Annotated in this window: 211 protein-coding genes, 1 tRNA gene and 3 pseudogenes (2 of these 215 running past the window's edge); 90 read left to right on the top strand and 125 right to left on the bottom strand. The window is 65.5% G+C overall.

Annotated elements, in window-relative coordinates:
• The 5 genes in view from ACIQF4_RS04170 to tkt are tightly spaced (at most 27 nt apart) and all read right to left on the bottom strand, a layout consistent with a single transcriptional unit that may run on beyond the window.
• On the bottom strand, positions 1–254 hold the beginning of the coding sequence (locus ACIQF4_RS04170) for a glucose-6-phosphate dehydrogenase assembly protein OpcA (protein ID WP_066275634.1). Its footprint begins 688 nt before the window's first position; only the first 254 of its 942 coding nucleotides appear in the window; it begins with the start codon at positions 252–254; its stop codon lies off the left edge, out of view.
• Complete coding sequence (gene zwf, locus ACIQF4_RS04175) at positions 251–1,810, bottom strand: glucose-6-phosphate dehydrogenase (RefSeq protein WP_400515586.1); 1,560 nt, start codon at positions 1,808–1,810, stop codon at positions 251–253. Before zwf ends, ACIQF4_RS04170 begins: the two co-directional genes overlap by 4 nt.
• A 15-nt stretch (positions 1,811–1,825) precedes the next feature.
• Positions 1,826–3,460 (bottom strand): glucose-6-phosphate isomerase, encoded by a 1,635-nt coding sequence (locus ACIQF4_RS04180; protein WP_400515585.1) that lies wholly within the window; start codon positions 3,458–3,460, stop codon positions 1,826–1,828.
• A gap of 6 nt (positions 3,461–3,466) precedes the next feature.
• Positions 3,467–4,582 (bottom strand): transaldolase, encoded by a 1,116-nt coding sequence (gene tal / locus ACIQF4_RS04185; protein WP_400515583.1) that lies wholly within the window; start codon positions 4,580–4,582, stop codon positions 3,467–3,469.
• A gap of 27 nt (positions 4,583–4,609) precedes the next feature.
• Entirely contained in the window at positions 4,610–6,727 is a 2,118-nt protein-coding gene (gene tkt, locus ACIQF4_RS04190; RefSeq protein WP_400515775.1) for a transketolase, read from the bottom strand.
• 543 nt (positions 6,728–7,270) lie between these two features.
• On the opposite strand from tkt, the gene ACIQF4_RS04195 reads away from it, so the two are divergent.
• Together ACIQF4_RS04195 and ACIQF4_RS04200 are read left to right on the top strand one after the other, a co-directional pair.
• Entirely contained in the window at positions 7,271–8,230 is a 960-nt protein-coding gene (locus ACIQF4_RS04195) for a heme o synthase (RefSeq protein WP_400515582.1), read from the top strand.
• Between the two features lie 202 nt (positions 8,231–8,432).
• Positions 8,433–10,764, top strand: a pseudogene (locus ACIQF4_RS04200) (SulP family inorganic anion transporter).
• Positions 10,765–10,841: 77 nt separating this feature from the next.
• Here ACIQF4_RS04200 and ACIQF4_RS04205 read toward each other — a convergent pair.
• Genes ACIQF4_RS04205 through ACIQF4_RS04215 form a run of 3 tightly spaced genes read right to left on the bottom strand, consistent with a single transcriptional unit; the run spans position 10,842 to position 13,556 of the window.
• Positions 10,842–11,786 (bottom strand): heme A synthase, encoded by a 945-nt coding sequence (locus ACIQF4_RS04205; protein WP_400515580.1) that lies wholly within the window; start codon positions 11,784–11,786, stop codon positions 10,842–10,844.
• Positions 11,787–11,793: 7 nt separating this feature from the next.
• The gene (locus tag ACIQF4_RS04210) at positions 11,794–12,591 is read right to left on the bottom strand and encodes an ABC transporter permease (RefSeq protein WP_400515578.1); all 798 of its coding nucleotides are present in this window, start codon (positions 12,589–12,591) and stop codon (positions 11,794–11,796) included.
• A complete protein-coding gene (locus ACIQF4_RS04215) occupies positions 12,588–13,556 on the bottom strand; it encodes an ABC transporter ATP-binding protein (protein WP_400515576.1) in 969 nt (322 codons plus the stop codon). The genes ACIQF4_RS04210 and ACIQF4_RS04215 overlap by 4 nt, the downstream gene beginning before the upstream one ends.
• 191 nt (positions 13,557–13,747) lie before the next feature.
• Between ACIQF4_RS04215 and ACIQF4_RS04220 the strand changes: the two genes are divergently transcribed.
• The 6 genes from ACIQF4_RS04220 (at position 13,748) to ACIQF4_RS04245 (ending at position 18,940) form a co-directional block, all read left to right on the top strand.
• Positions 13,748–14,590, top strand: coding sequence for a helix-turn-helix transcriptional regulator (locus ACIQF4_RS04220; RefSeq protein WP_400515574.1), 843 nt, complete (start codon positions 13,748–13,750; stop codon positions 14,588–14,590).
• Positions 14,590–16,053, top strand: coding sequence for a Fe-S cluster assembly protein SufB (gene sufB, locus ACIQF4_RS04225; protein WP_104187272.1), 1,464 nt, complete (start codon positions 14,590–14,592; stop codon positions 16,051–16,053). Before ACIQF4_RS04220 ends, sufB begins: the two co-directional genes overlap by 1 nt.
• A gap of 2 nt (positions 16,054–16,055) precedes the next feature.
• The gene (sufD, locus tag ACIQF4_RS04230; RefSeq protein ID WP_350003398.1) at positions 16,056–17,342 is read left to right on the top strand and encodes a Fe-S cluster assembly protein SufD; all 1,287 of its coding nucleotides are present in this window, start codon (positions 16,056–16,058) and stop codon (positions 17,340–17,342) included.
• A 22-nt stretch (positions 17,343–17,364) separates the two neighbouring features.
• The gene (locus ACIQF4_RS04235) at positions 17,365–17,724 is read left to right on the top strand and encodes a non-heme iron oxygenase ferredoxin subunit (protein WP_066275674.1); all 360 of its coding nucleotides are present in this window, start codon (positions 17,365–17,367) and stop codon (positions 17,722–17,724) included.
• 80 nt (positions 17,725–17,804) lie between these two features.
• Complete coding sequence (gene sufC / locus ACIQF4_RS04240) at positions 17,805–18,593, top strand: Fe-S cluster assembly ATPase SufC (RefSeq protein ID WP_066275675.1); 789 nt, start codon at positions 17,805–17,807, stop codon at positions 18,591–18,593.
• A 14-nt stretch (positions 18,594–18,607) separates the two neighbouring features.
• A complete protein-coding gene (locus ACIQF4_RS04245) occupies positions 18,608–18,940 on the top strand; it encodes a metal-sulfur cluster assembly factor (protein WP_066275677.1) in 333 nt (110 codons plus the stop codon).
• Positions 18,941–19,027: 87 nt separating this feature from the next.
• Here the strand turns inward: ACIQF4_RS04245 and ACIQF4_RS04250 are convergent, their stop codons facing one another.
• Positions 19,028–19,906 carry a neutral zinc metallopeptidase gene (locus ACIQF4_RS04250; protein ID WP_350003395.1) on the bottom strand — a complete coding sequence of 293 codons (879 nt, stop codon included), beginning with the start codon at positions 19,904–19,906 and terminating at the stop codon, positions 19,028–19,030.
• Between the two features lie 59 nt (positions 19,907–19,965).
• On the opposite strand from ACIQF4_RS04250, the gene ACIQF4_RS04255 reads away from it, so the two are divergent.
• Together ACIQF4_RS04255 and ACIQF4_RS04260 are read left to right on the top strand one after the other, a co-directional pair.
• A complete protein-coding gene (locus tag ACIQF4_RS04255) occupies positions 19,966–21,372 on the top strand; it encodes a class I adenylate-forming enzyme family protein (protein ID WP_400515571.1) in 1,407 nt (468 codons plus the stop codon).
• 1 nt (position 21,373) lies between these two features.
• Positions 21,374–22,540 carry a thiolase family protein gene (locus ACIQF4_RS04260; RefSeq protein WP_400515569.1) on the top strand — a complete coding sequence of 389 codons (1,167 nt, stop codon included), beginning with the start codon at positions 21,374–21,376 and terminating at the stop codon, positions 22,538–22,540.
• Between the two features lie 15 nt (positions 22,541–22,555).
• Here ACIQF4_RS04260 and ACIQF4_RS04265 read toward each other — a convergent pair whose 3' ends face one another.
• The 4 genes from ACIQF4_RS04265 to ACIQF4_RS04280 form a co-directional block, all read right to left on the bottom strand.
• A complete protein-coding gene (locus ACIQF4_RS04265; protein WP_400515567.1) occupies positions 22,556–23,176 on the bottom strand; it encodes an energy-coupling factor transporter transmembrane component T family protein in 621 nt (206 codons plus the stop codon).
• Positions 23,173–23,898 (bottom strand): energy-coupling factor ABC transporter ATP-binding protein, encoded by a 726-nt coding sequence (locus ACIQF4_RS04270; RefSeq protein WP_400515565.1) that lies wholly within the window; start codon positions 23,896–23,898, stop codon positions 23,173–23,175. The genes ACIQF4_RS04265 and ACIQF4_RS04270 overlap by 4 nt, the downstream gene beginning before the upstream one ends.
• A gap of 10 nt (positions 23,899–23,908) precedes the next feature.
• The gene (locus ACIQF4_RS04275) at positions 23,909–24,553 is read right to left on the bottom strand and encodes a biotin transporter BioY (protein ID WP_400515563.1); all 645 of its coding nucleotides are present in this window, start codon (positions 24,551–24,553) and stop codon (positions 23,909–23,911) included.
• A 171-nt stretch (positions 24,554–24,724) separates the two neighbouring features.
• Positions 24,725–26,512: a multicopper oxidase family protein gene (locus ACIQF4_RS04280; RefSeq protein ID WP_400515562.1), complete on the bottom strand. Its 1,788-nt coding sequence runs from the start codon at positions 26,510–26,512 to the stop codon at positions 24,725–24,727.
• Between the two features lie 377 nt (positions 26,513–26,889).
• On the opposite strand from ACIQF4_RS04280, the gene ACIQF4_RS04285 reads away from it, so the two are divergent.
• The 4 genes from ACIQF4_RS04285 to ACIQF4_RS04300 all read left to right on the top strand — a co-directional run bounded on the left by ACIQF4_RS04285 (position 26,890) and on the right by ACIQF4_RS04300 (position 30,917).
• Positions 26,890–28,425, top strand: a complete 1,536-nt coding sequence (locus tag ACIQF4_RS04285; protein WP_350003383.1) for an alkaline phosphatase — start codon at positions 26,890–26,892, stop codon at positions 28,423–28,425.
• An 84-nt stretch (positions 28,426–28,509) separates the two neighbouring features.
• Positions 28,510–29,046: a hypothetical protein gene (locus ACIQF4_RS04290; protein WP_400515559.1), complete on the top strand. Its 537-nt coding sequence runs from the start codon at positions 28,510–28,512 to the stop codon at positions 29,044–29,046.
• Between the two features lie 130 nt (positions 29,047–29,176).
• Positions 29,177–30,550 carry a right-handed parallel beta-helix repeat-containing protein gene (locus tag ACIQF4_RS04295; RefSeq protein ID WP_400515556.1) on the top strand — a complete coding sequence of 458 codons (1,374 nt, stop codon included), beginning with the start codon at positions 29,177–29,179 and terminating at the stop codon, positions 30,548–30,550.
• Positions 30,551–30,686: 136 nt separating this feature from the next.
• Positions 30,687–30,917 carry a hypothetical protein gene (locus tag ACIQF4_RS04300; protein WP_350003377.1) on the top strand — a complete coding sequence of 77 codons (231 nt, stop codon included), beginning with the start codon at positions 30,687–30,689 and terminating at the stop codon, positions 30,915–30,917.
• Positions 30,918–30,980: 63 nt separating this feature from the next.
• Here the strand turns inward: ACIQF4_RS04300 and ACIQF4_RS04305 are convergent, their stop codons facing one another.
• A complete protein-coding gene (locus ACIQF4_RS04305) occupies positions 30,981–31,670 on the bottom strand; it encodes an LmeA family phospholipid-binding protein (RefSeq protein WP_400515554.1) in 690 nt (229 codons plus the stop codon).
• Positions 31,671–31,980: 310 nt separating this feature from the next.
• Here ACIQF4_RS04305 and ACIQF4_RS04310 point away from each other — a divergent pair, with 310 nt between their 5' ends.
• On the top strand, positions 31,981–33,579 hold the full coding sequence (locus ACIQF4_RS04310) for an ABC-F family ATP-binding cassette domain-containing protein (protein ID WP_400515552.1): 1,599 nt from the start codon (positions 31,981–31,983) through the stop codon (positions 33,577–33,579).
• Between the two features lie 151 nt (positions 33,580–33,730).
• Here ACIQF4_RS04310 and ACIQF4_RS04315 read toward each other — a convergent pair.
• The 4 genes and pseudogenes from ACIQF4_RS04315 to ACIQF4_RS04330 all read right to left on the bottom strand — a co-directional run.
• A pseudogene (locus ACIQF4_RS04315) lies at positions 33,731–33,957 on the bottom strand (YbaK/EbsC family protein); the annotation flags it as partial.
• 277 nt (positions 33,958–34,234) lie between these two features.
• Positions 34,235–35,110 carry an SURF1 family protein gene (locus tag ACIQF4_RS04320; RefSeq protein ID WP_350003372.1) on the bottom strand — a complete coding sequence of 292 codons (876 nt, stop codon included), beginning with the start codon at positions 35,108–35,110 and terminating at the stop codon, positions 34,235–34,237.
• Complete coding sequence (locus tag ACIQF4_RS04325) at positions 35,111–35,380, bottom strand: hypothetical protein (RefSeq protein WP_400515549.1); 270 nt, start codon at positions 35,378–35,380, stop codon at positions 35,111–35,113.
• Positions 35,377–35,814: a DUF3099 domain-containing protein gene (locus ACIQF4_RS04330; protein ID WP_400515548.1), complete on the bottom strand. Its 438-nt coding sequence runs from the start codon at positions 35,812–35,814 to the stop codon at positions 35,377–35,379. The genes ACIQF4_RS04325 and ACIQF4_RS04330 overlap by 4 nt, the downstream gene beginning before the upstream one ends.
• 152 nt (positions 35,815–35,966) lie before the next feature.
• Here ACIQF4_RS04330 and ACIQF4_RS04335 point away from each other — a divergent pair, with 152 nt between their 5' ends.
• Together ACIQF4_RS04335 and ACIQF4_RS04340 are read left to right on the top strand one after the other, a co-directional pair.
• Positions 35,967–36,692, top strand: coding sequence for a beta-ketoacyl-ACP reductase (locus tag ACIQF4_RS04335; protein ID WP_400515547.1), 726 nt, complete (start codon positions 35,967–35,969; stop codon positions 36,690–36,692).
• Positions 36,693–36,818: 126 nt separating this feature from the next.
• A complete protein-coding gene (locus ACIQF4_RS04340; RefSeq protein WP_400515545.1) occupies positions 36,819–37,571 on the top strand; it encodes an SDR family oxidoreductase in 753 nt (250 codons plus the stop codon).
• A gap of 102 nt (positions 37,572–37,673) precedes the next feature.
• Here ACIQF4_RS04340 and serB read toward each other — a convergent pair whose 3' ends face one another.
• The gene (gene serB / locus ACIQF4_RS04345; RefSeq protein ID WP_400515543.1) at positions 37,674–38,567 is read right to left on the bottom strand and encodes a phosphoserine phosphatase SerB; all 894 of its coding nucleotides are present in this window, start codon (positions 38,565–38,567) and stop codon (positions 37,674–37,676) included.
• A gap of 102 nt (positions 38,568–38,669) precedes the next feature.
• On the opposite strand from serB, the gene map reads away from it, so the two are divergent.
• The 6 genes from map to ACIQF4_RS04375 all read left to right on the top strand — a co-directional run bounded on the left by map (position 38,670) and on the right by ACIQF4_RS04375 (position 43,551).
• A complete protein-coding gene (gene map / locus ACIQF4_RS04350; RefSeq protein WP_400515541.1) occupies positions 38,670–39,440 on the top strand; it encodes a type I methionyl aminopeptidase in 771 nt (256 codons plus the stop codon).
• Between the two features lie 91 nt (positions 39,441–39,531).
• Positions 39,532–40,317, top strand: coding sequence for an ABC transporter ATP-binding protein (locus ACIQF4_RS04355; RefSeq protein WP_066275729.1), 786 nt, complete (start codon positions 39,532–39,534; stop codon positions 40,315–40,317).
• 17 nt (positions 40,318–40,334) lie between these two features.
• Complete coding sequence (locus tag ACIQF4_RS04360) at positions 40,335–41,120, top strand: sulfite exporter TauE/SafE family protein (RefSeq protein WP_400515540.1); 786 nt, start codon at positions 40,335–40,337, stop codon at positions 41,118–41,120.
• A 7-nt stretch (positions 41,121–41,127) separates the two neighbouring features.
• Complete coding sequence (locus ACIQF4_RS04365; RefSeq protein ID WP_350003358.1) at positions 41,128–41,937, top strand: RNA methyltransferase; 810 nt, start codon at positions 41,128–41,130, stop codon at positions 41,935–41,937.
• 152 nt (positions 41,938–42,089) lie between these two features.
• Positions 42,090–42,347: a type B 50S ribosomal protein L31 gene (locus ACIQF4_RS04370; RefSeq protein ID WP_066275740.1), complete on the top strand. Its 258-nt coding sequence runs from the start codon at positions 42,090–42,092 to the stop codon at positions 42,345–42,347.
• Between the two features lie 112 nt (positions 42,348–42,459).
• Positions 42,460–43,551: a biotin/lipoate A/B protein ligase family protein gene (locus tag ACIQF4_RS04375; protein WP_400515538.1), complete on the top strand. Its 1,092-nt coding sequence runs from the start codon at positions 42,460–42,462 to the stop codon at positions 43,549–43,551.
• A gap of 1 nt (position 43,552) precedes the next feature.
• On the opposite strand, the gene pepN is transcribed toward ACIQF4_RS04375, so the two are convergent.
• Both pepN and ACIQF4_RS04385 read right to left on the bottom strand, forming a co-directional pair.
• On the bottom strand, positions 43,553–46,192 hold the full coding sequence (gene pepN, locus ACIQF4_RS04380; protein WP_400515537.1) for an aminopeptidase N: 2,640 nt from the start codon (positions 46,190–46,192) through the stop codon (positions 43,553–43,555).
• Positions 46,193–46,212: 20 nt separating this feature from the next.
• Positions 46,213–47,268 (bottom strand): YeiH family protein, encoded by a 1,056-nt coding sequence (locus ACIQF4_RS04385; protein ID WP_400515535.1) that lies wholly within the window; start codon positions 47,266–47,268, stop codon positions 46,213–46,215.
• Between the two features lie 113 nt (positions 47,269–47,381).
• Here ACIQF4_RS04385 and ACIQF4_RS04390 point away from each other — a divergent pair, with 113 nt between their 5' ends.
• From ACIQF4_RS04390 to ACIQF4_RS04400, 3 genes are read left to right on the top strand one after another with little or no spacing between them, the layout of a single operon-like run.
• Positions 47,382–48,938 carry a circularly permuted type 2 ATP-grasp protein gene (locus ACIQF4_RS04390; protein WP_231456534.1) on the top strand — a complete coding sequence of 519 codons (1,557 nt, stop codon included), beginning with the start codon at positions 47,382–47,384 and terminating at the stop codon, positions 48,936–48,938.
• A 60-nt stretch (positions 48,939–48,998) separates the two neighbouring features.
• Positions 48,999–49,925 carry an alpha-E domain-containing protein gene (locus ACIQF4_RS04395; RefSeq protein ID WP_066275749.1) on the top strand — a complete coding sequence of 309 codons (927 nt, stop codon included), beginning with the start codon at positions 48,999–49,001 and terminating at the stop codon, positions 49,923–49,925.
• Entirely contained in the window at positions 49,922–50,773 is an 852-nt protein-coding gene (locus ACIQF4_RS04400) for a transglutaminase family protein (protein WP_350003350.1), read from the top strand. The genes ACIQF4_RS04395 and ACIQF4_RS04400 overlap by 4 nt, the downstream gene beginning before the upstream one ends.
• Before the next feature lie 157 nt (positions 50,774–50,930).
• On the opposite strand, the gene ACIQF4_RS04405 is transcribed toward ACIQF4_RS04400, so the two are convergent.
• Complete coding sequence (locus ACIQF4_RS04405; RefSeq protein WP_400515533.1) at positions 50,931–51,323, bottom strand: hypothetical protein; 393 nt, start codon at positions 51,321–51,323, stop codon at positions 50,931–50,933.
• Positions 51,324–51,609: 286 nt separating this feature from the next.
• On the opposite strand from ACIQF4_RS04405, the gene ACIQF4_RS04410 reads away from it, so the two are divergent.
• Positions 51,610–52,587, top strand: a complete 978-nt coding sequence (locus ACIQF4_RS04410) for a magnesium transporter (protein WP_400515531.1) — start codon at positions 51,610–51,612, stop codon at positions 52,585–52,587.
• Between the two features lie 85 nt (positions 52,588–52,672).
• Here ACIQF4_RS04410 and ACIQF4_RS04415 read toward each other — a convergent pair whose 3' ends face one another.
• The 3 genes from ACIQF4_RS04415 to glgC all read right to left on the bottom strand — a co-directional run bounded on the left by ACIQF4_RS04415 (position 52,673) and on the right by glgC (position 56,086).
• Positions 52,673–53,140, bottom strand: coding sequence for a pyridoxamine 5'-phosphate oxidase family protein (locus ACIQF4_RS04415; protein WP_400515529.1), 468 nt, complete (start codon positions 53,138–53,140; stop codon positions 52,673–52,675).
• 15 nt (positions 53,141–53,155) lie between these two features.
• Positions 53,156–54,607: an SDR family NAD(P)-dependent oxidoreductase gene (locus tag ACIQF4_RS04420; protein WP_400515527.1), complete on the bottom strand. Its 1,452-nt coding sequence runs from the start codon at positions 54,605–54,607 to the stop codon at positions 53,156–53,158.
• A 72-nt stretch (positions 54,608–54,679) separates the two neighbouring features.
• On the bottom strand, positions 54,680–56,086 hold the full coding sequence (gene glgC, locus ACIQF4_RS04425; protein WP_400515526.1) for a glucose-1-phosphate adenylyltransferase: 1,407 nt from the start codon (positions 56,084–56,086) through the stop codon (positions 54,680–54,682).
• Between the two features lie 102 nt (positions 56,087–56,188).
• On the opposite strand from glgC, the gene glgA reads away from it, so the two are divergent.
• Positions 56,189–57,394 (top strand): glycogen synthase, encoded by a 1,206-nt coding sequence (gene glgA / locus ACIQF4_RS04430; RefSeq protein ID WP_350003343.1) that lies wholly within the window; start codon positions 56,189–56,191, stop codon positions 57,392–57,394.
• Between the two features lie 84 nt (positions 57,395–57,478).
• Here glgA and ACIQF4_RS04435 read toward each other — a convergent pair whose 3' ends face one another.
• The gene (locus ACIQF4_RS04435; RefSeq protein ID WP_400515523.1) at positions 57,479–59,593 is read right to left on the bottom strand and encodes an acyl-CoA dehydrogenase; all 2,115 of its coding nucleotides are present in this window, start codon (positions 59,591–59,593) and stop codon (positions 57,479–57,481) included.
• A 116-nt stretch (positions 59,594–59,709) separates the two neighbouring features.
• Positions 59,710–60,459, bottom strand: coding sequence for a TetR/AcrR family transcriptional regulator (locus ACIQF4_RS04440; RefSeq protein ID WP_400515773.1), 750 nt, complete (start codon positions 60,457–60,459; stop codon positions 59,710–59,712).
• On the opposite strand from ACIQF4_RS04440, the gene ACIQF4_RS04445 reads away from it, so the two are divergent.
• Genes ACIQF4_RS04445 through ACIQF4_RS04455 form a run of 3 tightly spaced genes read left to right on the top strand, consistent with a single transcriptional unit; the run spans position 60,458 to position 64,077 of the window.
• A complete protein-coding gene (locus ACIQF4_RS04445) occupies positions 60,458–61,819 on the top strand; it encodes an acetyl-CoA C-acetyltransferase (RefSeq protein ID WP_400515522.1) in 1,362 nt (453 codons plus the stop codon). The two genes, ACIQF4_RS04440 and ACIQF4_RS04445, sit on opposite strands and share 2 nt — an antisense overlap.
• 9 nt (positions 61,820–61,828) lie before the next feature.
• Positions 61,829–63,169 carry a 3-oxoacyl-ACP reductase gene (locus ACIQF4_RS04450; RefSeq protein WP_400515520.1) on the top strand — a complete coding sequence of 447 codons (1,341 nt, stop codon included), beginning with the start codon at positions 61,829–61,831 and terminating at the stop codon, positions 63,167–63,169.
• On the top strand, positions 63,166–64,077 hold the full coding sequence (locus ACIQF4_RS04455; protein WP_400515519.1) for a MaoC/PaaZ C-terminal domain-containing protein: 912 nt from the start codon (positions 63,166–63,168) through the stop codon (positions 64,075–64,077). The genes ACIQF4_RS04450 and ACIQF4_RS04455 overlap by 4 nt, the downstream gene beginning before the upstream one ends.
• Before the next feature lie 6 nt (positions 64,078–64,083).
• Here ACIQF4_RS04455 and ACIQF4_RS04460 read toward each other — a convergent pair whose 3' ends face one another.
• From ACIQF4_RS04460 to ACIQF4_RS04480, 5 genes are all read right to left on the bottom strand, one after another.
• Positions 64,084–65,202, bottom strand: a complete 1,119-nt coding sequence (locus ACIQF4_RS04460; protein WP_350003332.1) for an aromatic acid exporter family protein — start codon at positions 65,200–65,202, stop codon at positions 64,084–64,086.
• A gap of 81 nt (positions 65,203–65,283) precedes the next feature.
• Positions 65,284–66,393, bottom strand: coding sequence for a serine hydrolase domain-containing protein (locus tag ACIQF4_RS04465; RefSeq protein WP_400515517.1), 1,110 nt, complete (start codon positions 66,391–66,393; stop codon positions 65,284–65,286).
• A gap of 24 nt (positions 66,394–66,417) precedes the next feature.
• Complete coding sequence (locus ACIQF4_RS04470) at positions 66,418–67,533, bottom strand: glutathione S-transferase family protein (protein ID WP_350003327.1); 1,116 nt, start codon at positions 67,531–67,533, stop codon at positions 66,418–66,420.
• Between the two features lie 9 nt (positions 67,534–67,542).
• Positions 67,543–68,283, bottom strand: a complete 741-nt coding sequence (locus tag ACIQF4_RS04475; RefSeq protein ID WP_350003325.1) for a M50 family metallopeptidase — start codon at positions 68,281–68,283, stop codon at positions 67,543–67,545.
• Between the two features lie 160 nt (positions 68,284–68,443).
• Entirely contained in the window at positions 68,444–68,746 is a 303-nt protein-coding gene (locus ACIQF4_RS04480) for a DUF4193 domain-containing protein (protein ID WP_066275770.1), read from the bottom strand.
• A gap of 211 nt (positions 68,747–68,957) precedes the next feature.
• Between ACIQF4_RS04480 and ACIQF4_RS04485 the strand changes: the two genes are divergently transcribed.
• From ACIQF4_RS04485 to ACIQF4_RS04495, 3 genes are all read left to right on the top strand, one after another.
• Positions 68,958–70,103 (top strand): glycosyltransferase family 9 protein, encoded by a 1,146-nt coding sequence (locus ACIQF4_RS04485; RefSeq protein WP_400515515.1) that lies wholly within the window; start codon positions 68,958–68,960, stop codon positions 70,101–70,103.
• Positions 70,100–71,071: a glycosyltransferase family 9 protein gene (locus tag ACIQF4_RS04490; protein WP_350003322.1), complete on the top strand. Its 972-nt coding sequence runs from the start codon at positions 70,100–70,102 to the stop codon at positions 71,069–71,071. The genes ACIQF4_RS04485 and ACIQF4_RS04490 overlap by 4 nt, the downstream gene beginning before the upstream one ends.
• A gap of 110 nt (positions 71,072–71,181) precedes the next feature.
• Positions 71,182–72,168, top strand: coding sequence for a metallophosphoesterase (locus ACIQF4_RS04495; protein WP_400579844.1), 987 nt, complete (start codon positions 71,182–71,184; stop codon positions 72,166–72,168).
• Positions 72,169–72,439: 271 nt separating this feature from the next.
• Here ACIQF4_RS04495 and ACIQF4_RS04500 read toward each other — a convergent pair.
• Positions 72,440–72,522: transfer RNA gene (locus ACIQF4_RS04500), tRNA-Leu, on the bottom strand.
• Positions 72,523–72,692: 170 nt separating this feature from the next.
• On the opposite strand from ACIQF4_RS04500, the gene ACIQF4_RS04505 reads away from it, so the two are divergent.
• Entirely contained in the window at positions 72,693–73,997 is a 1,305-nt protein-coding gene (locus ACIQF4_RS04505) for a M20/M25/M40 family metallo-hydrolase (RefSeq protein WP_400516196.1), read from the top strand.
• 10 nt (positions 73,998–74,007) lie between these two features.
• Positions 74,008–75,168, top strand: a complete 1,161-nt coding sequence (locus tag ACIQF4_RS04510; protein WP_400516195.1) for an acyl-CoA dehydrogenase family protein — start codon at positions 74,008–74,010, stop codon at positions 75,166–75,168.
• Here the strand turns inward: ACIQF4_RS04510 and ACIQF4_RS04515 are convergent.
• Positions 75,165–75,398: a DUF5703 family protein gene (locus tag ACIQF4_RS04515; RefSeq protein ID WP_231454336.1), complete on the bottom strand. Its 234-nt coding sequence runs from the start codon at positions 75,396–75,398 to the stop codon at positions 75,165–75,167. The two genes, ACIQF4_RS04510 and ACIQF4_RS04515, sit on opposite strands and share 4 nt — an antisense overlap.
• A gap of 39 nt (positions 75,399–75,437) precedes the next feature.
• Between ACIQF4_RS04515 and ACIQF4_RS04520 the strand changes: the two genes are divergently transcribed.
• Positions 75,438–75,704 carry a hypothetical protein gene (locus tag ACIQF4_RS04520; protein WP_350003315.1) on the top strand — a complete coding sequence of 89 codons (267 nt, stop codon included), beginning with the start codon at positions 75,438–75,440 and terminating at the stop codon, positions 75,702–75,704.
• A gap of 10 nt (positions 75,705–75,714) precedes the next feature.
• Here the strand turns inward: ACIQF4_RS04520 and ACIQF4_RS04525 are convergent, their stop codons facing one another.
• The gene (locus ACIQF4_RS04525) at positions 75,715–76,650 is read right to left on the bottom strand and encodes an aldo/keto reductase (protein ID WP_400516194.1); all 936 of its coding nucleotides are present in this window, start codon (positions 76,648–76,650) and stop codon (positions 75,715–75,717) included.
• Positions 76,651–76,702: 52 nt separating this feature from the next.
• Here ACIQF4_RS04525 and ACIQF4_RS04530 point away from each other — a divergent pair, with 52 nt between their 5' ends.
• The gene (locus ACIQF4_RS04530; RefSeq protein ID WP_400516193.1) at positions 76,703–77,536 is read left to right on the top strand and encodes an undecaprenyl-diphosphate phosphatase; all 834 of its coding nucleotides are present in this window, start codon (positions 76,703–76,705) and stop codon (positions 77,534–77,536) included.
• Between the two features lie 15 nt (positions 77,537–77,551).
• On the top strand, positions 77,552–78,829 hold the full coding sequence (gene mshC / locus ACIQF4_RS04535) for a cysteine--1-D-myo-inosityl 2-amino-2-deoxy-alpha-D-glucopyranoside ligase (protein WP_400516192.1): 1,278 nt from the start codon (positions 77,552–77,554) through the stop codon (positions 78,827–78,829).
• A gap of 50 nt (positions 78,830–78,879) precedes the next feature.
• Here the strand turns inward: mshC and ACIQF4_RS04540 are convergent, their stop codons facing one another.
• Entirely contained in the window at positions 78,880–79,785 is a 906-nt protein-coding gene (locus ACIQF4_RS04540; protein ID WP_400516191.1) for a PAC2 family protein, read from the bottom strand.
• A 151-nt stretch (positions 79,786–79,936) separates the two neighbouring features.
• On the opposite strand from ACIQF4_RS04540, the gene ACIQF4_RS04545 reads away from it, so the two are divergent.
• The 18 genes from ACIQF4_RS04545 to ACIQF4_RS04630 all read left to right on the top strand — a co-directional run bounded on the left by ACIQF4_RS04545 (position 79,937) and on the right by ACIQF4_RS04630 (position 100,471).
• Positions 79,937–80,674, top strand: a complete 738-nt coding sequence (locus tag ACIQF4_RS04545) for an HAD family hydrolase (protein ID WP_400516190.1) — start codon at positions 79,937–79,939, stop codon at positions 80,672–80,674.
• Entirely contained in the window at positions 80,671–81,837 is a 1,167-nt protein-coding gene (locus ACIQF4_RS04550) for a site-2 protease family protein (RefSeq protein ID WP_400516189.1), read from the top strand. Before ACIQF4_RS04545 ends, ACIQF4_RS04550 begins: the two co-directional genes overlap by 4 nt.
• A gap of 93 nt (positions 81,838–81,930) precedes the next feature.
• Entirely contained in the window at positions 81,931–82,998 is a 1,068-nt protein-coding gene (locus ACIQF4_RS04555) for a tRNA (adenine-N1)-methyltransferase (protein ID WP_231454329.1), read from the top strand.
• Positions 82,999–83,080: 82 nt separating this feature from the next.
• Complete coding sequence (gene arc, locus ACIQF4_RS04560) at positions 83,081–84,832, top strand: proteasome ATPase (protein WP_350003304.1); 1,752 nt, start codon at positions 83,081–83,083, stop codon at positions 84,830–84,832.
• Entirely contained in the window at positions 84,829–86,499 is a 1,671-nt protein-coding gene (gene dop, locus ACIQF4_RS04565) for a depupylase/deamidase Dop (RefSeq protein ID WP_350003302.1), read from the top strand. The genes arc and dop overlap by 4 nt, the downstream gene beginning before the upstream one ends.
• Positions 86,500–86,584: 85 nt before the next feature.
• On the top strand, positions 86,585–86,788 hold the full coding sequence (locus tag ACIQF4_RS04570; RefSeq protein WP_015937113.1) for a ubiquitin-like protein Pup: 204 nt from the start codon (positions 86,585–86,587) through the stop codon (positions 86,786–86,788).
• An 81-nt stretch (positions 86,789–86,869) separates the two neighbouring features.
• Positions 86,870–87,691, top strand: a complete 822-nt coding sequence (gene prcB, locus ACIQF4_RS04575; protein ID WP_350003300.1) for a proteasome subunit beta — start codon at positions 86,870–86,872, stop codon at positions 87,689–87,691.
• Position 87,692: 1 nt separating this feature from the next.
• Positions 87,693–88,403, top strand: coding sequence for a proteasome subunit alpha (gene prcA, locus ACIQF4_RS04580; protein ID WP_350003298.1), 711 nt, complete (start codon positions 87,693–87,695; stop codon positions 88,401–88,403).
• A gap of 13 nt (positions 88,404–88,416) precedes the next feature.
• A complete protein-coding gene (pafA, locus tag ACIQF4_RS04585; RefSeq protein ID WP_350003296.1) occupies positions 88,417–89,781 on the top strand; it encodes a Pup--protein ligase in 1,365 nt (454 codons plus the stop codon).
• A 111-nt stretch (positions 89,782–89,892) separates the two neighbouring features.
• Positions 89,893–90,855, top strand: coding sequence for an FKBP-type peptidyl-prolyl cis-trans isomerase (locus ACIQF4_RS04590; protein WP_400516188.1), 963 nt, complete (start codon positions 89,893–89,895; stop codon positions 90,853–90,855).
• A gap of 108 nt (positions 90,856–90,963) precedes the next feature.
• On the top strand, positions 90,964–91,359 hold the full coding sequence (locus ACIQF4_RS04595; RefSeq protein ID WP_066275847.1) for an FKBP-type peptidyl-prolyl cis-trans isomerase: 396 nt from the start codon (positions 90,964–90,966) through the stop codon (positions 91,357–91,359).
• 110 nt (positions 91,360–91,469) lie between these two features.
• Positions 91,470–93,464: a WYL domain-containing protein gene (locus ACIQF4_RS04600; RefSeq protein ID WP_350003292.1), complete on the top strand. Its 1,995-nt coding sequence runs from the start codon at positions 91,470–91,472 to the stop codon at positions 93,462–93,464.
• A gap of 10 nt (positions 93,465–93,474) precedes the next feature.
• On the top strand, positions 93,475–93,819 hold the full coding sequence (locus tag ACIQF4_RS04605; RefSeq protein WP_350003290.1) for a hypothetical protein: 345 nt from the start codon (positions 93,475–93,477) through the stop codon (positions 93,817–93,819).
• 32 nt (positions 93,820–93,851) lie between these two features.
• On the top strand, positions 93,852–94,127 hold the full coding sequence (gene tatA / locus ACIQF4_RS04610) for a Sec-independent protein translocase subunit TatA (RefSeq protein WP_350003289.1): 276 nt from the start codon (positions 93,852–93,854) through the stop codon (positions 94,125–94,127).
• A gap of 48 nt (positions 94,128–94,175) precedes the next feature.
• Positions 94,176–94,970: a twin-arginine translocase subunit TatC gene (tatC, locus tag ACIQF4_RS04615; RefSeq protein ID WP_350003287.1), complete on the top strand. Its 795-nt coding sequence runs from the start codon at positions 94,176–94,178 to the stop codon at positions 94,968–94,970.
• 20 nt (positions 94,971–94,990) lie between these two features.
• Positions 94,991–97,924, top strand: coding sequence for a DEAD/DEAH box helicase (locus tag ACIQF4_RS04620; RefSeq protein ID WP_400516187.1), 2,934 nt, complete (start codon positions 94,991–94,993; stop codon positions 97,922–97,924).
• A gap of 53 nt (positions 97,925–97,977) precedes the next feature.
• A complete protein-coding gene (locus tag ACIQF4_RS04625) occupies positions 97,978–99,633 on the top strand; it encodes an amidohydrolase (protein ID WP_400516186.1) in 1,656 nt (551 codons plus the stop codon).
• A 94-nt stretch (positions 99,634–99,727) separates the two neighbouring features.
• Positions 99,728–100,471 (top strand): polyprenol monophosphomannose synthase, encoded by a 744-nt coding sequence (locus tag ACIQF4_RS04630; RefSeq protein WP_350003281.1) that lies wholly within the window; start codon positions 99,728–99,730, stop codon positions 100,469–100,471.
• Between the two features lie 113 nt (positions 100,472–100,584).
• Here the strand turns inward: ACIQF4_RS04630 and ACIQF4_RS04635 are convergent, their stop codons facing one another.
• The 5 genes from ACIQF4_RS04635 to ACIQF4_RS04655 all read right to left on the bottom strand — a co-directional run bounded on the left by ACIQF4_RS04635 (position 100,585) and on the right by ACIQF4_RS04655 (position 104,410).
• Entirely contained in the window at positions 100,585–100,932 is a 348-nt protein-coding gene (locus tag ACIQF4_RS04635; protein WP_013600997.1) for an RNA polymerase-binding protein RbpA, read from the bottom strand.
• 264 nt (positions 100,933–101,196) lie between these two features.
• Positions 101,197–102,138, bottom strand: coding sequence for an SPFH domain-containing protein (locus ACIQF4_RS04640; RefSeq protein WP_400516185.1), 942 nt, complete (start codon positions 102,136–102,138; stop codon positions 101,197–101,199).
• A gap of 33 nt (positions 102,139–102,171) precedes the next feature.
• Complete coding sequence (locus ACIQF4_RS04645) at positions 102,172–102,636, bottom strand: NfeD family protein (RefSeq protein ID WP_350003277.1); 465 nt, start codon at positions 102,634–102,636, stop codon at positions 102,172–102,174.
• Between the two features lie 139 nt (positions 102,637–102,775).
• Entirely contained in the window at positions 102,776–103,645 is an 870-nt protein-coding gene (locus tag ACIQF4_RS04650; protein WP_400516184.1) for a putative RNA methyltransferase, read from the bottom strand.
• Between the two features lie 90 nt (positions 103,646–103,735).
• On the bottom strand, positions 103,736–104,410 hold the full coding sequence (locus ACIQF4_RS04655; protein ID WP_400516183.1) for a peptide deformylase: 675 nt from the start codon (positions 104,408–104,410) through the stop codon (positions 103,736–103,738).
• A gap of 60 nt (positions 104,411–104,470) precedes the next feature.
• On the opposite strand from ACIQF4_RS04655, the gene ACIQF4_RS04660 reads away from it, so the two are divergent.
• The gene (locus ACIQF4_RS04660; protein ID WP_350003272.1) at positions 104,471–104,893 is read left to right on the top strand and encodes a nuclear transport factor 2 family protein; all 423 of its coding nucleotides are present in this window, start codon (positions 104,471–104,473) and stop codon (positions 104,891–104,893) included.
• A 27-nt stretch (positions 104,894–104,920) separates the two neighbouring features.
• Here the strand turns inward: ACIQF4_RS04660 and ACIQF4_RS04665 are convergent, their stop codons facing one another.
• The 4 genes from ACIQF4_RS04665 to ACIQF4_RS04680 all read right to left on the bottom strand — a co-directional run bounded on the left by ACIQF4_RS04665 (position 104,921) and on the right by ACIQF4_RS04680 (position 110,061).
• Entirely contained in the window at positions 104,921–106,066 is a 1,146-nt protein-coding gene (locus tag ACIQF4_RS04665) for an FAD-dependent oxidoreductase (protein WP_400516182.1), read from the bottom strand.
• Between the two features lies 1 nt (position 106,067).
• Positions 106,068–106,763, bottom strand: a complete 696-nt coding sequence (locus tag ACIQF4_RS04670; protein WP_400516181.1) for a class I SAM-dependent methyltransferase — start codon at positions 106,761–106,763, stop codon at positions 106,068–106,070.
• Between the two features lie 5 nt (positions 106,764–106,768).
• Complete coding sequence (locus ACIQF4_RS04675; protein ID WP_400516180.1) at positions 106,769–107,965, bottom strand: type III polyketide synthase; 1,197 nt, start codon at positions 107,963–107,965, stop codon at positions 106,769–106,771.
• 491 nt (positions 107,966–108,456) lie between these two features.
• Positions 108,457–110,061, bottom strand: a complete 1,605-nt coding sequence (locus tag ACIQF4_RS04680; protein WP_400516179.1) for a hypothetical protein — start codon at positions 110,059–110,061, stop codon at positions 108,457–108,459.
• Positions 110,062–110,246: 185 nt separating this feature from the next.
• Here ACIQF4_RS04680 and ACIQF4_RS04685 point away from each other — a divergent pair, with 185 nt between their 5' ends.
• Positions 110,247–111,293 carry a M12 family metallopeptidase gene (locus ACIQF4_RS04685; RefSeq protein ID WP_400516178.1) on the top strand — a complete coding sequence of 349 codons (1,047 nt, stop codon included), beginning with the start codon at positions 110,247–110,249 and terminating at the stop codon, positions 111,291–111,293.
• A 379-nt stretch (positions 111,294–111,672) separates the two neighbouring features.
• Here the strand turns inward: ACIQF4_RS04685 and ACIQF4_RS04690 are convergent, their stop codons facing one another.
• From ACIQF4_RS04690 to ACIQF4_RS04700, 3 genes are all read right to left on the bottom strand, one after another.
• The gene (locus ACIQF4_RS04690; protein ID WP_400516177.1) at positions 111,673–112,464 is read right to left on the bottom strand and encodes a BTAD domain-containing putative transcriptional regulator; all 792 of its coding nucleotides are present in this window, start codon (positions 112,462–112,464) and stop codon (positions 111,673–111,675) included.
• Positions 112,465–112,642: 178 nt separating this feature from the next.
• The gene (locus ACIQF4_RS04695; RefSeq protein ID WP_172801433.1) at positions 112,643–112,792 is read right to left on the bottom strand and encodes a hypothetical protein; all 150 of its coding nucleotides are present in this window, start codon (positions 112,790–112,792) and stop codon (positions 112,643–112,645) included.
• A gap of 33 nt (positions 112,793–112,825) precedes the next feature.
• The gene (locus tag ACIQF4_RS04700; protein WP_350003260.1) at positions 112,826–113,299 is read right to left on the bottom strand and encodes a VOC family protein; all 474 of its coding nucleotides are present in this window, start codon (positions 113,297–113,299) and stop codon (positions 112,826–112,828) included.
• A gap of 73 nt (positions 113,300–113,372) precedes the next feature.
• Between ACIQF4_RS04700 and ACIQF4_RS04705 the strand changes: the two genes are divergently transcribed.
• Positions 113,373–113,798 carry a DUF3054 domain-containing protein gene (locus ACIQF4_RS04705; protein ID WP_400516176.1) on the top strand — a complete coding sequence of 142 codons (426 nt, stop codon included), beginning with the start codon at positions 113,373–113,375 and terminating at the stop codon, positions 113,796–113,798.
• A 94-nt stretch (positions 113,799–113,892) separates the two neighbouring features.
• On the top strand, positions 113,893–114,174 hold the full coding sequence (locus tag ACIQF4_RS04710) for an Lrp/AsnC ligand binding domain-containing protein (protein WP_350003257.1): 282 nt from the start codon (positions 113,893–113,895) through the stop codon (positions 114,172–114,174).
• An 18-nt stretch (positions 114,175–114,192) separates the two neighbouring features.
• Here the strand turns inward: ACIQF4_RS04710 and trpD are convergent, their stop codons facing one another.
• The gene (gene trpD / locus ACIQF4_RS04715) at positions 114,193–115,248 is read right to left on the bottom strand and encodes an anthranilate phosphoribosyltransferase (protein ID WP_400516175.1); all 1,056 of its coding nucleotides are present in this window, start codon (positions 115,246–115,248) and stop codon (positions 114,193–114,195) included.
• A 112-nt stretch (positions 115,249–115,360) separates the two neighbouring features.
• Between trpD and ACIQF4_RS04720 the strand changes: the two genes are divergently transcribed.
• The 4 genes from ACIQF4_RS04720 to ACIQF4_RS04735 all read left to right on the top strand — a co-directional run bounded on the left by ACIQF4_RS04720 (position 115,361) and on the right by ACIQF4_RS04735 (position 119,728).
• Positions 115,361–116,035 (top strand): heme-copper oxidase subunit III, encoded by a 675-nt coding sequence (locus ACIQF4_RS04720; RefSeq protein ID WP_217432071.1) that lies wholly within the window; start codon positions 115,361–115,363, stop codon positions 116,033–116,035.
• Positions 116,036–116,121: 86 nt separating this feature from the next.
• Entirely contained in the window at positions 116,122–116,910 is a 789-nt protein-coding gene (locus tag ACIQF4_RS04725; RefSeq protein WP_350003253.1) for a c-type cytochrome, read from the top strand.
• Positions 116,911–117,006: 96 nt separating this feature from the next.
• On the top strand, positions 117,007–118,080 hold the full coding sequence (locus ACIQF4_RS04730; RefSeq protein WP_231454298.1) for a ubiquinol-cytochrome c reductase iron-sulfur subunit: 1,074 nt from the start codon (positions 117,007–117,009) through the stop codon (positions 118,078–118,080).
• Positions 118,058–119,728 (top strand): cytochrome bc complex cytochrome b subunit, encoded by a 1,671-nt coding sequence (locus ACIQF4_RS04735; RefSeq protein ID WP_400516174.1) that lies wholly within the window; start codon positions 118,058–118,060, stop codon positions 119,726–119,728. Before ACIQF4_RS04730 ends, ACIQF4_RS04735 begins: the two co-directional genes overlap by 23 nt.
• A 110-nt stretch (positions 119,729–119,838) precedes the next feature.
• On the opposite strand, the gene ACIQF4_RS04740 is transcribed toward ACIQF4_RS04735, so the two are convergent.
• Positions 119,839–120,609, bottom strand: a complete 771-nt coding sequence (locus tag ACIQF4_RS04740) for a GntR family transcriptional regulator (protein WP_350003250.1) — start codon at positions 120,607–120,609, stop codon at positions 119,839–119,841.
• A gap of 162 nt (positions 120,610–120,771) precedes the next feature.
• On the opposite strand from ACIQF4_RS04740, the gene ACIQF4_RS04745 reads away from it, so the two are divergent.
• Positions 120,772–121,065 carry an HPr family phosphocarrier protein gene (locus ACIQF4_RS04745; RefSeq protein ID WP_400516173.1) on the top strand — a complete coding sequence of 98 codons (294 nt, stop codon included), beginning with the start codon at positions 120,772–120,774 and terminating at the stop codon, positions 121,063–121,065.
• Between the two features lie 84 nt (positions 121,066–121,149).
• On the opposite strand, the gene ACIQF4_RS04750 is transcribed toward ACIQF4_RS04745, so the two are convergent.
• The 5 genes from ACIQF4_RS04750 to ACIQF4_RS04770 form a co-directional block, all read right to left on the bottom strand.
• On the bottom strand, positions 121,150–121,551 hold the full coding sequence (locus ACIQF4_RS04750) for a cytochrome c oxidase subunit 4 (RefSeq protein ID WP_231454294.1): 402 nt from the start codon (positions 121,549–121,551) through the stop codon (positions 121,150–121,152).
• A gap of 2 nt (positions 121,552–121,553) precedes the next feature.
• Positions 121,554–123,275 (bottom strand): cytochrome c oxidase subunit I, encoded by a 1,722-nt coding sequence (ctaD, locus tag ACIQF4_RS04755; RefSeq protein ID WP_350003246.1) that lies wholly within the window; start codon positions 123,273–123,275, stop codon positions 121,554–121,556.
• Positions 123,276–123,285: 10 nt separating this feature from the next.
• A complete protein-coding gene (gene coxB, locus ACIQF4_RS04760; RefSeq protein WP_231454292.1) occupies positions 123,286–124,158 on the bottom strand; it encodes a cytochrome c oxidase subunit II in 873 nt (290 codons plus the stop codon).
• A gap of 186 nt (positions 124,159–124,344) precedes the next feature.
• Positions 124,345–124,734 (bottom strand): iron-sulfur cluster assembly accessory protein, encoded by a 390-nt coding sequence (locus ACIQF4_RS04765; RefSeq protein WP_188808880.1) that lies wholly within the window; start codon positions 124,732–124,734, stop codon positions 124,345–124,347.
• Between the two features lie 194 nt (positions 124,735–124,928).
• Positions 124,929–126,371, bottom strand: a complete 1,443-nt coding sequence (locus ACIQF4_RS04770; RefSeq protein WP_400516172.1) for a dipeptidase — start codon at positions 126,369–126,371, stop codon at positions 124,929–124,931.
• Between the two features lie 93 nt (positions 126,372–126,464).
• Here ACIQF4_RS04770 and ACIQF4_RS04775 point away from each other — a divergent pair, with 93 nt between their 5' ends.
• Positions 126,465–127,067 carry a DUF3043 domain-containing protein gene (locus ACIQF4_RS04775; protein ID WP_400516171.1) on the top strand — a complete coding sequence of 201 codons (603 nt, stop codon included), beginning with the start codon at positions 126,465–126,467 and terminating at the stop codon, positions 127,065–127,067.
• A gap of 96 nt (positions 127,068–127,163) precedes the next feature.
• Here ACIQF4_RS04775 and ACIQF4_RS04780 read toward each other — a convergent pair whose 3' ends face one another.
• Positions 127,164–128,234, bottom strand: a complete 1,071-nt coding sequence (locus tag ACIQF4_RS04780) for a quinone-dependent dihydroorotate dehydrogenase (RefSeq protein ID WP_400516170.1) — start codon at positions 128,232–128,234, stop codon at positions 127,164–127,166.
• A 74-nt stretch (positions 128,235–128,308) separates the two neighbouring features.
• Here ACIQF4_RS04780 and ACIQF4_RS04785 point away from each other — a divergent pair, with 74 nt between their 5' ends.
• Positions 128,309–129,310, top strand: coding sequence for an alpha/beta hydrolase (locus ACIQF4_RS04785; protein WP_400516169.1), 1,002 nt, complete (start codon positions 128,309–128,311; stop codon positions 129,308–129,310).
• Positions 129,307–130,338, top strand: a complete 1,032-nt coding sequence (locus ACIQF4_RS04790) for an alpha/beta hydrolase (RefSeq protein WP_400516168.1) — start codon at positions 129,307–129,309, stop codon at positions 130,336–130,338. The genes ACIQF4_RS04785 and ACIQF4_RS04790 overlap by 4 nt, the downstream gene beginning before the upstream one ends.
• Positions 130,339–130,396: 58 nt before the next feature.
• Here the strand turns inward: ACIQF4_RS04790 and ACIQF4_RS04795 are convergent, their stop codons facing one another.
• The 3 genes from ACIQF4_RS04795 to leuA all read right to left on the bottom strand — a co-directional run bounded on the left by ACIQF4_RS04795 (position 130,397) and on the right by leuA (position 133,807).
• The gene (locus ACIQF4_RS04795; protein WP_400516167.1) at positions 130,397–131,224 is read right to left on the bottom strand and encodes an isoprenyl transferase; all 828 of its coding nucleotides are present in this window, start codon (positions 131,222–131,224) and stop codon (positions 130,397–130,399) included.
• A gap of 2 nt (positions 131,225–131,226) precedes the next feature.
• Positions 131,227–131,979, bottom strand: coding sequence for a DNA repair protein RecO (gene recO / locus ACIQF4_RS04800; RefSeq protein ID WP_231454285.1), 753 nt, complete (start codon positions 131,977–131,979; stop codon positions 131,227–131,229).
• An 88-nt stretch (positions 131,980–132,067) separates the two neighbouring features.
• Positions 132,068–133,807, bottom strand: coding sequence for a 2-isopropylmalate synthase (gene leuA, locus ACIQF4_RS04805; RefSeq protein WP_400516166.1), 1,740 nt, complete (start codon positions 133,805–133,807; stop codon positions 132,068–132,070).
• 253 nt (positions 133,808–134,060) lie between these two features.
• On the opposite strand from leuA, the gene ACIQF4_RS04810 reads away from it, so the two are divergent.
• On the top strand, positions 134,061–136,013 hold the full coding sequence (locus ACIQF4_RS04810; protein ID WP_400516165.1) for a M13 family metallopeptidase: 1,953 nt from the start codon (positions 134,061–134,063) through the stop codon (positions 136,011–136,013).
• Positions 136,014–136,114: 101 nt separating this feature from the next.
• Here ACIQF4_RS04810 and ACIQF4_RS04815 read toward each other — a convergent pair whose 3' ends face one another.
• The 5 genes from ACIQF4_RS04815 to ACIQF4_RS04835 form a co-directional block, all read right to left on the bottom strand.
• Positions 136,115–137,566 carry an LCP family protein gene (locus tag ACIQF4_RS04815; protein ID WP_400516202.1) on the bottom strand — a complete coding sequence of 484 codons (1,452 nt, stop codon included), beginning with the start codon at positions 137,564–137,566 and terminating at the stop codon, positions 136,115–136,117.
• A 216-nt stretch (positions 137,567–137,782) separates the two neighbouring features.
• Positions 137,783–138,742, bottom strand: coding sequence for a GTPase Era (gene era / locus ACIQF4_RS04820; protein WP_400516164.1), 960 nt, complete (start codon positions 138,740–138,742; stop codon positions 137,783–137,785).
• Positions 138,726–140,057 carry a hemolysin family protein gene (locus tag ACIQF4_RS04825; protein WP_400516163.1) on the bottom strand — a complete coding sequence of 444 codons (1,332 nt, stop codon included), beginning with the start codon at positions 140,055–140,057 and terminating at the stop codon, positions 138,726–138,728. The genes era and ACIQF4_RS04825 overlap by 17 nt, the downstream gene beginning before the upstream one ends.
• Positions 140,054–140,527, bottom strand: a complete 474-nt coding sequence (ybeY, locus tag ACIQF4_RS04830) for an rRNA maturation RNase YbeY (RefSeq protein ID WP_231454280.1) — start codon at positions 140,525–140,527, stop codon at positions 140,054–140,056. The genes ACIQF4_RS04825 and ybeY overlap by 4 nt, the downstream gene beginning before the upstream one ends.
• On the bottom strand, positions 140,524–141,612 hold the full coding sequence (locus tag ACIQF4_RS04835; protein ID WP_231454279.1) for a PhoH family protein: 1,089 nt from the start codon (positions 141,610–141,612) through the stop codon (positions 140,524–140,526). Before ACIQF4_RS04835 ends, ybeY begins: the two co-directional genes overlap by 4 nt.
• A gap of 370 nt (positions 141,613–141,982) precedes the next feature.
• Between ACIQF4_RS04835 and ACIQF4_RS04840 the strand changes: the two genes are divergently transcribed.
• The gene (locus ACIQF4_RS04840) at positions 141,983–142,930 is read left to right on the top strand and encodes a GerMN domain-containing protein (RefSeq protein ID WP_400579847.1); all 948 of its coding nucleotides are present in this window, start codon (positions 141,983–141,985) and stop codon (positions 142,928–142,930) included.
• Between the two features lie 27 nt (positions 142,931–142,957).
• Here the strand turns inward: ACIQF4_RS04840 and ACIQF4_RS04845 are convergent, their stop codons facing one another.
• The 3 genes from ACIQF4_RS04845 to hrcA form a co-directional block, all read right to left on the bottom strand.
• Positions 142,958–143,731 (bottom strand): 16S rRNA (uracil(1498)-N(3))-methyltransferase, encoded by a 774-nt coding sequence (locus tag ACIQF4_RS04845; RefSeq protein ID WP_400516161.1) that lies wholly within the window; start codon positions 143,729–143,731, stop codon positions 142,958–142,960.
• A gap of 2 nt (positions 143,732–143,733) precedes the next feature.
• The gene (gene dnaJ / locus ACIQF4_RS04850) at positions 143,734–144,861 is read right to left on the bottom strand and encodes a molecular chaperone DnaJ (RefSeq protein ID WP_400516160.1); all 1,128 of its coding nucleotides are present in this window, start codon (positions 144,859–144,861) and stop codon (positions 143,734–143,736) included.
• 81 nt (positions 144,862–144,942) lie between these two features.
• Entirely contained in the window at positions 144,943–145,956 is a 1,014-nt protein-coding gene (gene hrcA, locus ACIQF4_RS04855; RefSeq protein WP_400516159.1) for a heat-inducible transcriptional repressor HrcA, read from the bottom strand.
• Positions 145,957–146,132: 176 nt separating this feature from the next.
• On the opposite strand from hrcA, the gene ACIQF4_RS04860 reads away from it, so the two are divergent.
• Entirely contained in the window at positions 146,133–146,978 is an 846-nt protein-coding gene (locus ACIQF4_RS04860; protein WP_400516158.1) for a DUF3097 domain-containing protein, read from the top strand.
• A 152-nt stretch (positions 146,979–147,130) separates the two neighbouring features.
• Positions 147,131–147,550: a DUF4870 domain-containing protein gene (locus ACIQF4_RS04865; protein WP_400516157.1), complete on the top strand. Its 420-nt coding sequence runs from the start codon at positions 147,131–147,133 to the stop codon at positions 147,548–147,550.
• 125 nt (positions 147,551–147,675) lie between these two features.
• Here the strand turns inward: ACIQF4_RS04865 and hemW are convergent, their stop codons facing one another.
• Both hemW and lepA read right to left on the bottom strand, forming a co-directional pair.
• Complete coding sequence (gene hemW / locus ACIQF4_RS04870; protein ID WP_400516156.1) at positions 147,676–148,905, bottom strand: radical SAM family heme chaperone HemW; 1,230 nt, start codon at positions 148,903–148,905, stop codon at positions 147,676–147,678.
• A gap of 36 nt (positions 148,906–148,941) precedes the next feature.
• On the bottom strand, positions 148,942–150,795 hold the full coding sequence (gene lepA / locus ACIQF4_RS04875; protein WP_400516155.1) for a translation elongation factor 4: 1,854 nt from the start codon (positions 150,793–150,795) through the stop codon (positions 148,942–148,944).
• Between the two features lie 177 nt (positions 150,796–150,972).
• Here lepA and ACIQF4_RS04880 point away from each other — a divergent pair, with 177 nt between their 5' ends.
• The gene (locus tag ACIQF4_RS04880) at positions 150,973–151,533 is read left to right on the top strand and encodes a type II toxin-antitoxin system PemK/MazF family toxin (protein WP_400516154.1); all 561 of its coding nucleotides are present in this window, start codon (positions 150,973–150,975) and stop codon (positions 151,531–151,533) included.
• Positions 151,534–151,703: 170 nt separating this feature from the next.
• Positions 151,704–151,964 (top strand): 30S ribosomal protein S20, encoded by a 261-nt coding sequence (gene rpsT / locus ACIQF4_RS04885; protein ID WP_056739236.1) that lies wholly within the window; start codon positions 151,704–151,706, stop codon positions 151,962–151,964.
• Positions 151,965–152,160: 196 nt separating this feature from the next.
• On the opposite strand, the gene holA is transcribed toward rpsT, so the two are convergent.
• The 7 genes and pseudogenes from holA to ACIQF4_RS04920 form a co-directional block, all read right to left on the bottom strand.
• Positions 152,161–153,177 (bottom strand): DNA polymerase III subunit delta, encoded by a 1,017-nt coding sequence (gene holA / locus ACIQF4_RS04890; protein ID WP_231454269.1) that lies wholly within the window; start codon positions 153,175–153,177, stop codon positions 152,161–152,163.
• Entirely contained in the window at positions 153,111–154,748 is a 1,638-nt protein-coding gene (locus ACIQF4_RS04895) for a ComEC/Rec2 family competence protein (protein WP_400516153.1), read from the bottom strand. Before ACIQF4_RS04895 ends, holA begins: the two co-directional genes overlap by 67 nt.
• Positions 154,749–155,226: 478 nt before the next feature.
• Positions 155,227–156,156, bottom strand: coding sequence for a ComEA family DNA-binding protein (locus ACIQF4_RS04900; protein WP_400516152.1), 930 nt, complete (start codon positions 156,154–156,156; stop codon positions 155,227–155,229).
• A gap of 189 nt (positions 156,157–156,345) precedes the next feature.
• Positions 156,346–156,435 (bottom strand): annotated as a pseudogene (locus ACIQF4_RS04905) (DUF4193 family protein); the annotation flags it as partial.
• A gap of 16 nt (positions 156,436–156,451) precedes the next feature.
• On the bottom strand, positions 156,452–156,784 hold the full coding sequence (locus ACIQF4_RS04910; protein WP_400579849.1) for a hypothetical protein: 333 nt from the start codon (positions 156,782–156,784) through the stop codon (positions 156,452–156,454).
• Between the two features lie 64 nt (positions 156,785–156,848).
• Positions 156,849–157,127 carry an antibiotic biosynthesis monooxygenase gene (locus tag ACIQF4_RS04915; RefSeq protein ID WP_350003201.1) on the bottom strand — a complete coding sequence of 93 codons (279 nt, stop codon included), beginning with the start codon at positions 157,125–157,127 and terminating at the stop codon, positions 156,849–156,851.
• Positions 157,128–157,170: 43 nt separating this feature from the next.
• The gene (locus ACIQF4_RS04920; RefSeq protein ID WP_350003199.1) at positions 157,171–157,542 is read right to left on the bottom strand and encodes a hypothetical protein; all 372 of its coding nucleotides are present in this window, start codon (positions 157,540–157,542) and stop codon (positions 157,171–157,173) included.
• Positions 157,543–157,619: 77 nt separating this feature from the next.
• Here ACIQF4_RS04920 and ACIQF4_RS04925 point away from each other — a divergent pair, with 77 nt between their 5' ends.
• Positions 157,620–158,138 (top strand): nucleotidyltransferase domain-containing protein, encoded by a 519-nt coding sequence (locus ACIQF4_RS04925; protein ID WP_400516150.1) that lies wholly within the window; start codon positions 157,620–157,622, stop codon positions 158,136–158,138.
• 53 nt (positions 158,139–158,191) lie between these two features.
• Complete coding sequence (locus tag ACIQF4_RS04930) at positions 158,192–158,383, top strand: hypothetical protein (protein ID WP_400516149.1); 192 nt, start codon at positions 158,192–158,194, stop codon at positions 158,381–158,383.
• Between the two features lie 46 nt (positions 158,384–158,429).
• Here ACIQF4_RS04930 and ACIQF4_RS04935 read toward each other — a convergent pair whose 3' ends face one another.
• From ACIQF4_RS04935 to ACIQF4_RS04955, 5 genes are all read right to left on the bottom strand, one after another.
• Entirely contained in the window at positions 158,430–159,425 is a 996-nt protein-coding gene (locus tag ACIQF4_RS04935) for a DegV family protein (RefSeq protein ID WP_400516148.1), read from the bottom strand.
• Positions 159,426–159,481: 56 nt separating this feature from the next.
• Positions 159,482–162,010: a leucine--tRNA ligase gene (leuS, locus tag ACIQF4_RS04940; protein ID WP_400516147.1), complete on the bottom strand. Its 2,529-nt coding sequence runs from the start codon at positions 162,008–162,010 to the stop codon at positions 159,482–159,484.
• A 403-nt stretch (positions 162,011–162,413) separates the two neighbouring features.
• Positions 162,414–163,928, bottom strand: coding sequence for a glycerol kinase GlpK (gene glpK, locus ACIQF4_RS04945; protein ID WP_350003192.1), 1,515 nt, complete (start codon positions 163,926–163,928; stop codon positions 162,414–162,416).
• Between the two features lie 55 nt (positions 163,929–163,983).
• A complete protein-coding gene (locus tag ACIQF4_RS04950; protein WP_400516146.1) occupies positions 163,984–164,733 on the bottom strand; it encodes an MIP/aquaporin family protein in 750 nt (249 codons plus the stop codon).
• Positions 164,734–164,823: 90 nt separating this feature from the next.
• Positions 164,824–166,653 carry a glycerol-3-phosphate dehydrogenase/oxidase gene (locus ACIQF4_RS04955; RefSeq protein WP_400516145.1) on the bottom strand — a complete coding sequence of 610 codons (1,830 nt, stop codon included), beginning with the start codon at positions 166,651–166,653 and terminating at the stop codon, positions 164,824–164,826.
• Between the two features lie 127 nt (positions 166,654–166,780).
• Here ACIQF4_RS04955 and ACIQF4_RS04960 point away from each other — a divergent pair, with 127 nt between their 5' ends.
• The 4 genes from ACIQF4_RS04960 to ACIQF4_RS04975 are packed head-to-tail and all read left to right on the top strand — an operon-like array spanning position 166,781 to position 170,657.
• Positions 166,781–167,755 carry a sugar-binding transcriptional regulator gene (locus ACIQF4_RS04960; protein ID WP_400516144.1) on the top strand — a complete coding sequence of 325 codons (975 nt, stop codon included), beginning with the start codon at positions 166,781–166,783 and terminating at the stop codon, positions 167,753–167,755.
• Positions 167,756–167,765: 10 nt separating this feature from the next.
• Complete coding sequence (locus ACIQF4_RS04965) at positions 167,766–168,635, top strand: aldo/keto reductase (protein WP_400516143.1); 870 nt, start codon at positions 167,766–167,768, stop codon at positions 168,633–168,635.
• Between the two features lie 10 nt (positions 168,636–168,645).
• Complete coding sequence (locus ACIQF4_RS04970) at positions 168,646–169,572, top strand: alpha/beta fold hydrolase (RefSeq protein WP_400516142.1); 927 nt, start codon at positions 168,646–168,648, stop codon at positions 169,570–169,572.
• Complete coding sequence (locus tag ACIQF4_RS04975) at positions 169,569–170,657, top strand: glycosyltransferase family 4 protein (RefSeq protein ID WP_400516141.1); 1,089 nt, start codon at positions 169,569–169,571, stop codon at positions 170,655–170,657. Before ACIQF4_RS04970 ends, ACIQF4_RS04975 begins: the two co-directional genes overlap by 4 nt.
• A gap of 9 nt (positions 170,658–170,666) precedes the next feature.
• On the opposite strand, the gene ACIQF4_RS04980 is transcribed toward ACIQF4_RS04975, so the two are convergent.
• The 13 genes from ACIQF4_RS04980 to pyrR all read right to left on the bottom strand — a co-directional run bounded on the left by ACIQF4_RS04980 (position 170,667) and on the right by pyrR (position 185,863).
• Positions 170,667–172,775: a primosomal protein N' gene (locus ACIQF4_RS04980; protein ID WP_400516140.1), complete on the bottom strand. Its 2,109-nt coding sequence runs from the start codon at positions 172,773–172,775 to the stop codon at positions 170,667–170,669.
• Between the two features lie 179 nt (positions 172,776–172,954).
• Complete coding sequence (gene metK / locus ACIQF4_RS04985) at positions 172,955–174,190, bottom strand: methionine adenosyltransferase (RefSeq protein ID WP_350003179.1); 1,236 nt, start codon at positions 174,188–174,190, stop codon at positions 172,955–172,957.
• A gap of 87 nt (positions 174,191–174,277) precedes the next feature.
• Positions 174,278–175,519, bottom strand: a complete 1,242-nt coding sequence (gene coaBC / locus ACIQF4_RS04990; RefSeq protein ID WP_400516139.1) for a bifunctional phosphopantothenoylcysteine decarboxylase/phosphopantothenate--cysteine ligase CoaBC — start codon at positions 175,517–175,519, stop codon at positions 174,278–174,280.
• A 38-nt stretch (positions 175,520–175,557) separates the two neighbouring features.
• Positions 175,558–175,818: a DNA-directed RNA polymerase subunit omega gene (rpoZ, locus tag ACIQF4_RS04995; RefSeq protein WP_003800778.1), complete on the bottom strand. Its 261-nt coding sequence runs from the start codon at positions 175,816–175,818 to the stop codon at positions 175,558–175,560.
• Positions 175,819–175,833: 15 nt separating this feature from the next.
• Positions 175,834–176,430 carry a guanylate kinase gene (gmk, locus tag ACIQF4_RS05000; protein WP_350003174.1) on the bottom strand — a complete coding sequence of 199 codons (597 nt, stop codon included), beginning with the start codon at positions 176,428–176,430 and terminating at the stop codon, positions 175,834–175,836.
• Positions 176,431–176,476: 46 nt separating this feature from the next.
• Positions 176,477–176,794 (bottom strand): integration host factor, actinobacterial type, encoded by a 318-nt coding sequence (mihF, locus tag ACIQF4_RS05005; RefSeq protein WP_174174766.1) that lies wholly within the window; start codon positions 176,792–176,794, stop codon positions 176,477–176,479.
• Between the two features lie 110 nt (positions 176,795–176,904).
• Complete coding sequence (pyrF, locus tag ACIQF4_RS05010; RefSeq protein ID WP_400516138.1) at positions 176,905–177,777, bottom strand: orotidine-5'-phosphate decarboxylase; 873 nt, start codon at positions 177,775–177,777, stop codon at positions 176,905–176,907.
• Entirely contained in the window at positions 177,770–181,099 is a 3,330-nt protein-coding gene (gene carB, locus ACIQF4_RS05015) for a carbamoyl-phosphate synthase large subunit (protein ID WP_400516137.1), read from the bottom strand. The genes pyrF and carB overlap by 8 nt, the downstream gene beginning before the upstream one ends.
• A complete protein-coding gene (gene carA, locus ACIQF4_RS05020; protein WP_400516136.1) occupies positions 181,099–182,394 on the bottom strand; it encodes a glutamine-hydrolyzing carbamoyl-phosphate synthase small subunit in 1,296 nt (431 codons plus the stop codon). Before carA ends, carB begins: the two co-directional genes overlap by 1 nt.
• A 4-nt stretch (positions 182,395–182,398) precedes the next feature.
• Positions 182,399–182,917, bottom strand: a complete 519-nt coding sequence (locus tag ACIQF4_RS05025; protein WP_400516135.1) for a hypothetical protein — start codon at positions 182,915–182,917, stop codon at positions 182,399–182,401.
• Positions 182,917–184,254: a dihydroorotase gene (locus ACIQF4_RS05030; RefSeq protein ID WP_400516134.1), complete on the bottom strand. Its 1,338-nt coding sequence runs from the start codon at positions 184,252–184,254 to the stop codon at positions 182,917–182,919. The genes ACIQF4_RS05025 and ACIQF4_RS05030 overlap by 1 nt, the downstream gene beginning before the upstream one ends.
• Positions 184,254–185,279 (bottom strand): aspartate carbamoyltransferase catalytic subunit, encoded by a 1,026-nt coding sequence (locus tag ACIQF4_RS05035; RefSeq protein ID WP_231454244.1) that lies wholly within the window; start codon positions 185,277–185,279, stop codon positions 184,254–184,256. The genes ACIQF4_RS05030 and ACIQF4_RS05035 overlap by 1 nt, the downstream gene beginning before the upstream one ends.
• Positions 185,276–185,863 (bottom strand): bifunctional pyr operon transcriptional regulator/uracil phosphoribosyltransferase PyrR, encoded by a 588-nt coding sequence (gene pyrR, locus ACIQF4_RS05040; protein WP_400516133.1) that lies wholly within the window; start codon positions 185,861–185,863, stop codon positions 185,276–185,278. The genes ACIQF4_RS05035 and pyrR overlap by 4 nt, the downstream gene beginning before the upstream one ends.
• Before the next feature lie 177 nt (positions 185,864–186,040).
• Between pyrR and ACIQF4_RS05045 the strand changes: the two genes are divergently transcribed.
• Positions 186,041–187,318, top strand: coding sequence for a PrsW family intramembrane metalloprotease (locus ACIQF4_RS05045; RefSeq protein ID WP_400516132.1), 1,278 nt, complete (start codon positions 186,041–186,043; stop codon positions 187,316–187,318).
• Between the two features lie 106 nt (positions 187,319–187,424).
• On the opposite strand, the gene nusB is transcribed toward ACIQF4_RS05045, so the two are convergent.
• The 14 genes from nusB to ACIQF4_RS05115 form a co-directional block, all read right to left on the bottom strand.
• On the bottom strand, positions 187,425–187,835 hold the full coding sequence (gene nusB / locus ACIQF4_RS05050; protein WP_231456291.1) for a transcription antitermination factor NusB: 411 nt from the start codon (positions 187,833–187,835) through the stop codon (positions 187,425–187,427).
• Positions 187,835–188,398 (bottom strand): elongation factor P, encoded by a 564-nt coding sequence (gene efp / locus ACIQF4_RS05055; protein WP_050054941.1) that lies wholly within the window; start codon positions 188,396–188,398, stop codon positions 187,835–187,837. The genes nusB and efp overlap by 1 nt, the downstream gene beginning before the upstream one ends.
• A 180-nt stretch (positions 188,399–188,578) precedes the next feature.
• Positions 188,579–189,097 (bottom strand): tetratricopeptide repeat protein, encoded by a 519-nt coding sequence (locus ACIQF4_RS05060; protein ID WP_350003155.1) that lies wholly within the window; start codon positions 189,095–189,097, stop codon positions 188,579–188,581.
• Positions 189,097–190,188 (bottom strand): 3-dehydroquinate synthase, encoded by a 1,092-nt coding sequence (gene aroB / locus ACIQF4_RS05065; protein ID WP_231456293.1) that lies wholly within the window; start codon positions 190,186–190,188, stop codon positions 189,097–189,099. Before aroB ends, ACIQF4_RS05060 begins: the two co-directional genes overlap by 1 nt.
• Entirely contained in the window at positions 190,185–190,751 is a 567-nt protein-coding gene (locus tag ACIQF4_RS05070; protein ID WP_400516131.1) for a shikimate kinase, read from the bottom strand. Before ACIQF4_RS05070 ends, aroB begins: the two co-directional genes overlap by 4 nt.
• Positions 190,752–191,951 carry a chorismate synthase gene (gene aroC, locus ACIQF4_RS05075; RefSeq protein ID WP_400516130.1) on the bottom strand — a complete coding sequence of 400 codons (1,200 nt, stop codon included), beginning with the start codon at positions 191,949–191,951 and terminating at the stop codon, positions 190,752–190,754.
• Between the two features lie 26 nt (positions 191,952–191,977).
• A complete protein-coding gene (locus ACIQF4_RS05080; protein ID WP_400516129.1) occupies positions 191,978–192,838 on the bottom strand; it encodes a shikimate dehydrogenase in 861 nt (286 codons plus the stop codon).
• Positions 192,835–194,481: an endolytic transglycosylase MltG gene (gene mltG, locus ACIQF4_RS05085; protein ID WP_400516128.1), complete on the bottom strand. Its 1,647-nt coding sequence runs from the start codon at positions 194,479–194,481 to the stop codon at positions 192,835–192,837. The genes ACIQF4_RS05080 and mltG overlap by 4 nt, the downstream gene beginning before the upstream one ends.
• Positions 194,478–195,074, bottom strand: coding sequence for a Holliday junction resolvase RuvX (gene ruvX / locus ACIQF4_RS05090; RefSeq protein WP_400516127.1), 597 nt, complete (start codon positions 195,072–195,074; stop codon positions 194,478–194,480). Before ruvX ends, mltG begins: the two co-directional genes overlap by 4 nt.
• A 7-nt stretch (positions 195,075–195,081) precedes the next feature.
• Positions 195,082–197,760 carry an alanine--tRNA ligase gene (alaS, locus tag ACIQF4_RS05095; RefSeq protein ID WP_400516126.1) on the bottom strand — a complete coding sequence of 893 codons (2,679 nt, stop codon included), beginning with the start codon at positions 197,758–197,760 and terminating at the stop codon, positions 195,082–195,084.
• Positions 197,761–197,895: 135 nt separating this feature from the next.
• On the bottom strand, positions 197,896–198,138 hold the full coding sequence (locus ACIQF4_RS05100; RefSeq protein WP_400516125.1) for a hypothetical protein: 243 nt from the start codon (positions 198,136–198,138) through the stop codon (positions 197,896–197,898).
• 16 nt (positions 198,139–198,154) lie between these two features.
• Positions 198,155–198,529, bottom strand: coding sequence for a DUF948 domain-containing protein (locus tag ACIQF4_RS05105; protein ID WP_251420068.1), 375 nt, complete (start codon positions 198,527–198,529; stop codon positions 198,155–198,157).
• Between the two features lie 146 nt (positions 198,530–198,675).
• Positions 198,676–199,302, bottom strand: a complete 627-nt coding sequence (gene rpsD / locus ACIQF4_RS05110; RefSeq protein ID WP_066276228.1) for a 30S ribosomal protein S4 — start codon at positions 199,300–199,302, stop codon at positions 198,676–198,678.
• Between the two features lie 170 nt (positions 199,303–199,472).
• The gene (locus tag ACIQF4_RS05115) at positions 199,473–200,894 is read right to left on the bottom strand and encodes a replication-associated recombination protein A (protein WP_400516124.1); all 1,422 of its coding nucleotides are present in this window, start codon (positions 200,892–200,894) and stop codon (positions 199,473–199,475) included.
• Positions 200,895–200,962: 68 nt separating this feature from the next.
• On the opposite strand from ACIQF4_RS05115, the gene ACIQF4_RS05120 reads away from it, so the two are divergent.
• Complete coding sequence (locus tag ACIQF4_RS05120) at positions 200,963–201,631, top strand: acVLRF1 family peptidyl-tRNA hydrolase (protein WP_400516123.1); 669 nt, start codon at positions 200,963–200,965, stop codon at positions 201,629–201,631.
• A gap of 1 nt (position 201,632) precedes the next feature.
• Here the strand turns inward: ACIQF4_RS05120 and ACIQF4_RS05125 are convergent, their stop codons facing one another.
• Both ACIQF4_RS05125 and aspS read right to left on the bottom strand, forming a co-directional pair.
• Positions 201,633–202,367: a GNAT family N-acetyltransferase gene (locus ACIQF4_RS05125; RefSeq protein WP_400516201.1), complete on the bottom strand. Its 735-nt coding sequence runs from the start codon at positions 202,365–202,367 to the stop codon at positions 201,633–201,635.
• Between the two features lie 118 nt (positions 202,368–202,485).
• Positions 202,486–204,267 (bottom strand): aspartate--tRNA ligase, encoded by a 1,782-nt coding sequence (gene aspS / locus ACIQF4_RS05130; RefSeq protein WP_350003134.1) that lies wholly within the window; start codon positions 204,265–204,267, stop codon positions 202,486–202,488.
• 109 nt (positions 204,268–204,376) lie between these two features.
• Between aspS and ACIQF4_RS05135 the strand changes: the two genes are divergently transcribed.
• Positions 204,377–205,621 carry an APC family permease gene (locus ACIQF4_RS05135; RefSeq protein ID WP_400516122.1) on the top strand — a complete coding sequence of 415 codons (1,245 nt, stop codon included), beginning with the start codon at positions 204,377–204,379 and terminating at the stop codon, positions 205,619–205,621.
• Between the two features lie 135 nt (positions 205,622–205,756).
• Here the strand turns inward: ACIQF4_RS05135 and hisS are convergent, their stop codons facing one another.
• Positions 205,757–207,121, bottom strand: a complete 1,365-nt coding sequence (hisS, locus tag ACIQF4_RS05140; protein ID WP_400516121.1) for a histidine--tRNA ligase — start codon at positions 207,119–207,121, stop codon at positions 205,757–205,759.
• 232 nt (positions 207,122–207,353) lie between these two features.
• Here hisS and ACIQF4_RS05145 point away from each other — a divergent pair, with 232 nt between their 5' ends.
• The 3 genes from ACIQF4_RS05145 to ACIQF4_RS05155 all read left to right on the top strand — a co-directional run bounded on the left by ACIQF4_RS05145 (position 207,354) and on the right by ACIQF4_RS05155 (position 210,705).
• Complete coding sequence (locus tag ACIQF4_RS05145) at positions 207,354–208,172, top strand: peptidylprolyl isomerase (RefSeq protein ID WP_400516120.1); 819 nt, start codon at positions 207,354–207,356, stop codon at positions 208,170–208,172.
• A gap of 67 nt (positions 208,173–208,239) precedes the next feature.
• Complete coding sequence (locus ACIQF4_RS05150; protein WP_350003127.1) at positions 208,240–209,853, top strand: DUF349 domain-containing protein; 1,614 nt, start codon at positions 208,240–208,242, stop codon at positions 209,851–209,853.
• Positions 209,854–209,976: 123 nt separating this feature from the next.
• Positions 209,977–210,705 (top strand): hypothetical protein, encoded by a 729-nt coding sequence (locus ACIQF4_RS05155; RefSeq protein ID WP_400516119.1) that lies wholly within the window; start codon positions 209,977–209,979, stop codon positions 210,703–210,705.
• Here ACIQF4_RS05155 and ACIQF4_RS05160 read toward each other — a convergent pair.
• From ACIQF4_RS05160 to pdxT, 9 genes are all read right to left on the bottom strand, one after another.
• On the bottom strand, positions 210,586–212,979 hold the full coding sequence (locus ACIQF4_RS05160) for a RelA/SpoT family protein (RefSeq protein ID WP_400516118.1): 2,394 nt from the start codon (positions 212,977–212,979) through the stop codon (positions 210,586–210,588). The genes ACIQF4_RS05155 and ACIQF4_RS05160 overlap by 120 nt on opposite strands.
• 133 nt (positions 212,980–213,112) lie before the next feature.
• Complete coding sequence (gene secF, locus ACIQF4_RS05165; RefSeq protein ID WP_400516117.1) at positions 213,113–214,135, bottom strand: protein translocase subunit SecF; 1,023 nt, start codon at positions 214,133–214,135, stop codon at positions 213,113–213,115.
• A complete protein-coding gene (gene secD / locus ACIQF4_RS05170) occupies positions 214,135–215,892 on the bottom strand; it encodes a protein translocase subunit SecD (RefSeq protein ID WP_400516116.1) in 1,758 nt (585 codons plus the stop codon). Before secD ends, secF begins: the two co-directional genes overlap by 1 nt.
• A gap of 100 nt (positions 215,893–215,992) precedes the next feature.
• Complete coding sequence (gene yajC, locus ACIQF4_RS05175; RefSeq protein ID WP_400516200.1) at positions 215,993–216,388, bottom strand: preprotein translocase subunit YajC; 396 nt, start codon at positions 216,386–216,388, stop codon at positions 215,993–215,995.
• A 288-nt stretch (positions 216,389–216,676) separates the two neighbouring features.
• Positions 216,677–217,732, bottom strand: a complete 1,056-nt coding sequence (gene ruvB / locus ACIQF4_RS05180) for a Holliday junction branch migration DNA helicase RuvB (RefSeq protein WP_400516115.1) — start codon at positions 217,730–217,732, stop codon at positions 216,677–216,679.
• Entirely contained in the window at positions 217,725–218,369 is a 645-nt protein-coding gene (gene ruvA, locus ACIQF4_RS05185) for a Holliday junction branch migration protein RuvA (RefSeq protein WP_400516114.1), read from the bottom strand. The genes ruvB and ruvA overlap by 8 nt, the downstream gene beginning before the upstream one ends.
• Positions 218,370–218,460: 91 nt before the next feature.
• Complete coding sequence (gene ruvC / locus ACIQF4_RS05190; protein ID WP_400516113.1) at positions 218,461–219,039, bottom strand: crossover junction endodeoxyribonuclease RuvC; 579 nt, start codon at positions 219,037–219,039, stop codon at positions 218,461–218,463.
• Between the two features lie 31 nt (positions 219,040–219,070).
• A complete protein-coding gene (locus tag ACIQF4_RS05195) occupies positions 219,071–219,826 on the bottom strand; it encodes a YebC/PmpR family DNA-binding transcriptional regulator (protein ID WP_231456866.1) in 756 nt (251 codons plus the stop codon).
• Between the two features lie 3 nt (positions 219,827–219,829).
• A complete protein-coding gene (gene pdxT, locus ACIQF4_RS05200) occupies positions 219,830–220,540 on the bottom strand; it encodes a pyridoxal 5'-phosphate synthase glutaminase subunit PdxT (protein WP_400516112.1) in 711 nt (236 codons plus the stop codon).
• An 88-nt stretch (positions 220,541–220,628) separates the two neighbouring features.
• Between pdxT and ACIQF4_RS05205 the strand changes: the two genes are divergently transcribed.
• Both ACIQF4_RS05205 and ACIQF4_RS05210 read left to right on the top strand, forming a co-directional pair.
• Positions 220,629–221,921 carry a MurT ligase domain-containing protein gene (locus tag ACIQF4_RS05205; protein ID WP_400516111.1) on the top strand — a complete coding sequence of 431 codons (1,293 nt, stop codon included), beginning with the start codon at positions 220,629–220,631 and terminating at the stop codon, positions 221,919–221,921.
• Positions 221,918–222,679, top strand: a complete 762-nt coding sequence (locus ACIQF4_RS05210) for a type 1 glutamine amidotransferase (RefSeq protein ID WP_400516110.1) — start codon at positions 221,918–221,920, stop codon at positions 222,677–222,679. The genes ACIQF4_RS05205 and ACIQF4_RS05210 overlap by 4 nt, the downstream gene beginning before the upstream one ends.
• Positions 222,680–222,742: 63 nt before the next feature.
• Here the strand turns inward: ACIQF4_RS05210 and ACIQF4_RS05215 are convergent, their stop codons facing one another.
• Positions 222,743–224,062 carry a CapA family protein gene (locus ACIQF4_RS05215; RefSeq protein WP_400516109.1) on the bottom strand — a complete coding sequence of 440 codons (1,320 nt, stop codon included), beginning with the start codon at positions 224,060–224,062 and terminating at the stop codon, positions 222,743–222,745.
• A gap of 67 nt (positions 224,063–224,129) precedes the next feature.
• On the opposite strand from ACIQF4_RS05215, the gene ACIQF4_RS05220 reads away from it, so the two are divergent.
• Positions 224,130–226,136, top strand: a complete 2,007-nt coding sequence (locus tag ACIQF4_RS05220) for a M3 family metallopeptidase (RefSeq protein ID WP_400516108.1) — start codon at positions 224,130–224,132, stop codon at positions 226,134–226,136.
• Positions 226,137–226,292: 156 nt separating this feature from the next.
• On the opposite strand, the gene pdxS is transcribed toward ACIQF4_RS05220, so the two are convergent.
• The 4 genes from pdxS to thrS all read right to left on the bottom strand — a co-directional run.
• Positions 226,293–227,219, bottom strand: coding sequence for a pyridoxal 5'-phosphate synthase lyase subunit PdxS (gene pdxS / locus ACIQF4_RS05225; RefSeq protein WP_350003107.1), 927 nt, complete (start codon positions 227,217–227,219; stop codon positions 226,293–226,295).
• 143 nt (positions 227,220–227,362) lie between these two features.
• A complete protein-coding gene (pgsA, locus tag ACIQF4_RS05230; protein ID WP_350003105.1) occupies positions 227,363–227,986 on the bottom strand; it encodes a phosphatidylinositol phosphate synthase in 624 nt (207 codons plus the stop codon).
• Positions 227,976–228,563, bottom strand: a complete 588-nt coding sequence (locus ACIQF4_RS05235; protein WP_350003104.1) for an HIT domain-containing protein — start codon at positions 228,561–228,563, stop codon at positions 227,976–227,978. The genes pgsA and ACIQF4_RS05235 overlap by 11 nt, the downstream gene beginning before the upstream one ends.
• An 18-nt stretch (positions 228,564–228,581) precedes the next feature.
• Positions 228,582–229,853, bottom strand: partial view of a threonine--tRNA ligase gene (gene thrS / locus ACIQF4_RS05240; protein ID WP_400516107.1) — the 3' portion only. 738 nt of this gene lie beyond the right edge of the window; 1,272 of the gene's 2,010 nt are visible here — the last part of the coding sequence; the start codon falls outside the window, past its right edge; its stop codon occupies positions 228,582–228,584.

The raw sequence follows: 229,853 nt of genomic DNA on the forward strand, positions 1-229,853 counted from the left end.
TCACCGCCCACGCGGATCTGGGCGTCCAGCCGGTCCGGGGCCGTAGCTCCGGCGTCGGCCAGGACGATGATCCGGCAGGGGTGTTCACGGCTGGCTTCGTTGGCGGCCTCGATGGCCTCCTCCTCCAGCCCGGACTTGGTGACCACCACGAGGGTGAGCACCCGGCCCAGCGCAATCACGCCGCCCTGCTCGCGCAGGGACATGATCTTTTTGGAAACCGTTGAAGTTGTGGTGTCCGGCAGGTCTACAATCATGGCCTTCTCCAGGTTCGTCCGTCGCGGGCCAGCAGCTCGTCAGCCGAGGCGGGGCCCCAGCTGCCCGGGGCATAGGGCTCGGGCTGCTCGTTCAGCTGCGCCCAGTACTCCTCGAACGGGTCCAGGATCTTCCAGGACAGCTCCACTTCCTCGTGCCGCGGGAACAGCGGCGGCTCGCCCAGGAGCACGTCCAGGATCAGCCGCTCGTACGCCTCCGGGCTGGACTCGGTGAACGAGTGCCCGTAGCCGAAGTCCATGGTCACGTCCCGGACTTCCATCTGCGTGCCCGGGACCTTGGAACCGAACCGGATGGTGACGCCCTCGTCCGGCTGGACCCGGATCACCACGGCGTTCTGGCCAAAGTCGTCCTCGGCATGGTCGCGGAACAACAGGTTGGGTGCCCGCTTGAACACGACGGCGATTTCCGTCACCCGCCGTCCCAGGCGCTTGCCGGCGCGCAGGTAGAACGGCACCCCGGACCAGCGGCGGGTGTGGATGTCCACCCGGATGGCGGCGAAGGTTTCGGTGGTGGAATTGGCGGGGATGCCTTCCTCTTCCAGGTAGCCCTGGACCTGTTCGCCGCCCTGCCATCCGCCGGTGAACTGCCCGCGCGCCGAATGCGTGGAAAGGTCCTCGGGGAGCTTGACGGCGGCGAGTACCTTTTCCTTCTCCGCGCGCAGGTCGTCGGCGTTGAAGGAGATGGGCTCCTCCATCGCCGTCAGGGCCAGCAGCTGGAGCAGGTGGTTCTGGATCACGTCGCGGGCCGCGCCCACGCCGTCGTAGTACCCGGCACGGCCGCCCGTGCCGATGTCCTCGGCCATGGTGATCTGGACGTGGTCCACGTAGTTGGCGTTCCACAACGGCTCGAACAGCTGGTTCGCAAAACGCAGCGCCAGGATGTTCTGGACTGTTTCCTTGCCCAGGTAGTGGTCGATCCGGAACACCGCGTCCGGCGGGAAGACGGATTCGACGATGTCATTGAGCTGCCGGGCGGACTCCAGGTCGTGCCCGAACGGCTTCTCGATCACCACGCGGCGCCACTTGTCGCCCTCGGCCTGTGCCAGGCCGTGCTTGGACAGCTGCCGGCACACCTGCTCAAACGCCTTGGGCGGGATGGAGAGGTAGAACGCATGGTTCCCGCGGGTGCCGCGCAACTCATCGAGCTCGTCGATGACTTCACCCAACCGCTCAAAGGCGTCGTCGTCGTCGAACTCGCCCTGGACAAACCGGATGCCCTCGGACAGCTGGTTCCACACTGCCTCATCGAAGGGGGTGCGGGCGTAGGCCTGCACGGAGGCCTTCACCTCGGCGGCGAAGTCCTCCTTGTCCCATTGGCGCCGGGCGAAACCCACCAGGGCAAAGCTGGGGGGCAGCAGGCCACGGTTGGCGAGGTCGTACACGGCGGGCATGAGCTTTTTGCGGGCAAGGTCGCCGGTCACTCCGAAGAGGACCAGTGATGACGGACCGGCGATCCGGTTCAGGCGGCGGTCACGCGGGTCGCGGAGCGGATTCCGCCCACGGCCAGCAGACTTCCTGCCGTATTCAGTTTCTGGCATGGTGCTTTTTGTGCCTTAGCTTTCAGTAACGGAGGCTGACCTGGCGGACAGCGCAGCAATGATGTCCTGCAACTGTGCCACACCGGCGGCCCGGTCAGTGAGGTGCAGGCGAAGCACGGGACGGCCGTGGTCGGTAAGGACCTGGGCATCGCCGGCAGCCTGCGCGGCAATCAGTTCCCCGAACGTGAAGGGACGCTCCGGGATGGCAAGGTCCTCCGCCGATGCGGCCGTGACCTGGAGGAACACCCCGATGCCCGGGCCGCCCTTATGGAACTGGCCCGTCGAGTGGAGGAACCGCGGGCCCCAGCCAAACGTCACGGGGCGGCTGGACACGGCGGCCAGTTCGTCGCGGATGCCTTCGAGCTGTGCGAACGCCAGCCGGTCGAAGTAGGCCTGGACGCTGAGGTAGCTGTCGCTCTCCAGCGTGTCCAGCAGTGCCTTCACGGCGTCCTCGGCTGTACGGGCATCACCGAGCCAGTCACCGCCGCGGACCTCGATGGATCCGTCGACAAACGCTGCCGGAGTGGGCTCGGGCTGGGCGTCCAGCAGTCCGCGCGCGGCGACCTTGGCGGCCTCGACGTCGGGCTGGTCGAAGGGGTTGATGCCCAGCAGGCGTCCGGCCACGGCGGTGGCGAACTCCCAGACCATCATCTGGGTGGGCAGTCCGCCGGCGATGGCAACCTCGTTTTCACCGAGTTCGACGTCGGCATCGGCTGCCACCAGCCGCACCACCAGGACGTCCGGCGCGCCGATGGTGGCCTCGGGTGAGTTGGGGCCGGCAACCACCGGAAGCACACCGGTACCCAGCTTGCCCGTGGACTCGGCGATGAGCTGCTCAGCCCAGTCGGCGAAGCCCACAATCCCCGAGCCGTCCTCGGCGATGACGATCTTGTTCCGCAGGGGGCTGGTTCCGCCCAGGGCCGTTCCGAGTGCCAGGCCGATGTTTTCCGGCGCGTCATCGTTCAGGATCTCCGCTGCCTCCTCGGCCTCATCCAGGAAGGCCTGGATGTCCACCCCGGCCAGGCCGGAGGGAACAAGACCGAAGGCGGTCAGCGCGGAGAAGCGGCCGCCCACGTTGGGGTCGGCGTTGAAGACAGCGCGGTAGCCGGCCTCGCGGGATGCCTTGTCCAGCGGGGAACCGGGGTCGGTGACGATGATGATCCGGCTCCTGGCATCGATTCCGGCGTCGTTGAACGCCTTCTCGAAGACCCGCCGCTGGGAGTCCGTTTCAACGGTTGAGCCGGACTTGGACGAGACCACGATCGCGGTCCCGTCCAGCCGGTCTGCGAGGGCGGCGCGGACCTGGTCGGGGTCCGTGCTGTCCAGCACTGTCAGCTCGACGCCGGCGGTGCCGGCAATAACCTCTGGAGCCAGCGAGGAGCCGCCCATGCCGCACAGCACGATGCGGGTAACGCCTTCTGACTTCAGGGCGTCTCGGAGTTCCAGGATGTCCTTGACCAGCGGCTGGGAGACGGTGGCCGCCTCCACCCACCCGAGGCGGATTGCCGACTCGGCCTCCGCATCGGGACCCCACAGGGTGTGGTCCTTGGCGAAGATGCGGGTGGCAATACGGTCCTCCACGAGGACCGGGAGGTGCAGTTCCAATGCCTGCTGTGCGGCACCGGTGGCGTCGTAGCTGAGAGTGGTCATAGTGGGTTAGGAAGCCTTCCGTGCAGAGGCGAGGGCGCCCTCGACGTCGGCCAGCAGTTCCTTCCAGCTGGCCACGAACTTGTCCAGGCCTTCGGATTCGAGGATTGCGACGACGTCGTTGTAGGAGATGCCGAGCTTCTCCAGGGCGTCGAGGGTGGCGTTGGCTTCGGTGTAGGTGCCGGTGACGGTGTCCCCGGTGACCACGCCGTGGTCGAAGGTGGCGTCCAGGGTCTTCTCGGGCATGGTGTTCACGACGCCCGGGGCTACGAGTTCTGTGACGTAGAGGGTGTCCGGGTAAGCCGGGTCCTTCACGCCGGTGGAGGCCCACAGGGGGCGCTGGGGGAGTGCGCCGGCTTCGGCCAGCAGGTCCCAGCGCTCCGTGGCGAAAAGCTCCTCGTAAACCTGGTAGGCCAGGCGGGCGTTGGCCAGGCCGGCCTTGCCCTTGAGTGCCTTGGCTTCCTCGGTGCCGATGGCGTCGAGGCGCTTGTCGATTTCGGAGTCCACGCGGGAAACGAAGAACGAGGCAACGGAGTGGATCTTTGACAGGTCGTGGCCGTTTTCCTTGGCCTGCTCCAGGCCTGACTGGAAGGCGTTGATGACGGCTCGGTACCGCTCCAGGGAGAAGATCAGGGTCACGTTGACGCTGATGCCTTCAGCCAGGGTGGCGGTGATGGCTTCGAGGCCCTCAAGGGTGGCCGGGATCTTGATAAGGACGTTGTCCTTGTTGACCCGCTTGAACAGGTGCTTGGCTTCGGCAATGGTGCCTGCCGTGTCCCAGGCCAGGCGGGGGTCCACCTCGATGGAAACGCGTCCGTCCACGCCCTTGGTGGCCGCAGCCACCGGTGCGAAGAGGTCGCAGGCGTCGGCGACGTCGGTGGTGGTGATCTCGAAGATGGTGTCCTCGACGCTGGCACCGGCTGCTGCCTGCTTGGCGATGGTGGCGTCGTAATCGGTGCCTGCCGTGATGGCGGCATGGAAGATGGACGGGTTGGTGGTTACGCCAACCACGTTCTTCTCTTCGATGAGCTTGGCCAGGGTGCCGGTATCCAGACGTCCGCGGGAAAGGTCATCGAGCCAGATGGAAACTCCGGCGTCGGAGAGCTGCTTGGTGGGAGTAGTCATAGTTCTGTATCTCCTGGAAATCGTTGGTTAGGCCTGGAGGCCTGCGAGGGAGTCCTTGGCGGCAGCGGCGACGGCCTCTGCGGTGATGCCGAACTCCTGGAAGAGGCGCTTGTAGTCTGCGGAAGCGCCATAGTGCTCAAGGCTGATGGAACGGCCGGCGTCACCGACGAATTCCTTCCAGCCGAGGGCAAGTCCTGCTTCGACCGATACGCGGGCCTTGACGGCGGCGGGCAGCACGGATTCGCGGTAGGCGGCGTCCTGCTTGTTGAACCATTCAACGCAGGGCATGGAGACAACGCGGGCGGCGATGCCTTCGGCCTGCAGGGCCTCGCGGGCCTGCACGGCCAGCTGGACCTCGGATCCGGTGCCGATGAGGATTACGTCCGCCGGGACGGTGGCGCCGTCCTTGGACGCTTCGGCAAGGACGTAGCCGCCCTTGGCGACGCCGGCAACGGAACCGAAGGTGTCGCCGTCGGCCTCGCCGTCGCCGCGCTCCCATGTGGGGATGTTCTGGCGGGTCAGCACAATGCCGGCGGGGTTGCTGTGGTTCTCCAGCATGGTCTTCCAGGCGACAGCTACCTCATTGGCGTCACCGGGGCGGACAACGTCCAGGCCCACGATGGCGCGCAGGGATGCGAGCTGTTCCACCGGCTGGTGGGTGGGGCCGTCTTCGCCGAGGCCAATGGAGTCGTGCGTCCAGACGTACAGCGACGGAACACCCATCAGGGCGCCGAGGCGGATGGCGGGGCGCTGGTAGTCGCTGAAGATCAGGAACGTGCCGGAGAACGCGCGGGTGCGACCGTGCAGGCTGATGCCGTTCACGATCGACGCCGCGGCGTGCTCGCGGATGCCGAAGTGCAGCACGCGGCCGTACGGGTTGCCGGACCAGGCGTCGGTCTGCTTGGAGGCAGGAACGAACGACGGCGAGCCTTCGATGGTGGTGTTGTTGGACTCCGCGAGGTCCGCCGAGCCGCCCCAGAGTTCGGGGAGGACCGGGCCCAGGGCGTTCAGGACCTTGCCGGAGGCTGCGCGGGTGGAGACGTCCTTGCCGGCCGGGAAGACCGGAAGGGCTGCGTCGAGGCCCTCGGGCAGTTCCTTGGCCTCGATGCGCTGCAGCAGCTCTGCGCCAGCGGGGTTGGCGGCCTGCCAGGCGTTGAAGGATTCCTCCCACTCCTTGCGGGCGGCAGCGCCGCGGTCCACCACGGCACGGGCGTGCGCCAGGACATCCTGGTCCACGTCGAAAGACTTGGCGGGGTCGAAGCCCAACACTTCCTTGAGTGCTGCCACTTCTTCGGCCCCCAGGGCTGAACCGTGGATCTTGCCGGTGTTCTGCTTCTTGGGCGCCGGGTAGCCGATGATGGTGCGCAGCGAAACGATGGAGGGCTTGGACGTCTCGGCCTTGGCAGCGAGGAGCGCCGAGTAAAGCTCCTGGACGTCCTCCTTGTATTCGCCGGTCTTGGTCCAGTCAACGCGCTGGACGTGCCAGCCGTAGGCCTCGTAGCGCTTCAGGACATCCTCGGTGAAAGCAATGTCGGTGTCGTCCTCGATGGAGATGTGGTTCTCGTCGTAGACCACCACGAGGTTGCCGAGCTCCTGGTGGCCGGCGAGCGAGGAAGCCTCTGCCGTGACGCCTTCCTGGAGGTCGCCATCGGACGCGATGACCCAGATAGTGTGGTCGAACGGGCTGGTGCCGGCGGCAGCATCGGCGTCGAACAGGCCGCGCATACGGCGCTGCGAGTAGGCGAACCCAACAGAGGACGCAAGGCCCTGGCCCAGCGGGCCGGTGGTGATCTCCACGCCGGCAGTGTGCTTGTACTCAGGGTGGCCGGGGGTCAGTGAATCCCACGTGCGCAGTGCCTCGAGGTCCTTCAGTTCCAGGCCGTAGCCGGAAAGGAACAGCTGGATGTACAGCGTGAGCGAGGTGTGGCCCGGGGACAGGACGAAGCGGTCACGGCCCAGCCAGTCCGGATTGCGGGGGTCGTGGCGCATCAGCTTCTGGAAAAGAAGGTACGCGGCCGGCGCCAGGCTCATGGCCGTTCCGGGGTGGCCGTTGCCAACCTTCTCCACTGCGTCCGCGGCCAGCACGCGGACAGTGTCCACCGCACGCTGGTCCAGGCTGGTCCAGGACAGTTCTTGCTCTTCCAAATGTGGCACGAAAACCGGGCCCCTCTCTGTGCTGATGGCAGGTGGCACACCGGGTCCGCATGAAGGCACGCTGTGTGGCGCCCGCTGCGGTGTGTACCAGCCGTTCACCATCGAAACGTTGATCTTTCACTCAGCCACTGGCAGCTGGGAATGCGTTTTCCACCGCTTCCTTGCTGCGTGCTGATCTGGTGACAGCTTAGCTCTATTCCATTCTGCGGGCGGCCCAAATCTCACGTTTTGGACGCAATTTCCGCTTATGTGAATGCGTCTGAAGTGAGGTTGAGTTAATCTGCTCGAATTGGCGCGCGAGCGATCATCAGCACCAACAGAACACTTGCCGGGCGCCGCCGGGCGCCGTCGGTGGACCGGCCGTGGCGGGGAAGCCGGCGCGGTATGATATTCGGAGGCCAGCGCCGGGCTGGGGGACACGTGCCAGCCGCCCGGACTCCCGCTGTTGCGTGGATCACTGCTCCGCGGGCGCCCGGTTCAGGGCGGGGCCGGATGACATAGCTGGACAGCCAGACAGAACTGCCAACAGAACGGGTGACTGCCACCGTGAGCACAACAGGTACGACGCTGAACGCATCACGGGCTTCCCGGCCCGGGATCGCCCGTAAGGCAAAGGCGTATCTCGCCCTCACCAAGCCCCGGGTCATCGAATTGCTCCTGGTCAGCACGCTGCCCACAATGATTTACGCAGAGCGCGGTTTTCCGTCCATCGGGCTCATCCTTGCCACCCTGGTTGGCGGCGCCTTCGCCGCAGGCAGCGCCGGGGCCTTCAACTGCTACATCGACCGGGACATCGACAAGCTGATGCACCGTACCGAGAACCGCCCGCTGGTTACCGGTGAAGTCACGCCGCGTGAAGCACTGATCTTCTCCTGGCTCCTGGGTGCTGCCGCCATTGCGATCCTCTGGTTCGGGGCCAACCCCCTGTCCGCCTGGCTCGGTTTGGGTGCAATCTTCTTCTATGTGGTGATCTACACGATCATCCTCAAGCGCCGGACTGCCCAGAACATCGTGTGGGGCGGTGCCGCCGGGTGCTTCCCGGTGCTGATTGCCTGGGCTGCGGTCACCAACTCTGTGGAATGGCCGGCCGTCATTCTCTTCATGGTCATTTTCCTGTGGACGCCCCCGCACTACTGGCCGCTCTCCATGCGCTACGGCGAGGACTACCGCAACGCCAAGGTCCCCATGCTCGGCGCCATCGCCGGCGCCAAGGTGGTCTCGGTGCAGGTGGTCCTCTACGCCTGGGCCATGGTGGCCTGCTCCCTGCTGATGGTTCCGGCCGGCGGAGCGGGTTGGGTCTACACCGTCACCGCAGTCCTAGCTGGCGCCTGGTTCCTCTACGAATCGCACGCGCTCTACAACAGGGCACAGCGCGAGGACATCTCGGACAAGCGGGCCATGAAGGTCTTCCACGGCTCCATCAGCTACCTCACCCTCCTGTTTATCGCCCTGGCCGTCGACCCGTTCATCGGGCCCGCCCTCATGGCGGGCTGACGCCCACACCATCGAATCCTGAACCTCCCCTGGCCGTGGCCGGGGGAGGTTTTTCGTTGAGCGCCACATGACGGAACGTCAGCCAACCATTCATGAAGGCGAGTGTGTGACAAGCCTGTCATGTTGGTCACTTTGATCTGTCATGCAACGTGAAGGTGTGGTTACGGTGGGTCTGGACCTGCTCCCGATCAGAGGAATGTCAATGCCGCAGCCGCCCCACGCACCCATCCATACGGTCCCGAGCCACAGCCCGCCCAGGGCGGGCGGCAACAACAGGTCCGGGTTCCGCCGGCCGGGCTTCCTGTCGCATCTCGGGGCCGACGTCCCTGCCTCACTGGTGGTGTTCCTCGTTGCCCTGCCCCTGTCCCTGGGCATCGCCGCAGCATCCGGGGCCCCCGTCATGGCCGGCCTCATCGCTGCGGCGGTTGGCGGCATCGTGGCGGGAAGCCTGGGCGGATCACCCCTGCAGGTGAGCGGACCGGCGGCCGGGCTGACCGTCGTCGTCGCCGGCATTGTCCAGGAGTTCGGCTGGCAGGTGACCTGCGCGATCACCGCGGCTGCCGGTCTGGTCCAGCTCCTGCTGGGCATCAGCCGCGTGGGACGCGCCGCCCTTGCCGTCTCGCCTGTGGTGGTCAAGGCCATGCTGGCCGGCATCGGCGTCACCATCATCCTTCAGCAGCTCCACGTCCTGCTCGGATCGCAGGCAGCCGGCCCGGCCCTCGAGAACCTTGGAGCCCTGCCGGCAGCCATCACGGGAGTCGAACTGCACGCCGCGCTGCTGGGCCTTACCGTCGTCGTCATCCTCCTCGGCTGGAAGTACCTGCCCGCCGCGGTGCGCCGTGTGCCGGGACCGCTGGCCGCCGTCGCTGCCGGAACGGCACTCTCGGCGGCGTTCGCCCCCAACGTTGAACGCATCTCCTTCACCGGCTCGATACTCGATGCCGTCACCCTGCCGCAGCTGCCTGAGGGCAGCTGGCGGGCAGCAGCATTTGCCGTGCTGACGATGGCTTTGATCGCCAGCATTGAATCCCTCTTGTCCGCCGTGGCCGTGGACAAGATGCAGAACGGGCCGCGAACCAACCTGAACCGTGAACTCGTGGGGCAGGGTGCTGCCAACATCGTTTCCGGGTCGCTGGGCGGGCTGCCCGTCACCGGAGTGATTGTGCGCAGTGCCACCAATGTGGAGGCCGGGGCTGTCCCGGGCCTCCGCCGTGCTGCACGGTATTTGGGTTGTGGCCTTCTCCGCCCTTTTCGCAGGGCTGATCCAGCTGATTCCCCTGTCCGTCCTTGCCGGACTCCTGGTGGTCATTGGCGCACGCCTGATCAAGGTGGCAGATATCCGGACCAGCCTCCGGACCGGTGAGCTGCCGATCTACGCAGTAACCCTGCTCTGTGTGGTCTTCCTGAACCTGCTCGAGGGCGTCATGATCGGCCTTGCCTTCGCAGCGGCCAGCGTACTGTGGCGTGTCCTGCGGGCAACAGTCCACGCCCAGGCACCCGTGCTGCCGTCCGGATCCTGGCGGGTCGGCATTGAAGGGTCGTGCAGCTTCTTCGCCCTGCCGCGGCTTAACCGAGTGCTGCACTCGGTACCGGCCGGCAAGCACGTGCTTGTGGAGCTCAACGCGGACTACGTGGACCACGCGTTCCGGGAGGCGCTGCTCGCCTGGCAGCGGCAGTACCAGGCCGCCGGCGGTACGGTGGTCCTTGAGCATCACGGGAACACGCTGTTCCGGGACGCGGCGGACCAGGCGCCAAAACGGCAGGAATCGCAGGAGCTTCCGCTGCCGCCGCGGACCTCGTGGCAGCCCGCCCGGGACGAACTGGCAGTGGCAATTGCAGGACAAGGCACGCGCCCGCCGTCGCCGGTCCTGCTGGGCATCAACAAGTACCACCGCCGCTTCGCGGACAAGGTCCGGCCCCTGGTCCAGGACCTGGCGGAGGGGCAGAACCCGGACACCCTGTTCGTGGCCTGCGTGGACTCGCGGGTGAACCCCAACCTGATTACCAGCAGTGGTCCAGGCGACCTGCTGACGTTGCGCAACATTGGCAACGTCGTCTGCCACGACGGCCAGGACGCCTCGATCGACTCTGCCCTCGCCTTTGCCCTGAAAGGCCTGGAGGTGGACTCCATCGTGATCTGCGGGCACTCCAACTGCGGGGCCATGAAGGCCCTGATGGAGGACGCGGAGGGCAAGGGGTCCGGCGCGCTGGGCGCCGGCTTCGACGCCTGGCTGGACCACGCCAGGCCAAGCTACGACGGACTCCTGGGCCATCATCCCGTGGCGGCCGCCGCTGCTGCCGCCGGCTATTCCGCGGTGGACCAGTTGGGCATGGTGAACGTGGCCGTCCAGCTCGCCAAGCTGGAAAGCCATCCGCTGGCAGGTCCCGCCCTCGCCTACGGACGGGTCCAGGCAACAGGCCTCTTCTATGACATCGCCACGGCCCGGGTGGTGCTTGTCCGTCAGGAGGGTATCGAGTTCCTGGACCCGGAACAGGCTGCGGACATGTCCAGGGCCCGGGCGCAGGCCGGCTAAGAACGGCATCGCAGGCAAGCGAAAGGCCGCCCCGGTTCAGGAACCGGGGCGGCCTTTTCGGTTGCAGGCAGATGTAGTTAGGCCACGGGGCTTGACCTGGCGATGTCCCACGCGTTTGTTGCAGCGCCCATAAGCATTGCGGCGCCGAGCATGTGGGCTGCCACCAGCAGCGCCGGGATGCCGTTGTAGTACTGGGTGAAACCGATGACTGCCTGCAGCACAGTCACGCCGAGGAGGCCCAGGACGGCTGTCCGGATGGGGCCGGTGATCCGCCGCAGCAGCACCAGCGCCAGCGCAACCAGGGTTCCGGCGGTCACCAGGTAGGCCGGGGCGGCGTGGATGTGCGAGAACAGGTCCCAGTCCAGCCCGTTGCGCGGTGCATCGGCGTCCCCTGCGTGCGGACCGGCTCCGGTGACCACCACACCCAGCATGACGGCGACGGCGGAAAAAAGCGCGACGGCGGCCGTCACAGGACGCATGACGCCCGGCAGGGCAGCGAGGGGAACAGTGTGGAACCGGCCGGTCCGGCCGAAGGCCCGGTTGACCAGCAGCGTGGCCAGCACCACCAGTGCCATGGAGACCAGGAAGTGGAGGCCTACCACCCAGGGGTTGAGGTTGGTGAGGACCGTGATGCCGCCGATTACGGCCTGCGCGGGAATGCTGGCCAGCAGGCCCAGTGCCAGCAGGAAAAGGTCGCGCCGCTCCTTGCGGAGGTTCCACAGGTAGACCAGCATCAGTGCGGCGACGGCGGCCAGCGCGAAGGTGAGGAGGCGGTTGCCGAACTCGATGAACCCGTGGATGCCCATCTCGGGCGTGTTCACCAGGGACGTGTCCGTGCAGCGGGGCCAGGTGGGGCAGCCTAGGCCGGAGGAGGTCAGCCGGACCGCTCCGCCGGTGAGCACCAGCAGGGTCTGCCCGATCAGGGATGCCACGGCCAGACGGCGGACGCTCTTGTCCACGGTGCGGGGCAGCCGTGACGCCAGGCGGCCGGCGAACTGGGGAAGGCGGAAGGCGGTGCTCACGAGTATCTCAATTCCACTTGAACCAACGGATTGCTGCGGCCCCGGCAGTAACTGTCCAGAGCACCAGTATGAGGGCGGCTGCGCCGTTCAGCGCACCGTGCAGGAAGGCGTCCCGGAGGGCTTCGCCGAGCGCGCCCGAGGGGAGGAGTCCCACGATCTGCTGGGCGGCGGCGGGCAGCCGTTCGGCAGGAATAACGATTCCGCCGAGGGCTCCGAGGAGGATCCAGAGCAGGTTGGTGATGGCCAGCGTGGCCTCGGGGCGGACCGTCCCGGCCACCAGCAGCCCCAGGGCGGTGAACGCCGCCGCGCCCAGCGCCAGGAGGAGCAGCGCGGGAACCCACCCCGCCGCCGTCGGCTGCCATCCGAGGGCATACCCGACCACTGCCACCACGGCAACCTGCAGGCACAGCACCGCCAGGACGGAAAGCACCTTGCCGGCAATCAGCCCGCCCCGGCCCAAGGGGGTGGTGGACAGGAAGCGCAGCACACCGTACCGGCGGTCGAATCCCGTAGCGATGCCCTGCCCGGTAAACGCCGTGGACATGGCGCAGAGTGCAAGGATCCCCGGGACTGCCACATCAATGCGGCTCGGACCCAGGCCGTCCAGGAACGGCGTAACGGTCAGGCCAACGAGCGCAAGCAGCGGCAATACCACCGCGAGGATCAGCTGCTCGCCGTTGCGCAGCATGGCAAGTGCCTCGTATTTGCCCTGCAACAGGATGCGCCGGAGCAGGGGGGCCGGCCGCTGCAGGGCAGGTGCTCCCGCCCCGGTGGCGGGTGCGGTGCCCGCGGGGGTCGGGTTCATCGGATGTCCTTTCCCGAGATGTCCAGGAAGACGTCTTCAAGGCTACGCGCCTGCAGGGCCATGGCGGCGGGCATGACGTCGTGCAGTGCCCACCATTCGGCCAGTGCGGCAAGGTGCTTGGGAGTCAGGGCGCCGGTAGCGGTATAGCTTCCCGCCCGTTCCTCCAGGACCACGACGTCGGCCGGCAGCACGCCGGACAGGTCCAGCCCCGGCGCCGCGTCGAAGGAGAGGGTGCGCACATGGTCTGCGCCGGCGTCCACGGCGGGTCCGCGCTGCAGCAGCTCCTGGACTGTTCCCTCCGCGACGTTCCGGCCGCCGTCAATGATGTACACGTAGTCCGCCAGCCGCTGGGCGTCGTCCATCAGGTGAGTGGTGAGGATGATTCCCATCCCCGCATCGCGCAGTTCCCCAATCAGCTCGAACACCAGCTGGCGGGACTGCGGATCCAGGCCGGCGCTCGGCTCGTCAAGGAACAGGACCTCCGGCCTCCCCACCAGGGCGGCGGCGAGGGCCAGGCGCTGCTTTTGTCCGCCCGAAAGCCGCCGCACGGTGGTCCGGCTGAAGGTGTCGATGCCGAGTCTTTGGACAAGGTCGTCCACGGGCCAGGGGTGTGCATAAAGGCCGGCAATGTGCCGCAGCAGGGGGAGGGGACGGGCCGACGGCGGGAGGCCGCCGTCCTGAAGCATCACACCGACGCGGGAGCGCAGGTCCGCGCCTGCGGTTGCGGGGTCCTCGCCGAGCAGGGAGATGGTACCGCCGCTGCGCCTCTGCAGGCCCTGGGCACATTCCAGGGTGGTTGTCTTTCCGGCACCGTTGGCACCCAGCAGCGCTGTGACCTGCCCGCGCCCCGCTGTCAGTGAGACGCCGCTCACCACCCGGAGCATTCTTCCGTCCATGCTGGAGAGCGGGCCTACATCTTTAACAAGCCCGTTGATGGACAGGACGGGGGACAGGGGCAATCGCACCCCAGTATTCTACGGGAAGTAGTATTAGCGGCAGTCCGCTGCGTCCCGGCAACGGGAGTTTTTGTCCAGGTATGCAGGGTTCCGGGCCGGTGAAGTCTGCATATCTGGACAAAAACTAGAAGGTGGGGGCGGGAGGTCAGGTCAGCCTCGCCTTACTGGAATGCGGGACTAAATTACGACACTATTGTGTTGTGTATTCCATGACCAACGCTACTGCTGTGCCTGTTGCCCGGCACGGGGCCTCTGCTGTTACAGCGGAACGCGGCGCCATGCCCGCGGGCCCGGTGGCCGACGCCGATGAGCGCACCCGCGACCGCGTCCTTGCGGCCGTGCTGGAACATGGACCCGTCAGCGCCGCCGAACTCGGGGACCTCCTCGGATTCACACCGGCCGCCGTCCGCAGGCACCTGGACCACCTCTCCCGTGCCGGCGTCATTGAAGTCAAGCGGGTTGCCAAATCCGGCAGCGGCGCAGGCCGTCCGGCACGCCGCTACGTCCTCAGCTCCCAGGGCCAGTCGAGCCTCGGCAACGACTACCTGGACATCGCCGCCCTCGCCCTCCAGCAGCTCCAGAAGGTTGCCGGGCCGGACGCAGTGCGGGCCTTCGCCGTCGAGCGTTTCGCCGACATGGAACGCAGGTATGCGCCGGAAATCGAAAAAGCCGGCCCCGACATCACCGACCGCGCCAAAGCGCTGGCAGAGGCCCTGAGCCGCGATAACTTCGTGGCCTCGGCAGCCTCCATCGAGGCCAAAGCTCCACTGCCGGCCGCCCTTTCCAGCGTCCAGCTTTGCCAGGGCCATTGCCCCATCCAGCAGCTCGCTGCCCGCTTCCCCGTGTTCTGCGACGTGGAAACCGACGTGTTCTCCAGGCTGGTGGGCGTTGACGTACGCCGGCTTTCCACCCTGGCCCGCGGCGGCCACGTGTGCACCACCCACATACCCACAGGCAGGCTGTCTTCAGGAGGGCCCACAAAGCCCCCGGAAGCCCCCGCCAGCCTGAATGAAGTAACCAACCATCAGCAAGAAAGGCCGTGATGACGGACCAACTATCAGAGAAAGCAGTAGCCGAAAACACTGTGATCTCGGAGATTCTCGAGAAGAATCCCGAGCTTCACGGCATCGGCAACTACGAGTACGGCTGGGCCGACAAGAACGATGCCGGCGCCAACGCACGCCGTGGGCTCAACGAAGAAGTGGTCCGGGACATTTCGGCCAAGAAGAGCGAGCCGGAGTGGATGCTCGATCTCCGCCTCAAAGGCCTGAAGTACTTCGACCGCAAGCCCATGCCCACCTGGGGCGCGGACCTTTCGGGCATCGACTTCGACAACATCAAGTACTTCGTCCGCTCCACCGAGAAGCAGGCTGCCACCTGGGAGGACCTGCCCGAGGACATCAAGAACACGTACGACAAGCTGGGCATCCCGGAGGCCGAGAAGCAGCGCCTGGTTTCCGGCGTCGCCGCCCAGTACGAGTCCGAGGTTGTCTACCACCAGCTGCGTGAGGACCTCGAGCGCCAGGGTGTCATCTTCCTGGACACCGACACCGCACTCAAGGAACACCCGGAAATCTTCCAGGAGTACTTCGGCACGGTCATCCCGGTGGGCGACAACAAGTTCGCGTCGCTGAACACCTCAGTCTGGTCCGGCGGCTCCTTCGTCTACGTCCCCAAGGGCGTCCACGTGGACATCCCGCTGCAGGCATACTTCCGCATTAACACCGAAAACATGGGCCAGTTCGAGCGGACCCTGATCATCGCGGACGAGGACTCCTACGTCCACTACATCGAGGGTTGCACCGCGCCGATCTACACCTCGGACTCGCTGCACTCCGCCGTTGTGGAGATCATCGTGAAGAAGGGCGCCCGCGTCCGCTACACCACCATCCAGAACTGGTCCAACAACGTGTACAACCTGGTGACCAAGCGCGCCATCTGCGAAGAGGGCGCCACCATGGAATGGGTCGATGGCAACATCGGCTCCAAGGTCACCATGAAGTACCCGGCCGTCTACCTCGTGGGCGAGCACGCCAAGGGCGAAACACTGTCCATCGCGTTCGCAGGCGAAGGCCAGCACCAGGACACCGGCTCGAAGATGGTGCACATTGCGCCCAACACCAAGAGCTCCATCATTTCCAAGTCCGTGGCCCGCGGCGGCGGACGCGCGGCCTACCGCGGCCTGGTCCAGGTCCGCGAAGGTGCCAAGCACTCTGCCAACACCGTCCGTTGCGACGCGCTGCTCGTTGACACGATCAGCCGCTCGGACACCTACCCGTACATCGACATCCGCGAGGACGACGTTGTCATGGGACACGAGGCAACTGTTTCCCGGGTCAGCGAAGAGCAGCTCTTCTACCTGATGTCCCGCGGCATGCGCGAAGACGAGGCCATGGCGATGATCGTCCGCGGCTTCATCGAGCCGATTGCCCGCGAGCTCCCCATGGAGTATGCACTTGAGCTGAACCGCCTGATTGAACTGCAGATGGAAGGGTCCGTCGGATAACGATGACTGAAATCACTACTGAAAAGGCACGCATCGGCGCGCCTTCAGCCCAGCCGTTCATCGACGGCTTCACCGAAGAAGGCGAGAGCCTCTCGCCCATTAACGCCGCAGCCTCCAAGGCCCCGCTGGCCGGCGAAGCGGTCAAGAGCCATTCCCACGGTGGCGGCGTTGGCATCCCGGACAGCTCGCGCGCCGGCCGCCTCACGTCCTACAAGCTTGCCGACTTCAAGCCGCTCACCGGCATGGAGGAAGACTGGCGCTTCACCCCGCTCAAGCGGCTCCGCGGGCTGCACTCGGAGGTCCTGTCCGGCGCGGCACCCACCGTCGTCGTCACCGGCCCGGAGGAAGTCACCGTGGAGAGCGTCGGCCGCGACGACCGCCGCATCGGCACCGCGGGTATTCCCGAGGACCGCGTCTCCGCCAACGCCTGGGAGAACTTCGCCGGCGCCACCGTGGTGACCATCCCTTCGGAGTTCGAAGCACTGACCGAAGTCAGCGTCGACATTGAAGGCACCTCGCTGGACCCGGCTGCCCAGCACCTGGTGATTGTTGCGGAGAAGTTCTCCAAGGCAGTTGTTGTCCTGAACCACCATGGATCCGCCATAGTGTCCGAGAACGTGGAGATCATCGTGGAAGACGGCGCCAGCCTGACCGTCATCACGCTCCAGGAATGGAACGACGACGCCGTCCACGCCTCGTCCCAGCAGGCGAAGATCGGCCGCGACGCCAAGCTCAAGCACGTCATGGTGAGCCTCGGCGGCGACCTGGTCCGCGTTACGCCGTCGGCCCGTTTCACCGCCACCGGCGGTGAGGCTGAAATGTTCGGCCTGTACTTCGCCGACGCCGGACAGCACCTTGAGCAGCGCCTGTTTGTTGACCACGCCGTGGCCAACTGCAAGTCCAACGTGCTTTACAAGGGCGCACTGCAGGGCCGCAACGCCCACGCGGTGTGGGTTGGCGACGTCCTGATCCGCAAGGAAGCCGAGGGCACCGACACCTACGAGGCCAACCGCAACCTGCTGCTGACGGACGGCGCGCGCGCCGACTCCGTGCCCAACCTCGAAATCGAGACCGGGCTGATCGAGGGTGCAGGCCACGCCAGCGCCACCGGCCGGATGGATGACGAGCACCTGTTCTACCTCATGGCACGCGGCATTCCCGAGGATGTTGCCCGCCGCCTGGTGGTCCGCGGCTTCCTGAACGAGATCATCCAGCAGATCAAGGTCCCCTCCATCGAGGAGCGGCTGACCGAGGCTGTTGAGCACGAACTCGCCCTCACGGACAACTAGAAGGCACGGAGCACGGTTACAGATGACTGACCAGCCAAAGGGCGAGCTTGTCTGCAAGGTGGATGAAATCCAGCTGAAGCAGGCGCTGCGGATCCTGATTGATGACTACCCGGTGGCGATCGTCAAGGACTCCATGGGGGAGATCCACGCGATCGGCGACACCTGCTCGCACGCGGACATTTCGTTGTCCGAGGGCGAGGTGGAGGGCTGCGCCATCGAGTGCTGGGGCCACGGCTCACAGTTCGACCTGCGCAGCGGCGAACCGCTGCAGCTGCCCGCCTACGATCCCGTTCCGGTGTTCGCCGTCGAGATCGTCGGGGACGAGGTCTATGTGGACGTCACCAATGTCCTCAACGGCGCCGAGGCTCCCAACTTCAGCTAGCACCACAGAATTACGAACCACCTTCCAGACAGAGACCGCACCGCCGCCGCCCAGGCCCGGTGCAGAGGAGAACAAGACACATGTCTACTCTTGAGATCAAGGACCTGCACGTCAGCATTGAGACGGAGCAGGGCACCAAGGAAATCCTGAAGGGCGTCAGCCTGACCATCCGGACGGGCGAAACCCACGCCATCATGGGCCCCAACGGCTCCGGCAAGTCCACGCTGGCTTCCACCATCGCAGGCCACCCGCGCTACAACGTCACCAGCGGCTCCATCACCCTGGACGGCGAGGACGTCCTGGAGATGAGCGTTGACGAGCGTGCCCGCGCCGGCGTGTTCCTGGCCATGCAGTACCCGGTGGAGGTCCCCGGCGTGAGCATGACCAACTTCCTGCGCACCGCCAAGACCGCCATCGACGGCGAAGCACCCAAGCTCCGCACCTGGACCAAGGACGTCAAGGCTGCCATGGAGCAGCTGCGCATCGACGCCGACTTCGCCCAGCGCAACGTGAACGAAGGCTTCTCCGGCGGTGAGAAGAAGCGGGTGGAAATCCTCCAGCTGGAACTCTTCAAGCCCAAGTTCGCCATCCTGGACGAGACCGACTCCGGCCTGGATGTTGACGCGCTCAAGGTGGTTTCCGAGGGCGTCAACCGTGCGCACGCCGAAGGCAAGATGGGCACGCTGCTCATCACCCACTACACCCGCATCCTGCGCTACATCAAGCCTGACTTTGTGCACGTGTTCGTGGATGGCCAGGTTGTTGAGGAAGGCGGTCCGGAGCTTGCCGACCGCCTCGAAGAAGAAGGCTACGACCGCTACGCCAAGGGTGCCGGCGCTGCCGCTGCACCCGCCGTGGCGCAGGCCTAGTAAGGACACCCGCCATGACCGAAATCAACGCTGCACGCACCAGCCTTGAGGATGTCGAGGAGGCGCTGAAGGATGTCATCGACCCTGAACTCGGCGTCAACATCGTTGACCTTGGCCTGCTGTACGGCCTGAAGTACTCGGACGACGACGGCGCGCTGCTGATCGACATGACCCTGACCACCGCGGCCTGCCCGCTCACCGACGTGCTCGAGGAGCAGGTGGGCAAAGCCCTGGACGGCGTTGTTGACGACTGGCGCCTGAACTGGGTCTGGATGCCGCCGTGGGGTCCGGAACGGATCACCGACGACGGCAAGGACCAGATGCGGGCCCTCGGCTTCAACATCTAATTTGAGTACGACGACGGCCGGTTACCTTCATCGCGAAGGTGACCGGCCGTCGTCGTTGGGGCTAGTAGGCGGGGAGACCTCGACGGATTACAACGTCGGTGCCGAGAACGTGTCGCACTGGTTGATGTCGCCGGTTTCGTAGCCCGTGTAGAACCAGCGCTGGCGCTGCTCGCTGGAGCCGTGGGTCCAGGCCTCGGGGGAGACCCGTCCGGTGGCCGCCTCCTGGATCCGGTCGTCACCAACGGCGGAGGCAGCGGACAGGGCGTCGTTCAGGTCCTGCTGGGTGAGGGGCTCCAGGAACGGCTGGCCGTCGGGTCCCGGCTGGGTTGACGCATGCTTCGCCCAGAGGCCGGCGTAACAGTCGGCCTGGAGCTCAACGCGCACGGCACCGGATTCAGGTCCCTGGGGATCCTGCTGGGCCTGGTCCAGGGTGCCCAGCACGTTCTGGATATGGTGCCCGAACTCGTGTGCCACCACATACTCCTGGGCCAGGGGTCCGCCCGAGGAGCCGAACCTGTCCACCAGCTCCTGGAAGAACCCGGGATCGAAGTAGGCAGTGGTGTCGGCGGGGCAGTAGAAGGGACCTACGGCGCTGGACGCCGTGCCGCAGCCTGTGCTGACGCCCTGCTCGAAGATCACCGTCTCCGGCTGCGGGTACTGCACGTTGTACTGCTGCAGGTAGGCAGGCCAGAAGGCGTTCAGGCTGTTCACGGTGCCGGTGATGCGGCAGTCCACCCGGGCGTCCGCGTCCGCTCCTGTCTGGCAGGCCGGCGCGGTGCCCTGGCTCTGCGGCTCCTGCCCCGCTCCTGCCAGGCCTTCCAGCAACTGTGGATTGACACCCAGGAGTGTCGCGATGAGCAGGATGAGCCCACCGCCGATGCCGCCGCCCACTTTTACCCCGCGGCCCATGCCGCGCCGGTCCTGGACCTGGGAGGGGTCCAGCTGCACGTTGTCGTTGAAACTCATAAAGTCACATTACCCGCGGACCAGAAGATCAACCGGTGCCGGCCGGTAAAGTTGATCCGATGCCTTTCCTGAACAGAATCCAGCGCTGGGCCGGGGAACGGCCCCACGACACCGCCGTCGTGATTGCCGGACGCCGCCTCTCCTGGGCGGAGCTCCGGGATTCCGCTGCGGCGCTGGTGCCCCACACCAAGTCCGTGACCTCCCTGTGCGAAGCCAATTCGGCCGACTTTGCGGCAAGATTTGCGGCGGCACTGGCCGGAGGACGGCAATGTGCCGTCCTGGACCCCTCGTGGCCTGGCCCGCTGCAGGAGGACATGAAGCGGCGCGTGGAGGCGTGCGCGCAGCCAGCAGCGGTATCCCCGGATGATGAGCTCGCAGACGGCGATCCGGGGTCCACCTTCCTGATCGGCCTCACCTCCGGCACCACCTCCATCCCGAAAGCCTTCACGCGGTCCCGGCGGTCCTGGCACGAATCCTTTGAGGCCTCCATCGAATTCTTCGGGCTCCGCGCGGACGATGTGACCCTGGCCCCGGGCCCCCTCGCCGCCAGCCTCAACCTGTACGCCCTGGCCGAATGCCTCTACGCCGGTTCGGAGTTCCAGACCCTCGAAAGCTTTGATGTGGGCGACGTCCATGCCGCCATCACCCACGACCGGGTCACCCGGCTGGTCCTGGTGCCCACCATGCTGCGGATGCTCAGCGAGCGCGGCCTGACCGGATGCGTCGACGCTTCCGGCGTGCGGACCATTATCTGTGCCGGCTCGAAGCTCGACGTGAGGACCCTTGAGGCAGCCCGCCGCTGGGCTCCGAACGCCACCATCTTCGAGTACTACGGTGCTTCCGAACTGAGTTTCGTCTCGGGGGCGGGGCTGGCCGCGAGCCAGCCGGCCGTGCTCGGCGGAACCGGGATCGGCCGGGCGTTCCCGGGTGTCGACGTGCGGATCCTCGATGACGAAGGGCTGCCGCTGCCAGACAGGGAACCCGGAAACATCTGCGTCCGCAGCGCCATGGTGAGCAACGGTTATCTCTGGGGTGACGACGGGGAGGCGCTGAGGTCCTATGGCGGCTGGTTCACTGTGGGGGACCAGGGGTACCTGGCCCGCGGGGAACTGCACATCCTGGGCCGCCGCGCGGACATGATCCTCACCTCAGGCAAGAACGTCTATCCGCATGAGGTGGAGCTGGCACTGTCAGCGGTACCCGGTGTGTCCGCCGCCGTCGCGGCCGGGATGCCCGACGACCTGCGCGGTGAACGGGTTGTGGCCGGAATTATTGCATCCCATGGTGGAGTTACTGCCACCCAGCTTCGTGCCGGCCTTGAGGACATCCTTGCCCGGGACAAACGCCCCCTCCAGTATTACCTGCTGAGCGACCTGCCCACCACGGACCGGGGCAAAGTCAGCCGCAGCCTGCTGCTGGACTGGATCAGGTCCCGGGACCGCAGGGTACGCAGCCTTGACAGCTGAGATGCTCCCTCCGGACCGGCAGCCGGTCATCATTGCCGCCCTCCGGACCCCGGTGTGCCGCACCAACGGTGCGCTCCGGAGCCTGCGGGCCCACGAGCTGCTCGCGCCCGTGCTCCGTGGACTCCTGGCTGGAACGGGGGTGGAACCTGGCAACGTGGCCGATGTCGTAATCGGCAACGCCGTGGGCGGCGGGGGAAACGTTGCCCGCCTGGCCCTGCTGGCGGCGGGACTGCCCGTCAACGTTCCGGGGATTACGGTGGACCGCCAATGCGGCTCCGGGCTCGACGCGGTGGTCCTGGCGTCGCGGCTGGTGGCAGCGGGCGGAAACCCGCTGTACCTCGCCGGAGGGGTGGAGAGCACCAGCACAGCGCCCCTGCGCGCGTACAGGAACGACGATGGCGGCCCGGAGTTTTACGCCCGGGCACAGTTTGTGCCGGACAGCTTCGGCGATCCGGACATGGGCGTGGCGGCGGAAAACGTGGCGCGGGAGTTTGGCGTGGGCAGGGAACGTCAGGACGCATTCGCGCTGCGCAGCCACCGCCTAGCATTGGCGGCGAGGGACGCAGGGGCGTTCGACGGGGAACTGGTTCCGTTGGACACGGACGCCGGGACTGCCGGCGCGGACGATGGTCCCAGGCGGGGACTGAACGCCGCGGTCCTGGCGCGGTTCCCGGCGGCCTTTGTGGACGGGGGAACTGTCACCGCAGGGAACTCCTGCTTCGACGCTGACGCCGCATCCGCCGTCGTCATCACGTCCTTGCAACGTGCGAGGCAATTAGGAGCGGGCGACGGGTTCCTGGTGCTGCGCAGCGGCACTGCGGGAGTGGCCCCGGAACTGCTGGGCGTCGGTGCGGCCGCCGCGGCGCGGGACGTGCTGTCAGCTGCGGGGGTCCCGGCGGACCAGGTGGACCTGGTGGAATTCAATGAGGCTTTCGCATCGCAGACGCTTGCCTGCCTTGACCAGGTGGGGATTGACGCTGAACGGGCCAATCTCGATGGCGGCGCGCTGGCCCTGGGCCATGCTTACGGCGCGTCCGGGGCAGTCCTGGTGACCCGGCTGCTGGCCCAGGCACGCCGGTCCGGAACCCCGGGTAGCCTTGCGCTGGCCATGATCAGCAGCGCCGGCGGCATGGGAACTGCAGCGCTGCTGGAATACCAGCGGCTTTGAACCCTTCCCGGGGCCTCAGTCTTCCGCTTCGCCGAGGCCGCGGGCGGCGAGCGCCTCGCCCGTCTGGCGGGCGAATGCCACCGACGTGATGAAGACAGGCAGGATCAGGGCGCGCGGATTGCGTTCCAGACCCCTTGCCCGGGCGGAGTCCCGGACGTCGGCGAAGGTGCCGGCGATGTAGGGGATACTGCGCAGCATAATGGCGATGGTCAGGGCAAACCGCTCGGGGTCGGCGCCAAACCGTTTGAAGGGGCCGGCTGCGCTGACCACTCCGTCAAGGAGCCGCTGTACGGGGGTGGTGGCCGTGAGCAGGGAGGCTGCCACCACGCAGACCAGGATGTTCAGGACAATGCGCGCGGCCGTGGGTGCTCCCAGCATCCACCACTGGAACACGCCGATAACCAGCAGCACGGCTGCGAGCGGGCGGACGGCGGCCCAGAGCTTCTTCAATCCGGCGCCCGTCAGGAACAGGCAGCAGAGCCCGCCCAACACGGCCAGCGACACCCGCCAGTCCACCACGATGAACGAGGCCAGGCCGCAGCCGAAGACCAGCAGGAACTTCAGCGCCAGCGGTGCCCGGTGGATGAGGGAGTGTCCCGGCACGTAGTTGGCCAGCAGGAAGCCGTGGCCCCTCACCGCGGTTCCCCAGCCGGGAGGCCGTCCGTGCAGAGTATCCGGTAGTGGTCGACGGCGGCTGCCGCGCCGCCGTCGAACACTACCTCTCCCTGTTCGATGACCAGCACCCTGTCCATCTCCAGTGCCAGCCCAAGGTCATGGGTGGACATGATGATCTGCTGGTCGAGTCCCGCCAGGGTCCTGCGGAGGAGTTCGCGGTTGCGGAGGTCCAAAAGGGTGGACGGCTCATCGAGGACCAGCACGGAGGGATTCACGGCGAGCACTGCGGCCAGGGCCATCAGCTGCCGTTCCCCGCCGGACAGTTCGTAGATGCTCTGGTCCGCCAGTTCCAGCAGGCCCAGCCGGTCCAGTGCCGCGTCGGCTGCCCTCCGCCGCTCCGTTCCGTTGCGGACGGAGCGGCGCAGGGACAGCTCCACATCCTCCCGGCCGGTGGGCATCACCAGCTGGGACAGGGGATCGGTGAAGACAAAACCCACGTTCCGGCGCACCGCCCGGACGTCGCGGACCGTGTCCTTGCCGTCCACCGTGACCTTGCCTGCCGTTGGCTGGACGAGCCCGTTGACCAGGCGGAGCAGGGTGGACTTGCCGGAGCCGTTGGCACCGATGACACCGATCCGCTGTTCGGTGAGCTGCAGGCTTATGGCGTCGAGCAGGACTTTGGGTTCCGGTGTGCTGTCCGTTTCCACGGCAACCGTTACGTGGTCAAAGGCTACGGCGGGCATGGCGCGTCCCTTAGGCCTTGGCGGGCTGGGCGGCACTGCGCCGGACACGGCGCACCAGGATGTCCGGGAAGGCGCGGTGGAGGGCCACGGCGATGACGGCTGCCAGGATGTTCTTCACCATGTCACCCGGGTAGAACACGAGGTCGCTCAGGAAAGCCTGCCCCAGGGTGGCCTTGGTGTTCAACGCGATCCCCAGTATGCCGAGGGAGTGCACCACCACGGCACTGGTGACGGCGGCGGAGACGAAGAACCAGAGCGCCCTGGCCTTGGCGGTCCGCCGGATCACGATGGTGGCCAGCCAGCCGACAATGAAGGCAGCGATGGGGAACGCAATAATGTAGCCGGCCGAGGGGCCTGCAAGAATGCCCAGGCCGCTGCGGCCCTGGCTGAAGATGGGCAGGCCGGCGAGTCCCAGGAGGGTGTAGAGCCCCACGGCTGCGAAGGCCCGTCCCGGGCCCAGCACCAGGCCGGTCAGCATCACGGCCAGGGTCTGGAAAGTGATGGGGACGCCGAATCCGTTCACGGCCAGGCCGGGGACAAGGGCGGCGCCGGCCACGAGGGCGGCGAAGACCGCGATCAGGCCAAGGTCGGTGGCGTTCCAGCGGCGGCGGCCGGCGCTGGGGGGATTCTTGACGGCGGTGTCGGTGTTGCTCATGGGAGTCCTGTCGGTGTTGTACAAGCGGAATCTAATGTACTGCCGACGTTACTGGGGTGGAACCGCAGGTATTTTGTAGGGGGTCTACTAAGCGGGTTGCCGGATGCTTCATGCAGGGCACAAAGCCGTGCGTTGTCGTGCCGGCGTGGGGTGGTGCAGTGGTGGAGCCGGCTATTCGATGACGAAGCGCTGCATCATGTCGTTGTCTTCGTGTTCCAGGATGTGGCAGTGCCAGACATATTCGCCCTTGAAGGATGAGCCGATGGCCAATGGTGCTCCACCTGCTGCGCCTGCCCCGAACGGGACACGGATCCGGGTCACTTCGCCGGGCATCGCCACCACGGTGTCCTTCCAGCCACGCTCGTTGGCGGGTGCCGCTGCAGGGCGGCCAATCAGGAACGGCGTGACGGGAACGGTGCCGCCCTGGCCAGGGGTCACCAGCCCGGTGGCAGGGTCGACGTATCCGGTGGCGGCAAGGTAGTCCCCAACGTCGAAGCGCTGGCGGTTGAGGGTTTGGAACTGGGTGAAATGAAGGTGGATCGGATGCGCGTCCACGGTTGTATTGATCAGCTCCCACTCCTCAAGCGTGTCGCCTTCCACCTCGGTGATGTCGGCGGTGTGGAACGGGCGGTTGTTCAGCAGCGCCATGATGGGAATGCCCGCCGTATTGAGAACCTCCACCATGGTCATCTGGCGGGTCGCCGCGGTGGACAGGCCCGCGAGCCTGGTCATGGGCTGCGCTCGCAACTGCGCCGGCAACGGCTTCGTGTAGCCCGCCTGGCTTTGCACCGTGAACTGCATGATGTCGCGGAGGGGGACCCCGCCCTGTTTCGCCGACACGGGACCGTCCGGATACGGGGTGGGGGCGTTGTTGCCCAAAACCACTTTGGAGCCGGCAGGCAGGGCGGCAAAGTCCACCACAAGGTCCGCCCGCTCGCCCGGGCCCAGGACCAGCTTGTTGAGTTTGGCCGGGGTGTCCAGGAGGCCCCCGTCCGTGCCGATCTGGGCGAACGGCAGCGCGTTTCCGTCCGCCAGGAACTTGAGGTTGTAGAACCTGGCGTTGGAGCCGTTGAAGACCCGGAACCGGTACTTTCCCCGGTCCACGTCCAGGTTGGGCCAGGATTTCCCGTTGACCGTCGCAACATCCCCGAAGAACTCCGGTGCCCAGGGCCGAGGGGTGCCGTCGCTGTCCGTCAGCTCCGGATTGGGCGGGTAGGCGAAGGATCCGCCGGGGTTGAACATCCGGTCCTGGATGACCAGCGGCACCTCGTAAGGGGGCGGGGGAAGGTGCGTTCCGTCTCCGGTGTCGATGCCGGTCCCGGACGGGCCCGGGGTGTCCCGGATGAGGTAGCCGCCGGCCAGCCCGGCGTAGACATTGAGACGGGTGATGCCCAGCGCATGGTCATGGTACCAGAGTCCGGCGGCATCCTGGTTGTTGTCGTAGTGGTAGGTATAGGAGCTGCCGGGGGAAAAGACCTGTTCAGGGCCGCCGTCGGACCCTGCCCTGGTGTTGCCGCCATGCAGGTGGGTAGAGGTGCGCGGGGCTGTGGCGTCGTCGCTGCCGGGCGGCACCAGTTCACGGTCGACGGCGAAAGCCAGCGGGTGCGCTCCCAGCTGATTGTGCACGGTGAGGGTGAAAGGGGTGCCCCGTTGGGCGATGATGACGGGCCCCAGGTAGGTCTGCGATGCGCCCGCGGCCCGGTAGGTGAACGTATTCGTCGGGCCAAGCTGGCTGTGGAAGCTGTGCTCGGCGTTGCGCATCCACAGTTCGGTCGCGCCGCCGGCCCGCATATCGAGGACTCCCAAATCGGCCAGCGTGGGCAGTTGCTCGGAGAACATGGTCAGGGGACCGGCCTTGCGGGCAACTGTGCGGGTGGCCAGGGCGGCGTCCGGACGGAACAGGACGCCGGCGCCGGCTACAGCACCGGCCTGCAACAGCTGGCGTCGGGTTAGCTGCATCGCAGGCTCTTTTCGCTCGAAGGTGGGTCCCCTAATCGACCGTACGAGCCCGGCCGGATCTGGAACAGGGCCGTTGGGCCCGCCATCCCCGGCACCTCAAGATTCGCTGAAGAAACCGGAAGGATGGAAACGTTCCCTTCCTTCCGCCATCACTGCTTCCTATGGTGATCTAACAAGCTCGTCTGATCTAACAAGCTCGTCTGGGGGAATTCTGTGGTAGCCGCCGTTGCGCCTGGTGGGATCAGGAAATGTAACGCCATTCACCAGCAGTCAGGTCCCGCACCCGTTCTGTTTGGCCCTGGCCCGGGACCAAACGCGTCTTGCCTCGCTGAAGGCCGTGCGGACTTCGACGTCCACCGAGTGAGTGGGGCCCGCTGATGGGGAATTCCCTGCCCGCACTCCTGGCCGACGGTCCCGCCGGGAAGACACGCCGAATTGCCTGGATTGTCCTTGGCGTGATGGTGGCAGTCTCGCTGGTCGCCTTCGCGGTGTTTACCGCCACCAGGCCGGCGCCTGCGGCCCTTCAATCACCGGCAAAGAATGTCATTTACCTGCTGGGTGACGGCATGGGCCGCTCCCACGTCACGGCTGCCAGGGAGCGCTTTTTCGGTGCCGGGGGCAGGCTGGTGATGGAAACCCTCCCCTCCCACGGTTCTGTCAGTACCTATTCCGTGGAGAAGAACTCCGGCCAGCCTGGTGAGGCCGACTTCAAGCCTGAAATGGTCACCGCGTCTCCTGCCGCAGCCACGGCCTTCGCCACCGGCGTGAAGACATACAACAATGCCATCGGGGTGGATGCCAAGGGCACTGTGGTGCCCACCATCATGGAGCTGGCCAAACAGGCCGGCTACCGGACAGGCAACGTTTCCACTGCAGAAATTACGGACGCGACCCCTGCCGGGCAGATGAGCCACGTCCTTGCGCGAGGGTGCCAGGGACCTGACTATTCCGCCGACGCGTGCCAGGATACCGATGTCACCGGCGACAAGTTGTCCACCAGCGATGTCCGGGTAACCCCCATCGCTGACCAGATCGCCCGCAACGGCACTGCCGACATTATCTTCGGCGGGGGCATGGCCCGCTTCGACGCCGAGGATGAAACGGCGCTGAAGGAGCAGGGTTACTCGATCCTGGGCTCGGTCTCGAGCCAGATCGCCGCCACACGGGCAGACCTGAACGGGGCCTCCGGTGAAAAGGTCTTCGGCCTGTTCAATACAGGAAACCTCACCCTCGAAAAGTCCAAGAAGGACAACCCTGAAGCACCGGAGGCGGACGAGCCCTCCTTGCAGGAGATGACAAAGAAGGCCATCGAACTGCTAAACCAGGAGCAGGCAAACGGCAAAGGTTTCTACCTGCAGGTGGAAGGCGCCTTGATCGACAAGCGCTCCCACGACAACGACGCTGCCCAAACGCTGGATGAAGTCAAGGCCTTTGACGACGCCGTCGCCGCGGCCCTTGATTTCGCGAAAAAGGACGGCAATACCCTGGTAATTGCCACCGCAGACCACGAAACGGGCGGGTTCAACATCATCGAAAAGGGCTCCTTCACCAACGCCGAAGCAGCAGTGCCCCCAGCCAATGTGGATTCCAGGAACAGCGCGAACAACTCCACTCCGGCGCGGAGCGGCGGAATCTTCAAAGACGAGGAGCGCTCCACAGGCATCATCAACGGCGAGGGCGCCACCGATCCAAAGAACTTCGGCCCTGCCACCTTCCGAACCCCCAACGATCCCGCCGACGTCGAGGACGGCTCCAAGGACGCGAGTCTGTGGCTGTCCTATGCCTCCGGAAACCACACCGGGGCCGACGTGCCCGTCTATGCCCACGGGCCGGGTGCGGAACAATTGCAGGGCAGCGTGGACAACACCGATTTCTTCGACATCGTGGGCCAGGCTTTGCGTGTTTTGCGCTGAGAACAGCCATAGACACAGCCGGCTGGCCGGCGCTGTCCGGGCGGTGGACCAGCCCGCTGCCGCGGCACACCCAAGGGGGACACGATGAACCGCAAGTCCCGGGTCCGCCTGCTCGGGATCCTCGTCGCCGCGTCGCTGCTACTGCTGACCGCCGTCGTGCTCATCGGACCCGTTTCCACTCCGGGCCCCGCGGCCGTTGCCCCACCTGCTGCCGCCGCCAAAACAACCTTTCCCGGCCTTGCCAGAGCCGAGGGGGAACCGGACCTGCCAGGACTGCGGACAACCCGCCCGTCCCCGGGCCAAATTCTCCAGATTCAGGGTGCTTTTGATGACAGGCTTGAGTTCGAAGGCCTGGCTTTCGATGGACAGGCCGCCACCGGATCCGTCAAGGTCACCAGTGATGTCAGCGACCTGCTCGAACTTCAGGTGCTGGCCGGGTTCTACGATGAACGCGGCAACCTCCTTGGCACTGCCCGTTTCGTTCACCATCTCGGCGGTGAAGGCCATGGCCACTCCGGACCGTCCGACAACGGTGAAGAGTTCAACATCCCCGTACCGGCAGAGTTCCAGCCCCAGGCTGTGTCCGCGGCAGTAGGGGTGCCAGTCCTCGTCAACGAATAACGCGGCATAGCGCACCCGCACCCGCCTGGGTGCAGGGGCCAGGCGTGCTGCAGGTTGCCGCCGGCGGTTTCCCTGCCCGCTGCCGCCGGATAAACTCGCTGGTGAAATCTCGGTGAGGACATCCCCGGCAATGCAACCACCTCTGGGACCACTAAGCCGCCGCACACTCCTCAAAGGCGCCGGCGCCGCCGTCGTGGGTTCTGCTTTGTTCACGGACGAACACGCCCCGGCCGGCGGGGGCAGCACTACCCGGTACCTAAGCGTCTTTGGTTCCGACTCGGGGGCGGGCACCGAGGCAGCCCCGTGGCATAGTCTCTCCCGCGTCAGTGCCGCGCTCCGCGAAGGGGAGCTGCGCCGCGGCGACACCGTCCTGCTCAAGCGCGGCGACACATTTTTCGGCACTCTCCACGAGCCTTCCCTCCAAGGCACGGCCGGTGTTCTCACGGTGGGCGCCTACGGCACCGGTCCGCGGCCGAAAGTCAGCGGCTACAAGGTCAGCAAAGCAGCCTGGATCCAGCACGCTGAAGGGATATGGAAGCTGGACATCACCGCCCGTTCCGGCCAGTACAGGGGCAACACCGCCGCGCCGTCCACCAACGTTGGCTTCCTGAAGGTGGCAGGCCTCATCCGCGGATGGAAGCGGAACAGCCTGGAGGCACTGCAGAACCAGTGGGACTTCTATAGCGACGGGACCTTTGTGTACGTTAGATCGTCCTTTGCCCCGGGCGACGGCGTCGCTATCGCAGTCCAGCAGGACGGCATCCGGCCGGCCTCCCACAGCATCCTGGACGGCATCCACATCGAGGGCCATGGAGCCCACGGTATTGCGACGGGCGGCTCCGAGAACATCCGCATCAGGAACTGCCGCTTGGAGGAGCTTGGCGGATCCCAGCTGGCCTCCGACGGAACCCGTTACGGCAACGGCGTCGAGGTCTGGATCGGCGCGTCCAACATCATTATCGAAAACAGCACCATCCGCGAATGCTATGACGTCGCCTTCACCATGCAGGGGACGGCAACCAAGGAGGTCAAGTCATGGACTGACATCCACTTCCGGAACAACCGTGTAGAGAACTGCAACCAGACCTTCGAGATGTGGTCTGCCGGCGAAGCGACCCCGGGTTCGGGACACATCCGCTGTAATTTCAGCCACAACATCTGCAGCAACGCGGGCTACTCGTGGGCTGCCACCCTCCGGCCGGACACGGAAGGCAAGGGCACCCACATCCTGATGTATGACACGGACCTGCCCATGGATGTGGAGGTCACCCGGAACCGGTTCATCGGCGCCCGGGACAGCTACATCAACATCAGCGGCGGCAAGAAGGCACCCAAAGGGCTGAACCTGCACCACAACACCATCAAGCTCGGCCCGGGCACAAAGACCGCCTACGGCAGTGCGGAGACAATCGAGCGGGCCGCATACTGGCAGGCACGCACCGGCAATGAACGCGGTTCCACTTTCGGTGTGCTCACCACCGGCCGCTGCGAAGCGCAGGCATGAACATCCGGGGCGGTACCCGGGTCCAAATGCTCAGGATTTGATCAAGAGCATTGATTCGCCGGCTGGCGAGGCCTACGGTCGGGGGCATGACTCCAAGATCGAGCAGGGAAGGCGCCCGTGCGGCGGGACCCGACAAGTGAAAGACCCGATGCGGCAGCGGACCTTCCCCAGCGCGGGCGGACTCTGTGTCGGAGGCCTGATCCTCGCCATATCGCTGATTGCCCAGGCCAGTGACCCTGCGTCTGCGACAGCCAGGGACCTCCTGATCACCATCAGCGCCGTCTTCACCGGAGCCAATGCTGTTGGGCTCCTGGAACTGCGACGGCGGCAGCAAGTTCCGGACCTGCTGAACAAAAAGCCCACCTAGGATTTTCTGCACACTGCGGTACTCCCTTAGGGAGCCGCCGGAGCATCCTCCGGCCACCCGCCGTCACGGACCTAGCTTGACGTTCTCGCCGCTGAGCCTGGCACGAAAACCGTCTTCCTGGACCGTGACCTCCTGGAGCACGAGCCCCTCGGGCAGGCCCTCGATGTCGTGTTCAATGGTCACGAGCCCGTTCACCACGGCCCCGACTGCGTCGGAGACAAAGCCCGGCCCGCCAAAGTCGATCGAACGCGGCTCGACAACCAGCCTGCCGGCGTCGGCCTCAACCGTGCCAGTAGCGGTGACGGCCAGTTGGCGGCCCAAGGCCTCGACGGTGCGGACCACCATGACTTGGCCACCACCGGCGGCGCGGACCTCGGTCCCGTCACCGAGTTCGCTGGCGACGACCACGAACGGGACGGTGGCGTCCACCGTGAGCCGCTCGGCGGCCATCCCGTCCGGTCCCGTAACCACGTCCTGCCCTATGGCCCTGACGTCATGGAGCACCGAGCCTGCTGCCGCCAGCGTCCCGGCGTCGAGGGCGACATCACCGAGCCACACCTCGTCCGCGCCCAGGCCTGCGGGAGGCTTAGGGTCTGGCTGGCGCTCACCCGGCGTCGGGGTTGGCGCAGGCGCAGCCTCAACCCCGCTGGCCGGATCGCTCACTATCCACCACGCGATTGCAGCCGCGACCCCAAGGGCGAGGACCATCCCAACAGCACCGATCAGCCAGTCCTTCGCACGAGTCCACTCCATTAGGACAGTCTGATGGCTCACCCCCTGAGCTGGGAAACGCCAAAGCGCCCGAGTGCCCAATTGGGCGATACGGATGCAATAACCATCAATTCGTTAGCACGTACGACGTCGGCACCGAAAGCTTCGCGGTAAAGGCCACCTGGCCGGGTGGTACTTCTGCCGTCGCCGCGGAGATCGACCGGCAGCGTTCTGCGTGGACGGCCCTGGACGGTAGACTTGGATGGGCCGTTCTCCGGCCACTCTGCCCCGGCTCCCTCCCAACATCGTGTGAGGGCTGCGGCGTTCCCTGTTGTGAAAGGCCTTACCTGCTGTGATTACTGTCCAGGATCTTGAACTGCGTGCCGGCGCCCGGCTCCTGATGGACCAGGTGAGCTTCCGCATCGACAAGGGAGACAAGATCGGCCTGGTGGGCCGTAACGGCGCCGGGAAGACCACCCTCACCAGGGTCCTTGCCGGTGAAGGACTCCCTGCCGCTGGGAAAGTGACCCGCACCGGCGAGATCGGCTACCTGCCGCAGGACCCCCGGACGCCGGACATGGAGCAGCTCGCACGGGACCGGATCCTGTCTGTCCGTGGCCTGGACATCGCCGTCGGCAAACTCCGCGTGGCGCACGAGGAAATGGCCAGCGAGGACGCCACGGTGCAGCGCAAGGCGATGAACCGCTACGACCGGCTTGAATCCGAGTTCCTGGCAGCCGGCGGCTATGCAGCCGAGGCTGAGGCGGCGGCGATCTGCTCCAACCTCGCCCTGCCGGACCGCCTGCTGAACCAGCCGCTCAAGACCCTTTCCGGTGGCCAGCGGCGCCGTGTGGAGCTGGCACGCATTCTCTACTCGGACGCCGAGACGATGCTCCTTGACGAGCCCACCAACCACCTCGACGCCGACTCCATCGCATGGCTGCGTGACTTCCTCAAGAACCACCAGGGCGGCCTGATCGTGATCAGCCACGACACCGAACTGCTCGAAGCCACCGTGAACAAGGTGTTCCTGCTGGACGCCAACCGCGCGCAGATCGACTTCTACAACATGGACTGGAAGCGCTACCTCACCCAGCGCGAAACGGATGAGCGCGCCCGTAAGCGGGAACGCGCCAACGCCGAGAAGAAGGCCCAGGTCCTCTTTGACCAAGCCAACAAGATGCGCGCCAAGGCCACCAAAGCGGTTGCAGCCCAGAACATGGCCAAGCGCGCCGAACGCCTGCTGAGCGGCCTGGAAGCCGTGCGCGAAAACGACCGCGTGGCAGCCCTGCGCTTCCCGGACCCCTCGCCGTGCGGCCGGACCCCGCTCACCGCGGAGGGCCTCAGCAAGTCCTACGGTTCGCTGGAGATCTTCACCGATGTGGACCTGGCCATCGACCGCGGCTCCAAGGTGGTCATCCTGGGCCTCAACGGTGCCGGCAAAACCACCCTCCTGCGGATGCTCGCTGGTGTGGACCAGCCTGACACCGGCGACGTCATTGCCGGGCACGGCCTGAAGGTGGGCTACTACGCCCAGGAGCATGAAACCCTGGACGTGGACCGGACGGTCCTGGAAAACATGCGCTCGGCCGCCCCGGACATGAAGGACGCCGAGGTCCGCGGCATCCTGGGTTCGTTCCTGTTCTCCGGCGACGACGTCGACAAGCCCGCGGGCGTCCTCTCCGGCGGCGAGAAAACCCGTTTGGCCCTTGCCACCATTGTGGCCTCCAGCGCCAACGTCCTCCTCCTCGACGAGCCCACCAACAACCTGGACCCTGCCAGCCGCGCAGAGATCCTGGGCGCCCTCCGGAACTACAGCGGCGCCGTCGTCCTGGTCAGCCACGATGAGGGGGCAGTCGAAGCCCTCAACCCCGAGCGCGTTGTCCTCCTGCCGGACGGTGTCGAGGACCACTGGAACGAAGACTACCTGGACCTCATCACGCTGGCTTAAGCCTTCCCTCCCTCCGTGCGCCTGGTCGCTTTCGCTCCGCAGCGCGCGTGATTTCCCGCGTGCTCGCTCGTTCCTCGCTTAGACGCACGCTACATAAATCACCCGCGCTACCTCGCGTGTGGGTTCGTTGCCGGTCAGGGTGGTTCAGGTGTTAGCGGACCGGCATCTCTTCGGCGCCGGTGATCCTGAGCACGTTTTGGTAGGTGACGCTGAACATTGAGTTGTGGTCGCCTGCTCCCGCACAGAGGAGATCGTGCTTCTGGAGGGACTCGTCCAGAAGCGTCCTGACTTTTCGGGATGGCCTACCGGGGCTACTCCGCCTACATGCTGACCCGTGTGCTTCAGGACGAAGTCGGGGGAGGCGGGGCAGATCCTCCCTGTTCTAACCCTCCGCGACCGAACGCCAGGTAACTGTGGGCGCCAGGCCCGCCGCAGTCCGTTGCACGTTGGCCCGGGCAGGCACCAGCGCAGCAGCGTGGGTGATTTATGTAGCGCGCCCTCGGCGTGGGCCCACGCTGTCAGGGTTCCCTGACCGAGCTTGCGAGGTTAGGGAGACGGTGGGGCGAACGAGCCAGCACGCGGGAAATCACGCACGGTGCGGAGCGAACGCCCCCATGTACGCAGACGCGAATCGACGGCGCCAAACGGGAGACGTTCAGTACCCCTGCGCATCCAGAAGGGCGTCTTCCTCTTCCTCGGACGTCGCCTTCTTCCGTTTCCTGGGGGGTGACGGACGACGGCGTGGCCCGCCGGCTGCGGGGCGCGGCGCACCCTCCGGTGTCCCGTCGTCGTCCTCCGCGTCAATGGCGGCATTGCGCGCCTGCTGGCGTGCAGCGTAACCGAAGCCGACGAACATCAGGACGCCGAACGCGAACCACTGCAGCGAGTAGGAGAGGTGTGTCCCCTCCTCGGTGGAAGGCTTCGGGAACGGGAACGGCATGTCCGCCGCCGGCGGAGTCTCCGACGCCAGCTGGCCGTACGCCCCGGTCAGGAGCGGGTACCCGAGCTGGCCGGCGTAGGCGGCAAGGTCGATGGACGCCAGCTGGCCTTCAGGGGCACCACGCTGGAGTTCGGGCTCGGGATGCTTCAAACGCACGACGGCGGTCACGTCACCCGCGGGCGGTTCCGGCACCGAGTCGGGCGCGCCCGGATTATCGTTGCCGATCGGCAGCCATCCCCTGTCGATGACCACGGTCTCACCTGAAGCGAGGCGGAACGGGACAACCACTTCATAGCCAGGCTGGCCATTGAGCGGACGGTTCCGGACCACGCGCTGGCCATCGGTGAGGTAGGTGCCCCGCAGCTCCACCTGGGTCCACTCCATAGCGGGGTCCAGTTGGTTGAACTGCTCCCGGGCATCCGAGAACGGTATGGGAGTTGCCGAGTAGTTGGTCACCACGCGGTTGATCTCAGCCAGGGTTTCAGCGCGCCGGTCCATCTGCCAGCGTCCCAGGAACACGCACGCAGAGGCGAAGATGGCAGCCAGCAGCAGATAACCCAGCCACTTGCTGGAGAAAAGGAAGCGGTACATTCAGCTGTCCCGCCCAGGGTCACCGGACGCCCGCGAGTCCTCGAGGGGAAGGGTTTCCTTCCAGAGGCCCCGGGTCTGCAGGTAGTCCTCCAGCCAACCCCGGTGCTCGGCGCAGGCAAGCCAAGTCTTGCGGCGTTCCGGGGAGTGGATCTTCGGGTTGTTCCACAGAAGCTGCCAGGAAGCCTGCGTCCGGCACGCCTTGCGGGAACAGATGGCACCGGCGTCCGCCGCTGCGGGATCGGTTCCGGCGGCGAAGTCAAAGATGCTCACGAGGCCTTCCTTTCCTGCCCGGACGGAGATTCGTCGTCGTCGTCAATAATCAGCTCGCCCTGCAGGAGTTCACTGCCGGGATCCTCCCCGGCTGTCGGTGCCGGCGGGCTTTCCAGCTCAGCCAGGGGGGCTGAGTCCAGCAGCAGGTCGCTGTGGCCCTCCGCTTTGTCATTCCCGTTCGCGATGATCACCGCAATCCAGGGCAGGAACACCGCGCCGGCCACTGGAATGATCTTGAACCAGCCGTCCACCACGAAAATCAGGACCAGGCACACCATGCGGATTCCCATGGCCAACGCGTACTTGATCATGCGCTGGCGCATGTCTTCCGAATGGGCTCCAGCGGCATCCGTGATGCTGTGGACTTCCGAATCGCCGGAGAACCGTCCGGGTTCTCCAGGCGCGGATTGTCCCGCATGGTTTTCAAGGGTCACGGTGGTTTATCACGCTCCAAAGGCTTGCATCAATTCTCTCACCATCAGCAGTGGCGCCCAAACCCGGACCGGGGCGGGCGCTAAGATCGAAGTCAGCCAAATCACCCCCAGCTACAGCGGCCCCCGCGCGCCGCAGATTCCGGAGCCCCTACATGACTGAAGCAGCCACCGCACCCCGCAGCGTCCTGATCACCGGCGGCAACCGCGGCATCGGCCTGGCCATCGCCGAGGCGTTCCTGGCCAACGGCGACAAGGTTGCCGTGACGTACCGCAGCGAGACGAAGCTGCCGGAGGGGATCCTTGGCGTCAAAGCCGACGTCACGGACGAGGCTTCCGTGGACGCGGCGTTCAAGGAAGTGGAAGCTGCCCACGGTCCGGTGGAAGTCCTTGTGGCCAACGCCGGAATCACCAAGGACATGCTGCTGCTGCGCATGAGCGAAGAGGACTTCACGTCCGTCATCGACACCAACCTCACCGGTGCCTTCCGCGTGATCAAGCGCGCTTCCAAGGGAATGGTCCGCCTCCGCAAAGGCCGTGTTGTCCTGATTTCCTCCGTGTCGGGCCTGTACGGGGCCCCGGGTCAGATCAACTACTCGGCGTCAAAAGCCGGCCTGGTGGGCATAGCCCGCTCCCTGACCCGTGAACTCGGTTCCCGCGGGATCACCGCCAATGTCGTGGCGCCCGGCTTCATCAACACGGACATGACCGCCGAGCTCCCCGAAGCCACCCAGAAGGACTACCTCTCCAGCATTCCGGCAGGCCGCTTTGCCGAAGCCAGCGAGGTCGCCAACGTTGTCCGCTGGATCTCCAGCGACGAGGCAGCCTACATCTCCGGCGCCGTTATCCCCGTTGACGGCGGCCTGGGCATGGGTCACTGACCGGCCCGCAAAACTAGCAGCAAGGCGCTTCTTTGTGTAGGTCACACAAGGGAATTGGCCTTTGCCGCTGGCATGATGGACTGCAGGCCATCAGCAATTTAGACGTTTCAAACAAAAGGAGCCCGCATGGGACTGCTGGATAACAAGACTGCCATCGTGACCGGATCCTCACGGGGAATCGGCGCGGAGGTCGCCAAGAACCTTGCCCGCGAGGGCGCCGCCGTCGTGGTGAACTACCGCCAGAAGGCGCCGCGCGCCAACAAGGTTGTCCAGGGCATCGAGGCCGACGGCGGCCGGGCCGTGGCCGTGGGCGCGGACCTCACCACCCAGGAAGGCGTGCAAGCCCTCGCGTCCGCAGCCATGGAAAACTTCGGTTCCCTGGACATCCTGGTGCTGAACGCATCAGGTGGAATGGAAACCGGCATGGGCGAGGACTACGCGCTGAAGCTGAACCGCGACGCCCAGGTCAACATGCTCAACGCGGCCGTGCCCCTGATGAAGGAAGGCTCGCGGGTGGTCTTCGTGACCAGCCACCAGGCCCACTTCATCAATACCGTGCCCACCATGGAGGCCTATGAGCCGGTGGCCCGCAGCAAGCGCGCCGGCGAGGACGCCTTGCGCGAACTCATCCCCAACCTTGAGGAGAAGGGCATCACCCTGGTTGTTGTCTCCGGCGACATGATCGAGGGAACCGTCACGGCCACGCTGCTTGACCGCTCCACGCCGGGCGCCATCGAGGCCCGCCGCGCTGAAGCCGGCAAGCTGTATTCAGTGGAGGAGTTTGCCGAGGTTGTGGCCGGTATGGTCACGGCCGAGGTCGAATCCGGCCACACTGAATACGCCGGCGGTGCGGACTACTTCGGTAAGGGCACGAACTAGGCCAAACCGGTAGCCCCAGGCTGCCCCACGCGAGATGGCAGTTGGCGGCAATGTTCCTTTCGGACACTGCCGCCAACTGCCATCTCGCGGTTAAAACGAGAATCAGACGCCGGCCACATGCCGGACGGCGTCGAGGTACGGCATGTTGACGGCGGCGTCCGCTACGGCCCGCACCGCAGGTTTGGCGTTGAACGCCACACCGATGCCGGCGGCACCGAGCATATCCAGGTCGTTGGCGCCGTCGCCCACCGCCACCGTGTGCTCCAGGGCGATGCCCTCGGCAGCTGACCATTCGCGCAGGAACTTCTCCTTCGCAGCGCGGTCCACCACCGCGCCCAGCACCTTGCCCGTCAGCTCGCCGTCCACAATCTCCAGCTCATTAGCCTGCCAGTAATCCAGGCCCAGTTCCGCGGCGATCGGCTCCAGGATCTGGTTGAAGCCGCCGGAGACCACGGCTACCACGTGCCCCGCGGCCTTGAAGGCGGCCACGAGTTCGGCGGCTCCAAGGCTCAGTTTCACTTCCTTGCGGACGGAATCGACGACGGCGGCGGGCAGCCCTGCGAGCACCGCCACACGGGCGTGGAGGCTTTGGGTGAAGTCCAGCTCGCCGCGCATGGCGGCCTCGGTAACGGCTGCCACTTCTTCCCGCTTGCCCGCGTAGGCGGCCAGGAGTTCAATGACCTCCTGCTGGATCAGGGTGGAGTCCACGTCCATAATCAGGAGCTTGCGTTCCGCCGACCGCAAGCCGGCCGGGACAAGCGCCGTGTCGAAGCCGGCGATGGGGGATTCAACCACGGCGTGGCGGAGTGCGGCAAGCCCGGCGGCCGTCGCGTCCGGAAGCTGGAGTTCGGCCATCTGGACCTGGTACCGCCCGTCGCCGGAGGAGGTTTCGGACAGCACTGCGGCGCCCTGTGCAGCGAGGATGGAACGGAGCTGCTCCAGCCCGGTCGGAGACACATTCAGGCCATAGCTGACCGCAGTCACGTTCGAAGTCATGCCTGCCATCTTAGCCAGCGGGGGAGAAGTCCCTTGAATTCATTTCACGGCTGCTGGAAGGTTGCAACCGGACAGTAGGTACGGTCACGACTGGAGGAACCATTGATTGAACTGCTCACCCCGCAAGAGATTGACCATGCGCGCCCCTCAGGCCAGTTCGTGGCTAATACGCTGCAAAACCTGAGGGAGAGGACCGGGCCAGGCACGAATCTCCTGGAGATCAATGACTGGGCCGCGGGCTTGATCCGTGCAGCGGGAGCCCGCTCCTGCTATGTCGACTACGCACCCTCGTTTGGGCGCGGCCCCTTCGGGAAGGTGATCTGCACGTCCGTCAACGATGCCGTGCTGCACGGGCTCCCTCATGACTACACCCTCAGGGACGGGGACCTGCTGACGCTGGATTTCGCAGCCAGCGTCGACGGTTGGGTCACCGACTCCGCCATCAGCTTCGTCGTAGGGGAATCCGCTGCCCCCGAAGACAAGAACATGATCGAAACCACCGAGCGGGCACTGATGGCGGGCATCGGTGCGGCGCAGTCCGGAGCACGGATTGGGGACATCTCCCACGCAATCGGCTCCGTGCTCGAGTCAGCACACTTCAAGGTCAACACCCAGTTTGGCGGGCACGGCGTTGGAAGCACCATGCATCAGGACCCCCACATTCCGAACACCGGCAAAGCAGGCCGCGGATACGTGCTGCGCCCAGGCCTGCTCCTGGCGATAGAGCCATGGGTCATGGACGGCACCAGCAAGCTTGTGACCGCACCTGACGGCTGGACCCTGTGCAGTTCCAACGGCCGCCGGACCGCCCACTCCGAGCACACCATCGCTGTCACCGAATCCGGACCCGTCATCCTTACGCAACCGGCCTGACGGGCACCTGGCGGAGCTGCGCAATCAGCGTTCCGCTGTTACCTTGCCCCGGTTATCAGTCGGCCTCTTTTTTGTCCTAGTGTCTACTCCTATGAGTGATGTTCTGGAATTGGCTTCCGTCAGCGTTGTCCGAGGTAAAAAAACCCTGCTGGACAAGATCGACTGGGAAGTCAATGAAGGCGAGCGCTGGGTAATCCTTGGGCCGAACGGTGCCGGCAAGACCACCCTCCTGCAGATCGCGGCCGCGCGCCTGCACCCCAGCAGCGGCAAAGCCGGCATCCTGGATGAGACCCTGGGCCGGACCGACGTCTTCGAGCTCCGCCCCCGCATCGGCCTGTCCTCCGCCGCGCTGGCCACCCAGATCCCGGAGCAGGAGAACGTCCTCAACGTGGTGGTGACCGCCGCCTACGGCGTCACCGGCCGCTGGCGGGAGGGATACGAGCGCGACGACGAGCGGCGGGCTTTCCGCCTGCTCAACGACTGGGGGATGGGGCCGCTCCTGAACAGGACCTTCGCCACCCTGTCCGAAGGGGAGCGGAAGCGTGTCCAGATTGCCCGCGCACTGATGACCGACCCCGAACTGCTGCTCCTCGACGAACCGGCGGCCGGCCTGGACCTTGGCGGCCGCGAGGAACTCGTCCACAAGCTGGGAGAACTGGCACAGGATGAGGACGCCCCGGCCATGGTCCTTGTCACCCACCACCTTGAGGAAGTTCCGCCGGGCTTCACGCACGCCATGCTGCTGCGCGACGGCGGAGTGGTCGCCGCCGGCCCCATCACGGATGTCCTGACGGCGGAGAACCTTAGCAAGACGTTCGGGCTTGACCTGGACATGAGCGTCAACGCTGGCCGGTACACCGCCGTCGCCCGCCGCTAAGGCGGCAGCGCATCACCTTGGATCTTCTCAGCAGCTTTTTTGTGGCCATCGCCGGCCTCTGGGCCGGAACCATCAATGCCGTGGTGGGCTCCGGCACCCTGGTGACGTTCCCCGTCCTGATCGCCCTGGGGGTGGCCCCGGTGGTGGCCTCCATGAGCAACGCCATGGGCCTGGTCTTCGGCACGGCAGCCGGAGCGTTCGGCTACCGGCGTGAACTGAAGGGGCGCGGCCGCCAGCTGATGCGGCTCCTGCCGGCATCCCTCCTGGGCGGCATCTCCGGCGCCTGGCTCCTCCTGCACCTGCCGGAGAAGGTCTTCCACTATGTCGCCCCCGTCCTGATTGTCCTTGCCCTCCTGATGGTGGTGTTCCAGCCCCGGCTGCAGGCCTGGGTCCGGTCCCGTGAGGAGAACCCGGAACACGCTGTGCGCGACAAGCGGCACGGCGTGCTGCTGGTGGTCCTGGTGTACCTGGCCGGGGTGTACGGCGGCTACTTCGTGGCCGCCCAGGGGATCCTGCTGGTGGGCATCCTGGGCGTCTTCCTCACCGGCACCATCCAGAACGCCAACGCCATGAAGAACATCCTGGTGCTGGGCGTGAACCTCGTGGCCGCCGTCTCCTACGTGCTCTTCGCCTTCGACAGGATCAACTGGCTTGTGGTCCTGCTGATCGCCGTCACCTCCAGCATCGGCGGACTTCTCGGGGCGAAGGTGGGCCGCCGGCTCTCACCCTCCGTGCTCCGCGCGGTGATCCTGGTCCTGGGCCTGGTGGCGCTGGGATTCATGATCGCCAATCTGCTGAAATAATCACCCGGTGACAATCCACTATCTTGAATCCGCCGCGGACGCCCGCGTCTCCGACTACACGCAGCTCACCGACGTCCATCTGCGCAAGCTGCGTGAACCGGCCGAGGGCATGTACATCGCCGAATCATCCCGGGTGCTGCGGCGTGCCCTGGCGGCAGGACACCGGCCGCGCTCCTTCTTCCTGGCCGAAAAGTGGCTCGGGGACCTGCAGGATGTCCTGGATGCCTACCCCCAGGTACCTGCTTTCATCGGCAGCGCAGCCCTGCTGGAGGAAATCACCGGCTTCCACCTCCACCGCGGGGCCATGGCGGCCATGCAGCGCCCGGCGCCCGTCCCGCTGCCGGAACTGCTGGCCGGGGCGCGCAGGGTGGCCGTCCTCGAGGACATTGTGGACCATACGAACGTGGGCGCCATCTTCCGTTCGGCCGCCGCGCTGGACATCGACGCCGTCCTCGTCTCGCCGCGTTGCGGGGACCCCCTCTACCGGCGCAGCGTCCGGGTGAGCATGGGCACGGTGTTCCAGGTGCCGTGGGCCCGGCTCACCAGCTGGCCGGAGGACCTGCACGTACTGAAGGAGAATGGCTTCACCGTTGCAGCGCTGGAGCTCACCGCGGACGCGGAAGATGTGGACGCGGTGGCTGCCCGCAACCCGGACAAGCTCGCCTTGGTGCTCGGCACCGAAGGTGCCGGAATGAGCGCCGGGACGCTCGCCGCCGTCGACCTCGCTGTGAAAATCCCCATGCGCAACGGCGTGGATTCCCTGAACGTTGCCGCGGCATCGGCTGTCGCCTTCTGGGAGCTGCGGCCCCGGAACTAGGGTGTATTCAGCCAGGAGGCCTGGTTCGCGGGCACCTGCGTTCTCCGCTATTATTGATAGCTGGCTGTAGTGCGCCCCCGGGCGGCGCTGCTGGCCATCCCATTCATACCTGGCAGCTGGCAAAATCCAGTTGTGCGAACAAAGGTCCAATTATGAAGTCTGATATCCACCCGAAGTACGAAGCTGTTGTTTTCAACGACCTGGCTTCCGGCACGAAGTTCCTGACCAAGTCCACCGTCTCTTCCTCGAAGACCATCGAGTGGGAAGACGGCAACACCTACCCGGTCATCGATGTCGAAATCTCCTCTGAGTCGCACCCGTTCTACACGGGCAAGCAGCGCATCATGGACTCCGCAGGCCGCGTCGAGCGCTTCAACGCTCGCTTCAAGGGCTTCGGCGGCAAGAAGTAACATACTTCCGCAAGGTTCTTTTGGGAAAGCCCGCACCGGTAAACGGTGCGGGCTTTCTGCGTCCCGGCAGCCTGTTACGGTGTGCCGGCAATTCTGGGGCAGGATGGAAGGCATGACCGCCACACCCTCGCCAGCAGACCGCTCCGCCTCCCGCCGCCACGGTGAATATAAGGTACCCGGCGGCAAACTCGTGGTGGTGGACCTGGATGTTGTGGACGGCCACCTCGCCAACGTTAGCCTCAGCGGCGACTTTTTCCTGGAACCGGACGAGGCCCTCCTGGACATCAACCGGGGGCTCACGGGCCTGCCTGACACCACGACGGCGGCCGAGCTTGCCGCCGTCGTGTCTTCTTCGCTGCCCACCGGCGCTGCCCTGTTCGGCTTCTCCGCGGACGCCGTCGCCGTCACCGTCCGCCGTGCCCTGGCCAAGGCAACCTCCTGGGCTGACCACCACTGGAACGTCATTGGACCCACCGTCCTGCCCACCGAGATCAACGTGGCCTTGGACGAGGTCCTCACCGAGGAAGTCGGCGCCGGCCGACGCCATCCCACCCTCCGCTTTTGGGACTGGCAGGAGCCGTCAACGGTGATCGGCAGCTTCCAGTCCTACCGCAACGAGGTGGACCCCGGCGGCGTGGCGAAGCACGGCATTACGGTTGTCCGGCGCATCAGCGGCGGGGGAGCCATGTTCATGGAGGCCGGAAACTGCATCACGTACTCGCTGTACCTGCCGCAGACCCTCGTTGACGGGCTCAGCTTCGCGGACTCCTACCCTTTCCTTGACGCATGGGTGATGGCGGCACTGGAGAAGCTTGGCATCAACGCCTTCTACGTGCCCTTGAACGACATCGCCACGGACCAGGGAAAGATCGGCGGGGCAGCGCAGAAACGCCTAGCCAATGGCGGCATGCTGCACCATGTCACCATGAGCTACGACATCGACGCCGACAAGATGGTCGAAGTCCTGCGGATCGGCAAGGAAAAGCTCTCGGACAAGGGGACCCGCAGCGCCAAGAAACGGGTGGACCCGCTCCGGCGCCAGACCGGACTGGCGCGCACGGCCATCATCACCGCCATGGCGGACGTTTTCACGGACCGGTACGGCGCCACGCCCTCACAGCTGACGGAGAACGAGCTCGCTACCGCCCGTGAGCGGGTCGCCGGCAAATTCGGCACGGCGGAGTGGCTGCACCGGGTTCCGTGATCTAGGGAGCGGCCGGTGAGGCTTGGACGACGACGGCGGCCTGCGCGGTGAGTGCCCGCAGCAGGTGGCTGCGCTGCTCCACCATGATCCGCCGCAGGGCGCGCGGAGCATCTCTATTGGCGGCCAGCCATGCGTCCGTGCGCCGGATGACGGGGTGCCCCGCCGGGTCCATGCCCTCGGCCAGGTCCTGGCCCAGCGGGTAGAGGCCCCGGACAATCCGGCTGGCGATCTCGATGCTGCGTTCCTCCCAGACGCTGCGCAGGCACGCGAAATATGGCTCCACGAACGGCACCAGCAGATCCGGCGGCGCCGTCATGAACCCGGTGATGGTGGCGGTCAGCAGCTGGTTGGAGAGCTCGTTCCCGTGCACCGCAGCCTTCCACACTGCTGCCTTGGCGTCCGGGGCCGGGCGGGCAGCGAGCGCCGTTGCGTGGCCGGCGCGCCCGGAGGCAGTGGTGTCGCGGGCAAGCTCGGCGTCCAGTTCTTCCACTGTCGCCTCACCGTTGGCCGCCAGGGCATGCCAGAGGTGCCAGCGCAGTTCCGCATCCACGGCCAGTCCGGCCACCGGTGCCGTGCCGTCCATGAGTCCGCGCAGCCGGGACAGCATGGCGGCATCGTGCCGGCTGGCGCTGGCCAGGGTCCGAGCCCAGGCCAGCTGCTGGTCCGAGCCGGGTGCGGCCCTGTCCAGTTCGGCTGCTGCGGCTGCCAGGAACGTGGAGCGCAGGGCATCACGTTCGCCGGCCGGGGTGTAGCGTTCGACGGCGGTGCCTGCGTTGTCGAGGATATTCAGCAGGACGCCGATTCCCGTTTCAGCCGGACCGAACGCAGCCACTGCTTCAACGTAGCGCGCAGCCGGGCTTTCCCCGTCCCGGGCCGAGTTCCAGAGCGCCGTCCAGCACAGCGCCCGGGCCATGGGGTCTTCGATGCGGTTGAGGGACGAACGCACGGTTTCCTCCGACGCCGGGTCCAGCCGCACCTTGGCGTAGGTAAGGTCGTCATCGTTGACCAGCAGGAGCGCTGGCCGGGGCTTGCCGGCGAGCTGGGGGAGTTCCGTCCGGGCACCCGCCACGTCCGTCTCAAAGCTGTCGGTGCGCACCAGTGCCCCGCCGCCGTCGAAATTGTACGAACCCACGCGCAGCCGGTGCGGCCGCAGCTCCTCGCGTCCGGTGACCGGATCAATGGCGTCCTGGACGATTGCCACCCGGCCCAGCAGGCCCTCGTCGTCCGTTCCCGGAGCAATGTCCAGGGACAGCGTGGAGATGCCCGAGGTCTGCAGCCACTGCTGTGCCCAGCCGGCCAGGTCGCGTCCGGAGGAAGCACCCAGTGCCTCCAGCAGGTCGCCAAGGGTTGTGTTGCCGTAGGCGTGCTTGCGGAAGTAGTCGCGGGAGCCGGTGATGAACGCCTCGAACCCGGCGTAGGCCACCAGCTGCTTCAGCACCGAGGCGCCCTTGGCATAGGTAATGCCGTCGAAGTTCTGCTTGGCGGCTTCAAGGTCCGGGATGTCCGCCACGATCGGGTGGGTGGTGGGCAGCTGGTCCTGGACGTAGGCCCAGGCCTTGCGCTTGTTGGCGAAGTTCACCCAGGCGGTGTCCCAGTCCGTGGCGCGGTCCACGCCGAGGGTGCCCATGTAGTCGGCGAAGGATTCCTTGAGCCACAGGTCATCCCACCACTGCATGGTGACAAGGTCGCCGAACCACATGTGCGCCATCTCGTGCATCAGGGTGTTGGCCCGTCCCTGGTACTGGGCGTCGGTGGCGCGCGAGGTGAAGACGTAGCTTTCGGTGAACGTCACCAGGCCGGGGTTTTCCATGGCACCGAGGTTGTATTCGGGCACGAAGGCCTGGTCGTATTTGCCCCAGGGGTAGGGGTAGTCGAAGAGCCGGTTGAAGAAGTCCAGCCCGTTTTTGCTGAGCTGGAACAGTTCGCCGGTGTCAAAGGATTCCGCCATGGACGCCCGGCAGTACAGGGCGAGCGGCACGTCCAGGGAGGTGCCGTCGTCGAGCGTGGCCTGCCAGCGGTCCTCGGCCTTGAAGTACGGCCCGGCCAGCACGGTGGTGATGTAGGTGGACATGCGCTCCGTGGTGGCGAAGTCCCAGCGGGCGGCAGAGGGGTCGCTGGTAAGGAGGGTGCGGGCAGCTTCCGCGCCGTTGGAGGCGACCTGCCAGCCGGCCGGTGCGGTCACATGGAAGGTGTACGGGGCCTTGAGGTCGGGCTGTTCGAAATTGGCGAACACGCGGCGGGCGTCGGCGGGCTCGTACTGCGTGTACAGGTAGCACTGGCCGTCCGCCGGATCAAAGAAGCGGTGCATGCCTTCGCCGGAGCGGCTGTACAGGGCGGTGCCGGTGACCGTCACCTGGTTTTCGGGCTGCAGGTTGTCCAGCCTGATCCTGGCGCCATCGGCCACGTCCTCCACGCGGAGTTGGCGGCCGTTGAGGAACACACCGTGGACCTCGCCAATGAAGTCCAGGAACGTCGATGCGCCCGGCTGGTCGGCTGTGAAGGTGATGATGCTGCAGGTGGGATAGCCGGCCACGTCCGGATCCGCCGCCTGCCGCACGTCCAGGGATACGTCGTAACCGGTGGTGCTGATCAGGGCTGAACGGTGGGCGGCTTCGTCGCGCTGCAGATTCTCATGTGACACCCAGCTATCTAATCACGTGGTTATCCGGCGATCAGCAGGGCGGCAGCCAGCCCCAGCACGGCGATCAGGAACCATGACGCCAGTGCCGCCAGCAGCGCCCGCCCGCCGGTGTGCAGGAGCGTCCGGATCCGGACAGCGGACCCCAGGCCGAAGAGCGCTGCGCCCAGCAGGATGTCCTGGAGCGCTGCACCGGCTTCCAGCCAGCCCGCGTCCAGCCAGCCGGTGGAGCGGAGCCCCACCATCGCCATGAAGCCCAGGACGAACAGCGGCACCACCGGCGGCAGTTTCGCGTTGTCGCGGCCCGCCGGGTTCTCCGGCCGGGGGGCGTACCGGTGGTGCGCACCGGCCACTGCCGCCGCCGGTGCCAGCAGCAGCACCCGGGTGAGCTTAACCACGACGGCGATGCCCAGCGCCGCCGTCCCAGCGGTTTGCGCCGTGGCCACCACCTGGCCGACATCGTGCACTGAGGCGCCTGTCCAGGCACCGAATACGGGCGCACTGAGCTGGAGGGGATGGACCAGCAGGGGCAGGACGCCGATGGCGAGGGTCCCGCAGAGTGTCACGAGCGCCACCGGCAGGACGGTGTCCACGTGCCGGATCCGGCGGACGGCGGCCATGGCGCCGATGGCGGAGGCGCCGCAGATCGAGAAGCCAGTGGCCACCAGCAGCGAGGTCACCGGCGGCAGCCGGAACAGCCGGAAGATCAGGTAGGTGCCGCCAAAGCTGGCCGCCACCACGCCGACGATCAGGACCAGTGCCAGCCAGCCCAGGCCCAGCACGTCCATGATGCTGACTTTCAGGCCCAGGAGCACGATGCCGCTGCGCATCAGGTGCTTCCCCGCAAAGTCCAGTCCGGGCCGTGCCCTGCCGGCTGTCCACACCCCGGCGACGGGAAGGTTGGCGGCCAGGACGCCCAGGACCACGGCCAGTGTCATCGCCGGAAGCGCCGGGACCAGGCCGTGGACCAGGAAGGCTGCCGCCAGGGCGGCGGCAGCTGTGGCCAGGCCGGGCAGCAGCCTTTCCGCCCGCCCTGGGCGGCCATTGCCGGGGTTTCTGAACGATCTGCGGACTGGCACTCACCTACTGTGCCGGAAAAGCGGCGCAATGCACGAACCAGGCATGCGGCGCCAACACGCCAGAATGGATGGCAGTAATGAATTCGAAACAAAAAGATGGTTGGCTATTGGACATGTCAGACCTATTCCAGGATTACTCCGTGGCCGCCGGCCGGTCCGGAGCCTACGACGAGATGTTCGCGCCCGGGCAACAGGCCAGGGACTCGTACGGGCAGGTGGCGGACGCCCTTCGCAAGCTCTCCCTCGCGGATGTGAGCGCCCGTGCCGATTCCATGGCGCGCACCTTCCTGGACCGCGGTGTGACGTTCGACTTTGCGGGGGAGGAGCGCCCCTTCCCGCTGGACATTGTTCCCAGGGTCATTCCGGCCGGGGAGTGGGACGTGCTGGAGCGGGGCGTTGCCCAGCGTGTCCGCGCGCTGGAAGCCTTCCTCAACGATGTCTACGACAAGATGACGGTAGTGGCCGACGGTGTGATCCCCCGGCAGCTGGTGACCACCAGCGCACACTTCCACCGCCAGGTCCATGGTTTTGAACCGGCCGGCGGTGTCCGGGTCCACATTTCCGGCATCGACGTTGTCCGCGACGCCGCCGGGACCTTCCGCGTGCTGGAGGACAACGTCCGCGTCCCCTCCGGCGTGAGCTACGTCCTGGAGAACCGCCGGGCCATGGCCAAGGGCCTACCGGAGGCTTTCGGCCAGCAGCTCATCCGCCCGGTCGAGGAGTACCCCCGCCGCCTGCTCTCTGCCCTGCGCAAGACGGCGCCCTCCGGCGTCGACGATCCCACCGTCGTCGTCCTCACTCCCGGCGTGTTCAACAGCGCCTACTTTGAGCACACCCTGCTCGCAGGCCTCATGGGCGTGGAACTGGTGGAGGGCCGCGACCTCATCTGCCGCGGAAACCGCGTCTACATGCGCACTACTGCCGGCGAGCAGCGCGTGGACGTCATCTACAAGCGCATCGACGACGACTTCCTGGACCCGCTGCAGTTCCGGTCGGACTCCATGCTGGGTTGCCCCGGCCTGGTCAACGCTGCCCGGGCAGGCGGCGTCACCATCGCCAACGCCGTGGGCAACGGCGTCGCGGACGACAAACTGGTCTACAGTTACGTCCCTGACCTCATCCGCTACTACCTCAGCGAGGAACCCATCATCGCCAACGTGGACACGTACCGCCTGGAGGAGAAGGAAGCCCGCGAATACACCCTGGACAACCTGGCCGAACTGGTGGTCAAGCCGGTTGACGGCTCCGGCGGCAAGGGCCTGGTCATTGGCCCGGACGCGTCAAAGGATGAACTCGATGCCCTCCGCCAGCGGGTTATCGCCGATCCCCGCGGCTGGATTGCCCAGCCGGTGCTGCAGCTTTCAACGGTTCCCACACTGAGCGGGGACAAGTTCGGCCCCCGCCACGTGGACCTGCGGCCCTTCGCCGTGAACGACGGCGACAACGTCTGGGTGCTCCCGGGCGGGCTGACGCGCGTGGCGCTCAAGGAAGGCTCGCTGATCGTGAATTCCAGCCAGGGCGGCGGGTCCAAGGACACCTGGGTTCTGGCCGACTCGCCCCAGGTGCCGGTGGAAACCGTGCCCCGGCCGTCCATTTCCGTCCGTGAACGCGTCTCGGTATGGCCCGTTGAGAGCAACTGGCGGGACCGCCAGTCGGAGCAGCAGCAGTGAGCCGGGCCGTGACCTGGCAGTTTCCTTTTCCAGTTTCGGGCCCGCAGGAGGTAGCCGCGAATGCTTAGCCGTATTGCCGAGTCCCTATTCTGGATCGGCCGTTATGTGGAGCGTGCGGACGGTACCGCCCGCATCCTCGACGTCCACCTTGAGCGGCTCAACCACCTGCCCATGGACGAGCGCAAGAGCGTGGCCCAGGAACTTTTGGCGGTCATGGGCGCACGCCCGCAGAGCGAGGATTTCGGGCTGCCCGAGCTGCTCCATGCGCTGGCCTATGACAAGACCAGCGCCACCTCCATTGCAGGGTCCCTGGGAGCCGCGCGGGAGAACGCCCGGCGGGCCCGCGAAACCGTCTCCTCAGGGCTGTGGGAGAGCCTCAACACCACCTACTACGGGCTGAGCCAGCACCGCAAGGACGTGGTGGGCACCTACCGGTTCTGCAACTGGACGCTGGAACGGACCGCCATGGTCAGCGGCCTGGCGGATACCACCGTCAGCCATGACGAAAGCTGGCTCTTCCTGGTGCTGGGCCGGTCCCTGGAACGGGCGGATATGACCGCCCGGATGCTCTCCACCCGCGACGTGCTGTCCGCCGGAATGTCCTGGGTCAACATGCTCCGGTGCGCCGGGGCGTACGAGTCTTTCCTGCGTACCCGCCGTGCAGCCTTCGGCGACCAGCACGCCGCCGAGTTCCTGCTGCTGGACCGGCTCTTCCCGCGCTCCATCGTGTACGCCCTGCGGGACGCCGACGAGTGCCTGGCCAAGCTGGATCCTTCCGCCCAGCGCGTGGGGTTCATCAACGACGCCCGGCGGATCGTGGGCCAGGCCCGCACGTTCCTTGAGTTCCACCGGACGGATGACCTGATGTCCGAGCTCCCGGAGCACATGGAGCGTGTGCAGAAAGCCGTTGCGCAGGCGTCGGACGCCATTTCCCGTAAGTACTTCAATCAGGCGGATGAACTGGCCTGGGTGGGAGAAGTTTCATGACCCGGCTGAGCATCGTGCACAAGACGGCCTACAAGTACAACAAGCGGGTCACCCTGTCCTACAACGAGGCGCGCATGACCCCGCTCACCGACTCGCAGCAGGTGGTGCTGGAATCGGTGGTCAAGGTCTCGCCGTCGCAGGCCGCCGTCAGCACCTACCGCGACTACTGGGGTACCAGGGTCACGGCGTTCGACATGCAGATGCCGCACGAACACCTCGAAGTGGTCTCCAACATCACGGTGGAAGTCCACCGCGCCGAAAAGATCCCCGCGGAAGCGGACATTGCCGGCTGGGATGTCCTTGCTTCACCGGAGACGCTCAATACGTTCAGCGACTGGCTGCCGCAGTCCAGGCTGAGCGGCCCGGGGGACGAGGTCCTCGGCATCATCCCTGACGTGGTGGCCGGGAAAAACCCGCATGAGGCCGCCATGGCTGTGTTTGAGTGGATGCGCGGCGAGATGACCTACATGTCCGGCTCGACGGCGGTGACCACCAACGCGGAAGAGGCGTGGGGCCAGCGCCAGGGCGTGTGCCAGGACCTGGCGCACCTGGCGATCGGCGCGCTGCGCAGCTGCGGGATCCCGGCACGCTATGTGTCCGGCTACCTGCACCCGCGGTCCAGTGCCGGCATCGGCGAGACAGTGGCAGGGCAGTCCCATGCCTGGCTGGAATTCTGGGACGGCGACTGGCGCAGCTGGGACCCCACCAACCACAAGCCCGCCGGCGACTTCCACGTCACGGTGGCCCGGGGCCGGGACTACCGGGACGTGCCGCCGCTGAAGGGCATCCTGTCTGGCGGTGGGGGCTCGGCCTTGAGCGTCAGCGTGGAGATCACGCAGCTCGCCTGACCAGCGGGCCTGCCCGGTGGGCTACCACTGGGCAGTGCTCCTGTGGTGCGGGTGCCCGGTTCTTGAGAACCGGGAAACCGGGCCGGGAGCAGACATCCGCGATGAGACTGCCTCCACCCGACTAGCGATTTCGCCAGGACGGTACACAGAGTTCGCGCTACGGCCCTGTGTGAAGGACGGACCCGCCCAGGCGTTTCTGGATGAGGTCCGGGTCCTCGCTGACGACGGTCCAGTTCTTTCCAATATTGACGGCACGCTGCCCGGCCGGCTTCCAAAGATCCAGCTGCGACTGCAAGTACACGTCGTCGGTGTAGATCGCAAGGTAGGTGAACTCACCGCAGCTTGCCGAGGAGGCAGCGAACTTGGAGGGGGGCGAATCGACAACCAGCTCCGGGCATGCCAGGCCTGCAGATTCCACAGCTTCCTTCAAGTTGCCTACCGACTCAAACGTTCCGCCATCCTCCGGCGGCGGACTGAGTTCGGAAGCAGAGCATGATGCCAAGGAGAAGGCGAGAATGACTACGGCAGTGCCCATAGCGGTTCGGTTCATATCTGGTCCCCATTTCAGAAATCGTCCGCGTCGTCCCAGCCTAACCGGCCCAGGCACCCGCCGCGGCCAAGAATGGCCTTCCCCGCCGGATCGATCAGCGGCGTACCTGACAGCGCAGGTGGACCACCCCGTTCCCCTGGATCATTAAGTCAGTGACTGTTGTCTGCGTAGGGGCGATAGCATGGGCTGGTAGCACTGTACGATGCCCGCGGCGGCGGCAAGGCGTAGCTCCAGGCTCCTCTGAGGTGGCGCAGGTCTCGCGCCTAAAGCTGTCGAAGGATGTCCGATGACGATTCTCGATCCTGCCAGGTCCGACCAGTTCCGCACAGCGGCGCAGCACGCTTCATTCCATGTGCCCACAGCGCGCCGCGACGAGTTGGCCACCCACGTTCTGGACGCCATGCGTGGCCAACGCTACGACAGCGCCGCAGCGGTCGCAGTCCTTGATGGTGACCAACTGCTCGGCCTGGTCACCATCGAGAAGTTGTTCGCCGCCCCGCCTGCCACTCCGATGAGCCTGCTGATGGACGCGAACCCTCCGGTTGTCGCTGCCTCAACCGTGCAGGAGCATGCGGCCTGGAAAGCCGTCCACCACAATGAGCCCACCCTCGCCGTCATTGACAATGGCCGGTACGCCGGTCTCATACCCGCCAACGCAATGCTCGAGGTGCTGCTGACTGAGCATGACGAGGACATGGTGCGTCTGGGCGGGTTCCTGCGCTCTGCATCGCCCGCTCAGCTGACGACGGTGGAGCCGCTGCTGCGTCGCCTATGGCATCGACTTCCATGGCTGGGTGTTGGGCTCATTGGTGCGTTGCTCGCGGCCGGGGTGGTGGGCAACTTTGAGGCCGATCTGGCTGAGCACGTCCTCATCGCATTCTTTGTCCCCGGCGTGGTCTATCTCGCCGACGCGATCGGAACGCAGACGGAAGCGCTCGTCATTCGAGGCCTTTCGCTTGGTGTAGGCGTGCAGCGAATCATAGGCCGCGAGATCGCCACTGGTGTGATTCTGGGCTTGCTCCTCGGAGGGGTGTCACTGCTCATTGTGGGATCAATCTGGCAGGACTGGGCCGTGGCCCTGGCCGTCGCTCTCTCACTGCTGGCTGCCGCTTCGATCGCTACCGTCATCGCCCTGGTTCTGCCTTGGGCAATCAGCAAGCTGGGCCAGGACCCGGCCTTCGGTTCCGGGCCCCTCGCCACGGTGGTACAGGACATCCTGACCGTGACGATCTACCTTACTGTTGCCTCCGCCCTCGTGGGCTGACTTCCCGCCGCCGCGTCCGGCACCAAAGTTCGCGACAGTACCCGGCAGAGCTCAGCCACCGGCAGGTTAGGCCGCGGCAGGGGAATTACTCCTGTGCGGTCCTGACGGCGCCGCTGAGCTGGGTCCACCAGGTCATCGGCTCGGTCACCCTGAAGCGGCGGCCCGTGACGGTGTCCGGGGTGATACGCACGAACACATCCTTCTTGCCGGCCTGCCACGGGAAGAGGAAGAGCTGCGTGGTGTCCAGGACCTGTTCCGTTCCGGTGACGACGGCGGCCGTCCCCTTAACCACCACACTCCAGGCGAGCCCGGTGTCAGGATCCACCCCGTCGGCTTCCACGGCCACCGCTGCGTCTTCCGAGGCGCCGGACAGCTTGGTCCCTTCACTCGTGCGGAACACCAGGGTGCCTCCGTCCACCGTGTAGTTGATGGGGAAAATATCCGGCCGTCCCGAGACCAGGACGGCCAGCCTGCCGACGGACACGTTCCGGAGCATGGCCCAGCACTCGTGGTGTTCAAGATTCTGCACTTCAGATATCGGTTCGCCGCTCATGCCGCGAGCTTACCCTTACCAGGGGCTGGGTTTGTAGTCCTTGAGGAACACCCCGTACTGGTCCTCACCGTTCTCGCCCATGACAATGGGATCGTACACACGGGCGGCGCCGTCCACGAGGTCCAGGGGCGCGTGGAAGCCTTCCTCCATAAGCCTGACCTTGGTAAAGTGCGGACGCTCATCCGTGATCCATCCCGTGTCCACGGCGGTCATCAGGATGCCGTCGCTGTCCAGCATCTCCTGCGCGCTGGTGCGCGTCATCATGTTCAGCGCTGCCTTGGCCATGTTGGTGTGCGGGTGGCCCGGGCCTTTGTAGGCGCGGGAGAACTGGCCTTCCATGGCGGAGACATTCACGATGTACTTCCGGCGGGCGGTGGACCGTTTCATGGCCCCGCGCAACCGGCTCACCAGCAGGAACGGCGCCGTCACGTTGCAGAGCTGCACCTCAAGCATCTCCAGCGGATCCACCTCATCCACCACCTGGGTCCAGCTGTTGATCGTGGCCAGGTCCGGAACCAGGCCGCCGGCGTCGATGGCCGTTCCAGATGCGATCCGCTCCAGTGAAGCAGAACCGGTGGACAGCGCCAGGGACGTGATCGCATCTCCGGCCAGGACCGGGTGTTCTGTGACGCTGCTGGCCAGCGCCAGGGGGTGCTTGTCATGCGCGTGGCCGAACGTCACCAGTTCGGGGCCGCCGTTTGCCTGCTCCAGCGCTGCCGGCAGGGGTTCGTCCTCGGCATCCACCAACGGCTTGTACGCATTGCCGGAACGGCGGACAGTCTGGGCCGCGTTGTTGATGATGATGTCCAGCGGGCCCGCCTCATTGAGGGAATCCGTCAGAGCCATCACCTGGGCGGGGTCGCGCAGGTCGATGCCCACGATCCGGAGCCGGTGCAGCCACTCTCCGCTGTCCTCCATCGCGGCGAACCGACGGGCGGCGTCCTTGGGGAACCGCGTGGTAATGGTGGTGTGGGCACCGTCACGCAGCAGCCGGAGCGCGATATACATCCCGATTTTGGCCCGCCCGCCGGTGAGCAGGGCGCGGCGGCCGGTGAGGTCGGTGCGGGCGTCCCGCTTGCTGTGGCTGAAGGCGGCACACTCCGGGCACAGCTGGTGGTAAAACGCATCCACCTGGGTGTAGTGCTGCTTGCAGATGTAGCACGGGCGCGACCGGATGAGGTGTCCTGCCACTTTGCCGGTGGCCGAGGTGGCCAGCTTGTTTCCCCGGGTCTCGTCGTCGATGCGGTCGGGAGCGGCAGTGGCGGTCTGGGCGAGGACTGCCCGGTCCGCCTCGGAAATCAGGTCACGCTTGGTGACCCGCCGGTGCCTCTTGACGGCCTTGAACATCTTCCCCGTGGCACGCCGCACCGAGATATAGTCCGGGTGCTCCTCGTCATAGGCGTGGATGGTGTTCAGGACCTTAAGGCAGGCCTGGATTTCCTCAGGGGTCAGATCGGGGGAGCTCACTGTACCGATTTTACAGCCTGGGACACGGCCGGCCGCACCTGTGCAGGCGGGCCGGCCCTCCGGGTTAGGGCGCTAGATCCTGGCGCCGGGTGCGGCGTCGGCAGCGGCCGCAGCGTGTGTCTCGGCCACCCTGTCCACGGATTCCTGCAGGTCGGGATGCTGGCCGGCAGCTGCCTTTACTGCGTTCGGGACGAGGTGGAGGTTCCGGGCAGCAAGCTGCCGTTCGTCGTCGGTCGGTTCGGGTACGGTCTGCCCCTTGGAGAGGACCGTGATGCCGGACTCGGTGACCTTGAAGCCGCGGGCACGGTCCAGGTCCGCGTCCAGTCCGATCGCCGCACCTGCCGGCACCTTGACGTTCTTGTCGATGATGGCCCGGTTCACCACGGCGCCCTCGCCGATCTGCACCTTGTCCATCAGGACGGAGTCGATAACCCGGCTGCTGGTGGCCACGTAGACGTCGTTGGACAGGACGGAGCCCTCCACGATGCCGCCGGAAATCACTACGCCGCTGGAGACGATCGAGTCCAGGGCGGTGCCCACCGTGTTGTTCTGGCCGCGCACGAACTTTGCGGGCGGTGAGATGCTCTGCCTCGTGTAAATGGGCCACTCGGAGTTGTAGAGATTGAAGACAGGAAGCGGGGAGATAAGGTCCATGTGGGCGTCGTAGAACGAATCGATGGTGCCCACGTCCCGCCAGTAGGTGCGGTCACGCTCGGTGGAGCCGGGGATGTCGTTGAGGGTGAAGTCGTACACGTCGGCTTCGCCCTGGTTGACGAAGTAGGGGATGATGTCCCCGCCCATGTCGTGCTTGGTGTCCAGCCGCTCGGCGTCGACGTGGAGGGCGGCCACCAAAGCGTCGGCGTCAAAGACATAGTTGCCCATGGAGGCCAGGAACTGCGAGGGATCGGCGGCGAGGCCCGGAGTGCTTGAGGGCTTTTCCACGAACGCCGAAATCTTCTGCGGGTTGTCCTGGTCCACCTCGATCACGCCAAACTGGTCCGCCATGTGCAGGGGCTGCCGGACGGCGGCAACCGTTGCCTTGGCGCCGCTGTTGACGTGCTGTTCCACCATCTGGGCGAAGTCCATGCGGTAGACGTGGTCTGCGCCGACAACCACCACGATGTCCGGGTTGGCGTCGTGGATCAGGTTCAGGGACTGGTAGATGGCGTTGGCGCTGCCCAGGAACCAGCTCTTGCCCACGCGCTGCTGTGCGGGGACGGAGGCGACATAGTTCCCGAGCTGGGTGGACATGCGCCAGGCTTCTGAAATATGCCGGTCGAGGCTATGGGATTTGTATTGGGTGAGGACCACGATTTGCAGGTAGCGCGAATTCACCAGGTTGGAAATCGCAAAATCGATCAGGCGGTAGCTCCCGGCGAAGGGTACAGCAGGTTTGGCCCGGTCTGCCGTCAATGGCATCAGTCTGTTTCCCTCGCCACCCGCGAGGACAATGGCCAGGACTTTTTTGTTCAACGGCATGATGGTCGCTCCTGTACGCCTTCGTAACTCCCCAAGACAGTCCGGTAGGCCCGGACCCCTTCACACTAGAACAGTTAAGCGGGAAGGACTACCTTGGGTCTTGTGCGTATAGACATTGTGACCAAAGAGTTCCCGCCGGAGATCTACGGTGGCGCCGGAGTCCACGTGGCCGAATTGAGCAGGGTGCTTAGCAAGCACGTTGACCTGCAGGTTCGTGCTTTTGGGGCTCCCCGCGACACCGACTATCATGGCGCCACCGTGACGTCCTACCAGGTGCCGGAGGACCTTGGCGGAGCGAACGCCGCAGTCCAGACCCTCGGCGTGGACCTTCGGATTGTGCCGGACGTGGAAGGCGCGGACCTGGTCCATTCGCATACGTGGTACGCCAACATGGCAGGGCACCTGGCCTCCCTGCTGCACGGCATCCCGCACGTCCTGAGCGCCCACAGCCTGGAGCCCCTGCGGCCCTGGAAGGCGGAGCAGCTCGGCGGCGGGTACGCGCTTTCGTCCTGGGTGGAGAAAACGGCGTATGAGGCAGCGGCAGCCATCATCGCCGTTTCTGAGGGTATGCGCCAGGACATCCTGCGCAGCTACCCGGACGTCGATCCGGAAAAGGTCCGGGTGGTCCACAACGGCATCGACGTTGAGCTGTGGCAGCGTGACGAGAATGACGACGCCGTCCGCTCCCTGGGCATCGACCCCGCAAAGCCCAGCGTGGTCTTTGTGGGCAGGAACACCCGCCAGAAGGGCGTGCCCTACCTTCTCCGTGCAGCAGCGAAGCTTCCTGCCGACGTCCAGCTGGTCCTCTGCCTGGGCGCTGCGGACACGCCCGAACTTGCTGCCGAAACGGCACGGCTCATTGAGGAACTGCAAAGCCAGCGGACCGGCGTAGTGCTCATTGAGCGCATGCTGCCCCGCCACGAGCTGATCCAGGTGCTCAGCCACGCCACCGCCTTCGCCTGCCCCTCCATCTACGAGCCGCTCGGCATCGTCAACCTGGAGGCCATGGCGTGTGGCGCGGCGGTGGTGGCCAGCGCCACCGGCGGTATCCCGGAGGTGGTGGAACACGGCCGGACCGGACTCCTTGTTGACCTTGAGCAGGTCACCGACGGCACGGGGACGCCCCTCGATCCGGAGAAATTCGTGACCGAATTCGCGGCAGCGCTCACCGAAGTGGTCTCGGACCCGGAGCGCGCCCGCGCCATGGGCCAGGCCGGCCGGCTGCGTGCCGAGAAGCACTTCTCCTGGGAGTCCATCACCGAGACCACCCTCGAGGTGTACCGCTCCGTTCTTCCCGCCCGGAGCTAGCTGTCCTTCCCAAAATGACGACGACGGCGCCGCTTCCCTCGCAAGGGGAGCGGCGCCGTCGTCATTTATGATGCGAGGGGACGGTCAGCTGCGTTTCGCCGCGGCGGTCCTGGCGAGCAGCACCTTCTCGTCCACAGGGGCCTGGCCGCTGGCCCGCTGGCTGCGGAAGTACGCACGCGCCTCATCCTGGCGCCCCTTTTCGGCGCCCGTGGCCACTGCGGCGCGCACGTGCTCATCTCCGTAGCCGAACGCTTCCACGAGGTCCAGCGCATGCGGCCGGATCTTCACCAGCAGCCTGTTGATGTACTCGCCCACCGTACGGCCCCGCTGCATGGAGAGACGCCCGTTCATGAGGTACCAGGACAGGTTTTTTTCGATCAGCGAGAGGCCGAAGAGGTCCCGCAGCCAGGTCAGGACCAACCTGGTGCCGGGATCCTCCACCTCGCGGAGCGCGTCCGTGAAGGCTTCCCACTGCAGCAGCTCGGCGTGCGCCTGCGCCGCGTCGATGAGCTCGTTCTGGTGCCGGTTGAACAGCGCGGCACCCTTCTCCTGCGAGAGCCTGTTGCTGCCCCGGAGCGAGCCCGCTGCCTCCGCGACCATGGTCTGCACCCGGTCAGTGAGCAGCGCGCGCTGGCCTTCCTCGTCGCGCAGGGCGATGGCCGCCCGCTGCACGGAACCGGTGTCGGCCATGAACTGGGCAACCTGGCGTAGGCCGGTCCGGTGGATTGCGGCGCCGGTGGCCTGGCCCACCACGTAGCGGGCCAGGACACCGAAGTCCACGTTCCGGAACTCCTTGGCGTAGTCAGCCAGCAGGCGCTTCGCCACCAGCTGCAGAAGCACGGTGTTGTCACCTTCGAATGTGGCATAGACGTCCAGGTCCGCGCGCAGCGAGGCGAAACGGTTTTCGATCAGGAAGCCGGCACCGCCGCAGGCTTCCCGGCATTCCTGCAGGGTGTCCAAAGCATGCCATGTGCTCAGCGCCTTGAGTGCGGCAGCGAGGGTTTCCAGGTCCTGGCGGTCCTCGTCCGTGTCGTGGGCGCCCGAAAAAACGTCGTCGAACTTCTGCAGCAGTTGCTCATGGGCGAACCCGGCGGCGTAGGTGGTGGCGAGGCGCGTGAACAGGCGCCGCTGGTGCCGCTGGTAGTCGAGCAGGACTTCCTCGTCGGTGTGCGAGGAGGCGTTGAACTGGCGGCGTTCAGTGGCATATCCGATGGCCGCTTTCAGCGCCACTTTGGAGGCCGCCACAGCAGCGCCGTCCAGCGATACCCGCCCCTGCACCAGTGTGCCGAGCATGGTGAAGAACCGGCGGCCAGGGCTGGCAATGGGGGATGAATAGGTCCCGTCAGGAGCAACGTCACCGTAGCGGTTGAGGAGGTTTGTCCGGGGGATCCGGACGTTGGTGAAGTGCAGCCGTCCGTTGTCGATGCCGTTGAGACCGCCCTTGATGCCGTCGTCCTCGCCCCCGATACCCGGCAGGAACTCCCTGGTCTCCGGGTCCCTGAGGTCCACGTAGAAGGCGTGGACGCCATGGTTTACCCCGCGGGTGACAAGCTGGGCGAACACAACGGCGCCGAATCCGTCGGTGGCGGCGTTGCCGATGTAATCCTTCCAGGCGGCGCGGAAGGGGGTGTGGACCACGAACTCCTCTGTTGAGGGGTCGTAAGTGGCGGTGGTCGCAATGCTGGCCACGTCCGAGCCGTGACCCGTTTCAGTCATGGCGAAGCAGCCGGGAATGTCCAGGTTCATGATGCCGGGAAGCCAGGCGGCATGGTGTTCGGCAGTGCCGAGGTGCATGACCGCGGAGCCGAAGAGGCCCCACTGCACCCCGGCCTTGATCTGCAGCGAGGGATCGGCCACCACAAGCTCCTCGAAGCCGGCGATGTTGCCGCCGTGGTCATCGGAGCCGCCCAGCGCTGCCGGGAACGCGCGGTGGACGGCTTCATTCTCCACCAGGTACCGCAGCTGTCCGAAGACCCTTTTCCTGTGCTCGGTGTGCGTCAGGCCCTCGATTTTGTGGAGCTCGGGCCGGGCGGCAAGCTCCCGGGCCTGGAGCCGGACATCGGCCCACTTGCCCAGCAGTTGCCGGCCGAGCGCTTCCACGTCGACGGCGGGCTGGACCCGGGAAGGGCCCGGCGCGGTCTTGTTTGGGGCAGCGGGGCGCTGCCCTTTGCCGGCGGGACGGTCCACTACTTCAGTCATGTCAATGTCCTTCGTTGGTGCTGACAGTGCTTTGTGGTTTCGGTGATTGGTTGGGTTGGGTGCCTGGCTGGTTCACGGATTAGGGTTGCCGGGCGCTCTGTTGGCGGCAGTGCCGGTCATCCGCGTGGTGCGGGCGAGAGCTCAGGGGCGATTCCTACGCAAAGCCAGGCCGTGATTTGCCGTGCCATCGCCTCCTGCCCGGGCTTGGCGGGGGAGTCCGGAGTGCTGAGCCATTGTTCCCCGGCGTTCCTTACCAGGCCGATCGCCGCCTTGGGCCAGTAGCCGATGACCGCCTGCTTATCATCGCCAAGGTGCGACCTCATGGGGGTGGCGATCATGTCAGCTACGGCGTCAAAGAAGTGCCCGAGCGCCCCGGACACTGCGCCGGAGGGCCCCTCCGGATCGCCACTGCCGTACCGGGTGACAAAGGTGTAGACGTTGTGGCTGGTGTCAGCCATCTGGAGGTAGGCCGAGACCATGGCCAGGAGGCCTTCGCGTGGCGTGTCCGCGTTCTGGGCGGCTTCCTGGATCCGGCGTTGCATCTGGCTCAGGACAACTTCGCCCACCGCCTGCTGGAGCCCGGCTTTGTCGCCGAAGTAGCGGTAGAACACGGACTTCGAAGTGCCGGCCGCGGCAGCGATTTCTTCCATGGAAGCGTCGCTGCCCAGCTTGTGCACTGCCCGCCGGGCGGACTTGATCAGCTCCCGGCGGCGTTCCTCCCGGTGGCTTTGCCAGCGCGAAGAGCGGCCGTCGGGACTGCCGGGTGCAGGCTGCAGTACAGGACCGGTTTCGTGGTTGTTCACGATACTCAGCGTATCAGGTACGCTGGGTATCGGTAACCGCACGTGACCCGAGGAGATATCCATGTCCATTGACGGACAGTCCACCGCTGGACCCGAAGAAGCAGGCAGCATGAATGCCGGGGCCCCCGGCCTCCGCAGGGCGGTGATTGTCGGAGGAAACCGGATTCCGTTTGCCCGTGCCGGCGGTGCCTATGCAAAGTCCTCCAACCTGGACATGCTGACGGCGGCCCTGGACGGTCTCATCGCCAGGTTCGGCCTGCAGGACGAGCGCATTGGGGAAGTGGCTGCTGGGGCGGTCCTCAAGCACTCCCGGGACTTCAATCTCACCCGCGAAGCAGTACTGGGTTCCGCGCTCTCGGCCGAGACTCCTGCCTACGACCTGCAGCAGGCGTGTGCCACAGGCCTGGAGACCGTCGTTGGCCTGGCGAACAAGATCAAGCTGGGACAGATCGACTCGGCAGTGGCCGGCGGAGTGGATTCGGCCTCTGACGCCCCCGTTGTGGTCAGTGAGGGCCTCCGCGAAGTGATCCTGGACCTCAACCGGACCAAGACGCTTCCACAGCGGTTGCAGGTCCTCAGCCGGCTGCGGCCCAAGGACCTGGCCCCGTTGGCTCCCGGTACAGCCGAGCCCAGGACCGGCCTGTCCATGGGGGAGCACCAGGCGCTGACCACATCCCAGTGGAAGATTTCGCGCGAGGCGCAGGATGAGCTGGCCTACAACAGCCACAGGAACCTCGCCGCCGCATACGACTCCGGTTTTTTTGATGACCTCCTCACGCCTTACCGTGGCCTTTCACGCGACGGCAACCTCCGCGCCGATACATCGCTCGAAAAGCTCGCCACGCTGAAACCGGTCTTCGGCAAGAACCTTGGTGCCGACGCCACCATGACTGCCGGCAACTCCACACCGCTGACGGACGGGGCCTCAACTGTCCTGTTGGCTTCCGAGGGTTGGGCGGATGCCCGCGACCTGCCCAAGCTCGCGGCCGTGGTGGACGCCGAGGCTGCCGCCGTCGACTTTGTCCATGGCAAGGATGGCCTGCTGATGGCCCCCGTGTTTGCCGTGCCCAGGCTCCTGGCCCGGCAAGGCCTCACGCTTGCGGACATCGACTTCTTCGAAATCCATGAAGCGTTTGCCGCCACTGTCCTCAGCACGCTGGCGGCCTGGGAGGACGAGGAATTCGGCCGGACCCGGCTTGGCCTGGACGGAGCCTTTGGCAGCGTCGACCGTTCGCGCCTGAACGTCAACGGCTCATCCCTGGCCGCCGGCCATCCCTTCGCCGCCACCGGTGGCCGGATTGTTGCCTCCCTGGCCAAGCAGCTCCACGCCAAAGGCAGCGTGGACGGCCAGCCGGCACGCGGCCTGGTCTCGGTCTGCGCCGCCGGCGGCCAGGGCGTCGTCGCAATTCTCGAATCACTGTAGGGGGCCCCGATGACAGACAAATATGCACAACTGGTGCACCACGGCATTGGCAGGGATGTGGCCAGGAAACTAGGACTGCCCCAGCCTGCCGTTCTGCGCCGATACCAGCCCGGGCAGCCCCTGATCACGGGCCCCGTGCTCGTTCAGGGGAATACCGCCGAGGCAGACAACCTGGCCGCCGAACTGCTCTCGTGGGAGCTCGATGTCCGGCGGCATGCGGTACCCCGCGAAAAACTGGGTGCCATCATCCTGGTCCTGGACGACGTGGCCAGCCCCGCTGATCTTGAAAAACCAATCCTCACGGCGGCAGCCTCACTGCGGGACCTGGCCCCCGGCGGCCGGGTGGTCACAGTCTCCCGGCCGGCATCAGAGGCAGATTCTCCGGCAGCCGCCGCTGCCCGGCAGGGAATTGACGGGTTCCTGCGCTCGCTGGCCAAGGAACTGCGCGCCGGCGCCACCGGCAATGGCGTCGTCCTCCGCGAAGGCGTCCAGGCAACGAGCGCAGGCTCCCTGGCCGCCCTCCGGTTCTTCCTCTCGGGCCGTTCGGCCTTCGTGGACGGGCAATTCATCACCGTGTCCAGCACCGCCGGAGAACTCCCCGGCGACGTTGACCAGCCGCTGGCAGGCAAGATTGCCGTTGTCACCGGGGCTGCCCGCGGCATCGGCGCAGCCATTGCCCGCACACTGCACCGTGACGGCGCAAGGCTCATCCTCGTGGACGTCCCCGCCGCCGGCGACCAACTGGCGGCCGTGGCGAACGAAGTCCGGGGGACAGCCCTGCAGCTTGACATCAGCAGGGATGACGCCGGGCACCGGATCATCGCGCACGCGGCGCAGCGCCACGGACGCCTCGACGTCATGGTCCACAACGCGGGCATCACCCGGGATAAGCTGCTCGCCAACATGGACCACGCGAAGTGGAGCTCGGTGATCGGCATCAACATCACCGCTCAGCTCCGGATCAACGAAGCCCTGCTTGCGTCCGAACACTTCCGGGAATCCCCGCGTATTGTGTCAGTGGCCTCTACCAGCGGTATCGCCGGCAACAGGGGGCAGACCAACTACGCGGCGTCCAAGGCAGGGGTAATGGGAATGGTCAGGGCCAGCGCTCATCTCCTGGCCGCGCACGGGGGAAGCATCAATGCCGTGGCCCCCGGCTTCATCGAAACCGAAATGACGGCGCGGATCCCCTTCGCAATGAGGGAGATCGGACGGCGGCTGAACTCCTTGCAGCAGGGCGGCCAGCCAGCCGACGTTGCTGAAGCCATCGCGTTCCTGGCCAGCGACGCCGCGGCAGGGATCAACGGGGAGGTCCTGCGGGTATGCGGGCAGAACATGGTGGGGGCATGACGTCCGCCCAGCCCGTCATATTGGGGGAGATGCCGTCGCTGTCGAAGCTGTACGTCAATGCAGCAGCGCAGGCCGCCCGCCGCCGGCTGTTGGGCACCCACGACGGAACGGCTCTTCCGGGCGAGAGCCATGAAGTGCGGGGAGTCGCCGTTGATGTTGCCACCCTCACCGCCTACCAGCACCTTATCGGCGAAACAGCCAGTGACGTGCTGCCTGCAGGGTTCGTCCACGCACTTGCCTTTCCCCTGGCCATGAGCGTGATGAACAGGGACGATTTTCCGCTGCCGTTGCTCGGCATGATCCACCTCCGCAACAGCGTGGAGCAGCGAATCCCCGTTGTCTTCAGCGACGCCCTGGACATCACCGCCAGGGTGGAGAACCTGCGCGGGCACCGTGCAGGCACGCAGGTGGACGTCATCGCCGAGGTCCGCCGGGCCGGGACAGCTGAAATCTGCTGGCTTGGGATTTCCACCTACCTGGCCAAGGGAGTCTTCCTTCCGGGTATTGATAAACCTTCGCAGGCCCCTGCCCGGGCCGACTTCAAGGCACCTGACCCCACGGCCCTTTGGCAACTCGGCGTTGATACCGGGCGGGCTTACGCTGCGGTATCAGGCGACTTCAACCCCATCCACCTGAGCGTTCTCTCGGCCAAGGCATTGGGAATGCGGCGGTCCATAGCGCACGGGATGTACCTTGCCTCGCGGGCGCTCGCGGACGTGGGCGCGTCCCGTGGCGACTCCTTCGCCTGGGATGTGGACTTTGATGCCCCTGTGTTTCTTCCCTGCAGGGTTGCCTTGGAGATCAAAACGGAGGAGGGTCCTGCAGGAGCCTGGGGCCGGTCCGACTTCGTGGCTTGGAATCCCCGGTCAGGCCGGCGCCATTTCCACGGTTCAGTGAGTGCCCTGTAGCCTTACTCAGCCGGCCGTCCGGACAGCCCGCAGGATCCGGTGGAGGCTCAGGAGGACGGATTCGGATGCGGGAACCATTCCCTGGTCAGGCTGCCTCCCGGCGGTGGACGCGATGCACGCTTCCACCGCCGTCTTTGCCGCCTCGAGCTGCTCCTCCTGCTTGGCCGGGTCATCCTCGCTGAACGAGCGCAAAAGTTCACCGGTTGACTTCAGGGCATCAGCCAGCGGCTCATTATCCTGCAGCGGAACCCCGTACGGCACGTCGCTCTCATAGATGACATCCGAGAGCACGTCCGTTATGTCCTGGATGTGGAAGGTCACGCGTTCCAGTTCGCGCAGGTTGCGGTAGTCAAGGTCAACGTCGCGGGGGTGGAGTTTGCGCCGCGGGTTTGCCCTGCGGCTCGCGTCCGCCTCCTTGACCAGATGCCGGACGGAGCGTGCGGCCGCTGAAAGCTCGTCCGAACGGCGCGACCAGTCCTCGTGTTTGGGGGGCCACTCTTCCAGAAGCGCTTTGCCCATGTCCGTGAGCTGTTTGCCGAGCGCGATGCGCAATTCGTCCAGGCTGGCTGCCGCGGCATTGAAGTGCAGCGGCGGAAAGATCAGGAAATTGACGCCGATACCCACGGCGACTCCCACACCCATCTGCAGGAGGTAGCCGAACGAAAAATCGTCCGGATCACTGCCGCCGACCAGCAGGACAAGCAGCGCCGCCGTCGGAATCCAGTCACTGCCCTTGCCAATTCCCGGAAGGCCGCCCAGCAGGACGCCGATGCCCATGATCAGTGCCACGGCAAGGGGGGATGGATCAGTCACGTTCACCAGCACGAACGCAAGGCCGATTCCCATGGCCAAGCCGGCAAGGGCCTGCATTCCCTGCTTAACTGAACCGGCAACGTTGTGGTACATGGCCACCAGCGCGCCCAGCGGCGCGTAGTAGGGGTAATTGGCTGCCGCGCCCGGCATCAGCGGGGCGATAAGGAAGGCTAGCCCCGCAGCAATTGCAGCCTTCGCCGCCAGTTGGAGCCGTTGCGTTGCAAAGGCCGCAGACAGCCCCGATACCGCCTGTTTGAGAAATTGGGTCCCGCCGGCCCAGCGGGCATCCGGGCGTACTTGAGGCTTGGTCATCAGCACAACGTTACGGGCGACCTGACGCTGGGGACAAAGCTGCTGGTCAGGCGTCCGCCCCGGGCGCGGGGACAGGACCGTTTAGGACAAAGCGGCCGCGGCACGGCGTACTTCGGCAGCGAGGCGGTGAGCCCGCCCTGGTGTCCGTCCGTCCTCCTGCCGCTGCGGGATGTAGCCGAAGCCGAGGCCGTAGGCCGGGTCCGCGAACGCGAGCGCGGCGTTGGCCCCCTCATGCCCGAACGCGCGGTGGCTGCCGAAGTTCCGGGACGGGTGTGGCTTCATGAAGACGACGGCGAACGCGTTGTCCAGGCCGGAGGAACGGTCAAGGCCCCACACCTGTTCCCGGGCCATGAGGTCAACGGTCGCAGCGTCCAGGAATGGTGTGCCTCCATCTATGCCCGTGGTGGCCGCCGCGTAGAGGCAGGCCAGGCCCTCAGCGGTTCCCACCCCTCCTGCCGCCGACATGCCGGCCGCCCGGACAGAGCGGATGTTGGGAAGTTCCATGATGTTGCTGACTGGGGCATTGCTGTTCATGCCTTCGAGGCTGAGCGGATCGAGCCAGGGCTGCTCCGGGCCGGCCGAATAGAGGACGTTCCTGTAGCGGGATTCCTGATCCTCCGGCAGTCCGAGGAAAAAATCGATGCCCAGCGGACCCCGAATCCGCCGCTCAAAGGCCTCCTGCAGCGTTTCACCGGCAGTGCGGCGGCACAGTTCCTCCATGATGATCCCGATGGTCAGCGCGTGGTAGCCGAACTGCGTGCCGGGCTCCCACGCCGGGACTGCTGCGGCGAGCCGGGCAGCGGCGGCGGCAGTGGTGAATTCATCCAGGGCGAAGCCGCCTTCGATGCCCATAAGCCCGGCCTGGTGGGACAAAGCCTGCCTGACCAGGAGCCGGTTTTTTCCATGCACTCCGAATTCAGGCCAGTAATGCGCCACCGTTTGGTCCAGGTCCAGCAGGCCGTCCTGCACCAGCAGCCCGATCACCATAGCGGCCACCCCTTTGGAACACGAGTACGCTCCCGTCACGGAGTCGGGAGCCATGCCGGGCCCGCCGGAAAGCCCCACTACCTGGATACCATCCTGGTAGGCGGCCAGCTGCCCGCTGTACTGCGGGTCCTCTTGCAGGAATGAGTCGAACAGTTCCAGGACGGCGCCGTATCCGGGCGCCACAAAGCCAAGTGATGTCTGCATGGCGCAAGTCTAGCCGGAAAGCGTTTACCGGCCTGGCTCCGCTTGGGGTTTGGGAGCGGCCCCGTGGCCGGGAGATACTTCCTCCCCTTCCTTGACGGGTCCGGGAGGTGTGCCGTCACCAAAGGGCCGGCCACCCAGCGATTCCCGGCCATGGGCTTCCAGCCAGCCGCCCAGGTCCGGACCCGCAGGGACGATGCCGGTGGGGTTTATGTCCTCATGGACGATGTAGTAGTGCTGCTTGATCTGCACGAAGTCGGTGGTATCCCCGAAACCGGGGGTCTGGAAGAGATCCCGCGCATAGCCCCAGAGTGCGGGCATTTCGGCGAGCTTCTGGCGGTTGCATTTGAAGTGGCCGTGGTAGACGGCGTCGAAGCGCGCCAGCGTGGTGAACAGCCGCACGTCCGCTTCCGTGATGGTGTCACCAACCAGGTAGCGCTGCCGCGAGAGCCGGTCTTCGAGCCAGTCCAGTGCGGACCACAACCGCGCGTAGGCGGCGTCGTAGGCTTCCTGGGACCCGGCGAAGCCGCAGCGGTACACCCCGTTGTTGACCTCGGTGAACACGCGCTTGTTGACCTTGTCGATCTCATCCCGAAGTGCCTCCGGGTACAGGTCCGGCGCTCCCGGCCGGTGGAACTGTGTCCATTCGGTAGCGAAGTCCAGGGTGATCTGCGGGAAGTTGTTGGTTACCACGGCGCCGCTGGCCACGTCCACGATTGCGGGGACGGTAATGCCCCGCGGGTAGCCAGGGAAACGCCTGAAGTAGGCATCCTGCAGTCTTTCGATACCCAGGACCGGGTCCACCCCTCCGGGGTCGAGGTCAAAGGTCCATGAGCGCGCATCGTGGGTGGGGCCGGGCTGTCCCAGGGAAATGGCGTCCTCCAGGCCGAGCAGGCGCCGGACGATGACGGTCCTGTTGGCCCAGGGGCACGCCCGTGCGGCGATCAGCCGGTACCGGCCCGCCTCCACGGGCCAGCCGGGTTCGCCCTTGGAGCCCGGGGTGGCATCCCTGGTGATGCGGTCCTCGATGTAATTGGTATCACGGTTGAATTCCGCGCCGCCGGTGACGTAGGCGCCCCGGGTGCTGTGCTCTGTGCCGCCTGCCCCGGTGGCTTGCTGCGTGGTGTCGGTTTCCTGGCTCATGGGACCAGCCTATGCTCCCGCGTAGAGGACTGTGGAGATGGGCTGCCAGGCCCACAGCCAGGAGCCCGCCACCAGGGCCGCGAAGAGTACGATCCACACGGCGGAGGGAATTGAGGTGGCGCGCCACAGCAGGTAGGCGTCAGAACTCGCCAGCCTTTCCCGCCGGCGCAGGTGAAGGTGCGCCAGCTTGATGAGGTCGCGCACGGCGGCCACCAGCAGCGCCATCCCCAGGATGACGGCCACGTGCCCGACGAATGCCTCCGGGACCAGGAGCACCAGGAGAAGTGTCACGGCGATTGCGGTGAAAGTAATAAGGATGCCGGCAAGATTGCGCAGGAACAGCAGCGAGGCAGCCAGGGCAAGGCCGCCAGCCGTGATGGCGGCCGGGCCCCAACCGTTGAATCCGCACCAGACAAACGCGGCGCCCACAATGGCCGGGACCGGGTAACCCCAAAAGCACGACCATGCGCTTGCAAGCCTGCTGCGGCTGTAGGTGGTGGTGGTTCCGGAATGGTCGAGGCGCAGGCGGATGCCTGACAGCCGCTGGCCGCTCAGCAATGCAGCGGCCGCATGCCCCATTTCGTGCGTTGCCGTGGCCAGCAGCCCGAAGTACTTCCAGGAACGCCGCGGAACGGACAAGGCGGCAGCGATCACCAGCACCAGCGCGAGTTCGGTAAACGTCACGTCAGGGGCGTCCGCCCGGCTGAAGGCATCCAGCAACTTATTCCACGGGTCGACTGATATGTTCATCAAAGCCAGGTGCCGGCCGGGTCATCGTGTGCCATACGCGCCACAGTACCGGGACGTCCTGGGTGCCGGCTTAAAGCCGAAAGGCACGCCAACGAAAAGGGCGTGCCTTAGGATCGGTGGGGCCGCGGATGTTCCCGAAGCCCCACGTCGACTGTGTTAACTAGCCTTCGCACTCGGTGCAGTAGCTGTGGCCATCCTTCTGGCGCGCTATCTGGGACCGGTGACGGACCAGGAAGCAGGAGTAGCAGGTGAATTCATCTTCAGCCTGCGGGATGACCTGTACCACGAGCTCTTCGGCCACGAACTCGCCTCCGGGCACGCCTGCGCCGTCAAGCCCGTCAGCCTCATCCAGCTCCAGCACAACGCTGCGGGCGTCGGGAGCATTAGCTGACTGGAGCTGCTCGAGTGAGTTGTCCTGCGATTCCTTGACGTCGGAGCGCAGTTCGTCGTAATCGGTTGCCACTTTAGGTGCTTCTCTTTTCTTTGGTTCGCCTGTCGCGTATGAAACGTACAGCATCACGAGGCTATTCCCCAATAGCCGGAGTATGTTGACCCTCCACTGGGTAAGGGTTGAAAGAAGGCATCCTGCGGTTTATCACCGCAGCATGGATGGCAGGGCAGCGGAGGACGTAGCGCACGGCGCGCGGTCTCTGCATTACGGGTAAGGGGTATACGTGGAGCAGCTCACTGCAGAGTTCGGTGGTTCCCGGCGGGTTGGTACCGGTGTTGGTCCTGTCCTGGAAAAGTTCCAGGACGTGACGAGGATCGCTGTATTGCGGGGCGGAGGCCTGGGCGACCTGGTCTTTGCAATTCCGGCCATGTCCGCCCTCAAGGCGGCTTATCCCGGCGCAACACTGACTTTGCTGGGCACCCCCGTGCACAAGGCACTGATCGACGCAACCACAAGTCCCGTGAATGAGGTGTGCGTGCTGCCCTTTGCTGAAGGCGTCCGCCCGGGGCAGGAGGCCACGGAGGAACTGGATACATTTTTTGATGCCATGCGCGAACGCGGGTTCGACCTTGCCGTCCAGCTCCATGGCGGAGGGCGGTATTCAAACCCGTTCCTCCTTCGCCTGGGAGCGCGGCACACGGTGGGCACCCGTACCGCGGACGCCGCCAGCCTGGAGCGGACGGTTCCCTACCTCTATTACCAGCATGAGCCGCTGAGGGCGCTGGAAGTCGCTGGCCTGGCCGGCGCCTTCCCCATCGACCTCGAGGCACGCCTGGCGCCGGCACACGGACTTGCGTGCCCCGCCGTCGTAATGGACGACGGCGGCACCGGGCCTTTGGTGGTGGTCCATCCGGGCGCCACGGATCCCCGCCGCCGCTGGCCGGTTGCGCGGTTCGCTGAACTGGCGGCAGCGTGCGCCGCGGACGGGTTCCGGGTGGTGGTCATCGGGGATGAGAGCGAGCAGGAACTGGCCGGCGAGGTCGCGGAGCAGGCAGCCTCCGCCCACGTCCGATCCCTGGCCGGGGACCTTGACATGGGCGGGCTTGTGGCGCTGCTAGCCCGTGCGGCAGTGGTGGTTGGCAATGACAGCGGCCCCCGGCACCTCGCTCAGGCGCTGGGAGTGCCCACAGTGGGAGTGTTCTGGGCGGGCAACGTCATCAACGCCGGGGCGCTGGGCCGGAGCCTGCACCGCATACACGCATCCTGGGTGACCGCTTGCCCCTCCTGCGGGATAGACGTCACCCAGGTCGGCTGGACGGCGCCCCGGTGCCCCCATGACGACTCAGCCGTGGCAGATGTCTCGGTCCGTGATGTTTACGAGGACGTGCGGAGCCTGGCCGCCACAGAGCTGCCGAAAGAGGACGCATGAGCGGCGGGGAGGTCCTCACCAAGCCCGCGCCGGGGAACCTTGGCGACGCAAAACCCGAACTGCTGGTGCTGCGGGCCTTAAAGCTGGGGGACCTGCTGGTGGCCGTGCCCGCCCTTAAAGCCCTTCGCCGCGCCTTTCCTGAGCATCGCCTGCGGTACGCGGCCCAGGGGTGGCTGTCGGAGGCGTTGGGGCTGGTGGGCGGCTATGAGCTCCTGCCCACCCATGGCCTGGACGAGCCGCTGGCTTTGGAACCCGGCGTGGTCGATGTGGCAGTAAACCTCCACGGCAGCGGCCCGGAGAGCCAAGGAAGGATCGAAGCTTTGCAGGCGCGGCACACTATCGGGCACCGGAGCCAGCACCGGGACGGCCCGCCGTGGCGTGCCCACCTGCATGAAAGGGAGCGCTGGACCGCGCTCCTGGAATGGCACGGCATCGAAGCCGATCCGCTGGACATCCAGCTGCAGGCGCCCCATCGGCCCAGCCCCGTTCCCGGAGCCGCCGTCCTGCATGTCGGGGCAGCCTACGGCAGCCGCCTCTGGCCTGCCGAGCGGTTTGCCGCTGTTGCCTCTGCGCTCGCCGTGGCCGGGCACACCGTTGTTTTTACCGGCGGCAGCGGGGAAAGGGACCGCGCAGTGGAGGTGTGCCGGCAGTCCGGCCTTCCCGACGACGCCGTGCTGGCCGGGAGGCTGGGGTTGGGGGAGTTCGCCGCCACCATCGCCGCTGCCCGGCTGGTGATCTCCGCGGATACCGGCGCCGCACACCTGGCGTCGGCCTACGGTACGCCGTCGGTGGTGTTGTTTGGGCCTGCCCCGCCCGAAATCTGGGGCCCGCCGCCGGGTCCCCACATAGTCCTGACCCGGGCTGAGCTGCGGCGGGGAGACACATTTGCCCATGAACCCGACCCCGCCCTGCTGGCGGTTACCGTGCCGGATGTGCTGGCCGCTGTGGGGGAGCTGGGCGTCCTTTAGGCCGGCCAGCCCATTGTCCTTAACGGCCACACCGGTAGGATCGCTTCAAGCTGCTAAGCCACTACACTTCCGCGGGAGTTGGTTCACCCATGATTCGTAGCAAGCGATCGGTGAGGCAGTTGCTGGCCGCCGGAATGGCAACACTCAGCCTCGCTGTCCTGGCCGCGTGCGGATCCCAGGATCAAGAGTCCGTCCACTTCACCGCCGCGGGAGACATAGGCCTGGGTGAAGGCGCCTTGGCTGTGCTGGATACGGTGGCCCAACTGAAACCGGACTTCAATATCGCGCTGGGTGATTTCCCCTACGAGCCCGGCGCCGACCAGGAATTCTGCGACATGGTCACTGGAAAGCTGGGAGGGGAGTTCGCCTACCAGCTGCTTCCTGGAAACCATGAGAGCGATGGCTCTGACGGTGATATTGAGAAGCTGGCCGCTTGCCTGCCCAACCGTCTTCCCGGCCTGCAAGGCGATTACGCCGAACAGTGGTACGTAGACGTTCCGCAGGAAGAACCACTGGCCCGAATCATCGTGGTTTCACCAGGTATCGAGTTTCCTGGTGGCAAGCTCGACTATTCAAAGGACAGCGAGCGGTGGAACTGGACGGAACAGGCAATCGACGGAGCGCGGACAGAGAACATTCCCTGGACCGTTGTCGCCATGCATACTCCCTGTTTCACCATGGGGCGGTATGCCTGCGCAGCGGGAGAAGCCCTCACCAACATGCTGATCGAGAAGAAGGTTGACCTCGTTCTCAGCGGCCATGAGCACCTGTACCAGCGGACCCGCCAACTCGGATTCAGTGACCGGTGTGAGTATATGAGAGCCAAAACCGTGGAGAAGAGATGTGTGGTGGACACCGGAGACTCCATGACCCAAGGCAGGGGAACGGTCTTCGTCACCGTGGGCATTGGAGGGCGGACACCCCGCGAAATCAACATCGACGACCCCGAGTCGCACTATTTCGCATCCTGGTCAGCCGGTAACCACAATTCGACACTAGGGACGCTGGACGTCACGGCAACCAACACCCGCATGGACGTGAAGCTTGTTCCGGCGGACGGCTACACCTTCTCTGATTCGTTCAGCATCCGGAAGTGATCACGGGCGCATTGCGCACAATAAGCGCAGTCTCAGGACGGGGTGAGTGGAACCGGCGACGGCTGGGGGCGAGCACACGTGGTCTCAGGCGTGGCTCTCGTCGCCGGTTCCGTGAACCACATTAGGATCCCTGAAAGGCCTGCACCCGAGTAGTTGGTACCTGCTTTGTGGGGAACCCGTACCCGGCCGCCTGGAGTGCCGGACGCCGGCAGCGACACGCAAATACAAAAAAGCCCCGGAAAATCAGTGATTTTCCGGGGCTTTCCCATTGTGCGCGGAGGGGGACTTGAACCCCCACCCCCTTTCGAGGACTAGCACCTCAAGCTAGCGCGTCTGCCATTCCGCCACCCGCGCAGGTGGTGATTCGGAAACCGTTTCCGCCTTTCAGCGTTTCGCGTTTCTCCGAAGCAGCGAGAAAAACTCTAACACGACTTTTCCTGAAACATCGAATCGGGCCAAGTGGGTAGGCTGAGGGCAGCACATCAGCGTTGCACCAGCCAGTCATTTCCAGTGAGGAGCCCTCCATGCCTGACGTCATGCCCGAGGATGAAGTAGTCCGGATCTGCCAGGAACTCATCCGGATAGACACCTCCAACTTCGGTGACGGTTCGGGTCCGGGCGAGCGCGCCGCGGCGGAGTATGCCGCCGGCCTGATCGAGGAAGTCGGCATGGACGCCGAAATCTTTGAGTCCGCACCGGGGCGGGCAAACGTGGTGACCCGAATGGCCGGCGAGGACCCGTCCGCCAGTGCCCTCGTGGTCCACGGCCACCTGGACGTGGTGCCGGCGCTTCGGGACCAGTGGTCTGTGGACCCGTTCGGCGCCGAACTGAAGGATGGGCTGATCTGGGGACGCGGCGCCGTCGACATGAAAGACATGGACGCCATGATCCTCGCGGTGCTGCGGGGATTCGCCCGCACCGGCAGGAAGCCCAAGCGGGACATCATCTTCGCCTTCTTCGCGGATGAGGAAGCGGGCGGTGCCTACGGTGCCCGCTACGCCGTGGACAAACGTCCGGAGCTGTTCGAGGGCGCCACCGAGGCAATCTCTGAGGTGGGTGGATTCTCGGCCACTATTGGCGGCCAGCGGACGTACCTCCTCCAAACCGCGGAGAAGGGCATTTCATGGCTGCGGCTGGTGGCCCACGGCAGGGCGGGGCACGGCTCCCAGATCAGCACCGACAACGCCGTGACGCGGCTGGCCGGAGCCGTCACGCGCATCGGTGAATACAAGTGGCCCATCGAGCTGACCCCCACCACCCGGCAGTTCCTTGACGGGGTGACCGAACTTACGGGCGTGGAGTTCGACGCCGACAACCCGGATGTCCTGCTGAGCCAGCTGGGAACCGTAGCCCGGTTCGTTGGGGCAACACTGCAGAACACCACCAACCCCACGCTGCTCAAGGGCGGCTACAAGCACAACGTCATCCCGGAATCCGCTGAGGCGCTGATCGACTGCCGCACCCTGCCAGGCCAGCAGGAACACGTCCTGGAGACCGTCCGCGAACTGGCCGGCACGGGCGTCGACGTCAGCTACGTGCACCAGGACGTCTCCCTGGAGGTGCCCTTCGCGGGCAACCTGGTGGACTCCATGATTGACGCCCTGCACTCCGAGGACCCGGGCGCCAAGGTGCTGCCGTACACCCTTTCCGGCGGCACGGACAACAAGTCGCTGAGCAGGCTTGGCATCACCGGATACGGTTTCGCGCCCCTGATGCTGCCGGACGAACTGGACTTCACCGGCATGTTCCACGGCGTGGACGAGCGGGTCCCGGCCGATTCGCTCAAGTTCGGTGCGCGGGTCCTCAACACCCTCCTCACCAACTACTGACGCGGCCGCCATGACCCCCGAGGAAGTCCTGCCCGACGCCCTACTGGAGCGCATCCGCGGCCGTGCCGCCGGCTATGACCGGGACAACGCGTTCTTCCATGAGGACCTTGAGGAACTGGTGGGGGCCGGTTACCTGAAAATGTTCGTTCCAGCGGACGACGGCGGCATGGGCTTTGGCCTCGAAGCGGTGGCGCAGTGCCAGCGCAGGCTCGCAACGGCCGCCCCCGCCACCGCACTGGCCGTCAATATGCACCTGGTGTGGACCGGCGTCGCGCATGTCCTCAAAGCGCGCGGCGACACCTCCCTTGACTTCGTCCTCAAGGAAGCGGCGGACGGCGCCGTCTTTGCCTTCGGCAATTCCGAGGCCGGCAACGATTCGGTCCTGTTCGATTCACGGACCACCGCGACTCCCTTGCCGGACGGTGGTTACTCGTTCACAGGGACGAAGATTTTCACAAGCCTCTCGCCGGCCTGGACCCGGCTGGGGATTTTCGGCAAGGACCCGGATGCCCGGGAAGGGGAAGGCGAACTGGTCCACGGCTTCATCACCCGGGAAACGCAGGGATACCGCGTCGTGGACGACTGGGACACCCTGGGCATGCGGGCGAGCCAGTCCAACACCACCGTCCTGGACGGTGCCACTGTCCCGCCGGAAAGGATCTTCCGCAAGATTCCCGTCGGTCCCAGCAGGGACCCGCTGATCTTCGCGATCTTCGCCTGTTTCGAGACGCTGCTCGCGGCCGTCTACACGGGAGTGGGGGAGCGCGCCCTCACAGTGGGCGTGGAGGCTGTGAAGCGGCGCACCTCGTTCAAGAACAACGGACGCAGCTACGCGCAGGATCCGGACATCCGGTGGAAGGTTGCGGAGGCAGCCATGGCCATGGACGCCCTGTATCCGCAGCTGGCTGCAGTGGCCGCGGATGTGGACGCCCTGGCAGACCACGGAGCGCAGTGGTTTCCGAAGCTGGTTGGCCTGAAGGTAAACGCCACGGAGACTGCGCGGAAGGTTGTGGACCTGGCTATCCGTGTCAGTGGGGGATCGAGCTATTTCCGCGGCTCAGAACTGGAGCGGCTCTACCGGGACGTACTGGCAGGCATGTTCCATCCGTCCGATGATGAATCCGCCCACAACACCGTTGCCAACGCGTGGCTGGGTCCGCTGGAAGGCTAGACCGTCCGCTGGACCTGCAGGACCCGCCGGCGCAGCCAGAACCGCCGTCCGCCGCCAACATAAAGCTTGCTGCGCTCCAGCTCCCACTTGCCGTACTCGGAATGTTCCACCAGGCGGCGCCTCGCCTCAGGCAGTGAATCCTCAGGACTGACCGTCAGCACGAGGTACTCGTACTGCCTCAAATAGTCCCGTTCCCGCTGGACCGAGCTGGTGAGAAATTGTTCCTTCATTGCTCTCCATTTTCGTCCTTTTCCGGCTAACGTGAAGTCATGAGCATCGATCCGCGTGTCGCGCTTCAGTCCTTGACCACCGCTATGGAAGAACACCTTATAGCAGCATCCAACCGCCGCGGAGATGGTGACCCCTCCGTGGAGGCGGCGTTTTTCGCGGTCGCGGACGCCTTCGAAGTTTACGAAGATGCGCTCTATGAGGCCTACAACGAGGTGACGCCGCTCCAGGTCTTTGACGACGAGGACGACGAGGACGAAGAAAGCGACGTGGATGACGATGAGGACCTGGAAATCGTCCAGGACTAGGGCCGCGGACTTACAGCGGCGCTGAAACATCCTCAAGGGCCCGGGCAATTTCCGGCGGCAGCGGAGTGAGCTGCGCGTCCAGGAGCTCTTTCAGCTGCGCGGGCGTGCGCGGACCCACAATGGCGGTAGCCACGCCGTGCTGGGACAGGAGCCAGCTGAGGGATACGTCCTGCGGCGTCCGCCCCAGCCCCTTGGCCGCCATGCATAGGGCTTCCACGGTCCGGGAGGGCTTCTCCTCAAGGTAGGGCTCAACGTACCCGGCCTCGGCTGCGGACGCCGCCCGGGATCCGGAGGGAATGCTGCCGCGGTACTTGCCGGTCAGCACCCCGCGGCCCAGCGGCGCCCAGGCCATGAGGCCCAGTCCGGCGTCTCCAACCGCAGGGATAAGCTCAGCCTCGGGCCTGCGCTGCAGGAACGAGTACTCGGCCTGGGCGGCCACCAGGGGGAACCCGGCAACCGCAGCGGCCTTCGCCGTCTGCCACCCGTTGAAGTTTGAAACGCCGGCGTAGCGCGCCCGGCCGGAGCGGACGGCAAATTCCAGAGCGGACAGGGTTTCGTCCAGCGGAACGTTGGCGTCCCAGGCCTGGGCAAACCAGATATCCACATAGTCGGTGCCGAGCCGGGCCAGGCTGGCATCAAGTCCGGTGAGCATGGCGTTGCGGGACGTGTCCACGCCGCGCCGGCCGTCCGGCGTCGTCATCCCTGCCTTAGTGGAGATGGAAATCTCCGTGCGCGCCACGACGTCGCCCAGCAGCGATCCGATCATGGCCTCCGAGCGGCCGTCGGCGTAGGACGCGGCAGTATCAACGTGGCGGCCACCCGCATTAAGGAAGGTGCGCAGGAGTTCCGAGGCGTCCTGTTCGTCGGTTTCGCCGGCCCAGCCCATGGTGCCGAGGGAAAGGGCGGACACACGCAATCCACTGTTGCCGACGTAACGCTGCTGCATAGCAGCAAGCTTACGGCCAGAACAGGCACCGCCTATGACGTAGGGTCTTAGCGTGAACTGGTTTGAGGCGGCCCTGCTGGGCCTAGTGCAGGGTTTGACCGAATTTCTACCGATTTCATCAAGTGCGCATCTTCGGATTGTGGGGCAATTCCTGCCCAATGCGGCTGACCCGGGGGCAGCGTTCACAGCCATCACCCAGTTGGGTACCGAGACCGCGGTCCTGGTCTACTTCTGGCGGGACATCGTCCGGATCTTCAAGGGCTGGACGGGTTCGCTGACCGGCAAGGTATCGCGGCAGGACCCGGACGCCAGGATGGGGTGGCTGGTCATCCTGGGCAGCCTTCCGATCATCATTCTGGGCCTCCTGTTCCAGGACCAGATCGAGTCCGTTCTCCGCAGCCTTTGGATTGTGGCCACCATGCTGATCGTCTTCGGGCTCTTCCTGGCGGTCGCTGATGCCATGGGCACGCAGGAGCGGGACCTCAGCCGGCTCACCTACAAGCACGGCATCCTCTACGGCTTCGCCCAGGCCCTGGCACTGATTCCCGGTGTTTCCAGGTCCGGCGGAACCATTACGGCCGGCCTCCTGATGGGTTACACCCGCGAGGCCGCCGCCCGCTATTCGTTCCTTCTGGCCATCCCTGCCGTATTCGGCAGCGGGTTCTACCAGCTCTATAAGACCGTCACCAATGAGGGCATCGCCGGCCCCTATGGACTGCCGGAAACCGCCTTGGCCACAATGATTGCCTTCGTTGTGGGATACGTCATCATCGGCTGGTTCCTGAAGTTCGTGTCCACCCGCAGTTACCGCTTGTTCGTCTGGTACCGGATCTTCCTTGGCCTGGCCCTGTACCTCCTGCTCGGTTTCAATGTCATCAGCGCCTAGCACTAGGCTTGGTGTGTGAAATCCTGGATATCCCGCCCCGTTCCTGACGTGCCCGGAAGCATGCCCGCCCTCCGGCTGTTCGACACAGCGGTGCGCCGCGAGGTGGTACTGGAGAGCGAGAGCCGGCCGTCCATGTACGTCTGCGGCATCACGCCGTACGACGCCACCCACATGGGGCACGCATCCAGCTACGTCGCTTTTGACCTCCTGAACCGGGCCTGGCGGGACTCCGGCCGCGACGTCGCCTATGTGCAGAACGTCACGGATGTTGACGATCCGCTCCTGGAACGTGCCGAGGCCACGGGTGTTGACTGGCGGGACCTTGCTGCCGGCCAGATCGAACTTTTCCAGACGGACATGGAAGCACTGAACGTCCTGCCCCCGGACCACTACGTGGGCGCCGTGGAGTCCATCGGACTGATAGTGCCGGAAGTGGAACGGCTGGTGAGCCTTGGGCTGGCCTACACAGTGCCGGGCACCAAGGGCGAACCCGACGGGGACGTCTATTACGACGTCGAGGCGGCCGGCAAGCAGTCCGTCGCACCGGATGCTTGGTCCCTCGGATGCATCTCCGGGCTGGCCGAGAGCGAGATGCTCGAGCTCTTTGCGGAACGCGGCGGCGACCCCGGACGGGCGGGCAAGCGGCAGGCACTGGACCCGCTCCTGTGGCGCGTGGCCCGCGAAGGGGAACCGAGCTGGCCAGGCGGCAGCCTGGGAGCAGGCAGGCCAGGATGGCATATCGAGTGCACGGTCATCGCACAGAAGTACCTGCCTTCACCCTTTACCGTCCAGGGCGGCGGTTCGGACCTTATCTTCCCGCACCACGAAATGGGCGCGGGACACGCTTACTCCCTTGCGGGGGTTCCGCTGGCAAAGCATTACGCCCACGCCGGCATGGTGGGCCTCGATGGCGAGAAGATGAGCAAGTCCAAGGGAAACCTGGTGCTCGTATCAAAACTTCGGGCAGCAGGGGAGGAGCCCGCCGCGATCCGCCTTGGCATTCTTGCCCACCACTACCGCTCCGACTGGTCCTGGACGAACGAGGGGTTCGAGGAGGCGAAGGCCACCCTGGCTGCCTGGCGCAGGGCACTGGCCCACGCCCCCGCAGGCTCCGCCGCCCCCCTCGTGGCCGAGATGCGCGCAGCGCTTGCCGCCGACCTTAACGCTCCTGCCGCAATTGCGGCAGTATCCCGCTGGGCCGAGCAGGCAAACGCCGACGGCGGACCGGCCAGTCCCGCAGACCAGGCCCTGGTCAAAGACGCTGTGGACGCTTTGCTGGGAGTGCTTCTCTAAAACGGCCCCTCAGGGCAGGGGGCCGCACCGTGACCGCACGGCGGTGCCGGTCAGGGCCGGTCCTGGCCCCGGCGCTTGAGGTACCGCTCGAATTCCCGGGCAATCGACTCGCCGGTGGCTTCCGGGAGATCCGCTGTGTCCTTGGCTTCCTCGAGCTGCCGGACGTAGGCTGCGATTTCGGGATCCTCGGTGGCCAGTTCGTCCACCCCCCGCTCCCACGCGTCCGCTTCCTCAGCGAGCTCGTGCGTATCCAGCGGAACCTGCAGCAGTTCCTCAATCCGGTGCAGCAGCGCAAGCTGGGCCTTCGGCGACGGCGCCTGGGCCACGTAATGCGGGACGGCGGCCCACAGCGAAATCGTGGGGATTCCCGCCAGCAACGCCACCTCCGACAGCACGCCGACAATGCCCACCGGACCTTCATACTGCGAGGCTTCCAGGTTCATGCGCTCACGCAGCGGGGCGTCGTCCGACGAGGTACTGACCGGAATCGGCCTGCTGTGCGGAACATCCGCCAGCAGAGCCCCCACCAGCACAACATAGTCAACGTTCAGTGCCTCGGCGTGGACCAGGAGTTCCGCCGTGTAGGCACGCCATTTATAGGACGGCTCTGTGCCCTGGACAAAGATGACATCAACGTACGAGTCCGGAGCGCTTGCCTTATAGATCCGTGTGGAGGGCCACTTGATCTTGCGTTCTCCGGCGGGGTTCCGGCGCACGGTGGGACGCGTGAACTGGAAGTCGTAATACTCGTCGGCGTCGATGGAGGCCACCTTCTTGCCGCCCCACAGTTTGTTCAGGTAGCGAAGGGAGTCGCTGGCCGCTTCCCCGGCGTCATTCCAGCCTTCAAAGGCGGCAAGCATCACTGTCACGCGCTGTCCGTCAGCTACAGGCTGCAGGAACCGCTCCCTTTCGGGCCCGGCACCCGGTTCTGTGGTGTCTCCCTCGAAGCTATTCATTTCTTCACCCTACGTCCAAGGACCGCGGCTGTGCATTGAATGAAGCGCCACAACATCACGCAAATGCACTGCGGCCGGTCAGGGGGAGCCCCATATTCGCCAAGGGCGTAGCCATCAGCCGGCGCCCAGGCGGTCCCCGTAGACTGAGGGCATGCGATTGCCAGCCGACAGTTCCCCGCTCAAAGCCGTCCTGTGGGACATGGACGGGACGATCGTTGATACGGAGCCCTACTGGATCGCCGCCGAGCGCGCGCTGGTGGAAGAATACGGCGGGACCTGGTCCCACGGGCAGGCCATGCAGCTGGTTGGCCAGTCGCTCACTTTTTCCGCCGGGCTGCTCCAGGAAGCCGGCGTGGAACTGGAAATCCGGGAAATCATCGACACCCTCACCCACTCGGTGGTCAGCAGCGTCAAGCGCCAGGTCCCGTGGCGGCCGGGTGCCCGTGAACTCCTCGAGGAACTCCACATTGCCGGTGTCCGCTGCGCACTGGTCACCATGTCCGAGGGCCCGCTGGCCAGGCAGGTAGTGGCAAGCCTTCCACGGCAATACTTCGAGGTCCTGATTACCGGGGACACCGTCGCCCAGGGCAAACCACACCCTGAGGCGTACCTGACCGCCGTCGAATGGCTGCAGGACGCAGACCCGGACCTGGGCCTGCACCACTGCGTGGCGCTGGAGGACTCGGTGCCCGGTGTCTCCGCTGCCGTGGCGTCCGGTGTGGCAACCGTGGCCATACCGCACATTGTTCCGCTGCCCGAGGACGGGCGTTACACCCTCTGGGATTCCCTGGCTGGCCGCACAGTGGCCGACCTCGAATCGCTCCTGCCCGGCGGCCAGGGGATGCAGGGGTTCGTGGACGCCGCCCGTCCGCTCGGGGACCAACGGTGACGGAAACTACTGTCCCGGTCCGGCGCGAAGGCATTCCGCTGGGCAGGATTGCGGGCGTCCCTGTGGTGCTGGCTTATTCCTGGTTTATCATTGCCGCTTTCACGGTCATCGTCTACGGTCCCGTCCTGGCCGGGCAGAACCCGGCCCTCGGCGTCAGTGCTTATATCGTGGCGTTCGCGTACGCCGTCCTGCTACTCGTTTCGGTCCTGGTCCACGAACTGGCCCACGCCCTGACGGCCAGAATCTATGGCTGGCCCACGCAGAAGATCGTGCTCAACCTGTGGGGCGGACACACCCAGTTCGAAAGTTTCACGGCGTCGCCCGGACGCTCCGTCCTGGTGGCCCTCGCCGGACCGGCCGCCAATTTCGTCCTGGCCGGAGGAGCGTGGCTGCTTCTCAGCACGGCAAGCATGGGCATCGTCGCGGAAATCCTCACCAACATCTTTATGTGGGCGAACTTCCTGATTGCCGTGTTCAACGTCCTCCCGGGTCTTCCCCTGGACGGCGGACGGCTGGTCGAATCGGCCGTATGGAAGGCCACCGGCAGCCAGGCCAAGGGCACGGTTGCGGCGGGCTGGGGAGGCCGGATCATCGTCGTCGCCATCGGGTACTGGTTTGTTGCCAGGCCGCTGCTTGCCGGTGATGCCCCCGATTTCAGCCTGCTGATGATCACCGTGCTGGTGGGCGCTTTCCTCTGGATGGGGGCCTCAGCGTCCATCCAGCAGGGGACCCTTCGGGGCCGGCTCCACCTGGTCAGTGCGGCGGCGCTTTCCACCCCCGCTGCCGGCCTGCCATCTACCGCCATGGTGGAGGACGCCTTGAATTACAGTCGCGGGGACGCCACGTCGCTGGTGGTCTGCGGACCGGGCGGCCGGCCAGAGGGCGTTGTGGATTCCGCCGCACTGGCCTCCGTTCCTCCCCACGCCGCAGCGTCAACCCCCATCACCGCCGTTTCCTACGCGCTGTCTCCCGGCGCCTACGTCCCCGAATGGTCCAAGGGACAGGAGTTGCTCCAGTTCCTGTCCCAGCTGGAAGGGCGGCACTACGCCGTCGTAGACCACAATGGCAAGGTCACCGGACTACTCTCCCAGGACGCCGTCCTGGCCGCCATCACGGGCAAACCCAGGCGGCCCGATACACGCCGGCAGGGCCAAAACCGGTAGAGTTACCTGCCGGCCGGTGCTTTGCCGCCGCACACGCCGGATTGTTTCCACACGACATGCAGGCGCCACAGTTTTACAGGAGCGAGGAAAGTCATGAGCAGCGAAACCGCCGTCAACGAAGCCACAGAAGCAGCGGTCCCGGCCGGGGCTGCAGCCGGCGGCTCGCAGCCGGTGGGGGCCGCCCGGCGCCGGGGTCCCTTCCGCGAGGGGGAGCGTGTCCAACTGACGGACGAACGCGGCCGCATGAACACCATCACCCTCGAAAGCGGCGGCGCATTCCATACCCACCGCGGTTTCCTGAACCACGACGACATCATCGGCAAGGTGGACGGTTCCGTCGTTGTGAACAACGTTGGGCAGCAGTACCAGACCCTGCGCCCCCTGCTGTCCGACTTTGTCCTGTCCATGCCGCGCGGCGCCGCCGTCGTCTACCCGAAGGACGCCGGACAGATTGTTACCATGGCGGATATTTTCCCCGGCGCCCGCGTCGTGGAAGCCGGCGTTGGTTCCGGTGCGCTGTCCATCTCGCTGCTCCGGGCCGTGGGGGACAACGGATATTTGCACTCTTTTGAACGGCGTGAAGAGTTCGCTGACATCGCCCGCGGCAACGTCGAGACAATCTTCGGCGGCCCGCACCCCGCCTGGCAGGTATCGCTGGGCGACTTCCAGGAAGAGGTTGTCCGCAGCGAGGCACCCGGCTCCGTTGACCGGGTGGTGCTGGACATGCTGGCCCCTTGGGAATGCCTCGATGCCGTGGCCACCGTACTCGCCCCCGGCGGTGTCTGGATCAACTACGTCGCAACCGTCACCCAGCTTTCCCGCACTGCCGAAGCCATCCGCGCGGACGGGCGCTTCACCGAGCCCGACGCCTGGGAATCCATGGTGCGTGGCTGGCACCTGGAAGGGCTCGCCGTCCGGCCGGACCACCGCATGGTGGCACATACCGGCTTCCTGCTGGTCACCCGGCGCCTGGCCGACGGCGTCACCGGCATCTCCGTCAAGCGCCGCCCGTCCAAGACAGACTTCAACGAAGAGGACGTGAACGCGTGGACGCCGGGTGCGGTGGGCGAGCGCCAGGTCTCCGACAAGAAGCTTCGCCGGGCAGCCCGGGACGCCATCGCGGGTACCCACGTCAAGGACGACCCAGAGGTCACGAACTAGTCCACATTTCGGGAGTCTCCATCCCTACCTGCCATCTTGGGGCTAATGTCTTAATAGAAGCGCAGGAAGGGGCTGATACATCATGGAGACACCAAACCAGGACTCCGGACGTACACCGGCAGAGCAGTCTGCCGCCAACGACCTCTCGGTTGCAGACCGCCAGGTCAACATCCTCCGGGACAAGCTGAGGCATATTGACCGGCAGTTGGCTGCGGCAACGCAGAACAACACCAAGCTGGTCAGCATGCTTGAGACCGCCAAGGCCGAAATCCTCCGGCTGAAGAACGCCCTGGACCAGGAAGGCCAGCCGCCCTACAGCTTCGGCACCATACTCCAGCTCAATCCCAGGCGGCAGCCTGCCCCCGGCAGCAGCGGACAGGCGGCAACCGAGGAATCGGTTGACATCTTCAACGCCGGCCGGAAAATGCGCGTCGGCATCAGCCCCCTGGTCAACATCAACCAGCTGGCGGTTGGCCAGGAGGTCCTGCTGAACGAGGCGCTCCTCGTTGTTGCCGGGCTCGGCTACGAGCGCGCCGGTGAACTGGCCACGCTCAAGGAAATGCTGGGAGCGGACCGCGCCCTCGTGGTGGGCCGTGCCGATGAAGAACGAGTCGTCCGGCTTTCCGGGGCGCTCCTCGCCGAGAAGCTCCGGGTGGGCGATGCCCTTTCCATCGACTCAAGGACCGGATACGCCCTCGAAAAGGTGCCGCGCTCCGAGGTGGAAAACCTGGTCCTGGAGGAAGTCCCGGACATCACGTATGAGGACATTGGTGGCCTGGGGCCCCAGATCGAGCAGATCCGCGACGCCGTCGAGCTGCCGTTCCTCCACCCCGATCTCTACCGCGAGCACGGGCTCAAGGCGCCCAAGGGCATCCTGCTGTACGGTCCTCCAGGCTGCGGCAAGACCCTCATTGCCAAGGCCGTGGCCAACTCGTTGGCAGCAAGGGCAGCGGAGCGTTCCGGCAACGTGGACCTCAAAAGCTATTTCCTGAATATCAAGGGACCCGAACTCCTTGACAAATACGTCGGTGAAACCGAACGGCACATCCGGCTGATCTTCTCCAGGGCGCGTGAAAAGGCCTCGGACGGCAGCCCGGTGGTGGTGTTTTTCGATGAGATGGATTCGCTGTTCCGCACTCGTGGCACCGGTATTTCGTCCGACGTCGAAACAACCATCGTGCCGCAGCTGCTCAGTGAGATCGACGGCGTGGAGCGGCTGGACAACGTGATCGTCATCGGCGCGTCCAACCGCGAGGACATGATCGATCCGGCCATCCTCCGGCCGGGCCGGCTGGACGTGAAGGTCAAGATCCACCGTCCCGACGCCGAGGCCGCCGCCGATATCTTCAACAAGTACATCACCCCCGACCTGCCCTTCCACGAATCGGACCTGGCAGAGCATGACGGCGACGTGCAGGCCACGGTGGACGCCATGGTCCAGCGGACGGTGGAAGCCATGTACTCCACGGACAAGTCCAACGAGTTCCTGGAGGTCACCTACGCCAACGGGGACACCGAGATGCTCTACTTCAAGGACTTCAACTCCGGCGCTGTGGTGCAAAACGTGGTGGACCGGGCCAAGAAGTACGCCATCAAGGACCTCCTGACCACCCACCAAAAGGGGCTTCGGATCGAGCATCTGCTGCGCGCCGTCGTGGACGAGTTCCGCGAGCACGAGGACATGCCCAACACCACGAACCCGGATGACTGGGCGCGGATCTCCGGCAAGAAGGGCGAACGGATCACGTACATCCGCACCATTGTCCAGGGCAAAGCCGGCCAGGAACCCGGCAAATCCATCGAGACGATGCCGACAACAGGCCAGTATCTATGACCGCTGCACCGGAGCCCGCCGCCGGGGGAGCATTGCCGGCAGGCGGGGCCATGCGGGTCATGGGCGCGGAAACCGAATACGGCATCCACGCCCCGTCCGCACCCTCGGCGAACGCCACCATGATGAGCGCCAGGGTGGTCCAGGCCTATGCACAGGTAACCCGCATGCGCGCCGCCGGCGGCGCCGAGACCCGCTGGGACTATACGGACGAGGAGCCGCTCCATGACGCCCGCGGGTGGACTGTGGACCGCAGTTCCGCCCACCCGAGCCAGCTGACGGACCAGCCGCCGGTTTTGGATGCGGAGGCGGTGGCGCTTGCCTACGGGCGCGAAGAGCTTGAGCTCGACGGGCAGGACGAGTCCGGGACACTCCTGATGAACATGGTGCTGGGCAACGGTGCACGGCTCTACGTGGACCACGCGCATCCCGAGTACTCCAGCCCCGAGGTGACCAATCCCCGGGATGCCGTTAGATGGGATGCGGCCGGAGACCTGGTGGCGCTGGCCGCCGTTCGCCGCCTGGCTGCAGATCCGGACCTTCCGCCGGTCAATCTCTACAAGAACAACACGGACAACAAATCCGTTTCCTACGGCTCCCATGAGAACTACCTCATGCCGCGGTCCGTGCCCTTCGGCGATATTGTGCGCGGGCTGACGCCCTTCTTCGTCAGCCGCCAAATCATGTGCGGGTCTGGCCGGGTGGGGATCGGCCAGGACGCGTCAACCCCGGGATACCAGATCAGCCAGCGCGCGGATTTCTTCGAGGCCGAAGTAGGCCTGGAAACGACCATCCGCCGGCCAATCATCAACACGCGGGATGAGCCGCACGCCACCGCGGACAAGTACCGGCGCCTCCACGTGATCATTGGGGACGCCAACCTCAGCCAGGTTTCCAACTACCTGAAGTTCGGAACAACGGCGATGGTGCTCAGCCTGATCGAGGCCGGCCTGGCGCCAAAAGTCGAAGTCTATGAGCCGGTCGCCGCGCTCCAGACGGTGAGCCACGACACCACGCTCACCGCCAGACTGCGGCTGCTCGACGGCAGACGGGTCACCGCCCTGGACCTGCAGTGGATGTACCACGAGGCCGCTGCCAAGCTGGCCCAGGACACCGGTGTGGGAGACAAAGTGGACGGCGACGGGCACACGCACGATGTCCTGGAACGCTGGGCCGCCGTCCTCACCCAGCTCGACAACGACCGGGCCGCTGCCGCTTCCTCGGTGGAATGGCTGGCCAAGCTCTCGCTGCTCAACGGATACCGGGAGCGTGACGGGCTGGAATGGAACGACGCCCGGCTGGGACTCGTCGACCTTCAGTGGGCAGACATCAGGCCGGAAAAGGGCCTTTACTACCGGTTGCTCGCCAGGGACCGGATGCAGAGGATCCTTGAAGATGCGGCGATCGCGGGAGCAGTTTCCGAACCGCCGGCGGACACCCGGGCGTTCTTCCGCGGCAGGTGCATCAGCAGCTTCGGCAAGGACGTGGTGGGCGCCAGCTGGGACTCCGTCATCTTCGATGTCCCGGGATACGGGCGGCTCCAGCGCGTGCCCACGAGGGAGCCCCTCCGGGGAACCAGAGCCCTGACCGGCGCGTTATTCGAACGCTACCGGGAAGCGGGCCCGTTCCTGGCAGAGCTTCTGGGACATAACGCTCCGCCTGCGGCGTAAACCGCCACCGGAAGCCCACACCGTGGCAGGATGGGCATATCGGAGGATCCGCCGGATCCGACGACGGATATAAGGAGGGGTAACAATGGCAGGCCAGGAGCAGCAGCAGCCGCAATCGCGCGACAGCCAGGTCGACGAGGACATTCCCGAGGCGCCGCCCGCGCCGCCGGAGGCACAGGCATCCGCCTCCACTGAAGGCGTCGACGACCTTCTCGACGAGATCGACGGCGTCCTCGAATCCAATGCTGAAGAGTTCGTCCGGGCGTTCGTCCAAAAGGGCGGTCAGTAACCCGGATTCGGAGGCTGGCGGAAGCCGCGGAAGGCCCGAATCTGTACCGACGTTGAAGGACCACGTTCAAGGAGTGCATGAGTGCAGGAATCAACCGCCAACCAGGTAGCCGCCAACGCCACCTCATCATTTACCGAACACCTGCAACGGGACCGGCCGGAACTCCTTCCGTATAACCGGTCCCTCCAGGCAGGCGCGCAGGCGGCTGCCCCCTTGCAGGTTCCGCATGCCACCACCATTGTCGCCATGAGCTACGACGGCGGTGTGCTGATGGCGGGTGACAGGCGCGCCACCATGGGCAACGTCATTGCCAGCAGGCACATCGAAAAAGTCTTCCCCGCCGACCGCTATTCCGTCCTGGGGATCGCCGGCACTGCCGGAATCGCCATCGACCTGACCAGGTTGTTCCAGGTGGAACTTGAGCACTACGAAAAAATCGAGGGCACGCTCCTCAGCCTTGAAGGCAAGGCCAACAGGCTGGGCGCCATGATCCGGGGCAACCTTCCCCTCGCCATGCAGGGACTCGCCGTTGTGCCCCTCTTTGCCGGCTTCGACACCAGCGCAGGCGTGGGCAGGCTTTTCTCCTACGACGTCACCGGCGGCCGGTACGAGGAACGTGAACACCACACCGTGGGATCCGGTTCCGTCTTTGCCCGCGGTGCCCTGAAGAAGCTCTGGCGGCCCAACCTCACGGCGGCCGAAGCCGTCGCCGTCGCCGTCGAATCGCTTTACGACGCAGCCGACGACGATTCGGCCACCGGCGGACCCGACACCGTGCGGCAGCTGTGGCCCGTCATCTACACCGTGGACGGTTCGGGCGCGCGCCGGGTGCCGGACAACGAACTGGCTGCAGCATCCCGGAACGTGATCGAGGCGCGGACCATCGCCGGACGGGAGGCCTGAGATGACACAGCAGTTCTATGTTTCACCCGAACAGCTGATGAAGGACCGCGCCGATTTCGCCCGTAAAGGCATCGCCCGGGGCAGGTCCGTCGTCGTCATCAGCTGCCAGGACGGAATCGCACTCGTCGCCGAGAACCCTTCTCCGTCGCTGCATAAGATCGGCGAGATCTACGACAAAATCGCGTTCGCCGCCGTCGGCAAATACAACGAATTCGAAAGCCTCCGCCAGGCAGGTGTCCGCTACGCCGACGTGCGCGGCTACTCCTACGACCGGGAAGACGTCACTGCCAGGGGACTGGCAAGCGTCTACGCGCAAAGCCTTGGAGCCGTGTTCACCGCTGAACAAAAACCGTTCGAAGTGGAGCTGGCAGTTGCCGAGGTCGGCGCCACCCAGGCTGAGGACCACCTTTACCGGCTGACCTTTGACGGCTCCATAGCCGACGAACACTCCTTTGTTGTGATGGGTGGCCAGGCGGACAAAGTCTCCTCCGTCATCGGAGAAGGCTGGCGCAACTCACTGAATTTCGCTGATGCGGTACGCCTTGCAATGACTGGCCTGGTCCCGCCCGGAGAGCCGGCAGAACAGGCAAAAGCACTTCCGGCAGGTGCGCTGGAAGTAGCAGTCCTGGACCGGGCATCGGAAGCCACCCGCGGGTCCAGGCGCGCCTTCCGCCGGCTCAACGACGCGGACATCACTGCATTGCTGGCCTAGGAGGACAGGACAGATGGACAAGAGAATCTTCGGCATCGAAACCGAATTCGGGATCTCATACTCGAGCCCGGATTCCAGGCCGCTTGCCCCTGAGGAAGTGGCCCGCTACCTTTTCCGCAAGGTGGTCAGCTGGGGGCGATCGTCCAATGTGTTCCTGACCAACGGCTCCAGGCTGTACCTCGACGTGGGATCCCACCCGGAATATGCCACGGCCGAATGCGACGACCTGGCGCAGCTTATTGCCCACGACAGGGCCGGAGAGCTGATCCTGGACGACCTCGTGGATGAAGCGCAGGCCCGGCTCGCAGCCGAAGGTTTCAACGGCACGGTGTACCTCTTCAAAAACAACACCGACTCCGCGGGGAACTCCTACGGCAGCCACGAGAACTACCTCATTCCGCGCCGCGGCGAGTTCTCCCGGCTCGCCGAGATCCTGATCCCGTTCCTGGTTACCCGCCAGCTGATCGCCGGCGCCGGAAAGATCCTCAAAACACCCCACGGCGCAACATACGCATTCTCCCAGCGGGCGGACCACATCTGGGAGGGCGTTTCCTCCGCCACCACCAGGTCCCGTCCCATCATCAACACGCGGGACGAGCCGCATGCCGATGCCGAGTTCTACCGCCGCCTCCATGTCATCGTGGGGGACTCGAACATGTCCGAAGCCACGGCCCTCATGAAGATCGGCACCGTGGACCTCGTCCTGCGCATGATCGAGGCCGGAGTGATCATGCGGGACATGCGGATGGAAAACCCTATCCGCAGCATCCGCGAAATCTCACATGACCTCAGCGGCCGGGCACTGGTCCGGCTGGCAAACGGACGCCAGCTCACCGCTCTCGAAATCCAGCAGGAATACCTGACTAAAGTGACGGCATTCGTCAAGGAGCACGGCCCGCACAACCCCCACGTCCCGCTCATCCTGGACCTGTGGGAGCGGACGTTGAAGGCCATTGAAAGCGGTGACTTCCGCGGGATCGACACCGAAATCGACTGGGCCATCAAGAAGAAGCTCATGGACAAGTACCGTGAACGCCACGGCCTGGGCATGGACGCCCCGCGGATAGCCCAGCTGGACCTTACCTACCATGACATCTCCCGAAGCCGCGGCCTCTACTACCTGCTTCAGTCGCGCGGTGCGGTGCGACGGATTGTGGACGACACCGTCATCAAGGACGCCGTGGATGTCCCGCCGCAGACCACACGGGCCAAGCTCCGGGGAGACTTCGTGCGCCGTGCCCAGGAGCTGGGACGGGACTATACCGTTGACTGGGTCCACCTGAAGCTGAACGACAGGGCTCACCAGACGATCCTGTGCAAGGACCCCTTCCGCAGCGTCGACGAGCGCGTGGACGCCCTCCTCGACTCTATGGGCTGACACCCAGCTTCAGGGGCTATTCTGGATAAGGCCCTTTAGAGGGACCCAGCGATGCCGCCCGCTGCGATGCGGACCATCGCCTCCACCCTGCCCCGACGAAAGTTTTCTTACGTGCGCCGACTACTAGCAATCCTTCTTCCCGGTCTGCTGATGCTGACCGCCTGCGGCGGCTCAACCGCAGAGCCGGAACCCACCAGCGTTTCCGCCGGCGAGACTGCCAAGTTCGACTCCCTCAAACTGACCGATAACGGGGACAAAAAAGCCCCCGGCGTGGAATTCGCCAAGCCGCTGGAAGTGGCAGAGCCAACCATCAAGGTCATCACCGAGGGCAGCGGTGAGGTGGTGCAGGCAAACCAGGTCGCCAACATTTCCATTCTGGCGCTCAACGGCACTGACGGCAGTACCCTTGAGGACACCTTTCCCGGCGAGCCCGAGCCCCTTGAGCTCAACGACGAACTGAAGACCAGCAGCGAGGTTATCTACAACGCCTTTGTTGGCGCCAAGGTAGGTTCCAGCCTGGCCCTGGCCGTCCCTGGGCAACAGAGTGCACCGGCCCCGAGCCCCTCTGACGGAGCCAGCCCCACCCCGTCCGCGGCGGCGGAGCCCACCCAGTTGTTGATCATCAAGGTCCTGTCCGCCGAGGACGTGGCGCCCGTACTGGAAAAGCCTGAGGGCGAGACCGTCACCCCGCCGGCAGGACTGCCTACCGTGTCCGAAAAGGACGGCGTCCCCGAGATCAACGTCGAGGGTGTGGCTGCTCCCACGGCCCTCGTTTCGCAGGACCTCATCAAGGGCAACGGCGCCACGGTGAAGGAAACTGATACCCTCACCGTGAACTACGTGGGCGTCACCCTTGCGGGCGGCACCAAGTTCGACTCGAGCTTTGACCGCGGCGAGCCTGCGAGCTTCCCGCTCACCGGCGTCATCAAGGGCTGGACCCAGGGCCTTGCCGGAAAGACAGTGGGCTCCCGCGTCCTGCTGGTCATCCCGAAGGATCTTGCCTACGGCGATGAAGGACAGGGCGAGGCCAAGGGAGACCTGGTGTTCGTAGTGGACATCCTCGGGGCGAAGTAGCAACACTTACAGTCAAAGCAGCACAGGTTACGGCAACGCCGCAGCTGGCCCGCGGCTGCGGGAACCAGCAGCACCAAGAAAAGCAGCACTGAGATCTAAGGAGCAACCATGTCATTTGGTCAGCGTGAATTCGACCGCCAGAAGCCCGAGATCGACTTCCCGGAGGGCGACGTCCCCACCGAGCTGGTCATCACCGACCTCATTGAGGGTGACGGACGTGAAGCCAAGGCCGGCGACACTGTTTCCACCCACTACGTCGGCGTAGCCTGGTCCACCGGCGAGGAGTTCGACGCATCCTGGGGCCGCGGAGCTCCGCTGGACTTCCGCGTGGGCGTGGGCCAGGTCATCCAAGGCTGGGACCAGGGCCTGCTGGGCATGAAGGTGGGCGGCCGCCGCCGCCTGGAGATCCCCTCGGAGCTGGCCTACGGCTCCCGCGGCGCCGGTGGAGCCATCGCTCCGAACGAAGCCCTTATCTTCGTGGTGGACCTGGTGGGCGTCCGCTAGACCGGAATTGCCGGCCTCCGGTACGCCAGGGCGCGGCAGCATCAGGACGCAAAGTCCTGGTGCTGCCGCGCTTTCTGCGTTCCGCCGCGGACTTTAGTAACGTAACCAGAGTGCCCGTATCCCGTACTGAACGCCTCCTCAACCTGCTGATCGCACTCCTGAACACCCGCTATGGGTTGCGCCGCAGTGAGCTGCGCGAGAAGGTCTACCACGATTCTTCCGGCAATGACGTCGCCTTTGGGCGGATGTTCGAGCGGGACAAGAACGACCTGCGCCAGTTCGGGTTTGAGGTGGAAACCCTGACGGACATGGGGTGGAGCGAGGACGACCCCGCCACCACCCGCTACCGCATCGGCAAGGAATCCAACCGCCTTCCGGATGTCCAGTTGGGGCCGGACGAGTGGACTGTCCTCCTCCTGGCCTCGCAGCTGTGGGAGCGGGCTGCCCTTGGCAACGCAGCCCAGAGCGCCCTCCGGAAGCTGCAGGCGTCAGCACATCTGGGGGACGCCGCCCTGCCCGCCGCTGCCCTGCCCGCCGGCGTCCAGCCACGCATCAAGCCGGCAGGGCAGGCTTTCGATGACCTTGTTGCTGCCATGCACTCCCGGCACCCCGTCACCTTCACGTACCTTGCCGGCAGCACAGGCAATGAGGAAGAGCGGACAGTGGAGCCTTGGGGCCTGGGGAGCCGGTTTGGCCAGTGGTACCTGGTGGGCCACGACCGTGTCCGGGAAGCACCGCGGCACTTCCGTCTTTCCCGCATCACCAGTGCCGTCACAACCCTGGACAAGGAGCTGTACACGCCGCCGGCCGGTTTCAACATCCGCCGGGAATTGGACCGCCTCCCCGAACTGCCGCTCCGCACCGCCGTCGTGGACGTCCGCGAAGGGCGCCTCCTGGCTCTGCGCCGGCGGAGTTCCGGGGAGGGCAGTATGGCCGGCCGGCCGGAGGCAGGCTACGAGCGATTGTCCGTGCAGTACCGGGACGCCGAGGCGCTTGCCGAGGAACTCGCTTCCTATGGACCGGATGCCCTGGCGGTGGAACCTCGTGAACTGGTCTCTGCCGTCCTCCGCAGGCTGCGCGCCGCTGCGGCGTTCAGCTCCGAACCTGAGCCCGCTTACTCCCTCGGCGCTGCCCGCGCCGCCGCAGTCCGCAAGCGTACGTCCGAGGACCAGCTCAAACGGATGCTGCAGCTTGTGCCCTTCCTGGTGCACAACCAGGGCCTTCACATCCAGGACGTTGCGGACCGGTTCGGGATCACAAGGAAAGAGCTGGAGGACGATCTGCAGATCCTGATCTGCTCCGGCCTGCCGGAGGGATACCCGGACGATCTCCTGGACATCCAATGGGACGACGACCACGTTTACATCACCCAGGACCTGGATCTGACGAAACCGGTCCGCTTCACTGTGGAGGAAGCCTGCGCCCTCCTGGCCGGGCTGGAGACGCTGAACGGGCTGCCGGAAGTTGCTGAAGGCGGAGCACTGGAATCGGTGACCATGAAGCTGCTGGCGGCCGCTGGTGAGGAAGGCCTCCGGGCAGCTTCCCTGGCCGGCCCGGAAGTGGCCCCGGCTGACGCGGCCACGCACGCTACCGTCCGGCAGGCCATCGAATCCCGGTCCCAGCTTCGCCTGCGGTACCTTTCGCCCCAGCGGGACACCATTACGGAGCGCGACGTGGATCCGTTCCGCCTCTTTTCGCTGGACAACACCTGGTACTTCGAGGCGTATTGCCACCTGGTGCGCGGGTTCCGCAATTTCCGCCTGGACCGCGTCCAGGACGTCCATCCGAACGGTGCCCCCATCTCGGCGGACTTCACGCCGGCGGAAGGTGTGCCCGCCAGGCTTTTCACCGCGAACGACGACGACACCATCGTCACCGTCCAGCTCACCCGGCAGGGGAGGGGATTGGCCGACGACTACTATGCGGAACGCACCGCAGAACTTCCTGACGGCGGGCTGGTGGCCGAGATCCGGTTCGGCACTACGGAATGGCTGCCGATGTTCGTGGCCCAGCACGGCGGTTTTGCCAGGATCCTGGCACCGGTCGAGCTGGCGGAGGCATCCCGCAGCTGGTTGGCGGCAGCCCTGGCCAGGTACGGCGGCTAGACTTCTCAGCATGCCTTGGTGGTCTTGGATCCTGATATGGGTGGCGCTCGTTGCGCTCTCACTGCTCTTCTATGTCCTGTTGGGCATCCGCCTCTTCCGCCAGTTCATGGCGACCGTCAAGGATCTGGGGGCAGCCGGTGAGAAGCTGGGGCACCTGGGCCCCATGGATGCACCGGATGATTCAGACCCTGCGGCGCCCCCGCAAGGTGCGGCGGTTTTTGCCTCGCCCACGCTCATGCGACATGATTACGAGGCATCCAAGTCGTCCCGACGGGAAATGCGCCGCCTGCGGCGCGTGCAGCGCAAGAAAGACCGGGGCCAGCCGCAGGCACTCGGCGATCTGGACTTTACTTAGAAGTAAAATGTACTTAGACGAAAGGATTTCCCGTGGGAAGACTCTTTGATGGCCCCTGGCCCATCGTAATTATCATCGTTGTTGCCTTGCTTCTGTTTGCCGCTCCGAAACTTCCGGCCATGGCACGCAGCCTTGGACAGTCCATGCGGATCATCAAGTCCGAGGTCAAGGAAATGAAGAACGACGGCAAGCCCGACACCACCACCGACGCCTCAGGCCCGGTGGAAGGAACCATCGTTAACCACCCCAAGGCGAAGCCCGGCGAGCCGACCGACGGCACTGACGTTCCGCCGTCGAACCGCGCCTGACCCCCAGTGGCACTGTCGCGGGCCCGTAAAGCCAACCCCGAGGGGCGGATGGCTCTTTGGGACCACCTCAAGGAGCTGAAGAACCGGCTGATCAAGTCGGCCATCGGCGTCGTCATTGGCGGCATCGGAGGATGGATACTTTACGATCCGCTGCTGAAAGCCCTGGCCGATCCGGTCAACCGCATCTCCCAGCAGACGGGCGGGCTTTCGGCAATCAACTTTGGGACCATCGCCTCTCCCTTCGACTTCAAGCTGCAGATGTCGCTGCTGATTGGCGTGGTGATTTCCAGCCCGATCTGGATCTACCAGCTGTGGGCTTTCATCACACCGGGGCTGACCTCCAAGGAGCGCCGGTACACGCTGGGATACATGGCTGCCGCTGTGCCGCTGTTCCTTGCCGGCATCTGGGCGGGCTGGCTGGTGGTCCCTCAGGTGGTCCGGGCGCTCACGCAGTTCACCCCGGACGGTTCGTCCAGCGTCATTGACGCTCGAACCTATATAGAGTTCGTCACCCGGATGGTCCTGGTGCTGGGTATCGCCTTCCTGGTGCCGGTGGTGCTGGTGGGCATCAACATGGCCGGAGTCATTTCCGGGCAGACCATCCTCAAGGCATGGCGCATCACCGTCTTCCTGGTGTTCGTCCTTGCCGCCATTGCCGCTCCCGGCGCGGACGCCATTTCGATGTTCATGCTCGCGGGGCCGCTTCTGGTGCTGTTCTTTGCCGCAATCGGTGTTTGCCTGATGAACGACAAGCGCCGGGCGCGCCGTGAAGCCAAGCGGGCAGCCGAAACAGAGGCAACAGCAGACATCGCCACCCCGGGCAGTGAGCTGAAGAACCTCTAGGCGCCCGTTAGGCTTGGGGTATGTCCTCCAACACCGGGCCTTCTTCCTCTGGACCGTTCACTCCCGGAGCTCCTGACTTCGAAGAGCTTTCACCCGCCGAGCGGTACCAGGCCAGCGCCAAACGCAGGGCCGAGGCAGCGACATACCTCGGAGCCTTCATCCGCACGCTCGACTTCGAGCTCGACGACTTCCAGCGGCAGTCGTGCCAGTCCCTGCAGGAAGGCAGGGGAGTGCTGGTGGCGGCGCCCACCGGAGCCGGGAAGACCATCGTCGGTGAATTCGCCATCTACCTGGCGCTGGAGCGAGGCCTCAAGGCGTTCTACACCACGCCCATCAAGGCCCTCAGCAACCAGAAATTTACCGAGCTTTCCGAAAAGTACGGCGCCCGGAACGTTGGCCTCCTCACTGGCGACACAAGCATCAACGGCGACGCGCCCGTCGTCGTGATGACCACGGAAGTCCTTCGGAACATGCTGTACGCGGACTCCGCAACCCTCGATGACCTGGGCTATGTGGTGATGGACGAGGTCCACTACCTCGCCGACCGGTTCCGCGGTGCCGTCTGGGAGGAAGTCATCATCCACCTGCCGAGCGAAGTGCAGGTGGTGTCGCTCAGCGCCACCGTCTCCAACGCCGAGGAGTTCGGCGCCTGGCTGGACACCGTCCGCGGCGACACCGACATCATCGTCTCCGAGCACCGTCCCGTACCCCTCTGGCAGCACGTGATGGTGGGGCGCCAGGTCATGGATCTGTTCGCCGGGGAAACCACTTTCGATGAAATCGCCCCGCCGGTGGACGGGGACGGAACGCAGCCGGTCCCGTCCGCGGACAGTACCAAGGGGCGTGGCTTCGACGTCAATCCGGACCTCCTCAAGGTGGCACGGAGCGAAATCCAGCAGAGCTTCCGCAGCCGCCAGGGCGGACCGGGCGGCCGCGGACAGCGCGGAAGGCGCGGCAACGACCGGCCGGGCAGGGGCGGCGACGAACGCGGTGTCCGTCCGGCCAGCCGGCCACAGGTCATCGCAAGCCTTGACCGCATGGACCTGTTGCCTGCCATCACCTTCATCTTTTCCAGGGCTGGTTGTGACGCTGCGGTGGCGCAGTGCGTGGGGTCCGGACTGTGGCTCACCACCGAGAAGGAACAGCGCATCATTACCCAGCGCGTTGACGAGGCCGGGCAGGACATTCCCCCGGATGACCTGGACGTCCTGGGCTTCTGGACCTGGCGTGACGGCCTGATCCGGGGCTTTGCGGCGCACCACGCCGGCATGCTCCCCACGTTCAAGGAAGTGGTGGAGAAACTTTTCGCCGACGGCCTGGTCAAGGCGGTTTTCGCGACGGAAACACTGGCACTGGGCGTCAATATGCCAGCCCGCTCCGTGGTGCTGGAAAAGCTGGACAAGTTCAACGGCGAAGCCCACGTGGACATCACCGCCGGCGAGTACACCCAGCTGACCGGCCGTGCCGGCCGCCGCGGCATCGACGTGGAGGGCCACGCGGTGGTGCTGTGGCAGCCCGGAACGGATCCGACGGCGGTCGCCGGCCTTGCGTCCCGGCGCACCTACCCCCTGAACTCTAGTTTCCGGCCCACCTATAACATGAGCATCAACCTGCTGGCGCAGTTCGGCCGGGCAAGGGCCCGCGAAATCCTTGAGTCCTCCTTTGCCCAGTTCCAGGCTGACCGTTCCGTTGTGGGCCTGGCCAGGCAGGTGCGCAGCCGGGAGGAGTCGCTGGCCGGGTACGCCAAGTCAATGACTTGCCATCTGGGTGACTTCACGGAGTACGCGCGGCTGCGCAGGGAACTGTCCGACGCCGAAAACGCCGGCTCCCGTACCAAGTCGCGCGTCCGGAAATCACTGAATGACGATTCCCTGGCGCGCCTGCTGCCGGGGGACGTTGTGGATGTTCCCGGCGGCAGGGCACCCGGCCCGGCAATCGTGCTGAGCTCGGACCACACCAGCCGGGAACCCCGGCCCGCCGTCCTGACGCTGGACAACCAGCTGCGCAGGATCGGGACCGACGACCTGGAGGGACCCATTTCTCCGCTGACGCGGATCCGCATTCCCAAGTCCTTCAACGCCAAAGTTCCCAAGTCCCGCCGGGACCTGGCGTCCTCGGCACGGAATGCGCTGCGCGAAAACCGGCCGCCTGCCCCGGGCAACAACCGCAACAACGACTTTGGCCTCGCAACCGCCCTGCCGAACCAGGAAAAGCGCATCGCCGAGCTCCGCCGCGCCCTGCGGGCCCACCCGTGCCATGGCTGCAGCGAACGCGAAGACCATGCCCGCTGGTCCGAACGCTGGTGGAAGCTGCGCCGCGAAACCGACGGGCTGGTCCGGCAGATCCAGGGCAGGACCAACACCATCGCCAAGACCTTCGACCGCGTCTGTGACGTCCTTTCCACCTACGGGTACCTTGAACAGGCAGCGGACGGGCGGCTCTCCATCAGCCCCGACGGCCAGCGGCTCCGGCGGATCTACGGGGAAAAGGACCTGCTCATCTCCCAGTCCCTGCGACTGGGAGCGTTCGATGACCTGGACGCCGCCGAGATCGCGGCCCTCGCGAGCGTGCTGGTGTACCAGGCGAAACGAGAGGACAGGGGGCTGAGGCCGCGGATGCCCAGCATCTCCCTTGAGACGTCGGTGGATATCGTCGTCCGTGAATGGTCCGCCCTTGAGGATGTGGAAGAGGACAAGAAGCTTCCCCTGACCGGCGAACCTGAACTCGGGCTTGTCTGGCCTGTGTACAAGTGGGCCAAGGGCCGCCACCTGCAGGACGTCCTCAGCGGTACGGACCTGGCCGCGGGCGACTTCGTCCGCTGGGTCAAGCAGGTTGTGGACCTGCTGGACCAGCTCGCCAAAATCCCCGGCCTGGATCCGCGCCTGGCAAGGCTCTGTGTCGAAGCCATCTCGCTGATCCGCCGCGGTGTCGTGGCCTATTCCTCCGTCCTCTGATCAGCCGTGCCGGCTGACCGCCGGCACGCCCCAACGCCAGGAGCACTTTCCGTATGTCCCAGCCTGAACAGCTGCCCGCCCCGCGGGCAAAAACGGTCCTCTACCGGAACGGCTCCGTGTACACGGCCGCCGACCCCTTTGCCACGGCAATGGTGGTGGATGGGGGCACAGTGGCGTGGGTGGGATCCGAACAGGCTGCCACCGCCATCGCGGACAGCTCCATGGAAATCATCGATCTCCGCGGAGCCCTCGTTGCGCCAGGCTTCATGGACTCCCACATCCACCTGACGGAGACGGGGATTGCGCTGGACTCCCTTCAGCTGGGCGGAGTCCGTTCAGCCAGGGAGCTGCTTGACGCCGTGGCCGCGGTTCCCGGTGACGGCCCGGTCCTGGGTCACGGCTGGGACGAGACCACCTGGCAGGACAGCAGCCTCCCCACCGAAGATGAGCTCGAGCGTGCGGCAGCGGGACGTGCGGTGTACCTGTCCCGGGTGGACGTGCACTCCGCGCTGATCTCTGGACCACTGGCCCATGCTGCCGGTGTCCGGCAGCTGGACGGGTTCGACGGCGGCGCCAGGGTCCGCCGCGCCGCGCACACGGCCGCCCGGCAGGCAACCCGGCGCCTCCCGCAAGAAGCATTGAAGCGGCACCAGGCCAGGGCACTGTCCGAAGCGGCAGCCAACGGTTACGTCGCGGTGGCGGAAATGGGGGCACCGCACATCGGCGGTGCGGAGGACCTGCGGCTTGCAGGAGCCTGGAACAGCGGGGCGGATGGAAGCGCAGGGGTTCCTGAAGTCCTGCCCTACTGGGGGGAACTGGCGTCCTCGGAAGAGCATGCCCGCAGCCTCCTGGACCAGTTCGGCTTTGCCGTGCGTGGGCTCGCAGGCGACCTGAACATCGACGGCTCCGTTGGTTCCCGGACCGCTGCCCTGCGGACCGGGTACAGCGATGCCCCTGACGAGCAGGGCAGCCTCTACCTGAGCGTGGAAGAAGCCGCGGCACATCTCGCCGCCTGTTCGCTTGTGGGAGTGCAGGGCGGTTTCCACGTCATTGGCGACGCCGGCCTGGACACCGCGCTGGCGGCACTGGAACTGGCCGCCAGGGAAGTGGGGGAGCAGCGGGTGCGTGCAGCCGGACACCGTTTTGAACACGTGGAAATGGTTGATCCAGCAGCCATCGAGGTGCTGTCCCGGTATGCCGTGACGGTGAGCGCCCAGCCGGCGTTTGACGCTGCCTGGGGAAACCCGGGAGGTCTTTATGGGCGGCGCCTGGGGGAGCGGAGCCAGTCCATGAACCCGTTTGCTTCGCTCTACGCAGCCGGCGTGCCCGTATGTTTCGGCAGTGACAGCCCCGTGACGCCGCTGCGCCCGTGGTCCAGCGTCAGGGCGTGTCTGGAGCACTATAACGAAAGTGAACGGATTTCCGCGCGCGCCGCTTTCCTGGGCCACACCCGGGCGGGCTGGCGGGCCGCAAGGTACGCCGACCCCATGGCCGGCCAGCTGGTACCAGGAGCTCCGGCAAGCTTCGCTGTATGGGAAGTGGAGGAACTGATGGTCCAGGTTGCCGACGGGCGGGTCCAGTCCTGGAGCACCGACCCGCGGGCGCGCACGCCGCTGCTGCCTGCCCTGGACACGGGCACCGACCCCGTGTGCCTGCAGACGGTCCGCAACGGCGTCGAACTTTACGCAAGTCCGGCGCTGCGGTCCTGACCGGACCGCTGCCGACCTATAATTGATAGTTGCGCCCTCCGCCGATCCGTTCGCAGCCGGGCGCACTGACCATTTCCCCCAGGAAAGGCCCCTTGTGCGCGTCCTCACCATCATTCCCACCTACAACGAACTGGAATCGCTGCCCAAGACCCTTCAGCGGCTTCGCACGGCAGTTCCGGCGTCGGATGTGCTGGTGGTGGATGACAACAGCCCTGACGGTACCGGGCAGCTCGCGGACGGCTTCGCGGCCGAGGATTCCCAGGTCCATGTCCTGCACCGGAAGGGCAAGGAAGGCCTCGGAGCCGCCTACATTGCAGGGTTCAGGTGGGGCCTTGATGCCGGTTACGACGTCCTCGTGGAAATGGACGCGGACGGTTCCCACCAGCCGGAGCAGCTGCCCCAGCTCCTGGAAGCCGTTGAGCAGGGCGCTGACCTTGCCATGGGGTCCCGCTGGGTTCCCGGCGGCAAGGTTGTGAACTGGCCGCTGTACCGCCAGGCCATTTCCCGGGTGGGCAGCACCTACGCCCGCCTGATGCTCGGGCTGAACATCAAGGACGTCACCGGCGGGTACCGCGCGTTCCGCAGGACAACGCTGGAAAAGCTCAACCTGGACCAGGTTGATTCGGTCGGCTACGGCTTCCAGGTGGACCTCGCCTTCCGCGTGGCCCGGATGGGGCTCCGCATCGAGGAACGCCCCATCACCTTTGTGGAGCGTGAACTTGGCGCCTCAAAGATGAGCGGCAACATCGTGGTGGAAGCCATGATCAACGTCACCAAGTGGGGTCTGCAGGCCCGCTGGAACACGCTGACCCGCAAGAAGGCAGCCGGCCAGCCCTAAGGCTGTACGCACCGCCGCCAGGGCGGACCGCTGAAACAGCAAAAAGGGAGCCGCCCCTGCACGGAGGTGCAGGGGCGGCTCCCTTTTGCTGTCAGGGCGACAGGCCGGAACCTTTACGCGGAGCGGCGCTCTCCGCGGCGTTCGCGCAGGATGGTCAGCCGGTCTTCGAGGATCTGCTCAAGCTCGGGGAGTGAGCGGCGTTCCAGGAGCATGTCCCAGTGCGTACGGACAGCTTTGTCGTTGCTGGTGTCCGGCCGTTCGCCATCAACCAGGAGCGCTTCCTTGCCGGTCTTGGAAACCCAGACAGGCGGGATCTCTGCCTCTGAGGAGAAGGTGACGAAGACCTGCTCGCCGTCCTCGCACCGGTACTCGACACGCTGGCGCGGAGCCGGCTCTACTCCGGACTCGGTCTCCATGCTCTGTGCACCAAGGCGCATGCCCCGCAGGCTGCGATCGCTCATGATTTCTCCCTCTGGTCGGTTCGCGGTGTACAACACCGCGCTAGCCGGTGGCGGCAAAGCGCCGCCGGACTACTGTGTGCTCTGTGCTGCATCTTATGATTCAACGCATCGCGAAGCTCTGTTGTTCCAGCGGATCTGCTCCGGCCGGACAAATACACAATTATACCGTTAGCCCGCCGGAACAGCCAAAAGGAGGGACCCGCCGAAGCGGATCCCTCCCTCACAGCCGGTCAGGATGATGAATCCCGGGTGCTGTCCCTGTGCTTAGGGTTCGGACGGTTTCGCGCCGACTTCATCAAACAGCCCGCCGGCGGATTCCGGAGCGGTCCCGCCCAGGGCGCTGCCGATTCCCTTCAGCGCTTCGCCCACCTCACTGGGGATGATCCACAGCTTGTTGGAGGAGCCCTCCGCCAGCTTGGGCAGCGTCTGCAGGTACTGGTAGGCCAGCAGCTTCTGGTCCGGGTTGCCCTTGTGGATGGCGTCAAAGACTTTCTGGATGGCCTGCGCTTCGCCGTCGGCACGGAGGATGGCGGCTTTGGCGTCACCTTCAGCCGCAAGGATCGAGGCCTGGCGCTGGCCCTCAGCGGTCAAAATGGCCGACTGCTTGGTTCCTTCGGCAGTCAGGATGGCCGCGCGCCGGTCGCGCTCGGCGCGCATCTGCTTCTCCATTGAATCCTGGATGGAGTGGGGCGGATCGATGGCTTTGAGTTCCACCCGGGAAACCCGGATTCCCCACCGGCCGGTAGCTTCGTCCAGGACACCGCGAAGCTGGCCGTTGATCTGGTCGCGGGAGGTCAGTGCCTCCTCCAGGTTCAGTCCGCCCACCACGTTGCGCAGCGTGGTGGTGGTCAGTTGCTCCACGGCCTGGATGTAATTGGCGATTTCGTACGTTGCCGCGCGCGGATCAGTCACCTGGAAATAGACGACCGTGTCGATGGAGACCACCAGGTTGTCCTCGGTAATGACCGGTTGGGGCGGGAACGAAACCACCTGTTCACGAAGATCCAGCAGAGGCAAAAGCCGGTCAACGAAAGGTATCAGGATAGTCAGTCCGGGGTTCAGCGTCCGTTGATACTTGCCCAGCCGCTCAACAACGCCTGCGCGGGCCTGCGGGATGATCCTGACCGCACGGACCAGAACGATTATCACAAACATGATCAGGACCACCAGCACTATGGCCAGTGCGGCTCCTCCTGCGTTATCCATACATCTCCTTTTTCCCCAAGTGTTCAGGCTGTATCAGGACTTGCCGTCGGCGTCCGAGGCCGCTGAAACGACGGCGGTGGCGCCGTCTATCGCGGCTACGACTACTTTTTCTCCGGCGGGCAGGACCCCCGCCGCGGAGCGTGCACTCCAGATGTCCCCGCCGATTTTGACCAGGCCGCCGTCGGACGAGACGGACTCCATCACTACTGCCTGCTCGCCGATCAGGCGGTCGACGTTGGTCCGCTGCTCGGACGGCCCCTTCTTCAGGTGCGAGAGGGCCACAGGCCGGACAAACGCAATCATGAGGAGGGAGACGACGCAGAAAACCACGATCTGCAGCCAGGGATCCGCACCAGCGAAGTCCGCCACCAAGGCGGCGAGGGTGCCTCCGCCGAGCATGATGAAAAAAAGGTCAAGGGTGATCATCTCGATCACTGCAAAAGCGAGGAAAGCCGAGAGCCACAGTGCCCACCAGTTTTCGCCCAACCATTCGAACATCGTGCTCCCCCTTCGCTACGGGAAGGCCCATTTTGGGCCCGCCAGTAACTGTCCTTCCATCGTAGTGCTGGCACCCGGGTTATGGGGGTTACTGCACTTTTGTGGGGGGATAGTGGCCAAGTCGTTACGCTGGCAGGGTTTACGCGGGCCGGAAGACTGTGAGCCGGAACCTTGCCTCGGAGTGGATGATCCCGGGGTGGTTTTCAAGGCGGCCGGCGATGTCGCTCCGCTCGAGGTGGTGCCCCGCCGGTCCCATGAAGGCAAGGTCTGTTGCCTCCTCGCGGGTAAGCGACAAGGGGAAGCCGATGTCGTGGGTTTCCGCTACCGTGAAGTGGGGGGCCATCGCCCCGGTCAGCCGGCTCTCCTTGTCCTCTTCGATGTGGAGCATGCCCGTGATGCCGGCAAGCGAGCCGAGGTGTCCGGAGCGTGGTGTGACCACCACCAGGCGGCCTGTTGGCTTCAGGACGCGTGCGAACTCCGGCGCATTGCGCGGCGCGAAAATGACCGTGATGGCGTCTACCGACGTGCCGGCCAACGGCAGTGGCTGCCACACGTCCCAGGCCAGGTTCAGCGCTTCACTGTTAAGCCGGGCAGCGCGCCGCAGCGCGAACTTGGAGATGTCCATGCCCACGGCGGCTACAGTCCGGCCTTCTGCTGCCGCGTGATCCAGGATGCCCCGCAGGTAATGTCCGGTCCCGGTTCCGGAGTCCAGGACGACGGCGGAGTCCCTGGGCAGGCAGGAAACGACGGCGGCAGCGACAGCATCTGCGAGTGGCCGGTAGTGCCCGCTCCCGAGGAAGTTGAACCGGGCGTCCACCATCCCGGGGGTGTCAGCTTCGAAGGCGGTGCCCTTGCCCACAAGGAGGTTGTAGTAGCCCTGCCTCGCTGCATCGAAACTGTGCCCGGCACCGCAGGCAAGGCGCGCCCGGCCCGCGGGGTCCGGCCGCTCCCGCTCCAGCGGCCGGGAGCACACGGGACACAGCAGCGGGAGGTCCGCGGGGGAAGGCATAGGCACTATCTTAGGGCTGTCCGGCGGACTTCCCCGGTGGCCGGCAGCAGTGGCCCGGGGCTGCCCCGGCTCTGCGCTGCCGGTCCTGGATCAGGGGAGGAGGGTGGGGCCGTCGCCGAACCCGAGCCCCTCACGCGCTTTCTCGATTCCGGGCTCCGCCCACCTGGCGGCGTACTCGGCGTTGCTGCTGAGCGAGCGCAACTGGGCACGGTCCACGTAGAGCACGCCGTTCAGGTGGTCTGTCTCGTGCTGCACGATGCGGGCCTGCCAGCCTGCGAACTCCTTCTGCACGTGCGAGCCGTCCGGCACCTGGAATTCCAGCAGGACTTCTTCAGGCCGGGCAACCACTGCCTGCAGTCCGTTCAGGGAGAGGCAACCCTCGTAAAAGGACGCCAGCTCCGTGCCCACCGGGGTGTAGCGGGGGTTCAGGAGCGCCATGAATTCCAGGGGACGCCGCTTCCGCAGGGCAGCTGCCTCGGGGTCGACGTCGAACTGGTCCTCCACGACGGCGATCTGGAGGGGTATGCCGAGCTGCGGTGCTGCCAGCCCCACGCCCGGGGCCTCGTGCATCACCTGCCGCATGAGCGAGATGAGCCGGTCCAGCTCCTCGGGGGAAAGCTGGCCGTCAAAGGCGGCCGCGCGCTGGCGCAGGGCGGGATGCCCGGCTTGCACGATGGGCGGCAGTGCCCCGGCCGACAGGATCCGCTCCACGGTTTCCCTGATCTGTTCGTCGCTGAGGGTGGTCTCCGGCGGATTCTGGCTCATGAAGAAAAGCCTACTGGCGGCGGGAGATCCGGCCCGCCTGCCTGGGCTAGTGTCTTTCCCATGGCTGAACACCCTTCCCCGAGCACCCCTGCCCTGGACTGCGTCCTGGGTTTCCTCCGCGTCCTGGAATCAGGTGGAGGATCCGCTGGGATCCGGCCCTTCCTGGCGGAGGCCTTCGTGCTGGTCGAAGCGCCGCACCTGCTGGCGCCGGAAGGTTCCACCCGGACGCTGGCCGCTGTCCTTGCCGGTGCCGACCAGAGCGCGGAGGTGGTGGCAGGCCAGGCGTTCAACATCAGGCGCACCACCTGTGAAGGCGGGAGGGTGGCGGTGGAGGCGGACTGGTCGGCAACAGTCCTGATGGATTTGCCTTACTGGGACAGGGGAGAGACCATCCGCGCCAGGACGTCGTCGGTCTTCGAGGTCAGGGACGGCAGAATTGTGAGCCAGGACAGCTACGACTGCTATTTCCGGGGCGGTTCCTGACCGCCGTGCCCTCAGCGCAGGCTGCTGCTACTGCATGGTGAAGCGCCTGGCGGTCCACTGGTTTATGGCTGGAACCGAAGCAGCGCAGCCAATGGCCAGGTTTCGCAGCTGGAGGAAGGGTGCCGGCAGGGGACGGCCCAGCATCATATTGACCTCGGACTGGCGCCTGGCAATAACGGCGGCGCGCCACCGGCCGGCGTCGAACTCTTTCAGCTGTCCATCAACTGGCTCTCCCGCCACGCCCCTGCGAATCAGCGGCGACAGGGCGTGGGCAGCCATCCAGCCAAGATTCATGCCCTGGCCGCCGATTGGGCTGATTTCGTGCGCAGCGTCGCCGATCAGCAGCACCCGTCCCGCCACCGTGCGGCGGGCAAGCGTGGACCTTACGCTGAAGGCGCTCACCATGGTGTTGGTCTCCACATCGGGCAGGATGCCCGTACGCTGCAGCACCAGTCCGGCCAGCCGATGGGCGTCCGCTGCCTCCGCCGGCGTGCCGAGCCGTACCACCCACCGCCGCAGGCCGTCCGGCAGCGGAAAGGATTCAACGATTCCTCCTGCTTCAAGGAACAGGACAGCCGTCTGCCCCTGGTCGCCGGAATCGGCAAAATCGCCCATCAGGTAGTGGTCCGGATACGCCTTTGTGCGGACAGGCACGTCAAGCGCCTTCCGCAGCTGCGACCTCGCACCGTCTGCGGCAACCACAAAGGATGCGCGGAACTCCCGCTGACCCGCACCTCCGGCAGAAGGTTCGACGGCGACGGCGGCCCTTCCGCCGTCGTCGTACAGTCCTGTGACCCTCGCGCCCCTGACGATGGCTCCGCTGTCCAGGGCAAGGACGCGATCCTCCAGGAGCTGTTCGGTCCGGTGCTGGGGGAGGGCCAGCACAAAAGGAAAGGCCTCCGAAACGGCGTCGAAGGTCATGCTCGCCACCGTTTTCCCGCGGCTGACCGCAAGGCCTGTACGGATCGGCACGCCCTCCTGCACCATGGCGGCGGCCAGCTGTACCTGGTCCAGCGCGTTGAGGGCAGGCGGATGGACCCCGATGGCCCGGCTGTGGAGGTTCCGTTCAGTCCTCTGCTCGAGGACGCGGACCGAGATCCCCTCCTGGAGAAGGGACGCGGCCAGGTACAGTCCCACGGGACCGGCGCCAACGATCACCACGTCTGTGGCCATGTCAGTTTCCCTGGTATTCGAGGACCTGGTGGAAGGCGCTGCCGGTCCGGACCGCCCAGCCCGGGGGAGCGAGGGCCTTCAACTCCCCGTGCGTGTAGCTCCGGCGGATGGAGGTCAGCCCGTCCGCGCGGATGAACGAGTGGCGGAAAGGAAGGGCTGCAGCACTGAACAGGGCGTAGGCGGCCGGGCTGCGGCGCAGATCGTTGTGCAGCGCCGCTTTCCGGGCGAGCAACTCTGAGTGTGCCAGCAGCTCCTGGAGTTGCCCGCCGCCAAGATGGTGCAGGACATGGTTCGAGATCACGAAGTCGTACTGCCGGCCCTCCTGCACAAGATCGGTGCTGTGGGCCTGCCGAAAACTGACGCCGGGCACGCCAACCCTGCGGAGGGCGAAGGCGGCGGCGCGGGGATCCGGATCGATGCCCGTGATGTGCAGGGTGAGCCGGTCGCGTGCGGCCCAGCGCGCCAGCATGACGGCAAGGTCGCCGCCGCCCGACCCGATATCCAGGACGGTTGCCGGCCGGGAAGTGGCAGCAAGGAACGGGCGCAGGTCCCGCACGTACAGCCGCCGCCATCCCGACAGTACCCGGTTCACCACGGCGAACTGCCGGTACGTGTTGTCCAGCGCCTCAGGGTCACAATCCGGCAGGTCCATGATCTCTGTGGCGCCGGCATCGCGCTGCCGCAGCAGGAAGTACACGGGGTTCAGGCCACCGGAGCGTCCGCCGGTATCCGTTCCTGCCCCGTGTGCCCGGCCGGGATAACGCCTGGAGCCTGCCGGAGTTTGGTGAACAGTGCGGTTTCCACCGTGAGTCCTGGGCCGAACGCCATGGAGCAGATCCGTTCGTCGCCGGGTTCGGGGGCCTGCTCCAGGATGCGTTTGATGACAAACAGGACTGTTGCGCTGCTCATGTTGCCGTAGTTCCGGAGGATTTCGCGGGCCGGAACCAGTTGCTCCTCCGTCAGGCCGAGCCGCGACTCGACTTTGTCCAGGATGCTCCGGCCCCCGGGGTGGATGGCCCAGTGGCGGATGGATGAGTAGGGGAGTGCAGCCAGTCCAGGGTCCCGGGCCAGGAGCGGCTCCAGCGCCCCGACGATGTGGTCGTCAATGATATGCGGGACGTAATTGCCCAGGACCATTTCAAATCCGTTGTCGCCGATGTTCCATGCCATGGAGTCTTCACCGACGGGCGTGAGGACTGTTTCGAAATGGTCCAGTTGCAGCAGGGCGGTTTCCTCGGCACCTGGCCTGGCTGTCACGATGGCGGCCGCGGCACCGTCGGCGAACAGCGCCGATCCCATAATGGTGTCCGGATCGTTGGAGGTGCGCACGTGCAGCGAGCACAGTTCCGCACAGACAACCAGGACCACCGCGTTGGGGTCGGCCTCACAAAACAGCTTTGCGGCCCGGAGGGCTGGAAAGGCCGCATAACAGCCCATGAAGCCGAGGTGGTACCGCTGAACGGCGGGATCCAGGCCGAGTTCGCGCACTATCTTATAGTCCGGCCCGGGGTTGAAGAATCCGGTGCAGGAGACGGTCACCAGATGAGTTATGTCAAGTAAATCGAGTTCCGGGCAGGCTTCCACGGCGGCACGGGCGGCGGCGACGAACAGCTTGGTGGCCTCGCGGCCGAAGATTTCATTGCGCACTTTGGTGCTGGGATTCAGCAGCAGGCCGGTGGCGGCATCGTAGAACTGCGGGTTTTCCGCTTGGAAGTCGTTGGTCATTTCCTCGACGGCAGTAAACCTGGTGTCTATGGCTGCAGCGTCGAAGCAGGTGCCCACCAGGCGCGAGCCCAGCCGGGACAGGCCGGGCTGCGCCGCGAAGACATCCCGGGCCTCGGACTGGATCAGCATCGTTTTCGGAACTGCGGTTTCAAGGGAACGCACGTAGACCGTCATTGGTTCATTCTTGGCGAGCGGCCGGATATTGGCAACGGTGTGCGACGCGCTGACCTGCAGACTTGCCTGTGCAGTTGTCAGCAGACTTGTCCTCGGTGCGTGTCCGAACTGTGGCGGAATGCGGCCGCTTCTGCGCCGCTGCCCAAAACGCCGATAATCTACATTATGTAAAGTAATCGTTTTGAGCGGACCCCCGGCCCCTCCCTCTGCCTGCCCCCAGTCTGGATGCGCCGCCCGCTAATGTTTTACCCTGAAGCCCTGCACAGCAGGACACGGCCGCCAACGACTGAACCAGCAGGCGCCCATGGTGGCAACGATCCGCCGTCGTCATGCCCACCAGTCCGCGAGCCTGCCAGCGGCCAGGTAGCACCAGCGTAGCCGCCCGATTTCTTGCCCCGACGCAGGGCACATCGCAGGACTCAATAACCCGCCGCTCCCCCACGGTAGACAAGGACGGTGCTGCAGCCAGGATCGGGTGCGCCGGCGCGTTTCTAGAAAACCAGGGTCCGGGGGGTCACGGTGAGGTTGATCCCGGCATTCGGTCCCAGCAGATCCTTCGCAAATTCCGGAACAGCGATGTGTCCCCGCCAGCGGGCCGGCGTGTCGTCAATATCCCTGAGCTGGTCTTTGTCCTCGGGATTCCAGTCTCGGACAGCCGTTGAAATGCCACTGTTCCAGGCGGCCCATGCTTTGGGCAGCGGCCGGTCTCTGCCGGGAGGTTCAATATCGACCACCAAGGTGTCCTGCCAGTCCTCTGTTTGCTCCAAATGGTCGTCAAAGAAGAAATGTCCCTCCTTTTCCCTGATGGACATCAGCCGCAGCCTGAGCGCGTGGCGCAGCCGCGGCACTTCCCGGCCGCCCACCCGGGGCCGGGGTGCTTTCGAGGAAAGGAAAGTGGTGAGCAGCGGCAGCGGCGAGTCGATCGGGTCCCCTTCTTTCCAATGCTCAATCTGGACTGGACAGAAGTGCGCGGCGCTCTGTTCATGGACCATGACCGGCAGCCCCCGAATGGCCAGCCCCACATCAAGCTGGAACTCCACCTCCGGGGGTGCAGCTTTGCCAACGGTGAAGCCTGCCAGTTCGACCTCAATCTTGAGGTCGCCGAAGAGGAAGCGCTGGAGGTTCTGGTAGCCCTCCTCGGAATTGACGATGCCGTAGCGGCCGCTGTGGCTCCGGTGCACCACAGCCAGCGGCGCGCCGTGGACTGCGGCGTTGTCTATCTGGACCAGGCCATCGCTTCTTGCTCCTACCGCTTTCGACGAAAGGCCCAAGGCAACGTCATAATCGCCAGGATTCGAGCCGACAAGGCAGAACAGGTCATCCAGCGGGAACCCGTCGTCGGGCATCTGCGTCCCTACGAAGGCCTCGCGGGTCCGTGTCCGCCTGAGGGCCGGCGGAGTGAGGTAATCATACATCCTGTCCGGCCCGAAGATGTCCGCCCCTTGAACGCCAAGGACGTCGCGGATCTTCTCCAGGAGGCCGAAACCGACGGCGAAGCGGATTCCGCCGTGCGGTGTCGCATAGGTGAACACCCGTGCCACGTATCGGGCCCCGGCCGCAGGGTCGATGGTGCCCTCCTCGCCGGCAAGTGTTTCCGGTATGACCCGCTGCAGCAGCGAGCGGCAGATCAGGCCTCCCATTGAATGGGCCACCAGGAAGACCTTGGGGGCGCCGGTCCTATCAAGCACCAGCTTGATGAGCTCGAACAGATCCCGCGCGGCGTCCTCGAACGAGAAGCTCTCCCCCTCCTCGCCGAAGGTATCCGCGGAGTCATCGTAGAAACGGTGGATCCATACGGATGCCGGGTTTACGGAGCCGGAATCCACGCTGTTCAGGAAGGCCCACTGATCGCCATGGACCGGAACCTCGTACTTGTGGTCGGAAACAAGCCGCAGCATCGGGGACTCGAACTGGTGAAACTTGGCCCGTCCGTTTCCGTCGGCCCGCACGTGGACGGAGCCCTGGCTGAACCCGTAGAACGGATCATCAACGGCATTGTTGATGGCAGAGCCTGTCCCCGCGAATCCGCGCACATAAATCACCGGCAGCCTGCCATCATCGCCGGGGAATCCCATGTCATGTCCCTCCTGCGCCACGAAAACAGATCCTTTTGAGTAAGAGGTGCTGTCCCCCTGTTCCGGGCAGTAGACCATTGCGGGCGTTACTGGCGCGTTACGGCTGTGCCGATTTCCTTGTATCCCCGGCCTCAGGCGGTGATAACGCGGCCGTAACGGCACCACAGTGTACTGGTCTGAAGTGACCCGCTTCCAAGGAGCCAGCAATGGATGACCGAGTAGCCGCGAAAAGCCAGCCAGCTGGTCCGCACTGTGACGTAAAGCCGCAGACGCGCCCGGTTCTGCGCCCGGATCTTTCGACCCGCAGGGAGCGCCTGATCCGCCTGCTGAGGCTCAAATGGGTCAACGGTACTGTGCTGCACTACTGGTTCCTAGATGCTCCGGTTCCACAAAAGGAAGCGGTCCGCAAGGCGTTCAAGGAATGGAAGGACCTCGGCATAGGCCTGGAATTCTCCGAAGTGGAAGACCGCAGTGAGGCCGAAGTACGCATCGCCTTTGACCAGGGCGATGGCTCGTGGTCCTACGTCGGGCGCGACGTCCTGGGGATCAGCGCCAACGAGCCCACCATGAATTTCGGCTGGGACCTCACCGACGACTACGGCCGCACCACTGCCCTCCACGAGATCGGCCACACCCTGGGCCTGCCGCACGAACACCAGAATCCTTTCTCCGGTATCGTCTGGGACGAAGCCAAAGTCTATGAATACTTTGGCGGCGCCCCCAACCACTGGCCGCAAGAGCAGACACTGCACAACGTTCTGCGGAAGATTGACGCCAGTGAAGTCGAGGGATCCTCGTGGGACCCTGATTCCGTCATGGAATACTGGTTCCCCGCCGGGCTGATCAAGGAACCTGCCCGTTTCCAGGCGGGGCTCAATCCGCCCGGAGGCCTGTCCCCCGCGGACAAGGAATGGGTGCGGAAATTCTTTCCTGCACTGCACCCCCAGCTTCCCGTTCTCCAGCCCTTCCAATCGGTGCCGCTTGCGCTGGTTCCAGGCGGCCAGGCGGACTTTGCGCTGGAACCCCAGGCATCCCGCAAGTATGAAATAAGCACGTTTGGCGCGGCCGACACCGTTTTGGTCCTGTTCGAGGAAGTGCAGGGCGAGCTGCGCTTCGTCGCCGGAGACGACGACAGCGGGGAAGACCGGAACTCACGGGTGTCCGCCAAGCTCTTTCAAGGCAGGCGGTACGTTGTGCGGGTACGGCTCTACTGGGCAGGCGAGTCCGGACAGACCGCAATCATGCACTGGTGACCGGGCCAGCCATTCTTGCGCCAATATTTCGGAAACGCGAGCGAACTCCTGATTTTCCTCCAGCAAGATCAGATCACCTGAGAAGGACGCATCCCGCCAAGGAAAGCCAGCTCCAGGCAGCTTGGGGAGGCCGGGCCCAGCCCGGCCTTCCCCAGGCATTCAATTAAACCGGGAGGGGCCGAGCGCAACGATGCAAGAGCACAACTGGTCCGAACCGGCCGGGCCCGGCGACCATCCGGATGCCCCCTCCACAGGCCTGCTCATCATCCGCACCTGGCATGAGCCGGGCCATCCCCAGGGCTTCAGGGCACGAATTACCTACTCCCAGAAATCCGGTAGCCGACAGGAAGCGGTTGCCACCGCGGACCCAGCCGAGGTACTAAAAGTGGTTAAGCGCTGGCTGGCCAGCCAGCCAGGAGTCACCGGCCGAAACTAGGCGTTCCTTAACCAGGTTCTGCTGCCGTTCAAGGACAACAGCCAGGAGCTCCCTGACCGGTTCAGCAGGCAACAACCCCATGTCTTCCTGCAGCTGCTCCCGGTAGCGCTCATAGGCCCGCAGCGCGGCCGCGGGATTGCCTCGCCGCAGTTCGGCCCGGATCAGGAGGGCGACGGCATTCTCATAGAGCGGTTCTATGCCCACCGCAGCCTCAGCGGCTTCCCCTGCCGTCCCGCAGTCGCCCAGGGCGAGCGACCGCGCGGCAATATCCGTGAAGATCCGCAACCGGTCCTGCTGCAAGTGGCTCTGTTCAAACACCACCCAGTCCTCATACCAGCCGGGAAGCAGTTGCGCGTCACGCAATTCGTCCATCAGAGAGGCGGCCCCAGCGCCGAAACCCGCCTGCCCCAGCGCCCGCGCCTGTGCCCGGACCCGGTTCAAATCGACATCAACCTGGTCGTTCAGGGACAGCAACCTGCCTTCGTTGACGATCAGGCCAGGCACCTGGCGCGATGTTAAGTGGACGCTGACCCTCAGGCTTTCCAGGGCTTTCGAATCCGGGTACTCGGGCCACAGCAGTCCTACCAAATAGCTGCGAAGGCGTGGGCCCTTTATGGCCAACGCGGCGATGAGCCGCTGCTGCCGTGTTGCGACGCGGACGACAACGCCGTCACGGCGTAGGCACCAGGACCCGAGCAGGTCCAGTGTTATTTCTCCATAGCCGTCGTCGTCCATGGGAACCTGATTTCGGTACAACTAAATGTGGTGGATCAGTAGAACTGAGGATCCACAATTCGATTGCCCTTGTCAATGCATTCTGTCCCCTTTTTCCAAGGGGAGAGGCCACTATCGGTAGGGCTTCGGCGGGCAGCCAGGGCAACAGCACGGGATGCACGCAAAAGCATGGGCAGAATCAGCGCGTGGACCCGATCCCGGCCCCTACCAGCGCCCCGACTCCCAGGCCCAGCGCAAAACCGAGGAACGGGCTGTCGAAGACCGCCAATCCAAGCGTTATGCCCACTGCAGCGCCGAGCAGCGAACAGATCCAGAGCGGCTTATTCACATGTCTCCCACTGTCATTGCTGCACCGGCGGCATCACCCGGCATAGGCCCTTTGCAGTTCCGCGATATCCAGCTTTTGCATGCCCAGCATTGCCTGCATGGCACGATGCGAGCCGTGGGGGTCCGGGCCGGCGATCAACGAGGGCAGGATCGCGGGAACTATCTGCCAGGACACTCCAAAGCGGTCCTTCAACCAGCCGCACTGGCTTTCAGTGCCGCCGTCGGTCAGCGCCGCCCAGTACCGGTCCACTGCGGATTGGTCCTCGCAGTCCACCACAAACGAGACCGCTTCCGTGAAGCTGGAGCCCCTGGCGCCGTTCAGTGCCGTGAACCCTCGCCCTTCCAGTTCAAAGTCGACGGCGATTGCCTCACCGGCGGCCCCAGGTCCGCCCTCGCCGAAGCGCGAAACATTAATGATCCGTGAGTCGTCGAAAACGGACGTATAGAACTGCGCCGCTTCTTCCGCCTGGTTCTCGAACCACAGGCAGGTCCCAATTTTCCGTGGCATACGTGGCTCCCTCCCGGCTCGAGCCTAATGCCGTAATCCACCCCGCACAACGGCTGGCATTAGGCTCGAATCCATGAGTTCCCACACCGTGAAATCTCCACAACCGCCCGCACTCCCCCTTCTGCTGGGAGCCGCAGCAGCGGATGCAGTCCTGATCACGGTGTTTGCCGCCGTGGGACGCGACGCACACCAGCGCGGCGACATCCTGACCGGCGTGCTGCTGACGGCATGGCCGTTCCTGGCCGGCGCGGCCCTTGGTTGGTTGGTGGCCAGGGCATGGCGTGATCCGCTCTCGGTGCGCCGGGCAGGGCTTGCCGTCTGGCTCGGCAGCGTCGCGGGCGGGATGGTTCTGAGGGCCGTGACTGGGCAGACTGTAGTGCTCCCGTTCGTCATTGTTGCCTTGCTAACCCTGGGGCTCCTGCTGGTTGGCTACCGCCTTCTGCTTGCAGGCGTGAGGCGACGCGGCCGTGTTGCGGCACGCGACCGGCCTGATGCCTGACCTGTGCCGGTCCCGAGGCTTGGTGGATGTAATAGGCTGGCAGCAGAAGTCCGCCGGGCATTCCCACGGCGCAACAGATCCGAAAGGGTTCAACGTGATCACCGCATTCGTCCTGATCAAGACTGACGCTTCCCGCATCCCCGAGACGGCTGAGGAGATCTCCGCGATCGAGGGCATCAGCGAGGTGTATTCCGTAACCGGCGAGTGGGACCTGATTGCCGTCGCCAGGGTGCCCCGGCACGAGGACCTGGCCGACGTCATCGCAGACCGGCTTTCAAAGGTCCCGGCCGTTGTCCACACCACCACCCATATTGCTTTCCGCGCCTACTCCCAGCATGACCTGGACGCGGCGTTTTCCCTGGGTTTCGAACAGTAGGAAGACCGAGGCAACCCCTTAGCGGGCGGTGAGGGAAACCCACTTTTCGAGGACGGTTGCAGCGGCGCCGGTATCAATTGATTCGGCTGCGCGGGCAAAGGCTGCCTTCATCCGGTCCACGAATGGCCCGTCGGCGGATTCGTCGAAGGCCACGAGTCCGGCAGCAGCGTTAAGCAGGACGGCGTCCCGGGCGGGGCCTTCCTTGCCGGCAAGGACGTCCCGGACAACAGCGGCATTTACCTCGGCGTTGCCGCCGCGCAGCTGCTCCACCGTTGCCAGGCTGATGCCAAGGTCATGTGGCGAGAACGTCATTTCGCTCACAGCACCGTCCCGGATTTCCCAAACGGTGGACGGACCGGTGGTGGTGAGCTCATCAAGGCCGTCATTGCCCCGGAAGACCAGTCCCCTGCTCCCCCGCTGCGCCAGAACGCCCGCCACCAGCGGCGCCATCCTGGCGTTTGCGACGCCGACAGCAGAGGCCTGCACCTTAGCCGGGTTGGTGAGGGGGCCCAGGAAATTGAACGCCGTCGGAACAGCCAGCTCCCGCCTGGGGACCGCGGTGTGACGGAATGACGGATGGAACACCTGCGCGAAGCAGAAGGTGATCCCCGCCTCCTCGGCGTTGCGGGCAACTTCCTCGATTGTCAGGTCAAGCCGGACCCCCAAAGCCTCCAGCACATCGGCAGAACCCGACGACGACGACGCCGCGCGGTTGCCGTGCTTGACCACCTTGGCTCCGGCTCCGGCGGCTACAAGGGCCGCCATCGTCGAGATGTTCACCGTATTAAGCTGGTCTCCGCCAGTACCCACGATGTCCAGTTTTTGGCCCGAAATGCCGATGGGTTCTGCGTGGGCCAGCATGGCATCCACCAGGCCGGAAAGCTCCTCAACGGTCTCGCCTTTGGCGCTAAGGGCTACGAGGAATCCCGCGATCTGTGCCGGCGTGGCCTCCCCGGACATGATGGTGTCCATAGCCCAGGACGTGTTCCCGGCAGTAAGGTCGGTCCCGCTGATCAGTGCCGAGATCACGCGGGGCCACGAATTGGCGGACGGTGCGGAAGCCTGTGAAGTCACCTCCTGATGCTATCTAGGGTTGGCGGGGACTGACCAATATGAACCCCTGCGGGAACTTTTCCGCGCGAATTCGCGTCTTTGTAGAAAAAGTCCCCCAAAAAGGCGGTTTGCGTTGGGCAGCACGGACTTTTACAGACATAATGTCTATGTGACATCTGCGACCCATGCCCCCAGTACCCCGGCGCACCCCACGCTGAACCGCCCCAACATGGTTTCCGTTGGAACCGTTGTGTGGCTGTCAAGTGAGTTGATGTTCTTCGCCGGTCTCTTCGCCATGTACTTCACGCTGCGCTCAACGAGCGCACAGATGTGGGCGGACGAGACAGCCAAGCTCAACTTCCCGTTCGCGCTCGCCAATACGATCGTCCTCGTGGCCAGTTCCTTCACTTGCCAGATGGGCGTCTTCGCTGCGGAGCGCCTGCAGCCGCGAAGGACCGGGGGTGTGTTCCAGTTCGCCCGGTGGGGAATGAATGAATGGTTTACCCTCACGTTCCTCATGGGCGCCTTCTTCGTTGCCGGACAGGCCACCGAGTACGCGATGCTGGTCTCCGAGCACGTATCGCTCTCCTCCAACGCCTACGGTTCCGCGTTCTACATGACCACCGGCTTCCACGGCCTGCACGTCATCGGCGGACTGGTCGCCTTCCTGCTCATCATGGGCCGGTCTTTTGCGGCGAAGAAGTTCGGGCACTTTGAAGCCACTTCGGCGATTGTCACCTCTTACTACTGGCACTTCGTGGATGTCGTGTGGATCGGCCTCTTCCTGGTCATCTACGTACTCAAGTAGCCAGCTTTGATTCTTTTTCTACAAGAGGCAGAATTTCAGGTAGCGGCTCCCGGAGCCGGCGCAGGATCGAATAAAGGAACCACCACGTGAAGGCACTCTCACAAAAGCGGCGTCACCCACTTGCAGCAATAGCGCTGCTTCTGATGGGGCTCCTCATCACGGGTGGGCTATACGCCGTGGCTACCACCGTCAACGAGGCCAAAGCCTCCACCACCTCTTACAGCGCAGATGACGTCGAAGAGGGCGGCAAACTTTTCGAGGCCAACTGCGCCACGTGCCATGGCATGGGCGCCAGTGGCACCGAGGCTGGTCCGTCACTGGTTGGCGTGGGAGCAGCCGCTGTTGACTTCCAGGTGGGCACCGGCCGCATGCCGATGCAGATGAACGGTCCCCAGGCGATGAAAAAGCCTGTCCAGTTCAACGATGAGCAGACCAACCAGCTCTCAGCCTACGTCGCGTCCCTGGGCGCAGGCCCGGCGATTCCTGAAGAGGGCCTGCTTGACGAAGGCGGCGACGCCGCCGCCGGTGGCGAGCTGTTCCGCGTCAACTGTGCCATGTGCCACAACGCTGCCGCTGCCGGCGGCGCCCTGACCCGCGGCAAGTTCGCACCTGCCCTCGCAGACGTTTCGGGCAAGCACATCTACGAGGCCATGGTGACCGGCCCCCAGAACATGCCCGTGTTCAGCGACTCCAACATCACCCCCGAAGACAAGCGCGACATCATCACCTTCCTGAAGCAGATCGAGAGCAGCGGTTCCCCCGGCGGCGCCGACCTCGGTTCGCTGGGTCCGGTAGCTGAAGGCCTGTTTGTATGGGTCGCCGGCCTTGGCGTCATCATCGCCTTCACGATCTGGTTGACCTCCCGGACGTCCTGACATCCGCGTCACCGCACACTTCTGCTGATCCGTCAGCAGCTTGATATTAGAAACTAACCCGGTATCCGCCGGGACGAGAGAAGGATGAGGCGAATTATGGGCAACCATAGTGACGGCAGTCCGAACCACTCGGGCACCGTAGCTACGGCTGGTCAGAATGAGGTGGAGAAGTTCCAGGATCCTGGAATTCCTCCGCACCGTTTGCGCCTGGCTGACACGGACCCGAAGGCCGCAAAGCGGGCAGAACGGCAGGTCGCCTTACTATTTGGCATCTCTGTTGTTGGAACCCTGATCTTCCTGGTGGCGTACTTCGCCATTGATCTGGGAGCCGGGGAGTCGAGCATTGACGCCATCCGGCTGCAGAACATGCTCCTGGGGCTGGGAACCGCGTTCGCGATGCTCGGCATCGGTACCGGCATTGTGCACTGGGCCAAGGCCCTTATGCCGGACCACGAGGTTTCCGAGGAACGCCACGCGATCCGGTACGAAGAGGACCGCCAGGCTGCAGTACGCATCGTGGACGACATCGTTGAAGAGACGGGCATCAAGCGCCGTCCTCTGATCCGGAACACCCTTCTGGGTGCCGTCGCCCTCGCACCCCTGCCGGCAGTTGCTATCTTCGGCGACCTCGGTCCGCGTCCGGACAACAAGCTGGCCCACACTTTGTGGGCACCCCAGGAAGGCAAGCTCAAGCGTCTTGCCCGCGACCCCGACGGAACGCCCATCAAGGCATCCGATGTAACCATCGGATCGGCGTTCCACGTTATCCCCGAAGGCCTGAACGACCTCCACGAGGGCAAGCTCAACGAAAAGGCCAAGGCCGTTGTGCTGCTCATGCGGCTGGATCCGGCGTCGCTGAACCCCTCAGAAGGCCGCGAGGACTGGGGATACAACGGGATTGTTGCCTACTCCAAGATCTGCACCCACGTCGGTTGCCCCGTTGCTCTGTATGAGCAGCAGACGCACCACCTGCTGTGCCCGTGCCACCAGTCCACCTTCGACCTCACGCAAGAGTGCAAGGTGATCTTTGGCCCCGCCAGCCGGCCTCTCCCCCAGCTGCCCATCGCAGTTGATGACGAGGGCTACTTGGTCGCTACCAGCGACTTCAAAGAACCTGTAGGACCAAGTTACTGGGAGCGTGATATGCATGAGCGCAGCATCAACAGCTGAGCCCGCTTTCGTCGCCAAAACCAAGACAGGCCGGTTTACCGACTTCGTCGACCAGCGTGTTGGCGGTTCCGGAATCCTCCGCGAATTCGGCCGCAAAGTCTTCCCCGACCACTGGTCCTTCATGTTCGGCGAAGTGGCGCTGTACTCTTTCGTCATCCTGCTGCTCTCCGGCACCTTCCTGACGTTCTTCTTTGATCCGTCCATGGCGGAGACGCACTACGACGGTTCGTATGTTCCGTTGAAGGGCGTGGAGATGTCCGTGGCCTACAGCTCGTCCCTGGATATCTCCTTTGATATCCGTGGCGGACTGTTCATGCGCCAGGTCCACCACTGGGCCGCCCTGCTGTTCGTAGCCTCCATCGCAGTGCACATGCTGAGGGTCTTCTTCACCGGAGCCTTCCGCAAGCCCCGTGAGATGAACTGGGTTGTGGGCGGGGTACTGCTCATCCTGGCCATGGCTGCCGGTTTCACCGGCTACTCCCTGCCGGATGACCTGCTCTCCGGTAACGGCCTGCGCATCATTGACGGTGTCATCAAGTCCATCCCGGTCATTGGTACGTACATCTCGTTCTTCCTGTTCGGGGGCGAGTTCCCGGGAACGGCTGTGATCGGCCGCCTCTACATGCTGCACATCCTGCTGGTGCCCGCACTGATCCTGCTGATGATTGTGCTCCACCTCTTCATGGTGGTCGTCCACAAGCACACCCAGTACCCCGGCCCCGGCCGCAATGACAACAACGTCGTCGGTTACCCGCTCGGACCTGTCTACGCTGCCAAGGCCGGCGGATTCTTCTTCATCGTGTTCGGCGTCCTGGCCCTCATGGCAGGCTTCTTCACGATCAACCCGATCTGGAACTACGGTCCTTACGATCCCTCCCCCGTGTCCGCCGGTACCCAGCCTGACTGGTACATCGGTTTTGTTGACGGCGCCCTGCGCCTCATGCCGGGCACCTTCGGGGATTGGCAAGTGGAGCAGACGTGGCTTGGCTTCGTCTTCTCGTTCAACGTCCTGCTGCCGGCACTGGTCCCGGCCGGAATCCTGTTCACCGTGATGTTCATGTACCCGTGGATCGAACGCTGGATCACCAAGGACGATCGCGAGCACCACGTGCTGGACCGTCCCCGCAACGCCCCTACGCGGACTGCCATCGGTATGGCGGGCTTCGTCTGGTACTGCGTCATGTGGGCCGCCGCCGGTTCTGACCTCATCGCCACGCACTTCAGTGTCTCTCTGAACGACGTTACGTACTGGCTGCGGGCGCTGTTCTTCGTAGGCCCGATCATTGCCTTCATCGTGACCAAGCGCGTTGCCCTGGCCCTTCAGCGGAAGGACCGCGAAATCGCACTCCACGGACGGGAAACGGGCCGCATTGTCCGCCTCCCGCACGGCGAGTTCATCGAGGTGCACGCTCCGCTGGACGAGTACAAGCGCTACAAGCTCGTGGGCTTCGAGTCCCCTGAGGTTCTCCCGGCCGTACCCAACGAACACGGTGTGGTGACCCGCAAGGAGAAGCGCCGCGCGTTCCTCTCCAAGTGGTTCTTCGAGGACCGCGTGGCCCCGGCCACCCCTGCCGAGCTGGAAGCCGCCCACGGCCACGGCCACGAGGCTGTGGAAGCACCGGAAGCAACTAAGAGCCTGTCCCACTAGGTTCTGACAACCGACGAAGGCCCGGTCCGCATGGACCGGGCCTTCGCTCTTTAAGTTTTGCTTCGGAGGCAACCCTTCGAGCGGGCTCTCCTGGCCAAAGCCGGAGGCGCCTAGTGGTTTCGCGCCCTGCGCGCACCGGGGCGCTGCAGCGGAACCCACAGCTTGTACCTGTCAGCGCGGTAGTAGGACACGGAGTAGTCCACCATCGCGCGGGCAACAAAGGCATGGCGCTGGATCTTCAGCAGTGGCGAGCCCACCTCAACGTTCAGCAAGCGGGCAGTCGAGGGCGAGGCAGCCGTGGCCTCAATCATGTCCTCTCCCCACTCCATCACCAGGCCGAACTGTTCGCTCAGGACGTTGTACAGCGACGTGGGCGGTTCCCCGTCCAGCAGCCCCGGCACGCGGTGCGCGGGAATGAAGTTCTCATCAACGCTCATCGGTTCCCCGTCAGCCAGCAGCAGGCGGCGGAACCGCACCAGCGGCGTTCCCTCATCCAGCTGCAGTTCCCGGGCCAGGAACGCACTCGCGGCTATCTGCTCAAAGCTCAGCACCTTTGCAGCCGGGACCATCCCGCGCCGCTGCATCTCTTCGCTGTACGACGTCAGCTTCACCTGGAGATCAAGCTTGGGCCTGCGGACGAACGTCCCCAGACCCACAACCCTCTCGATCACCTCTTCACCAACCAGGGCATCGATTGCCTGGCGGACGGTCATTCGCGCCAGGCCGAACCGCTCGGCAAGATCACGCTCTGACGGCAGGGCCGATCCCGGCGGGCAAGACTCGGCAATATAGGAACGGAGGATCTCACGGAGCTGGACATAGATCGCCGTTCCGCTGGTCCGGTCGATCTCGCCGGCGATTGCTGCCGCGCTAGATGCCATGGCGGGTCTCCCCTGCGTTGAAGTTCACCCTCCAATTTTAGGTCAGGTCTAGACCAGTAAGGACCGCGCTCCCGCCGCTTGGCAGTGCGGGCCGCCGCACGGCTATATTTATCAGGCACATGTCATTTGGCGGCAAAAGGCCGCAACAAAGAAGGAGTCCCGTTGCCAACACTCAAGGCAGTGGTCAGAGCCTCGGTGGGACTGCACGCACGTCCTGCCGCCGTGTTCGTACGGGCTGTCACGGAAACCGGCCTTCCAGTGACCATCGCCAAGGACGGTACACCGCAGGTTGATGCTCGATCACTTCTCCAAGTGATGACGGCAGACTTCCACCACGGCTGCGAGGTGGAACTCGGCATCAGTGAGTCTGCGCTGGATGGCGCACAGAGCCGTCGGGATGCTGAGGAGGCCCTCCGGGAGCTTAGCGACCTTTTGGAGTCGCAGGGCGCCGCCTGAGCCCGCAGAGACGGTTCAAACAAAACGACGTCGGGCCCCACCTTCTGGTGGGGCCCGACGTCGTTGTTTTGTACTTGTTTGTTGCTAGTGTGCGTGGTCGCCGCGGCTGTACTCGTAGACCCAGCCAATGAGGGCAACAACGGCCATGCCCGCGGCGATGTAGACGATCCAGAAGCCCACTGCAAGGCCCAGGAAGCCCGTGGCGCAGGAGAGGCCCAGGACCAGCGGCCACCAGCTCCAGGGGCTGAAGTGCCCCTGCTCGCCGGCGCCTTCATGGATCTCGGCATCGCTGCGGTCCTCGGGGCGGAGGCCAACGCGCTTGCCGGTGAACCCGAGGTATCCGCCGATCATGCCGGCCAGGCCGCCAACGAGGAGAATGCCGAGGATGCCCACCCACTCGCCCCAGTTGGTCAGGAAGCCGTATACCAGGGACACGGGAACGAAGAAGAAGACTCCGGCACCAAAAATCCAGGATTCAATTTTCATTGTCAGTTATCCCTCTGGTCTGCGTTTCCGAGCGTCTGGGCTGCGGGCGCGGGTGACTCAACGGTGTGGACCTGGCGAAGTTCAGGGTGGTGCAGGTCCAGTGCCGGGCGCTCCGAACGGATCCGGGGCAGCGAAGTGAAGTTGTGCCGCGGCGGCGGGCAGGACGTGGCCCACTCCAGCGAGGCGCCGAAGCCCCAAGGGTCATCCACCTGCACCTTCTCCGCGCTGCGCCAAGTGATGTAGACGTTCCAGAAGAACGGGATCAGCGATGCGCCCAGGACAAAGGAGGCAACCGTGGAGAACTGGTTCATCCAGGTGAAGTTGTCTTCCACCAGGTAGTCGGCGTAGCGGCGCGGCATGCCCTCGACGCCCAGCCAGTGCTGGATCAGGAAGGTGCCGTGGAAGCCCAGGAACAGGAGCCAGAAGTGGATCTTACCGAGGCGTTCGTTGAGCATCTTGCCGGTGAACTTAGGCCACCAGAAGTAGAACCCGGCAAACATGGCGAATACCACGGTGCCGAACACCACGTAGTGGAAGTGGGCCACCACGAAGTAGGAGTCGGAGACATGGAAGTCCAGCGGCGGTGAGGCCAGGATGATGCCGGTCAGGCCGCCGAACAGGAACGTAACCAGGAAGCCGATGCTCCAGAGCATGGGGGTTTCGAAGGTCAGCGAACCGCGCCACATGGTGCCGATCCAGTTGAAGAACTTCACGCCGGTGGGCACTGCGATCAGCATGGTCATGAACGCGAAGAACGGCAGCAGCACCGAGCCGGTGACGTACATGTGGTGCGCCCACACGGTGACCGAGAGTGCGGCAATGGCAATGGTTGCGTAGACCAGGCCCTTGTAGCCGAAGATCGGCTTGCGGCTGAACACCGGGAAGATCTCCGAGACAATGCCGAAGAACGGAAGCGCGATGATGTACACCTCGGGGTGGCCGAAGAACCAGAACAAATGCTGCCAGAGGACCGCACCGCCATTCTCCGGATCGAAGATGTGGGCACCGAAACGGCGGTCGGCACCGAGGGCAAACAGGGCCGCGGCCAGCGGCGGGAACGCCATGAGGACCAGGATGGCCGTCACGAGGATGTTCCAGGTGAAGATCGGCATCCGCCACATGGTCATGCCCGGGGCGCGCATGCAGATGACGGTGGTGATGAAGTTGACGGCACCCAGGATGGTTCCGAAGCCGGACAGCGCCAGGCCGAACACCCACAGGTCACCGCCGATGCCGGGGCTGAAAGTGGTGTTGGACAGCGGAGCGTAGGCGAACCAGCCGAAGGAAGCTGCACCCTGCGGGGTGATGAAACCGGATACCGCAATGGTGGAGCCGAAGAGGAAGAACCAGAAAGCCAGCGCATTGAGCCGCGGGAAAGCCACGTCCGGAGCGCCGATCTGCAGCGGCATGATGACGTTCGCAAACCCGGCAAACAGCGGGGTGGCGAACATCAGCAGCATCACGGTGCCGTGCATCGTAAAGAGCTGGTTGTACTGCTCCTTGGTCTGCAGGATCTGCATGCCCGGTTCGAACAGCTCGGCGCGGATGAGCAGGGCCATCACGCCGCCCAGGCAGAAGAACACAAACGACGCGATCAGGTACATGTACCCGATGGTCTTATGGTCGGTGGAGGTGATCCAGTTGACGACAATGCGTCCCTTGGACTTCGGAACCACGGGAGCTGGAAGGACTCCGGTGGGTGCGGATTGAGTGTACGTAGCCACGTCGCTCCCCTTACTTAATTTCGTTCACGTTCGGGTTGCGGTCGTACTCATTGCCGAGGAGACCCGTGTTGCCTGCTTCGCGCAGTTCGTCCATGTGGGCCTGGAATTCGGATTCCGACACCACCTTGACGCGGAACAGCATTTCGGAGTGGTACTCGCCGCAAAGTTCGGCACACTTGCCGTCGTAGGTGCCCTCTTTGGTGGGGGTGAACCTGATGTAGTTGGTCTTGCCCGGGATCATGTCGCGCTTCTGCAGGAAGGCGGGAACCCAGAAGGAGTGGATCACGTCGCGTGCGTTGAGCTCGAGGTCAACGGACTTGTTCACCGGCAGGTACAGCGTGGGGAGCTGCTCCATGTCAATGGTGTTTCCGGTGAGGTTCGTCTGCACGCCGGCTTCGTAGACGTCCTCTTCAATGACGTCGCCGGCCTTGTAGTTGAAGTCCCAGGCCCACTGCTTGCCGCGGACGTCAACAACGACGTCGGCCGGCTCGGAGCGGTTATCGATGGCCTGCTGGTCGCGGTCGGTGAAGTAGAAGAACACCACAACCATGAACAGCGGGATGGTCAGGTAAAAGACTTCCAGGGGGAGGTTGAAGCTGGTCTGCCGCGGGAACCCGACGGTGCCTTTGCGGCGGCGGTAAGCGACCAGGCACCAAACGATCAGGCCCCAGGTAATGATGCCCACAACCAGGGCGGCAATCCATGAGTTGACCCAGAGGTCCATGATGCGGTCGGTGTTGCTGGTGGTGCCACGTTCCGTGGGCAGCCACCCTTTCTCTACCTCTGGCGAACATCCGGTCAAAACCAACGCGCCGGCAATTGCCAAGCTTGAGATCGTTGTGATCGTTTTGCGTCGGCTGCCGGTTCGGTTCTGCGAACTCACAGACGGCCCTTCCTACTTGTTGCTGCTGTCCGGGAAGACTCGGCCGCCCCGGGCACACTAAAAGTTTTACTACTCGGTGTAGAGCTTACCGCTCCGCCGGGCGTTTCGCCCACATGTCGGCGCCGCGCCCCCATACCGTTATTTTCGGCAGGTGGCCCGGCGCCGGCATCGGGCGAAATAACCGGCTTAGTGGAACGAATCCCCACAGGCGCAGGAGCCGCCGGCGTTCGGGTTATCGATGGTGAACCCCTGCTTGGAGATGGTGTCCTCAAAGTCAATGGACGCACCGCTCAGGTACGGAACGCTCATCTTGTCCACAACAACTTCGACGCCGTCGTAGTCCCGGACTGCGTCTCCGTCCAGGAGCCGCTCATCGAAGTACAACTGGTAGATCAGCCCGGAGCAGCCGCCGGGCTGCACGGCAACCCGGAGGCGCAGGTCCGTACGGCCTTCCTGCTCGAGAAGGCTGCGCACCTTGCCTGCTGCGACGTCGGTCAGTTTGACCTCGTGGACGGGCAGTTCTTCACTGGCCGTGCTGGTGGTACCGGTGCTGTTCTCATTTGTTGCGGTGCTCATTGGCCTACCTTCTTAGGACGGTCTGGCGGCGCCGCGCTGGCGGTGCCTGCCCCTACGGTTTCGGTATGGGCTATAGCTACATGCTACGCGGGGCGGACGTGTAGCTCTAACTCCTGACGTAACCATGGGTGGTCCCTCCTTGTTCCCGGGGAAAGCCCTTAATTTGGTCCCGGCAGCCCCGGCCGGCGGAGAGCTTAGAGCCCCTGCTCATTGATCCGGGCGAGGAGCAGCGCCTCGGCCAGGATGGCTTTGCGGAAGTCGCCAAGGTGCAGGGATTCGTTGGCGCTGTGCGCGCGGGAGTCCGGATCCTCCACACCCGTCACCAAGATGTGCACGTCCGGATACAGTTCCGTCAGGTCTGCGATGAAGGGGATGGAACCACCTATGCCGGTCTCCACGGCCGGTACTCCCCAGGCCTCCCCCAGCGCCCACATCGCCAGTGAAGCCGCAGGCGATGAGGTGTCGGTCAGGAACGGGTTTCCGCTCTCCCCCGGCGTGAATGTCACCCTTGCACCGAACGGGGCATTCGCCTCCACATGCCTGCGCACGGCATCCATTGCCTCGGCGGGGACCTGTCCAGGCGCCAGCCGCAGGCTGAACTTCGCCCGCGCGCGTGGCAGCAGGGTATTCGAGGCTTCGTCCACCGACGGAGCGTCGAACCCGATGATGGACAGGGCGGGCTTGGTCCAGAGCCGCGAGGCGATGCTGCCCGAGCCCGCCAGCCGGACGCCGTCGAGCACGGATGCGTCAGCCCGGTAATCCTCCTCCGGAAGGTCCACGGCGGCGGTGTCCTTGGCCACCAGGCCCTCGATTGCAACGTTGCCCCCGTCATCGTGAAGCGTGGCGATAAGGCGGGACAGCAGGGTGGGCGCATCCAGCACGGGACCGCCGTACATGCCCGAGTGGACGGCGTGCTCAAGGACCTGGACTTCGATGGTCCCGTCCACCAGGCCCCGAAGGCTGGTGGTCAACGCGGGAACGCCCACCTTCCAGTTGCTCGAATCGGCCACCACGATGACATCGGCGCGGAGCAGCTCACGGTTTTCCTCCAGGAATGACCGGAAGGTGGGGGATCCCGCTTCTTCCTCGCCTTCAAAAAAGAACGTCACCCCCAGGCCAAGTGCGCTGCCGAGCACCTCCGAAACTGCGGCATAGGCAGCAACATGTGCCATGATCCCGGCTTTGTCATCCGCTGCGCCACGGCCGTACAGGCGCCCGTCCTTTTCGACGGCGGTGAACGGTTCGGTCTCCCACAGGCCGGTGTCCCCCGTGGGTTGGACATCGTGATGTGCGTACAGGAGGATCGTCGGCTTGCCGTCTGCGGCGGGCCTCCGGGCGACGACGGCGGGGCCACCCGGGGTGCCGTCCGGCTTGTCGCAGGCGAGGATCTGCACATTGTCCAGGCCGGCGCCGCGCAGCAGGTCCGCTACGGCTTCGGCACTGCGCTCCAGGGGCCGGCGGTCAAAGCTGGGCCACGCAATTCCGGGGATGGCGACCAGCTCTTTGAGCTGGTCAAGGGTTTGGCCGAAGGACGCGTCGATGGCGGTACGGAGATCTTCCGTCGAGCTGTTTCCGGCAAAGCCCGGGGATGGGTGGGCACTGGAATTCTGCGGCATGGCCGTGGGCGATGAAGTCATGGCCAAAACATTACCCGCGTCACATCCGGCGCTGCGTGGCGCGGTGATGGCCGGGCATCAAGTCCGCAGCCCGCCGCAAGGTATTCTGTTCAGGTGTTCGGACGTAAAAAGGAAGCGCCCTCGGCGCAGCAAACAGTAGACCAACAGGCTGCGGAGGCCGCGGCGCGGGCTAACGGATTGAGCGGCAAGGGGGCCCCGACCCCCACCCGCAAGGCACAGGAAGCAGCCCGCAAGCGCCCGTTGGTTCCAGAAGACCGCAAAGCATCAAAGACTGCCGAGCGCCAGGCCATCCAGGACCAGCGCCTCAAGATGCGCCAGGCGCTGGACACCGGTGACGAGAAGTTCCTGCCACTGCGCGACAAGGGCCCGCAGAAACGCTTTGCCCGTGATTTTGTCGACGCGCGCTTCAGCCTGGGTGAATATTTGATGTTCGGCGCCCTGGTTTTTGTGCTGGTGTCCCTGGTGGTCCCGGCATCCAGCGACATGATGATCTACGTCCTTGGCGGGTTCTGGGTGATGTTCCTGGCCGTCTTCGTGGATGTGTTCATCCTGTCGCGCCAGCTCCGCAAGCGGCTGACTGCCAAATTCGGGGAGGTGGAGCGTGGAACCGTCTGGTATGGCTCCATGCGCTCCCTGCAGTTCCGCAAGCTCCGCCTTCCCAAGCCCCAGGTCAAGCGCGGGCAGTACCCCGCCTGACAGGCAAAGGCTCCACTAACGCGAAACCCCGGCGGTTGGTCCGCCGGGGTTTCGCGTTTAAAACCAGGGAGCGAGGGTGGCTCCCCCTTTCATTGGTTAGGGCTTGCGCTTCTTCGCGAGTTCCCGGTTGATGCCCGCCGCCCAAAAGGGTCCTTCATACAGGAACGCAGTGTAGCCCTGGACCAGGGTTGCTCCGGCGTCGAGCCTGTCCTGGACGTCCTCAGCTGTTTCCACGCCACCCACTGCCACCAGGGTAAGGGCGTCGCCGGTGACATCCTTGAGCCTGCGCAGCACGGCAAGGGAACGCTGCTTCAGCGGGGCACCGGAAAGCCCGCCCGCACCGCACTTCTCCACCTGCTCCGCCGGCGAAGCCAGCCCGTCCCGGGCGATGGTTGTGTTGGTGGCGATAATGCCATCCAGCTTGAGGTCGAGCGCGAGGCGGGCGACGTCGTCGATATCCTCATTGCTGAGGTCCGGTGCGATCTTCACAAGCAGGGGCACGTGGCACCCGGCAGCCCGGTCAGCTTCTTCACCAACAGCGGCCAGCAGGGGCCGGAGGGACTCCACATCCTGGAGCAGGCGCAGTCCGGGAGTGTTGGGCGAGCTTACGTTGACCACCAGGTAATCGGCGGCGGGCGCAAGGCTGCGGGCACTCACAAGATAGTCACCAACGGCGTCGGCCAGTTCCACTGCCTTGGTCTTGCCGATATTGACACCGATGACCGGGCGCACGTCCGGGTGCCGGCGCTGCAGTGCGGCACGGGCAGCCTTGAGGCGCGGGGCCACAGCGGTTGCGCCGTCGTTGTTGAACCCCATCCGGTTGATGACGGCGCGGTCCTGGACCAGGCGGAAGAGCCGCGGCTTCTCGTTGCCGGGCTGGGCCTGGCCGGTGATGGTACCCACCTCCACGTGGCCGAACCCGAGTTCGGTCAGCGCCTCGATGCCGTGCCCTTCCTTGTCGAATCCGGCAGCAAGCCCGAACGGGGACGGGAACGTTAAACCGAAAGCCGTGGTCTGGAGGGACGGTGCCGGCGCAGTCAGCTTTTCCAGGACCTTTCCCGCGCCGGAGCGGTGCGCCAGCCTGATGGCCTTGAACCCGATTTTATGGGCGCGCTCGGCGTCCATCCATGAAAAGGCAAGCCTGAAGAATGTGGGGTAAACGCGCATGCCTCTAGTTTTCCGTCTTGGAGGGCCCAGACCAAAATGAGCAGGCCGAACTGGGAGCGGATTAGCATAAAGCCATGGAGTGGCAGAAGGACATCCTGGGCGGGGACTTCGAGTCGCGTGCCTTCCAGGCCACGGGTCCGGACGGCGTGGAACGCACGGCCACCCTTGTCCGCTTCCGTCCTGCCCTGAAGACCCTGCCCGCCTCATCCGCGCGCCGCAGCGTGGTCCTTTTCCTGCATGGCTGGAGTGACTATTTCTTCAATGTGGACCTTGCGCGCTTCTGGTCTTCGGCCGGATACGACTTCTACGCGCTGGACATGCACAACCACGGCCGGAGCCTGCGTCCGGAATCACCGGGCGGGTATGTCTCGGACCTCGGGGATTATGACGCCGAAATCGACACCGCGTGCCGGCTGATCGGCCAGGATGGAGCGGACCCGTCCTTAACCCTTATGGGGCATTCGACGGGAGGGCTGGTGGCCGTGCTCTGGGCAAGCCGGCATCCCGGCAGGGTGGCACGCCTGGTCCTGAATAGTCCTTGGCTTGAGATGCACGGCAGTTCATTGGTACGGCGTGCAACGGCGGGGATGGTCGGGCCCGTGGCCCGATTCCGTCCGGAGGCAGTGCTCCGCCTGCCGGAGCGTGGCTTCTATTGGCGCACCATCAGCAGTTCGGCCGACGGCGAGTGGACGCTGGATGACCGCTACCGTCCCCCCATGGCCTTTCCGGTGCGGGCGGGGTGGCTCAGTGCCGTGCTGGCCGGGCACGCACGGGTGGCGCGGGGCCTCAACATCGAGGTGCCCATCCTTGTCCTGCTGTCCAGCGGCAGCGCCAACGGGCTCTTCTGGTCTGAAGAGATGCGGCGGACGGACGCCGTCCTCGACGTCAACATCATTGCCGCCCGCGCCCTGACCTTGGGCCGCACTGTCACCGTGGAGCGGATTGACGGCGCCCTGCATGACGTGTTCCTCTCCCCCGCCGCCGTGCGCGCGGACGCCTACGCCAGGCTGGCGCGCTGGCTTCGGGCCTACGGGGACGAGGAACCGGAACCATCCGGCAGCCGGGACAGCGAATGAGCGGCACACAGGTGGGCAGGGAGACGGATGAGGCTCTGTGGACGGCCGACATCCTGGGCCCGCGCTTCGAGCAGCGGGTCCTTCCCCTTGCCCCGGATGACGAGGGCGACGTCTGTGCGACCCTCGTCCGTTGCGGCGCCACGGGGCCGGGGCCTATACCGGCGACGGCAGAGCGGCCCGCCATCAACGTGGTCCTCTACGTCCACGGCTGGGCTGACTACTTCTTCCAGGCGGACGTGGCAGAGTACCTGACCGACGCAGGGTTCCCCTTTTACGCCGTGGACCTGCGCAAGTTCGGCCGCAGCCTCCGCCCTTGGCAGACGCCGGGTTTCACCGAAGATCTGGCTGTCTATGACGAGGACCTGGCCGCCGCCCTCGCGGCGATCAGGGAAGACGTCACCGAACTCCTGGGGCCGGGGGTTGAACCTACCGTCCACGTTCTGGCCCATTCCCTGGGCGGGCTCATCACGGCACTGTGGGCTGACCGGAACCCGACGGCACTGGGCACCTTGATCCTGAACGCCCCGTGGCTGGAACTGCAGGGCAGCAGTATCATCCGCACCATTGCCATGCACCTGGTGGATCCGCTGTCCAGGGCCGACCCCCGCCGTCCTTTGTGGCTCCCGGAGATGCCCGGATACTGGCAAAGCGTCAGCGACGAGGCCCACGGCGAATGGCACTTCGACCCCCGGTGGCGTCCCAGGGCATCATTTCCCATCAGGGCTGGCTGGGCCAAAGCGGTCCTTGCCGGCCATGCCGCGGTGGAGCGCAGGCTGGACATCAGGGCCCCGGCGCTCGTCCTGCTCTCGAACCGTACGCGCATCCAGATCGAGTGGTCCGCGGAGATGATGGAGGCCGACGCCGTGATCGACGTCGAGGAAACGGCCCACCGTGCGCTGCGCTTGGGACGGCGGGTGGCCGTCTTCCGCTATCCGGGCGCCATCCACGACGTCTTCCTGTCCCGCCGCGCGGTGCGGGAGGAAGCCTGCCGTGACCTGGCGGCCTGGCTCAGGGCGTACTCAACCTGAAGGATGCCCGCAGGGCCCTGCCGGCACACGGTCTTACCTTGACCAGTGGACCCGGGAATCAGGACCCAACCGGTGCGGCCGCATCCACGGCACCGCCATAGCGGCGGTCACGCCGGGCGTACTCCTCAACGGCGGCCCAGAGCGTCCGGCGGTCCACATCGGGCCAGAGGGTATCCATGAACACGAACTCGGCGTAAGCGGACTGCCAGAGCAGGAAGTTGGACAGGCGCTGCTCCCCGGAACTGCGGAGGAACAGGTCCACGTCGGGCAGGTCCGGCTCGTCAAGGTACTTCTGGATGGTCCGCTCGGTGATGGCGCCGGGCTTCAGCCTGCCGGCAGCCACCTCCGCAGCGATGGCGGAAACGGCATCCGTGATCTCCGCGCGGCCGCCGTAATTAACACACATGGTCAACGTGCAGGTGCTGTTGCCCGCTGTGAACTCCTCCGCTTCCTCGAGTTCGCGGATGACCGAGCCCCACAGCCGTGGCCGCCGTCCTGACCACCGTACCCGGACTCCCCAATCATCGAGCTGGTTCCGTTGCCGGCGCAGCACATCCTTGTTAAATCCCATGAGGAAACGGACTTCTTCCGGTGACCGGCGCCAGTTTTCGGTGGAGAAGGCATATACGCTGACATACTCGATGCCCAGCTCAATGGCCCCTGCCATCACATCCAGCAGGGCCGGCTCCCCTGCCTTGTGCCCTTCAATCCTCGGCAGGCCGCGCTGGTTTGCCCAGCGGCCGTTTCCGTCCATCACGATCGCAACATGGCGGGGAATGAACTCCGCGGGGATGGAGGGCGCCACGGCGCCGGAGGGGTGCGGATACGGGGCAACCACCGGGTGGGTGCGCTTCCGTGAGGCGGTGTTCTTCTTCCCGAGTGCCACTGTCAGCTACGCTCCACATGTTTGAGGGACTTCAGCACCCGTTCGAGGTGCCATTGCAGGTATGCGGCCACCAGGCCGGCGGCTTCTTTCCGGTGCAGCGGAAGGGAGCCGTCCGCCGTTGTCCAGTCCCCGGTCAGCAGCGCCGCCAGCAGGACCACCGTCTCCGCCGCCGGAGCCGGCGAGCCAGGGGGCCTGCATCCGCTGCAGACCATTCCCCCCAGGGGAGCGGAAAAGGCGCTGTGGGGGCCCGGCATGCCGCATCGGGCGCAGTCCGTAAAGCTGGGTGCCCAGCCGCCGGTGGCCAGGGCCCGGAGAAGGTAGGAGTCAAGGATCAGGCCGGCAGCATGTTCATCCCTGCTGAGTGAAGCCAACGCACCCACCAGCAGGTTGTACTGGGCTGTTCCGGCCTCACCGTCCACGTCCGTCAGCTTCTCGGCCGTTTCGGTCATGGCGGCGGCCACCGTGTAACGGCCGTAGTCCGCGGCGATGTTTCCCCCGTACGCCCCTTTGGCCACGGCCTGGGTCACGATGTCCAGCGTTTTGCCGGACACAAGCTGGAGGTCCGCCACCATAAAGGGTTCCAGGCGCGCCCCGAACCGGCTGCTGGTGCGGCGCACCCCCTTCGCGACAGCCCGGACCTGGCCATGGTGCTTGGTCAGCAGGGTGATGATCCGGTCCGCCTCACCCAGCTTGTGGGTACGCAGCACGACGGCGTCGTCCCGGTATGCGCGGGAGGCGAAAGAGTGTTGGGCCACGCCTTTTATCTTCCCATTCTTTGCCGGCCCAGCCGTGCCGCGTGCCGCCGTGCCGCAGGCAGCTTCCTGCGGCACGGCAGTGTGGGGGTCAGGCCTGGGCGTCCCGGATGGCGCGGTTCACGGCGGAGATGACCGCCTTCAGGGAGGACATGCTGGTGTTGGCGTCGATGCCGACACCCCAGAGCACCCGCTCCCCCACGGCGCATTCGACGTAGGCCGCTGCCATGGCGTTGCCGCCCTCGGAGAGTGCATGCTCGCTGTAGTCCAGGACCCGGACATCCACGCCGTCTTCCCGCAGGATGCTCAACAGCGCGGCGATGGGACCGTTGCCGGTGCCCGTCCGGCTGACCTGTGCCCCGTCAATGGTGAGGGACGCGTGAAGCGTCATCCCGCCGTCGTCGTCCGTTTCTGTCTTGACCGAGCCGAGGGAATACTGGCCCCACTGGCCGTCCGTCTTGCCTGAGGGCAGGTACTCGTCCTGGAAGACCTGCCACAGCTGGGCACCGCTGACTTCGCCGCCCACCGTGTCCGTGCGCTTCTGGATGACGCCGGAGAATTCGATCTGGGCACGGCGCGGCAGGTCCAGGCTGTGCTCATTCTTGAGCAGGTAGGCAACGCCGCCCTTGCCGGACTGCGAGTTGACCCGGATGACGGCCTCGTAGCTGCGGCCCAGGTCCTTCGGATCAACCGGCAGGTACGGCACCTGCCAGGTGAAATCGGCAACGTCCTTGCCTGCGGCTGCGGCGTCCCGCTCAAGGGCTTCGAAGCCCTTCTTGATGGCGTCCTGGTGGGAACCGGAGAACGCCGTGAACACGAGGTCGCCGCCGTACGGTGAACGCTCCGGCACGGGCAGCTGGTTGCAGTACTCAACGGTCCGGCGGACGTCGTCGATATTGGAGAAGTCGATCATGGGGTCGATGCCCTGCACGAAGAGGTTCAGGCCGAGGGTCACCAGGTCCACGTTGCCGGTGCGCTCACCATTGCCGAAGAGGCAGCCTTCAATCCGGTCCGCCCCGGCCATGTAGCCCAGTTCGGCGGCGGCGACCCCGGTTCCACGGTCATTGTGGGGGTGCAGGGAGAGGATGATGCCCTCGCGCGGGTGCAGGTGCCGGCTCATCCACTCGATGGAGTCGGCATAGACGTTCGGCGTTGCCATTTCCACGGTAGCGGGCAGGTTGATGATGACCTGGCGGTCCGCGGAGGCTTCGAAAACGTCGGCGACGGCGTTGCAGACCCGCACCGCATATTCCAGCTCCGTGCCGGTGAAGGACTCCGGGGAGTACTCGTAGGTCACGTGCGTGTCCGCGAGGGTTTCCTCGTACTTCCTGCACAGCCGGGCACCCTGGAGCGCGATGTCCAGGATTCCGTCCTCATCCTGGTTGAAGACCACGCGGCGCTGCAGCACTGAGGTGGAGTTGTAGAGGTGGACGATGGCCTGCTTGGCACCGACCAGCGACTCGTAGGTGCGCTCGATCAGGTGCTCCCGGGCCTGGGTCAGGACCTGGATGGTGACGTCGTCCGGGATGTGGTTGCCCTCAATCAGCTGGCGGACAAAGTCGAAGTCCGTCTGCGAGGCGGAGGGGAACCCGACCTCGATCTCCTTGTAGCCCATGCGGACCAGCAGATCGAACATCTTCATCTTGCGCGCCGGGCTCATCGGATCGATCAGGGCCTGGTTGCCGTCGCGGAGGTCCACTGCGCACCAGCGGGGGGCCTTGGTAATGACCTTGTCCGGCCAGGTGCGGTCCGGCAGTTCAACCTTGATCTGGTCCTGGAACGGCGTGTAGCGGTGGGCAGGCATTCCTGAGGGCTTCTGTGCGTTTCGCATTACTATCGGGGCCTTTTCTGTGGTTCTACGTTGAAAGGGTGGCCGGGCAACACAAACTCCGCAGCGAGGGTGGGCCTTGCGCTAGATCGCGTCTGAGGCCTCGCCGCGGCAGCTAAGAAGAAGGAGCTCTGCACGCACCTTTTGAGAGTAACACGGGTGCGTAAGATGAAAGGGCACTACCGTCAGTAAAGTCCACCATGCAGACGCCGCGCGCTGTGTTTCCTGCCGCCGCTCTCCACACGAAGGAGTTTCAGTGCCCATTTCGGGGATCGACCTGTCCACCATTGATCACACGGTCCGGCCGCAGGATGACCTTTACCAGCATGTCAACGGCGCATGGCTGAAGGCCACCGAAATTCCCGATGACCGGCCGCTCGAGGGCACGTTCACCGCCCTCCGGGACGGTTCGGAGATCGCTGTCCGCGACATTATCGAAGAAGCCGCAGCGAAGGGCGGGGCCGCCAGCGGGATCGAACGGAAAATCGGGGACCTCTACAACAGCTTCATGGACGAGGCCTCAGTTGAGGCGAAGGGCCTTGAGCCGATCCGCCAGCGCCTTGCCGAGGTCTTCGCCACCAACACTGTGGAAGACCTTGTGGCGCTGGCAGGGCGGTTGGTCCGCGCCGATGTTGGCGGTCTCTTCTACATCTACCCAGCGCCGGATGCGGGTAACCCCGACCGGATCCTCCTGTACACAGGGCAGGGTGGCCTTGGGCTTCCCGATGAGTCCTACTACCGGGAAGAAAAGTTCGCTCCGATGGTCACCGCCTATGCCGCGCACGTGAAGACGATGCTCGGCCTGGCAGGCGTTGTTGATGCCGGCGCAGCCGCCGGGCGCGTGGTGGCACTGGAGACCAAGCTCGCGTCCCATCATTGGGACAACGTCACCCTTCGGAATCCGCAAAAGACGTACAACCTGAAGACGGCGGACGAGGCCTCAACACTGTTCCCGCTCCTGTCCACCTGGTTTGAGGCCGCCGGCATCGATGCCGGCAAGCGGCAGGAGATCGTCATGAGCACGCCTCCGTTTTTTGAAGGCGCCGCTGCCCTCCTCGGGTCCGAGCCGCTGGCCCACTGGCAGGAATGGCTGGCGATGCGGGTGGTCAGCGCGGCGGCGCCGTACCTTTCCTCGGCTGTTGTAGACGCCAACTTCGCCTTCTACGGCACCACCATCAGCGGCACGCCCCGCAACAAGGACCGCTGGAAGCGCGGGGTGGGCGTCGTCGAGGCCGCTTTGGGAGAGGCCGTGGGGCAGATCTACGTGGCCCGGCACTTCCCCGAGACCCACAAAGCCAGGATGCAGGCACTCGTTGCCAACCTCACTGAGGCATACCGCCAGAGCATCAGTGCCGTCGGCTGGATGGGTGACGCCACGAAGGCCGAGGCACTCCGGAAGCTGGAGGGCTTCCGGGCCAAGATCGGCTACCCGGACCAGTGGATCGACTACTCCGCCGTCGAGATCGATCCCACCGACCTTTTGGGCAACGTTGAGCGGGCACACAATGCCGACGTCGACAGGCACCTTGACGAGGTAGGCAAGCCGGTGGACCGCAACAAGTGGCTGATGACACCGCAGACGGTCAACGCCTACTACCACCCCATGATGAACGAGATCGTGTTCCCGGCCGCGATCCTGCAGCCGCCGTTCTTCACGGCAGATGCCGATGACGCCGTGAACTACGGCGGTATCGGCGCGGTCATCGGCCACGAGATCGGCCATGGTTTTGATGACCAGGGCTCCCAGTTCGACGGCGGCGGCGCCCTCCGGAACTGGTGGACCGAAGAGGACCGGGAGGCGTTCGAAAAGCTGACCTCGAAGCTGGTGGCCCAGTACGATGCCCTTTCCCCCTACGCAGCCCCCGGGCATACCGTCAACGGACGCCTCACCCTCGGCGAGAACATTGGCGACCTGGCTGGCCTGGCGATCGCTTACAAGGCGTACCGGATCAGCCTGGACGGGAAGGAACCGGACGTGCTGGACGGCCTTACCGGGGAACAGCGCTTCTTCGCGTCCTGGGCGGTCGGCTGGCGCCAGGTCATCCGGCCCGAGGAAGCCGTCCGCCGGCTTGCAACGGACCCGCACTCCCCCAACGAGTTCCGCACCAACGCCATCGCGAAAAACCTGGATGCCTTCCACGAGGCCTTCGAAGTCACTGAACAGGACGGCATGTGGATGCCTCCGGAGGAACGCGTCAGCATCTGGTAGCAGGACGTAAGTAAAGCGGGGCCCACCGGATTGAACTGGTGGGCCCCGCTTGATTCATTAACCGACGCTCTCCTGGCGTCGTTCCGCTCCATGCCGGGCGGCTAATCCTGGACGATGAGCGCCGGGTTGGCCTGCTGGCAGGACGCATCCTTCGCCGTCTGGTTGACGATGTCCTCCGGGAGCGCGGCCGGAGCCCCGTACGTCACTCCCGTGGTGAAGTCTGTGCCCAGGTACACCTGGACGCCCGCGACGTTGGGGGCCGGAAGCATCTGCGCGGCAGGGATTCCCAGCACTGCGGCGACGTCCGCAGCCACGTCCGCGAAGTCCGTGCCGTAATAGACCACTGACTGTTCCACCGCTGTGGCCTCGAACTGGCCGGCCTGGGTGAAACCGCCCGAGACCAGGGCCTGCACGATTTCCTGGGCGCGTCCGGGAACGCCGCTTCCGTTGGCCACGGTGACAGGCTGCAGGGATTTGTCGTAGGGCGGCAGCTGGGGTGCGGTCTCGGTTGGGGTCGCTGTGGGGGGTGCAGGCGATTCAGTAGGCGACTGTGTAGGTGCCGTGGGATCAGTCAGATCCACATCCTGCCGGAGGGCGGCGAACAGTTGGGAACCATCGGGCTCGGCAATCTGCAGCCTGTTGGGGTCAGCCAGCGCCGGAGCGGTGGGCACGGCCACGAAGGCCACCTTGCTGATGTCGATGTCCTTGAGCCGGTTGCCGATGGTGAGCAGGCTGGGGACCGAGGCCAGCCCTTCGTCCACGGTCAGGTTCTGGGTCACGACGTCGGCGATCTTGAGCATCCGGCCCGGATCGGACAACGTCCCGTCGTCCTTGATTTTGCGGGTCAGGGAGGACAGGAAACCCTGCTGGGCTTTGATCCGCCCCAAATCGCCGCCGTCGGCAAACGCGTGGCGCGTCCGCAGGAACGCGAGGGCCATTTCACCCTGGACCGCCGAGGTGCCCGCGGGCAGCCGAAGGCGGGAATCAGGATCGTAAACGGCGTCACTGATGCAAACCTCGACACCGCCAACAGCGTTGGACAATTCCTTGACAGCGGTGAAGTCCGCCATCATGAAGTGGTCCACTTCAAGGCCGGTGAGCTGGTTGACTGTGTCCACGGCGCAGCCGATGCCGGCTTCAGCCATGGCCTCGTTGATCATCACGCCGCTGCGGGCGGGATAGACCTGGTTGGTTTCTTCATCCTTGCATTCGGGAATGTCCACCAGCAGGTCCCGGGGGAAACTGATCACGCTGACGCGCTTGTTGTCCTCGGAGATGTCCATCATCATCATGACGTCCGACTTGCCATAGCCCTTGGAATCGTCCGCTGTGCCGTACTCGGCGTTTTCGCCGTCGCGGGTGTCCGAGCCAAGGATCAGGATCTGCATCCGCCCGGTGGCGTCGCTCACCTGCTCGTTATTGCCGCCGCCGGCGTTCAGCGGAGCCCTGGAGATGTTGTTCTGAAGGCGCAGGAACCAGAAACCGGCGAAGGCGATCCCGCCAATCATGGCCACGGAGACTACGGCGGTGACGACCTTCAGCCACAGCGGCATGCCGCGCAGGGACCCAAGGTGGCGGGCGGCTCCAAGGGTGCCCTCCTCCGCGTGCCGTGACACGGGTCCTCCGGTTGACACTTCAGCTCCGTCGTCGCGCTTATCGCGGCCTAGCCCCACGTGGTGAACCTTCCTCTAAATTCGAAATCCGGCCCATTTTAGTGGTCCAGGCTGGGAAATTGCCGGGCGGCCCAACGGCCGCGCCTCATGAAGGGCTCAGAAACCCAGCTTCACCAGCTGTTTCGGGTCCCGCTGCCAGTCCTTCGCCACCTTCACATGGAGGTCCAGGTAAATGCGGGTACCCAGGAGGGCCTCGATGCCTTTACGCGCATTGGTGCCGACTTCACGCAGCCGGCTGCCGCCCTTGCCGATGATGATCGCTTTTTGGGAGGGGCGCTCCACGTAGAGGTTGACCCGGACGTCGAGCATCGGACTGTCCTCCGGCCGGTCCTCGCGGGGAACGATTTCCTCCACCACCACAGCGAGGGAGTGCGGCAGCTCGTCACGGACGCCTTCGAGTGCCGCTTCCCGGATGAGTTCCGCCACCATTACGGCTTCGGGCTCGTCGGTGAGTTCACCGTCCGGGTAGAGCGGCGGCGACGGCGGCATGTGGCTGATGAGGACGTCAGCGACGGTGTCCACCTGGAAGCCGTCGGTAGCCGAGACGGGAACGATGTCCTTCCAGCCTTCCTCCCCGAGCACTTCCCGGCCCAGGGCGGCCACGGCCAGGAGCTGTTCCGTCAGGGCCTGGCGGTCTACAGTGTCGGCCTTGGTGACAATGGCGATGACGGGTATGCGGCCCACTGCGGCCAGCTGGGCGGCAATGAACTTGTCCCCCGGGCCGATCTTTTCATTGGCCGGGAGGCAGAACCCGATCGCATCCACTTCCGCCAGTGTGTCCGCAACGAGGTCGTTCAGGCGTTTGCCCAGGAGCGTGCGGGGGCGGTGTAGCCCTGGCGTGTCCACAAGGATCAGCTGCGCGTCCTGGCGGTGGACAATGCCGCGGATGGTGTGCCGGGTGGTCTGGGGCTTGGCGGACGTGATGGCCACCTTCTTGCCCACCAGCGCGTTGGTCAGGGTGGACTTGCCCGCGTTGGGCCGGCCCACCAGGACCGAGAATCCTGCGCGGAAACCGCCGAAATCGTCGTGGCTTTCGGCCTTATTTTTCTTGCTCACGTGAAACTCCCTGCTGGGTTGCTTCCGCCTCTTGGAAGAGGTCCTCAAGGTCAGTGTCTTCTTTTGCCACCCGCGCCGCAATGATGTGGCTGACTCGGTTCCGGCGGCCTTCGAGCCTGTCGGCCCGCAGGGACACGCCCTGCACTTCCACCGTGCTTCCCACGATGGGTACACGGCCCAGCGCTTTAGCGAGCAGGCCGCCTGCGGTGTCCACTTCGTCATCGTCCAGTTCAATGTCGAAGAGCTCACCCAGGTCATCGATGCCCATGCGGGCGCTGACCCGGTAGGAACCGTCACCAAGCTCCACGGCTTCGGCGCTTTCGGTGTCGTACTCGTCCACGATTTCCCCCACGATTTCCTCGATGAGGTCTTCCAGGGTGACCAGTCCGGCAGTTCCGCCGTATTCGTCGATCACGATGGCCACGTGCGTGGACTCCTTCTGCAACTCGCGGAGCAGGTCGCTGACCGGCTTCGATTCGGGAACGTACCGCACCTCCCGGGCAAGCGACTCCACCAGCGGCGGTTCCTCGTGGGGCGCGAGTTCGTGGATGACGGCGGCAACATCCTTCAAATAGATGATGCCCAGAATCTGGTCCGTGCTTTCGCCAATGACCGGAATCCTGGAGTAGCCGGAGCGGAGGAACAGGGACATCGCCTCGCGCAGGCTAGAGCCCGCCTCAATGGTGAGGATGTCCGTTCGTGGCACCATGACAGCGCGAACCAGCGTGTCACCGAAGTCGAAGACGGACTGGATCATTTCCGCCTCGGTGTCCTCGATCATGTCGGACTCACTGGCGCGTTCCACGAGTTCGCGGAATTCCTGCTCGCTGAAGAACGCCTCGTCTCCGCCGGGCGCCCCGGGCGCGGCCGTGCTGCCGAGCGTGACCAGCCAGCTGGGGATTGGCCCCAAAACCCAGGTCAGGAAGCGGATCATGGGGGCGGTGGAGCGCACAACGGCCGCTGAGTGGAGCCTGCCGAGCTGGCGCGGGGAAACACCCACGATCACGAAACCCAGCAGCGCCATGATGCCGGTAGCGGCAAGGCCTGCCAGCCAGACGTTGTCCAGCAGGCTGTAAAGCAGGACGGCGACCGCAACGGCGGACGCCATCTCAAACCAGATGCGCCAGAACCGCAGTGCCCGGATGTGGGCCACCGGGCGGGAGAGGATCTGCCGCAGGGCGGTCCCGCGGCTCTTCAGCAGGGCTTCTTCCGCGTCGTGGCGCGGAATGAAGTTGAAGGCGGCCTCGGCCGCGGTCAATACAGCCGCAACAGCCAGGAAAGCCAGGGCCATTGCGACAAGGAGCAAAGGCGTCACTGGGTGGTCTCGGCGGGCGCTTCTTTGCCGGTGAAGCCGGACAGCAGCTCACGCTGGAGCCCGAACATCTCGGCCTTCTCCTCGGGTTCTGCATGGTCGTATCCGAGGAGGTGGAGGATTCCGTGCGTGGTCAGCAGGAGCATCTCGTCCTGCAGGGTGTGGCCCGCGTTCTTGGCCTGCACCCGGGCAACCTGGGGGCAAATGGCAATGTCGCCGAGCATGCCCTGGGGGGTGGGCCGGTCCGGTGTTCCGGGGGTCAGTTCATCCATGGGAACGGACAGGACATCCGTGGAACCGGGCTCATCCATCAGCTCGATGTGAAGCTTTTCCATTGCGGGTTCGTCCACCAGCAGGACGGAAAGTTCGGCCTGCGGGTGGATATACAGCTGCTCAAAAATGTACCGGGACAACGCCACGATTTCCGCTTCGTCCACCTGGACGCCGGATTCATTGTTGACCTCGATGCTCACGCGTGTTCCCCCCGTTTGGCGGCGCCGGCCGAGTGCTTCACGCGGCTGCGCTGGGTTTCATCCCAGATGCTGTAGGCGTTGACGATGTCGCCCACGAGCCTGTGCCGGACGACGTCTGCCGCATCCAGGACCGAGAAGCTGACGCCTTCTATGCCCTGGAGGATTTCCTCCACGATGCGGAGTCCGGACCGGGTGCCGAAAGGCAGGTCCACCTGGGTGACGTCACCGGTGACCACCATCTTTGACCCGAAGCCGAGCCTGGTAAGGAACATCTTCATCTGCTCCGGCGTGGTGTTCTGCGCCTCGTCAAGGATGATGAAGGCATCGTTGAGCGTCCGTCCGCGCATGTAGGCCAGGGGTGCCACTTCAATGGTGCCGGCGGCCATCAGCCGGGGGATGGATTCGGGATCCATCATGTCGTGCAAGGCATCGTAGAGCGGCCGCAGATAGGGATCGATCTTGTCGCTGAGGGTCCCGGGGAGGAAACCCAGCCGCTCCCCCGCCTCTACTGCGGGGCGGGTCAGGATAATGCGGCTGACCTCTTTCTGCTGCAGTGCCTGGACGGCCTTTGCCATCGCGAGGTAGGTTTTGCCGGTTCCTGCCGGACCGATGCCGAAGATGACCGTGTTGGTGTCGATGGCATCAACATACGTTTTTTGGTTCAGCGTCTTCGGGCGGATGGTTTTTCCGCGGCTCGACAGGATGTCGTGGGTCAGCACGTCCACGGGATTCTGCAGGGACTGCGTGCGGAGCAGCGCTACAAGCTGCTGCAGCACCGCCGGGCTGATCACAGTGCCGCGGGCCACGAGGCCGCGGACCTCGTGGAGGAGCCGCATGATGCGGGGCACGTCGCTGGCAGGCCCGGTGATGGAGAGCTCATTGCCGCGGACATGGAAGTTGACGTCCGGGAACTGTTCCTCGATGTACCGCAGGGCCTCATCGTGGCTGCCAAGGGACTGCACCATTTGGTCGGAGTTGTCGAAAAGGACTACCTCGGTACGGCTGCCGGGGAGGGTATGGGGAAATTCCCCCGCAGCGCCTTCTCCCGTGTTGAGCCGGCGCTTGCCATTCGCTGATTCAGTCATAGTGATGGCCCGCAGGCCCGTGATCCCCTCAAAGTCTCCGGAACAATTCCCGCTGCCGGCGGCCGGAGACGTTGTACTTGGACGATGTACCGGTTGCGCCTTGACCAGCGATCCCTCCATCTTACGCCAGGACGGCATCAACGACTGAAAGGGAAATGGCAGGCGGCCTCCGGCAACACGGCAGGGCCTTTTGGTTCGGCCATTAGGTATCAACTTCATATCGGCCTCATATCGTTCCCGTTGCAGTTCCACCGGGAGGCCCGTATTCGGCCCTTCAGCTCCAGGCCCTGTGCCATGCTGGAAATCCAGCCAGTGCTGGATCTGCCGCTTGGGGAGCGGCCCGCCATTCATGAAAGGACAGGCAACAAACGTGCCGGAATCTGCTGCGCCCCGCAGGGCAGGACGACCTGGCGGCACTGTGCGCCCTGGCGTCCTGGCAGTGGTTCTGATGGCGGCCCCGCTCCTGGCGGGTTGCCTGGCCGAGCCAAGTCCCTCACCCACCAGCGCGCTGGGCTCCGCTCCCGCCGCGACCGGGACCGCGCCTTCCACGAGCGCGCCGCTGGAGACCACGCAGTCGTCCAACAAAGCGCCTGTCTACTGGATTGGCCGGAGCAACAGCAGCGTGTTCCTTTACCGTGAATTTCGGGATGTGCCCGAACAGGAGAACCCGGTGACGCGGGCCTTGCGGGCGATGATGTCGGACAAGCCCCTTGATCCGGATTTCTTTACCCCATGGCAGAGCCCGGGCCAGCTGGCCACGTCCATCTCGGGCAAGGACGTGATCACCGTGGATGTCTCGGAGGACGCTTTCAACAGCAACCTCGACGCCGACATGGCCGGCCGCGCTGTCCAGCAGCTTGTGTACACGGCCACCGCGGCTGCGGCGAGTTCAGGGCTTATCGATTCCGGGCAGCAGATCCGGGTGCGGATCCTGGTGGACGGGCATACCGACTACGTTGCTTTCGGCCACATCCAGCTGGGTGAGCTGATGACCAGGGCCGCCGGCATGGTGGCCCCTGTCTGGATCATCGACCCGCAGGAAAACACAGAAGTTGCTGCCGGGAGTGTCAAGATCACCGGGCGCAGCACGCTTCCCGGGGGGAAGCTCCGGTGGCAGATCCTGCGGGCGGAAGAGGACGGCACCAAGGTGCCGTTCCTGACCGGGGAGACGACGGCGGCCGCGGAGCCGGGCCAGGCAGGGCTGTTTACGCTTGCCCTCACCCTGCCGGCCGGCGACTATGAACTGAAGGTGGCCCAGGCCGGCGCCGGCGATCAGCCGGACCAGAATGAGGACTCGCGGGCTTTCAAGGTCCGGTAGTTGCCCGTCCGGGATACGCCGGCAGGTTCAGGGCGCGGTCCAGCGGCCCAGGACGTCGCTGGCAAGCACAACGGCGGCCGGTCCGGCGGTTGAGGAGCGCAGGACATGGTGCCCCAGCAGGGCGGTGAGGGCGCCCTTGCCGCAGAGCCTTGTTACTTCCCTGGGGCTGATGCCGCCTTCCGGCCCGGCGATCAGCAGGACTTCGCGGGGTTCCGTTCCCTCCCGGCCCTGCCAGGTTTCCAGTACGGTGCGCAGTGGGCGCACGGCATCCTCATGGAGGATAATGGCCAGCCCTGCGGCCTCCACCAGTCCAGCCAAGGCGGCAGTGTCGACGGCGGGCCGCACCTCGGGGACCCACGCGCGGCGCGCCTGCTTGGCTGCTGCCGCCACCACTGACTGCCACTTCGCGTGGGCCTTGGCTGCCCGGTCGCCCTTCCACCGCACGATGGACCGCTCAGACTGCCAGGGTATGACGGCGTCGATACCCAGTTCGGTGGCCGTTTCAATGGCGAGCTCATCCCTGTCGCCCTTGGCCAGGGCCTGCACCAGGACCAGCCTTGTGGCCGGCCGTTCCTCCAGCCCAATGGCGGTGCACTCCACCTCGAGGGCGGCGGGCGACGCCGAAAGCACCCGTCCGCTCATCCGCGTACCCGCCCCGTCAACAATGTCGACGGGCTCGCCCGGGGCGAGCCGCTTGACCGTGACGGCGTGCCGCGCCTCGGTCCCCTCGAGGACAAAGGCCTGCCCCGCCGTCATGTGGTCAAGGGACCCGGGCGGGGTGAAGAAGACAGGGTTGCTCACCGCTACAGGTTACCGAGCCGGTCCCGGAGCTTGGCGAACATGCCGCCGCTGGCCGCAAGCTTGCCCTCGGTGATCTGCTCACCGCGCATTTGGGCCAGCTGGCGCAGGAGCTCTTCCTGCGCGGCATCAAGCTTGGCGGGCGTTTCAACCTGCAGGTGGACCTTGAGGTCGCCACGGCCGTAACCGCGCAGGTGGGTCACGCCAAGTCCGCGAAGCGTAATGATTTCACCGGACTGGGTGCCGGGCTTGACGTCGATCTCCTGTGGCCCGTCGAACGTTTCCAGGCTCACTTCGGTGCCCAGGGCGGCGGCCGTCATCGGGATGTGCAGGGTGGCGTGGAGATCGTCATTGTCGCGGACGTAGGTGGCGTCGTTGTTGACGCGGATTTCAACGTACAGGTCACCGGAAGGCCCGCCGGCCGGGCCTGCCTCCCCTTGGCCGGAGAGCTGGATGCGTGTTCCGGTGGCTACGCCGGCGGGAACCTTGATGGTCAGCGAACGGCGGCTGCGGATGCGCCCCTGCCCGCTGCATTCGTTGCACGGGTCCTTGATGACGGTGCCGAAGCCCTCACAGGTTCCACAAGGAGCCGCGGTCATGACCTGCCCCAGGATGGACCGGACGGCGCGCTGTACCTGGCCGCTGCCGCCACAGATGTCGCAGCGTTCAGGATGGCTGCCGGGCTGGCAGCAGGAACCCTCACAGGTTGGGCACGTGACGGCAGTGTCCACCTCAAGCTTCTTGTTGACACCGAAGACAGCGTCACGCAATTCGATCCGGACGCTGATGAGGGCATCCTGCCCGCGCCGCACGCGGGACGCCGGGCCGGTGGAACCGCCGGCGCCAAAGAAGGTGTCAAAGATGTCCTGGAACGCGAATCCCTGGCCGGCGTAGCTGCCTCCGCCGAAGCCGTTGTCCGTACCGTTTTCGTTGCCCGTGGTGTCATACACCCGGCGTTTCTGCGGATCGGACAGGACTTCATAGGCGTGGGTCACAGCCTTAAAGCGGTCCGACGCATCCTCACCCGGGTTGACATCCGGGTGCAGGGTGCGTGCCAGCTTGCGGTAGGCCTTCTTGATCTCTTCTCCCGTGGCCTCCGGTGAGACTCCAAGGACGTCGTAGTGGCTGCTCAAAGTTCGTATCTCTTCCTTGTTGTACTGCCTGCAGTCGGACTGCTGGAAATGCTGTGGGTGTCCAGTGGCCCCGGATGGGCCTCAGGGGCCCAGGATCCGGGAAAGGTAGCGGGCAACTGCCCTGACGGCAGCCATGGTGGTGGGATAGTCCATGCGTGTTGGTCCGAGCACGCCGATTTTCGCTGCGCTGTCCGGCCCGTACCCCGTGGCTACAACCGATGCCTCGGCCAGTCCGTCATAGGGATTCTCACGGCCGATGCTGACAGCCACCCCGCGGTGGTCCTGCGCCATCTCGCTCAGCAGGCGGAGCATAACAACCTGCTCCTCAAGAGCTTCGAGCACCGGGCCGATGCTGAGCGGGAAGTCCACGTTGGACCTCGCCAAATTGGCTGTTCCCGCCATGACCATGCGTTCCTCGCGGCTGCTCTGTGCCAGCGCCTCAAGGCCGATCGCGAGGGCCTGGGCCGCCTGCCGCTGCCCCGGGGCGGCCGTGGCCACCACCGCCGGCAGGGACTGGGCCAGCTGGCTCAGCGGTGTACCGGCAAGCGATCCAAGGAAGCGCGCCCTCAGGCCCGCCAGGCCTTCGTCCCCCAGGTCCTGCCCGACGTCGATAACACGCTGCTCCACCTTGCCGCTGTTGGCGATTAACACCACCAGCACCTTCCGCGGGGCCAGGAGGACGAATTCGATATGCCGGACCAGTGCCCTGCTCAGGTGCGGGTACTGGACCACTGCAACCTGGTTGGTGAGCTGCGACAGGAGCCGGACGGTCCGGTCCAGGACGTCGTCCAGGTCATCCGAACCTTCCAGCAGGGACTGGATGGCGCGGCGCTCCGCCTGGGACAGCGGCTTCACGGCGGAGATCTGGTCGACGAACAGCCGGTAGCCCTTGTCGGTGGGGATCCGGCCGGCGCTGGTGTGCGGAGCCGTAATCAGGCCCTCTTCCTCCAGGGCCGCCATGTCGTTCCTGATGGTTGCGCTGGACACACCGAGATGGTGGCGCTCCACCAGGGCTTTGGACCCCACGGGCTCGCGGGAGTGGACGTAGTCCTCCACGATGGCACGGAGTACTTCAAGTTTGCGTGGCTCGCTCACACTCCACCTCCATCCAGGATTCGGGGCGGCCGCGCCGCCCGCGCTGTGCCGCTCATCGTTTAGCACTCGACATGCCCAAGTGCTAACAGTCTATTATGCCTCTCCCCGTTGCTAGCATTGGTACCGCTCCGGGCGAAATTCCGGACCCTGTGATCGAGCGCTAGGCGGAGTGAATCATGCAGTACCAGAACTGGGGCCCCCAGGACATGTCCGCTCCGTCAAAGGCTCAACTGCCCGAAGTTCCTGTTGAACGGGGAATGGTGCTGGAGGACGTCCAGTCCGGCTGGGTGGGCGCCGTGACCCGCGTGGAGAAGTCCGGGGGCATGCATGTGGTGGCGCTGGAAGACAGGCGCGGCAAATCCAGGTCTTTCCGCCTGGGCTTCGGCTTCCTCCTCGAAGGCCAGGCCATCAAGCTCCTTCCCCCGGCGCCGCGGCAGGCCCCCGCCGCCACAGGCAGGACGGCATCAGGTTCGGTCCGGGTGGCCGGCCAGCGTGCGCAGGTCGCCAAGGCGAGCCGAATCTGGGTGGAGGGAAAGCACGACGCCGAACTGGTGGAAAAGGTCTGGGGAGACGACCTTCGGGTGGAAGGCATCGTCGTCGAACCCCTCCATGGCATCGACGACCTTGCCGCGGCAGTGGCCGACTTCAGGCCCGGTCCGGGCCGGCGGCTGGGCGTCCTGGTGGACCACCTGGTGCCCGACTCCAAAGAGTCCCGCATTGCAGACGCCGTGATGGCCTCACCAGGGGCTGCCGGGAACGTGCTGATCGTAGGCCACCCCTACGTGGACGTCTGGCAGGCGATCCGGCCTGCCGTGCTGGGCATCGAAAAATGGCCGGTGGTGCCGCGCGGGCAGGACTGGAAGACCGGGATCCTTGCCGCGTTCGGCTGGCCCCACGCCACCAAGGAGGATATTGGGCTTGGGTGGCAGAAGTTGCTGGGTGCCGTTCGCACCTACGCGGACCTGGAAGCCTCCCTGCTCGGGAGGGTGGAGGAAGTCATCGACTTCCTGACGGTTCCCTGACGGGACCGCCGCGCCGCCGTGCGTAAAGCCCTGGAGCAGCATCCGCGCCTCCAGCCAGTATTCTTGGTACTGCGGATCTGCGTCATTTGCAGTCCGCCTCAACCGATATGCATTCTTAGCCAGCACCATTGCACTTTTAGAAGGAACAGACTGTGGCAGAAAACGCACGCGATCACAGGGACACCCAGGGCGGCCAGGGCCGTTCGGAATACCATGGCGTTCCGGCGAATGCGCTGCCCCTGACAGCCAGCGAAGACCGGCAGTGGGCCACCATGGCGCACTTTGGCGGAATCCTTGGTTGCGTTCCTGCTCTGCTGATCTACCTCATTTTCCGGGACAGGGGCCCTTTCACGGCGCAGGAGTCCAAGGAAGCGCTGAACTTCAGCCTGCCTCCCACCATCGCCGCCGTAGTGGCGAACATCCTGGTGTTCGTTCCGGTGATCGGCAACATCTTCGCCGTGATTGCCACCCTCATCTGGATTGCCCTGACCTGTTACTCCGTGGCGGCCGGCATCCATGTGAACAAGGGACAGCCGCACCGCTACCAATACAACCTGCGCTGGATTAAGTAGTCCCTCCGGCTCCCAGCACTCGCAAGTTCGTGCCGGGGCCCTCGCCCGCGTGGGCCCACCCTCCGGCTCCCAGCACTCGCAAGCTCGTGCCGGGGCCCTCGCGGCCTGGGCCCAGCTTGAAACCGCTAGTCCGGCAGGACCCGGCGCACCACGGCGTCAGCCAACAGCCGGCCTTTCAGCGTGAGGACCAGCCGGCCTGCGAAGGCGGCGGCGGGATCAATCAGTTCCTCCGCGATGAGCCCGGCCACCTCGCGCCGTCCTGCGGCGCTGAGCGAAGGGATCTTGAGGCCGGATTGCAGGCGGACCTCGAGCATCACGCGCTCCATGTTCCGTGATGCCGAATCCAGGGTTTCCCTGCCTGCCGCGGGTGAGGCTCCCTGCGCCAGGCGTCCCGCGTAGGCAGTGGGGTGCTTGACGTTCCACCACCGGACACCGCCCACATGCGAGTGGGCCCCCGGCCCAATCCCCCACCAGTCGTCGCCGCGCCAGTATGCCAGGTTGTGGCGGCAGGCCTGTCCGGGCGTGCGCGCCCAGTTGCTGACCTCGTACCAGCCCAGGCCGGCCTTGGTGATCAGCTCATCGGCGAGCTCGTACTTGTCGGCGTGGTCGTCGTCGTCGATCCCGGGGACTTCACCACGGCGGATCTGGGCGGCAAGCTTCGTTCCGTCCTCGATGATCAGCGCGTAGGCGCTGATGTGGTCCGGCTGGTAGGAAAGTGCCGTCTCGAGCGAGTACCGCCAGTCCGCCAGGGACTCCCCGGGCGTGCCATAGATGAGGTCCAGGCTGACGGCCAGTCCGGCGTCGCGGGCCCACTGCACAACCTGCGGCACACGGCTGGGCGTGTGGGTCCTGTCCAGGACCTTGAGGACGTGGGGAACGGCTGACTGCATCCCGAACGAGATCCGGGTGAAGCCGGCATCCTTGAGGATGGCAAGGGACTCGGGGGTGACGGAGTCCGGGTTCGCCTCCGTGGTGACCTCGGCGCCCTCCTCGATCCCCCACTGGTCGATGGCGCGTCCCAGGATCAGGGCCAGGTCCTCCGCAGGAAGCAGGGTTGGCGTGCCGCCCCCGAAGAACACCGTGCTGAGCGGCCGCGCGGGCAGGCCTGATTCCGTGAGGACCCTGGCTGCCAGGGACACTTCCGAGGCCGCGGTGGCGGCATAGGCGTCCTGGGAGGCACCGCCGCCAAGTTCGGTGGCGGTATAGGTGTTGAAATCGCAGTACCCGCAGCGGACAGCGCAGAACGGAATGTGTACATAAAGTCCGAACGCCCGCTCCGCCGCACCATCGGCTGCCTGCTGGGGCAGCAGACCGTCCGACGGCGCCGGGTCGCCAAGGGGAAGAACGCTAGGCACTGCAGGGGCCTCCGGCGGTACCGGCTGCTGTAACCACTACTTCCTGGCCTTGTCCTTGGACTCGTCGGTGGTGAGCGCAGCGATGAAGGCTTCCTGGGGGACCTCGACGCGCCCCACCATCTTCATGCGCTTCTTGCCTTCCTTCTGCTTTTCCAGCAGTTTCCGCTTACGGGAGATGTCACCGCCGTAGCACTTGGCCAGGACGTCCTTGCGGATGGCGCGGATGCTTTCGCGGGCGATGATCCTGGAACCAATGGCCGCCTGGATGGGCACCTCGAACTGCTGGCGCGGAATAAGCTCGCGCAGCTTGGTGGTCATCATGACGCCGTACGCGTAGGCCTTGTCCCGGTGGGTGATGGCGGAGAAGGCGTCAACCTGTTCGCCCTGGAGCATGATGTCCACCTTCACAAGGTCGGCCACCTGGTCGCCGTCGGCCTTCCAGTCCAGGGAGCCGTAACCGCGGGTCTTGGACTTCAGGATGTCGAAGAAGTCGAACACGATCTCGGCCAGCGGCAGGCGGTACCGGATTTCCACGCGGTCCTCTGAAAGGTAGTCCATGCCGCCCATCACGCCGCGGCGGCTCTGGCACAGCTCCATGATTGCGCCGACGAATTCGTTTGGAGCCAGGATGGTGGCGGACACCATGGGCTCGCGGACCTCGGAGATCTTGCCGGAGGGGTATTCGCTGGGGTTGGTCACGTGGACCACCTTCTTGTCCTCCAGCGTCACCTCGTATTCCACGTTCGGTGCAGTGGAGATCAGGTCCAGGTTGTACTCACGCTCGAGCCGCTCACGTGTGATTTCAAGGTGGAGCAGGCCCAGGAAGCCGACACGGAAACCAAAGCCCAGCGCGGCAGACGTCTCGGGCTCGTACACCAGGGCGGCGTCGTTGAGCATCAGCTTCTCCAGCGCATCGCGCAGCACCGGGTAGTCCGTGCCATCCAGCGGATAGAGGCCGGAGAACACCATGGGCTTGGCATCCGCGTAACCCGGAAGGGAGTCTGCGGCAGGCTTGGCCATGTTGGTGACGGTATCGCCCACCTTGGACAGGCGGACGTCCTTCACACCCGTGATGAGGTAGCCCACTTCGCCAACGCCCAGGCCCTTGGAGGGTGTGGGTTCCGGTGAGCTCACACCGATTTCGAGGAGTTCGTGGGTGGCCCGGGTGGACATCATCTGGATGCGTTCACGGGGGTGCAGCATGCCGTCCACCACCCGGACGTAGGTCACCACGCCGCGGTAAGTGTCATAGACGGAGTCAAAGATCATGGCTCGTGCAGGGGCATTGGCGTCACCCTGGGGCGCCGGCAGGTCGCGGACAATCTTGTCCAGCAGCGCCTCGACGCCCATGCCGGTTTTGCCGGAAACGCGCAGGACGTCCTCAGGTTCGCCGCCGATCAGGCTGGCCAGCTCCGCCGCGTACTTCTCCGGCTGCGCTGCCGGAAGGTCGATCTTGTTCAGGACCGGGATGATGGTGAGGTTGTTCTCCATCGCCAGGTACAGGTTGGCGAGGGTCTGGGCCTCGATACCCTGCGCAGCGTCCACCAGGAGGATGGCTCCTTCACACGCGGCGAGTGAGCGGGAGACCTCATAGGTGAAGTCAACGTGGCCGGGCGTGTCGATCATGTTCAGCGCGTAGCTGGTGCCGTCCAGTTCCCACGGCATACGGACCGCCTGGGATTTGATGGTGATGCCGCGTTCGCGCTCGATGTCCATCCGGTCCAGGTACTGGGCCTTCATGTCACGGGACTGGACCACGCCGGTGAACTGCAGCATCCGGTCGGCCAGGGTGGACTTACCGTGGTCAATGTGCGCGATGATACAGAAATTCCGAATAATGGCCGGATCTGTCGCGGCGGGCACCGGTGCGGTGCGGGCCATGGGAGACACGCAGGGGTCCTTACTCTTGGCATTCACACGGCCACCGCCGGGCCCGCCGTGGGCGGCCCGCGGACAGGCCGCACATTTTCAACCTCCAGTGTCCCACGTCGGAAGCTGCCACACCGCATCCTGGACGGAGTAGCCGCCGTCATTCTCCCGTGCGCGAGGCAGCTATAGGGTGGCTGGATGGTTTTCAATCTCCGATCACTGCAGGACGCGGTCAGGACAGGACTGCGAACACTCCGAAAGGCGCGAAGGGCTGCCGGCGCTGCTGGCCGCCCCTCCCCGGGCCGGGCCACGCCGGCTTCCGGCAATGGACAGGCTGGGGGCGGGGCCGCTGCCGCTACCACCTACCCCGGGGATTTCCACGGAAAGTTCACCGTCAGTTACGCAGCCAGTCCGGATGGCGAGCCCGATCCGGGGGAAGTGGTGTGGGCCTGGGTGCCGTACGAAGAAGACCACAGCCGCGGGAAGGACCGGCCAGTCCTGCTGGTGGGCCGCAACGGCGGCTACCTGCTCGGACTGATGCTGACCAGCAGGGACCGGGTTCCTGATACTGCAGCCTCAGCGGACTACGTGGACATCGGAGTTGGAGGCTGGGACCGTCAGGGCCGCCCCAGTGAAGCCCGGCTGGACCGCGTCCTCCAGCTCCGCCCGGACGGCATCCGGCGGGAGGGTGCCGTACTGGACCGCAACCGTTTCGAGCGGGTGGCCTCCTCCTTGCGCCGGCGACACGGCTGGGCCTGAGCCTGTGAAATGGCAGGAGTTGCCCCTGACCTGCTATTCTTTATAGCTGTGTGTCCGTGCAGGTCGACGGCCACTGATGGTTGGCCGCCATAGGTATCCCCACGCCGCTCAGTCAATGGCCAACCTGAAAGCCCTCTAGACCATTTCCGCATTAAAAAGAGAGTTCACACGTGGCGAATATCAAGTCCCAGAAGAAGCGCATCCTCACCAACGAGAAGGCACGCCTGCGCAACAACGCAGTCAAGTCCGAGCTGAAGACGGCCATCCGCGCCGTCAACACCGCCGTTGAGTCCACGGACAAGGATGCAGCTGCTGCTGCCCTGGTTACTGCCAGCCGCAAGCTGGACAAGGCTGTTAGCAAGGGTGTTCTGCACAAGAACAACGCAGCGAACCGCAAGTCGGCGATCTCCAAGAAGGTCAACGCACTGTAAGGTTTCCAGTTCGTTTGAACTGATGGTTGTGGCCGGTACCCTCGGGTGCCGGCCACACATCTTTAAGTGCAGAGTTAGGTCCGTTGCCTAACCTCATGCGCGGACTAAGGCCTTGTAGCTTCCGGCCCGCTCACAAGCTTAGGAAATTCGGCTGACCGGCGTCCCGGGAAAGTTTCGCCGGGGGCCTGGTCGACGGTCAGCGGCCCTGGACAGACATGGCAATGACCGTAACCGCGTGCTCCACGGCATAGACGGGGTCGCGCGAAAGTCCTTTGACCTGCGCGTCGGCCTCGGCGGTGGCCTGGATGGACCGGACCAGCCCGTCCGGCGTCCATCGCCGCACGTCCCGCTGCGCCTGCTCAACCAGCCAGGGTTGCATGCCAAGCTCTGCGGCTATCTGGGCGGAGGATCCGGATGCGCCGGCAACCCGCGCAACCGTTCGGAGCTTTGCGGCCAGCGCGGCCACCAACGGTACGGGATCCGCTCCGGTGGCCAGGGCATGTCGGAGGGTGGACAGGGCCAAGGGCGCATTGCCCGCCATGGCAGCGTCAGCCACCTTAAATGCTGTCGCCTCGATACGGCCACCGTAGTAGCGGTCCACGATGTCCGAGGTTACGGTGGTTCCCGCGTCGGCGATGAGCTGGCTGCATGCGGCGGCAAGTTCTGAAAGGTTGGCTCCAACCGCGTTGACCAGGGCCTGGACGGCGTCCTGCTCAATACGGCGGCCGCCCGCCTTGAATTCGGCCGCCACAAAGGCCACCTTGTCTGCGTCTTTCTTGAGCGGCTGGCAGTCCACCACCGGCCAGCCGCCCTTCTTGACGGCGTCCAGGAGCTTCTTTCCCCGGACTCCCCCGCCGTGCCGGAGGACCAGGACGGCATCGGGTTCCGTGTGTTCCACGTACCGAAGCGCATCAGCGAGGAAGGCATCGTTCATGGCTTCGACGGCTTCAACCTCGATGAGCTTGCTCTCACCGAACAGCGAGGGACTGACCTGCATCAGCAGGGTGCCGGGCTCATAGGCAGCCGCGTTGATCCGGCTGACCTCCACGTCGGGTGCCGCTGCCCGCACCTGCGCGCGGATGCGGTCCATTGCCCTGATGCCCAGATACTCTTCCGGGCCGCTGACCAGCACCACCGCTGCAGGCGCTACGTCCCGCCAGGTGGCCGCATTGGATGCCGGGGAACGGGTTGCTCGCTTCTGCGCAGCGGCCATCGTGGGTTCCTTCCGGAAAGTATTGTGGAGTATCCCAGCCTGCCACGTCCGGCTCCCCGCTCCAAGCCGGGGCCGGGCTGCCGCGCCATCTTCCACATCGTCCCGGGCTCCTGCCGGAAGCCCCAGCGGCGGAGCGACAGGACAGCCCTATCCTCCAGGGCTTCGATGAGCGAAACGAGATGCCGGTGACAGGACATGACCAACCCGCCGGCCTGGCGCGGCCGGGCACAAGCCCAGACGGTTCCATACGTCAGAACAGACAGGAACAGCATGGTCAGCAGCCCGTGAATGCCTTCCGGCCAGGGCAGCGATGCTCCCGGGAGCTGTGACGTGAACCTTGCCACGGCGGCGACGCCGGCACTGAACGTCCCGGCCACCGCGATGAGGGCCGTTGCCGCCCACGGGGCAAGAACCACCAGGGGAACAGCTGCCGTCCCCAGCAATGTCACAGGAGCCACCAGGGGCGAGGCGATAACGTTTGCCAACAGCGAGTAGGTGGAAAACTGGGGTTGCAGGATCACGATCACCGGTCCGCAGAGCAGCTGGGCTGACAGCGGGACGGCCACCGCTGCTGCCGCCCAGCGCGGAACGAACCCGGGCATCCAACTGATGATTCGCCGGCCAAGGACAATGATTCCCAGGGTGGCCAGAACGGACAGGAGAAACCCGAAGCTGGACCCCAGGCCAGGGTCTGTCAGCAGCAGGCCGATCACCGCAAGGCACAGGAAGCTGAGGCCCCGTCCGGAACGCCCGCCGGCCAGTGATATGACGGCGATGGCACCCATGAGGGCTGCCCGCAGGACGCTGGCGTCCGGCCCCACGAGGAGCACGAAGAGCCAGAGGCCGGCGCCGGCCAGGGCAGCGGCGGGGAGGCGCGGCAGGCGCAGGCCCCGGCAAGCCAGCAACAGTGCCCCAAGGACCAGGCTGCAGTTGGCGCCGCTGACGGCCGTCAGGTGCGTCATGCCCACCCCCTTCATGGCAGTCTCCAGTCCCTCGTCCAGCGCCGTGGTGTCTCCCGTGACCATGCCCGGCAGCAGGCCGCGGGGATCGGGGGTGAGGAAGGAGGACGCGGCCACGAATTGTTCCCGAAGTTCTTTGGCCGATCCCTCCAGGATTGGCACGGCGGTGGCCTGGCCCGGGCCTGAGGAGGCCGTGAGAATCGCGGCTTCCTCCGTTCCTGGCACTGGCGGCCGAAGCTTTCCCGTTGCGCGGACCAGCTGGCCGGTCACCACACTGCCCCAGTCGCCGCCGCCCATAACCACAAGCTGAGCCCGGGTTCGGAGCAGGACACCGCCGGTGCTGACGTCGCGGGTCCAGACAGGCACTGACCAGCGTTCCGGCATTCCCGCCTGGCCTGGTGCAGTGAGTGCCCGGGGGCCGCCGGCCACTTCGACGACGGCCACTACTGATTTCCCTGCAGCAACAGCCTCAGCCAGGGGCCCCTCGAACCGCTGGCTGGCTGCCGCAGCCGAGTGTGCGGCCGCGGCAGCCGCCAGGAAGAGTGCTGCCGCGCAGGTGGACAGGAAACTGCGCCGGGCGCGCGGGCGTTCTGTCCTTGGTGTGAATCGCAAGCGGCTCCGGCGTATCAACAGCATCCCTGCAAGAGCAAAACTAGAACAGAGTGCCGCCAGTGCCAGCGGCTGCAGCCAAAGCCCCGCGATGGAGGCGGCCCATACGGCCGCAGCTGGCACGGCGAGACGGACGTCGGTGCGGCGGCGGGACTCCTCGCTGCCGGCAGCTGAGTCTTTCCCTGCATTCCCCTTCGTCTTTCCCTGCCAGGCTGCATCCCGTACCCCGTCCCACTGCTCCTGGACACGGTGCCGGAAAGTCACGGGAACCGTGAAGCTCCGGCGCTGTCCCGGCTCTGTTCCGGAGCCCGATGCCGTCGTATCCCCGGTCCGCCGGAGGCTTCCTTCGGCGCCAGTTGTTCGCGCTGGTCCGGGCACAGCTGTGGGTCCCCTGACTGCAGACTCCACATACCGCTGCCATGCGCTGCCCGCGGGCTTCACCCTGCGGCTACCCATCAGACACACCCCTCACGTCGTCCCATCACACCGTCACCAGCGGCAGCAATGCCTCAAGCATCTTGGGTCCAACGCCGTCAACTGCGTCCAGCTCCTCGACGCTTTTGAAGGCCCCATGCTCGTTGCGCCAGTCCACGATGCGCTGGGCAAGCACCGGCCCGACCTTGGGCAAGGTATCCAGCTCCTCCACGCCCGCCGTGTTGAGGTTGATTTTCGCTCCCGCAGCGTTTCCCGCGTTACCAGCCTCGGCCACACTTCCGGCTCCGGGTTCCGGACTTGTGCCTCCGGTACCTGCTGCCGGTAACTGCTCGCCTTCGCGCGGCACATGGATCTTTTGGCCATCCTCCACCACGAGGGCCAGGTTCAGCCGGCCAAGGTCCGCGCCGGAGATTGCGCCTCCAGCGGCCGTGATGGCCTGGTGCACCCTGCTTCCCGCCGGCAGCTGCACCACTCCGGGACTGGTCACGGCTCCGGCAACATGGACCACCACCGCAGCGGCGGTCTCAGCCTCCGCGTTCTCAACGCCCGGCCCACTGCCACCGGCCCCCTCATCTCTCGTAACGGTGGCCCCGGCGGAAGGGTTAGCGGCAGGGCTGCCGGGGCTTACGCCGCTGAGCGGAAGGATCTCCGGCCGGCCCGCCGCCACCTGCCACCAGAACCACGCCGCGGCAGCAACAGCAAGGACGCCAAGAAGAACCGCCAGGCGGGGGCCCAACCGCCAGCGGAGTGCCGGCCCCAGGGCCGTGGACGCGGTATCCGCGTCCTGTCCGGATTCCCCGGGCAACGCCGTGCCGGAAGCGTCCGGAACGTGGCCGCCGGCACTCTGGTACTCAAAGAGCTGATTCCCGTCGGCGTCCAGCAACAGGCCGGACGGCGCCTCGCCCAGGGCTGCCTGCAGCCGGGTCCTGGCATGGCGCGCCGAGTGACCTGCTGCTCCAGCGTCCCGGCGTGACATAGCTTCACGCTAGGGACCACTGCGCGGGGGCAACAGGGCAGCCGCATGATATGTGGAAAGGCTCCTTTCAGCCGGACCGGCAGCGGACTGACCTCCATGCGGCAAACACTCCAGGTCAGCGGCGGGAGCGTGGATTCTTCGCGGATGCTGTCCCAGATGCGCTCCGGGACAGCCGGCCAGAACCGTTAAGCCCTCACATTCGACGCAGTAGGCATGGTCGTCCTTCTCGCGCGCCTTCTGCGAACGGTGCCGGACCAGAAAGCAGGAGTAACAGGTGAACCTGTGACGGGGCCTTTCAGAACACCTGCGACTCCAGGAAGCCGTAGACGAACCAGATCAGGACGCCGGAGGTGATGGTGAGGGCGATGGTGCCTGGAACGCGGCCACGGCGGCGTACGAGACTGACGACACTCAAGGCAATAGTGGCGAGGGCTGCGGGGAAAGTAACGCTGAAGAGGTAGTAGAACAGGCCAATCCCGGAGTCGACACCGCCCCCGACGGCCCACACAGCCCAAAAGACTCCTGCGGTATTGAGCACCAGGATCAGCAAGGCAAGAAGACCTGCATTCAACTTTCGGCCACTTGATTCGGCGTCGTCTTGGCCATGGCCCTTCTCTGTCATCCCCATCCCCGTGACGTTACCTCCCGCAGAGACTATCTGGTCCGGGTCTGGAAGTGAACGCGGAGAAGACCTAAAGCCCCACAATCGTGTAGCGGCGCTCGATCCCGGCCGTGGCCCGCCCCCAGATGCTGCCCGCCACCCGTTCCTGGTGAAGCCTAAAAGCATGGGGGTCGCTGAAATGTTCGTCGACCTTCCAGACCAAGGGGTCGCCGGTAGGCGTCACGCTGAAGGAGACACAGCCGGGTTCAGCCCGGGTCAGCGTGACGTGCCGGTCGAGATGCTGAACCACGACGGCAACCTGGTTGTTGTTACGGCACACGAGCTGTCCGCTCAAATAGACAGCAGTCACTGGCCAATCCTCTCGACTCTCGGGCATCCCAGCCTTCCGGTGTTCACCCACCGGTCAACTTTCCGGATTGGGCAAGTGACCGGCGGATACCCACGATCCTGACGGCCACCCCCGTCAGGACCAGGCCAATTCCCAGCGCCATCAAGATCCATACCGGTACAGAAGCGGCATCGATGTTCCGGTAGCACTCCGCCGCCAGCCCCGTAGTCCGCATCTGGATGTCGGCCTCTTCAGCAGCACTGCTTTGCGGAAGCAGCGGGCTGCCGCACAGCGGCCCCACTGTCTTCATTCCGATAACAAAACTCAGGATGTGCAGGGCAAACCCGACGGCAATTGTCAGAATCCAGCCGCGCCGCTGGCTAAGCTCCTGGTTGATGTCCACAGTCGAATTTCCCGGCGAATCCCGAACCTCCATGTTCAGAGCCTAATGGAAGTTCCCCACGGAGACGCCGTACGGTGTTTCAACAGGTCATTTCCAGGAGGCGGTTCGGCGTGGACGACTCAGTGTTCGTTGACTATGTGGCCGGTCACCTGGCCGCTCTTCCCGGGGTTCTTGCGGTAACTCTCGGGGGGTCACGGGCGACCGGCACCCACGGACCGTCCAGCGACTGGGATTTCGCCCTGTACTACCGGGAACATTTTGATCCTGATGACTTGAGGAACATCGGCTGGCAGGGAACGGTTTCCGAGATTGGGGGCTGGGGCGGCGGAGTCTTCAACGGCGGGGCGTGGCTGGAAGTCGACGGCCGCAGCGTGGATATCCACTACCGGAACCTCGACGTTGTTGAGCATGAGCTGGCCGAGGCGCAGCACGGCAGGTTCCACATTGAGCCGCTTATGTTCCACCTGGCCGGGATCCCCAGCTATCTGGTTGTGGCCGAACTCGGCATCAACCGCGTCCTTCGCGGGGATGTGCCGCAGCCGGAGTACCCGCAGGTCCTCCGCAGGACCGCCCCGAGCGTCTGGATGGACCGGGCCCACATGACGCTCGGCTACGCGCGCCGCGCATAGCCGTCAAGGGGCGCCTGACGGAACTGGCCGGGGCCCTGGCCATCTCCGCTGCGATGGCAGCACACGCCGTGCTCGCCGCCCGGGGCGAGTGGGTCACCAACGAGAAGCGGCTACTGGAGCGTGCCGGGTTGCGCCACATGGACGAGCTCATCTTTGGGCTGGACCGGGAGCCACCCGTTCTTGGAGAAACCATCGATCAGGCAATCCAGCTCTTCAATGATGCTTTGGCCGAAGCAGTGCCCTGATTCCCTTCTGCTCCGGCTCACACGGCCAAGCCTGAGCCAATGCCTGCTACGAGGAAAGCGTTCCCGGAAAAGTGCCGGTATCCCCCGGTTCCTCCCCCACGATGACGGCCAGGACGCCCAGGCCCGCGTGGGCGGCCAGTACGGCCGGAAGGGAACTTGCCTGGGCCGGGGGGCACAGCGGCAATTCGCGCGCCAACCGTTCGGCGAGGCTCTTAGCCTCGTCAGGATTCCCAAAGTGGTGGACGGCCAGCCGAACGGCCGGGGCAGGACGGGCACCGGCATCAGCGGCAACAATCTCTTCCAGCCGGGCTACAGCCTTTGCGGCCGACCGCACCTTTTCCAGCGGCACGATTTTGCCGCCCTCCACCGCCAGGATGGGCTTGATCGCCAGCATGGTGCCCAGCAGCGATGCCGCAGCACCGATGCGGCCCCCGCGCCGCAGCTGCTCCAGGCTGGGAACGTAGAAATACACTTTGGTCCCCGCTGCCTGTTCCGCGGCGGCAGCGGCAACGGCGGCGGCATCCCCGCCGTCGGCCGCGGCCCGGACAGCCGCCTGCACCGCCATGCCCTGGGCCATCCCGACAGTCCGCGAATCGACTACCTCCACCGGGATGCCCACCCGGGCCGCTGCAAGGCGGGCAGCATCAGCCGTCCCGGACAGTTCTCCGGAGATGTGGACAGACACCACCGCTTCGAACCCGCGCTGCCAGGCCGCACGGTAAGCCTGCTCGAACTGGCCGGGTGACGGCCGCGAGGTCTTCACGGACGTTCCGCTCGCCAGCGCCAGGGCGATGGTTTCGGAGATGTCATCCTCGCCCTCGCCATAGATCTCATCCCCCACCATCACGGGCATGGGTATCACAGCCAGCCGCCCGTCACCGCTGAGCCCGGCGGTCCAGTCAGCAGGCAGCGCCGCCGCGGAGTCGGTCACCACGGCAGTGCGTACGACGGCGGCGGGCTGGCTCCCAGGGGCCTCCTGCCCGCGGCGGCGTGCCAGCAGGCGTGCACGGACCCAGGGCCAGGCGGCGTCACGGTCGGGCAAGGGGGCCTCCTGGGATCACAGCAGGCCGCCGGAGGGCTCCGGCGGCCTGGTCCGGCCTAGGCCGGGACGATGTTGACCAGTTTAGGGGCGCGGACAATAACGGTGCGGATGCCACGGCCGTCGAGGGCGCGCTGGACATTCTCCGAGGCCAGCGCCAGCTCGCGCAGCTGGTCCTCGGTCACGGAAGGAGGAACCTCCAGCCTGTCACGCACCTTGCCCTGTACCTGGACCACGGCGGTGACGGTGTCCTGCACCAGCAGGGACTCGTCGTGCGCCGGCCAGCCCGCATTGGCCACCGAGGCAGGGTGCCCCAGCACGTTCCACATGTCCTCAGCCGTATACGGGGCGAACAGGCTCAGGATCACGGCAACCGCCTCCGCCGCCTCACGGACAGCCGGGTCAGTTCCGCCTGCGCCGGAGTCGATGGCCTTCCGGGTTGCGTTGACCAGTTCCATCAGCTTGGCCACCACGACGTTGAACTTGTTGGCGTCCAGGAGTTCGGCGGCGTCCGCGATGGTCCGGTGCGTGACGGAACGCAGGGCGCGGTCGCCGGTGGCCACGTCAACACCGGGTTCGCTGGCCACGTCCTGGGCGAGGCGCCAGGCGCGGGCCAGGAACTTCGCAGAGCCCGACGGCGAGACGTCAGCCCAGTCCACGTCGTCCTCCGGCGGGGAGGCGAAGATCATGGTCAGGCGCACCGCGTCCACGCCGTACTTGTCCAGCTGCTCCCCGAGGTCCACACCGTTGCCCAGCGATTTGCTCATCGCCTTGCCGCCGTTGAGGACCTGGCCCTGGTTGAGCAGTGCGGTGAAGGGTTCGTTGGCGTCGATCAGGCCGAGGTCGTTGATGACCTTGGTGAAGAACCGGGCATACAGCAGGTGCAGGATCGCGTGCTCCACACCGCCGACGTACTGCCCCACCGGCATCCAGTCGTTGATCTTCTGGGGATCGAAGGGGCCCTCGGTGTAGTCCGGTGAAACGAAGCGGAGGAAGTACCAGGACGAGTCCACAAAGGTGTCCATGGTGTCCGTGTCGCGCTTGGCGGGCCCATGGCAGGTGGGGCACTCGACGTTCACCCAGGCCTCGGCGGCGGCGAGGGGCGAGGTGCCCTTCGGTGACAGGTCCTCGCCGCGCAGGTCGGAGGGCAGCGTAACGGGCAGCTGCTCATCCGGCACCGGAACTTCGCCGCAGGACGGGCAATGGATGATCGGAATGGGAGTACCCCAGAACCGCTGGCGGCTCAGCAGCCAGTCCCGCAGCCGGAAGTTCACGAACTTCTCGCCCGTGCCCTGCTTCTCCAGCACGGCGATCGCGGCCGGAATGGCCTCGGCCTTGGGCAGGCCGTCCAGGTCGCCTGAGTTGATCAGGGTCCCCTCGCCCGCCGTCGCGGTACCGGACACGGCCGGGTCTTCCTCGCCGGTGTCCAGGACGGCCCGCACGGGGAGGTCGAACTTGCGGGCGAAGTCCAGGTCGCGCTGGTCGTGGGCGGGCACGGCCATGATGGCCCCGGTGCCGTAGTCGGCCAGGACGTAGTCCGCCGCCCATACCGGCAGCTTCTCGCCGTTCAGGGGGTTGATGGCGTACCGGCCGGTGAAGACGCCCGTCTTTTCGCGTTCGGTGGACTGGCGTTCAATTTCGGAGAGCGCCTTGACCTGTTCGCGGTAGTCGTCCAGGGCGGCGGCATGCTCGTCCGTGACGAGTTCGACGGCGAGCGGTGCGTCTGCGGCCACCACGAAGAACGTTGCGCCGTACAGGGTGTCCGGGCGGGTGGTGAAGACCGTGACCTCCTTGGCGGGCCTGCCGCCGTCGGCCTCAATCACAAAGTTGACGTGCGCACCCTCGGACCTGCCGATCCAGTTTTTCTGCATGGCCAGCACGCGCTCAGGCCAGTGGCCGCGTAGCTGCTCCATGTCATCGAGCAGCCGGTCCGCGTACTCGGTGATTTTGAAGTACCACTGGTTGAGGGACTTCTTGGTGACGGTGGTGCCGCAGCGCTCGCAGGCGCCGTTGACTACCTGTTCGTTGGCCAGCACGGTCTGGTCCTTGGGGCACCAGTTGACCGGGGAGTTCTTCCGGTAGGCCAGGCCGCGCTCGTAGAAGCGCTTGAACAGCCACTGGGTCCAGCGGTAGTACTCCGGATCGGAGGTGTGCAGCCGCCGGGACCAGTCCGCGGAGATGGCGTACCGCTTGAAGGACGCGGCCTGGGTGTCGATGTTGGCGTACGTCCACTCGCTGGGGTGGGCGTTGCGCTTGATCGCGGCATTCTCCGCTGGCAGGCCGAAGGAGTCCCAGCCGATGGGGTGCAGGACGTCGTAGCCCTTCTGGCGCAGGTAGCGTGCCACGACATCGCCCATGGCGAACGCTTCCGCGTGGCCCATGTGCAGGTCACCGGATGGGTAGGGGAACATGTCCAGCACGTAGCGGCGCTCGCGCGACCCGTCGTCGACGGGGGTGAAGACCTTAAGGTCCTCCCACACCTGCGGCCATTTGGCCTCCATCGCCGTGAAGCTGTAGGTGCCCTCCTCGGGCACGTCCGCTGACACTGTTGCTGCTGTTCCGGTCTCTGTCTCCGGCTGAACGCCCACTGCTGCCCTCTTCTGTTCTGTTACGGCATCGGTGCTGCCATAACGGCCTGATCCTCCTGCTGCCACCGGAAATGCTCCCGGACACACAAAAGCCCCTCACCATGGAGGGGCTGCCGCACGCTATCCGTTGTTTCGGATACCGGGCGGCTGGCTAAGCAGAAGGATCGCACGCATGCAACCACTTTAGCGCACCTCTGCCGCCCCTAAGCGTCAGTTGCACACGGGCGGCGGAGGTTAGCAGCGAAGACCCTCTGTTTGTGGATGGAGGGTGACTAAAGCGAAAGCAAGGAAGGCGGCCCCTCGCCCGGGTGTGGTGGGCACCGCGGAGCGGGCGGGGCAGGGGCCGCCTTCCTTGCGTGGTGCGACGGGGACCGCCGCAACCACGAACTGCTGTCTGTCTGGGCTACTTCACGTCCTCGTCAACCCAGTCCATGGACTTCGTGACGGCCTTCTTCCACAGGCGCAGCTGGCGGTCCTGCTCAGCCTGGTCCATCTGCGGCTCCCAGCGCTTGTCCTCGGACCAGTTGGCCGAGCACTCCCCCAGGTCCTTCCAGAAGCCGACGGCGAGGCCGGCCGCGTAGGCCGCACCCAGGGCGGTGGTCTCCACAACCTTAGGCCGGATGACGGGAACGCCCAGGATGTCCGCCTGGAACTGCATCAGGGCATCATTGGCCACCATGCCGCCGTCGACCTTCAGCTCGGTGAGCGGAACACCCGAGTCCGCGTTCACGGCGTCCAGCACCTCGCGGGTCTGGAAGGCGGTGGCTTCCAGCGCGGCACGGGCAATGTGGTTCTTGTTCACGAACCGGGTCAACCCGACGATCGCGCCGCGGGCATCCGAGCGCCAGTACGGCGCGAAGAGGCCGGAGAACGCGGGCACGATGTACACACCGCCGTTGTCCTTCACGGACGCGGCGAGGGTTTCCACTTCGGGGGCGCTGCTGATCATTCCCAGGTTGTCCCGCAGCCACTGGATGAGCGAGCCTGTGACGGCGATGGAGCCTTCCAGGGCGTAGTGCGGGGCAGCATCTCCGAGCTTGTAGCCGACAGTCGTCAGCAGCCCGTTCTTGGAATGGACGATCTCCTCGCCGGTGTTGAAGATCAGGAAGCAGCCCGTGCCGTACGTGTTCTTCGCCTCGCCGGCCTCGAAGGCTGCCTGCCCGAACGTGGCCGCCTGCTGGTCGCCCAGGATCCCGGCAACGGGAACTTCCCGCAGGAGCTGGGAGGTATGCACGGTGCCGTACACCTCGGAGGAGGACTTGATCTCCGGCATCATGGTCCGGGGAACACCGAAGATGCCAAGGATCTCGTCGTCCCACTGCAGGGTTTCCAAGTCCATGAACAGCGTGCGGGAGGCGTTGGTGACATCGGTGACATGCACTCCACCGTTGACGCCGCCGGTCAGGTTCCACAGGACCCAGGAGTCGGTGTTGCCGAACACCAGGTCGCCGGCTTCGGCTTTGGCCCTGGCACCCTCCACATTGTCGAGGATCCACTTGATCTTGGTACCGGAGAAGTAGGTGGCAAGCGGCAGGCCCACTTTTTGCTTGAAGCGGTCAGCCCCGCCGTCCTTGGACAGCTGGTCCACAATGTCCTGGGTGCGGGTGTCCTGCCAGACGATGGCGTTGTAGACGGCCTCACCTGTGGTCTTGTCCCACACCACGGCAGTTTCGCGCTGGTTGGTGATGCCGACGGCGGCAATGTCGTGCCGTGTCAGGTTCGCCTTTGACAGGGCGGAGGCAATGACCTCGCGGGTGTTGTTCCAGATTTCGGCGGCGTTGTGCTCAACCCAGCCGGCCTGCGGGAAGATCTGTTCGTGTTCCATCTGCCCCGAGGACACGATGCTCCCGCTGTGGTCGAAGATGATGGCACGGGTGCTGGTGGTTCCCTGGTCGATGGCGATTACGTACTGGTTCATGATGGACGTCCTTGTCTGTATCGGTGATGTGGGCAGGGTGGGTTGGTTTATGGGGTCAGGCTGCGGCGGTAACGATGATGGGCGCGAGGTTGGCCACGATGCCGGCAAGGGCACCGCCTACCAGCGGGCCTACCACCGGGATCCAGGAGTATCCCCAGTCGCTGGAGCCCTTGCCCTTGATGGGGAGCACGGCGTGGGCGATGCGGGGACCGAGGTCGCGGGCAGGGTTGATGGCGTAACCGGTGGGGCCGCCGAGGGACACGCCGATGCCGACGACGAGCAGGGCGACAGCGAGCGGGCCCAGGCCTGAGGGGGTTCCGCCGAAGGTAAGGATGACGAACACCAGGACGAAGGTGCCGATGATTTCGGTGACCAGGTTCCAGGGGGTGGACCGGATGGCGGGCCCGGTGGAGAAGACGCCGAGCTTGCTGGCAACCTCCGGCTCCGCATCAAAGTGCTGCTTGTACGCCAGCCAGCACGCCACGGCACCAAGGAAGGCGCCCAGCAGTTCGCCGCCGAAGTACGTCAGCGTGGAGGCGAAGTCCACCGGTACGTCCGGGGCGTATTCGGCTTTTCCGTTGACCAGCAGCCCGAGCGTGACGGCTGGATTCAGGTGGGCACCCGATTTCGCGGCAACGAAGACGCCGGCGAAGACAGCGATGCCCCATCCCCAGGTGACCATCAGGAACCCACCGCTGTTGCCTTTAGTCCCCCGCAGGGCAACGTTGGCGACGACGCCGCAACCCAGGAGGGTCAGCATCGCCGTTCCGAATACTTCGGAAAGGAAAACTATTCCAAGAGACATCTTTGACTCCTTTATTTTCTGATGGAGGTCCTTCGTGGGTTGAAGGACCGTGGGCCGGGGCGGGTTGCCGCCCCGGCCTGCAACCGGGTGCTAGGCGACCAGGCTGTGGGTTTCTACACGGTGGAACTTTTGCAGCACATCTTGCGCGTGCTTGATCTCTGCAGCGCGGACCGCGGCGTTCCAGCCAAGGGGAACGGCCAGCAGATCTGCCACCTCGTTCAGCAGTTCGCCCGTCACCAGGCCCCTGAATGCCAGGGAAGTCCGGCGGATGAGGACGTCCACGAGGTGCCCCACCTGCTCGTTGGCGGCCATGAACTCCAGTTCACGGACGCTCAGCTCGCGGGTGGAATGCAGCAGCCTGTCGGGTCCGGCGTCGAGGTACTCCATGACGGTTTCGGCACGGGTCCCGTACCTGGTCAGGAGTACCGCGGTGCGGTCGGCGTCACGGCCGGAGGCCATGTGCGCCTTGATCCATTTCTGCACGCCGGGCTCGTCAGCGGGAAAGCCTGCGCCGCCGCCGATGGGGAGCTGGGCGGTGGAGACCTTGCGGTCCATCCCGATCTCGGCCAGCACGTCGTTGGTCATGTGTTCGGCCAGGGCACGGAAGGTGGTCCACTTCCCGCCGACGAGGCTCAGGACCACGGCGCCCTTTCCGTTCCCGTCCTGTCCGGGTTCGCGGCGCTCGATGCGGTAGTCGCGCGACACGAAGCCGGGCTGGGTGGCGTCATGGCGTGGCAGCGGCCGGACTCCGGAAAAGGTGTAGACGATCTGGTCGCGCGTAACGGCGATGTCCGGGAAGACGTGGCCCACCAGGTCGAAGAAATACTCGATTTCCTCGTCGGTGCAGACGGCGTCCTGTGCCATGTCAGCGTCCACGTCGGTGGTCCCCACCAGGACCCGGTCCCCCATGGGATAGATCAGGACGATGCGTCCGTCCGTGTGCTCGAAGAAGATCTCCCTGCCGCGGCAGGCTTCCAGCAGCGCAGGGTTGTCCAGCACGATGTGGGAGCCCTTGGTGCCGCCCATGAAGGCGGAAGCCGTGCCCATCGCCTCGTTGGTCAGGTCCACCCAGGCGCCCGTGGTGTTAACGATGACGTCTGCGGTGAAGTCGAATTCCTCGCCCGTGAGTTCGTCCCGCAGCCGGACGGTGCTTCCCTTGCCGGTGCCCGGATTGGGCTTACCGGTCATGGACTGCAGGGAAACGTAGTTGCTGGCACGGGCCGTGTAGCCCTGGGCGTTGCCTTCGCCCGCAGCCGCACGGCCGGCCTTTTCCCCGTCCTGGAGGACGTCCAGCGTGAGCCGCTCCGGGTTGTGCACGGAAGCGTCAAAGTAGGTGGCGGTGTACTTGACGTCGGGGCGGAGGGCCGGCAGTTCCGCACGGGCACGCTGGCCGCTGCGGAACTGGTGCCGCGGGACGGTGCCGCCGTCGCGGGAGAACGAGTCGTAGAGGCTCAGGCCAAGCTTGATGAGGAAGGCGCCGCGTTCCTTGGGCTTGCCCTGCTGCTTGTGCGTCAGGAAGCGCAGGGGGGCTGACAGTACACCGGAAAAAGTGCTGAAGATGGGAATGGTGGTCTGCAGCGGCTTCACGTAGTGCGGAGCGATGCGCAGCAGCCGGTTGCGTTCCACCACTGATTCCTGCACCAGGCGGAATTCGCCGTTCTCGAGGTAGCGGATGCCGCCGTGGATCATATGCGACGAGGCCCCGCTGGCCCCCTGGCAGTAGTCGCCGCGTTCAACGAGCGCAACGTCCACACCCTGCAGCGCGAGGTCACGGAAGGTTCCTACGCCGTTGATGCCGCCCCCAACCACCAGCACCTTCGCGTGCGGCCGGCGCCGCAGATGGTGGACGGAACTGCGTTCGGCTCCCGGCTTCTCCGCAGGTGCTGCGGAAGGTCGGCCGGTTAAATCCTTGGGTCCCAAAACGACTCCCTTGGGGCTTTGTGTGGCGCGGGCAACCGAGTGGGCGGGCCCGCCGTTCTCCACTATTGTTTGGACTAATGGAAAATGGAGTCAAGCACTATGCACAAACGTGCACGAGGGAGCGGTAATGGACCCGTCAAGGCACTCTGAAGCCCTCCGAGCTGCACAAATGTATTATCTGCAGGACCTGACCATGGATGCGATAGCCCGCGAACTGCGAACCTCCAGATCCACCGTGTCCCGGCTCCTGTCCTCCGCACGCGAATCCGGACTGGTCCAGATCCAGATCCGCAACCCCCTGGACACCGGTCCGGAGCTCGAGGGCAGGATCCGGCACCATTATGGCGTCGACGTCCATGTAGTGCCGGTCCTGGAAACACTGAATGAAGCCGAGACCCTGGACCGCGTGGCCATGCAGGCAGCGCGCACCATCGGACCCCTGGTGGATTCGAACGCCATCATCGGCGTGGCCTGGGGATCCACGCTGAGCGCAGTCAGCCGCCACCTCACCCGCAAGATCACCCATGACAGCGTGATCGTGCAGTTGAACGGCGCCGGCAACATGCACACCACCGGCATCACGTACGCCAGCGACATCATGCGGCGGTTCGGGAGCGCCTACGGGGCGCGGGTGGAGCAGTTCCCCGTACCGGCGTTTTTCGACCACGCCGCCACCAAGACCGCCATGTGGAATGAGCGCAGCGTGCAACGGATCCTGGAACTCCAGGCCAAGATGAGCATTGCCATTTTCGGTGTGGGATCAGTGGATGCGGACTACCCCAGCCACGTCTACGCGGGTGGATACCTGGATGAGACGGACCTGAACATCCTGGCCACGTCCGACGTCGTGGGTGACGTTGCCACCGTCTTCTTCCGCGGCGACGGATCCTCCGACGGCATCGTCCTCAACGAAAGATCCACGGGGCCGGCCCTCGCCGAACTGCGGCAGGTCCGGCGGAGGATTTGCGTGGTGTCCGGGGTCTCCAAGATCAAGGGGCTCCGCGGCGCCCTGGCCGCCGGCCTGGCCACCGACCTGATCCTGGACGAGGCCACCGCGCGGCGCCTGGTGGATTTCGAGGGCCTCACGGCGGCCAATGGGTAGAGTCGTGGCTATGAGAACCTCACCGCGGCTCAGCCTGAACAACGGCGTGCTGATCCACCAGCTCGGCTTTGGACTGTACAAGGTCCCCGCCGCGGACGCGGAAGGGCTCGTTGCCACCGCGCTCGCTGCCGGCTACCGCCACTTTGACACCGCAGCCATGTACGGCAACGAAACCGGAGTGGCCCGCGGGATCAATTCCCAACTGGGCGGGTACGCCGGCAGCGGCGGCTCCGGCGAGCTGTTCCCGGCGTTGTCCAGGGAAGACGTGTTCATCACCACGAAGGTGTGGAACGACCACCACGGCTACGACGCGACGCTGAGGGCCTTCGACGACTCCATGGTCAACCTCGGCCTTGATTATGTGGACATGTACCTCATCCACTGGCCCTGCGCCAGGCGCGGGCTGTTTTCCGATACCTACCGGGCCCTGGAGACCCTGTACCGGGAAGGGAAGGTCCGTGCCATCGGCGTCAGCAACTTCCAGCCGTCCCACCTTGACCGGCTGCTCCAGACTGCGGAGGTGGTGCCCGCCGTCAACCAGATTGAACTGCACCCGTGGCTGCAGCAGGCGGAACTGCGCACGCTGCATGACGGGCTGGGGATCAGGACGGAGGCATGGAGTCCGCTGGGCCGCGGACAGGTCCTGGCCGATCCCGTTGTCCACGCCTGCGCTTCTGAACACGGCAAGACGCCCGCCCAGGTAATCCTCCGCTGGCACATGCAGCTGGGGAACATTGCCATTCCGAAGGCCAGCACCGAGGGGCGCATCCGGGAAAACCTCAACATCTTCGACTTCGAACTCTCGGACCGGGACATGGCTGCGCTTGCAGGCCTGGACCGGGGGCACCGCACCGGCTCGCACCCGGACCACGTCAATTAAGGCAGCACCGATGACCACAGCACGGCCCGGGCCTGCCTCGCCGGCCTACTTCAGCCATGGACTTGAGTCCCGCACGTCGTCCTCCTCGGTGGAGATCGACGGCGGGAAGGTTGCCTTCTGGACGTACGAGCCGGTGCACGCCGGTCCGGAAACGCGGACCATCCTGGTAATCCATGGCTTCCGCGGAGACCATCACGGACTCCTGCGCGTGGCAGACCAGCTTTCCGAGATGCGCATCATTATGCCGGACCTGCCCGGATTCGGCGGCTCCGACGCGTTCACGTCCGGCCGGCATTCCGTGGAGCAGTATGGCTCCTTCATTACCGGATTCATGGCGGCCCTTGGCCTGGGCCCCGAGACGGTCCTGCTGGGACATTCCTTCGGCTCGATCATTGCCGCGCACTTCGTGGCCGATCATCCGGGATCGGTGAACCCCCTGATCCTCATCAATCCCATTGCGGCACCGGCGCTGGAAGGGCCAAAGGGCGTGATGACCCGGCTCGCGGTCCTCTACTACCGGCTTGCCGCGCGCCTTCCCCGGCACCTGGGACTGGCTTTGCTGCGGAGCCCGCTGATAGTCCGGATCATGAGCGAAACCATGGCCAAGACCGCCGACAGGGACCTGCGCCGTTTCATCCACGGCCAGCACAGCGCCTACTTCAGCGCTTTTGCCAGCCGTGACAGCCTGCTTGAATCCTTTACCGCGTCGGTCAGCAGCCACGTGGCCGAGGTGGCCGGCCGGCTCACCCTTCCGGTGCTGCTGATCGCCGGCGAAAAAGATGAGATCGCCGTCCTCCCCGACCAGCGCCGCCTCGCTGCGCTGCTGCCGGACGGCGAACTCAAGGTGATTCCCGGCGTCGGACACCTCATCCATTACGAAACGCCCGAACCGGCAGCCTCGTTCATCCGCAGCTTCCTTAAGGACCACCCCGCGTGAAGATTGTCATCGACGCACGTTTTACCCGGACCGACCACCACGACGGCATCAGCCGCTACGGGGCAAGCCTGATCGCCGCCACCGCGAAGATCGCGGACGTTTCCATGTTGGTCTCCGACGTCCGGCAGCTCCCCCTGCTCCCCGATGTTCCCTACACCCTGATCAGCAGCCCGTTGTCGCCAAGGGAGCTTTTTGTGGCGCGCACCATCAACCGGCTTGGCGCCGACGTGGTGGTATGCCCCATGCAGACGATGGGCACCTGGGGCCGCAAATACGGCCTGGTGCTGACGCTCCACGACCTCATCTACTACGAGCACCCTGCCCCGCCGGGGTTCCTGCCGGCACCGGTCCGGCTTCTGTGGCGGCTGTACCACAAGGCTTTCTGGCCGCAGCGCCTGCTCCTCAACCGGGCCGACACTGTGGCCACCATCAGCCGGACCACCGAGGCGCTGATCGCAAAGTACCGCCTGACGCACCGCCCCGTGAGGATTATCAGCAACGCCCCCCAGCCGGAGCAGGAGCACGGGCCCCGGCCAGCCGGCGCCGGGGAAGACCGCGCGCTGGTCTACATGGGCTCTTTCATGCCGTACAAGAACGTCGAAACCATGGTGGCGGGAATGGCGGGCCTGCCCGGCTACACCCTCCACCTGCTGAGCCGCATCACGCCCCAACGCCGTGCCGAACTGGAAAAGCTGGTTCCACCAGGGGCGCACGTGGTGTTCCACAACGGCGTCACGGACGGGGAGTATCACGAATTCCTGCGCTCGGCTGCGGCGCTGGTAAGCCTTTCACGGGCCGAAGGCTACGGGCTTCCCCTGGTGGAAGCCATGGCGCTCGGCACTCCCGTTATTGCCAGCGATATCCCCATCTTCCGGGAGGTCGGCGGGGACGCCGCCCTCTACGTTGACCCTGCATCCCCCCGGCAGTTTGCCGAAGCCGTGCACACCCTCCAGGACAATGCCCGCTGGGAGGAACTGTCGCGGCGCTGCGTTGCCCGTGCCCGGGAGTTCAGCTGGGACGAGTCGGCACGGCAGCTGGTGGATGCAGCCCACGAAATCGTGGTCCGGCGCCGGCGCCGCCGGTAGGGTACCGCCCTAGAGGACGTCGATGCCGTCCAGCCGGAGCTGGAAGGGCTCGCTGGAGCGTTTTGCCGCTGCCGCAGCCCTGGTGACACGCAGGACACGGGTGACGGCCCCGGCCTGTCCATAGGGGAAGAAGAGCAGGGTGCGCACATCCTCAGCTGAGCGGCGGGGCGATGGCGGACCGCTCAGCACCACGGGTGCCGGTCCGGCTGTCCGCAAGGTGATACCCCCGGAGGCCAAGTCTGCTGCCACGGCCGCCGTGTAGTGCTCGACGGCGGCGCGCGGCCCGGTAACGGACGCGGTGCGGACCGCGGGGGGAAGCTGCAGCTCCGCCCGCAGCGACAGTTCCCGCTCCGCGTAACCGGCCGGATCCCAGCGAAGCAGGGCACCCACGGCAGCTGTATCCGCCGCGGTGACCACCACCAGTCCGCCGTCCGATGCAGGACGCACCAGCGCGGCCGCATTGAACCACCGCCGCACGGTGTCCTCGCCGGCGCGCAGTGTCTCACGGCGCAGGAGGGAATCGCCGTCCAGGAGCAGCGCTGCCGCATATCCCCCATCCGCCACGGGTTCGGCACCCACCGTGGCCACCACCAATGCCTTGCCTGAACCCACGGCAGCCTTCACCTGGTCCCCCGAGGAAGTGATGACGGTCTTCCCGGGAAAGGCGCGGCCGAGCTCCTCTGCTGTCCTGATGACTCCGGTGGCGCCCTTGCGCAGGCGCCGGCCGCCGCAGTGCGCGCAGTGCCAGTCCGGCGCCGGCGTGGAGCACCAGCGGCATTGGGGCATGGCGGACGTGCCGCTGGCGCCTGCAACGGCCAGGGGTCCCTGGCAGCTGCCGCAGCGGGCCGGCTCGCGGCACATCTCGCAGGCGAGCGACGGCGCATATCCGGCGCGGGCCACCTGGACAAGGACCGGTCCACGCTCCAGCCCTTCCTTGGCGGCCCGCCATGCGGCACCGGGCAGGCGGGCGATCCGGGCCAGCGGATCCCGCTCCTGCTCGAAGCTGTCAGCAGTGTTGACGATGCGCGGGACCGTCCTGCGGACGTCAGGGCGGCCGGCTTCGACAGCACGCGCCCAGCCTGCCGCTACCAGCCGCTGGGCCTCCGTGCTGCGCGAGTGGCCCGCAAGGAGGCAGGCGGCATCTTCCTGTTCGGCCCGCAGGAGCAGCACCTCGCGGGCGTGCGCATACGGGGCGCGTTGCTCGATGTGGAGGTCGTCGCCGTCGTCCCAGCAAACCACCAGTCCCAGGTCCTGGACCGGGGCAAAAGCTGCGGACCTTGTCCCGATGGCAATCCGGGCGGTCCCCGCCAGGAGCCGAAGGAAATTCCGATAGCGCGGGGTGGGACCGTCGTCGGCCGCCAGCCGGGCAACGGCGTCTTCGGGCAGCAGGGCATGGAGCGCCTCTTCAAGGCGGTCAAGGTCCCGGTAATCGGGTACCACCACCACGGCGCCCCGCCCTGAAGCGTAGGCGGCGGCCACCGCTTCCGCCAATAGCCGGGGCCATCCAGCCGTGCCGTATCCCTGCAGCGGGTTCAGTACAGCCCTTGGGGAACCGCCCCCGGCCAGGTGGTGGAGGAAGGCCTGGCCGTTGTGATAGGCCGCCCAGGCACCCGGCAGGGTGGCCGGCTCGGGCTCGGCTCGAAGCTGCGTGGCCTCGCGCGGTTCTGCCTTGTCCGGCGCTGCCGGCGCGTCCGGTTCCGCCGCGACGAACTCCTTTTCCAGTTTCGCGACGCGGGGCGGGACAGCGACCCGGAGGACGTCGCTGACCGTGCCGGCGTAGCGTGCGGCGACGGAAGAAACGAGCTCCCGGACAGCGGGCGTGAGCACGGAAACCGGGGACACAACCTTTGCCAGGGGCACCAGGGTGTGTCCGGCGTCGGATTCGGCAACGCGTTCCATCAGGAAACCGCTGAGGTCCTGGCCGTTGAACTTGACCTTGACCCTGACGCCCGGCATGGCAGCCTCGTCGAGGGTGTCCGGAACCCCGTAGTCGAAGAGCCGGTCCAGGTGCGGCAGGGAGGATTCCACCAACACCCGGGCTACGGGCAGGTGCCTGGCCAGTTGCGGCCCGGCGGGCCTTGTGGTGGACGGAAAGCCCTGCAGGAGTGAGGGCTGCACGGTGCCGGGAAGCTCCGGGGACGGGCGGGCAGGACTGTCAGCAGCGATGGCAGTAACCTCCGTTCGGCTCCCTGATGGACAAATTCAGCCAAGCACAGGGCACTGACATTGCGTCGCAGGCAAAGATGCAAGCCGAGATGCAGGCGAAGTTACAGGCAGCCAGTCCGGCGGTGCGGGGCCTAGGCGTTGAAGAACGCCTTGAGGTCGTCCACGCGGTCCAGCCGCTCCCAGGTGAAGTCAGGCTCGTCGCGGCCAAAGTGTCCGTGCGCCGCGGTCTTGGCGTAGATGGGCCGCTTCAGGTCCAGTGCGTCGATGATGGCGCGGGGGCGCAGGTCGAAGATCTCCGCGATGGCGGCACTGATCCGGGCCGGGTCAACCGTTTCCGTGCCGAACGTTTCCACGTAGGTGCCCACCGGACGGGCCTGGCCGATGGCGTAGGCAATCTGGATTTCTGCACGCTTGGCCAGCCCCGCGGCAACCACGTTCTTGGCAACCCAGCGCATGGCGTATGCGGCGGAGCGGTCAACCTTGGACGGGTCCTTGCCCGAGAAGGCGCCGCCGCCGTGGCGGGCCATGCCGCCGTAGGTGTCAACGATGATCTTGCGCCCGGTCAGGCCGGCATCACCAACGGGGCCGCCGATGACGAACTCGCCGGCCGGGTTCAGGATGTTGCGGACGCGGGAGAGGTCGAGGTTGGCCCCTGCCAGCACAGGCTTGATGACGATGGCGGCAAGGTCTGCGCGGAGCTGGTCCAGGCTTGCGCCTTCGGCATGCTGGCTGCTGATGACAACGGTTTCCACGGAGACCGGGACATCCTTGTCATAGCCGACCGTCACCTGGGTCTTGCCGTCGGGGCGGAGGTAGGCCAGTTCGCCTGATTTGCGGACTTCGGTGAGCCGTTCGGAGAGCCGGTGTGCCAGCCAGATGGGCAGTGGCATGTAGGAGGGTGTTTCGTCGCTGGCGTAGCCGAACATCAGGCCCTGGTCGCCGGCGCCCTGGAGGTCGTAGTCGTCTTCCTGCCGCCCTTCGCGGGCTTCGAGCGAGTTGAAGACGCCGCCGGCGATGTCGTTGGACTGCTGGCCGATGGACACGGACACGCCGCAGCGGGCGCCGTCGAACCCGTTGGCCGATGAATCGTAGCCGATGCCCAGGATGGTTTCCCGCACGATCTGGGGAATCTCGACGTAGGCATCAGTGGTGACCTCGCCCGCAACGTGGACCAGGCCCGTGGTGGCCATGGTTTCCACCGCAACCCGCGATTCGGGGTCAGCAGCCAGAAGCGCATCCAGGATTGCGTCACTGATCTGGTCGCAGATCTTGTCCGGATGGCCTTCGGTAACCGACTCGGAAGTGAAGAGCCGCAGCGCGCTGGGGGTGGCTCCGGACGTGTGGGGAAGGTGCAGCGGTAAAGTCACTCAACTACCTTACTGGTTGGAATCCGGACTCCCCGAAGGGAAGCCTCTGGAGATGTCTCCGTACTAAGCAAACGTGGCGTGGAACACTCAGGCGCGCGGCGACACAGAATTCAGTTCGTGGCCGATCCGGCTGATGACGGCTGCGGAAACCTCCGTCTTGGTTCCGGACGCCTCCTGTGGTTCGGAGCCGGAGCGGGCCAGGATGACAACGGAATTGGTGTCCTGCCCGAAGACCTTGTCCGTTCCCACGTGGTTGACCACCAGCAGGTCGCAGCCCTTGCGCTGCAGCTTCGCCCGGGCGTGCGCCAGGACATCACCGTCGCTGTCTCCGGTCTCAGCCGCAAAACCGACAATCAGTTGCTGCCGCCCGCCCGGGGCGGCACTGTTCCGGCGTTCCACAAGTTCGTGCAGGATGTCCGGGTTGCGGACCAGCGTGATGACGGGGTCGTCGCGGTCGTCGCGCTTCTTGATCTTGGTGTCGGAAACCGCCGCGGGGCGGAAGTCCGCAACGGCCGCGGACATGATGACGACGTCGGAGTCAGCTGCCGCCGCAAGCGCGGCTTCGCGAAGCTGCAGGGCGGTTTCAACGGGCACAACCTCGACGCCGGAGGGAGGGGGAACATCCATGTGTGCTGCCAGCAGGCGGACAGTCGCGCCGGCGTTCCTGGCGGCTACGGCCAGGGCGACGCCCTGCTTGCCGGAGGACCTGTTGCCCAGGAAGCGCACCGGATCCAGGGGTTCGCGGGTTCCACCGGCACTGATGGTGACTGTGCGGCCGGCCAGCGGCAGCTGGAAGTCCGTCTGTCCTTGCACCAGTGCCATGGCGGCATCGAAAATGGCGTCCGGTTCCGGGAGCCTGCCCGGACCGGAATCAGCGCCCGTGAGCCTGCCGCTGGCAGGTTCCAGGACGGCTGAGCCGCGGCTTCGCAACGTTTCCACGTTGGCTTGGGTTGCCGGGTGCTGCCACATCTCGGTGTGCATGGCCGGGGCAAACAAAACGGGGCCGCGGGCCATCAGCAGGGTGTTGGTCAGCAGGTCCCCCGCCTGTCCGGTGGCAGCCTTGGCCAGGAGGTCGGCGGTGGCCGGGGCGATAACGATCAGGTCTGCCTCGTGGCCCAAACGGACATGGTTGACCTGGTGGACGTCGTCGAAGACGCTGTTGCTGACCGGATTTCCGGACAACGCCTCCCACGTGGCAGTGCCAACAAAGCGGGTGGATGCCTCGGTGGGGATCACCGTGACGTCGTGGCCGGCTTCAGTAAAAAGCCGGAGGAGCGATGCCACCTTGTAGGCGGCAATCCCTCCCCCGACTCCGAGGACTATGCGCACGTGACCTCCGTCAACAGCAAGTCAGTTCGGCGGCAGTCTTACTCTGCTGCTTCAATCGGCGTGGAAACCAGCTTGCCTTCGTTGATCTCGCGCAGTGCGATCGAAAGCGACTTCTCGTTCAGCTTGGTGTCAACCAGCGGGCCGACGTATTCGAAAAGGCCCTCGTGCAGCTGGGCGTAGTAAGCGTTGATCTGACGAGCACGCTTGGCACCGAAAATCACCAGGCCGTACTTGGAATCGGCTGCCTCAAGCAGCGAGTCGATCGGCGGGTTGATGATGCCTTCAAGGTTCGTGGACACGAATTCTCCAAAGTTCTAGCGGGCTGACGGTTCCGGCGCTCCATGCGGGTGCGGGGTCAGCCCCATGAGTGAAACAAGCTCGTCCGCTGCCCGGCGAACGTCGTCATTGATGACGGTGTAGTCGAACTCCGGTTCAGCAGCAAGTTCCAGTTTAGCGGTTTCCAGCCGTCGCTGCTGTTCCTCCGGTGTTTCCGTGCCGCGGCCCACCAGGCGGCGGACCATTTCGTCCCAGCTGGGCGGGGCCAGGAAAACGAACTGTGCGTCCGGAACAGCGGCCTTCACCTGCCGGGCACCCTGCAGGTCGATTTCCAGGAGCACGGAACGGCCCTCGGCGATGGCCTGGTTGACGGTGCTTTTCAACGTCCCGTAGGTGTTCTGCCCGTGGACCACGGCCCATTCCAGGAGTTCACCGTCGGCAATGAGCTGCTCGAACTCCTCCTTGGACTTGAAGAAGTAGTGGACGCCGTCCTGCTCGCCGGGGCGGGGCGCCCGGGTGGTGGCGGAAACGGACAGCCACACCTCGGGATAGTTGTCGCGGATGTAAGTGGACACGGTGCCTTTGCCAACAGCCGTCGGACCTGCGAGGACTGTCAGTCCAGGTTTCTTGCTCACGTATTCCTTTGCCGGGGTATGGGGTGGGCGGGCCTGGCGGCCCGGCCTAACTCTCGTCTATAAAATCTACCAGCGCGCGGCGCTGGTGGATGCCCAGGCCGCGGACCCTGCGGGAGGCCGCGATTCCCAGCTGGTCCATGATGGCCGCCGCCCGGACCTTTCCGATGCCCGGGAGGGCCTCAAGGAGTTCGGAGACCCTCATGCGTGCCAGCGCCTCGTCCTGCAGCGCGGAGCTGATGATGTCCGCGGCGGATCTCTCGCCGTTTTTGAGGCTTTCCTTGGCCGCCGCGCGGGTGGCCCTGGCTGCTGCTGCCTTGTTCAGGGCCTCAGCCCGTTCCGACGCGGATAACGGTCGCAGGACCATGGTGCACACCCCCGGATTCGGTGGACGGGTCCAGGGGCGACCGCCCTTGGACCTGTCCTGAAACTACCCTTTGGTGCTGCCCGAATCAATGCATGCGGTGAAACGGACCACTATTCCCCGCGGAGCCCATCCAGGGTCCGTTGCGCCGCGTCCCGCAGGCCGCGCGGCTCCGGCCCCGCGGAGAGGATGTCCCTGCTTGAGGTGCCCAGGACCTGCGGGTACGCCGTGCCGAAGGTCGCGCGGAGGTCGGCCGGTGTGGCACCCTGCGCGCCGAGCCCCGGGGCCAGGACCGGTCCGCGGACGGCGGCCAGGTCCAGGTCCAGCTCGGACAGGGCAGAGCCCACGGTTGCCCCCACCACCAGGCCCACGGAGCCGAGGCTCCCCTGGTAGCGGCGGTTTTCCACGGCAGCCGCCTGGGTGATCCTGCGGGCAACGGAATCCGCTCCCCCGACGTGCTGGACAGACGCGCCCTCGGGGTTGGACGTCAGTGCAAGGACGAAAACGCCGCGGCCGGTCTCGGCTGCCAGGTCCAGCGCGGGGCGCAGCGACTCGAAGCCAAGGTAGGGACTGAGCGTGACCGAATCGGCCGCCAGGGGTGAATCGTCCCGGAGCCAGGCGTCGGCATAGGCCGCCATGGTGGAGCCGATGTCACCCCGCTTGGCATCGGCGATGGTGAGCACCTGCTCGTCGCGTGCTTCTGCAAGAAGCTCCTCAAGGACAGCCATCCCCGCGGAGCCGTGGCGTTCGTACAGCGCCACCTGGGGCTTGATGGCGGCAGCGAGCGAAGCGACGGCCTCCAAAACCGTCAGCGAGAAGCGCCTCAGGCCGGCGGCGTCGTCGTGCAGCCCCCAGCCCTTCAGCAGGGCAGGGTGGGGATCGATGCCGACGCACAGCGGACCGCGTGCGGCCATGGCGGCACCCAGCCGGGAGCCGAATGACTCCCGGCCGGGTGCTTCACGGGACGGCGCTGCCTGCTCAGGCATGCTGCAGTGCCGCCTTCTGGGACGCGGCTTTCTGCGATTCGGCCAAGGAGGCGGCGTGCTCCTGCAGGCTGGTGACCGACCACTCGTAGGTCCGCATGGCCTCGATGGCCTGGACCGCGGCGTTGAACTCAGCCACCGTGGTGATGCAGGGAATGCCGATGGAGGTGGCGGCTGCGCGCAGTTCGTAGCCGTCGCTGCGGGCCTCGCCACCGGACGGCGTGTTGAAGACCATGTCGATCTCCCCGGCAATGACCAGGTCTGCAATGGTGCCTTCACCCTCGGCGCTGCTGCCCTCGGCAACCTTGCGGACAGGGGTGGCCTGGATGCCGTTGCGGCGCAGGACGTCCGCGGTGCCGCCGGTGGACACGATCTCGAAGCCGAGGTCCGAGAGCCGCTTGACGCCCATGATCACGGAGCGCTTGTCCCGGTTGGCCACGGAGACAAAGATCTTGCCTTCGGTGGGCAGGGCATTGTTGGCTGCGGCCTGGCTCTTGGCGAACGCGGTGTCGAAGTGCTTGTCGATGCCCATGACCTCACCGGTGGAGCGCATTTCGGGGCCGAGCAGGGAGTCAACCACCTTGCCCTCAAGCGTGCGGAAGCGGCTGAACGGCAGGACTGCCTCCTTGACGGACACCGGGGCATCCAGCGGAAGCGTGGAACCGTCGCCCACCTCGGGCAACATCTTGTAGGCGCTGCGGAGCTGGTTGATGGTCACGCCGGTGCCGATCAGGGCAGCTGCCTTGGCCATCTGCACGCCGGTGGCCTTGGAGACGAACGGCACGGTCCGGGACGCGCGGGGGTTTGCTTCCAGGACGTAAAGGACGTCTGAGGCCAGGGCGAACTGGATGTTGATCAGCCCGCGGACGCCCACGCCTTCGGCGATGGCGCGCGTTGCCGTCCGTACCCGTTCCAGGACGTTGGTGCCCAAGGTGATGGGCGGCAGGACGCAGGCGGAGTCGCCGGAGTGGATGCCGGCTTCCTCGATGTGCTCCATGATGCCGCCCAGGTACATGTCGGTCCCGTCGAAGAGGGCGTCGACGTCGATTTCGACGGCGTCCTCCAGGAACCGGTCAATCAGCACCGGGTGGTCCGGGGTAATTTCCGTGGCGTTGGCGATGTAGCGGGACAGGTTGGGCTCGTCGTAGACGATCTCCATGCCCCGGCCGCCGAGGACGTAGGACGGGCGGACCAGCACCGGGTAGCCGATTTCGTCAGCGATCTTCTTGGCATCCTCGAAGGACACGGCGGTGCCGTTCTTCGGGGAAATCAGGCCGGCCTTGTCCAGCACGCGGGAGAACATGCCGCGGTGCTCGGCGAGGTCGATGGCCTCCGGCGAGGTGCCGAGGATGGGAACGCCGGCGTCCGCCAGCTGCTGTGCCAGTTTGAGGGGGGTCTGGCCGCCGAGCTGGACGAAGACACCCATCACGCCGCCGGTGCGTTCCTCGGCGGCGATGACCTCCAGCACGTCCTCGAGCGTCAGGGGCTCGAAGTACAGGCGGGTGGAGATGTCGTAGTCGGTGGAGACGGTTTCCGGGTTGCAGTTGACCATGACTGTCTCGTATCCGGCCTTGCGCAGCGCCATGGAGGCGTGCACGCAGGAGTAGTCGAACTCGATGCCCTGGCCGATCCGGTTGGGACCGGAGCCGAGGATCAGGATGGACGGCTTGGAGTGCAGCGCAACCTCGTCCTCTTCGTCGTACGCCGAGTAGTGGTACGGCGTGTAGGCGGCAAACTCCGCCGCACAGGTGTCCACAGTCTTGTAGACCGGACGGATGCCCAGGGCCTGGCGGACGCCGCGGACCACGGCCTCGGAGTTGTGGGTCAGGGCGCCGATCTGCTCATCGGAGAAGCCGTGGCGCTTGGCGCGCTTCAGCATGTCAGCCGTCAGCGCACCGGCCTGGCGGATTTCCCGGGAGATCTCATTGAGCAGCTGGAGCTGGTCCAGGAACCAGGGATCGATCTTGGTGGCCTCAAAGAGGTCCTCCACCGTGGCGCCGCCCAGGAGTGCTCGCTGGACCTGGTGCAGGCGTTCCGTGGTGGGACGCTTGGCCTTCTCGATGAGCTCCGGAACTTCCCATTCAGGGACGGAGCTGAAGTCCAGCTGCGAGCCCTTCTGCTCCAGGGAGCGCAGGGCCTTCTGCAGGGCCTCGGTGAAGTTGCGACCCATGGCCATGGCCTCGCCCACCGACTTCATGGTGGTGGTGAGGGTGTTGTCCGCCGCCGGGAATTTCTCGAACGCGAACCGCGGCACCTTGACCACAACGTAGTCCAGGGTGGGTTCGAAGGATGCCGGGGTCTTCTGGGTGATGTCGTTGGGGATTTCGTCCAGTGTGTAGCCCAGGGACAGCTTGGTGGCGATCTTGGCGATGGCGAAGCCCGTGGCCTTGGAGGCCAGCGCGGAAGACCGGGACACGCGCGGGTTCATCTCGATGACCACAACACGGCCGGTGGCGGGATCGATGGCGAACTGGATGTTGCAGCCGCCGGTGTCCACGCCCACTTCACGGATGACGGCGATGGAGATGTCGCGCAGCCGCTGGTACTCGCGGTCGGTGAGGGTAAGGGCCGGAGCCACGGTGATGGAGTCGCCGGTGTGGACGCCCACGGGATCGAAGTTCTCGATGGAGCAGACCACCACGACGTTGTCGTTCTTGTCCCGCATCATCTCGAGCTCGTATTCCTTCCAGCCGAGGATGCTCTCTTCGAGCAGCACCTCGCTGGTGGGGCTGTACTGCAGGCCCTGGCCCACGATGCGGCGGAGGTCCTCCTCGTTGTAGGCGAGGCCCGAGCCCAGGCCGCCCATGGTGAAGGAGGGGCGGACCACCATGGGGTAGCCGAGGTCTTCGGCGGCCTTCAGGGCCTCGTCCATGCTGTGGATGATGTGGCTGCGGGCGGATTCGGCGCCGCAGCGCTCCACCACGCCCTTGAACTTCTCGCGGTCCTCGCCGAGCTCGATGGCTGCGATATTGGCGCCGATGAGCTCCACGTTGTACTTCTCGAGCACACCGTTCTTATCCAAGGCGATGGCTGTGTTCAGCGCGGTCTGCCCGCCCAGCGTGGGCAGCACGGCGTCGGGGCGTTCCTTGGCGATGATCTTCTCCACCACCTCGGGGGTGATGGGCTCGATGTAGGTGGCGTCGGCGAACTCGGGGTCGGTCATGATGGTGGCCGGGTTGGAGTTGACCAGGATGACCCGCAGGCCCTCCTCCTTCAGGACGCGCAGCGCCTGCGTGCCGGAGTAGTCGAACTCGGCGGCCTGGCCGATGACGATCGGGCCGGAACCAATGACGAGGACGCTCTTGAGGTCTGTACGTTTCGGCATTACTTCTTGTCCTCAGTCTTGTTGTGGTTTTTGTGTTCAGCGCCTGCGTTGTCCGCCTGGGCGGGATGTGCAGAGTCCACCGGGTCCTTGGACAGGTTGGCGGTCCTGCCGTCCCGCGTTCCCTCCATGAGGTCGATGAAGCGGTCGAACAGGTAGGCGGCGTCGTGCGGGCCGGCCGCTGCCTCGGGGTGGTACTGCACGGAGAAGGCGGGGATGTCCAGGCAGGCGAGGCCTTCCACGACGTCGTCGTTGAGGCTGACGTGGCTGACCTCCACGCGGCCGTAGCGCTCCTCGGGAGCCATCGTGGCGCCGTCGAGCGGTGCATCCACGGCAAAGCCATGGTTCTGGGAGGTGATTTCCACCTTGCCGGTGCGGCGGTCCATCACGGGCTGGTTGATGCCGCGGTGGCCGTAGCGGAGCTTGTAGGTGCCGAAGCCGAGCGCGCGGCCCAGGATCTGGTTGCCGAAGCAGATGCCGAAGTACGGCAGCTTCTCGTCCAGGACGGAACGGAGCAGCTTAACCTGCGCGTCTGCCGTGGCGGGGTCGCCAGGACCGTTGGACATGAAGAAGCCGTCCGGGTTTACGGCCTTGACGTCCGCCAGGGTGGCGGTGGCGGGCAGCACGTGGACGCGGACGCCGCGTTCCGCGAACCGGACGGGGGTCATGGCTTTGATGCCAAGGTCGACGGCGGCAATGCTGAACCGGGGCTCGCCTTCCCAGCCGTGGTCCTTGGGTTCCACCACGTACGCTTGGTCGACGCTGACCTCTTCGGCCAGGCGGGCGCCTTCCATCGGGGCGCTGGCCAAGACGGCATCAACCAGTTCCTTGTCCGTGGCCTGCGCAGCTTCGCCGGAGAAGATGCCGGCACGCATGGTCTTGTGCTCACGCAGGTGGCGCGTGATGGCCCGGGTGTCCACACCCTGGATGCCCACGATCCCCTGGGCCACCAGCTCCTCGTCCAGTGAGCGCTCGGAGCGCCAGTTGGACGGGCGGCGGGCGGCGTCGCGGACGATGTAGCCCGCAACCCAGATGCGGCGGGACTCGGCGTCGTCATTGTTCACGCCGGTGTTGCCGATGTGCGGTGCCGTTTGGACCACGAGTTGGCGGGCGTAGGAAGGGTCCGTGATGGTTTCCTGGTAGCCGGTCATGCCCGTGGCGAAGACTGCTTCTCCGAGGGCGGTTCCGGTGGCGCCATAGCTGCTGCCGCGGAAGATGCGGCCGTCTTCGAGCACCAGCGCAGCTGGAGCGGAAACAGAAGCTGATACTGGGGCGGTTGTTGCTGTGTTTGTTGTCACTGTCTTACTTTCCACTGTTGGCGTCAGCCGCCGGGGCTGAAGAAATCAAATCCTGAAGTGCTTCGAAGAGCCGGTCCTTGTCCGCCGCACGGCGGGTGCGGAACCCTGAGTCCAGTTCGTGGCTGCCATGCGCCCAGGCCAGCACCAGGAGTCCGTCCTTTTCCACGAACTTACCTGCCATGCCGCTGTCCTGCCGGACTCCGGTGAGTGACGCGGCCGGGATGTAGACGGCGGGCGCACCGGACCGGTCGAAAAGGACACCGTGCGGAAACACCTCGAGCGTGGCATTGGTGCGGATGCCCAGGCCGTGCACGGCGATCCGGTCCAGCCAGTCGCCCGCGGTGGTGGTGGCCACGTACTGGCCTTCCGCGCCGGCGATCGGCTCCCCTGGTTCGGCGGGCACGGCAGGCAGCCGGTCGACGTCGGACTGGCGGCGGAGCCTGCTGCGCCAGCCGATGGCGAGGAGGACAAAGACGACGGCGATGATCGCCAGCATCGCCAGTCCGGGAAGGATTTTGTCCATCAGGCAACGCCTGCGGATGCGTCGGCGTACGGGTAGGGCGTGTTGAGTTCGCCGTCAAGGACGGTGGGGTGGCCCTTGAAGAAAGTTGCCACCACCTTGCCGGGCAGTTCCCGTCCCTTGAACGGTGAGTTCCGGCCCATGGTGGCCATGCGGAACGGATCAACGGTCCAGCGCGCCGCCGGATCCACCAGGATGATGTTCGCGGGCTCACCCGCTGCCAGCGGCCTGCCCTGGTCAGTTAGACGGCCGATGTTCGCCGCGGCCGTGGAGGTGACGCGGGCGAAGTCCGCCCACGTCATGAGGCCGGTTTCGATCATGGTGTGCTGGACCACCGAGAGGGCGGTTTCCAGCCCGGTCATGCCCATGGCAGCCTGCGCCCACTCGCATTCCTTGTGCTCGCTCGGGTGCGGGGCGTGGTCCGTGCCCACGACGTCGATGGTGCCGTCCGCCAGCCCTGCACGCAGCGCCTGGACGTCCGCGTCGGTGCGCAGCGGCGGATTGACCTTGAAGACGGGGTCGTAGCTGCGGACAAGGTCGTCGGTCAGCAGCAGGTGGTGCGGGGTAACCTCCGCTGTGACGTTGATCCCCCGCTCCTTGGCCCAGCGGATGATTTCCACGGAGCCGGCGGTGGAAACATGGCAGACATGCAGCCGGGAGCCCACGTGCTGGGCCAGCAGGACGTCGCGGGCAATGATGCTTTCCTCGGCGACGGCGGGCCAGCCGGCGAGGCCGAGCACGGCCGACACCTCGCCCTCGTTCATCTGCGCCCCGGCGGTAAGGCGCGGCTCCTGCGCGTGCTGGGCCACCACGCCGTCGAACGCCTTGACGTACTCAAGGGCGCGGCGCATCAGCACGGGGTCGTGGACGCAGATGCCGTCATCGGAAAACATGCGCACGCGTGCCCGGGAATCGGCCATGGCGCCCAGCTCGGCCAGCTGCTCGCCTGCCAGGCCCACGGTGACCGCACCGACCGGTCGCACGTCCACCCAGCCTGCTGTCCGGCCGAGGGTGTAGACCTGTTCCACCACGCCTGCGGTGTCTGCAACAGGCGTGCTGTTGGCCATGGCGTGCACCGCGGTGTAGCCGCCAAGCGCCGCTGCGCGGGTGCCCGTTTCCACGGTTTCCGCGTCCTCCCTGCCGGGCTCGCGCAGGTGGGTATGGACATCAACCATGCCCGGCAGTGCCACCAGGCCGGCGGCATCGATCACGGTGGCCCCATCAGCTGACAGGCCGGTTCCGGCCTCGGCGATGACGCCGTCACGGATCAGCAGGTCCGCCGGTTCACCGCCCAGGATTGAGGCGCCGCGGATCAGGTAGGTTCCGGTGTTGCCTGCCATCAGTTGCTCTCCTTGGTGGAATGGGTGCCGGCATACGCCAGGGCGGGGGTCGCTGCTGGTTCGCGGGTATCCCCGGAAAGCAGCAGGTAGAGGGCGGCCATCCGTACCGAGACGCCGTTGCGGACCTGGGCCAGCACGGTGGAACGGGGTGAATCGGCGGCGGCGGCGGAAATTTCCAGTCCCCTGTTCATGGGACCCGGGTGCATGATGATGGTGTCCTTCATGCCCAGCGTATCCAGGGCTTTCAGGCGGTTGTCATCGAATCCCCACCGCCGGGAGTACTCGCGGGTGCTGGGGAAGAAGGATGCGTTCATGCGCTCGCCCTGGACGCGCAGCATCATGACGGCGTCCACGCCCTGCTCGAGCGTTTCGTCCATGTTGTAGCTGACCTTGCAGGGCCACTTTTCGACGCCGATGGGAAGCAGCGTGGGCGGGGCCACCAGGGTGACTTCCGCTCCGAGGGTGCGGAGCAGCCAAACGTTGGAACGGGCAACCCTGGAGTGCAGGACGTCGCCGGCGATGGCCACGCGCATGCCCTTGAGGTCCGCGCCCTCGGAGCCGGTGCCGGCCAGGCGCGCCCAGTGCCGGCGCATCGTGAATGCATCCAGCAGCGCCTGGGTGGGGTGTTCGTGCGTACCGTCGCCGGCGTTGATCACGGCCGCGTCAATCCAGTCCGTGGCTGCGAGGCGGTGCGGTGCGCCCGAGGCCCAGTGGCGGATGACGACGGCGTCCGCACCCATGGCGGACAGCGTTTGGGCAGTGTCCTTGAGCGACTCACCCTTGGACACCGAGGAGCCCTTGGCCGCGAAGTTGATGACATCCGCGCTGAGGCGCTTGGCGGCAGCTTCAAAGGAGATCCGGGTGCGGGTGGAGTCCTCGAAGAAGAGGTTGACCACCGTGCGTCCGCGGAGGGCCGGGAGTTTCTTGACCTCGCGGTCCCCTACCGCGGCCATCTCCTCGGCGGTGTCGAGGATACGGATTGCATTTGCGAGGCTGAGGTCTTCGGTGGAGAGCAGGTGTTTCATGAGCGGCCCTCGATGACTACCTCGTTGACCGGCGTGCCGCCCGGGGCAGTGTCCGTCTCAGCCAGCCGGACCCGGACCTTTTCCGCTGACGATGTGGGCAGGTTCTTGCCCACGTGGTCTGCACGGATGGGCAGTTCGCGGTGGCCGCGGTCGATCAGCACCGCGAGCCTGACGATGCGCGGACGGCCGAGGTCGACGAGCGCGTCAAGGGCGGCGCGGATGGTGCGGCCGGAGTACAGGACGTCGTCAATGAGGACAACCACCTTGTTGTCGATTCCCGTCCGGGGCAGTTTCGTGGGGTACGGCGGCCTGGTGCCTTGGTGCGAGAGGTCGTCGCGGAACATGGTGACGTCCAACTGGCCAACGATGGCGGCGGCATCAACGCTGTTGTCCGCGGCGGCGATTTTTTCGGCGAGCCGGAGCGCCAGCGGGTAACCGCGGCGCGGGATGCCCAGCAGGACGAGGTCCTGCGATCCCTTGTTCGTTTCAAGGATCTCATGGGCGATACGAGTGAGGGCCCGGTCAATATCCGCCTGGCTGAGGACAACCCTGGCTGGAACCGGTGCGCTGGTGACAGAAGTCAACGCTCGTCTCCCCTTTCCCCGCCTCACAGGACGGAATTAAAAAAGGATCATGTGCGGTTCAAAATTACCACACGGGTTTCCCCGGGCCCCTGCCCGGAGGACGCGGTGCTGGTCACACTGCAGCGTGCCGGTACCGCGGTCCTTGGAGGCGCCGCGACTCGCACCTAGGCTTTCGTTATGCCGACGAATCCGCGACACCCCGCCTCCGGGCATCCCGACGATCCCTGGCTGCGCGGAACTGCGCCGCTCCCGGGCGAAGCCAACCCGAGCTGGATGGGGCACGTGGAGCCGGGAAACTACCGCCCGGCGCCGGGGCACGTTGGCAGGCCGGTGGACACGGTAGTGCCGCCACAGGTCCAGGGAGCCGTGGTGAAGGGCAGCCGGTCCCGCAGCGGCCTGGTGGGATTGACTGTCGGCGGCAGTTCCCTTGCCTTCCTCAGCCTGTTCCTGGTGATCCCGTTCCTGCTGTCCAACACAGGGCCGGCCGGGTTCCTGGTGGGCTTCCTCGCATCCCTGGTGCCCCTCTCCGTGGTTCTTTTGGCCGTGCACATCATCGACAAGTGGGAGCCTGAGCCGAAGCGGCTCCTTTTCTTCGCCTTTACCTGGGGCTCGGCGGTGTCCATTGCGGTCACCCTGCTGATCCAGCCGTTCTTTGTCCTGGCGTTCCAGTTTTCCGACGAAGCCGACCTTCAGGCGTATATGGCCACGGTGCAGGCGCCCATCGTGGAGGAGTTCGCAAAGTCCCTGGGGCTGCTGATAATCCTCCTGCTGGCGAGGAAGCACTTTGACGGGCCGGTGGATGGTGTGGTTTTTGCGTTCACCATTGCAGGAGGTTTCGCTTTTACGGAGAACATCCTGTATTTTGGCCGGGCCGTGGCGGAGTCCGCGGATCCCGCCGGTGATTTCGCCCAGGTCTTCTTCCTCCGCGGCGTCATGTCCCCCTTTGCCCACGCCATCTTCACCGGCACCACGGGGCTGGTCATGGGGTTCGCGGCCCGGCGCTGGCATGTGGGGGCCTCGGTGGCAGCCTTTTTCGTGGGGCTGCTGCCGGCCATGTTCCTGCACAACCGCTGGAACAGCATGGGGCAGGGCTTCCTGGCGGAGTACATCATGGTCCAGGTGCCCATCTTTTTCCTCGCCGTGGGCGGCATCATCCTTTTGCGGGTGGCGGAAAAGCGCCTGACCCGGCAGCGCCTGCTGGAGTACTCCGCAGCCGGCTGGTTCACGCCGGCAGAGGTGGAGCTGATGGCCACCCTGGGCGGCCGGCGCACCGCCTTGGGCTGGGCTGGAAGCTACGGCAGGAAACGGCAAATGAAGGAGTTCCTGAAGGCCGCCACCCAGCTGGCCAACACGCGCCAGCGTATCCTGAGCGGCCGTGACGTCCAGCTCCACCAGGCCGAGGAGCGGCAGCAGCTGCAGCGCATCATGGCCCTGCGGGCCGCCGTCGCACGCTGAAATTTTTCCGTCCAGCCAAGCGGACCTTAACACCAGAAGGCCGGCCGCCACATGCGTGGCGGCCGGCCTTCTGGTGTTGCTGTGTACAGCTGGGTGTTGCTGCTGCTCAGGCGAGCAGCGACGGCTTCAGCTGCTGCAGCCGTCCCAGCAGGCCGTTGATGAACTGCGGTGATTCGTCGGTGGACAGCGTCTTCGCCAGCGCCACAGCTTCGCTGACCGCGACGCCGTCCGGGACGTCGTCGTTGTAGAGAAGCTCCCAGGTCCCGATGCGCAGGATGATGCGGTCCACGGAGGGCATCCGCTCCAGGCTCCAGCCCTGGGAGTACGTCTCCAGGAACTCGTCGATGGCTGCCTGCTGGGAGACAACGCCCTCAACGATTTCGATGGTGTAGGGATTAACCACCTGGTCCGTCTTTTCGCGCCGCGAGCGGATCACGTCAAAGGCCGAAACCGAGCGCTGCTCAGCTTCGAAAAGAACATCCAGTGCCCTGTTACGGGCTTTACCGCGGGCGCTCACTACTCGGTGACCCGACCCAGGTAGCTGCCGTCGCGGGTGTCCACCTTCACCTTGGTGTTGTTCTCGATGAACAGCGGCACCTGGATCTCGTAGCCCGTTTCCAGGGTTGCGGGCTTGGTGCCGGCGGAGGAGCGGTCGCCCTGCAGGCCCGGCTCGGTGTAGGTGATCTCGAGGACAACGCTCGGGGGCAGTTCGATGTACAGCGGGGTGCCCTCGTGGATGGCGATGTTGACCATCTGGTTCTCGAGCATGAAGTTGGTGGCGTCGCCCACGGTGGCGCCGGAGACCGTGATCTGGTCGTAGTCGGAGGTGTCCATGAACACGAAGTCCGCACCGTCCTGGTACAGGTACTGGTAGTCACGGCGGTCCACGGTGGCGGTCTCGATCTTGAGCCCGGCGTTGAACGTCTTGTCCACAACCTTGCCGGACATCACGTTGCGCATCTTGGTGCGGACAAACGCACCACCCTTGCCTGGCTTGACGTGCTGGAATTCGATGATGTTCCAGAGCTGGCCCTCAAGCTTCAGGACCGTTCCGTTCTTGATGTCGTTAGTGGTTGCCACTGTTTCCTCTGGTTTCTCTGTCTGGTCGCGTTGTCAGACGTTGTATGCCGGGCAGACAGGCCAAACGGACTGCCAGCGCGTGTTTGTCAAAAATCGGGAGGTTAAAAATTCAAGAACCATTCTACCGGTAAATTGCGGGCACCTTTGGGCCAAGGCCGCAGGCGGGGATCCCGGCAGCGTTCAGCAGGCAAGCTCCAGCACGTCCCGGGCACGCTGCAGCGCCACTGTGGAAGAGTAGATCTGCGCCGCGTCGGCGGACTGTGCCACCCGAAGATCCAAGGCCCGCGCAAAGGATTCAACGGCCGCGGACGTCTGCCCGGCGCTGTACTGGGTCTTGCCCAGGAACTGCCATACAAGGGCCTCCCGCGGCGTTCCCTGGACCTCGGCGAGGAGCTGGCGGAACAGTTCAACGGCGCGGTCCAGCCGGTTGGAGACGCGAAGCACCTCGGCCTCGAAGGTGCGCAGCCGGAAGGACTCCGGATCCTTGAAACGCGCCTCTGCCAGCAGCTCGGCGGCCTCGGACGCATGTCCTTCCACCAGGAGAACAAAAATATGGTCGGCGGGGTCCGTGGATACCGCCAGCGCCGCCCGGCAGGCGTCCTGGTTCACAATTTCCGGCAGCAGGGATTCCGGGTTGATCCGGATGCCCGGGAAACCGGCATCCGGCCAGTCTGCTGTTCCTCCCATGTCGCCCTGCATCAGGAAGCAATTTCCTGGTAGGCCGCGAACAGCAGCGAGGTGTCCGGGACGTCAAGGATCCCCGGCTTTGCAACGCCGTCCAGGACGACGAACCGCAGCAGGTCCCCGCGGGACTTCTTGTCCCGGCGCATCCCGTCAAGCAGCCCCTGCCAGCGGTCCCGCCGGTAGGTGACCGGCAGCCCCAGGCTCTCAAGGATGCTCCGGTGCCGGTCGGCGTCGGCATCGCTGAGGCGCCCAACGCTGCGGGCAAGTTCTGCGGCGAACATCATGCCCACCGAAACGGCGGCGCCGTGGCGCCACGAGTACCGCTCGACCAGTTCGATGGCGTGGCCCAGGGTGTGCCCGTAGTTCAGGATTTCCCGGAGCCCGGATTCCTTCAGGTCCTCGGAGACCACCTTCGCTTTAACGGCGATGGCACGTTCGATCAGTTCACGAAGTACGTCGGACTGGGGATCCACTACTGCGGTGGGGTCCTTTTCCACGAGGTCCAGGATCGCGGGATCGGAGATGAAGCCGCACTTGATGACTTCCGCCATTCCGGAAATCATCTCGTTCCTCGGCAGCGTCTCAAGGGTGTCCAGGTCAGCCAGGACCGCGGCCGGGGGGTGGAATGCACCCACGAGGTTCTTGCCCTCCGCGGTGTTGATTCCGGTCTTCCCGCCCACGGACGCATCCACCATGCCGAGCAGGCTGGTGGGCATGTGGATGACCTTGACGCCGCGCAGCCAGGTGGCGGCGACGAAACCGGCGAGGTCCGTGACCGCACCTCCCCCCACGGCGACAATTGCGTCGGAGCGGGTGAAGTCGTTCTGCCCAAGGACCTGCCAGCAGAAGGCGGCCACCTGGATGTGCTTGCCCTCTTCGGCGTCCGGGATTTCCGCAGTCAGCGAGGTGAATCCGGCTGCAGCCAGTTCGTCGCGGACGGTGTCACCGGTCAGCCGCAGGGCACGCGGATGGATCACGAGAACACGGCGGACGCGTTCCCCCAATAAACCGGGCAGGTCACCGAGCAGCCCCCGGCCGACGACGACGTCATAATTCTCGGCAGCGGTCCCGCCGGTGACGCTGATGACTGTTGATTGGGTGCTCACTTTTCAACTTCCTGTTTGGCAGCTGCATGGTCGCGCAGTGCTGCTTCGAGCCGGCCGCCCAGCTCGGAAACCGAGCCGTGGCGCACGTCCAGGGTGATGTCTGCAAGCCGTTCGTAAACCGGCTTGCGGGTGGCGAACATGGCCGTCCAGCGGCCCATTGCGTCCCCGGCCAGCAGCGGGCGCCCGGAGTTCCGGGCAATGCGGCCGGCGACAGTTTGTGCGTCGCATTCGAGGTACACCACGGTGCAGCGGCTGATGAGCTGCTGTGTCCCGGAGTCGAGCACCGCCCCGCCGCCCAGGGAGATGACGGTGACGGTATCGTCTGCCGCTTCGACGACGGCGGCTACCGTCCGTGCCTCGATCTCACGGAACGCGTGCTCGCCGCGGCCGGCAAAGATGTCCGAAATGGATCCGTGCCCTGCAACGATAACAGCGTCTGTGTCGACGAAGGGAACTCCGAGCTGCAGCGCCAGCTGCTGCCCGATGGCCGACTTTCCGACCGCCATAGGCCCGATCAGGACGATGGGCCGCCCTGCGGGTCCGGTTTTGCTGCGGTGGGGCACTTACTGGCCGATCGAGTCCAGGGACGCCGGAATGTTGTCCAGGTAGCCCTTGATGTTCCGTGCGGTTTCGGCCACTGAGTCGCCGCCAAATTTCTCGGTGACTGCCTCGGCCAGCACCAGGGCGACCATGGCCTCGGCCACCACGCCGGCAGCCGGAACAGCGCACACGTCCGAACGCTGGTGGTGTGCCTTGGCGGGTTCGCCCGTGCTGACGTCGATGGTCTTCAAGGCGCGCGGGACGGTGGCAATGGGCTTCATGGCTGCGCGGACACGCAGGACGTCGCCGATGCTCATGCCGCCTTCGATGCCGCCGGCACGGTTGCTGGTACGGGTGATCCGGCCGTCGGCGTCCCTGACGATTTCGTCATGGGCGGCAGAGCCGCGGCGGGATGCGGTCAGGAAGCCGTCACCGACCTCCACTCCCTTGATGGCCTGGATTCCCATCAGTGCCGCGGCAAGGCGGGAATCAAGCCTCCGGTCCCAGTGGACGTAGCTGCCCAGTCCCGGCGGGAGCCCGTAGGCAAGGACCTCTACCACGCCGCCCAGGGTTTCGCCCTCCTTGTGCGCCGCATCCACCTCGGCCACCATGGCGTCGGAGGTTTCCCGGTCGAAGCAGCGCAGTGGATCGGCGTCGAGCGCAATGACGTCGGCCGGCACGGGAAGCGGGCGCCCTTCGGGAACCGTGACGCTCGCAATGCTGACGGTGTGGCTGACCAGTTCGATGCCGAGGTGCTTGAGGAATTGCGCCGCCACGGTGCCCATGGCCACCCGTGTTGCTGTTTCGCGTGCGCTGGCACGCTCCAGGACGGGCCGGGCCTCGTCAAAGCCGTACTTCTGCATACCCGTGAAGTCCGCGTGGCCGGGACGGGGGCGGGTCAGCGGCGCGTTCCGTGCCTGGTCGGCAAGGACTTCCGGATCCACGGGGTCGGCAGACATGATCTGTTCCCACTTGGGCCATTCGGTGTTTCCCACCTGGATGGCCACGGGCCCGCCCTGCGTCAGGCCGTGGCGGACGCCGCCGAGGATGGTCACGACGTCCTGTTCGAACTTCATACGCGCTCCACGGCCGTAGCCCAGCCGGCGGCGCGCCAAGGAGTCTGCGATGTGCCCGCTGGTGATTTCCACACCGGCGGGGACGCCTTCAATAATTCCCATCAGAGCCGGACCATGGGATTCACCGGCAGTCAACCAACGCAACATATCTTCCATCCTGCCACGGGGGGCGGTTACAAAGCCCGTCGGGGAAGGCCGACTGAGGCGCACATCACATCTATGACGGCCGCATTGACGTCATCGCCGCGGCGGGTAAAAAGGCGTACCTGTTCCACTGCCTGGTACAGCAGCATCTCCAGGCCGGGCACCACGGTTCCGCCTCCGGCCTGCCATACCGAGGCCAGCAGGCTTGGCCACGGATCGTAGGCAACGTCCAGCAGGACACCGGGCAGGCTGGTCTTCAGGGAAGCCAGTTCAGCGGCCAGTCCGTCCGCCGCGCGCGGCGGGAGGGTGGAAATGACGACGTCGGCCGCTGACGTGGGACGGGCCGCCTCAGCCAGGGTGAGGATCTCCAAGGAGAAATCCAGGCCCGCCGCAGCAGCGCGGACATCGGCCGTCCGGGATGTGTCCCTGACGAAGACCCGGGCATGGGTGGCACCAAGCTCCTTGAGCGCCGCGACGGCCGAAGCGGCCGTTCCCCCTCCCCCAAGGATGACCGCGGCCGGGGACTCGCCGGCGCCCGCGTGCCGCAGTGCATTCACGATGCCGGCAACATCGGTGTTGGAGCCAACAGTGCGCCGCGTGCCCCCGTACTCCTCAAACGTGACGGTGTTCACCACGCCCAACGTCCTGGCAACCCCGCGGACTTCATCCACCTGCCCGAGCATGGCCGTCTTCAAGGGCATTGTGACCGAGAGGCCGCGCCAGCCCGGCTGGTCACGGATCTGCCCCATCAGGGATGGCAGCAGTTGCTCCGTGACGTCGATTGCCGTGTAGCTGATCCCGATCCCAAGCTGGCCGTAGGCAGCCAGGTGCAGTGCCGGGGACTTTGAGTGGCTTATCGGATGGCCCAGGACGGCAGCCCGAAGGCTCACGTGCAACGTCCCACGTTGGCCGTGCACCAGGCGTTGTACTGCTCAACGTAGCGGTTGTGCTCATCAAGTGTCTTGGAGAACTTGGTCTCCTTGGTGTCCAGGTTGATGGTCACCCAGTAGAGGTAGTCGTTGGTCTTGGGCCTGGCGGCAGCGTCGATCGCCGTCTTTCCCGGGGAACCGATGGGCCCTGGCGGCAGGCCGGGATTCGCATAGGTGTTGTACGGGTTGGACTTGTCCTGGCGCTGTTCGTCAGTGAAGTTGTAGCTCTTGGTGCCCAGGCCGTAGGTAACGGCGGAGTCCACCTGCAGGAAGCCGCCGGTCTGGTCGTTGGGCTTGAGCCGGTTGTAGATGGCACCGGCCACGTCCCCGTACTCCGCCTGGCCGCCCTCGGCCTGGACGATGCTGGCCACGATCACGGCCTCGTACTGCTTGGCCGGATCCGTGATGCCCTGCGACACAAGTTCGTCAGTTGTGATCTTGACCAGGGATTGGAGGATGTCCTTTGCCGGAGTGCCAAGGGGGAAGCGGTGCTCCCCCGGCGCCAGGTATCCCTCAAGGTTTTTAGCGTTGGCCGGAAGACCGAACTGGGACGGCTCATTGCTGAGGGCCTCCAGGTCCTGGAAGGATATTCCGGACCCCTGCGAGATCGCCTGCAGCGACTCCCCGATGCGCAGTCCGGCGCTGAGCGCGAAGTAGATGACTTTTTCCTGGTCCTTGCCCAGGAGGACGTTCACGGCGTCCGAGTTCTTCATTTCCGACTTGAACGTGAAGTCACCCGGCGCGAGTATTCCGCCGGATGCGTTGAAGCTCTGCAGGAATGTATCGGCATTGGCCACCACCCCTTCGGTTTCCAGCTTCGAGGCGACGGACCGGGTGCCTTCACCGTTTTCGACGGTGACCATCACTTCTCCTGAACCAGGGCCGGGGAAGTCGCTGGGCTTGTCGCTGCCAAGCAGCGGCTTGAGGAACTGCGCTCCGACGGCGACAGCCGTAACGAAGACGGCAAGGGTCAGGAAAAGCGCCAGGAGCCGCCGGCGCCGGCGCACCTTCTTGGAGGGTTTGGCCACTACGGTTGCTGCGGCCGAGGCGGGAAGAAGTCCATGGTGGTGTGCATCGTCGTCGTGCCCCTCTTCATAGTGGGTCCCGTCGCCGTGCCCTTCCTCGTAGTGCGTCCCGTCATAGTGGCCATCGTGCTGGTGCACGCCTGCCGCATAGCCGTGACCGTCCGCGTAGCCGCGTTCGTCATAGTGGGATTCGTCGTTGTGGTGCACGTCCGGTGCGTGCTGGTGCCCTGCCAGGGCCGGCTCCCAGGAATCATGCGCTGCGGGTTCGTGGGAATCGTCCTGGATGGACGGCGGGGTGGCAGGAGCAGCCGGAATCACGGGCTCGTGCGCCCGGTCCTGCGGTGCCGGTTCTTCACGCAATGGTTCATCCTGACGCCGAGGGTCTGCTTCTGCGGCCGCGGGGAATTCCGCGGGCAGCGGTGGAATGTCGTGGCCAGTCTCGTATGCCTGCTCCGGAACGGCATCGTGGCCTCCGGCGTTGAGGGTCTTCTCCCGTTCGCGGAGTTCCTTGCGGGTCAGCGGCCTTCCTGCCCCCGCGTCCAGAGGGCTGGAAGAGTCGTCAATGTTGGCAGGGCTCACTGGTGCCTTCCATTATCTGAAGATCGGTCCGTATCACCGGGTGTGGAAGGCTCCGTTTCCGGCCCCCTGCCTCCCATGTCCACGGAAGGGGGTGGCGCCGTCACTCGTGAGCCGACGTCCGCTCCCCTGGCTTTCTGCATGTCGATGGCGTGCTGAAGGATACCTGCCGCCGCGACCTGATCAACTACTTTACGGTGGTTCCTGCTGCTCATGCCAGCTTCGTGCAGGCTCCGGTGGGCGCTGACACTGCTCAGGCGTTCATCCACCAGGTTCACCGGCACAGGCAGGTCCCGGGCAGCGAGCTCGCCGACCAGCAGGCGTGCGTAGTCCGTGGCCATCACGGCTGAGGCCCGTTCCTCACCCTTCATGGTGCGTGGCAGGCCAACAAAAACCTGCACGGCGCCGAGTTCCTGGACCAGGTTCGCGATGACCCGGACGTCCGAGTTCTTTTTCGCGTTGCGGTCCAGCGTCTTGTACGGGGTGGCCAGGATGGATTCCCGGTCGCAGATGGCAACCCCCACCCGGACGGTGCCGACGTCCACCCCCAGTTTGATGCCCTGGGGGTAGTCGCCGGCAGCAGCAGGATCGGTCATCGGAGGGTTAGCGCCGGGAAATGGCGTCAACGACGGCGGAGAGCGCCTGGCCTACCTGGCCGGCATCGGTTCCGCCACCCTGGGCGACGTCGTCCTTTCCGCCGCCGCCGCCACCGAGGATCCCTGCAGCCAGGCGCACCAGGGCTCCGGCTTTGACCCCTGCTTCCCGGGCGGCCTCGTTGGTGGCCACGAGGATGACGGGACGGTCGTTGGAGACTCCGGCTACCGCCACGGCCGCGGGTGCCGAGCCCAGGCGGTTCCGGAGGTCCAGGGCCAGGCCGCGGATGTCGTCAGCGCCGCTGACCTGGCCTGCGTCGTGGGCGATGACACTGACGCCGGAGGCATCCTTGGCGGTGGCGACCAGCTGGGCAGCAGCTCCTGCAAGCTGTTCCTTGCGGAGGCGGTCCAGTTCCTTCTCGGTCGCCTTGAGCTTCGCCAGGGTGGCGGCGATCCGGTCTGCAAGCTGGCCGGACGGAACCTTCAGCATGTCGGTGAGCTCAGTGACCAGGGCGCGTTCAGCTGCCAGGTGGCGGAACGCATCCATGCCCACGAAGGCCTCCACACGACGGTTTCCCGACCCCACGGACTGCTCGCCCAGCAGGGAAAGGCTGCCGATCAGGGAGGTGTTGGACACGTGGGTGCCGCCACAAAGCTCCCGCGACCAGGCGCCGTCGATCTCGACGACGCGGACTTCACTGCCGTAGTTCTCGCCAAAGAGCGCCATGGCGCCGAGCGCCTTGGCCTCGGCCAGGCCCATAACCTTGGTTTCCACGCGGAAGTTGTTCCGGATGGCCAGGTTGGAGACTTCCTCGATCTCGGACCGCGTGGCCGTGCTCAGGCCCTCGCCCCAGGCGAAGTCGAAGCGCAGGTAGCCGGCCTTGTTGTAGGAGCCGCGCTGGGTGGCCTCGGGGCCGAGGATCTGGTGCAGTGCGGCGTGCACGATGTGCGTGCCCGTGTGCGCCTGTTCAGCGGCGTGCCGGCGTTCGCGGTCGACGGCGGCGCGAACCAGCGAGTCAGCGCCGATTTCGCCTTCGCGGACGATCGCCTTGTGGACGCTCAGGCCCTTCAGGGGGCGCTGGACGTCGAGCACCTCCACGACGAACCCGTCGCCCGTGATCAGCCCGGTATCGGCGGCCTGGCCGCCTGCTTCGGCGTAGAAGGGGGTTTCGGAGAGGACCAGCTCGATTTCGTCGCCGGTGGATGCCTGCTGGACCGCGCGGCCGCCGGTGAGGATGCCGCGGACGCGCGATTCGCCGTCGAGCTCGGTATAGCCGGTGAAGACCGTCTCGCCCTGCGCCAGGATGTCCTGGAAGGCACTCAGGTCCGCATGGCCGCCCTTCTTGCCCTTCGCATCGGCCTGGGCGCGCTGGCGCTGTTCCTGCATGAGGCTGCGGAAGGCGGCCTCGTCCACTTTGAGTCCGGCTTCCTCGGCCATTTCCAGGGTGAGGTCGATAGGGAAACCGTAGGTGTCGTGCAGCGCGAAGGCATCGGCCCCGGACAGGGGCTTGTTGGCGGCTTTTGATTCCTTAACGGCATCCTCAAGGCGGGCGGTTCCGGAGGCGATGGTCCGCAGGAAGGCCTTCTCTTCGGCGTAGGCAATCCGGCTGATCCGGGCGAAGTCCGTGTCCACCACAGGGTAGACGCCCTTCATGGCATCGCGTGAGGCGGGCAGGAGTTCGGGCAGGCAGGCCTGTTCAACACCCAGGAGGCGCATGGAACGGACGGCACGGCGGATGAGCCTGCGCAGGACGTAGCCGCGGCCTTCATTGGAGGGGGTCACGCCGTCGGAAATCAGCATCAGGGCGGAACGGATGTGGTCGGCGACCACCCGCATGCGGACATCGTCCGTGTGGTGCGGATCCTCATCGGTCTCGGCGGACGTGTATTCCTTGCCGGAGAGTTCGGCGGCCTTGTCGATGACGGGGCGGACCTGGTCCGTCTCGTACATGTTCTCGACACCCTGGAGGATCATGGCCAGTCGCTCCATGCCAAGGCCGGTGTCGATGTTGCGCTTGGGCAGCTCGCCCACGACGTCGAAATCTTCCTTGGAACGGACGTTCTCGATCTGGTACTGCATGAACACAAGGTTCCAGATCTCAATGTAGCGGGTCTCGTCAGCCAGCGGTCCGCCTTCAACGCCGTACTGGGGGCCGCGGTCGTAATAGATCTCTGAGCAGGGGCCGGCGGGGCCCGGCTGGCCGGTGTGCCAGTAGTTGTCCGACTTGCCCATCTTCTGGATGCGCTCGGCGGGTACACCGGTGTTCTTGAGCCACAGATCCTTGGCTTCGTCGTCTTCTTCGTAGACCGTCACCCAGAGCCGCTCCGGCGCAAGGCCGTAACCGCCGTCGTCAACGGCCTTGGTCAGCAGTTCCCACGCGAACTTGATGGCGTCTTCCTTGAAGTAGTCGCCGAAGGAAAAGTTGCCGCACATCTGGAAGAACGTTCCGTGACGGGCCGTCTTGCCCACTTCCTCGATATCACCGGTGCGGATGCACTTCTGCACGCTGACGGCGCGCGAATAGGGTGCTTCCTCCCTGGCGGTCAGGTAGGGAATGAACGGCACCATGCCGGCAACCGTGAACAGCAGCGAGGGGTCGCTGGAGACCAGCGACGCGGAGGGAACCGCGGTGTGGCCCTTGCTGACAAAAAAGTCCACCCAGCGCTTTGTGATCTCCTGCGACTTCATGAGCTGTGTACTTACCCTTCTTGCTCCGCGCCGTGTGGGTCGCGGAGGTTCTTTCGCTTGGCGGTCCCGTTGGGGTCCCCGCCGGTATGGTTCTAACGTGTGGTGCTGACCGGCCATGGCCGGTCAGCGGGATGGTCAGCGGCGGACCAGGTCTGCCGATTCCACGCCGAGGGCGGACCGGAGCTCGGTTTCCCGCTCCCGCATTCCGGAGCGGACGGCGTCGGCGAAGTCGTAGAGGCCATCGGCGAGGCGGTTCACGGAGCGGTTGAGGCCTTCCGGGCCCAACGTTGACTGCATGCTGGCCTGCACTTCGGTCACCTTGCGGAAAGCGATCACTCCGATCGCCACGCCGATTCCCATCCAGACAATTCGTTTCATTTTCTTCTCCCGGGTGTTAGCGGCTGCGGCGGCCGGCGGCAGGCTTCCTGCGGCCGGCCAGCGCGGTACGGACGCCGTAGCTGAAAGCTGCCACCTTGATCAGCGGCGACCCCACGGTGGCGGCCACCAGGGAGGACAGGGCGGAAAGGTTTGCGGACGCGTCCGAAACGTTGGACGAGATGCCGTCCACCTTCTTCAACTGCTGGTTGGTGGTGGAGACGGTGGCGGTGACTTCGTCCATGAGCGGTGTGGCGCCGTCGCTCAGGGAACGGATGGAGGTCCGGACCTCGTCCAGGACCCGGCCCAGCTTAAGGATGGGGACCGCGAGCAGCAGCACCAGGACTGCAAACACCCCGGCAGCGATCAGGCCGGCAATATCGCCACCAGACATAGACGTTCATCTCCTCGAAATTCTGTGGTTCGGTTGCATCCCGGCGGGTGCGCGTGAAACGCATTCCGCAGATGTCCCCCAAGTACCTTACATACAAAGAAGCCCGCGGCGCTTGCCACGGGCTTCTTTGGATACGCTGCTGGAATTTAGCGTGCGTAGAATTCGACGACCAGCTGCTCTTCGCAGGTCACGGGGACCTCGGAGCGCTTGGGGCGACGGACCAGGCGGGCCTGGAGGGCTTCCAGCTTGACGTCCAGGTAGGCCGGAACGGCAGGCAGGACGTCGCGGTGGGCGCCGGCTGCTGCAACCTGGAGCGGGACCATGGTCTCGCTGCGGCTGTGGACGTGGACCAGCTGGCCCTCGCCGACGCGGAACGACGGGCGGTCAACGCGGACGCCGTCAACCATGATGTGGCGGTGCACAACCAGCTGGCGGGCCTGCGCGATGGTGCGGGCGAAGCCGGCACGCAGGACCAGGGCGTCAAGGCGCATTTCGAGCAGTTCGATGAGGTTCTCACCGGTGAGGCCCTTGGTGCGGCGGGCTTCTTCGAAGGCACGGGTCATCTGTGCTTCGCGGATGCCGTACTGGGCGCGCAGGCGCTGCTTTTCGCGCAGGCGTACGGCGTAGTCGGAGTCCTGCTTCTTGCGGGCACGGCCATGCTCACCGGGGCCGTACGGGCGGCGCTCCATGTACTTGGCGGCCTTGGGGGTAAGAGCAATGCCGAGGGACCGCGAGAGGCGGGCCTGACGGCGAGCACGAGTGTTGTTAGCCACTTGTGTCCTTCCAATATCTGCGGTGTGTCAGTGTTACTGGCCTCCACGATGGAGAGCATCGGCCAACCGCTGCCTTTTGCTACTGGGCGCAGCGCAAACCTTCTCAACGTGAAATTGGGGAGATTGTGCGTCTGTGCCTTGCCAGACAAACATCTACCTTACCACGGCGGTCACTTGCCCCGGACAATCCTGCGGAGCCGCTCCAGGCGCAGGGCAATGTCACGTTCGGCGCCGTTGGCCGTGGGCTGGTAGTAGTCCTTCCCCACCAGGTCATCCGGCGGGTATTGCTGGGTTGCCACGGCGTGCGGGGCGTCGTGCGCGTATTTGTAGCCGAGGCCGTGTCCCAGCTGTTTGGATCCGGGGTAGTGTGCGTCCCTTAGGTGGGCGGGAATCCCGTTCCCCAGCCCTGCCCGGACATCGGCAACCGCCTTGTTGATGCCCATGTAGGCGGCGTTGGACTTGGGGGCGGTGGCCAGGTGCACCACGGCCTCCGCCAGGATGATCCGGCCTTCGGGCATGCCGATCAGCTGCACCGCCTGCGCCGCTGCCACTGCCGTCTGCAATGCTGTGGGATCTGCCATCCCAACGTCTTCCGCCGCGGATATCACGATCCGCCGGGCGATGAAGCGCGGGTCCTCCCCCGCCTCGAGCATGCGGGCCAGGTAATGCAGGGACGCGTCCACGTCGGAGCCGCGGATGGACTTGATGAACGCGCTGATGACGTCATAGTGCTGGTCGCCGGCACGGTCGTACCTGACGGCGGCAACGTCCAAGGCACGCTCTGTGTGTTTAAGTTCGACGGCGACGGGCCCGTCCCCTGCGTCGTCCGCATCCCCGAACGCAACGCCGGCGGCGGCCTCCAGTGCCGTCAGGGCACGGCGTGCATCGCCTCCGGAGAGCCTGACGAGGTGGTCTAGCGCTTCCTCGCTGAGGCCGACTTTCCCGTTCAGCCCGCGGGGATCGGCGACGGCACGCTGGATCAGTCCTTCAATGTCCGCGTCGGTCAGCGGACGGAGCGTCAGCAGCAGCGAGCGGGACAGCAGCGGTGACACCACGGAGAACGACGGGTTCTCGGTGGTGGCGGCCACCAGCACCACCCAGCGGTTTTCGACTCCGGGCAGCAGGGCATCCTGCTGGGCCTTGTTGAAGCGGTGGATCTCATCCAGGAACAGGACCGTGGTGGTCTTGTAGAGGTCGCGGGCAGTCAGGGCCTCGTCCATCACGCGCCGCACGTCCTTGACACCGGCGGTGATTGCGGAGAGCTCCACGAACTTCCTGCCCTGTCCGCGGGCAATAACGTGGGCGAGGGTCGTTTTGCCGGTTCCCGGGGGGCCCCAAAGGATGAGCGAGGTGGGTCCCGCAGGGCCTGTTGTGTCTGCGCCGGCTCCTGCAGCCAACTGGCGCAGGGGCGACCCCTGGCCGAGGAGGTGCTGCTGGCCCACTACCTCGTCAAGGGTGCGGGGACGCATCCGGACGGCGAGAGGACCGCGGGGGGAAGTGTTGGTCCCCGGCCCGGCAGGCCGAACGGCGGCGACGGAACCGTCGTCGTCGTCATCATCATTGCCGCGGCCGTGCCCGAAGAGATCTTCCACATAGATAGGCTACTTCGAGTTCACTTCCGGATTTTCCCCGGGAGGCCTCCCAGTGAAGGAATGCAACCATGTCCGCACGCAGCACCGGCGGAGCCAGGCCGGCCTCCGTGCGCAACGCTTTCATTCCCGGCGGCCGGCTGGCCGGATGGGCGGACAGGTTCGGCGCAGCGCACGGCGGATACCAGCTCAGTGATGACGACGACGGCCTCCGCCTCCTGGCGGCGGACGGCGCCGAAGCTCTCCTGCAGTCACCCTGGCCGGTTGACGGCCGGCCCGGCCGCGGCGCGGATGCCCTTGAGCGGCTGGCCTCCCTGGCCTCACAGCCGCGGCGGCTCGGACTGCTGCTGGCCAGGCGCGGAGGCTACGGCGTGGCGGTGGTGGCTGAGGGCCAGGCCCTAATGTCGAAGGTGGGATCCACATACGTGCAGTCGCGGACGGCCGCGGGCGGACAGTCCCAGCAGCGGTTCGCCCGGCGGCGGTCCAACCAGGCTGACGCCCTGGTGGATGCTGTCGCCGAACAGGCTGCCCGCATCTTCAGCAGTGAGCCCTTTGAATACATGGTGCCCGGGGGTGACCGGGCCTTGGTGGGGATTGTCCTCCAGCACCCCGCCCTGCAGGGCTACGCCGCCATGCCACGGCTGGCGTATCTTGACGTCCCCGATCCCAAGGCCGCCGTGCTGCGCAAGGCAGCCGCGGATTCATGCGCGGTGCGGATCCAGGTCACCGACGCTCCCTGAACTAGCAGCCTGTCAGCGCCCGGCGGGGGCGCTCCTGGCGGTAGAGATAGCGGCCTGCTTCCTCGAACCCCGCCTGCTGGTAGAGGACCCGGGCGCCGGAGTTGGCAGCAGTAACCAGCAGCCAAAAGCTCTCCACGTTCCGTGCGTTTCCGGCGGACAGGAGCGCCTTGAGCACCGCCGTCGCATAGCCCCGCCTGCGGTGCGATGGCGATGTCGCCATGCAGTAGATTCCTCCGGTGGCGCCCACCAGGGCGAGACGCCCGACGGCGGCCGGGCCGCCGTCGTCGTCCCTGGCGAGGGCATACAGCCCAGGGCACCCCGTTAAGATCGCGCGCGCTGTCTCCCGTTCCTGCCCACCTCCCCTGCCGTCCACGCTCCACCAAAGGTGCAGCCACTCCTCAGTGGGCTCGTCGAGGATCTCCACTCCTGTGCCTTTCGGATGCCCGGTTTGGGATCCGGAAGGCCCGGCCATGATCAGTGTTTCGGACTGGCGGGTGAAGCCCTGGGCGTCCAGCAGGTGGTTGAGCGCGGAGTTGGCAGGTGTGTCCGCTGCCTGGAAGATCAGCGGGAGGCGCCGCGTGCGGTACCACCGCGCTGCCTCCCGGAGAGCATCCTGCGGGTCCTGCGCAGGGTCCCGCGGCCACACGGAGTTGGCCCGTTGCGTAACGCCGTCCGCAGCCCGGAGGACCCACTCCCCCAGGTCATGGCGTTCTGGGGCGGGCCAGGCTGCATCCATCAGCGCTTCGTAGGTATGGGCGGGCTGGCTCGAACGGTTGAGGGCCACGGGACTCCTGCTTTTGGACAGACCGAAGGCCCCCCCTTCCAGGAGGGCCTTCAGGCCAAACGGACAGTGCCTACTTGCCCTCTTCCGGCTTCTTCGCTTCAGGCTTGAAGTCAACGCCCGCTTCCTTGCGCTGCTGCGGTGTGATGGGCGCCGGAGCTGCGGTCAGGGGGTCGTAGCCGTTGCCGGTCTTGGGGAAGGCGATCACGTCGCGGATCGAATCCACGCCGGACAGCAGCGCCACGACGCGGTCCCAGCCGAAGGCGATGCCGCCGTGCGGAGGTGCACCGTACTTGAAACCTTCAAGCAGGAAGCCGAACTTCTCCTGGGCGTCCTGGTGCGAAAGGCCCATGACCTCAAAGACCCGTTCCTGGACATCGCTCTGGTGGATACGGATGGAGCCGCCGCCGATTTCGTTGCCGTTGCAGACGATGTCGTAGGCGTATGCCAGCGCGGACTCGGGGTCCGTATCGAAGCTGTCCATGAACTCAGGCTTGGGGGACGTGAACGCGTGGTGCACTGCGGTCCACTGGCCGGCGCCGACGGCCACGTCGCCGGAAGCCACAGCTGCTGCTGCCGGCTCGAACATCGGCGCGTCCACCACCCAGCAGAAAGCCCAGTCGTCCGGGTTGATCAGGCCGGTGCGGTGGCCGATTTCAACACGGGCCGCACCCAGCAGGGCGCGGGCGGAAGACTTGTCGCCGGCGGCAAAGAAGATGCAGTCGCCCGGCTTGGCTCCCACGGCATCCGCCAGGCCTGCCCGTTCTGCCTCGGTGAGGTTCTTGGCCACGGGGCCGGCCAGTTCGCCGTCTTCCTTGAACAGGACGTATGCCAATCCCTTGTGCCCGCGCTGCTTGGCGAACTCCTGCCAGCCATCCAGGGTCCGGCGGGGCTGCGAAGCGCCGCCCGGCATCACCACGGCACCGACGTAAGGGGCCTTGAAGACACCAAAGTTGGTGTCCTTGAAGAACTCAGTGAGCTCCGTCAGCTCCACGCCGAAACGAAGGTCCGGCTTGTCCGAGCCGAAGCGTGCCATGGCGTCGTGGTAGGTGATGCGCTGGATCGGCGTCGGAATTTCGACGTCGATGAGCTTCCACAGTGCCTTGACGATGTTCTCGCCCAGGGCGATGACGTCGTCCTGCTCCACGAAGCTGGCTTCGATATCCAGCTGCGTGAACTCCGGCTGCCGGTCCGCACGGAAGTCCTCGTCACGGTAGCAGCGGGCAATCTGGTAGTACTTCTCGAAACCGCCCACCTGCAGGAGCTGCTTGAACAGCTGGGGCGACTGCGGCAGCGCATACCAGGAGCCGGGCGCCAGGCGGGCCGGCACAACGAAGTCCCGGGCACCTTCAGGTGTTGAACGGGTCAACGTCGGGGTCTCCACCTCAACGAAGCCGTCCTGGTGCAGCAGTTCGCGGGCCACGCGGTTGGCCTCGGAGCGCAGCCGCAGGTTGCGGGCGGGGCCCGGGCGGCGGAGGTCCAGGTAACGGTGCTTCAGGCGTGCTTCCTCGCCCACTTCGACGTGCTCGTCGATCTGGAACGGAAGGGGGTCGGAGGTGTTGAGGATGGTGACCTTTTCGGCCATGACCTCGATTTCGCCCGTGGCCAGGGCCGGGTTCTCATTGCCCTCCGGCCGCTTGGAAACGGTGCCGATGATCTGCAGGACGTACTCGTTGCGCAGGCCGTGGAAAACTTCTTCCTCGCGGACCACCACCTGTGCCACGCCGGAAGCATCACGCAGGTCCACGAAGGCCACACCACCGTGATCACGGCGGCGGCCAACCCAGCCGGCCAGGGTTACGGTTTGTCCAATGTGCTCGGAACGAAGGGATCCGAGGTCATGTGTGCGCAGCACAGCACGCCTTTCTGCGGGGTTACGGCGGGAAGTCGATCGGGAAGTTAAATAGGATCATTACGGGAACAATCCCGTTCGAGTTTACCCGCTGCAAAGGGACTGCCACCGCATGAGCGCACACCAGCAACTTCAACGCAGGCTGGGCACGTTTGATGCCACGGCCATCGGACTCGGCTCAATGCTGGGAGCGGGGGTGTTTGTTGTCTTCGCGCCTGCGGCCGCGCTGGCAGGCCAGATGCTGGCCCTGTCGGTGGTGATTGCCGGGGTGGTTGCCTACTGCAACGCCGTCGCCTCGGCCGCCCTCGCCGCGAAGTATCCCACCAGCGGAGGAACCTACGTCTATGGCCGCGAACAGCTTGGCCAGTGGCCGGGATTCCTTGCCGGCTGGGGCTTCGTCACCGGGAAGACTGCGTCCTGCGCTGCCATGGCACTGACCTTCGGCAGCTATGCCTGGCCGGGCTACGCAGTGCCGGTTGCCGTGGCGGCCGTGGCTGTCCTCACCGGCGTCAACCTGCTGGGCATTACCCGTACGGCGCTGCTCACGCGGATCCTGCTGTGCATTGTGCTGGCCACCCTTGTTTTTGTTGCCGTAGCCGCAGCCGTGGGGCCCCATCCCGCCAGCGGCGCCGGCGGTCCTGCGGCCGAAGCGTCGCTGGGCGGGGTGCTGCCGGCGGCTGGACTGATGTTCTTTGCCTTTGCCGGCTACGCGCGGATCGCCACGCTGGGCGAGGAGGTCAAGGATCCTGCCCGGGCCATCCCGCGCGCAATCATCGCCGCCCTGGCTGCTGCGTTCGCGATCTACCTGGCTTTGTCGCTGCTCCTGCTGAACCACCTTCCCGGCGGGCAGCTCGCCGCAACCCGGACGCCGCTGCTGGACGCGGTGCTCGAGTCACGGTTTGAGGCAGGTGCAGTCCTGGTGCAGGTGGGCGCCGCCGCCGCCTGCCTGGGAGCCCTGCTGGCGCTGATCACCGGCGTGGGCCGGACCACCATGGCCATGGCGCGGGAACGGGACCTGCCCTCGCCGCTGGCGAAGGTGGGGGGAAAGCACACTGTTCCGTACGTTGCCGAACTCGCCGTGGCCGCCGTCGTAATCCTGCTTCTCCTCACCACGGACGTCATGACGGTGGTGGGCTTCTCCAGCTTTGGCGTGCTGATTTACTACGCTGTGGCCAACGCTTCCGCGTACACCCTGGCGGCGCACCCTGGGTACGCACCCAAGTGGCTGAACGCCGTCGGCTTCGGAGCCTGCCTGCTGCTGGCCTTTACCCTGCCGCCGGCGTCCGTCCTGACCATGGTGGCCGTGCTGGCAGCCGGCGTGGCCGGGCGGTGGCTGGTGCTGCGGCTGCGGCACTAGCGCCGCCCACGGCGCGGAGCGGGCCCGTCGCGGGGCACATTGGTCGGCCCACAGGCCGTCTGCGGAAGAATCGGCGGCGGGTCTGTGCCAAAGTGCCCCACGACGGCGGCGCAGGGCGCCAGGGGTGCGGTGCGGCTAAACGGCTGCTGGTGCCGGCTCTGCAGCCGTAGACACCTGCACTGCCAGGTCTTCGGCCGGCGGCATCCAGGTTTCCGGTGCTGCGACTACCTGTTCGCCGGTGCGGAGGTCCTTGACCTGGTGCGTGCCGTCGTCGTCCGTGAACCAGACGAACGGGATGCCGCGGCGGTCGGCGAACTTGATCTGCTTGCCGAACTTTTCGGCCTTCGCGGCCACTTCGGTGGGAATTCCGCGGCTGCGCAACTGGGCGGCCACGTCCTGCGCAGCGTCCCAGCTGTCATCGTGCGTGAGGGCCACCAGCACGGCAGTGGGAACCGAACGTGAGGCCCTGGCCAGGTCCTGGCTGAGGATGCGGGACACCAGCCGGGTGACGCCGATGGAAAGTCCGACGCCCGGGAACTTCCGGTTCCCCTTCGAGGCCAGCGCATCATACCGGCCGCCGGAGCAGATGGAGCCCAGCTGTTCATGCCCCACCAGCACGGTTTCCACCACTGTCCCGGTGTAATAGTCCAGGCCGCGGGCGATGCTGAGGTCCGCCACCACCTTGCCCGGTGCCCGCTGGACGGCCGCCTCAATGACCTGTTCAAGCTCGCTGAGTCCCTCCTCCAGCAGATCATTGGTGACACCCAGCGCGCGGACCTGGGTCACGAACGAGGTGTTCTCGGTGCGGATTCCGGCCAGCTGCAGGGCCTTCTGCGCCTGGTCATCGGTGGCGCCCAGTTCCGACTTCAACAGTTCCGCGACCTTCGCCGGGCCGATCTTTTCGAGTTTGTCGATGCTCCGCAGCACACCCGCCGTGTCATCCAGGCCAAGACCGCGGTAGAAGCCCTCGGCGAGCTTCCTGTTGTTGATGCGCAGGCGGAAGTCCGGGATGGGGAGGGCGCTCAGCGCCTCAGCGATCACCAGGGCAATCTCGACGTCGTAGCGGAACGGCAGCTCGCCGTCTCCCACCACGTCGATGTCCGCCTGGGTGAACTCGCGGGCGCGGCCTTCCTGCGGGCGTTCGCCGCGCCATACCTTCTGGATCTGGTAGCGCCGGAAGGGGAACGCCAGGTAGCCGGCGTTTTCGACGACGTAGCGGGCGAACGGGACAGTGAGGTCGAAGTGCAGGGCAAGTGCGTGCGCATCGCCTTTGCCTTTTGCCTCACCTTCGTCCTCCTGGAGGCGGCTCAGCGCGTACACCTCCTTGTCGATCTCCCCCTTGCGCAGCAGCTGGCCAACCGTTTCCACGGCCCGGGTTTCAATGGAGGAGAACCCGTGCAGCTCGAACACCCGGCGCAGGGTATCCAGCACATGGAGCTCCACCAGCCGCTCCTCGGGAAGCCACTCGGGGAATCCGGACAGGGAGGCGGTGCGTGCCATGGTGGAGTTTCTCCTCTTGGTAAAGGGCGGCAGGGAGGGGCGCGGCAATTGGCCCGAAACGGGCTTACGGCGGCGGCACCCCGGCCAGTCATGCATAAACTATGTGCGGCAGTCAGTTTATGTCGTCTCCCGCCGGCTTCTCTAATGCGGCGGACCGGCAGGCCCGGCCGCCCCACGCCAGCACACGCGGTGCACAGCCGCGCGTGCTGCAGCCCGACTATGAGGAGGACCCTTGGCGGCCAGTTCACGCAGTGCCCGCGAAACGAGACGGCGCATCCAGCAGATGGAAGCCAAGCGGGCCATGCGACGGGACCAGGAAAGCAGGCGCAAGCGCGACAACCTCATCGCCGCCGGTGCCGGAGCGGCCGCCGTTGTTTTCGCCGTCGTCCTCCAACTCACTGCTTTTGCCGGCAACCCCACCGAGGAAGAGTTCGCCGCCGCAGAAGCCGGGCTGAGCAGCCCGTCCGCGTCTGCGGAGCCGTCCGCCAGCCCGTCCGCGCAAGCAACCAACGGCCCCAACATCCCTGCCGCGGATACCGCCGCGGGGCAGACCTTTACCGGCGAGCTCGTGCTGAACGGCAGCGCCCTCGGCGTGGAGCTGAACGGAACGGACGCTCCCCAGGCAACAGCGGTGTTCAAGTCGCTCAGCGATGAGGGCTACTTCAGCGGCAAGACCTGCCACCGCCTCACCACAGGCGAGACCTTCGGCGTCCTGCAGTGCGGCTCCCCCACCGGCGACGGGCAGGGCGACCCGGACTACACCTGGGGTCCGCTGGAGAACACGCCGGAGGACAATGCCTATCCGGCCGGAACCATCGCAGTGGCCCGGACCGGCAACAACGCGTTCGGAAACGGCACCCAGTTCTTCATTGTCTACAAAGACACGGTCATCCCCGCGGACAGCGCCGGCGGCTACACCGTGGTGGGGAAGGTGACATCGGGGCTGGACGCGGTGTCCAACCTGGCCGCCGCCGGCATCACGCCGGGCAGCAGCGACACGGACGGCGCGCCCGTCGAACCAGTCACGATAGACTCGTTTTCTCTGAAGTAGGAAGCCCGGCCGCTATGGCCGCGGTGCAGTACGTGAGTATTTCCCTCCAAGCGAAAGACTTTTAGCGGTGACAGACAGTCAGAAATCCGACGAAACGGCAACAGACCTGACCGAAACGGCGGCCCCCGCGGCCGACGGCGCAGGCACTGAGGCATCCGGTACCACGGCAGTGGAAGCTCCTGAAGCCGTGGCTGCGGCAGCAGAACCTGCTGAAAGCGAGGCTGGCCCCTCCGCTCCCGCCGATGACACTCCTGCTGATGGCACTCCCGCGGATGATAATTCCGTGCCTGCCCCCGCACCGGCAACTGCACCGGCCCCCTCACCCTCCCCCCGGGCGGCGGCACCGTCCCCGGCCGCGTTCGCTTCCCGCCCCAAGCCTGCCGCTGCCGCCCCCGCTGCGGCTGCTGTTCCGGCAGCGCCTGCCACCTCTTTGGCCGAGGCCTCGAAGTGGGGCCGGGTTGAAGGCGACGGCCACGTATTCCTGACCATAGACGGCAGCGAGCATGCCGTCGGGCAGTACCCGGGCGTCAGCGACGACGAAGCCCTTGCCTACTTTGCGCGCAAGTATGACGACGTCGTAGCCCAGATTGTGCTGCTCGAACAGCGCGTCAGCTCCAAGGCACCCAGCACGGACATGCAGAAGACCGTCACCCACCTCCGCGAACAGCTGGCGGAACGGAACATGGTGGGCGACCTCCGTGCGGCCGAGGCGAGACTGGACAAGCTGGCCGAGCAGATCAGTGAGCTGGAGAAGGCCGAAAAGGCCGAGCACGAGGCCGTCCGCGCCTCTGAACTTGCAGCCCGTGAGGCAATTGTTGCCGAAGCTGAGCAGATCTCCGGCCAGGACCCCGCACAGACCCAGTGGAAGACCTCCAGTGCCCGCATGAACGAACTCTTCGAGGGCTGGAAAGCAGCCCAGAAGAGCGGCGTGCGCCTGGGCCGCAGCAACGAAGACGCCCTGTGGAAGAGGTTCCGGGCTGCGCGGACTGTATTCGACCGCCACCGCCGCGCCTACTTCTCGCAGCTGGACAGCAATAACTCCGCGGCGAAGTCCGCCAAGGAAAAGCTGATCGCCGAGGCCGAAGCATTGTCTACCTCTACGGACTGGGGTTTTGCCGCCGGCGAGTACCGCAGGCTGATGGACCAGTGGAAAGCATCACCCCGCGCCAGCCGCAAGGACGACGACGCACTCTGGGCACGGTTCCGTGCGGCCCAGGATGTGTTCTTCACCAACCGCCAGGCTGCCAACGACGAGATCGACCAGGAATACTCGGCGAACCTCACCGTCAAGGAGGCACTCCTGGTGGAGGCCAACGCCATCCTTCCAATCAAGGACCTGGCGGCAGCCAAGAAGGCACTGCAGTCCATCCGTGACCGTTGGGAAGAAGCAGGCAAGGTCCCGCGCGGCGACATGGGCCGTATCGAGGCCGGGCTCCGCAAGGTTGAAGATGCCGTCCGCAACGCTGAGGAAGAGCAGTGGCAGCGCTCCAACCCGGAGCGGAAGGCGCGCACCAACAGCGCCCTGTCCCAGCTGGAATCCGCGATCGCAGGCCTTCAGGACGATCTTGCCAAGGCAGAGAAGACCGGCGACCAGCGCAAGATCAAGGCCGCCCAGGAAGCCCTCGAGGCGCGGCAGGCCTGGCTCGACCAGATCCAGCGCTCGGCCAGCGAACTTTCCTAAGCCACCACGCTCTGGCTCGTCCGCCTGCTTCGCAGGCCGGCGTCTGCGGCAGGCCCGGCTCGGTTATCCACATAACCGGACCGGGCCTGTCCCTGTTAAGGGCCTGCGCGGCAGGATGGACGAATGGCGACTCCATCGGCTTCCGCAGGCAATGACCAACCCCCTGCAGCAGAAGCGGCAGCACCACGCTTCCCTGAGCTCTACGTCCCGGACATGCCCTTCGCCATGCCGGAACTGCAAACCCTTGCCGCGGACGGGCTCCTGGACCGGCTGTACCACCGTGGGTACACGCTGCCCGGGGTGGCCGCGTCCCCGCAACTGCGTGCACGGGCAGCGGCCGGGGCGGTACCGTTGCCGGTCAGGCAAAGGGTGGTTGCCGGCCGCATGACAGCAGCCTGGATCTACGGCTGTGCGGCGGAACCGGACAGACTTGCCCTGTTGGTGGATGCCAAACGGAGGGTCTCAAGCCTCCGGAACACCAGGGGCTGCACCCTGCACGAGGTGAAGCTTGGACCCTTTGACGTGGTCAGCCTCGGCGGCCTGATGGTCTCCAGCCCGCTGCGGACTGCCCTGGACATTGCCCTGCACGTGGAATCAGGCAGGGCTATCCCCGCACTGGAGGGCTTGCTGGCGCGCCCGCAAAAGGACGTCCGCCTGCGCCTGCTGGTCCTGGCCATAGAAGCTACGCCCCGCGTGCCCCACAAGCGCGCCGCCCTGGAAAAGCTCGCCGCGCTAGCTCCGGCGCTTGTTGCCGGTGGTCCGGTAAACGTCGAACACGCCGTCGATCCTGCGCACAGCGCTGAGGACGTGGCTCAGGTACTTGGGGTCGCCCATCTCGAAGGCAAACTTTGAGATTGCCACCCGGTCCGTGGAGGTATGCACGCTGGCCGCCAGGATGTTCACGTGGTTCTCGGACAGGACCCGGGTCACGTCAGACAGCAATGACTTGCGGTCCAGCGCTTCCACTTGGATCTCGACCAGGAAGACGCTGGATTGCGTAGGTGCCCAGTCCACGTCCACAATGCGGTCGGGTTGGTCTTTCAAGTCCGAGATGTTGGTGCAGTCAGTCCTGTGCACCGAGACTCCCGAGCCCCTGGTGACGAATCCAAGGATCGGGTCAGGCGGGACAGGCGTGCAGCAGCGGGCCAGCTTGACCCAGACGTCACCGACGCCGCGGACCACCACGCCCGAGTCGGAGAAGCGTGCCTTGGTGACCTGGGTGGGAATACTGACTTCGGTGATGTCGTCGTCGGCGCTCTCATTGCCGCCGAGGCTTTCCACCAGTTTTTCCATGACCGACTGGGCGGAGGTGTGCCCGTCGCCCACCCCGGCGTAGAGGCCCGAAATGTCAACGTACTTGAAATCCTCTGCCACTGCGGCGAGGGCCTCGTGGGTCATCAGCCGCTGCAGCGGAAGGTTCTGCTTCCGCATTGCGCGGGTCAACAGTTCCTTGCCGCGGTCGATTGCCTCTTCCCGGCGTTCCTTGCTGAACCACTGGCGGATCTTGTTCCGTGCCCGGGCGCTCTTGACGAAGTGCTGCCAGTCCTGGCTGGGCCCCGCACCTTCGGCCTTGGAGGTGAAGATCTCCACCCAGTCCCCGTGGTTCAGTTCGCTGTTAAGCGGAACCAGTTTTCCGTTGACCCGGGCACCGATGGTCCGGTGCCCCACCTCGGTGTGCACTGCGTACGCAAAGTCCACGGGTGTGGACCCGGCGGGCAGTGCCATGACTTCGCCCTTGGGGGTGAAGACAAAAACTTCCCGTGCATTGATTTCGAAGCGGAGGGAGTCCAGGAATTCGCCCGGATCCGAGGTTTCCTGCTGCCAGTCCACCAGCGAACGCAGCCAGCCCATGTCCCCGTCCCGGGGGCTTCCGGGGCCAACCGCGGTCCGGTTGGGCTGGTCCTTGTACTTCCAGTGCGCAGCCACGCCGTATTCAGCACGGCGGTGCATCTCATGGGTACGGATCTGGATTTCCACCGGCTTCCCGCCGGGTCCGATCACCGTGGTGTGCAGTGACTGGTACATATTGAACTTCGGCATCGCGATGTAGTCCTTGAACCTGCCGGGCAGGGGGTTCCAGCGCGAGTGCATGGCGCCGAGGGCTGCGTAGCAGTCCCGGACGGAGTCCACCAGGACACGGACACCCATGAGGTCGTTGATGTCGTCAAAGTCCTTATCGCGGACAATCATCTTCTGGTAGATGGAGTAGTAGTGCTTGGGGCGGCCGGTGATGGTCGCCTTGATTTTGGCGGTACGGAGGTCTTCGGTGATCTGGTCGCGGATGACGCTCAGGCTCTTCTCCCGCTCGGGGGTCCTGTCTCCCACCATCCGGACGATCTCTTCATAGACCTTCGGGTACAGCGCGGCGAAGGAGAGGTCCTCCAGCTCCCACTTGATGGTGTTCATGCCCAGCCGGTGCGCCAGGGGGGCAAAGATCTCCAGCGTTTCGCGGGCCTTTCGGGCAGAGGATTCTGCGGAGACGAACCGCCAGGTCCGGGCGTTGTGCAGCCGGTCCGCCAGTTTGATCATCAGGACACGGATGTCCTTTGCCATGGCAACAACCATTTTGCGGACGGTCTCGGACTGCGCGGCCTCACCGAAGCTGACCTTGTCCAGCTTGGTCACACCGTCCACGAGCATGGCCACTTCGGGCCCGAAATCCCGTTTCAGGTCAGCGAGGGTGTAGGGCGTGTCCTCCACTGTGTCGTGGAGCAGGGCCGCTGCCAGAGTGGTTCCGCTCAACCCAAGTTCAGCCAGGATGGTGGCCACGGCCACGGGATGCGTGATGTAGGGGTCGCCGCTCTTGCGCTTTTGACCGCGGTGGCTTTGTTCCGCAACATCGAAGGCCCGCTGGATGAGGTCGAAGTCCTCTTTGGGGTTGTTGGCCCGGACTGTCCTCAGCAGGGGCTCAAGGATGGGTGAATACGTGGCCGTGCTGCGCCCCGTCAGCCGGGCCAGCCTGGAGCGGGTGCGTTCCCGGCGGCCGGGAAAGGTGGCGCGGGAGCCGGAGTTGTCGACCGGAACCAGCGGGCCAGGGCGCGCGGACGAGGCCACCCCGGCCTGCGTACCGTTGGCAGCACTCTTGTCTCCTTGTGCCGCTGGCGCTGACGCCGAACGCTCTTCCAATGAAGTACCCCTCACCACCGTTTAATTACTTCAGTCTATTCCCCGCAGCGGTGAGATTTATAACCAGCACCCTAAACACGGACGGGCCGGTCACCGCCAGGATTCTGGCTGTGGCCGGCCCGTGGCGTCTGACTTACGCCTGGACTGTTTCTACTACTGAGGATCCGGAGCCTGGCCCGGTACCGGCACGCCGGTGCTCAACCCGCTTCGCCTGCCTGGCGAGGTCGGGTTCGTTCTGGCGCAGCCAGGCATACAGTGGGGCCGCCACGAAAATGGTGGCTGCCGTGCCGATCAGGATTCCGACGAACAGTGCCAGCGAAAGGTCGCGCAGCGTCCCGGCACCCAGCAGCCCGGCACCGATAAACAGAATGGCGCCCACGGGAAGGATCGCAACCATCATGGTGTTGATCGACCGGACGAGGGTCTGGTTCACGGCAAGGTTGACCTCCTCGGCGAACGTGCGGCGGGTGGACGCATCGAGGTCGGCGGTGTTCTCGCGGATCTTGTCGAAGACAACCACCGTGTCGTACAGGGAGTAGCTGAGCACGGTGAGGAACCCGATGATCGCGGACGGAGTGACCTCGAAGTCGCTGAGGGCGTAGACGCCGGCGGTAATGAACATGGTCACCGCCATGCCCGCGATGGCCGACAGTGACATCTTCCACGTGCGGAAGTACAGCGCCATCAGCACTGCCGCGAGGAGGACGAACACCACAAGGCCGATCAGGGCCTGCTTGGTGACATCCGCACCCCAGGTCGGTCCAACGAAAGTGGAGGTCACCTCGTTGTCAGTGACGCCGTAGGCGCTGGTGAGCCCCTCCTTGATGCGGAGCGTCTCATCGTCCGTCAGCTTGTCCGTCTGGATCCGCATGGTGGTGCCGGCGACGTTCGCAACGCGCGGCACACTGCCCTGGACCACGTCAGTAACGGCCTTCTCCCCCAGCGCCGCATCGGTGGTCTGCACGTTGGAGACCGTGAATTCGGACCCGCCACGGAACTCGATGCCGAGGTTGAAGCCGCCCTTGGCCAGCGGAATGATGATGGACAGGACAACGGCCACGGCCGCGATGATGAACCAGAGTTTCTTGGCACCTACAAAGTTGTAGGACCGCTTTCCGGTGTAGAGCTCGTTGCCGAAGTTGGCGAAGCCTGACATTACTTGTTCTCCTTCGCTGAGGACTTCGAGGAGCCCGCGAGCTGCTCCTGCTTCTCCGCCAGGCGGCGTTCGGCGATGGTCATCCTGCGTTCCGCTTCGGCAGCCGCGCCGGCGTTCTTGGTACGGACAGCGGCAGGCTTGTCTGCAGGGGTGCGGACACGGCCGGCGCCGCGGTACAGCGGCACGGCTCCCAGCCGTTTCGGATCAAGGCCGGACAGCCGGTGCCCTTCGCCGAAGAACCTGGTGCGCGCCAGCATCTGCAGCGTCGGGTGGGTGAACATGAACACCACAATGAGGTCTGCAATGGCCGTCAGGCCAAGGGTGAAGGCGAAGCCCCGGACGTTGCCCACAGCCACGAAGTAGAGGACCAGTGCAGCCAGCAGGTTAACGGCCTTGGAGGCCAGCACCGTCCGCTTGGCCCGCTTCCAGCCGTTCTCGACGGCGGAGACCAGGCCGCGGCCTTCACGGAGCTCGTCCCGGATGCGTTCGAAGTAGACGATGAAGGAGTCCGCCGTCTGTCCGATTGCCACGATGAGGCCCGCGACTCCGGCCAGGGACAGCCGGTAGTTCTCGGTCCAGCCCAGGATGGCGATTGCGAGATACGTCAGGACGCCGGCGACCACCAGTGAAGCGATGGTCACCAAGCCAAGCGCCCGGTACTGGAACAGGGAGTAGACCACCACGAGGAGCAGGCCGATGATGCCCGCCAGGAGGCCCATGCGCAGCTGCTCACCGCCGAGGGTTGCCGAAATCTGCTGCTCGCTCTGGATCTCGAAGCTGATGGGCAGTGCACCGAAGCGGAGCTGGTCCGACAGGGCCTTGGCGCTCTGCTCGGTGAACCCGCCGGTGATCTGCGGGCGGCCGTCGGTGATGACGGCGAGGGACCGCGGAGCGGAGATGACCTGGTCATCCAGCACAATGGCGAACTGGGCCTTCGGATCGTTGCCCGCATCGCCGCCGGCGGCAACGTAGAACTGGTTCAGGCGTTCGGTGACCTCTTTGAACCTGGCCGTGCCTTCGTCGTCGAACTGGATGTTCACTGCCCAGTCGTTGGTGACGGCACCCTGCGCACCCTGCTGGAGCTGGAAGGAGGACGTAACGATGTTGCTTCCCTTAACTTCCACGGGACCCAGGATGTACTTGATCGCAGGGTTCGTCTCGGAAGCCGGCTCACAGGTCACCAGCGGCTTGGCCGGGTCGGACCGTTCCCGCTCGTCCTGCGCCGGGTTGTCGCAGTCAAGGGTTTCGAACTCGCGGTAGATCTCCGGGGTGATCCAGTTGATGTCGCTGCTGTTGGCGGGTTCCGCCGTCGGCTTGGGCAGCTGGTCCTCCGGCGCCCGCTGCTCCTCCGGCACTGGCGCACCGGCACCGGCGAGCAGCACGGGCCGGAAGTTCATGTCGGCGGAGGCCTGGATCAGGTCGCGCGTCTGGCTGGAGGGGGTGCCGGGAAGGCTGACCACCACATTGCGCCCTGACTGGGTGCTGATCTCTGCTTCTGCAACACCTGAACCGTCAACGCGCTGGCGGATGATCGCCACGGCCTGGTTGAGCTGTTCCTCGTTGATGTCCGAACCGCCTTCGACCTTGGGCGCCAGGATCATCTGGGTGCCGCCTTCGAGGTCCAGCGCCAGCTTGGGCGCCCAGCTTGCCTGCCCGGCAAGGGTTCCGCCAGCCAGGACGGCGGTGAGGGTGGCGAGGAGTACACCGAGCCAGACCAGGACCCTGAGGCCTGGTTTCTTGGGGCCAGTTCGTGCCATTGTCGATCTTTCTCTTATTCACGGAGGAACCGCCGGTGCCTGCTTGTGCTTGCACCGGCGGCGGTCCGCAGCGGTAGAGGTGTTGTGGATGCAGCGGGGACTAGTTGTCCTTCTTGCCCTCGTCATTGAGGCGCTTCAGGGTTTCATCCGGGGTTTCGAGCGGCGTTATGGAGCTGCCGGTCTCCTGCGCCGTCAGAGACGACGCATCGTCCGGGACAGCCGGGGCGTCAGCCGCCGGAACCGCTGCCGGCTCTACGATCTTGGTGACTGCCTGGCGGTGCACGGTAGCAAGGTTGCCGGGGGAAAGCTCCAGCGTGACCTTGTTTTCCTCGTCGTCGATCTCAACGATGCGGCCGAACAGGCCAAAGCTGGTCATGACTTCCACGCCGGGGGCGAACTGTGACTGAAGCGTTGCCTGCTGCTGCTGGGTCTTCTTGTTGCGGCGGAACATCATGAAGATGAAGATGCCGAGCATCACGAACAGCAGGATCGACATGATGTCGATGCCGCCGCCGGGCTGGGTAGTGGTGGTCTGGGCAGTGATGTGTCCGAACACGGGGAAGATCCATTCTGTACGTGCATTGAGCTGTACTTGCATTGAGCCGGTTAACAGCGCCGTCCGCTTTGAACGAGTGGCCTGGCGAAGCTGCTTGCCATCCATTCGCGGGCTGCCGGTAATGCTGCCCGCGGGAACAAAGACCCGAACGTGCCGAGCGTCATACCAGTCTAAAGGGAAAAGCTGAACGGAGCCTGCTATTGGATTCCGGGGCCCGTCAGCCAGGGCTTAGGCGTCGTCTTCGGCAGGCTCGAAGAGGTCCAGCTGCTCCTGGGCAAAGACACCTGACGGAATGGCATAACCCAGGTGGGTCCAGGCCGGAGCCATGGCAATGCGGCCACGCTGGGTGCGGCCCAGGAGGCCCTCCCGGACCAGGAACGGCTCAGCCACGGTTTCCACGGTTTCGGTCTCTTCACCGACTGCGATGGCCAGCGTGGAGAGCCCCACCGGCCCGCCGCCGAACTTGGTAATGAGGGCTTCGAGGACGGCACGGTCGAGCCGGTCCAGTCCCTTCTTGTCCACCTCATACATGTCCAGCGCCGCCGACGCCGCCCTGGCGTCGATCTGGTCAATTCCATGGACCAAAGCCCAGTCCCGGACACGGCGCAGCAGCCGGTTGGCAATACGGGGGGTGCCGCGGGAGCGCCCCGCGATCTCGGAAAATCCCGCCGAGTTGACCTTGAGGTCCAGCAGGCCGGCAGAGCGCCGCAGAACGAGTTCAAGCTCCGGCACGGAGTAGAACTCCAGGTGGCCGGTGAAGCCGAACCTGTCCCGCAGGGGTCCCGGGAGCAGGCCCGCCCGGGTGGTGGCGCCCACCAGGGTGAAAGGCGGCAGTTCGAGGGGAATTGCCGTGGCGCCGGCCCCCTTGCCCACCACGATGTCCACCCGGAAATCCTCCATGGCCATGTACAGCATCTCTTCGGCCGGCCTGGACATCCGGTGGATCTCGTCCAGGAACAGGACTTCGCCCTCGGAAAGCGAGGAAAGAATCGCGGCAAGGTCCCCTGCGTGCTGAATGGCAGGGCCGCTGCTGATCCGCAGGGGCGCACTCATTTCGGACGCAACGATCATGGCAAGGGTTGTCTTGCCCAGTCCCGGCGGGCCCGAGAAGAGCACGTGGTCCGCGCTGCGCCCGCGCATCCGGGATGCCTGAAGAACCAGGGACAGCTGTTTCCTTACCCGGTGCTGGCCCACGAAGTCGTCCAGGTTCTTGGGCCGGAGCGCGGCCTCGATGGCACGCTCCTCGGGCTCCTCCCCCGCGGCCACCAGGGACGGTTCAGCCACGGCTGCCTACGCGGTTGCCGGCCCGTGCACCGTCCTGTCCAAGCCACCGGAGCGTGGTCCGCAGGATCTCCGGCACGTTGCCGCGGAACGAAACCTCGGGATCGTCAGCCAGCGCCTTGTCGATGCTTGAGGAGGCGTCCTTTTCCGACCAGCCCAGGCTGGTCATGGCGGCCACCACCTGAGGCTTCCAGGCGGCTTCGGCCGGGGTGGACGCCGCGGCCGCACCAGCCGTGCCGTGCGGAACCAGCTTCCCGGCCAGCTCCAGCACAATCCGCCCAGCGACTTTGGGGCCGATGCCGGGAACCTTGGTGAACGTCTTGCTGTCCCCCGTGTGCGCGGCCACCCGGATCGCCTCCGGTTCGTGGACCGCAAGGACTGCCAGGGCCAGGCGCGGCCCAACCCCGCTCACACTGAGCAGCACGTCGAAAACCTCACGCTCGTCGTCGGACGCAAAACCAAAGAGCGTCAGCGAATCCTCCCGGACAATCAGGGAGGTGAACAGCTGGCCTTCCTCGCCGGTGCGCAGCCTGCTCAGGGTCTGCGGGGTGGCGTTCACGCTCATGCCCGCCCCGTTGAGGTCAATGACAGCGGTGGAAAGTCCCACATGCGCTACCGTTCCGCGAAGGAAACTGATCAAGGCCTGGCTCCTGGTGTCTTTGCCGGGCTCCAGGGAGCAGGACCGGCTATCCGAACATATCTACGAATACCCTAGCAAGCAGCCAGGACATTCAGCGTGCGCGGCGCGCCTTCGCCTCGGCCTCGGCCCAGGCCCGCTGGGCCGGGGTCAGGGACGAACTGCCCGGGCCGGTAGTAGCAACGGCGGCGCCGCTGCCCGCCCGCCAGGCGTGGGTGATAGCGAGCGCAAGGGCGTCGGCGGCGTCCGCAGGCCTCGGCGGTGCGTCAAGGCGCAGGATCTTGGTGACGAGCTTGGTCACCGCATCCTTGTTCGAGGTACCGCTGCCGGTGACGGCCGCCTTGACTTCCGACGGCGTATGCAGCGCCACCGGGATCCCCCGCCGGGCCGCCGCCGCGATCACCACGCCCGATGCCTGGGCCACGCCCATCACGGTACTTACGTTGAGCTGGGAAAAGACCCGTTCGACGGCGAGGACGTGGGGTTCGTGGCGGTCAAGCCACTCGTCGATGGCGAGGGCGATCACCAGCAGCCTCTGGTCCAGGCTGTCCTCAGGCGACGTTTCCACCACGCCATAGGCAACCATGGTGGCCTGCCTGTTCCGCTCAACGTCCACGACGCCTATCCCGCAGCGCGTCAGGCCTGGATCCACCCCCAGGACGCGGAGCGTCACTGGCAGGAACGCCCCACGTGCAGGCGGAACCTCACTCAGAGTCCAGGGCGGCCTGGACGTCGTCGCTGAGGTCGGCGTTGCTGTAGACGTTCTGGACGTCGTCGAGGTCCTCCAGGGCGTCAACGAGCTTCATGAACTTCTTTGCGGCGTCCAGGTCCAGCGGCACTTCCATGGACGGAACGAATTCCGCCTCGTCGGTGTCGTACTCGATGCCGGCGTCCTTCAGGGCGTCGCGGACGGCCTGGAGGTCCTTGGGGTCCGAGTGGATCTCGAAGGTGTCGCCGTTGTCCTTGACTTCCTCGGCCCCGGCGTCCAGGACGGCCATCAGGACGTCGTCCTCGGTCAGGTCCTTCTTGGGCAGGGTCACCACGCCCTTGCGGCTGAAGAGGTAGCTGACCGAACCGGGATCGGCGATGGTGCCGCCGTTGCGGGAGATGGCGAGCCGGACCTCCGAGGCCGCGCGGTTCTTATTGTCCGTCAGGCACTCGATGAGCAGTGCAGAACCCTGCGGGCCGCGGCATTCGTACATGATCTCGGTGTAGTCCACCACTTCGCCGGTAAGCCCGGCTCCGCGCTTGATGGCACGGTCGATGTTGTCTGCCGGCACCGAGGTCTTCTTGGCCTTGGTCACGGCGAGTTCCAGGCCGGGGTTGCCCTGGAGGTCCGGGCCGCCCATACGCGCGGCAACTTCAATGTTCTTGATCAGCTTGGCAAACGACTTGGCGCGGCGGCTGTCGAGGATGGCCTTCTTGTGCTTGGTCGTTGCCCATTTGGAGTGGCCTGACATGCTTTACGCTTCTCCTCTGATCATGCGGATAAAAAGTTCGTGTACGCGTTTCTCCCCAGTCACTTCCGGGTGGAAGGAGGTGGCCAGCAGGTGGCCGGAACGCACTGCAACAATTCTAGCCGTCCCCGGCAGCGGTACGGCGTGGGACGCGTGCTCCGGGTCGGCGGGCTCAACCTGGGCGAGGATTTCGACGCCGGGACCAACACGTTCCACCCAGGGCCCGCGGATGAAGACAGCGTGGACCGGCGCAACACCGGACGCCGTGGCGCTGAAGTCCAAGCCCTTGAAGTCAAGGTCCGTTTCAAAGGACTCGCGCTGCCGGCCGAAAGCGTTGCGGCGCACGGTGATGTCCAGTCCACCGAATGTCTGCTGCGGAGCCCCGGACAGGTCCGTGGCGGGATCTGCAATGTCGGTGGCAAGCAGGATCATCCCTGCACATGAGCCATACACGGGGAGGCCTAGGGAGATGCGCTCCCGCAGCGGTTCGGCAAGGTCAAAGGCGCGTGCAAGTTTGTCGATGGCGGTGGACTCGCCGCCGGGAATGATCAGCCCGTCCAGGCCGTCCAGTTCCTTGGGCCGGCGGACGCCGACGGCCTCGGCGCCTGTGTCCTCGATGGCCCGCAGGTGCTCACGGAAGTCACCCTGGAGCGCCAGCACACCGATCCGAAGGCCGGATCCCGCGCGCGCAGAAGCAGCCGAAAGGGAATTTGTCATCCATCCAGCATACGGGTGGGCCTATACAGGGACCGGCAGGGAGGGCGTCAACGGCGGTTGCATGCCTTTGCTGGGATATATTCAAAACATGCTCTACTTCAGTGTTCCGCTCGGCAAACTGGTCCGCCGGGTGTCCCGGCTTAGGGGCGGCGGGTCCGCCCTGCCCGGGCTGGTGGTCGAAAAAATCGACCCCGGCTTTATGCGGCGGACACTCACCACCCTCCCCCATGGGGTGGCGGTGGTCAGCGGCACCAACGGCAAGACCACCACCACCAAAATGGTGGTGGAACTGCTGGAAAGCCAGGGCCTGAGGGTCTTCACCAACCGCACTGGCAGCAATTTCACCCGCGGCGTCGCTGCGGCCCTGCTCGGCGAGGTTGACTGGCGCGGCCGGCTGGACGCCGACGTCGCTGTCCTGGAGCTGGACGAAGCGCATGCCGTGCACTTCGTCAACAGCGTCCCGCCGCGCTACTGCCTCCTCCTTAACGTCCTGCGCGACCAGCTGGACCGGTTCGGCGAGATCGACAAGACAGCCCAACTCCTCCAGCACATCGCAGCGAAGACCACCGGAACGGTGGTCCTGAACCGGGAAGACCCCCGGGTGGCCCGGATCGCGGACACCCTCACCGGGCAGGACGTCAAGTACTTTGGCCTGGACGACTCGCTCCTGAGCACCTTCCCCAACGACGACGACATGCGGGCTGCTCCGGGAAGTCCCGCTCCGGCGGGCCTGCCGGAGAAGCCGGCAGCCGACGTCGTCCTTCGCAAGGTCGGCGCGGACACCGCTGAGTTCGAGTACGACGGCGCCACGGTCACCACGGGCATGAAGCTTCGGGGTGTCTACAACATCTTCAACGCCGCCGCCGCACTGACGCTTGCGCGCAGCATCTGCGGCAGCGGCGCCGCCACCGCCAACCACGACGCCCTGCTTGAGGCACTGTCCCGGGTGGCTCCGGCCTTCGGTCGCGGGGAAAGCCTCACCGTTGACGGCCACCCCCTGGACCTGGTCCTGGTCAAGAATCCCAGCGGCTTCCGCCTGGGCCTGAAGTCGTTCCCCGCGGGCGGCTACGCCACCATGATCGCCATCAATGACAACTACGCCGACGGCAGGGACATGTCCTGGCTGTGGGACGTGGAATTCGAGTCGCTGCGCGAGGGCGGGGTTGACCAGCTCACCGGGTCACGGGCCTACGACATGGCACTGCGGCTGCAATACGACGACGTCCGCATCGGCAACGTCGAACCGGACATCACCCCGGCACTCGCGGCCTTCATCAGGGAAGCCCACGGAAAGCCAAAGCGCATCTTCTGCACCTACACGGCGATGCTGGCCATCCGCCGTGAACTGTCCAAAATCACTACCGTGGAGGTTGTCTCTTGAGCCAGGCAGGAGCTGGTCCCGCACAGGAAAACTCCGGGAGCAAGGGGACCCTCCGGGTGGTGCAGCTCTACCCGCGGGACATGAACATCTACGGCGACTGGGGCAACGCCCTGGTGCTCCAGCAGCGCATCAGCTGGCACGGTTACACCCCGGAACTGCTTGAGTACAACGTGGGGGATCCGTTCCCGGAGGACGTGGACATCATTGTGGGCGGCGGCGGCCAGGACAGCGGCCAACTGGTCATCCAGGACGACCTGCAGGCCCGCTCCGGTGTGCTGAAGGACCTGGCGGAGGACGGTGCGCCCATGCTTGTCATCTGTGGGCTTTACCAGCTTTTCGGACACTTCTTCAAGACCCGCACCGGCGCTGTGATCCCGGGGATCGGCATCCTGGATGTTGAGACGCACGGCACCGAGGAGAGGCTGATCGGCAACGTCAAGGTTGCCACGCCTGAGTTCGGGGAGGTGCTTGGCTACGAGAACCACAGCGGCCAGACAACACTGGGCAGCGGCGTGCGGCCTTTGGGCTCCACCCCGAAGGGCATGGGCAACAACAGCAGTGACGGCCACGAGGGTGCCCGGTACCGGAACATCGTGGCCAGTTACCTGCACGGCTCCCTCCTGCCCAAGAACCCGGCCATCGCGGACTTCCTGATCCGGACGGCGGCGGAGCGCCAGTACGGCAGCTTTGTTCCGGGCCATCCGGACGACAGCTACGCGGTATTGGCACGGGAACACGCCGCACGCCGCCCCCGCTGACCAGGCCCGCGACCAGGTTCCCGTCCTGGCACGTTCCTGCGGGCAGGGGCCCGCACCGGAAGGTCAGGGGTCGCGGGTGATCACAAGTTCGTGCGCCCCGGCTGCCGCTGCGCCCATTGCTTCCACGACGCCTGCTGTCCTGTTCCGTGTGGCGGCGTCGGCTTCCTGCCCGGCACAGGGTCCCTGCGGCGCATCGGTGGCCACCGAACACCAGCGGTAGGGATCGCGGACGATGACAGAGGGAGCCCAGGCAAGGTCTGTGGCAGTCCATCTTCCGGAGGCGTCCTGGCCGAACTGCACCCGCACCAGGAGGCCCTCGTTGTTGACCACATACCAGGGCGAAAGCTCCGTGATGCCGTTGCCCAGGCCGTAAACGATCCACGTGCCCTTGTAGCTCTCAATGGGGAGCACGGAATGCGTGTGGTGTCCGTAGACCAGGTTGAACTGGCCGCTGTCCACCAGGGCGTGCGCCACTTCCCGCTGCCGGGCGTTCGGTTCGCTGGCGTATTCGTCTCCGGCGTGGATGGCCGCCAGCACGATGTCCGCCCCCAGCGCCCTGGCCTTCTCCGCTTTGGCGATCATGGTTGGCGCATCCAGCATGTCCACTTGCCAGGGATGCTCGGGAAGAAGTCCGTTGAGTCCGTAGGTGGCCTGGATGATAGCCACCTTCGCGGCCGGAGTCTGCATGATGAGGATCCCTTGCGACTCCTTTTCAGTCCGGTACGAACCCGTGTGTTTCAGGCCGGCAGCGTCCAGCTGGTCCAGGGTGCGCAGCAGCCCGTCCGTTCCACGGTCGATGGTGTGGTTGCTTGCCGTTGTGCAGGCCTGGTACCCCACTTCTTTTGATGCTGCAATGATTTGCGGCGGAACATTGAACGACGGATAGGCTGCGAACGGGCCTTCCGGGCCGGCCACCGGCGTTTCCAGGTGGCAAATGGCCAGGTCACTGTTTTCGAGGTACCGCCGCTGCCCGTCCAGCAGCGGCACGAAATCCAGTCCGGACCTGCCCGACGCCGCCGCGTCCTGCTGCGCCTGCTGCCACAGCTGTGCGTGGACCAGCATGTCGCCGGTGACCAGCACGGACGTGCACCGGAGCACCGGGCAGGCCGGACCCTCGCCGGGCGTGGGAGTTGGCGTCGGGGTTGGAGGGGAAGCCGCAGTGCTGCTGGTGCCCGGGCTGCTGGTGTTCGGGCCGCTGGTGCCGGGGCTGCCGGGACCGGTGTTTGCCAAACCGGTCCCTCCTGCCCGTGACGAGGGCCCGGCCTGTTCCGCGACCAGCCCGCAGCCGCCGAGCGCTCCAGCTGTAGACAGTGCGGCAGCCAGCGCAAGGGCAGGGATGACGCGGCGAAAATGCACCGGCCCCCTGCCGGTTAGAGTCCCCATAAGAGCATTCTAGGGAGCGGCGTGGCTCACATTGAGAAGCGTGGCCCGCTGTGAAAGGTTTTACTTCATGACCAACCCCCTTTTGGCACCCAGTCCCCTGCCCTATGGACTTCCGCCCTTCGCGGAGATCACACCCGCCGATTATGAGGACGCCGTCCGGTCAGGCCTCGCAGAGCACCTGGCTGAGATCCAGGCCATTGTTGATGACGCGGCCCCTGCCACTTTCGAGAACACGGCCGTGGCGATGGAACGCTCCGGCAGGCTCCTGGACCGCGCGGCTGCGTCCTTCTTCACCCTCGTTTCGGCCGATGCATCCCAGGAGATCCGGGATCTGGAAACGGCGCTGGCTCCGCTGTTCTCCGCACACCAGGACGAGGTCTTCCTCAACCGGGCATTGTTCGAACGCTTTGCCGCCATCGACACCTCCGGCTGCGATGCTGAGTCCGTGCGGCTTGTCGAGGAGTATCTAAAGGAATTCCGGCAGTCGGGCATCCAGCTGGACGGGCCTGCCCGGGAAAGGCTCAAGGAGGTTAACGCCGAGCTCTCGCGCTTGGGCACCGAGTTCGGACAGCGCGTGAAAGAAGGAATGAAGTCCGCTGCGCTGCTTCTGGACCACGCAGGCGAGCTGGCGGGACTGCCGGCCGATGACATTGCCGCCGCCGCGGAGGCCGCCCGCGCCGCAGGACATGACGGCAAATTCCTGCTGACACTGATCCAGCCGACCAATCAGCCTGCCCTGTCCGCCCTCGAGAACCGGGGGGTCCGCCGTCGGCTGTTCGAAGCGTCTGCGGCCCGGGGCAGCGGGGGCGGAAGCCTCGACGTGCTGGATTTGGCCACGTCAATGGCCCGGCTTCGCGCCGAAAAAGCAGCGCTTTTGGGCTTCGCCAACTACGCAGAACTGGTGGTGGACCGGCAGACGGCCCCGGATTTCGGGTCGGTCCAGTCCATGCTGAACCGCATGGCGCCGGCAGCCGTGCGGAACGCCGACACCGAAGCCGCTGCCCTGGCCGAGGCCGCGGGCCACCCGCTGGAGGCCTGGGACTGGGCCTTCTACTCCGCGAAGGTCCGGCGCGAACGCTACGACGTTGATGAACAGGCACTCCGCCCCTATTTCGAGCTGGACCGTGTGCTGGAAGACGGCGTCTTCTTCGCCGCCACTTCCCTCTTCGGCGTCACCTTCCACGAGCGGAAGGACCTTGCCGGGTACCACCCCGATGTCCGCGTCTGGGAGGTCCGCGACGGGGACGGCCTGGGACTGTTCCTGGGCGACTACTACACCCGTGAATCCAAGCGGGGCGGGGCCTGGATGAACTCCCTGGTGGAACAGTCGGCGCTGCTGGGAACAAAACCGGTGGTCATCAACAACCTGAACATCTCCAAGCCGCCCGCGGGTGAACCGACGCTCCTGACGCTGGACGAGCTGCGGACCACCTTCCACGAGTTTGGCCACGCCCTGCACGGGCTGTTTTCCAACGTGACCTATCCCCGGTTTTCCGGCACTTCCGTCCCCCGCGACTTTGTGGAATATCCCTCACAGGTCAACGAAATGTGGATCATGTGGCCCGACGTGCTGCAGAACTACGCCCGCCACCATGAAACGGGCGAGCCGCTTCCGCAGGAGGTGGTTTCGAAACTGGAGGCGTCCCGGCTGTGGGGTGAAGGATTTGCCACCACCGAATACCTGGGCGCGGCACTGCTGGACCTGGCCTGGCACGTCCTTGACGGCAGCGACATCCCCGAGGATGCCGTTGCGTTTGAAGACAAGGCCCTGGCCGCCGCCGGCATCGCCCATGCCCTGATTCCGCCGCGCTACCGAACCGGCTATTTCCAGCATGTCTTTGCCGGTGCGGGGTATGCCGCCGGCTACTACTCCTACATCTGGAGCGAGGTTTTGGATGCGGAGACGGTGGACTGGTTCACCGAGAACGGCGGACTCACGCGGGCAAACGGCGACCGTTTCCGCCAGGAGCTCCTCTCCCGGGGAAACAGCCGCGACCCCCTGGAATCATTCCGCATCCTCCGTGGCCGCGAGGCAAGGCTGGAACCGCTGCTGAAGCGCCGCGGCCTCGAATAGCCAGCACTCTCCCTCTGGAGTTTTTGTCCAGATATGCAGGCTTCTACCCCATTAAAGCCTGCATATCTGGACAAAAACTCTTAGGAAACGGACGACGCCGGTCCCCCACCAGAGAAAGGTGAGGAACCGGCGTCGTTACTGCCGTAAGGCGGAGGACTACCAGCCGCGCTCGGCAAGGCGGTGGGGCTGGGGGATTTCATCGACGTTGATGCCCACCATGGCTTCGCCCAGGCCGCGGGAGGCCTTGGCGATGACGTCGGGGTCGTCGTAGAAGGTGGTGGCCTTCACGACGGCGGCCGCGCGCTGGGCGGGGTTGCCGGACTTGAAGATGCCGGAGCCGACGAACACGCCGTCCGCGCCGAGCTGCATCATCATGGCAGCGTCAGCCGGCGTGGCGATGCCGCCGGCGGTGAACAGCACCACCGGAAGCTTGCCGGCAGCGGCAACTTCCTTGACCAGTTCGTACGGGGCCTGCAGTTCCTTGGCCGCGACGTAGAGCTCGTCCTCGGGAAGGGCTGCGAGCTTGGCGATCTCGGAGCGGATCTGGCGCATGTGCCCGGTGGCGTTGGAGACGTCGCCGGTGCCGGCCTCGCCCTTGGAGCGGATCATCGCCGCGCCCTCATTGATGCGGCGCAGCGCCTCACCCAGGTTGGTGGCACCGCAGACGAAGGGAACCTTGAAGTTCCACTTGTCGATGTGGTTGATGTAGTCGGCCGGGGTCAGGACCTCGGACTCGTCAATGTAGTCCACTCCGAGGGACTGCAGGACCTGCGCCTCGACGAAGTGGCCGATCCGGGCCTTGGCCATGACCGGCACGGACACGGCGTCGATGATCTTGTCGATCATGTCCGGATCGGACATGCGGGAGACGCCGCCCTGGGCGCGGATATCGGCCGGAACGCGTTCCAGCGCCATTACAGCAACGGCACCGGCGTCTTCGGCGATGCGGGCCTGTTCGACGTTGACGACGTCCATGATGACGCCGCCCTTGAGCATCTCAGCCATGCCCCGCTTGACGCGGTTGCTGCCCGTGACGCTGTTCGCGGACGTACCGGCCCCGCTGCTTACATCAGGTGTAGACACAAAAACCCCTATGGGTAGATAGATGACCTTCGCCGGGCATGCAGGGCGGCACAAATGCCATCTGTGCACACACCGGGTTGCCGGATCCAATGACCGGGCAGTCCTAATACTAGTCTCACCGCGGCCGGCCGGCTTAATTCGCGTTAATCGGCAGTGGACGGTTCCGCGAGGGCCTGCCGGCGGACCGAAACCACGCGCTGGACCACGGTGATCAGGCTGGCGACGGCCAGCAGCAGGAGAGTCACCAGCAGGACCACCTCAGGGAGCCCAAGGCCGGTGAATCCGGTGACAACCAGTACTGAGACGAGGCGCTCGGCACGCTCGGCGATTCCGACGTTGGCTGTGAACCCCAACGATTCCGCTTTCGCGCGCGCATAGGAAACCACCATGCCCAGGACAAGGCAGACGATGGCTGCGACGGCGACCGGGACGTTGGCCCCGCCGGTGAAGAACCATACGGCCACGCCCGCGAACAGGGCGCCGTCTGCAATCCGGTCCAGGGTGGAGTCCAGGAAGTTGCCCCAGCGGCTGCCCACGTCCCGCATCCTGGCCATGATGCCGTCCAGGACGTCGGAGAAGATGAACGCCGTGATGAACAGGGTTCCCCACCAGAGCTGGCCGAGCGGGTAGAACACCAGCGCACCCACCACCACTCCGGCGGTGCCGATGACCGTTACTGCGTCAGGCGAGATTCCGATTTTGAGGAGCCAGCGGGCAAGCGGGGTGAACAGCGCGGTGAAAAAGCCGCGCGCGTGCTTATTCAGCATGCGTCTCCCCGGGCCAGGCGTCGGCCACCTGCTGGCGGACCTCGTCGAGGGTCTGGGTGATGGCTTTGGTCTGGGCGATGATGGGGAAGAAATTCCCGTCGCCGCCCCAGCGTGGCACGATGTGCTGGTGCAGGTGCGCGGCGATGCCGGCACCGCCCACAACTCCCTGGTTCATGCCCAGGTTGAAACCGCCCGGATTGGCCACTTTGCGCAGCACCCGCATGGCCGTCTGCGTGAGGTCCGCAAACTCCGCCGTCTCATCGAGCGTCAGGTCGGTGTAGTCCGGAATGTGGCGGTAGGGGCACACCAGTAGATGCCCGGGATTGTAGGGAAACAGGTTGAGCACCACGTAGCACGTCTTTCCGCGGTGGACGATGAGTGCTTCCTCGTCCGACCTTCCGGGACCGATGCAGAAGGGGCAGTCATTTTCGTTCTTGAACTGGTGCTGCCCGCCCTTGATGTACGCCATGCGGTGCGGAGTCCACAGGCGCTGGAAGGCGTCCGGGACACCGGCGAGGTCAAAGTCGTCGGTAACGCCGGCATCTCCTGGATACCCTGCGCCTGTGTTCTCCTGCACGGTGATGTTCCGTTTCCGCTAGCTGGTCCGGTTACGGACGGCTTCCGTGATCCGTTTGACTGCCTCTGCCACGGGCACGCCGTTGTCCTGGCTTCCATCACGGAAGCGGAACGAAACGGCGCCTGCTTCGGCATCGTCCCCGCCCGCGATCAGCACGAACGGAATCTTGTCCTTGCTGGCCGTTCGGATCTTCTTGGGGAACCGGTCCGAGGAGGTGTCCACTTCGGCGCGGATGCCTGCGGCCTTCAGCTGGTCGACGACGTCGAACATGTACTCGTTGAAGGTCTCAGCAACCGGAATGCCCACCACCTGTACCGGTGCCAGCCACGCGGGGAACGCTCCGGCGTAGTGCTCGGTCAGCACGCCCATGAAACGCTCGATTGATCCGAACAGGGCACGGTGGATCATCACGGGCCGCTGCCGGCTGCCGTCTGCAGCCTGGAACTCAAGTTCGAAGCGTTCAGGCAGGTTGAAGTCCAGCTGGATAGTGGACATCTGCCAGGTGCGGCCAAGGGCGTCCTTGGCCTGCACCGAGATCTTGGGGCCGTAGAAGGCGGCTCCACCCGGATCCGCGACCAGTTCCAGGCCGGATTCCTCGGCCACTTCGGCGAGGGTGCGGGTGGCTTCTTCCCAGGCCGCGTCCTCCCCAACGTACTTCTCCGGATCCTTGGTGGACAGCTCCAGGTAGAAGTCGTTCAAGCCGTAGTCCTTCAGGAGGTCCAGCACGAACGTCAGCGTCTTGGTGAGCTCGCCCTTCATCTGCTCGCGGGTGCAGTAGATGTGGGCGTCGTCCTGTGTCATGCCGCGGACCCGGGTCAGGCCGTGCACCACGCCGGACTTCTCATACCGGTACACGGAGCCGAATTCGAAGAGCCGCAGGGGCAGCTCGCGGTAGGACCGTCCCCGGGAGCGGAAGATCAGGTTGTGCATGGGGCAGTTCATCGGCTTGAGGTAGTAGTCCTGGCCGGGTTTGCGGACAGTGCCGTCCTCGTTGAGTTCGGCGTCCACGTGCATCGCGGGGAACATGCCGTCCTTGTACCAGTCCAGGTGGCCGGAGACCTCATACAGGTGGCCCTTGGTGATGTGCGGGGTGTAGACGAACTCGTAACCGGCTTCGACGTGGCGCTGCCGGGAGTAGTCCTCCATCTCCTTGCGGATGATGCCACCCTTGGGGTGGAAGACCGGAAGGCCTGAACCGAGTTCATCCGGGAAGGAAAACAGGTCAAGTTCCGAGCCGAGCTTGCGGTGGTCGCGGCGTTCTGCCTCTGCGATGCGTTCCTGGTAGGCCTT

The organism is Pseudarthrobacter sp. NPDC092202 (assembly GCF_044755505.1).
Classification (GTDB): domain Bacteria; phylum Actinomycetota; class Actinomycetes; order Actinomycetales; family Micrococcaceae; genus Arthrobacter.

Excerpts from the sequence above, each read along its gene's own strand:
- sufB (WP_104187272.1), top strand. The coding sequence starts at position 14,590 with ATGACGGACCAACTATCAGAGAAAGCAGTAGCCGAAAACACTGTGATC.
- ACIQF4_RS04750 (WP_231454294.1), bottom strand. The coding sequence starts at position 121,551 with ATGAAAATTGAATCCTGGATTTTTGGTGCCGGAGTCTTCTTCTTCGTT.
- ACIQF4_RS04910 (WP_400579849.1), bottom strand. The coding sequence starts at position 156,784 with ATGGGGATGACAGAGAAGGGCCATGGCCAAGACGACGCCGAATCAAGT.
- ACIQF4_RS04245 (WP_066275677.1), top strand. The coding sequence starts at position 18,608 with ATGACCGAAATCAACGCTGCACGCACCAGCCTTGAGGATGTCGAGGAG.
- prcA (WP_350003298.1), top strand. The coding sequence starts at position 87,693 with ATGACACAGCAGTTCTATGTTTCACCCGAACAGCTGATGAAGGACCGC.
- ACIQF4_RS04705 (WP_400516176.1), top strand. The coding sequence starts at position 113,373 with ATGAGTTCCCACACCGTGAAATCTCCACAACCGCCCGCACTCCCCCTT.
- ACIQF4_RS05035 (WP_231454244.1), bottom strand. The coding sequence starts at position 185,279 with ATGAAACACCTGCTCTCCACCGAAGACCTCAGCCTCGCAAATGCAATC.
- ACIQF4_RS04735 (WP_400516174.1), top strand. The coding sequence starts at position 118,058 with ATGAGCGCAGCATCAACAGCTGAGCCCGCTTTCGTCGCCAAAACCAAG.
- ACIQF4_RS04475 (WP_350003325.1), bottom strand. The coding sequence starts at position 68,283 with ATGAACATATCAGTCGACCCGTGGAATAAGTTGCTGGATGCCTTCAGC.
- holA (WP_231454269.1), bottom strand. The coding sequence starts at position 153,177 with ATGGCCGCTGCGCAGAAGCGAGCAACCCGTTCCCCGGCATCCAATGCG.
- ACIQF4_RS04770 (WP_400516172.1), bottom strand. The coding sequence starts at position 126,371 with ATGACTTCATCGCCCACGGCCATGCCGCAGAATTCCAGTGCCCACCCA.
- ACIQF4_RS05195 (WP_231456866.1), bottom strand. The coding sequence starts at position 219,826 with ATGTCAGGCCACTCCAAATGGGCAACGACCAAGCACAAGAAGGCCATC.
- ACIQF4_RS04620 (WP_400516187.1), top strand. The coding sequence starts at position 94,991 with ATGTCCTCCAACACCGGGCCTTCTTCCTCTGGACCGTTCACTCCCGGA.
- ACIQF4_RS04740 (WP_350003250.1), bottom strand. The coding sequence starts at position 120,609 with ATGGCATCTAGCGCGGCAGCAATCGCCGGCGAGATCGACCGGACCAGC.
- pdxT (WP_400516112.1), bottom strand. The coding sequence starts at position 220,540 with ATGACAAATTCCCTTTCGGCTGCTTCTGCGCGCGCGGGATCCGGCCTT.
- ACIQF4_RS05125 (WP_400516201.1), bottom strand. The coding sequence starts at position 202,367 with ATGGATGCAGCCTGGCCCGCCCCAGAACGCCATGACCTGGGGGAGTGG.
- hisS (WP_400516121.1), bottom strand. The coding sequence starts at position 207,121 with ATGGCACGCACCGCCTCCCTGTCCGGATTCCCCGAGTGGCTTCCCGAG.
- ACIQF4_RS04920 (WP_350003199.1), bottom strand. The coding sequence starts at position 157,542 with ATGGAGGTTCGGGATTCGCCGGGAAATTCGACTGTGGACATCAACCAG.
- ACIQF4_RS04510 (WP_400516195.1), top strand. The coding sequence starts at position 74,008 with ATGACCCCCGAGGAAGTCCTGCCCGACGCCCTACTGGAGCGCATCCGC.
- ACIQF4_RS05060 (WP_350003155.1), bottom strand. The coding sequence starts at position 189,097 with ATGCAGGGCGACATGGGAGGAACAGCAGACTGGCCGGATGCCGGTTTC.
- ACIQF4_RS04320 (WP_350003372.1), bottom strand. The coding sequence starts at position 35,110 with ATGTACCGCTTCCTTTTCTCCAGCAAGTGGCTGGGTTATCTGCTGCTG.
- ACIQF4_RS04180 (WP_400515585.1), bottom strand. The coding sequence starts at position 3,460 with ATGACCACTCTCAGCTACGACGCCACCGGTGCCGCACAGCAGGCATTG.
- yajC (WP_400516200.1), bottom strand. The coding sequence starts at position 216,388 with ATGTCGATCCTGCTGTTCGTGATGCTCGGCATCTTCATCTTCATGATG.
- ACIQF4_RS04555 (WP_231454329.1), top strand. The coding sequence starts at position 81,931 with ATGAGCAGCGAAACCGCCGTCAACGAAGCCACAGAAGCAGCGGTCCCG.
- secD (WP_400516116.1), bottom strand. The coding sequence starts at position 215,892 with ATGGCACGAACTGGCCCCAAGAAACCAGGCCTCAGGGTCCTGGTCTGG.
- ACIQF4_RS04460 (WP_350003332.1), bottom strand. The coding sequence starts at position 65,202 with ATGACCAAGCCTCAAGTACGCCCGGATGCCCGCTGGGCCGGCGGGACC.
- ACIQF4_RS05215 (WP_400516109.1), bottom strand. The coding sequence starts at position 224,062 with ATGGGGACTCTAACCGGCAGGGGGCCGGTGCATTTTCGCCGCGTCATC.
- ACIQF4_RS04355 (WP_066275729.1), top strand. The coding sequence starts at position 39,532 with ATGAGTGATGTTCTGGAATTGGCTTCCGTCAGCGTTGTCCGAGGTAAA.
- ACIQF4_RS04635 (WP_013600997.1), bottom strand. The coding sequence starts at position 100,932 with ATGAGCGATCGCAGCCTGCGGGGCATGCGCCTTGGTGCACAGAGCATG.
- ACIQF4_RS04375 (WP_400515538.1), top strand. The coding sequence starts at position 42,460 with ATGACCGCCACACCCTCGCCAGCAGACCGCTCCGCCTCCCGCCGCCAC.
- ACIQF4_RS04685 (WP_400516178.1), top strand. The coding sequence starts at position 110,247 with ATGGATGACCGAGTAGCCGCGAAAAGCCAGCCAGCTGGTCCGCACTGT.
- ACIQF4_RS04965 (WP_400516143.1), top strand. The coding sequence starts at position 167,766 with ATGAGAACCTCACCGCGGCTCAGCCTGAACAACGGCGTGCTGATCCAC.
- ACIQF4_RS04660 (WP_350003272.1), top strand. The coding sequence starts at position 104,471 with ATGGCTGAACACCCTTCCCCGAGCACCCCTGCCCTGGACTGCGTCCTG.
- pgsA (WP_350003105.1), bottom strand. The coding sequence starts at position 227,986 with ATGCTGAATAAGCACGCGCGCGGCTTTTTCACCGCGCTGTTCACCCCG.
- ACIQF4_RS04970 (WP_400516142.1), top strand. The coding sequence starts at position 168,646 with ATGACCACAGCACGGCCCGGGCCTGCCTCGCCGGCCTACTTCAGCCAT.
- ACIQF4_RS04640 (WP_400516185.1), bottom strand. The coding sequence starts at position 102,138 with ATGGATAACGCAGGAGGAGCCGCACTGGCCATAGTGCTGGTGGTCCTG.
- ACIQF4_RS04505 (WP_400516196.1), top strand. The coding sequence starts at position 72,693 with ATGCCTGACGTCATGCCCGAGGATGAAGTAGTCCGGATCTGCCAGGAA.
- tatC (WP_350003287.1), top strand. The coding sequence starts at position 94,176 with ATGGCTCTTTGGGACCACCTCAAGGAGCTGAAGAACCGGCTGATCAAG.
- ACIQF4_RS04390 (WP_231456534.1), top strand. The coding sequence starts at position 47,382 with ATGTCAGACCTATTCCAGGATTACTCCGTGGCCGCCGGCCGGTCCGGA.
- ACIQF4_RS04835 (WP_231454279.1), bottom strand. The coding sequence starts at position 141,612 with ATGACTGAATCAGCGAATGGCAAGCGCCGGCTCAACACGGGAGAAGGC.
- ACIQF4_RS04405 (WP_400515533.1), bottom strand. The coding sequence starts at position 51,323 with ATGAACCGAACCGCTATGGGCACTGCCGTAGTCATTCTCGCCTTCTCC.
- ACIQF4_RS04540 (WP_400516191.1), bottom strand. The coding sequence starts at position 79,785 with ATGAATAGCTTCGAGGGAGACACCACAGAACCGGGTGCCGGGCCCGAA.
- ACIQF4_RS04470 (WP_350003327.1), bottom strand. The coding sequence starts at position 67,533 with ATGAGCCAGGAAACCGACACCACGCAGCAAGCCACCGGGGCAGGCGGC.
- alaS (WP_400516126.1), bottom strand. The coding sequence starts at position 197,760 with ATGAAGTCGCAGGAGATCACAAAGCGCTGGGTGGACTTTTTTGTCAGC.
- ACIQF4_RS04285 (WP_350003383.1), top strand. The coding sequence starts at position 26,890 with ATGGGGAATTCCCTGCCCGCACTCCTGGCCGACGGTCCCGCCGGGAAG.
- ACIQF4_RS05025 (WP_400516135.1), bottom strand. The coding sequence starts at position 182,917 with ATGGACAAAATCCTTCCCGGACTGGCGATGCTGGCGATCATCGCCGTC.
- ACIQF4_RS04395 (WP_066275749.1), top strand. The coding sequence starts at position 48,999 with ATGCTTAGCCGTATTGCCGAGTCCCTATTCTGGATCGGCCGTTATGTG.
- ACIQF4_RS04440 (WP_400515773.1), bottom strand. The coding sequence starts at position 60,459 with ATGGATATCTCCTCGGGTCACGTGCGGTTACCGATACCCAGCGTACCT.
- ACIQF4_RS04595 (WP_066275847.1), top strand. The coding sequence starts at position 90,964 with ATGTCATTTGGTCAGCGTGAATTCGACCGCCAGAAGCCCGAGATCGAC.
- ACIQF4_RS05135 (WP_400516122.1), top strand. The coding sequence starts at position 204,377 with ATGAGCGCACACCAGCAACTTCAACGCAGGCTGGGCACGTTTGATGCC.
- ACIQF4_RS04880 (WP_400516154.1), top strand. The coding sequence starts at position 150,973 with ATGGTTTTCAATCTCCGATCACTGCAGGACGCGGTCAGGACAGGACTG.
- ACIQF4_RS04370 (WP_066275740.1), top strand. The coding sequence starts at position 42,090 with ATGAAGTCTGATATCCACCCGAAGTACGAAGCTGTTGTTTTCAACGAC.
- ACIQF4_RS04665 (WP_400516182.1), bottom strand. The coding sequence starts at position 106,066 with ATGGCCACAGACGTGGTGATCGTTGGCGCCGGTCCCGTGGGACTGTAC.
- ACIQF4_RS05120 (WP_400516123.1), top strand. The coding sequence starts at position 200,963 with ATGTCCGCACGCAGCACCGGCGGAGCCAGGCCGGCCTCCGTGCGCAAC.
- secF (WP_400516117.1), bottom strand. The coding sequence starts at position 214,135 with ATGTCAGGCTTCGCCAACTTCGGCAACGAGCTCTACACCGGAAAGCGG.
- ACIQF4_RS04765 (WP_188808880.1), bottom strand. The coding sequence starts at position 124,734 with ATGAGCACCGCAACAAATGAGAACAGCACCGGTACCACCAGCACGGCC.
- ACIQF4_RS04465 (WP_400515517.1), bottom strand. The coding sequence starts at position 66,393 with ATGCAGACATCACTTGGCTTTGTGGCGCCCGGATACGGCGCCGTCCTG.
- ACIQF4_RS04645 (WP_350003277.1), bottom strand. The coding sequence starts at position 102,636 with ATGTTCGAATGGTTGGGCGAAAACTGGTGGGCACTGTGGCTCTCGGCT.
- glpK (WP_350003192.1), bottom strand. The coding sequence starts at position 163,928 with ATGAACCAGTACGTAATCGCCATCGACCAGGGAACCACCAGCACCCGT.
- ACIQF4_RS05045 (WP_400516132.1), top strand. The coding sequence starts at position 186,041 with ATGCCGACGAATCCGCGACACCCCGCCTCCGGGCATCCCGACGATCCC.
- ACIQF4_RS04515 (WP_231454336.1), bottom strand. The coding sequence starts at position 75,398 with ATGAAGGAACAATTTCTCACCAGCTCGGTCCAGCGGGAACGGGACTAT.
- ACIQF4_RS04410 (WP_400515531.1), top strand. The coding sequence starts at position 51,610 with ATGACGATTCTCGATCCTGCCAGGTCCGACCAGTTCCGCACAGCGGCG.
- mihF (WP_174174766.1), bottom strand. The coding sequence starts at position 176,794 with ATGGTCCTGCGACCGTTATCCGCGTCGGAACGGGCTGAGGCCCTGAAC.
- ACIQF4_RS04605 (WP_350003290.1), top strand. The coding sequence starts at position 93,475 with ATGCCTTGGTGGTCTTGGATCCTGATATGGGTGGCGCTCGTTGCGCTC.
- ACIQF4_RS04520 (WP_350003315.1), top strand. The coding sequence starts at position 75,438 with ATGAGCATCGATCCGCGTGTCGCGCTTCAGTCCTTGACCACCGCTATG.
- ACIQF4_RS04655 (WP_400516183.1), bottom strand. The coding sequence starts at position 104,410 with ATGAGCCAGAATCCGCCGGAGACCACCCTCAGCGACGAACAGATCAGG.
- ACIQF4_RS04650 (WP_400516184.1), bottom strand. The coding sequence starts at position 103,645 with ATGCCTTCCCCCGCGGACCTCCCGCTGCTGTGTCCCGTGTGCTCCCGG.
- ACIQF4_RS04525 (WP_400516194.1), bottom strand. The coding sequence starts at position 76,650 with ATGCAGCAGCGTTACGTCGGCAACAGTGGATTGCGTGTGTCCGCCCTT.
- ACIQF4_RS04960 (WP_400516144.1), top strand. The coding sequence starts at position 166,781 with ATGGACCCGTCAAGGCACTCTGAAGCCCTCCGAGCTGCACAAATGTAT.
- ACIQF4_RS04340 (WP_400515545.1), top strand. The coding sequence starts at position 36,819 with ATGGGACTGCTGGATAACAAGACTGCCATCGTGACCGGATCCTCACGG.
- ACIQF4_RS04275 (WP_400515563.1), bottom strand. The coding sequence starts at position 24,553 with ATGAGCAACACCGACACCGCCGTCAAGAATCCCCCCAGCGCCGGCCGC.
- ACIQF4_RS04790 (WP_400516168.1), top strand. The coding sequence starts at position 129,307 with ATGAGCGGCACACAGGTGGGCAGGGAGACGGATGAGGCTCTGTGGACG.
- ACIQF4_RS04250 (WP_350003395.1), bottom strand. The coding sequence starts at position 19,906 with ATGAGTTTCAACGACAACGTGCAGCTGGACCCCTCCCAGGTCCAGGAC.
- ACIQF4_RS04435 (WP_400515523.1), bottom strand. The coding sequence starts at position 59,593 with ATGACTGAAGTAGTGGACCGTCCCGCCGGCAAAGGGCAGCGCCCCGCT.
- ACIQF4_RS05205 (WP_400516111.1), top strand. The coding sequence starts at position 220,629 with ATGCTCTACTTCAGTGTTCCGCTCGGCAAACTGGTCCGCCGGGTGTCC.
- tal (WP_400515583.1), bottom strand. The coding sequence starts at position 4,582 with ATGACTACTCCCACCAAGCAGCTCTCCGACGCCGGAGTTTCCATCTGG.
- ACIQF4_RS05155 (WP_400516119.1), top strand. The coding sequence starts at position 209,977 with ATGGCGACTCCATCGGCTTCCGCAGGCAATGACCAACCCCCTGCAGCA.
- ACIQF4_RS04270 (WP_400515565.1), bottom strand. The coding sequence starts at position 23,898 with ATGCCCGCCGTAGCCTTTGACCACGTAACGGTTGCCGTGGAAACGGAC.
- ACIQF4_RS04730 (WP_231454298.1), top strand. The coding sequence starts at position 117,007 with ATGGGCAACCATAGTGACGGCAGTCCGAACCACTCGGGCACCGTAGCT.
- ACIQF4_RS05030 (WP_400516134.1), bottom strand. The coding sequence starts at position 184,254 with ATGGCAGGCAACACCGGAACCTACCTGATCCGCGGCGCCTCAATCCTG.
- ACIQF4_RS04295 (WP_400515556.1), top strand. The coding sequence starts at position 29,177 with ATGCAACCACCTCTGGGACCACTAAGCCGCCGCACACTCCTCAAAGGC.
- ACIQF4_RS04675 (WP_400516180.1), bottom strand. The coding sequence starts at position 107,965 with ATGACGGTCTACGTGCGTTCCCTTGAAACCGCAGTTCCGAAAACGATG.
- aroC (WP_400516130.1), bottom strand. The coding sequence starts at position 191,951 with ATGTTGCGTTGGTTGACTGCCGGTGAATCCCATGGTCCGGCTCTGATG.
- ACIQF4_RS04280 (WP_400515562.1), bottom strand. The coding sequence starts at position 26,512 with ATGCAGCTAACCCGACGCCAGCTGTTGCAGGCCGGTGCTGTAGCCGGC.
- ACIQF4_RS04815 (WP_400516202.1), bottom strand. The coding sequence starts at position 137,566 with ATGCCGCTGTGGCTGAAGGTCGTCACCGCCGTAGTCTCCGTGGCCATG.
- ACIQF4_RS04625 (WP_400516186.1), top strand. The coding sequence starts at position 97,978 with ATGTCCCAGCCTGAACAGCTGCCCGCCCCGCGGGCAAAAACGGTCCTC.
- ACIQF4_RS04545 (WP_400516190.1), top strand. The coding sequence starts at position 79,937 with ATGCGATTGCCAGCCGACAGTTCCCCGCTCAAAGCCGTCCTGTGGGAC.
- ACIQF4_RS04415 (WP_400515529.1), bottom strand. The coding sequence starts at position 53,140 with ATGAGCGGCGAACCGATATCTGAAGTGCAGAATCTTGAACACCACGAG.
- carB (WP_400516137.1), bottom strand. The coding sequence starts at position 181,099 with ATGCCGAAACGTACAGACCTCAAGAGCGTCCTCGTCATTGGTTCCGGC.
- ACIQF4_RS04700 (WP_350003260.1), bottom strand. The coding sequence starts at position 113,299 with ATGCCACGGAAAATTGGGACCTGCCTGTGGTTCGAGAACCAGGCGGAA.
- glgC (WP_400515526.1), bottom strand. The coding sequence starts at position 56,086 with ATGCCGTTGAACAAAAAAGTCCTGGCCATTGTCCTCGCGGGTGGCGAG.
- pafA (WP_350003296.1), top strand. The coding sequence starts at position 88,417 with ATGGACAAGAGAATCTTCGGCATCGAAACCGAATTCGGGATCTCATAC.
- ACIQF4_RS04785 (WP_400516169.1), top strand. The coding sequence starts at position 128,309 with ATGGAGTGGCAGAAGGACATCCTGGGCGGGGACTTCGAGTCGCGTGCC.
- ACIQF4_RS05220 (WP_400516108.1), top strand. The coding sequence starts at position 224,130 with ATGACCAACCCCCTTTTGGCACCCAGTCCCCTGCCCTATGGACTTCCG.
- ACIQF4_RS04490 (WP_350003322.1), top strand. The coding sequence starts at position 70,100 with ATGAGCGGCGGGGAGGTCCTCACCAAGCCCGCGCCGGGGAACCTTGGC.
- ACIQF4_RS04255 (WP_400515571.1), top strand. The coding sequence starts at position 19,966 with ATGCCTTTCCTGAACAGAATCCAGCGCTGGGCCGGGGAACGGCCCCAC.
- ACIQF4_RS05105 (WP_251420068.1), bottom strand. The coding sequence starts at position 198,529 with ATGTCTGGTGGCGATATTGCCGGCCTGATCGCTGCCGGGGTGTTTGCA.
- ACIQF4_RS04450 (WP_400515520.1), top strand. The coding sequence starts at position 61,829 with ATGACAGACAAATATGCACAACTGGTGCACCACGGCATTGGCAGGGAT.
- ACIQF4_RS04900 (WP_400516152.1), bottom strand. The coding sequence starts at position 156,156 with ATGTCACGCCGGGACGCTGGAGCAGCAGGTCACTCGGCGCGCCATGCC.
- ACIQF4_RS04400 (WP_350003350.1), top strand. The coding sequence starts at position 49,922 with ATGACCCGGCTGAGCATCGTGCACAAGACGGCCTACAAGTACAACAAG.
- zwf (WP_400515586.1), bottom strand. The coding sequence starts at position 1,810 with ATGCCAGAAACTGAATACGGCAGGAAGTCTGCTGGCCGTGGGCGGAAT.
- ACIQF4_RS04305 (WP_400515554.1), bottom strand. The coding sequence starts at position 31,670 with ATGGAGTGGACTCGTGCGAAGGACTGGCTGATCGGTGCTGTTGGGATG.
- sufC (WP_066275675.1), top strand. The coding sequence starts at position 17,805 with ATGTCTACTCTTGAGATCAAGGACCTGCACGTCAGCATTGAGACGGAG.
- arc (WP_350003304.1), top strand. The coding sequence starts at position 83,081 with ATGGAGACACCAAACCAGGACTCCGGACGTACACCGGCAGAGCAGTCT.
- ACIQF4_RS04570 (WP_015937113.1), top strand. The coding sequence starts at position 86,585 with ATGGCAGGCCAGGAGCAGCAGCAGCCGCAATCGCGCGACAGCCAGGTC.
- ACIQF4_RS04950 (WP_400516146.1), bottom strand. The coding sequence starts at position 164,733 with ATGTCTCTTGGAATAGTTTTCCTTTCCGAAGTATTCGGAACGGCGATG.
- sufD (WP_350003398.1), top strand. The coding sequence starts at position 16,056 with ATGACTGAAATCACTACTGAAAAGGCACGCATCGGCGCGCCTTCAGCC.
- ACIQF4_RS04335 (WP_400515547.1), top strand. The coding sequence starts at position 35,967 with ATGACTGAAGCAGCCACCGCACCCCGCAGCGTCCTGATCACCGGCGGC.
- serB (WP_400515543.1), bottom strand. The coding sequence starts at position 38,567 with ATGACTTCGAACGTGACTGCGGTCAGCTATGGCCTGAATGTGTCTCCG.
- ACIQF4_RS04930 (WP_400516149.1), top strand. The coding sequence starts at position 158,192 with ATGGCAGCACACGCCGTGCTCGCCGCCCGGGGCGAGTGGGTCACCAAC.
- ruvX (WP_400516127.1), bottom strand. The coding sequence starts at position 195,074 with ATGACCGATCCTGCTGCTGCCGGCGACTACCCCCAGGGCATCAAACTG.
- ACIQF4_RS04690 (WP_400516177.1), bottom strand. The coding sequence starts at position 112,464 with ATGGACGACGACGGCTATGGAGAAATAACACTGGACCTGCTCGGGTCC.
- leuA (WP_400516166.1), bottom strand. The coding sequence starts at position 133,807 with ATGCGAAACGCACAGAAGCCCTCAGGAATGCCTGCCCACCGCTACACG.
- ACIQF4_RS04455 (WP_400515519.1), top strand. The coding sequence starts at position 63,166 with ATGACGTCCGCCCAGCCCGTCATATTGGGGGAGATGCCGTCGCTGTCG.
- ACIQF4_RS04210 (WP_400515578.1), bottom strand. The coding sequence starts at position 12,591 with ATGAACCCGACCCCCGCGGGCACCGCACCCGCCACCGGGGCGGGAGCA.
- ACIQF4_RS04860 (WP_400516158.1), top strand. The coding sequence starts at position 146,133 with ATGCAGTACCAGAACTGGGGCCCCCAGGACATGTCCGCTCCGTCAAAG.
- ACIQF4_RS04235 (WP_066275674.1), top strand. The coding sequence starts at position 17,365 with ATGACTGACCAGCCAAAGGGCGAGCTTGTCTGCAAGGTGGATGAAATC.
- ACIQF4_RS04780 (WP_400516170.1), bottom strand. The coding sequence starts at position 128,234 with ATGCGCGTTTACCCCACATTCTTCAGGCTTGCCTTTTCATGGATGGAC.
- ACIQF4_RS05100 (WP_400516125.1), bottom strand. The coding sequence starts at position 198,138 with ATGAAACGAATTGTCTGGATGGGAATCGGCGTGGCGATCGGAGTGATC.
- ACIQF4_RS04260 (WP_400515569.1), top strand. The coding sequence starts at position 21,374 with ATGCTCCCTCCGGACCGGCAGCCGGTCATCATTGCCGCCCTCCGGACC.
- pyrF (WP_400516138.1), bottom strand. The coding sequence starts at position 177,777 with ATGCCTGAGCAGGCAGCGCCGTCCCGTGAAGCACCCGGCCGGGAGTCA.
- ACIQF4_RS04445 (WP_400515522.1), top strand. The coding sequence starts at position 60,458 with ATGTCCATTGACGGACAGTCCACCGCTGGACCCGAAGAAGCAGGCAGC.
- dop (WP_350003302.1), top strand. The coding sequence starts at position 84,829 with ATGACCGCTGCACCGGAGCCCGCCGCCGGGGGAGCATTGCCGGCAGGC.
- ACIQF4_RS04290 (WP_400515559.1), top strand. The coding sequence starts at position 28,510 with ATGAACCGCAAGTCCCGGGTCCGCCTGCTCGGGATCCTCGTCGCCGCG.